This window comes from Pseudomonas sp. 28 E 9, assembly GCF_900004785.1.
Lineage (GTDB): Bacteria > Pseudomonadota > Gammaproteobacteria > Pseudomonadales > Pseudomonadaceae > Aquipseudomonas > Aquipseudomonas orientalis_A.
The window spans coordinates 239135-426046 of record NZ_CVTK01000047.1; the positions used below are offsets into that span (position 1 = coordinate 239135).

Genomic DNA, 186912 nt, shown 5'->3' on the forward strand with positions numbered 1-186912 from the left:
GAGCGTTTTGCTTACTTTTGCGCTTTTCAAAAGTGAGCCGCTGTAAAAGCGGAACCCTAAGTAGCCGTTACCGCAGAAACGGATATGTACTCGGACTGATCCTGCATCCTGGTCGGCCCTGAGACCGCCAATCGGGGGCAAGCCCCCTCCCACATTTTAACTGCCCACATTTGGACTGCATGTATCCAGATAAGAATCAGCCAGCCAGCCCGACAAACATATCCTGCACATCATCATGGTTATCCAGGCCTTCCAGGAACGCCTCGACCTCGGCCATCTGCTCATCGGTCAACCCACTGACCGGGTTCTTCGAAAGATAGCCCAGCTTGGCCGACAGCACGGTAAAGCCCTGCTCCGGCAAAGCTTTCTGCACGGCGTCCAAGTCGGTGGTTTCGGTGATGAACAAAGTGGTGCCTGCTTCCTCGCCGTCTTCAAAGTCCTGGGCACCGGCTTCGATGGCGGCCATTTCCGGATCAGCGTCCGGGGTGTCCGGCGACGCTTCGATCAGCCCGACGTGGTTGAAGTCCCAGGCCACCGAGCCGGAAGCCCCCAGTTGGCCCTTGCGAAACGCCACGCGGATTTCCGCTACGGTGCGGTTGATGTTGTCGGTGACGCACTCGACGATCAATGGCACCTGGTGCGGGGCGAAACCTTCGTAGGTGACGCGGTGGTACTGCACGGTTTCACCGAGCAGACCGGCACCCTTCTTGATCGCGCGGTCCAGGGTTTCCTTGGGCATCGAGGCCTTCTTGGCCTGCTCCACCACCAGACGCAGGTGAGCGTTGGTCGAGGTGTCCGCACCGTTGCGGGCGGCGATGGTGATTTCTTTCACCAGCTTGCCGAAAATCTTGCCCTTGGCATTGGCTGCCGCTTCTTTATGTTTGACTTTCCACTGTGCGCCCATGACTCACTCTCTACTTTCCATGGCGCCGAAACGTCTACTGGCCGGCGCTTTGGGGGCAGAGTTTATAGCGCAGCAACGCATCGTTCCACCAAAAAACCCTCAGGGCACCAACTCGAAAAAGGCCTGGATCAAGCGCAACGACCGGCGCCGCTCCAGGCAGCCAAGCAGATGCCGGTTCAGCAGGCCGTCGCCGCGAATCGGCACGGCACATACGCGTGGGTCGCGGCTGACCTCCATCGACGACACCACCCCCAGGCCCAACTCGGCCGCAACGGCCTCGGTCACCGCTTCCCGGCTGTCCAGTTCCAGCAGCACCCTGGGCCGCACACCGGCAGCCAGGCACGCCTCATCAAAGGTACGCCGGGTGATGGAACCGGGCTCGCGCAGCACCATGATCTCTTCGTTCAACGCCGACAGTGCAATGCCCTCGGCCTGCCCCGCCCACGGATGCACGGCCGGCACCAGCGCGCAAATACGCGACTCGCCCAAGGGATGCAGGTGCAGGCCATTGCGCGGCTCCACTTCGGTCAGCACCGCCACATCGGCATGCTCGGACAACAACGCCGCCAGGGTTTCCTGGGCATTGCCCAGGCGCAGATTCACCGTGACGCCCGGATAAAGCACGCGCAGCCGGGCGATCATCGGCATCACCAGATGCGGGCCGTCCGCCGCCACTTCCAGGCGCCCGGTGAGCAATTGGCGGTTGGCTTCGAGCATCGCCTGCGCCTCATCCACCAGGCCGAAGATCGCCCGGGTGATCGCCGCCAGGCGTGCGCCCTCCTCGGTCAACTCGACCCGCCGCGCAGTGCGGCGCAGCAACGGGATCTGGTAATGCTCCTCCAGCGCCTTGATGTGCCCGGTCACCGCCGGCTGGCTGATGAACAGCCGGGCGGCCGCACGGGTAAAACTGCCCTCGCGGGCCACCGCATCGAATGCGCGCAGTTGGAACAGGTTCATGGTTATCGGCCTCACTGATAGCTCGCATAACAACAAACAATTTGATTGATAACAAGCCAAACTGCAATTTAGGCGCCTTAAAGTCGACCCGTTGTTTTACGAGGACCCGAGATGACCCCTGCCGCGCCACTTTTGCTGACTCCAGGCCCGCTGACCACTTCCAACCGCACGCGCCAGGCGATGATGGTGGACTGGGGTTCATGGGATGAGCGTTTCAACCAACTCACCGCCAGCGTGTGCGAGCATTTGCTGGCGATCATCCATGGCGCCGACAGCCACCATTGCGTGCCGTTGCAGGGCAGCGGCACCTTCGCCGTCGAAGCCGCCATCGGCACCCTCGTGCCGCGTAACGGCAAGGTACTGGTGCTGATCAACGGCGCCTACGGCAAACGCCTGGCGAAGATCTGTGACGTGCTCGGCCGCGCGTACAGCACCTTCGAAACGCCCGAAGACCAACCCACCACCGCCACCGAGGTGGACCGCCTGCTGCACGCCGACGCCGCGATCAGCCATGTCGCGCTGATCCACTGCGAAACCAGCACCGGCATCCTCAACCCGCTGGCGCAGATCGCCGAAGTGGTCAAGCGTCACGGCAAGCGCCTGATCATCGACGCCATGAGTTCCTTCGGCGCGCTGCCTATCGATGCGCGTGAAGTGCCCTTCGACGCGCTGATCGCCGCGTCCGGCAAATGCCTGGAAGGCGTGCCGGGCATGGGCTTTGTCTTCGCCGAAAAGAGCACGCTGGCTGCGGCCGCAGGCAACTCTCATTCCCTGGCGATGGACCTGTTCGACCAGCACAGCTACATGGCCCGCACCGGCCAGTGGCGCTTCACCCCGCCCACCCATGTGGTCGCCGCGCTGCACGAAGCGCTTGTGCAATACCAAGAAGAAGGCGGCCTGCCCGCCCGTCATCAACGCTACGCCGATAACTGCCGCGCGCTCCTGGACGGCATGGCCGCACTGCGTCTGCGCAGTTTCCTGCCGGCGGCGATCCAGGCGCCGATCATCGTCACCTTCCACGCCCCGCAACACCCGCGCTACCAGTTCACGGACTTCTACGAACGGGTCAAGGCCAAGGGTTTCATCCTCTATCCGGGCAAATTGACCCAGGTGGAGACCTTCCGCGTGGGCTGCATCGGCCATGTCGACGCGGCCGGCATTCGCGCGGCGGTCCAGGCCATCGCCGAGGTGCTGCAAGAAATGCACGTGCTGGACCTCTGATCGTCCCCATTACCCCACAGGATCTGAACCATGAACTATCAAAACCCCACCAGGCTACAGGCCGTCATTCTCGACTGGGCCGGCACCGTAGTGGACTTCGGCTCGTTTGCGCCGACGCAGATTTTTGTCGAGGCCTTTGCCGAGTTCGGCGTACAGGTGTCCATTGAAGAGGCTCGTGGCCCGATGGGCATGGGCAAGTGGGACCATATCCGCACCCTCTGCGATCAGCCGCACGTCGCCGAGCGTTATCGCAAGGCCTTCGGCCGCACGCCCACCGATGCAGACGTGAGCGCCATCTACCAACGCTTCATGCCGCTGCAGATCGAGAAAATCGCCGAACACTCGGCCCTGATCCCCGGCGCCCTCGACACCCTTGCCGGCGTGCGCGCCCAGGGCATCAGGATCGGCTCCTGTTCCGGCTATCCCAAACAAGTGATGGACAAGGTCGTCGCCCTGGCCGCCAGCAACGGCTACGTGGCCGACCATGTGGTTGCCACCGACGAAGTGCCCAATGGCCGCCCATGGCCGGCCCAGGCGCTGGCCAACGTGATCGCGCTGGGCATTGACGATGTGGCGGCGTGCGTGAAAGTCGACGACACCGTACCGGGTATCCTCGAAGGCCGCCGCGCAGGCATGTGGACGGTGGCGCTGACCTGCTCCGGCAACGCCCTGGGCCTGACCTATGAGCAGTTCCGGGCGCTGGACAGCGCCACACTGGCCGGCGAGCGCCGGCGTATCGAAGCGATGTTCGAAGGCTCACGCCCGCACTACCTGATCGACACTATTACCGATCTGCCGCAGGTCATCGCCGATATCAATGCACGTCTGGCTCGCGGGGAAATGCCGCAAAGCCACTGACGAAGGTCAATGCACCGGCATTCACTACGGGCCAAGCGCTTCAAACAGGCATACAGTTGAACCACTCCGTCAAAGAACGGAAGGTTGCCCTGATAAGTGAGGAACCCAACGATGCCGTGGAAAAATTCCGATACGCGCTACAGCACCATGTCGATTGCATTGCACTGGTTGATGGTGGTGCTCCTGGCGGTGGTCTACGCCTGCATTGAGTTACGCGGCCAGTTCCCCAAAGGCAGCGGTGCGCGCACGCTGATCGTCGAAATGCACTTTATGTTCGGCCTGACCGTGTTTGTGCTGGTGTGGCTGCGCCTGTTCGCCCGCAGCCTGGGCGTGGCGCCGAAGATCGTGCCGGCGCCGCCGAAATGGCAGCGCCTGTTGGCGACGCTGACCCACGTTGCGCTGTATGGGTTGATGATCGGCATGCCGATTGCCGGCTGGCTGATCGTCAGCGCCGAGGGGCATTCGGTGATGTTCTACGGGATGGAGTTGCCGCCGCTGATCGCTGAGAACAAGGCATTGGCCAAGGAGATTGAAGGCTGGCATGTGCTGTTTGGCCAGATCGGTTACTGGGTGATCGGGCTGCATGCGTTGGCGGGGATCTTTCATCACTATGTGCTGCGCGATAACACAGCGCTGAGGATGATGCCGGGTGGGAGGGGGCTTGCTTCCGATCGCGTTGAGTCAGCCGGCACATCCATCGAGTGATACACCTTATCGGGCGCAAGCCCTGATGCCAGTCAGTTAAGGCTTTTTGTAGGAGCGAGCTTGCTCGCGAAAAACTCACAGGCGCCGCGTTCAATCAGGAAGCACGCGTTATCGTTGACGTTTTTCGCGAGCAAGCTCGCTCCTACAGAGGGCGACGTTCGCTTGACTGACTGGCATCAGGGCAAGGCCCCTCCCGCAAAGGCATTGAAACCTCGGCGGCCTTGCAGGCCGCCGGTGTGGATGAAGATCAGGCGGGTACCGGGGGCGAAGCGTCCGGCCTCGATCTGTTGCTTCAACGCCAGCAGCGCCTTGCCGCTGTAGAGCGGCTCCAGCGGCACACCGCTGGCCTGTTCGGTGCGTTCGATAAAATCGAGCAGCAGCGGATCGACCTTGGCAAAGCCACCTCGGCTGGCGTCGATCAGCTCGTAACCGTTGTGCACCATGGCACTTACGTTCAGCGCTACACCGTGATCGTCCGGCACTGCCAATGCGCCGTAGACCGTACGCCTGCCCGCCTCGGCCAATACCAACCCGGCCAGTGTCGTCCCGGTTCCGGCTGCCAGCCACCAGGCGTCGTAATCCGCCCAGCCGAGCTGACTCAACTGCGCCTGCGCCTGCTCGACCAGCACCGCGCAGCCCAGCGCACCCGCCAGCCCTCCGCCGCCCTCCGGTACCGGATGAAGATGGGGATACTGTTCGCGCCAGGGCAACCAGAAGTCCGGCTCATGGCGTGCGCGATAGCCGCCGTAACCGAGCCAATGCAATTGCATGCCGAACGCCTTGAGGTCGAGCACGGTGGATGTGTCTTGAGGATGGCCGCGCAACAGGCCGACCGTGGGAAAGCCAAAGCGCTTGCCCGCCGCCGCCAGTGCGTGCAGATGGTTGGAGTAGGCCCCGCCTAGGCTGATGATCCCGGAAGCCCCCGCGTCGCGGGCCTGGTTCAGGTGTTCGGTGAGCTTGAACCACTTGTTGCCGCTGATCAGCGGGTCGATACGGTCCAGGCGCAGCATGGCCAACTCGACCCCGTTCAGCCAGTCGAGCTGCACAGGTTCAAGGGGCGCGTGAGGCAGCCAGTCAAAAGGGCCCATCGGGAAGTATCTGAATGAAAAGGAGCGGTAGTCTAACACCGCCCCTTTCGTCGACTTACAGCTCGGCCGCCAGGCGCGAACCCTGGTTGATGGCGCGCTTGGCGTCCAGCTCGGCCGCCACATCGGCACCGCCAATCAGGTGCACGTTCTGCCCGGCGGCGACCAGGCCGTCGTGCAGTTCGCGCAGCGGGTCCTGGCCGGCGCAGATGACGATGTTGTCCACCGCCAGCACCTGCGGCTCGCCCTCGGCGCCGATGCGGATATGCAGGCCTTCATCATCGATCTTCAGGTATTCGACGCTGTTAAGCATCTGCACCTGTTTGTTTTTCAGCCCGGTACGGTGGATCCAGCCGGTGGTCTTGCCCAGGCCGTCGCCGACCTTGGAAGTCTTGCGTTGCAGCAGGAACACGTCACGCGCCGGTGCATGGCGCTCGGGCTTGATCCCGGTCACGCCACCACGGGCCTCAAGTTGAGTGTCGATGCCCCACTCTTTCCAGAACGCTTCGCGATCCAGGCTGGTGGACACGCCCTGGTGCACCAGGAATTCCGACACGTCGAAACCGATACCGCCCGCGCCAATCACCGCCACGCGCTTGCCGACCGGCTTGCGCTCCAGGATCACGTCCAGGTAATTGAGCACCTTGGCGTTCTCCACACCCGCAATCGCCGGCGTACGCGGTGCGATACCGGTGGCCAGGATCACCTCGTCATAACCGCCCGCCACCAGTTGCGCCACATCGACACGGGTGTTGAGGCACAGCTCGACGTGAGTGGTCTGCAATTTGCGCTTGAAGTAGCGCAGGGTCTCGAAAAATTCTTCCTTGCCCGGTATGCGCTTGGCGATGTTGAACTGGCCGCCGATTTCGCTGGCCGAATCGAACAAGGTCACCTGGTGCCCGCGCTCGGCAGCCACGGTAGCAGCAGCCAGCCCGGCAGGGCCGGCACCGACGACCGCAATTTTCTTGATCTGCTGCACGGGCAGGTAATTGAGCTCTGTTTCATAGCACGCACGCGGGTTGACCAGGCATGTGGTCAGCTTGCCGCCGAAGGTGTGGTCCAGGCACGCCTGATTGCAGCCGATGCAGGTGTTGATCTCGTCGGCGCGCCCCGCCGCGGCCTTGTTGACGAACTCCGGGTCGGCGAGAAACGGCCGCGCCATCGAGACCATGTCGGCATCGCCCTCGGCGAGAATCTGCTCGGCGACTTCCGGCGTGTTGATACGGTTGGTAGTGATCAGCGGGATCGTCACCGCGCCACGCAACTTGGCGGTGACCTTGCTGAACGCGGCGCGCGGCACTTTGGTGGCAATGGTCGGGATACGCGCTTCGTGCCAGCCGATACCGGTGTTGATAATGGTGGCGCCGGCCTGCTCGATGGCCTTGGCCAATTGCACGACTTCCTCCCAGACGCTGCCGCCCTCGACCAGATCGAGCATCGACAGGCGGAAAATAATAATGAAATTCGGCCCGACTGCTTCACGCACCCGTCGCACGATTTCCACGGCCAGGCGCATACGGTTTTCAAAGCTGCCGCCCCAACGGTCGGTGCGATGGTTGGTGTGGGCAGCCAGGAACTGGTTGATGAAGTAACCTTCGGAACCCATGATTTCCACGCCGTCGTACTCGGCGACCTGGGCCAGCCGCGAGCAGGTGACAAAATCCTGGATCTGCTTCTCGATGCCCTCCTCGTCCAGCTCCCGGGGCTTGAACGGGTTGATCGGTGCCTGGATCGCACTCGGCGCCACCTGCTTGGGGCTGTAGGCATAACGCCCGGCGTGCAGGATCTGCATGCAGATCTTGCCACCGGCGTCGTGCACGGCGCGGGTGACGATCCGGTGCTTTTGCGCCTCTTCGTCGGTGGTCAGCTTGGCCGCGCCGGCATACACGCCGCCTTCATCGTTCGGGCCGATGCCACCGGTGACCATCAGGCCGACGCCGCCCCGGGCGCGCTCGGCGAAATACGCCGCCATGCGCTCGAAACCACCGGGCTTTTCTTCCAGGCCCGTGTGCATCGAGCCCATCAGGGTACGGTTGCGCAGGGTGGTAAAACCCAGGTCCAACGGGGCCAGCAGGTGCGGGTAGGCAGCAGCGGTCATGGTACAGCTCCACAACGGATCATCACGGGACGTGGAGGGCTCAGCTGGCACTCCATCGGTTTATGTCCCACAGACTAAGAGGCGATCACCTACCGCTCAATGACTGAAACTGACAACTTATTGATCCAAATGCACAGCCACCCTTGGCAAGCCGGGCCAGGAGCCCTACCCTAGTCGCGAACCCTGCCCCCGGTCTGTTGTCTGTTGCCCCATGCGCAAATTACTCATATTCACCGTCACCATGGCCCTGGTTGCCGCCCTCGCCGCGTATCTGGTCTGGACCCAGGAGCGCCCTGTGGCGCATTACCTGTCGGACCTGCGCATCACCCTCGCGGTCAATGAAGGCCAGCCGGCCGAGCGTGGCAACCTGCTGGGCATCCAGCCGGAGCTGTTCCCCGCCGATTACCAGAGCCTGGAGCGCCTGCACCTGAAGCTCTCGGCCTACCTGCAAAAGGCCCGCGAACAGGGCTTGATCAACGACAAGACCGTCGTCGTGCTGCCGGAACATGTCGGCACCTGGCTGATGCTCGCCGGCGAGAAAAACGAGCTGTACCAGGCCACCCACCTCAAGGACGCAATGAACTGGCTGTCGATCAGCAATCCGTTGCAGTTCCTGCGCGCCTGGATCAGCGCCACCGGCGACAACCGCATGGATGATGCGTACCTGCGCATGAAAGCCCCCGGCATGGCACGCGATTACCAAGTGCTGTTTGGCGGCCTGGCCAAGGAATTCGGCGTGACCCTGGTGGCCGGTTCCATCGCCCTGCCCAACCCCAGTGTGAACCTGGGGCAACTGCAGGTCGGCCATGGTGCGCTGTACAACGTCAGTGTGGTCTTTGCCGCCGATGGTTTGCCCCTGGGCCAGCCGCAGCGCCAGCTGTATCCGATCTACGACGAGCGCGGCTTTATCGAACCCGGCGATGAAAACATCGTCAGCGTGGTCGACACCCCTGCCGGGCGCCTGGGCGTGCTGATCGGCAGCGACAGCTGGTACCCGGACAACTACCGCAAGCTCAACGAACAAGGCGCCCAGTTGATTGCCGTGCCGGCCTATGTGACCGGGCGTGACACCTGGGACCGCCCGTGGCGCGGCTTCAAGAGCGTGTCGACCCCTTCGGAAGTCAGCCTCAAGCCCGAGGAAACCAGCGAGGGCGAGGCCTGGCGCCGCCTGACCCTGATCAGCCAACCGCCGATCAGCCAGGCCACAGCGGGCATGAGCGTGTTTTTGCGTGGCCAGTTCTGGGACCTGGGCAGCGCCGGGCAGAGCTTCCTGAGCCGCAACGGGCAACTGTTCGCCGACGGCGAAGCCCGTGGTGCGCGCCTGCTCAATATCTGGCTGTAACCGCGTGAAGCCGGTGCGCCTGGGGGATCTGTCGGTGGGCTTCGTGCACACCCTGGCCGATGCCGTGCACAGCCACGGCCTGGACCCGCACCCCCTGTTGCTGCAATACGGCCTGGACCCGGCACGCCTGGCCGAAGCGGGCGCGCGCCTGTCGATCCCGCGCTATATGCGCCTGGGGTATGCGGCCATCCAACTGACCGGCGATCCGGGCCTGGGCCTGCGCATGGGTCAGCTCAGTCGCCTGAGCCAGGCCGGGCTCGCCGGTGTCACCGCCGCCCAGGCACCGACGGTACGCGAAGCCGCGCGCACGCTGACGCGCTTCGAACCACTGTATGGCTCCAACTACCGTGGGCAATCGAGCTTTCATGAAGACGCCGAAGGCGCCTGGCTGCGGTTCTATTCCATCAGTCCCTACAATGCCTATAACCGCTTCGTGGTGGACTCGATCATCGCCGGCTGGCTGCATCAACTGTCGAGCCTGGCGCAACAGCCGGTGCAGGCTCAACGCATCGAAATCGAATTCCAGGCCCCCGAATACAGCCATCTGTATGCCGTGCTGGGGGACACGCCGGTGCAGTTCGGCGCCGACCGCAATCAACTGCGCCTGACCCAGGCCACTCTGGCCCTGCGCAACCCGCAGCACTGCCCGAGCACGTGGCACCTGTTGTTACAGCTGTGTGAAAGGGAACTGGAGCAACTGACCCGCACCCGCAGCCTGCGCGAGCGCATTACTCGTCTGCTGGGGCCGATGCTCAATGGTGGCCGGGAACCCGACCTCGAAGAAGTGGCGGCACGCTTGAAGCTGCCTACCTGGACCCTGCGCCGCAAACTGGCCGACGAAGGCACGCAATTTCGCGCGATTCTCAACGATACTCGCCGCGATCTGGCCATGACCTACATTCGCGACACGGAACTGGCCTTTGGCGAGATCGCCTACTTGCTCGGGTTTGCCTCGGCCCAAGCCTTCCAACGCGCCTTCAGGCGCTGGAACAACCAGACCCCAGGGGAATTTCGCCGCAGTCAGCGGCACTCCGCCTGAAGTCGGCCCTACAGCTCGGTGGCGTCGTCGACCGGGTCCAGCGGGTCGAGTTCGAATGCCTGGTACTCCAGCAGTTCTTCCTGGTAATCGTCCATGGTGGACTCCTTGTTGAGTTAAAAATGCCAGCGCAATTAATGACCTTCACGACCAGACTAAAGTGCCGTCATGACGAAAAAATGTCTGCGCCATGATGTTCCCGCACGTGAAGATTAAACGCAGCGGCGGCGGACTGATTTAGTCGGAAGATCGAGGCACTATTGCAATCATTGCAATTGCAATCATAAGACCAATTCCATTAGGGTAGGCACCTCTGTCGCCAGGAGCCACACCCATGCCCGCCCCTACCGCACTCGCTGCGCAGCTGTGCATCGACGCACTGGACACCTGCGCCTGCTCGCGCAGCTCACCGCTGTACACGGTCTTGAGCATGGCCGGCGCGCTGGAATCCAGCCGCCAGGCCTGGGTGATTCGCGGCCAGTCGCGCAGTCGGCGCGCGGGTAACTGGCCCACCTGGTTTGCGCGCAATACCGGGGAAAAACCGCTGCTCTACCTGCACAGCGCCACCTCGTCTGCGCAGCTGTGCGCACTGTCACACCGGACCGACCAGCGCGGCATTTTGTGCAATGACAGCGAAACCCAGCCATCCCCATGGCCGAAGGGCGCGCAACCGTCGCTGCCGTTGTGGCTGGCCAGCCATCCACGCTGTACGCCCTATGACCCGGCCTCGGGCGAAGAGGCCCAGGCCATCGTGCTGAACGGGTTGCATACGCTGTACGTGGATGGCCAACCGGGCTTTTATTACCTGGCGCTGCATGATCAGCCCAGCACCCTCGCGCCGCAGACACTGGACCGCGAAGGTGCGGTCAAGGGCATGTATCCCGTGCGGCAAACTGCCGACGTGGCGAACGTGCGCTTGCTGGGTGCCGGTCGAGCCCTGGAAGAGGTCATGCACGCCGCGCAATTGCTTGAGCAGCAATGGGGCATCACGGCGCATGTATGGAGTTGCCCCAGTTACACCCGACTGGCCCGCGAGGCGGCGGCCGCCGAGCGCTGGAACCGCCTGCATCCCTGCGCGCCCAGGCGCAGCAGCCATCTGCGCGACTGCCTGGCGGGGAGCCGGACACCGGTGCTTGCCGTCACCGGCTACCCACAAGTGGTGGTCGACCAGTTGGCCGCGCATATCGACACGCGCTTCGTGGCGCTGGGCGCAGGCTCGGTACAGGCAGCCGCGCCGAACCGCTACTGGATTGCAGTGCTGGCATTAAAAGCGTTGGCCGATGAAGGGCACATCGAGACACACAAGGTGGAACACGCCCTGCAACGGTATGACCTGAAATGACCTGGCCGCGGTTCACCGCATTTAGGTTTTGCGCCGGCTACGGGTCTGCACGCCCGCCTCCATCGCCAACCCCGCCGTACGCTGCAGTGCATCGGCAAAGGCCTGACGGTGCTCAGGCTCGATTTGCGACAAAAACAGCTCATCCACGGTGCTTTCGTAGATTTTCCACATTTTCTTGCGCAGCGTACGGCCGGCCTCGGTGATCGAGGCAAACGCTGCGCGGCCATCGCCGTCGGAACGTGAACGCACCACCAGGCCGTCCTTTTCCAGGCGGTCGACCAGGCGCGTGAGGTTGTAACGCTCAATGGCCAGTACATCGGCCAATTCATGCATACGTCGCGTGCCTTCAGGACCGCTTTCCAAGCCCCACAGCGCGTCGTACCAGGCATACGGCGGCAGCTGCGCCTCGGTCAGCCGGCGCTCGATTTCACGGATGACCGTCCTGTGGGCCCTGACAAAACGGAACCATACATCCGGCTCTTTCGACGACATGCGACACCATCCGGGGAATTTCAAGAAGGTTGCAATAGTAGCTCATCCCGGGCTAAATTCCGCCATGTCGTTGCAATTGCAACTATATCGCAGCGCGCCCACAAGGCGTTCGCCGCCCGGAATCCGCCTACCCTGGAGCCTCATATGAATCCGAATAACGCCGCATCCCTGGACCACGATCCGCAGGAAACCCGTGAGTGGCTCGACTCCATCGAATCGGTGCTGTCGGCCGAAGGCCGCCCTCGCGCCCATTACCTGATCGACCAGTTGCTGGATTTCGACGTGGCGCGCCATGGCGACTTTTACGGGCGGGTGACCACCCCTTACGTCAACACCATCGCTGCCGACCGCCAACTGCCGTACCCCGGCGACCTGGACATTGAACGGCGGACCAATGCGTTTATCCGCTGGAATGCCATGGCGATGGTCTTGCGTGCCGGCAAACACTCGGGCGTGGGTGGGCATATCGCGACCTATGCGTCAGCCGCAGTGCTGTACGACGTAGGCTTCGACCATTTCTTTCGTGGCCGCACCGACACCTTCGACGGCGACCTCGTGTACATCCAGGGCCACTCCTCCCCCGGCATCTACGGCCGCGCGTATCTGGAAGGCCGCCTCAACGAAGCCCAACTGGATAACTTTCGCCGCGAGGCCGGTGGCCAAGGCCTGTCTTCCTACCCTCACCCACGGCTGATGCCCGACTTCTGGCAATTCCCTACGGTGTCCATGGGCCTGGGGCCGATCACGGCCGCTTATCAGGCGCGCTTCATGCGTTACCTGGAGTTTCGCGACCTCAAGCAACACCAGGGTCGCAAGGTATGGGCGTTCCTCGGTGACGGCGAGATGGACCAGCCGGAATCCCTGGCCGCCATTTCCCTGGCCGGTCGCGAAAAACTCGACAACCTGATCTTCGTCGTCAACTGCAACCTGCAGCGCCTGGACGGCCCGGTGCGCGGTAACGCCAAGGTGATCCAGGAATTCGAGAGTGTGTACCGCGCCGCCGGCTGGAATGTGATCAAGGTGATCTGGGGCGGTGGCTGGGATGCGCTGCTGGACAAAGACCACAGCGGCCTGCTGCGCCAGCGCATGATGGAATGCGTGGACGGCGATTACCAGAATTACAAATCCCAGAATGGCGCCTATGTGCGCGAGCATTTCTTCGGCAAATACCCGGAATTGCTCGCACTGGTTGCGGACATGTCCGACGACGATATCTGGAAACTCTCACGGGGCGGCCATGACCCGCTCAAGGTCTACAACGCCTACGCCGCCGCAGTGCGCCACAAGGGCCAGCCCACGGTGATCCTGGCCAAGACCGTCAAGGGCTTCGGCATGGGCGAAGCCGGCGAAGGCCAGAACATCAACCATCAATTGAAGAAAATGGGTGCCGACGCGGTAAAAGCCTTCCGCGACCGCTTCGGGCTGGAAGTGGCCGATGACCTGCTCGACGAAATTCCTTACCTCAAGCCGGCGGCCGACAGCACGGAAGCGCGCTATTTCAATGCCCGGCGCCAGGCGCTGGGCGGGTATGTGCCGGCCCGGCACACTGACGTCGCCCCGTTGACTGTCCCGCCCCTGTCCGCATTCGCCACTCAACTCAAGGACACCGGCGAGCGCGCCATTTCCACCACCATGGCGTTTGTACGCATCCTTGGCACGCTGCTCAAGGACCCGCATCTGGGCAAGCTGATCGTCCCTATCGTGCCGGACGAGTCGCGCACCTTCGGCATGGAAAGCCTGTTCCGGCAGATCGGCATCCATTCCGCCGTGGGCCAGCTTTACACCCCGCAGGACGCCGGGCAACTGAGCTACTACAAAGAGAGCAAGGACGGACAGATCATGCAGGAAGGCCTGAATGAATCGGGTGCCATTTCCTCATGGATCGCGGCGAGTACGTCCTACAGCAACCATGGCCTGATGACCGTCCCGTTCTATATTTTCTATTCGATGTTCGGCTTCCAGCGCGTCGGCGACCTGGCCTGGGCGGCGGGCGACGCGCGCGCCCGCGGCTTTCTGCTGGGTGCCACGGCCGGGCGCACCACCTTGATGGGTGAAGGGTTGCAGCATGACGACGGGCACAGCCATATCCTGGCCTCGGTAGTGCCGTGCTGCGTGGCCTACGACCCGACCTTTGCCTACGAGCTGGCGGTGATTATTCGCGAGGGCATGCGGCGCATGTATGTCGAACAGCAAGACATTTACTACTACATCACCCTGCTCAACGAAAACTACCCGCACCCGGCAATGCCCGAAGGCGTAGAGGATAGGATTCTCAAAGGGATGTATCCGCTGAGCACACACGCGGAGGCTCGGGTGCAACTTATGGGAAGTGGTTCGATCCTGCGCGAAGTCATCGCCGCAGCGTCGCTGCTCCGGGAAGATTTCGCTGTAGAGAGCGATGTGTGGAGCGTCACCAGCCTGACCGAGTTGCGCCGTAACGGGCACGCCGTAGAGCGCTGGAACCTGCTGCATCCGCAAAGTGAGCCGCGTCTGAGTTACGTGGAGGAGTGCCTTGTCGGAAAAGCCGGCCCGGTGGTGGTGGCGACGGACTACATGAAATTATTCGCCGATCAGATTCGCCCCTTCGTACACGGCCGCCGCTTTGTGGCGCTGGGAACCGATGGGTTCGGGCAGTCGGACACCCGGGAAGCGTTGCGCGAGTTCTTTGAAGTGGACCGCCACTTCATCGTGCTGGCGGCGCTGAAGGCACTGGCGGATGACGGTGTGATCGGTCGTGACAACATCACAGAGGCGATCAACCGCTACGGGATCAATGTCGACAAGACAGACCCCGTAACCGTCTGAGTCACTGCGTTGGCGTTGGCAGGGCGGGAATCGCCTCTGTCGGCGCCGGCAGGCTGGGGTTGGTCGGCGCGGGCGCGGACTCGATTGCCGGGGTCTCTGGTGTCGTCTGCGGTGCCGGCTCTACGCTCGGCGCAATGGGTGCGGCCTCCGGTGGCGGTGCCAGTGGCTGCGCGGCGGCAGGGATTGCGGGCATCTGCTGAGGTGTTTCAATCTTCTCGGCGGCCGGCGCGGCTTTCGGTTCAGGCATGCCAAGCTCATCCTTGGGCTTCTCGGGTATATGCGCAGCCTGCTTCACTTCCTGGGGCAGGAACACATCCACCAAGGCAAAGTAACGCTCATAGAACTTGGGCGCCGAGACGGTCTCGCTCGCCACCTTGACCATCGAGTCATCGGTGGAGCCGATCGGCATCGACACCGAACCCAGCACCCCAACCCCGAGACTTGCGGAGTTGTTGACCTTCTTCAGCGCATAGCGGTCCTGCAGGGCGTTGGCAAACATCGTCGAATGGTTGCTGCCTTTGCCATCGGCGGCACACACCACGTTGAAGCTGATCTGCAGGTGGGTCTCGCCGGTCTGCTGGAAACTCTTGTTACCGGCCACCAGCTTCGGATCGCTGCTGGTGATGATATAGCCCTGGCTCAGCAGGGCACGGCGCGCCGCCTCACAGGCCGCCACATCGCTCACCGGGTAATCGCGGGAAAACGTACCGGAGTCGTCGAAATTCTCATGTTCGTAAATAGCGGTCTTGGGTGACGAGCAACCCGCCGCGCCCGCCAGCACCAGCGCCAACCCGAGGTTTCGCAAGTGAAATGATGTCAACATCGAAAATCCTGAGAAAAACAGTCCGGGCGGTATTGTGCAACAGAACGAGGGGTGGGCGCGCGCATTCCTGTCGGTAAAACGTCACAGGCTTTAATGCGCGCAAAAAAAGACCCCGGCCTTTTCAGGACGGGGTCTTTTATTCAAGCCGACATCAGAACTTCTTGATGTCTGCCTGGGTTTCCAGCTGCTTGCGATATGCCGCGAAGTCCTGCTGGCCGATACGGGACGCGAGGAAGCGGCGGTATTGCGCTTTTTCTTCGTCCGTAGGGGCTGCCGCTTCGTTGACGCCGTTCAAGCGCACGATCATCAGGCTGCCGTCGCGCAGAGTGACGGTGGTGAAGGTCGGCTTGTCCTTGGCCGCTGGCTTGGGCATGCGGAACAGCGCTTGCAGCACAGCAGGGTCGACGCCTTCCTGGCCACGGGTCGCCGCTTCAGTCACCTTCCAGGCCTGGCCGTCAATCGGTTGGTCCAGTGCGGTCTTGCCATCACGCAGGCTGGCGATCAACTCGTCGGCATGGGTTTTGGCGGCAGCGCTTGCACGCTCCTTGGTCATCTGCGTGCGGATCGCCGCCTCAACCTTTTCCAGCGGCAGCTGGGCAGGCTTGAGGTGTTCCTTGGCGCGCAGCACGATGATGGTTTCCGGATCCAGCTCAATGGCGCTGCTGTTGGCCCCCTCATCCAGCACTTCCGGACTGAACGCAGCGGTGACCACGGCACGGTTGGCCGCAACGCCTTCGCCACCTTCACGGCCGAACGGCGCCGAGGTGTGTACGGTCAATTTCAGGTCGGACGCAGGCTGGGCCAGGTCGGAAGCCTCGAATGCCGCATCTTCCAATTGCTTGGTCGCTTCGACAAAGCGCTGTTCAACCTGCTGGGTCTTGAGCTCGCGGGTCAGCTTGTCTTTCAGGCTGGCGAACGTCGGCACTTCTGGCGCTTCAACGCCCAACAGCTTGATCAAGTGCCAACCGAAGGCGCTGCGCACCGGCGCGGACACCTGGTCTTGCTTGAGGCCGTACAGCGCCGTTTCGAAGTCCGGATCGTACACGCCGGGACCGGCGAAGCCGAGATCACCGCCATTGTTGGCCGAACCCGGATCCTGGGAGAACTCCTTGGCCAGGGCGTCAAACTGTTCGCCCTTGGCCAGGCGCGCCTGGATCTCTTCGATCTTGGCCTTGGCTTGCGCCTCGGAGACCTTGTCGTTGACCTCGATCAGGATGTGCGCGGCACGACGCTGTTCAGCGAGGTTGGCGGTTTCTTTCTCGTAGGCGGCCTGCAGTTCATCGTCCTTGACGGTGACCTGGTCGAAGAAGGACGACTTCTTCAGCTCCAAGTAGTCGATGACGACCTGATCCGGAGTCATGAACTCCTTGGCATGCTGGTCGTAGTACGCCTTGACTTCGGCGTCGGTGAGTTTCACCGCTGCCGGGTCAGCCTTGATGTTGACGGTGGCGAAATCGCGGGTCTGTTTTTCCAGACGGGCGAATGCCAGCACCTCGGCATCGGTCACGAAACCACTGCCGGCGATGCCTGCACGAACCTGGCCGATCAGCATTTCCTGGGTCATCATCTGACGGAATTGCAGGCGGCTGTAGCCCAGTTGACGAATTACCTGGTCAAAGCGTTCGGCGTTGAACTGGCCATCCACCTGGAACTCCGGCGTCTGCAGGATCACCTGGTCCAAGGCCGCTTCCGAGAAGCCGAACTTGGAATCCGCCGCGCCTTGCAGCAGCAGCTTGCGATCGATCAGGCCCTTGAGGGCCGCATCGCGCAACAGTTTTTCGTCCAACAGGGAAGCATCGAAATCCTTGCCCAGTTGTTGCATCAGCTGGCGCCGTTGCATATCAACGGCCTGGCTCAATTCGGTCTGGGTGATTTCCTCACCGTTGACCTTGGCCACGTCCTGCTTGTTATTACCCGAAGCCTGGAAAATAGCCTCGATACCGGTGAACGCCATCAATGCGACGATGATCCCGATAATGGTCTTGGCAATCCAGCCTTGTGAATTGTCCCTGATATTTTGCAGCATGCGTCCCCCAGAAACGGTTGAACATCAAAAATAGGCAACCGTGGAGCGTGGGTAGAATCCGGATAGAAGAAAGGCGCATCCGAGGATGCGCCTTCTCGTAACTGGCGGAGCGGACGGGGGTTTTAACTCTGACCCCCGGCGTGGCGACCCGATGGATACTCGGGCCGGCTACCGCTCCGCTGCCAGGCCAGACCAGCGTCCGACCCGGGTAAGCAAAGGCTTGATCGAAGCTTAGTTAACGGCTTCTTTCAGGGCTTTACCGGCTTTGAAACCTGGTTTCTTGGCAGCAGCGATTTGCAGTGCTTTGCCGGTCTGTGGGTTACGGCCAGTGCGAGCTGGACGGTCAGTCACAGAGAAAGTACCGAAGCCTACCAGTACCACGGAGTCGCCGGCCTTCAGAGCGCCAGTGACGGATTCGATTACTGCGTCCAGCGCACGGCCGGCAGCAGCTTTCGGGATATCAGCGGATGCAGCGATAGCATCAATCAGTTCCGACTTGTTCACTCTAAGTCCCCTTATATATCTATGAGTATGATTCTAAGTTTTTTGGTAAAAAGCAAAAACCAGTGCTGGATGGCCAACAGACACTTAAGAGCCGCTTTATAACAAGGGCTCTAAAAAGCTGTCAAGGAAGCCCCCCAGGCTCCAACACTTTAATGCGTGCTAATTCTTTCCTTGGAATCCGACTCGCGTTTTTCGTCCTTCGCGACAATCTCCGGAGCCACATCCGGCAAGGGCTCCGGCGCGTATTGCAGCGCAATTTGCAGGACTTCGTCAATCCATTTAACCGGTTTGATCTGAAGATCCTGTTTAATATTGTCTGGAATTTCCTTCAGGTCGCGGACATTCTCTTCGGGAATGATCACGGTCTTGATTCCACCCCGGTGCGCGGCGAGCAATTTCTCTTTCAGTCCACCGATGGCCAATACCTGGCCACGCAGGGTGATCTCACCGGTCATCGCCACATCGGCACGCACCGGAATGCCGGTCAATGCCGACACCAGGGCCGTGCACATGCCTACACCCGCGCTGGGACCGTCCTTCGGGGTTGCCCCTTCCGGCATATGGATATGGGTGTCGTGCTTCTCGTGGAAGTCCAGGGGGATACCCAGGCTCCTGGCGCGACTGCGCACCACGGTCTGCGCGGCGGTGATCGATTCGACCATCACATCGCCCAGGGAGCCGGTCTTGATCAACTGCCCCTTGCCCGGGATGACGGCCGCTTCAATGGTCAGCAACTCGCCGCCCACCTGGGTCCACGCCAGGCCAGTCACCTGCCCTACCTGATCCTGCTGCTCGGCCAGGCCGTAGCGGAATTTACGCACACCGAGAAAATGTTCCAGCGCGTCGGCCGTCACTTTCACCGAGAAACGTTTTTCCAGCGCATGTTCCTTGACCGCCTTGCGGCAGATTTTCGCAATCTGGCGCTCGAGGCCCCGTACACCGGCCTCGCGGGTGTAATAGCGCACGATGTCACGGATGGCTTCGACGTCAAACTCGATCTCGCCTTTCTTCAGGCCGTTGGCCGAGGTCTGCTTGGGAGCGAGGTATTTGACGGCGATGTTGATCTTTTCGTCTTCGGTGTAACCCGGCAGGCGAATCACTTCCATCCGGTCCAGCAACGCCGGCGGAATGTTCATGGAGTTGGAGGTGCACAGGAACATTACGTCGGACAGGTCGTAATCGACTTCCAGGTAATGGTCGTTGAAGTTGTGGTTCTGCTCGGGATCGAGCACCTCAAGCAGCGCCGACGCAGGATCGCCGCGCATATCGCTGCCCATTTTGTCGATTTCATCGAGCAGGAACAGCGGGTTACGCACGCCCACTTTGGTCATCTTTTGAATCAATCTTCCTGGCATCGAACCGATATATGTCCGGCGATGGCCGCGGATTTCCGCTTCGTCACGCACGCCACCGAGGGCCATGCGTACAAATTTGCGGTTGGTCGCGCTGGCGATGGACTCCGCCAGAGAGGTTTTACCCACCCCGGGAGGCCCGACCAGGCATAACACCGGACCCCGAATTTTCTTCACACGCTTTTGCACGGCGAGGTATTCGAGGATCCGCTCCTTGACCTCCTCAAGACCATAATGGTCGGCATCGAGGATTTCTTCGGCGCGGGTCAGGTCCAGGCGTACCTTGGTCTGGGCCTTCCACGGCACTTGCACGAGCCAATCGATGTAGGAGCGCACCACGGTGGCTTCAGCCGACATCGGCGACATTTGCTTGAGCTTGTTCAGCTCGGCCGTCGCCTTGGTCAGCGCGTCCTTCGGCAGGCCGGCGGCATCGATACGCTTTTTCAGCTCTTCGATCTCGTTGTGGCCTTCCTCGCCGTCGCCGAGCTCTTTTTGAATGGCCTTCATCTGCTCATTCAAGTAGTACTCGCGCTGGCTGCGCTCCATTTGTTTCTTCACGCGGCCACGAATGCGCTTCTCGACCTGCAGCAGGTCGATTTCACCATCGAGCAGTGCCAGCACGTGCTCAACACGGGCCGACAGGTCGATGATCTCGAGGATGTCCTGCTTCTGCTCGATTTTCAGCGCCATGTGCGCCGCCATGGTGTCGACCAGGCGACTCGGCTCATCGATGCTGTTCAGGGACGACAGGACTTCCGCCGGGACCTTCTTGCCCAGCTGCACATACTGTTCGAACTGCGAAAGCAGGCTGCGCACGAATACTTCGGATTCACGCTCAGGGGCCTCGACTTCGTCGATCAGCGCCACTTCGGCGCGCAGGTGGCCGTCGACCTCCATGAAACGCTCGACCGCACCGCGCTGCTCGCCTTCCACCAGCACCTTGACGGTACCGTCGGGCAGCTTGAGCAATTGCAGGACAGTTGCAACGGTACCGACGCGATACAGGGCGTCTTCGCCCGGATCATCATCGGCAGGATTCTTCTGGGCCAGCAGCAGGATCTGCTTGTCGCCCGTCATCGCGGCCTCGAGGGCTTCGATAGACTTCTCGCGCCCCACGAACAGCGGGATAACCATGTGCGGATAGACGACGACATCACGCAACGGCAGGAGAGGCAATTCGATGGTTGTCTTCATGATTTCGCCTCTATGACAGTTGAAAAATAAGCTTGAAACCAAGATGGGGGTTGCATGCAAAAAAAACAAGCTCAATGCCAGCACTTAAACGCATGAATAAACGCGATTTAATCAGCCGTCACGCAAAAACACCGCAAAAAAACAAGGGGCCCCAAAAGGCCCCTTGCTTGTACCGCCACTGCAAAGACGCTTATGCGTCAGGTGCAGCCTTGGCAGCCGGCTCGCTGTTTTCATAGATATACAGTGGCTTGGACTTGCCTTCGATAACGCTTTCGTCGATCACCACTTTACTCACCTCGGACTGCGAGGGGATTTCGTACATGGTGTCGAGCAACACGCCTTCGAGGATCGAGCGCAGACCACGTGCACCGGTCTTGCGCTCCAGTGCGCGCTTGGCCACTGATTTGAGCGCGTCGGTACGGAACTCGAGGTCCACACCTTCCATCTCGAACAGCTTGGCGTACTGCTTGGTCAGGGCGTTTTTCGGCTCGGTAAGGATCTGAATCAACGCCGCCTCATCCAGCTCGTCCAGCGTCGCCAGGACCGGCAGACGGCCGACGAATTCCGGGATCAGACCGAACTTGACCAGATCGTCAGGTTCGACTTCACGCAGGGACTCGCCCACCTTCTTGCCTTCTTCCTTGCTGCGCACTTCCGCGCCGAAACCGATGCCACCACGGGTGGAACGCTGCTGGATGACCTTTTCCAACCCGGAAAACGCACCGCCACAGATAAACAGGATGTTACGCGTATCGACCTGCAGGAATTCCTGCTGCGGATGCTTGCGGCCACCCTGGGGCGGTACCGAAGCGACCGTGCCTTCGATCAGCTTCAACAGAGCCTGCTGTACGCCTTCACCGGAAACATCCCGAGTGATTGACGGATTGTCCGACTTGCGCGAAATCTTGTCGATTTCATCGATGTAGACGATACCCATCTGGGCCTTCTCTACGTCGTAGTCGCACTTCTGCAGCAGTTTCTGAATGATGTTCTCGACATCTTCGCCCACGTAGCCCGCCTCGGTGAGGGTGGTGGCGTCGGCGATGGTGAACGGAACGTTCAGCAGGCGAGCGAGGGTTTCCGCAAGCAGGGTCTTACCCGAGCCTGTGGGGCCGATCAGCAGGATATTACTCTTGCCGAGTTCGACTTCGTCGCCTTTCTTGTCACGCTGGTTCAGGCGCTTGTAGTGGTTGTACACCGCTACGGCCAGAACCTTTTTTGCACGCTCCTGACCAATCACATACTGGTCAAGGATGCCGCTGATTTCTTTAGGCGATGGGAGTTTGTGCGCACTGCTCTCGGCCTGGGCTTCCTGCACCTCCTCGCGGATGATGTCATTGCACAGGTCGACGCATTCGTCGCAGATAAACACCGAGGGGCCGGCAATCAATTTGCGTACTTCATGCTGGCTTTTGCCACAGAAGGAGCAATAAAGCAGCTTGCCGTTGTCCTCGCCGTTGCGGGTGTCAGTCATTCGTTCGATCCAAATCCGATAGGCTTGCAACACAAGATGAAGGCTTATGCGGGCTTTTTCAAGCCCGCCAGTGGTCGGGCATGCCGACCAGCCCTATTTTGAGCGGCTTATTATTAAGCGGGGCGCTTTTCGATCACTGCGTCGATCAACCCGTATTCACGGGCGGCTTCAGCGCTCATGAAATTATCACGGTTGGTATCACGCTCGATTTCTTCAAGTGTGTGCCCGCTGTGCTTGGCCATCAGCGTGTTGAGGCGCTCACGAATGAAGAGGATTTCCTTGGCATGGATTTCGATGTCCGATGCCTGGCCCTGGAAACCGCCCAGTGGCTGGTGAATCATCACGCGTGAGTTCGGCAGGCAGTAACGCTTGCCCTCGGCACCGGCGGTCAGCAGGAATGCACCCATGCTGCAGGCCTGGCCAATGCAGGTAGTCGATACGTTTGGCTTGATGAACTGCATGGTGTCGTAGATCGACATGCCCGCCGTCACCGAACCGCCCGGCGAGTTGATGTAGAGATGGATGTCCTTGTCCGGGTTTTCCGCTTCAAGGAACAGCAGCTGCGCACAGATCAGGTTGGCCATGTAGTCCTCTACCGGGCCAACCAGAAAGATCACTCGCTCCTTGAGCAGGCGCGAGTAGATGTCGTAGGCGCGTTCGCCACGAGCGGACTGCTCGACAACCATCGGGACCAGGCCGCCTGCGGCCTGGATATCAGAGTTCTGCTGAATATAGGAATTACGGAACATGCTCTGCAGTTACTCCCAAATAGTCATGTCTTGAAAACGCATAAGCCAGCGCGAGGCTGGCTTATGGTTGAATTTCCAACGAGTTGGACAATCAGTCGGCTTGTGCTGCTTCTGCCGGTTTGACTGCTTCTTCGTAAGAGACCGCTTTATCGGTCACCTTAGCCTTCTGCAGAACAGTATCCACAACTTGTTCTTCCAGCACAACCGAACGTACTTCGTTCAGTTGCTGGTCGTTCTTGTAGTACCAAGCCACAACCTGCTCAGGCTCCTGGTAGGCCGAGGCCATTTCCTGGATCATTTCGCGAACACGGTCTTCGTCCGGCTTGAGGTCGAACTGCTTGACCACTTCAGCCACGATCAGGCCCAGCACGACGCGGCGCTTGGCTTGTTCTTCGAACAGCTCGGCCGGCAGCTGGTCAGGCTTGATGTTGCCACCAAACTGCTGGACAGCTTGTACGCGCAGGCGATCCACTTCGTTGGACAGCAGGGCCTTTGGCACTTCGATCGGGTTGGCGGACAGCAGACCGTCCATGACCTGGTTCTTGACCTTGGACTTGATCGCCTGACGCAGCTCGCGCTCCATGTTCTTGCGAACTTCGGTGCGGAAGCCTTCGATGCCGGTTTCCTTGATGCCGAATTGAGCGAAGAACTCTTCGTTCAGTTCCGGCAGCTTAGGCTCGGAAACGCTGTTGACGGTCACGGTGAACTCGGCGGCTTTGCCGGCCAGGTCCAGGTTCTGGTAGTCAGCAGGGAATTCCAGGTTCAGAACGCGCTCTTCACCGGCCTTGGCGCCGACCAGGCCGTCTTCGAAGCCCGGGATCATGCGGTTGGAGCCCAGCACCAGCTGGGTACCGGTGGCGGAACCGCCAGCGAACACTTCGCCGTCAACCTTGCCAACGAAATCGATGTTCAGTTGGTCTTCGTTCTGGGCGGCACGATCGGCCACTTCGAAACGGGTGTTCTGCTTGCGCAGGATTTCCAGCATGTTGTCCAGGTCCGAATCAGCGACATCGGCGCTCAGGCGCTCGATTTCGATGCCTTCAAAACCGGCCACTTCAAACTCAGGGAACACTTCGAACGTCGCTACGTATTCCAGGTCCTTGCCAGCTTCCAGGGACTTGGGTTCGATCGACGGCGAGCCAGCCGGGTTCAGCTTCTGCTCGACAACGGCTTCGTAGAAGGAAGCCTGGATCACGTCACCTACCGCTTCCTGGCGCGCATCGGCACCAAAACGACGCTTGATTTCGCTCATCGGCACTTTGCCTGGACGGAAACCAGCGATCTTGGCCTTCTGGGCAGTCTGCTGCAGACGCTTGTTGACCGCAGTCTCGATACGCTCTGCCGGCACGGTGATGCTCATGCGGCGCTCGAGAGCAGTAGTATTTTCAACAGAAACTTGCATGGATATTCCTCGTTGCACAGACATTAGCCGGCCATTTCCGACCCCAATCAAGGGCATGCATTCTAGTGGGTCAAACTCAAGAAGTCACCCTACTGAAAATACACCTGGAAACAGCCAGCAATTTATCGGTACGAAGGCACTGAAGTACCTCGCCCCGGTGACAAATACAGCCAATTGCGCCAGGGCTCTGCGCCGCCCTTCTATCTATATAGAGAGAAAGCAGCCATTCATCTCCCTGACGGTCCGCCCCGCGAACGGCGCGAACGGGCAACGCGGCATCATCGAGACACACAAATACGACGAAACGCGCTGCCGATGGAGCCCACTACTTGCGACCGCTGACCTATCAAGCGGCCAAAACCAAAAAAGGCGCCAGACTGTTAAATCTGGCGCCTTTCGAATATGGGGTGGACGAAGGGGATCGAACCCTCGACAACGGGAGTCACAATCCCGTGCTCTACCAACTGAGCTACGCCCACCATATTGCTTTAACAAAGAAACCAAACTACTTCTTTGTTCAACCCTGCCCGGCCTGACAGCCGAGCAACGTTTTATTTGGTGCGGATGAAGAGACTCGAACTCTTACGCCTCGCGGCGCTGGAACCTAAATCCAGTGTGTCTACCAATTCCACCACATCCGCGCTTGAAGCTCTTAAAGCAAAGGCGCCAGACGGTTAATCTGGCGCCTTTCAAAATATGGGGTGGACGAAGGGGATCGAACCCTCGACAACGGGAGTCACAATCCCGTGCTCTACCAACTGAGCTACGCCCACCATATAGCGCTACTTGTGCCAAAGCTGCCTAATGGCGCACCCGGCAGGACTCGAACCTGCGACCATCCGCTTAGAAGGCGGATGCTCTATCCAGCTGAGCTACGGGCGCCTGATTAATCTGTACTCTTGGAGGATTACAAACTAAGTGTTTCCAGCCTTGCAGTACAACAATTCTGCTCGACTTTCTAACCAGTGCTAGGCTGTGCCCGACAAGTGCGACGAATAGTATAGAGCGGCCTGAAACCCGTCAAATCTTTTTTGAAAAAAACTGATTTTATTTAAGGGGTTAGGCCAATTTGCAGACCAAGCGCCTTTGCCCTCGCGCCTTGGCGTGCGAGAATGCGCGCACTTTTCTTCCCCCTCTCGATGGTTAATCACGCGTAATGACTGCACAACTTATCGACGGCAAATCAATCGCCGCCAGCCTGCGCCAGCAGATCGCCAAACGCGTCACCGAGCGTCGCCAGCAAGGCCTGCGCACGCCTGGCCTCGCGGTGATCCTGGTCGGCAGCGATCCCGCCTCTCAGGTTTATGTCTCGCACAAGCGTAAAGACTGCGAAGAGGTGGGCTTTATCTCCAAAGCCTACGACTTGCCTTCGGACACCACTCAACAGGCCCTGGCCGACCTGATTGACAGCCTCAACGATGACCCGAACATGGACGGCATCCTGCTCCAGTTGCCGCTGCCCGAGCACCTGGACGCCTCCCAACTGCTGGAACGCATCCGCCCGGACAAAGACGTCGATGGTTTCCACCCCTATAACGTCGGTCGCCTGGCCCAGCGCATCCCGCTGCTGCGCCCCTGCACGCCCAAGGGGATCATGACGTTGCTGGAAAGCACCGGGGTCGATCTCTATGGCCTCGACGCCGTCGTGGTGGGCGCCTCGAATATCGTCGGTCGCCCGATGGCCATGGAACTGTTGCTGGCCGGCTGCACCGTGACCGTCACCCACCGCTTCACCAAGGACCTGGCCGGCCACGTTGGCCGCGCCGACCTGGTGGTGGTCGCCGCCGGCAAGCCGGGCCTGGTCAAAGGTGAATGGATCAAGGAAGGCGCCATCGTCATTGACGTGGGCATCAACCGCCAGGACGACGGCAAGCTGGTCGGCGACGTGGTCTACGATACCGCCCTGCCTCGCGCCGGCTGGATCACCCCGGTTCCAGGCGGCGTAGGCCCGATGACCCGGGCGTGCCTGCTGGAGAACACGCTGTATGCGGCGGAAACGCTCCACGGCTAATAACCACGCGTACTGAAAAAGCCCTGCCTTAGCGCGGGGCTTTTTATTGCCTGAAGAAAAACTGTTTTTTCTTAGTTTTTAAGCACTTTCGTCTGGTTCTGGAAGAACATTCGACAGTTTCTGATCCATACTCCTAGAATGTAACGCCATTTTTCATAAAACCCGTTTCCCAAACGGTATTTCCTTACTTTTTAGCGAGTTCATCCGCGTGAAAATTCGTCTTTCTCTTGTCAGCCTGTTTTTTGCTTTGACAGGCACCTTCGCCCACGCCGCCGAATCCACCCTGGCCCCGCGTGACGCCTCCAAACTGCAAATTGCGTCCGGCAGCGCCATGCTGGTGGATTTGCAGACCAACAAAGTGATCTATGCCAGCAACCCCGATGTGGTGGTGCCCATCGCGTCCGTGAGCAAGCTGATGACCGGCCTGATCGTGCTGGAAGCCAAGCAGAACATGGATGAATACATCGATATCAACATCACCGACACGCCGGAGATGAAAGGGGTGTTCTCGCGCGTGAAGATCGGCAGCCAGATGCCGCGCAAGGAGATGCTGCTGATCGCGCTGATGTCCTCGGAAAACCGCGCCGCCGCGAGCCTGGCCCACCATTATCCGGGCGGCTACGCGGCGTTTATTGCGGCGATGAACGCCAAGGCCAAGGCGCTGGGCATGACCAGCACCCATTACGTGGAGCCTACAGGCCTGTCGATCCATAATGTGTCGACCGCCCGCGACCTGAGCAAGTTGCTGGCCTATGCGCGCAAATTCCCGATGTTGAGCCAGTTGAGCACCACCAAGGAAAAGACCGTGGCGTTCCGCAAGCCCAACTACACCCTGGGTTTCTCCAACACCGATCACCTGATCAATCGTGCCAACTGGGACATCAAGCTGACCAAGACCGGCTTTACCAACCAGGCCGGGCACTGCCTGGTGCTGGTCACGAGCATGGGTAACCGTCCGGTGTCGCTGGTGATCCTGGATGCTTTTGGCAAGTTCACCCACTTTGCCGATGCCAGCCGTATTCGCAGCTGGGTCGAGACCGGCAAGGGCGGCGCGGTGCCGGATGTGGCGCTGCGCTACAAGGCTGACAAGAATCTGAAGAACCGTGCGGGCGTGACGGAAGTACGCCGCTGACTCATTCACGACGCAAATCAAATGTGGGAGGGGGCTTGCCCCCGATGGCGGTGTGTCACTCACAACATCAGTGATTGATCCACCGCTATCGGGGGCAAGCCCCCTCCCACATGGGTTACTTGCGTTCCGCCAGGACCTTGAGCGCCTGGGCCGCCGCCCCTTCCTGCCCGGCCTGGGCCGTAGCGTTCGCCGCCTCCCGCCAACGCTGCGCGTCCACATTCGCCGGCAACTGGCTCGGACGCTGGGTCAGGATCGCCCAATGGCCCGCGCTCTTCCACGCCGATTCGAAGTCACCAAAGCCCATCATCAATCGCCGCTCCATGCCGGAACGCAACAGCACCGTGCTTTTCTGCTGATTGAACCCCACCACCACGACGTAACGCGGGCCGGACCAGAAGCTGGAGTTGATGCGCGCCATTACCGGGTAACCGGCCGCCACCTGTGCCAGCACTGCGGTCAGCCCGGCATCCAGCGGATACACCATCAGCCCGTACTCACGCGCCAGCTTTGGCATGTTGCGCTCAAGGTCCGCCTCGGCGCCCGGCAGGTGCAGTGGCTTATCGAGCAGCCCCGGTGTCATGACAATGCCTTGTTGCGACAGCATGCTGGCCAGTGCCGCAGGACCGCTCTGATAAGCCTCGCTGCGAAAGGTGGGGACGCCATTGAGCTCAACCCGCTCCGGCAGGCCGGGAAGTTTCGACGGCTGGCTGGAACAGGCCATCAGCCCCAGGGCACAGGCCAGCAGGATGGATGTTTTGAGGTTCGACCGTAAGCGCAATGTTTGACTCTCTTGATCAACTGCCGGTGAGGGCCCCGATCATAGGACGCTCTTGGGCAAGGGTATAGCCTCACGTGTCGATAAACCGCCCGCCATAGAGCAAACAAGTTGGACGGACACGACCATTGGTCAATAGCAGGCAACCGCCGGGTAGCTAGACTGTCCATTGAGAAGACTGTGTGTACCCCGGACGGGGTGAAGGGAGGCCTGAATGAGCCTTGCAACGACGATTTTCCTGTTGATCTGCGGTTGGCTGGCGGTGGCCGCCGCCATGTTGTGGGGGGTCATGCGCGTGACCCGCCGGCACCATCCCCCCCACGTCAAACCCGCCGCGCCCGCCAAGCCGAGCAAGGCGACGGTGCATCACGCCTAGCCGGGCATGCAATTGAAGTCCTGGGTGGCGGCGACCTCCTTGCCATGGCCATCCTTGAGCGCTGCGCGCACGGTGGTCCCCAGGCTCGATTCCTCCAGGGTGTAATGCTCACCCGCCTTGAAATGCTTGTACTCGACCCGGCCCTGGCAGTCCTGCTGGTTATCGTCGCCGGGCTCCTCCTCAAACAGCGTCACGTCCAGGCGATGGTCTCCGGGGCTCACTTCGAAGTAGCGCCCGTCATCGACGCGCTTGCCATCGAGACGCTCGGCCAACAAGTCATTCGGTGCCTCTTCTTTCAAGCCGATCCAGGCTTGGCTCGGGTCAGCCTTGGGTATCGGGCCGGCACACGCCGACAACAGTACGACAGCCGCAAGGGTGGGAATCAATAACAGTGTTTTCGGTGACATGGCAGGGCTCCAAAGCGCATCAGTAAAAAGCGTATCCGATGACTGGCAAGCTTGAAGAGCTGTCGTTTGTAGAACAAATGAATACAAATGAAACGATCTTCAGCCATTACCTAAATGTTCCTTCACCTGGCTGAAAGGTGCGTGTTAGGTGGGTCGGGCAAGACTGCCGGGGTTTGCAATCCTGCTTTTCTCGGAGACTCACGCATGCTCGGGCTGGTAAAGACCGCACTGCACAAGCCGTACACGTTTATCGTGCTGGCCATATTCATCTGCATCATCGGGCCCATGGCGGCCCTGCGTACGCCCACCGATGTGTTCCCCGATATCGGTATCCCCGTGGTCGCCGTGGTCTGGCAATACAACGGCCTGTCGCCGGACGCCATGGCCGGGCGGGTGATCTACACCTACGAACGCTCCCTGAGCACCACCGTCAACGACATCGAACATATCGAATCGCAATCTTTGCCGGGCATGGGCATCGTCAAGATCTTCTTCCAGCCCGGCGTGGATATCCGCACCGCCAACGCCCAGGTCACGGCGGTATCACAGACGGTGCTCAAGCAAATGCCCCCGGGTATCACGCCGCCGTTGATCCTCAACTACAGCGCCTCCACGGTGCCGATCCTGCAAATGGCGTTCTCCAGTCCGAGCCTGTCGGAGGCGAAAATCCGCGACCTGGTGCAGAACAATATCCGCCTGCCGCTGAGCGCCCTGCCCGGCCTGGCGATGCCCACGCCAATGGGCGGCAAGCAACGCCAGATCACCCTGGACCTCGACCCCCAAGCCCTGGCGGCCAAGGGTTTGTCGGCCCAGGACGTGGGCAATGCCCTGGCATTGCAGAACCAGATCATCCCGGTGGGCACCGCCAAGCTTGGCCCCAATGAATACACGATCCTGCTGAACAACAGCCCCAAGGCCATCGATGAGCTCAACGACTTGCCGATCAAGAACGTCGACGGCGCGATCATCACCATCGGCCAAGTGGCCCATGTACGGGACGGCTCGCCCCCGCAGACCAATATCGTGCGCGTCGACGGCCACCGTGCGGTGCTGATGCCGGCCTTGAAGAACGGCAGTATCTCGACGCTCTCGATCATCGACGGCATTCGCCAGATGCTGCCGCGCATCAACGAAACCCTGCCGCCGTCGCTGAAGACCTCACTGCTGGGCGACGCCTCGGTGTTCGTCAAGCAGTCGGTGGGCAGCGTGGCCCAGGAAGGCATCATCGCCGCCCTGCTGACCAGCGCGATGATCCTGCTGTTTCTCGGCAGTTGGCGCTCGACCCTGATCATTGCCGCATCGATCCCCCTGGCGGTGCTGTCGGCCATCGCGCTGCTGGCGGTCAGCGGGCAAACCCTGAATGTGATGACCCTGGGCGGCCTGGCCCTGGCGGTGGGCATTCTGGTGGACGACGCCACGGTGACCATCGAAAACATCAACTGGCACCTTGAACAAGGCAAGGCGGTGAAGACCGCGATCCTCGACGGCGCCGCACAAATCGTCGGCCCGGCGTTCGTCTCGCTGCTGTGCATCTGCATCGTGTTCGTGCCGATGTTCTTGCTGCAGGGCATCGCCGGGTATCTGTTCCGGCCGATGGCGCTGGCGGTGATCTTTGCCATGGCCAGTTCGTTCATTCTCTCGCGCACCCTGGTGCCGACGCTGGCGATGTTTCTGCTCAAGCCCCACGCACCGGAGCAAGGCCCGGGACATCATCCGGAAGATGCATTCATCAACCACCACGAGGGCGAACAGCACCGCAAGCCGCGCCATGCCGCGCTGCAAGCCGTGCTGAATTTCCAGCAAGGGTTCGAGCGGCATTTCTCGAATATCCGCGACACCTACCACGGCCTGCTGATGCTCGCACTCGGCGCGCGCAAGCGCTTTATCGTCGGGTTCCTCGCCTGTGTGCTGGCCTCGTTCGTGTTGCTGCCGAGCCTGGGCCAGGATTTTTTTCCGGCCACCGATGCCGGCGCACTCGCGCTGCATGTGCGCCTGCCGCTGGGTACGCGCATCGAGGAAAGCGCCGCCGCGTTCGACCGCATCGAAGCGCGGATTCGCGAGGTGATCCCGGCGCAAGCGCTGGACACGATCGTCGACAACATCGGCATCCCGCTCAGCGGCATCGACATGGCCTACAGCAACAGCGGCACCATCGGCCCGCAGGACGGCGATATCCAGGTCACGCTGAAAAAGAACCACGCGCCCACCGCCGATTACGTGAAAAAACTGCGTGAGGCCCTGCCGCAAAGCTTTCCCGGCAGCCACTTTGCGTTCCTGCCGGCGGACATCAGCAGCCAGATCCTCAACTTCGGCGCGCCGGCACCACTGGACGTGAAGATTTCCGGGCGCAACGATGCCGAAAACCGCGCCTATGCCGTGGAACTCGAACGGCGCCTGCAACACGTACCGGGCATCGCCGACCTGCGTATCCAACAGTCCACCGGTTACCCGTCGCTGCAGGTGAATGTCGACCGCCTGCGCGCCAATGGCCTGGGCATCACCGAAAAAGACGTGACCAACAGCATGGTCGCCTCCCTCGCCGGCAGCTCCCAGGTGGCGCCCACGTTCTGGCTGAATCCGGCCAATGGCGTGTCCTATTCGATCGTGGCCGCGACGCCGCAATACCGCCTCGACAGCCTGCCTTCGCTGGAGGCACTGCCGGTGACCGGTGCCGATGGCCAGTCCCAGATCCTCGGCGGCGTGGCGACTATTTCGCGGGTACAAAGCCCCGCGGTGGTGACGCACTACAACATCGAACCCACCCTGGACCTGTATGCCAACGTGCAGGGCCGCGACCTCGGTGGCGTCGCCCGGGATGTGCAAAAAGTCCTCGATGACACCGCGTCCATGCGCCCCAAAGGCGCGACGATCAGCCTGCACGGGCAGATCGATGCGCTGCACGAGGCGTTCAGCGGCTTGAGCTTCGGCCTGCTCGGCGCCGTGGTGTTGATCTACCTGCTGATCGTGGTCAACTTCCAATCCTGGGCCGACCCCTTCGTGATCATCACCGCGTTGCCCGCAGCATTGGCGGGGATCGTGTGGATGCTGTTCCTCAGCGGCACCTCGCTATCGGTGCCCGCCCTGACCGGCGCGATTCTGTGCATGGGCGTGGCCACCGCCAACTCGATCCTGGTGGTGAGTTTCTGCCGTGAACGCCTGGCCGAACATGGCGATGCCTTGAAAGCTGCGATGGAAGCCGGTTACACGCGCTTTCGCCCGGTGTGCATGACCGCCCTGGCGATGATCATCGGCATGCTGCCCCTGGCGCTGTCCGAGGAACAAAACGCGCCGCTGGGCCGCGCCGTGATCGGTGGGTTGATCTTCGCCACCGTCGCCACCTTGTTGTTTGTTCCCGTGGTCTTCAGCCTGGTCCACGGTCGTCACCCTACTCGCGCAATTGCTGGAGAAACGTCCCATGTCGTCTGATCAAAAACCCTCGCGCAAGCGTCTGATGCTCATGGGTATCGGCGGCCTGACCCTGGCCGCCCTGTTGGTCGCCAACGGCTTGCACGCCCGCACGCTGCATGAACAAGCGGTGACCGCCTGGACTGAAACTGCGGCCATCCCCCAGGTGAGGGTGTTCCAGCCCAAACAGAATGCCAGCGGCGACACCCTGCGCCTGCCGGCGCACCTGGAGGCCTGGAGCAAGGCGCCGATTCATGCCCGGGTCAGCGGCTATTTGAAGGACTGGAAGGTCGATATCGGCAGCCAGGTCAAGGCCGGGCAAATCCTCGCGCAAATCGACAGCCCGGACCTTGACCAGCAACTGGCGCAAACCCACGCCCATCTGGTCCAGGAACAGGCCAATGCACGCCTGGCCGCCACCACCGCAACGCGCTGGCAAAACCTGCTGGCCAGCCACTCCGTGTCGCGCCAGGAGGCCGACGAGAAAACCTCGGATGCCGCCGCCGCCAAAGCCAATGCCCAGGCGGCCGCCGCCGACTATGCGCGGCTGTGCGCACTGGAAAGCTACAAGACCCTGCGTGCGCCTTTCGCCGGCACCATCACCGCGCGCAATACCGACATCGGCCAGTTGATCAAGGCCGACACCGACAGCGATCCGGAACTGTTCAGCCTTGCCGACACCCACCAACTGCGCCTGTACGTGCCGGTGCCACAGAACTACGCGGCGGTGATCCACCCAGGCCTGCAAGCCGAGCTGACGGTGCCCGAACATCCGGGCGAGCACTTCAAGGCGCGCCTGATCGGCGACTCCACGGCCATCGACCGACGCTCCGGCACCCTGCTCGCGCAGTTCGTCGTCGACAACCCGAACGGTGAACTGCTGCCCGGCGACTATGCCGAAGCGACCTTGCCGATTCCGGCGGACACCCATGGCGTGAGCATCCCCGCCAGCGCGCTGATCTTCCGTGCCCAGGGCACCCAGGTCGCCGTGCTCGACCGGCAAGACCACGTGCACCTGCAAGCCATTCATATCGGCCTGGACCTGGGCGAACGCCTGGTGATCGACCAGGGCCTGAAACCCGCCGACCGCATCATCGACAACCCACCCGACGCCCTGCGCGAAGGCGACGCGGTACAACTGGCCGACGCCACCGGGGGTGCCCATGCGCCCAAGGCTTAACCCGTTTGCGGCACTGATGCTACTGGCCTTGCAAGGCTGCTCCATGGCACCCGTCTACCACGTGCCGTCGGTTGACCTGCCGGCCGGTTACCGCGAACAGACCAGCGACGGCCCGTGGCACAGCGCGCAGCCGTCCGACACCTTGGCGCCGCAATGGTGGAAGCTGTACAAGGACCCAACGCTCGATGCGCTGCAACAGCAACTGCTCGCGGCCAACCCGGACCTGGCCGCGGCGCTGGCGCATTTCGATGCGTCCCAGGCGTATGCCAGTCAACTGCATGCAGGGCTGTTTCCACAGCTCACCGCCAGCGCCCAGCCGTTGCGACAGCGCCAATCGGATTCGAGGCCGTTGCGCGGCACGACGCAACCGTCGGTGTACAACAGCAACACCGCCGGATTCTCGTTGAGTTACGAACTGGACCTGTGGGGCAAAATCCGCAACCAGGTTGCGGCCGGCGACGCCCAGGCGCAAGCATCCGGCGATGACTTGGCCGTGGCGCGCCTGAGCCTGCAACGCCAGTTGACAACGCTGTATGTGCAACTCAACGGGCTGGATGCGCAGAGCCGGATTCTCACCCACTCGCTGGAGGATTTCAGCCAGGCGCTGCAACTCACCCGTAGCCGTTATGAGGGGCAGATCGCCTCGGAACTGGACCTCACCCGTGCGCAAAATCAACTGGCCGAGGCCAGGGCGCAGCTGGATGAAGTGCGTGGGCAGCGCAACCTCACCGAGCATGCCATCGGCGAATTGGTCGGCGTCGCGGCCAGTAACTTTTCACTGCCAGCCAGCCCGCAGTTGATGGCCTTGCCAGGGATTCCAGCGCAACTGCCCAGCCACTTGCTGCAACGTCGCCCGGATATTGCGGCGGCGGAACGGCGAGTGTTTGCAGCCAATGCCTCTATTGGCGTGGCCAAGGCGGCGTGGTATCCGGACTTCAGTCTGACCGGGTTGATTGGCGGCCAGACGCAGGGCGTGGGCAACCTGCTTTCAGCGGGCAATCGCTATTGGGCGCTGGGGCCGTTGATGCACCTGCCCATCCTTGATGGCGGACGCTTGAGCGCCAACGAACGCCAGGCCAGGGCCGAATTTGAAGAAGCATCGGCACAGTACCGCAGCCAGGTGTTGAAAGCCGTGCGCGAGGTGGAAGACAACCTCGCACAACTGCGCGACTTGCAGCAACAGGCCCAGGACGAACAGGCGGCGGCGGATGCGGCCCAGCACACCCAGGCGCTGGCGATGAACAGCTATGAGGCGGGAGCCGTGAGTTATCTGGATGTGGTCACCGCACAAACAGCGGCCTTGCAGGCGCAGCGAACCTTGCAGGCGGTGCAGACACGGCAGTTGCAGGCGAGTGTGGGGTTGGTGACGGCGTTGGGGGGTGGGTGGCAAGCTGGAAGCGAGGGGCAGACGCACTGACGGCGGCGCCTGTTACGGCCTCATCGGGAGCAAGCCCCCTCCCACACTGGTTCCGCGACTGACACACAATGTATGAACACAGCAGGTCCCCTGTGGGAGGGGGCTTGCTCCCGATAGCGCCCTTCCAGACACATCCTGCCAAAAGCCTGCACATCACATTCAGCCCACCCCTCCTAGCCTCTCAGAGTCCACTTAGCAGAGAGGCCAGGGAATGCCTGATCTACCCGCTTCACATCGCCTGCGCATCGGCCGAATCAGCGAACCGAATCGCATCTACTTGATTACCACCAATACCCATGAACGCATTCGCCTGTTCAGCGACTTTCACCTCGGGCGCCTGGTGGTCCGGCAATTTCGGGTCGCTCAGCACCAAGGGCTGGCGAACTCCCTGGCATGGGTCATCATGCCCGACCATTTCCACTGGATCATCGAGTTGAAAAAAGGCTCGCTGGCAGACCTGATGTGCCAGGTAAAATCCAGGAGTACACGAACCGTCAACGGCGCCACAGGACGCAAGGGCCGGCTATGGCAGGAAAGCTTCCACGACCGGGCACTGCGCAAAGAAGATGACCTGGTGAAAATGGCCCGCTATGTAGTGGCCAATCCATTGCGCGCAGGGTTGGTCGAGCGGATTGGCGACTATCCGCTGTGGGATGCCATCTGGGTCTGACGTCAAACACAGTTCAAATGTGGGAGGGGGCTTGCCCCCGATGAGGGAGTGTCAGTAAGCACATCTGTGACTGACCCACCGCCATCGGGGGCAAGCCCCCTCCCACATTTTTTTCCCCATTTTCAGGCCGCGAGCTTACCGCTGGCGATGGCTGCCGAAGCCGCCACCATGGCACGCAACAACACCGCACACCCCGCCGCCAAATCATCCGGCGCGGCATTCTCGATTTCGTTATGGCTGATACCCCCCTCACACGGCACAAAGATCATTCCCGCCGGGCCCAGCTCGGCGACGAAAATCGCGTCGTGCCCTGCCCCGCTGACAATGTCCATGTGCGACAACCCCAGGCCATTGGCCGCGTCGCGCACGGCGTCCACGCAGCCTTGGTCGAAGTACAGCGGCGGGAAGTCGGCGGTAGGTTCCAGCTCAAAGCTCAAGCCATGTTTGTCGCAGGTTGCATCGATCACCTGGCGCACCTGGGCAATCATCGAATCCAGGCGTGCCGGCTCCAGGTGACGAAAATCCAGGGTCATACGCACTTCGCCGGGAATCACATTGCGCGAACCGGGATACGCCTGCAGGCAACCCACGGTGCCGCAGGCATGCGGCTGGTGTTCCAGTGCTGCGGCGTTGACGGCGGCCACCACCGCTGCCGCGCCTACCAGAGCATCCTTGCGCAGGTGCATCGGCGTCGGCCCCGCGTGCGCTTCAACGCCCCGCAACTTCAGGTCGAACCACTTCTGCCCGAGGGCTCCGAGTACCACGCCGATGGTTTTTTTCTCATCTTCGAGAATCGGCCCTTGTTCGATATGCGCTTCGAAATAAGCACCGACTTTGTGCCCGCTCTCGGCACGCGTGCCCGCATAGCCGATGGCGTTCAGCGCCTCGCCAACCGAAATGCCGTCCACATCCACCTTGGCCAGGGTGTCGGCCAGGCTGAACTTCTCGGCGAACACCCCGGAGCCCATCATGCACGGTGGAAAGCGCGAGCCTTCTTCGTTGGTCCACACCACCACCTCCAGCGGCGCCTCGGTTTCGAGCTTGAGGTCGTTGAGGGTGCGCAGCACTTCCACACCGGCCAACACGCCGAAGCAGCCGTCGAACTTGCCGCCGGTGGGCTGGGTGTCGATATGGCTGCCGGTCATCACCGGCGGCAGGTCGGGGTTGCGCCCCGGACGCCGGGCGAAAATATTGCCGATGCCGTCGACGGTCACGGTACAGCCGGCCTCCTCGCACCATTGCACGAACAGGTCGCGGGCCTTGCGGTCGAGATCGGTGAGGGCCAGGCGGCACACCCCGCCCTTGGGGGTGGCGCCGAGCTTGGCCAGGTCCATCAGCGACTGCCACAAACGGTCGCGGTTGATGTGCTGATGGGTCGATTGCAGAACGTCGAGGGCAGCGTTCATGGGGGGATCTCCTCAGGCTTGAATTGACACGATTCCAACAGTGAAAACTGGTCAAAATGTGGGAGGGGGCTTGCCCCCGATAGCGGTGGTTCAGTTACAGGTGAGTTGATTGACACACTGCAATCGGGGGCAAGCCCCCTCCCACATTTTGGACTGTGTTCACAAGGATGATTTGGCTACGACTGGCGTGATCGCGCGCCTGGCGTTCAGCGCGTAATACAGCACGCCGCCCAACGCCGAGCCGGTGAACCAACCGTAGCTGTAGAACCAGCTGAACGCATCGCTGCCCAGGGACAGCAAGGTCAGCACCACCGGCACGCCGAACGCGATAAACCCGCTCCAGTTCCAGGCCGGGTACACGTCGTCACGGTAGAGTCCCGCCAGGTCCAGCTGCTGTCTGCGGGTGATGAAGTAGTCCACCACCATGATCCCGGCGATCGGTCCCAGCAGGCTGGAGTAACCGAGCAACCAGTTGGAATACACCGTCTCCAGGCTGACATCGGACACGATCAGTCCGAGTTTTTTCAGCAGCTCATGGGCCATCAGCGCCAACCCCACCAGACCGGTCAGAATCACCGCCGTGGTGCGGTTGATCAGCTTGGGCGCGATGTTCTGAAAGTCGTTGGTCGGCGAAACGATGTTCGCCGCCGTGTTGGTCGACAAGGTGGCGATGATGATCAACGCCATGGCGACGGCGACCCACACCGGGCTCTGGATATGCCCGATCAGGGTGACCGGGTCGGACACGCTGACGCCCACCAGTTTTACCGAAGCGGCGGTCATGATCACGCCCAGGGCAGCGAACAGGAACATGGTCAGCGGCAGGCCGAAAATCTGCCCGAGGATCTGGTCCTTCTGGCTTTTGGCATAGCGGCTGAAGTCAGGGATATTCAGCGACAACGTGGCCCAGAATCCCACCATTGCGGTGAGGCCGGCCATGAAATAACCGGTGAGACTCGCCCCTTCGGGACGCTTGGGCGGGATCGCCATCAGTTCGCTGATCGACACATTCGGCATCGCCCACACCAGCAAGCCAATGCCCACGGCAACCAGCAACGGCGCCGACAGGGTTTCCAGGCGCTTGATCGACTCGGCGCCACGCAACACCACCCACAGATTCAGGCACCAGAAAAGCATGAACCCGATCACCTCGCCGGTACCGCCGAGGGACTTCCAGCCCTCGAAAATCGAGCCGAGAAACAGATGAATCGCCAGCCCGCCGAACATCGTCTGGATGCCAAACCAGCCGCACGCCACCAGCGCGCGGATCAGGCACGGCACATTGGAGCCCAGGATGCCGAACGATGAGCGCAACAGCACCGGAAAGGGAATGCCGTACTTCGTACCCGCAAATGCGTTAAGCGTCAGTGGGATGAGAACCACAATGTTGGCCAGCAAAATCGCCATCAGCGCTTCGCCCACCGACAACCCGAAGTACGCGGTGAGCACACCGCCCAGGGTGTAGGTGGGCACACAGATCGACATGCCGACCCACAGCGCCGTGATATGCCACTTGTTCCAAGTGCGTTCATGCACTTTGGTCGGTGCCATGTCGTGGTTGTAGCGAGGGCTGTCGAGGACGTCGGGGCCGGCGTCGAGTTCGTACAGGCCGTTGCGTTCGGTGACTTGCGATCTGTTCTGTTGCATGGCCGCTCCACGGTTTTTTTTAAAATTATTGTTGCTCACCTGCGCGGTTAAGGCAGGTGGCCGGAGTACCTCGTAGACAACATGACATCTCAGGCCCGGCCAGCCGCCACTGCACTCAATTACCGTGCCGACTACTGCTTCGCGACCCACACTGCATATATAACTGGCTGATGTTTATCAGCTTTATCCGATTACCCGAGGGCCTCTTCGGAACTTGCCGTGCGGCTCAGGCGCGACAGCAGGAAAGTTATCCGAACCTTCAGGACTCAATCTGGTGCAACACAATTATTTTTATTTACCGGCCTCGTCAAGCGCCGTCTCTCAAGCGGCTGATTTGCAATAAGAAATGTTGCTCAAATCAGCAACCTGTCAAGTGCGTCAAAATGGTAACTGGTTGCTTCATTTTGGTGATTTTCGATTTTTTTCGATAAAAATCAAATAGTTAAATAACAAAAAAGATGAATAAAAATATTCTTGCCCAATCGAAAAACTCGGGCTAGTTTCTATTCCTGTCACCGATGACAGGAATTAACCCGCCGTCGGCGAACGCTATTACAACACTTAGAACTGGCACAAGCCGGTCAAGCCTGTGAGGAACTCGACATGTCGCTGTTGATCCGTGGCGCCACCGTTATTACCCATGATGAAAGTTTCCGCGCCGATGTGTTTTGCGCAGACGGTCTGATACGTGCGATCGGCACGGACCTGGATATTCCCGCCGGCACTGCAACACTCGATGGCAACGGCCAATACTTGATGCCCGGCGGCATCGATCCCCATACCCATATGCAACTGCCGTTCATGGGCACCGTGGCCAGTGAAGACTTTTTCAGTGGCACGGCGGCGGGCCTGGCGGGCGGGACCACCTCGATCATCGACTTCGTGATTCCCAACCCGCAGCAGTCCTTGATGGAGGCGTTCCACCAATGGCGCGGCTGGGCCGAAAAGTCGGCCTCCGACTACGGCTTTCATGTGGCGATCACCTGGTGGAGCGACCAGGTACGCGAGGAGATGGCCGAACTGGTCAGCCACCACGGCATCAACAGCTTCAAGCATTTCATGGCCTACAAGAACGCGATCATGGCGGCGGACGACACCCTGGTGGCCAGTTTCGAGCGCTGCCTCGAACTGGGCGCGGTGCCCACGGTCCATGCGGAAAACGGCGAGCTGGTCTACCACCTGCAACGCAAATTGATGGCCCAGGGCATTACCGGGCCGGAAGCGCATCCGCTGTCGCGCCCTTCCCAGGTGGAAGGCGAAGCGGCCAGCCGGGCGATCCGCATCGCCGAGACCCTCGGCACGCCGTTGTACCTGGTGCACATCTCCACCCAGGAAGCACTGGACGAAATCACCTATGCGCGGGGCAAGGGCCAGGCGGTCTACGGCGAAGTGCTCGCCGGCCATCTGTTGCTGGACGACAGCGTCTATCAGCATCCCGACTGGCAGACCGCCGCCGGCTACGTGATGAGCCCGCCGTTCCGTCCGCGCGGGCATCAGGAGGCACTCTGGCGCGGTCTGCAATCGGGCAACCTGCACACCACCGCCACCGACCACTGCTGCTTCTGCGCCGAGCAAAAGGCCGTCGGGCGTGACGACTTCAGCAAGATCCCCAACGGCACCGCCGGCATCGAAGACCGCATGGCGCTGCTGTGGCACGAGGGCGTCAACACCGGGCGCCTGTCGATGCAGGAATTCGTCGCACTGACGTCCACCAACACCGCGAAGATCTTCAACCTCTACCCGCGCAAAGGCGCGATCCGCGAGGGCGCCGATGCCGACCTGGTGCTGTGGGACCCGCAGGGCACGCGCACTATTTCCGCCAAGACCCATCATCAGCAAGTCGACTTCAACATCTTCGAAGGCAAGACCGTACGCGGCGTGCCGAGCCACACCATCAGCCAGGGCAAGGTGGTCTGGGCCGATGGCGACCTGCGCGCCGAGCGGGGCGCCGGGCGGTATGTGCAGCGGCCGGCGTATCCGTCGGTGTTTGAACAGCTGAGCAAGCGTGCAGCGCTGTCCAAGCCTGTGGCTGTGAAACGCTGAGACCGCCATCGGGGGCAAGCCCCCTCCCACATTGGATCTATGTGAACCCGATCAAGTGTGGGAGGGGCGGTGCGACGATTCGACTTGCCCCCGATGAGGCCAGTGAAGGCAACAAAAATGCCCACTTAGAGGCAATCCAAAAAAAACCGTGAGGCCACTACCGTGATCCAGACCCTGACCCACCTCCCCCACCCCCGCGAAGACGGGGCCACCCTCGCCAGTCAGTTCACCGATCTGGCGCCGCCCCTCAATGCCCGCCAGGCCCGACTGGAAGCCTCGCGCTGTCTGTACTGCTACGACGCGCCGTGCGTGAACGCGTGCCCCAGCGACATTGATATCCCCTCGTTCATCCGCCATATCCACACCGAAAACGTGCAAGGCGCCGCGCAGAAAATCCTCTCGGCGAACATCCTGGGCGGCAGTTGCGCGCGCGTCTGCCCCACGGAGATCCTCTGCCAGCAAGCCTGCGTGCGCAATAACGCCGAAGAGTGCGCCCCGGTGCTCATCGGCCTGCTGCAACGCTACGCCGTGGACAACGCCCATTTCAGCGAACACCCTTTCCAACGCGCCGCGCCCACCGGTAAACGTATCGCCGTAGTCGGCGCAGGGCCTGCCGGTCTGGCCTGCGCCCACCGGGCCGCCTTGCAGGGTCATGACGTGGTGATCTTCGAGGCCCGGGAAAAAGCCGGCGGCCTGAATGAATACGGCATCGCCAAGTACAAGCTGGTGGACGACTTCGCCCAGAAGGAATTGGATTTCCTCCTGCAAATCGGCGGCATCGAGCTGCGTCACGGCCAGCGCCTGGGCGACAACCTCACCTTGAGTGAGCTGCACACGCAATTCGATGCGGTATTCCTCGGCCTCGGCCTGGCGGCCAGCAAACACCTGGGCCTGCCCCACGAGGACGCCCCCGGCCTGCTCGCCGCCACCGACTACATCCGCGAACTGCGCCAAGCCGACGACCTCACCCAACTGCCGTTGGCCGACCGCTGCATCGTGCTGGGCGCCGGCAACACCGCCATCGACATGGCCGTGCAAATGGCGCGCCTCGGCGCCCGCGACGTCAACCTCGTGTACCGCCGTGGTGTGGCCGACATGGGCGCGACCCAGCATGAACAAGACATCGCCAAGGCCAATCAGGTACGCCTGTTGACCTGGGCCCAGCCCGAAGAGGTCTTGCTTGACGACGAGGGCCGAGTCCGCGGCATGCGCTTTGCCCGCACACACATGGAGAACGGTCGCCTGCAGCCCACCGGCGAAACGTTCGAACTGGCCGCCGACGCGATCTTCAAGGCCATTGGCCAAGGCTTTGACAACGCAGCGCTGCACGACCCACTGGCCCGGCAGCTGCATCGCGTAGGCGAACGCATCTTTGTCGACGAACACCTGCGCACCAGCATTCCCGGGGTCTATGCCGGCGGTGATTGCGTCAGCCTCGGCCAGGACCTCACCGTGCAGGCGGTGCAACACGGCAAGCTGGCCGCCGAGGCCATGCATGCCCAACTCATGCTCAATGTGGAGGCCGCGTAATGGCCGATCTGTCGATTGTATTCGCCGGTATCAAAGCCCCCAACCCGTTCTGGCTGGCCTCCGCTCCCCCCACCGACAAAGCCTACAACGTGGTGCGCGCGTTCGAGGCCGGCTGGGGCGGCGTGGTGTGGAAAACCCTGGGTGAAGACCCGGCGGCGGTCAATGTGTCGTCGCGCTATTCGGCCCACTACGGGGCCAATCGCGAAGTGCTGGGTATCAATAATATCGAGCTGATCACCGACCGTTCACTGGAGATCAACCTGCGCGAAATCACCCAGGTGAAAAAGGATTGGCCGGACCGCGCCTTGATCGTGTCGCTGATGGTGCCTTGTGTCGAGGAGTCCTGGAAAAACATCCTGCCGCTGGTAGAAGCCACCGGTTGCGACGGCATCGAGCTGAATTTCGGCTGCCCCCATGGCATGCCCGAACGCGGCATGGGCGCGGCGGTCGGCCAGGTTCCGGAGTATGTGGAACAAGTGACGCGCTGGTGCAAGACCTATTGCTCACTGCCGGTGATCGTCAAGCTCACGCCCAATATCACCGACATTCGCGTGGCCGCGCGCGCGGCGTATCGCGGCGGCGCGGATGCGGTGTCGCTGATCAACACCATCAACTCCATCACCAGCGTCGACCTCGAACGCATGGTCGCCCTGCCGGTGGTCGGCACGCAAAGCACTCACGGCGGCTATTGCGGCTCGGCGGTCAAACCGATTGCCTTGAACATGGTCGCCGAAATCGCCCGCGACCCGCAGACCCAGGGCCTGCCGATCTGCGGCATCGGCGGCATCGGCAACTGGCGTGACGCGGCGGAATTCGTCGCCCTGGGCTGCGGCGCGGTGCAGGTATGCACGGCGGCGATGCTGCATGGGTTTCGCATCGTGGAAGAAATGAAGGATGGCTTGTCGCGGTGGATGGACAGCCAGGGTTACACCAGCTTGCAGGCGTTTTCCGGGCGCGCGGTGGGCAATACCACCGATTGGAAATACCTGGATATCAACTACCAGGTGATTGCGAAGATTGACCAGCAAGCGTGCATTGGCTGCGGGCGTTGCCATATCGCCTGCGAGGACACCTCGCACCAGGCCATCGCCAGTTTGAAGCAGGCCGATGGTACGCATCAATATGAGGTGATCGATGACGAGTGCGTGGGCTGCAATCTGTGCCAGATCACCTGCCCGGTGGCCGACTGCATCGAGATGGTGCCGATCGACACGGGCAAGCCGTTTTTGAACTGGACCCAGGACCCGCGCAATCCTTATCGGGAGGCGGTGTAGGCCTGTAGACCGCTATCGGGGGCAAGCCCCCTCCCACATTGGAATGCATTCCAAATGTGGGAGGGGGCTTGCCCCCGATGAGGCCCTCAGCCCCACTACAAAACTCAAGGCTGCAACCCAATCCCGCGCAATATCACCCCGGTCACCGTCTGAATCGCCCGCTCAAACTGCATATCCGACAACGGCTGGTGATCATTCAGGATATTCACCTGGTGATCGAAGTCGGCATAGTGCTGGGTCGACGCCCAGATCATATACAGCAGGCTCGACGGCTCCAGCGGCAGGATGCGTTTGTCCTGCACCCACTGGCGGATTTTCGCTTCCTTCATCTTGGCCCAGTCGTACAGGCTTTCATCCAGCGCCTCACCGAGGGTCGGCGCGCCGTGGATGATTTCATTGGCCCAGACTTTCGAGCCATAAGGCCGCGTGCGCGAGCGCTGCATTTTTGCGCGAATGTAGCTGCTGAGCACCACGCGCGGGTCATCGAAGGTTTCGAAACTCAGGGCGTCCTGTTTCCACACCTCCAGCAGGTCGAACAGCACCGCGCTGTACAGCTCGCTCTTGGTGGTGAAGTAGTAATGCAGATTCGAGCGCGGCAGTTGCGCCTCTTTGGCGATGTCGGCCATGGCGGTGCTGCCATAGCCTTTTTCAGCGAAGACCTTCTCCGCTGCCAGCAGGATTTTCTCGACGTTGACCCGTCGAATGCCGATCTTGTGATTGCCCATAAGGGCTCCCTGACAACAACACGACCTAGAGACTACCATCGGCTCTAGATCGGGGCGACACGCCGAACCGAAACTTCGTACACTGGTGCCTTCTATCCTCTGATTGGTATTGAACAATGTTGATCAAGAAGTCCCTGACAACCGTCGCCCTGCTCGCTTCCCTGCTGGGCGCGTCCGCGGCGTTTGCCCATGCGCACCTTGAAAGCGCCACGCCAGCCAAGGACAGCAGCGTGACCGCGCCGAAAGAGCTGCGCCTGACATTCAGCGAAGGCGTCGAAGCGACCTTCACCAAGGTGTCCCTGAGCAAGGACGGCACGGAAATCGCGATCAAGGGCCTGGAAACCCCCGACACCGACAAGAAAACCCTGGTGGTCACCCCTGCCGCTCCGCTGGCGGCCGGCACTTACAAAGTGGAATGGCACGCGGTGTCCGTCGACACCCACAAGAGCGAAGGCACTTACAGCTTCAAGGTCGGCCAATAATTCATGGCAACCCTGCTGGTGCTGTGCCGCTTCCTGCATTTCATCGTCGTGCTGCTGATGTTCGGGGCCTGTGTGTTCAGGCCTCTGCTGCTCGGGACGGCTGCGCTACCGGCACTCGACCGGCAATTGTTGCGCATCACCCGTGGCCTGGCCTGGGTGGGGCTAGGTTCCGGGATCGCGTGGCTGTTGTTGATCACCGCCAGCATGGCCGGCGGCTGGGACGCGGCGCTGCAACCGGCGACCGTCCAGCTGGTGTTGGGCAAGACCTTCTTCGGTCAGGTGTGGACCTGGCACCTGCTGCTGAACATGCTGCTGGTGATCGTGCTGATCAAGCCCTGGCCGGCGCTGCGCCTGCCGCTGATAGCGCTGATGCTGGTGACCCTGGCACCAGTAGGCCACGGCGCCATGCTCGATGGGCTCAGCGGGCAACTGCTGATCCTCAATCAGGTGGTGCACTTGGCAAGCGTCGGCGCCTGGCTGGGTGGGCTGCTGTTGCTGGTATTGATCCTGCGCCAGACACCGCCGCTTGCGCTGCAGCCAATCCTGCGGCGCTTCAGCGGCGTGGGCTACGCCTTGGTGGCTGGCCTGCTGGTGACCGGTCTGATCAACGTGCGCGTGCTCACCGGCCAATGGTGGCCTACCCCGCTGTTCGAAGGCTTTGCCTTGATCCTGCTGATCAAAGTGCTGTTGGTAGGGGGCATGTTGGCGCTGGCCTTGCTCAATCGGTTGCGCCTGGAACAGTGCGAACAGCGCTTAAGCAGCTTGAAGGCCAGTGTGATGACGGAATGGTTACTAGGTGTTGCAGCGGTAGCCGTTGTATCGCTGTTGGGCACGCTGCCGCCAATGGTCATTGCCGGCTGAACCAGGAATTCTCAAGTCGTACCCCATTCAAATGCGGAGGGCGTACACCGCCCTCTGTAGGAGCGAGGGGGGCGCCTAGCTCTTGCTCGCGAAAAATATCAACGATAACGCGTGCTTCCTGAATGAACGCGGTGCCTGTGAGCTTTTCGCGAGCAAGCTCGCTGCTACAAAAGCCAGCGGTGGCCAGTGAAAGATGGATTTGCAGGCGGTCCCTGCCACATTTGATCTCACTGGCTGGATGGGCGTTGACAACACAGGGAATCCCTCACACTATTTCCGCATAGTCATACGACAACCTACAACAAAAATCGGAATGCCCATGACCACCACCACACCTACTCCTTTCAACCGCATCCTGCTTACCGGCGCCGCCGGTGGCCTGGGTAAAGTCCTGCGCGAACGCATGCGCCCCTACGCCACTGTGCTGCGCTTGTCAGACATCGCCGACATGGCCCCCGCCGCCGCCCATGAAGAAGTGCAACCCTGCGATCTTTCCGATAAACAAGCCGTGCACCATCTGGTGGAAGGCGTCGATGCGATCCTGCACTTTGGCGGCGTGTCGGTGGAGCGTCCCTTTGAAGAAGTGCTCGGTGCCAATATCAGTGGTGTCTTCCACATCTACGAAGCCGCGCGCCGTCATGGAGTCAAGCGTGTGATCTTCGCCAGCTCCAACCACGTGATCGGCTTCTACAAGCAGGGCGAACAGCTCGATGCCCATTCACCGCGCCGTCCGGACAGCTACTACGGCCTGTCCAAGTCCTATGGCGAAGACATGGCGAGTTTCTACTTTGATCGCTACGGCATCCAGACCGTGAGCATCCGTATCGGCTCGTCGTTCCCGCAACCACAGAACCGCCGGATGATGCACACCTGGTTGAGCTACGACGACCTGACCCAACTGCTCGAACGCGCGCTGTACACGCCGGACGTGGGGCACACCGTGGTCTACGGCATGTCGGACAACCTCGACACCTGGTGGGACAACCGCTATGCCGCGCACCTGGGCTTTGCCCCCAGGGACAGCTCCGAAGTGTTCCGCGCCCAGGTCGAGGCCCAGCCGCCGGTGGCGGACGATGACCCGGCCAGAATCTATCAGGGCGGCGCGTTCTGCGCGGCAGGCCCGTTCGGTGACTGAGTTCACGTAACCCAAGGGAATGAGTGGCGATGAGTGCAGAATTGATTGTCGACGCCCGCAACGCCGTCGGCGAATGCCCGGTGTGGGTGCCCGAGGAAAACGCCCTGTACTGGGTGGATATCCCCAACGGTCGGCTGCAGCGCTGGAACGCCGCCACGGGCCAGGTCGCAACGTGGCAAGCCGCGCAGATGCTCGCCTGTATTGCCCGCACTGACGAAGGCAATTGGGTCGCCGGCATGGAGTCCGGTTTTTTCCAGCTGACCCCGCACAGCGATGGCAGTCTCGACACTAAGCCCCTGGCAAGTGTCACGCATCCACGCCCGGACATGCGCCTCAACGACGGGCGTTGCGACCGCCAGGGCCGTTTCTGGGCCGGCAGCATGGTGCTGAACATGGGCCTGAACGCCGCCGAAGGCATCTTGTATCGCTACGCAGCCGGCTCGGCGCCCCATGCCCAACTGGACGGTTTCATCACCTTGAACGGCCTGGCCTTCAGCCCCGACGGCCGTACGATGTACGCCTCGGATTCACACCCGTTGGTGCAACAAATCTGGGCCTTCGACTACGACATTGATACCGGCACGCCGTCCAACCGCCGCGTGTTTGTCGACATGCATCGACACCTCGGTCGGCCCGACGGTGCGGCGGTAGACGCGGACGGCTGCTACTGGATCTGCGCCAACGACGCCGGTTTGGTGCACCGCTTCACCCCGGACGGTCGCCTCGACCAGTCCCATCACGTACCGGTGAAAAAACCCACCATGTGCGCCTTTGGCGGCAGTCGCCTGGACACCCTGTACGTCACCTCGATCCGTGATGACCCGAGTGAGCAGTCACTGTCCGGCGGCGTGTTCGCCCTCAACCCAGGCGTCCAGGGGCTGCCCGAACCGCGCTTCACCCTCTAGCTGCAGCAGCGCCGCCCACGCGCTGGAAATCAAAGTTGACCAGGCGCACATGCGCAAGGTCATCGACGTCGAGATTGGCGACGAGCGCGGGTTGGGGGCTTGCAGTGTGTCAGTATGATCATCTTTGGCTGAAACACCGCAATCGGGGGCAAGCCCCCTCCCACATTTGGCTCCCTGTTGTGTCAGGGTCAGGGGGGGGAGTTTTTAAGGCGCCCTGCCGTGTCAATACTCACCACCACCGACAACCCCGGCCGCAACCGTTCACTCTCGGCCTGGTCCGGGTCCACGGTGATCCGCACCGGCACGCGCTGGGCGATCTTCACAAAGTTGCCGGTGGCGTTGTCCGCCTGCAACAGGCTGAACTCCGAGCCGGTCGCCGGGGAAATATGCTGCACCGTGCCGTGAAACCTGCGGTGGTTCAACGCATCCACGGTAAACGTCACCGGCTGGCCGACCTGCACATTGTCCATCTGGGTTTCTTTCATATTGGCGATCACCCACAACTGCTTGGGCACCAGCGCCATCAACTGCGCACCGGAATTGACGTAGGCCCCGAGGCGCACGCCAATCTGCCCCAACTGGCCATCCCGGGGCGCGGTAATGCGGGTGTTGGACAGGTCGATCCGTGCCAATTCCACCGCCGCCTCTGCGCTGGCCACCGCGGCCTCCAGGGAGCCGCGATTGACGATCACCGTTTGCAGGTCCTGCCGCGCGATTTCCAGGCTGGCCTGGGCCTGGGCCACGGCAGCGACCGTCTGCGCATTGGCGGCGCGGGTCACGTCCAGCTCACGCTTGGACACCGAGCCGTCGCTGATCAATTCTTCATTGCGGCGCAGGTCGGCGGTGCTTTTGCGCGCCTGCGCCTGGCTGTCGACCAGCGCAGCCTGACGCAGCTTGATGGTCGCTTCGGCGCTGTTGCGTTGCTGCACCACATTGGCCAGCGAAGCCTTCTGCACCGCCAGTTGCGCCAGGGCCTGGTCCAGGCGCTGCCTGTAGATGCGGTCATCGAGGCGCACCAGCAGGTCACCGGCTTTCACATACTGGAAATCCTGCACCGGCACTTCGAATACGTAGCCGCTGAGCTGCGGGCCGATGATCGTCACCTGCCCACGCACCAGGGCGTTTTCGGTGGTTTCCACGGCGCTGCTGAACGGCGGCAGTTGCCACGCGTACAGCACGATCAGCACGCCGACAATGGCAACGGCGGCAAAGCCCAGGGACGAAAGGAGGCGTACCCGCAATGAACGCGGTTCGGTCACGGCGGCGCCCGGTGGCGTGGTGCCCTCGGGCGTGGAAGCGATGGCGTTGGTGGTCGTGGTCGTGGGTTCGGTCATGAAGAGGCGCCGACAGGTTGAACAGGAGGGGTTGCTGCTTTGGTGGTGCTCATCAGCCACAGGCTGCGGATAAAGATCCAGATCATGGTCAGGATCGCGATAATCGCAATCAACATGAAGACATCGTTGTACGCCATGACGTTCGCCTCACGGGTGGCCGCCGTGGCCAGGCTGCGAATGCCCATGAGGTTGCGCAGCTCCGGGTCGGCGATGATGCCGCCATAGGCCGAGCCACCACTCTGCACCCGCGCCGCCACGCGGGGGTCGAGCAAGGTCAGGTGCTCGACGATCATGCTCGAATGGTACTTCTCGCGCACGATCTGGAAGGTGCCGAGCAACGCCGCGCCGATCAGGCCGCCGAGGTTCTGGCAAATCCCGAACATCACCGAAAAACTCACCAGGTTGCGCGGGTTGGTCAATACATTCTTGGTGCCCAGCACCATGGTCGGCCCGAGAAAGAAGGTCCCGCCGAAGCCCAGCAGGAACTGGCTGATATACAGGTTCTGCGGCCGCGTCAGGTTGCTGGAAAAACTGTCCATCACCGACCCCGTCGCCATCAGCGCCAGGGAAATGATCAGCGGCATCAACAGATGCGCCGGGTTGATCGTCAAGGCGCTGACCACCAGCCCGGCAATCGCCCCGGCCAGCATCACCACGTACAAGGTGTGCATCTGCTGGTAACTCATGTTCAGCATCTGCATGAAACCCACCGCGCCGGTGGATTGTTCCGACAGCACCATCCGAATCAGGATCACCGCCAAGGCCAGGCGAATCATGGTGCCGCTGCCCAGCCAGCGGGTCATCAGCAGTGGGTTGGCGCGGTTATGCTCGATGGCCAACCCGGCCATGATCAGCACCAGCGAACAGGCCGAGGCGATGCCGATCCAGGGCGCTTCCAGCCACCAGTCGATGCGCCCCAGGGACAACACCGCGCAGAGTAAGGCGACACCGGTGGCCAGGATCGCAAAGGTGAGGAAGTCGAGTTTTTCGAAGGTCTTGAACCGGTCGCCGGGCGGCAACTTGAGCAAAAACACACAACCCAGGCAGATCAGCGCCAGGCCCAGCTCGAACAGGTACAAGCCACGCCATTCGGCGATTTGCAGCAAATCTTCGGAGAACAGCCGCGCCAGCGGCAAGGCCAGCTGCGCGGTGCCCAAACCCAGCACCAGGGCTTTGAGGCGCCACTTGGCCGGGAACGCCTGGATCATGTAGTACAAGCCCAACGAACTCAGCGCCGCCCCCACCATGCCGTGGGCCGCCCGCACGGCGATGGCCGAGTTGAGGTCGTTGACGAACAAGTGGCCGAAGGTCACCAGCGCATACAACACCAGGAACACTTCGGTAAACGCCCGCAGGCCGAACTGCTGGCGAAACTTCACCAGCAGCAGGTTCATGCACACGTTGGTCATCACATAGGCGGCGGGCAGCCAGGCCATCTCCGCCGTGGTCGCGCCCAGGGCGCCTTGCAGGTATTGCAGGTTGGCGATAACCAGCGCGTTGCCCAGGCCACCGGTGATTGCCACCAGCACACCCACCAGAGCAAACAGCCAGCGTTTGTGGGTGGGGTGCAGCGGCGTTGACGGCGAACCGGGCAGGCTCGGCCGCTCGTGGGGCTGCCAGGTGTGGGGGGTGTATTTATCCATTCGGTGACCTTGATAAACCGACGTGCAAGGCCGGTGAAGCCATTACTGGGAGAACAGTAACCTGAGGTACGTTCATCTCGCCATCTATCAAGCGTGCACGGTCAACACTGTTCAGTCGATCATCAGGTCCGGAGCAAAGCATTCATCAGCATTCCAGCCGCCACCAGCACGCACAAACCGGCAAACCCCACCTGCAACGCCCGCGCTGGAATCACCGAACACAAGCGACGTCCCGCCAGCATGCCGACGATACTTGCACCAATAAATCCCCAGCCCACCGGCTCGATGTTCACCCCGGCATGAAAGGCCCCCACCACGCCGATCAAGGACAGCAGGCTGACCACCATCAACGAGGTCGCGACGATGCCGCGCATCTGCACATCGGTGAGTTGCTTGAACGCCGGGACGATCAGAAAACCGCCGCCCACGCCGAGCAAACCCGAGACCGCGCCGGTCACCGCGCCCAGTGCCGCCAGGGTGGCAGTGCATTTGGCGGTCCAGGCCAGGCGTCCGGTCTGCTGGTTGAGCATGCAGTTCTTCTGGCCCCAGGACGCCGCGCCATGGTCACTCGGGCCGGCCTCGACCTTTTCGCGCCGCACCATGCGCCAGGCCACCAGCACCATGAGCGCGCTGAACAAGCCCATCAGCACCGGCTCCGACAGTTGATGAGCGACGAACACACCGAGCGGTGAAAACAGCGCGCCCAGCAAGGCGATCAATAACGCGGCGCGATAACGCACCAGGCCATGGCGCAGGCCGTCAATCGCCCCCACCGCCGCCGCCGCGCCTACCGCAAGCAAGGACACCGGCGCGGCCTGGGTCATCGTCAACCCCAGTCCCAACACCAGCGCCGGCACCCCGAGGATACCGCCGCCCGCGCCGGTCAGGCCCATGACCAGGCCCATCAATACACCCAACACACTGGCCAGCAGCATTCAGTCCACCTTGCTCAGGCGGGTCAGCCACTCGCGGCCCTTGAGCATGCCGTTCCAGTAGAACCACGGCAGCAACGTGGCCTTGAGGAACCACATCGAGCGGCGCGCCCGGGTGGGGTCGAGGGGAAAGGTCGGCAACAGCTTGCCGCCGTAGCCGAACTCGGCCAGCACCACCTTGCCCTTCTCCACCGTCAACGGGCAGGAGCCGTAGCCGTCGTACTTGAGCGGCAGCGGCGCTTGTTTGCGCAGGGCCAGCAGGTTCTCGGCCACCACCACGATCTGCTTGCGCACCGCCGCCGCCGTCTTGGCGTTGGAGGTGCCGCACACGTCGCCCAGGCCGAAGATGTGCGGATAGCGCAGGTGTTGCAGGCTGTAGGGGTTCACTTCGCACCAGCCTGCGGCGTCGGCCAGCGGGCTTTGACGGATAAAGTCAGGCGCCACTTGCGGTGGCACGACGTGCAACATGTCGAAGGCTTTCGCTTCGACGTGCAAGTTGCCTTCGGCGTCTTTGACCTCGAACCAGGCTGTGCGCCCGGGGCCGTCGACTTTTATCAGGTTGGCATTGAACGCCAGCCGTGCGTTGTATTTCTCGACGTACTTCATCAACGGCGGCACAAAGGTCGCCACGCCGAACAGCGCGGCACCGGCCAGGTTGAATTCGACGTCGATGTTTTTCAGGCTGCCCTGCCTGAGCCAGTGATCGCAGGACAGGTACATGGCCTTCTGCGGCGCACCGGCGCATTTGATCGGCATGGCCGGCTGGGTGAAGAGCGCCTTGCCACCCTTGAGCTGCTGCACCAGTTGCCAGGTGTAGGCCGCGTGTTCGTAGCTGTAGTTGGAGGTGACGCCGTGGCGACCGAGGGTATCCTGGAGGCCCTCGATCTTTTCCCAGGCCAGGCGCAGGCCGGGGCAGACAATCAGGTTGTTCCAGGTGACGCGCTGGCCGCTGTCGAGCACCAGGGTCTGCTCGTCAGGCAATAACTCGCTGGCGGCGGCCTGGATCCAGGTGACCCCGTTGGGCAGTACGTCGGCCAGCGGGCGCCGAGTCTTTTGCAGGTCGTAGGCGCCGCCGCCCACCAGGGTCCAGGCGGGCTGATAGCAATGGAAATCGTTGGGTTCGATCAGGATGATGTTCAGTTGCGGGTCGCGCTTGAGCAGGCTGGCCAGCAGGCCGATGCCTGCCGAGCCGCCGCCGATGACGACGATATCGCCACTGATGGTGGGTCCCCAGTGTTGTTCGGTCATTGTCTACTGCCTTTTTGAGTCAATGCACACAAGGGTCGCTGCCGGATGGCGTCACGCCCAGCTTTTTATCACCGCGCCGCAGTACAGGCCGGACAGGGTCTTCATCACTTGAATCACTTCGTGGCTGGCCAGCCCGTAGAAGATGTATTTACCTTCCCGACGGGTGGCGACCAACCCTTCGTCCCGCAAAATGCCCAACTGTTGGGACAGCGTGGGTTGGCGCACGCCCGTCTGGGCTTCCAGCTCGCCGACGTTGCGTTCGCCCAGGGTCAACTGGCAGAGGATCAACAAGCGGTCCTCATTGGCCAACGCCTTGAGCAAGGAACAGGCCTTGGACGCCGATGCACGCAATTGGGCGACTTCGCCCTCACTCAACGTAGATTCCATTTGCCTCGGCTCCTTTGTCTCACTTAAGCTCAAAACATTATGTTTAAACGTAAACTGATTGTAACCACTTTTTTCTTCATCGGGGATAGCCGCCATGCCAGCGTTGATTCAAGCCTTTCTGGACGAGGCATCGTCGACCTACACCTACGTCGTCTATGAAGCCGACGGCGGCCCCTGCGCCATCGTCGATTCAGTGCTCAACTACGACCCCGCGTCCGGGCGCACCGATACCGCACAGGCCGACAAGGTGATTGCCTTCGTGCGCGCGCATGGCCTGCAGGTGCAGTGGCTGCTGGAAACCCACGCCCACGCCGATCACTTGTCCGCCGCGCCGTACCTGCGCCGCACCCTGGGCGGCAAGATTGCGATCGGCCAGTCCATCAGCAAGGTGCAGGGTGTGTTCAAGCACCTGTTCAACCTGGAGCCGGAGTTCCGTGTCGATGGCTCGCAGTTCGATCACCTGTTTGCGCCGGATGAAATCTTTCATATCGGCGGCTTGCAGGCCCAGGCGCTGCATGTACCCGGGCATACCCCGGCGGACATGGCCTACCTGATCGATGGCCGCTTGATCCTGGTAGGCGACACCCTGTTCATGCCCGACGTCGGCACCGCCCGCTGCGACTTCCCCGGCGGCGACGCGCGGCAGTTGTACGCGTCGATGTGCAAATTGCTGGCGTTCCCGCCCGAGACCCAGCTGTACGTGTGCCATGACTATCCACCCGAAGGCCGCGATGCCAGGTGCCAGACCACGGTGGCCGAACAGCGCGCGCAGAATATCCATGTGCATGACGGCGTAGATGAGGCGGAGTTTGTCGCGATGCGCACCACCCGGGATGCCGGGCTGGGCATGCCGACGTTGTTGCTGCCGGCGATCCAGGTGAATGTGCGGGCGGGGCATATGCCGCCAGCGGAAGACAATGGCGTCACCTACCTCAAGATCCCGCTCAACCAACTTTGAAATGCAGCCAAATGTGTGGAAGAGGGAAAGCCTTAATACTTGTAGGAGCGAGCTTGCTCGCGAAAAACGTCAACGATAACGCGTGCTTCCTGAATGAACGCGGTGCCTGTGAGTTTTTCGCGAGCAAGCTCGCTCCTACAACCATTTGGGCTTGCCCCCTCCCACATTTGGTTCCGTGTTGAATCAGGAGCCCAGGTTTATGCCGTTGGCCGGCAACGGCAGCGCGGTTTTATAGCGAACTTGCTTCAAGGCAAAACTGGAGCGGATATTCGCCACCCCCGGCACCTTGGTCAGAAAATCCATCATGAAACGCTCCAGCGACTGGATCGTCGGCACCAGCACCCGGATCAGGTAATCCGGGTCGCCGGCCATCAGGTAACACTCCATCACTTCCGGCCGGTCCGAGATTGCGCCTTCAAATTGCTGCAACGCCAGTTCATTCTGCTTTTCCAGGCTCACATGGATGAACACGTTGACATGCAGCCCCAGCAGGTCGGCGTCCAGCAACGTGACCTGCTCGCGAATCAGCCCCAACTCCTCCATCGCCTTCACCCGATTGAAGCACGGCGTGGGCGACAGGTTGACCGAACGGGCGAGGTCGGCGTTGGTGATGCGGGCATTCTCCTGCAGGGCGTTGAGAATGCCGATATCGGTACGGTCCAGTTTGCGCATGAGACAAAGTCACCTGTTTATTATGTTTATGCAGATTTTTTATCCGTAAATGATCTGGAGCGCAACGAAACACAGATAAATATTCTTCTACGCCACGCCTATGATTGTTGTAGGACAAGATTTCTTCTACCCGAAGACTGACTGTCAGCTAGCGCGCCCACTACAAGAAATTCACAAGATCGAGCGTAGAAAGCCATGACCCAGCCGTATGCACCGCTGCGCCTGCACGTTCCCGAACCCTCGGGCCGCCCGGGCTGCAAGACCGACTTCACCTACCTGCGCCTGACCGACGCCGGCCTGGTACGCAAACCCGCCATCGACGTAGAACCGTCCGACACCGCCGACCTGGCCAAGGGCTTGATCCGCGTGCTCGACGACCAGGGCCAGGCCCTGGGCCCGTGGGCCGAGGGCGTCAGCGCCGACGTCATGCGCAAAGGCATGCGCGCGATGCTCAAGACGCGCATCTTCGACAACCGCATGGTGGTCGCCCAGCGTCAGAAAAAAATGTCGTTCTACATGCAAAGCCTTGGCGAAGAAGCCATCGGCAGCGCCCAGGCCCTGGCCTTGAACATCGACGACATGTGCTTCCCCACCTATCGCCAGCAAAGCATCCTGATGGCCCGGGACGTGCCGTTGGTGGACCTGATCTGCCAACTGCTGTCCAACGAGCGCGACCCGCTCAAGGGCCGCCAGTTGCCGATCATGTACTCGGTCAAGGACGCTGGTTTCTTCACCATTTCCGGCAACCTCGCCACCCAATTCGTACAAGGTGTGGGCTGGGGCATGGCGTCGGCGATCAAGGGTGATACCAAGATCGCCTCGGCCTGGATCGGCGACGGCGCTACCGCAGAATCCGACTTCCACACCGCCCTCACCTTTGCCCACGTGTACCGTGCGCCAGTGATCCTCAACGTGGTCAACAACCAGTGGGCCATCTCCACCTTCCAGGCCATTGCCGGCGGTGAAGCCACCACGTTCGCCGGACGCGGCGTCGGTTGCGGTATCGCCTCCCTGCGCGTCGACGGCAATGACTTTATCGCCGTGTACGCCGCCTCCGCCTGGGCCGCCGAGCGCGCGCGCCGCAACCTGGGGCCGACCTTGATCGAGTGGGTCACCTACCGCGCCGGTCCGCACTCCACCTCCGATGATCCGTCCAAGTACCGCCCCGCCGATGACTGGAGCCACTTCCCGTTGGGCGACCCGATTGCCCGTCTCAAGCAACACTTGATCAGAATCGGCCAGTGGTCCGATGAGGAACACGCGGCGGTCAGTGCCGAACTTGAAGCCGAAGTCATCGCTGCGCAAAAACAGGCCGAACAGTACGGCACCCTCGCCGGCGGCCAGATTCCAAGCGCCGCGACCATGTTCGAAGACGTTTATAAAGAGATGCCGGAGCACTTGAAGCGCCAGCGTCAAGAGCTGGGGGTCTGACATGAACGATCACAACAACAGCATCGAACTGGAAACCGCCATGACCACCACCACCATGACCATGATCCAGGCCCTGCGCTCGGCCATGGATGTGATGCTTGAACGGGACGACAACGTGGTGGTGTTCGGCCAGGACGTCGGTTACTTCGGCGGCGTGTTCCGCTGTACCGAAGGTTTGCAGACCAAGTACGGCAGCTCGCGGGTATTCGACGCGCCGATCTCCGAAAGCGGCATCATCGGCGTGGCGGTGGGCATGGGCGCCTACGGTCTGCGCCCGGTCGCGGAAATCCAGTTTGCCGACTACGTCTACCCCGCCACCGATCAGATCATCTCCGAGGCCGCGCGCCTGCGTTATCGCTCGGCCGGCCAGTTCACCGCGCCCCTGACCATGCGCATGCCCTGCGGCGGCGGCATCTACGGCGGCCAGACCCACAGCCAGAGTATCGAAGCGGTGTTCACCCAGGTCTGCGGCCTGCGCACGGTGATGCCGTCCAACCCCTATGACGCCAAGGGCCTGCTGATCGCCTCCATCGAAAACGATGACCCGGTGATCTTCCTTGAACCCAAGCGCCTGTATAACGGCCCGTTCGATGGCCATCACGACCGCCCGGTCACCCCGTGGTCGAAACACCCGCAGGCGCAGGTCCCAGACGGTTACTACACCGTGCCGCTGGACGTGGCCGCCATCGTGCGTCCGGGTTCGGCCGTGACCGTGCTGACCTACGGCACCACCGTGTATGTGTCGCAGGTCGCCGCCGAAGAAACCGGCATCGACGCCGAAGTCATCGACCTGCGCAGCCTGTGGCCGCTGGACCTGGACACCATCGTCAAGTCGGTGAAAAAGACCGGCCGCTGCGTGGTGGTGCACGAAGCCACGCGCACCTGCGGTTTTGGCGCCGAGCTGGTCGCCCTGGTGCAGGAGCACTGCTTCCATCACCTGGAAGCGCCGATCGAGCGCGTCACCGGCTGGGACACGCCCTACCCGCACGCGCAGGAGTGGGCGTATTTCCCAGGCCCGTCCCGAGTGGGCGCGGCGTTGAAACGGGTCATGGAGGTCTGAATGGGCACGCACGTTATCAAGATGCCGGACATTGGCGAAGGCATCGCGGAAGTTGAACTGTCGCAGTGGCATGTGAAGGTCGGCGACCTGGTCGTCGAAGACCAGGTGCTGGCGGATGTGATGACCGACAAGGCGATGGTGGACATTCCCTCGCCGGTCCACGGCAAGGTGATTTCCCTGGGCGGCGAGCCGGGTGAAGTCATGGCGGTGGGCAGTATTCTGATCAGCATTGAAGTGGAAGGCGCCGGTAACGCCAGGGAAGCGCCGGCCGTGGCCGCACCGGTGGAAAAAGCTGCGCCGGTGGTGGAGAGCACGCCGGAACCGGTTCAAAGCAAGCCCGCGCCTGTCGCGGCCAAAGTCCAGGCGCCCGTGGCCCGGGAGGCCAATGAGCGCCCGCTGGCCTCCCCCGCCGTGCGCAAGCATGCCCTGGATGCGGGTATCCCGTTGCGCCTGGTACAGGGCTCCGGCCCGGCCGGGCGAATCCTGCATGAAGACCTCGAGGCTTACCTTCAGCAAGGCGCCAGCCCAGCCTCGGCCGCCGCCAACCCTTACACCGAACGCAACGACGAGCACCAGATCCCGGTGATCGGCATGCGCCGCAAGATCGCCCAGCGCATGCAGGACGCCACCCGCCGCGCCGCGCATTTCAGCTACGTGGAAGAAATCGACGTCACGGCGCTGGACGAACTGCGCGTGCACCTCAATGAAAAACACGGCGCGACACGCGGCAAGCTGACCCTGCTGCCCTTCATCGTGCGCGCCATGGTGGTGGCGCTGCGCGATTTCCCACAGATCAACGCGCGCTATGACGACGAAGCCCAGGTCATCACCCGCCTCGGCGCGGTGCATGTGGGCGTCGCCACCCAGAGCGACGTCGGCCTGATGGTGCCGGTGGTGCGCCACGCCGAAGCCCGCAGCCTGTGGGGCACTGCCGAAGAAATCACACGTTTGGCCAACGCCGCGCGCAATGGCAAGGCCAGCCGCGAAGAGCTGTCGGGCTCGACCATCACCCTGACCAGCCTCGGCGCGCTGGGCGGCATTGTCAGCACGCCGGTGCTGAACCTGCCGGAAGTGGCGATTGTCGGCGTCAACCGCATCGTCGAGCGGCCGATGGTGATAAAGGGCCAGATCGTGGTACGCAAGATGATGAACCTCTCCAGCTCGTTCGATCACCGTGTGGTCGATGGCATGGACGCGGCGCAATTCATCCAGGCCGTGCGCGGCCTGCTCGAACAACCCGCCAGCCTGTTCCTGGAGTAAGGGCATGACTCAGACACTACACACCACGCTGCTGATTATCGGCGGCGGCCCTGGCGGTTACGTGGCCGCGATTCGCGCCGGCCAACTGGGCATCCCGACGATTCTGGTGGAAGGCCAGGCGTTGGGCGGCACCTGCCTGAACATCGGCTGCATTCCATCCAAGGCCTTGATCCATGTGGCCGAGCAATTCCAGCAGACGGTACACCACAGCCAGGGCTCGCCACTGGGCATCGAAGTGGACGTGCCCACCCTGGACATTCGCAAAAGCGTGGAATGGAAAGACGGCATCGTCGACCGCCTGACCACCGGCGTCGCCGCGTTGTTGAAAAAGCACAAGGTGCAGGTGATCCATGGCTGGGCCAAGGTGGTGGACGGCAAGACCGTCGACGTGGGCGAGCAGCGCATCCAGTGCGAACACCTGCTGCTGGCCACCGGTTCGAAAAGCGTCGAGTTGCCGATGCTGCCCCTTGGCGGGCCAGTCATTTCATCCACCGAAGCCCTGGCCCCGAACCACGTACCGAAGCGGCTGATCGTGGTGGGTGGCGGTTACATCGGCCTCGAACTGGGCATCGCCTATCGCAAGCTGGGGGCCGACGTCAGCGTGGTCGAGGCCCAGGAGCGCATCCTGCCGGCCTATGACGCCGAACTGACCCAGCCGGTTAACGAGTCGATCAAGCAACTCGGGATAAAGCTGTACCTCAAGCACAGCGTCAGCGGCTTTGCCGATAACTGCCTGCAGGTGCGCGACCCGAATGGCGACACCCTGTCGCTGGAGACGGATCAGGTGTTGGTGGCCGTGGGTCGCAAACCCAACACCCAGGGCTTCAACCTCGAAGCGCTGAACCTGGACATGAACGGCGCCGTGATCAAGATCGACAGCCGCTGCCAGACCAGCATGCGCAATGTGTATGCCATTGGCGACCTGAGCGGCGAGCCCATGCTGGCACACCGGGCCATGGCCCAGGGCGAGATGGTCGCCGAGCTGATCAGCGGCAAAGCCCGCGAATTCAACCCGGCGGCGATTCCGGCGGTGTGCTTTACCGACCCGGAACTGGTGGTGGTGGGCAAGAGCCCGGACGAGGCCAAGGCTGCCGGCCTGGACTGCATCGTGTCGAGCTTCCCGTTCGCCGCCAACGGGCGGGCCATGACCCTGGAGTCGAAAACCGGCTTCGTGCGGGTGGTGGCGCGGCGTGACAATCACCTGATTGTCGGCTGGCAGGCGGTGGGAGCCGGGGTGTCCGAGTTGTCCACTGCGTTTGGCCTGAGCCTGGAAATGGGCTCGCGCCTGGAGGATGTGGCCGGCACTGTCCATGCCCATCCGACCTTGGGTGAGGCCGTGCAGGAAGCGGCGTTGCGGGCGTTGGGGCATGCGTTGCATCTGTAAAACCGTGGCGAGGCCATCAGGGGCAAGCCCCCTCCCACATTTGGAATCCATTTCAAATGTGGGGGGGCTTGCCCCCGATAGCAGTGGATCAGCCGATAGAGATGTGGAATGGTCCAACCGCCCGCTCCCACACCGACGAAGAATGAAGTATTGTTGAGCCCATCCAGAAAAAAATCCGACTTGACCAGAGATTAGAGGGTGTCATGGGTAACGAAAGCATCAATTGGGACAAGCTGGGTTTTGACTACATCAAGACCGACAAGCGGTTTCTCCAGGTCTGGAAAAACGGCGAATGGCAAGCAGGCACCCTGACCGACGACAACGTGCTGCACATCAGCGAGGGCTCCACCGCCCTGCACTATGGCCAGCAGTGCTTTGAAGGCCTCAAGGCCTACCGCTGCAAGGACGGCTCGATCAACCTGTTCCGTCCGGACCAGAACGCCGCGCGCATGCAACGCAGCTGTGCCCGCCTGCTGATGCCGCATGTGTCGACCGAAGACTTCATCGAAGCCTGCAAACAGGTGGTCAAGGCCAACGAGCGCTTCATCCCGCCTTACGGCAGCGGCGGCGCGCTGTACCTGCGCCCGTTCGTGATCGGCACCGGTGAAAACATCGGCGTGCGCACCGCGCCGGAGTTCATCTTCTCGGTGTTCGCTATCCCGGTCGGTGCCTATTTCAAAGGCGGCCTGGTGCCCCACAACTTCCAGATCTCCACCTTCGACCGCGCCGCGCCACAGGGCACCGGTGCCGCCAAAGTGGGCGGTAACTACGCCGCCAGCCTGATGCCGGGCTCGGAAGCGAGGAAGTCCGGCTTCGCCGACGCGATCTACCTGGACCCGATGACTCATTCGAAAATCGAAGAAGTCGGCTCGGCCAACTTCTTCGGCATCACCCACGACAACCAGTTCATCACGCCGAAGTCGCCTTCGGTGCTGCCGGGCATCACCCGCCTGTCGCTGATCGAACTGGCCCAGAGCCGCCTGGGCCTGACCGTGGTCGAGGGCGAGGTGTTCATCGACAAGCTCGACCAATTCAAGGAAGCCGGCGCCTGCGGCACCGCTGCGGTGATCTCGCCGATCGGCGGCATCCAGTACAACGACAAGCTGCACGTGTTCTACAGCGAAACCGAAGTGGGCCCGATTACCCAGAGGCTCTACCAAGAGCTGACGGGCGTGCAGACCGGTGACGTTGAAGCGCCGGCGGGTTGGATCGTCAAGGTCTAAGCCACTGCCTCAGCAACACTGCAAAACCTGTGGGAGGGGGCTTGCCCCCGATAGCGGTGGATCAGTCAATATTTTCAGTGACTGACACACTGCCATCGGGGGCAAGTCGAATCGTCGCACCGCCCCTCCCACATTTGATCTCCAGTGTTTTCAGGATTGAGGGATATTCCCGGCAATCTTCTTGCCCATGCTGATCCTCGGTTCCACCCCATATCCCAACGCCTCGTAGAACCCCACCACTGCGTCATTGCCGCCATTGATCTGCAGGTTGATCTTCATGCAACCCAGCGCCGTCAACGCCTGTTCCGCGTGACGCACCAGCGATGATCCCAGGCCGTGGCGACGATAGTCGGCATGCACCGCCACCGAATACAGCCAACCACGATGGCCGTCGTAGCCGGCGAGAATCGTACCGATCACGGCTTTTTTATCGGTCGCGACAAAGAACAACCCGTCATTGACCGCCAGCTTTTTATCGATCGCCAGGCTCGGCAGGTTATGCGCGGTGTCATAGCCGAACGCCGCCTGCCACAACTCAACCACTTGCGCACGGTGCTGACGGTCGCGATACGGGCCGATGGGGTGCCGGGACAGCAGGGCCTTTTCCATGACCAGTGTGCGTTCATTGCCATGATAGACATCGCGCACGGTGTGAAACCCCAGCTTGCTGTAGAACGGCTCGGCGGTCAGCGAGGACGGCACGCTCAACACCGTCACCCCGGCTTCGCGGGCGCGCAGTTCGATCTCGATCATCAACAGTCGCCCAATGCCCTGCCCTTGCAGCGCCGGGTTGACGAACACCGAGCGCACCACATTGGCATCAAGCGCGGCGGTGGCGACGATCACCTGATCCCGGGTGGCCACCAGCACGACACGGCGCTTGAGCAGCGCCAGCACGGCCTCGGGCGTGAAATGACTGGCCACACGGGCAATCACATCCGCCGGGTAATCCTGTGCATTGCTGCTGTGCAAGGCCGCCAGGATGACCTGGCTGATCCCTTGGGCATCGGCGGTTTGGGCAAGACGAACAGCGGTAGACATGATTGCTCCTGGCTGAGGGCGCTCTGACAGACACCACCATACCAAGCCCTACCCACATGTTCTAACTGTGCCCGCTTGAAATACGTTTGCCGGGCTTGGTGCCCACCAGCCTGGCCTGTCCATCCTTCTGCTTGCCCGTGCGCGCCTCGCTGATCAGCCCGGGAATCAACTTGCCTTCCGGCAGGTTCTTCCAGAACCGGCTCGGCAGATGCCCTTCCATCACCTTGGGGTTCAAGCGCGCCGGGTTGAAGATGTGACTGTAATAGGTCAACCACATGGCGCTGTGCGGGTCGTCGACATTTTGCGCCAGTTGCTGCCACGCCTCGGGGCACCGGCGTTGGTGAATCAGTTGCTCGCCATCGTAATACACCCCATCCAGGGGCGTTGCGATCATCCAGCGATGCCGGCCCATGCGCCCGATAAAATGCTGGCTGGCACTGTGCAAAATATCATGGGCCGGCTCATGCCAGGCCACGTACTCCGGCAGCTCGGGCCCCGCCTCGGCCGGCAGTGCAATGAACCGCACAAACGCATGCAAGTGGTGGGCTTCACGGCTGACCTGCTTGATGCGGCGCTGCAACTCGCTGCCCAATTTGTCACCTGCCAACATGGCCGTGCGGTCGCCATGGCTGACCCGCCACAACACCTCATACAACACACTCCAGCGCTGATCGCCCTGGTAGCAGGCAGCCGACTCCAGCAGTTGCAACAAGGCCTTGGGGATGCGCGCCTGGAACGGGCCCAACCCGGAGGGAATGGGCTCGTCGGTGGCAAACAGATCCGCCACCTCGGTTGCGCCCCAGCTCACCTGGCTGGGGTCGACCTGATGGCTGAGCAGCCAGCGCGCCTGTTCGCGCCAGGTGCTGAACAGGTTGTCGCATTCCAGGCTGATCATCCCCACAACCCCATCTGTTGCGGTTGCGGGCGATCGCGCAGCTGTTCGCGCAGCAACACACTGGTGCTGTCGGCCTGCTGTGGGTGGTAATCGCTGGTGATGAAAAACGGCTTGGCCTTGGCCAGCACACAGCGCATGCGCGCCAGGTCTTCGAAGCGGATCTTGCGTTCGCGGCGCAGGTCCACCAGGCGCTGGGTGGTGCGCAGGCCAATGCCGGGGATGCGCGCGATCAAGGTCGGTTCGGCGCGGTTAAGATCGAGGGGGAACACCTCGCGATGCTCCAGGGCCCACGCCAGCTTGGGGTCGATATCCAGGGCCAGGTCGCCGGGGCCTTCGAACAGTTCATTGGCGCTGAAGCCGTAGCTGCGCAACAGAAAGTCGGCCTGGTACAAGCGATGCTCGCGCATCAACGGCGGCGCAGCCAGGGGCACGCTCTTGGGGCTGTTGGGAATCGGGCTGAACGCCGAGTAATACACACGGCGCAGCTTGTAGTTGCCATACAAGGCTTCGGCACCGTGCAGGATGGTGCTGTCATCGGTGTCGTCGGCGCCGACGATCATCTGGGTGCTCTGCCCGGCCGGCGCGAAACGCGGTGCGCGGGGTTCGTTGAGCACCGTCTGTTCACCGGTGTAGATGGTCTGCATGGCCTGCTTGATCGAGACGATCTGTTTTTCCGGCGCCAGGGTTTGCAGGCTCGCATCGGTAGGCAGCTCGATATTCACGCTCAGGCGGTCGGCATAGCGCCCGGCCTCGGCGATCAACGCGGGGTCGGCTTCGGGAATGGTCTTGAGATGGATATAGCCGCGAAAATCGTGCTCTTCACGCAGCAACTTGGCGACCCGCACCAACTGCTCCATGGTGTAGTCGGCTGAACGGATGATGCCGGAACTGAGAAACAGGCCGCTGACGCAATTGCGCTTGTAGAAGTCCAGGGTCAGGGTGACCACCTCTTCCGGGCTGAAGCGCGCGCGGGGCACATCGCTGGAACGGCGGTTGACGCAATACTGGCAGTCGTAGAGACAGAAGTTGGTGAGCAAAACCTTGAGCAGCGACACGCAACGGCCGTCGGGCGTATAGCTGTGACAAATGCCCATGCCGTCGGTGGAACCCAGCCCGGCCTTGCCTTCGGAGCTGCGCTTGGGTGCGCCACTGCTGGCGCACGAAGCGTCGTATTTGGCGGCGTCGGCGAGAATGCTGAGTTTTTCGATCAACTGCATGGAGAGCTACCGATACTGGTTTTTTGTACAGTATCAGCAGCAACTCCTTGTCACAAGTACCGCCTGTAGGAGCGAGGCGGGCGGCTAGCCCTTGCTCGCGAAAAACGTCAACGATAACGCGCCCCTTCTGAATCAACCCGGCGCCCTCGCGTTTTTCGCGAGCAAGCTCGCTCCTACAGACTCAGATCAGCTTGCGGTGGCGAGCAGCAGGTCCTGCACCGAACGCGCGGTGCCACGGTTGCGATCGTTCTCGTACAACGACGCGGCAATTTCATCGGCGCGAATCGGCAGCACCGACAGCAACGTATCGCTCAGACCATGGCTGGCCTGGCTGAACCCCTGGATGTAAATGCCGGCCTTGCAGCGCTCGTCGGTGACGATGCGGTAGTCGCGGGCCACTTCGAAATCGCCTATGTAGGCTTGGAGCGGCGCGAGCAGTTCGCGGTGCATCTGGCGTTCGTAACCGGTGGCAAGGATTACCGCGTCGTAGTGATTCACGCAGGTTTCGCCGGTGGCGTTGTTGCGCAGCGTCAGTTCGATGCCCAGCGGGCCGGGGGTGGCCTTTTCGACCACGGTCATGGTGCGAAATGCCTGGCGCGCGATGCCGGACACCTTCTGGCGATAGAAGATGCCGTAGATGCGCTCGATCAGGTCCAGGTCCACCACCGAGTAGTTGGTGTTCTGGTACTCGGCGACCAGGCGCTCACGTTCGGCGCCGACTTGCTGGAACACCAGGTCGGTAAAGGCCGGCGAGAACACTTCATTGACGAACGGGCTGTCATCCGCCGGCTTGAGCGCCGAACCGCGCAGAATCAGGTCGACCTGCACCGACGGGAAGCTGTCGTTGAGGTCGATAAAGGCTTCGGCGGCGCTCTGACCACCGCCGATCACCGCGATGCGCATCGGCTTGCCGTCGACACACGGCTGGCCGGCCATGCGCTCCAGGTACTGGGAATGGTGGAACACCCGGCTGTCGCCCTTGAGCGCCTTGAACGCCTCGGGAATACGCGGCGTGCCGCCGGCGCTGACCACCACCGAGCGCGTGGTGCGCACATGCTGCTCGCCCAGCGCATCGCGGGAAATCACGCGCAGCGCTTCAACCTGTTGCTGGTGCAGGATCGGCTCGATGGCCAGTACCTCTTCGCCGTAGCGGGCCTGGGCCTGGAATTGCCCGGCAACCCAGCGCAGGTAGTCGTTGTACTCCATGCGGCACGGGTAGAAGGTGCCCAGGTTGATGAAGTCCACCAGGCGGTCGTGGGCCTTGAGGTAATTGACGAAGGAATACGGGCTGGTGGGGTTGCGCAGGGTCACCAGGTCCTTGAGGAAGGAAATCTGCAATTCGCTCTGGGTCACCAGGGTATTGCCGTGCCAGCGGTAGTCGGCCTGTTTGTCGAGGAACAGTACGTCCAGTTTGCCCTGGGCTTTCTCACGCTCCTGCAAGGCGATGGCCAGCGCCAGGTTCGAAGGGCCGAAGCCAATGCCGATCAGGTCGTGAACCGCGGGCGAAGCAATTGCCTGTGTCATTCCAGTGTCCTCTGGATAAGCCCCTTGGCGGTTGGGGCGGAATACCTTCATGGCCTGAACAACAGGCCGTGTGTTGATAGGAAACGAGGACAGTGAAATAAAATTTAACTAACAGCGCTTCAGTGCGCTTCCCACTCACGCATGCGCAACCGGCAGTGCTTCATGGCATTGACGATGTGCTTTTCCACCAGCGCGCGGGAAATGCACAGGCGCTCGGCGATTTGCAGGTGGGACAGGCCGTCGAGTTTGCGCAGCAGGAAACTGTCGCGGCAGGCCGCCGGCAGCTCGGCCAGGGCGCGCTCGAGCATCTCCAGGCGCTGGCTCTGGTCGTGGCTGGCGTGGGGTGAACAGGGCGCGAAGCGTTCTTCAGCGTCCAGCACCTCCAGCGGCTCGACCTGGCGCAGGGCGTTGCGCCGATGGCCGTCGATCACCAGGTTCAGCGCAGTGCGGTACAGGAACGCGCGCGGCTGTTCGATCGGCGTGTCACTGGAGCGCTCCAGCACCCGCACATAGGCGTCATGCACCACATCCTCGGCCACCTGACGGTTGCCCAGCTTGGCGTTGAGGAAACACACCAGCTCGCGATAGTAGTTTTCCAACATGACTCCTGGCCCCATGGCCGTGGTGCGGACGATGCCAACCTGCGTAGAAACACAGCCATCGATGATGGCAGTTTGAGTATGTGCAATTTATAGTAATTCTCATCTACTTTTAAAGAAGTCTCGCATCAACGGTCGATTTTTTTCTTCGCTCGACCTGTAACCGCGCGTGTAACAGCCTAAATCCCCGGCGATTTTCTTCGTTTACCTGTCAGCTCTGCGCGACTGCGCCCCGATCTTTCCTGGCTGGAACCTACGCATGAAACGCCCTCGACCCGCCCGACGCGCCCTGCTTGTGGTGGCGTGCCTGATCCCCATCGTTGCGTTTGTCGCCTGGCAAGCCCTTGCGCCGGGCCGCGACGCCCTGGCCACCGTGACGGTCACCCGGGGCGATATCGAAAACAGCGTCACGGCCCTGGGCACCCTGCAACCGCGGCGCTATGTGGATGTCGGCGCCCAGGCGTCCGGGCAGATCCAGAAGATCCACGTCGAGGCCGGCGATCAGGTCAAGGAAGGCCAGTTGCTGGTGGAGATCGACCCGTCGACGCAAAAAGCCAAGCTCGACGCCAGCCGCTACGCCATCGAAAACCTGCAGGCGCAATTGCAGGAGCAGAACGCCCAGCACGCCTTGGCGCGCCAGAAATACCAGCGTCAGCAACGCCTGAGCGCCAGTAACGCCACCCGCGAAGAAGATGTGCAGACCGCCAGGGCCGAACTGGACGCCACCCAGGCGCGGGTCGACATGTTCCAGGCCCAGATTCGCCAAGCCCGGGCCAGCCTGCGCAGCGACGAAGCGGAACTCGGTTACACGCGCATCTACGCGCCGATGGCCGGTACCGTCGTGGCGGTGGATGCGCGGGTCGGGCAGACCCTTAACGCGCAACAACAAACGCCGCTGATCCTGCGCATCGCCAAATTGTCGCCGATGACGGTGTGGGCCGAAGTCTCCGAGGCGGATATCGGCCATGTCAAACCCGGCATGAGTGCGTATTTCACCACCTTGAGCGGCGGCAGCCGGCGCTGGACCAGTACCGTGCGCCAGATCCTGCCGATCCCGCCCAAGCCGTTGAACGAAACCCAGGGCAGCGGCAGCCCGAGCAACAGCAAGAGCGGCACCGGCCGCGTGGTGCTGTACACGGTGTTGCTGGACGTCGACAACGCCGATAACGCCCTGATGGCGGAAATGACCACCCAGGTGTTTTTCGTCGCCAGCCAAGTCAAGGACGCCCTGACCGTGCCGGTCGCCGCGCTGCAAGGCGCGCCCACGGCGGACACGCAACTCGCCCGCGTCGTGGCGAAAAACGGCAGCATCGAGCAGCGTTCGGTGCGCCTGGGCATCAGCGACCGCCTGCGCGTGCAGGTGCTGGAGGGCCTCGACGAAGGCGATCACCTGTTGATCGGCCCGGCCGACGGCAGCGGGGGTTGAGTTGACCACGCCACTGATCGAACTCAAGCACATCCGCAAATCCTACGGCGGCGGCGACAGCCCGCAGGTCGACGTACTGCGCGGCATCGACCTGTCGATCCACGCCGGGGAATTCGTCGCCATCGTCGGCGCGTCGGGCTCCGGCAAGTCGACGCTGATGAACATCCTCGGTTGCCTCGACCGCCCGAGCGAAGGCGACTACCTGTTCGCCGGGGAAAACGTCGCCCAACTGGGCAGCGACGAACTGGCCTGGCTGCGCCGCGAAGCGTTCGGCTTCGTGTTCCAGGGCTACCACCTGATCCCGTCGGCATCAGCCCAGGAAAACGTCGAGATGCCGGCGATCTATGCCGGTATCAGTGCCGGCGAACGGCACGCCCGCGCCAATGCCCTGCTCACCCGCCTGGGCCTGGCCGAGCGCACAGGCAACCGTCCGCACCAGCTCTCCGGTGGCCAGCAGCAACGGGTGTCCATCGCGCGTGCGCTGATGAACGGCGGGCATATCATCCTCGCCGACGAACCCACCGGCGCCCTCGACAGCCACAGCGGCGCCGAGGTGATGACCCTGCTCGACGAACTGGCGAGCCAGGGCCATGTGGTCATTCTGATTACCCATGACCGCGAAGTGGCGGCGCGGGCCAACCGCATCATCGAGATTCGTGACGGCCTGATCATCAGCGACTCGCCCGCCCCTCAGACCGAGGCACCCGCGAACAGCGCGGCGCTGCAAGCCGTTGACCTGCGCCAGCGCCTGGCCGATGGCGCCGAACACAACGGTGCCTGGAAAGCCGAACTGCTCGACGCGCTGCAAGCGGCCTGGCGCGTGATGTGGATCAACCGCTTTCGCACCGCGCTGACCCTGCTCGGCATCATTATCGGGGTGGCCTCGGTGGTGGTCATGCTGGCCGTGGGTGAAGGCAGCAAGCGCCAGGTCATGGCGCAGATGGGCGCGTTCGGCTCGAACATTCTGTATGTCAGTGGTTCGTCGCCCAACCCGCGTACGCCCCTGGGCATCATCACGCCCGCCGACGTGGCCGCCCTGGCCACCCTGCCGCAGGTGAAACGGATCATGCCGGTCAACGGCGCCGAAGCCGGCGTGCGGTTCGGCAACATCGACTACATGGCTTATGTGGGCGGCAATGACACCAATTTCCCGACCATCTTCAACTGGCCGGTGGTCGAGGGCAGCTACTTCACCGAGGCCGACGAACGCAACGCCGCCACCGTCGCGGTGATCGGTGCACGGGTGCGCGACAAGCTGTTCAAAGGCCTGGTCAACCCCATCGGCCAATACATCCTGATCGAAAACGTGCCCTTCCAGGTGGTGGGCGTGCTCCAGGAAAAAGGTTCCAGCTCGGGCAACAAGGACAGCGACGATCGCATTGCCATCCCCTACTCCGCCGCCAGCATTCGTCTGTTCGGCAGCTACAACCCGGAGTACGTGGTGATCGCCGCCGCCGACGCGACCCGGGTGAACGCCGCCGAGCAGGCCATCGATCAGTTGCTCAAACGACTGCACCACGGCAAGGACGACTACCACCTGACCAACAACGCCGCGATGATCCAGGCCGAGGCGCGCACGGCCAATACCCTGTCGCTGATGCTCGGCTCGATTGCGGCGATTTCCCTGCTGGTGGGCGGCATCGGCGTGATGAATATCATGTTGATGACCGTGCGTGAACGGACCCGCGAAATCGGCATCCGCATGGCCACCGGCGCACGCCAGCGCGACATCCTGCGCCAGTTTCTCACCGAGGCGGTGATGCTCTCGGTGGTCGGCGGGTTGTTCGGTATCGCCCTGGCGCTGCTGGTGGGCGGCGTGCTGGTGCTGGCCGAAGTGGCCGTGCAGTTTTCCCTGGTGGCGATGCTCGGTGCCTTTGGCTGCGCGCTGGTCACCGGCGTCGTATTCGGCTTTATGCCGGCCCGTAAAGCTGCCCGGCTCGATCCGGTTAAGGCATTGACCAGTGAATAAACCCTCCCTTGCCACACCGCTTTCCCTGCTCGGACTGTGTCTGCTGCTCAGCGCCTGCGCCGGTAACCCCGGCGCCGTCGACAGCGGCATCACGCCGCCCGCCGCCTGGCACTCTGCCGAACGCGCGGCCAGCCAAGCCGCCAACCAGCGCTGGTGGACGCACTTTGGCAGCCCGTCGCTCAACCGCCTGATCGACCAGGCGCGGCGTGACAGTTTCGATGTGGCCGCCGCCATGGCCCGCGTGCGCCAGGCCCAGGCAACGGCGGTGATTGCCGGCGCACCGCTGCTGCCCGAGGTCAAGTTCAACCTCACCGCCACCCGCGAAAAGCTGCTGCGCGGCAGCGGCAACTCGGACCTCAACGCCACCGAAAACAATAAAACCGTCACCAGCTATGACGCCAACCTCACGGCCAGCTACGAACTCGACTTCTGGGGCGGTCGCGCCGCTGCGCGCGACGGCGCCCTGCATAGCCTGCAGGCCAGCCGGTTCGACCAGGCCAACGTGGAACTGACCCTGCTCAGCAACGTCGCCGATCGCTACGCGCAAACCCTGGCGGCGCGCCAACGCGTGCAGATCGCCGAGCTGAACCTGGCGAATGCGCGCGCGGTGCTCGACCTGGTGCAAACCCGCTACGACGCCGGTTCCGCCACGGCCCTGGAACTGGCGCAACAGAAAAGCCTGGTGGCCGGCCAGCAACGGCAACTGCCGCTGGTCGAGCAACTGGCCGAAGAGGCGCGCATCACCCTGGCCGCATTGCTCGGCCAGCCCGTGCAGGCGCTGGAACTGGGCAGCGAGGTGTTCCCGGCACTGACCTGGCCAACCATCGGGCCCGGGGTGCCCAGCCAGTTATTGAGCCGGCGCCCCGACCTCGCCCGGGCCGAAGCACAGCTGGCGGCGGCGAGTGCCGACGTCAGCGTCGCCCGTGCAGCGATGCTGCCCGCGGTGACCCTCGGCGCGACCCTGGGCTCGGGCGCCTACAAGGCCGATGAGATCCTGCGCAGCCCGTTCTACACCCTGACCTCGGGCCTGGTGGCGCCGATCTTCAACAACGGTCGTTTAAGCGCCGAACGCGACAAGGCCCGCGCGCGCCAGGATGAGCTTCTGCAAAGCTACCGTGGGGCGATCATCAACGGCTTTGCCGATGTGGAAAAAGCCCTCAGCAGCATCAGCCGCCTCGACCAGCAACGCCAATGGCAAGCCGAAGAACTGCAACAGGCCCAAACCGCGTTCCGCATTGCCGAAAGCCGCTACCAGGCCGGTGCCGAGGATCTGCTCACAGTGCTGGAAACCCAACGCACGTTGTACGCGGCCCAGGACTTGGACGTGCAACTGCGGCTGTCGCGCCTGCAAGCCAGCATTGCGTTGTACAAAGCATTGGGCGGTGGCTGGAATAGCGGCACCTGATAAACGAAACTCCAGTTTCGTACACGATCCGTTTAATCGCCTTACATTATTAGACCCAAGGTCCTTGGTAAAAAAGCCGACTTCACACGGCTTCCCGGGACCTTCTAATGAAATCCAGCGTTGTTGGAAAATGCCTGGTCTGCCTCGGCGGCTGGCTGATCGCACACCTGGCCCTGGCCGAGCCATTGATCGCGCCCACCGCCATTGATTGGTTACTCGATTGCCCGTTCCCGGTGTTCGAGCAGCTCGACCCCGACGTACTCGCCCGCACCCAATGTGGCCTGGTGACGGTGCCCCGCGACCACGCCGCCCCTGGCCGCGGCCGCCTGCGCTTGAGCGTGACCCGCGTCGGCGCGCGCGACCCGCTCAACCGCGAGGGCGTGGTGTTTATCCAGTCCGGCGATCCGCGTACGGCCAGGAATGCCACCTTTGCCCTGCACCTGGCCGGCCGCTGGGAGTCTTACGCCACCCCGGCGTATCGCATGCTCGTCGACCGCTACGACATGATCGAACTGAGCAGCCGCGACCTCAAAGGCAGCGACGCCCTCGAACAGGCGGCAGAGGATATGGAGTATGTGCGCGGGCAACTGGGCGAGTCCCGGCTCAATTACGTCGGCAATGCCGACGCGGCGCGCCTGGGCAACCGCTACGCCACGCGGTTTCCCGAACGCATCGCACGCATGGTGCTGGTCAACGCCGGGCGCGGCGAACCGGGCGCGTCCGGCGTCGACTCGCTGCTGCTCAAGGAACCCGCCCAGGCCACAGCCGACGGCTGCGTCAGCCGCTGGCTCGGGGAGTTTCTGGCCTACGGCAAACAGCCACCGGCGAACACCCGGTGTCTCGACCCTGGCGGCTGGGAGTGAGCCTTACCGGATCTACCGAAGTTCGATCACTCTTGATTCACCCCACAACCCAATGTGGGAGGGGCGGTGCGACGATTCGACTTGCCCCCGATGACCATAAGTATCTACACAACTCAGCAGCGCCCAACCGCAACCACGATGCGCAGCGAGTCGCTCTTGCTCTTGATCTGCTTTTGATCTTGATCTTAGGCGCCCCGTTAAACCACGCTGGCCGAACGCAGGCTTGAATCCGTGGGTAACCCGGCAGGACGCCGGGTTAGCCGCCCCGCGCCATGGATGGCGCGTGGCGGCGGCCCACGGATTCAAGCCTGCGTTCGGGCACACCGAGCCCAAGCGAGGTGCCGAGTGGTGGGGCAAGAGCGTTTTGCTTACTTTTGCGCTTTTCAAAAGTGAGCCGCTGTAAAAGCGGAACCCATAGCAGCCGTTACCGCAGAAACGGATATGTACCCGGTCCAATCCAACATCCTGGTCGGCCCAGAGGCCGCCATCGGGGGCAAGCCCCCTCCCACATTTGCACTGCATTCCAATCAAAAGATGCCTGCCCTAATAATAGCTATCTACCGCTTCCCGCCGCTCCAGCAGGTATCAACTGTCCAGCGTACTCAACCCTCCGGCGGACTGATAACCGCCAGGGGTTTCCCGACTGAACAGAGCGATCCCGATGGTCCCCCTTAAATACAAAGACTTGCTGATCAACTTCACTAACAACTTTACTCACCTCTGGAACAACCGGCGTCGCGAGGATGGGCATTTTGGCGACGCGCCCGCCGGTCTCTGGCGCCCTCGCATACCTGCGAAGCTGGCTGGCTACTACCCGATCGGCGACAGGCTTGAAGATAATTTCAACACCATCGACGGCGTCCAGGCGATGCCGGTGGTCGCCGATGCCAATGGCCCCACGGGTACCGCCTTGAAGCCACCCACGGATTTCGAACGGGTATGGGCCTTTGAGCAACCGGGGTACAACGTGTCGATCTGGCGCCCGGTGCCGCCTGAAGGCTATGTGGCAATGGGATTGGTCGTTGGCAACGGCCTGCTTGAGCCTTCCGTGAATGCGGTTCGGTGCCTGCGTGATGATCTGCCGGTCACGTCGCACATCGACGAACTGCTGTGGAGCGATCAAGGCACCGGCGCACCCGGGGATTTTTCCGCCTGGAGTGTCAAGCCGCCCACTGCGCCACCGGCTGAAGTGTATTTCAGCGCCGCCACTTTCATGGGCCAGCCGGGCTATGCTCGACCGTTGGCCAGTCCCCCCGTGCATGCCCTGCGCGCACATATGCTGATTGAATCGACGGCGCCCAGCGTCACCCCCATTCTGCACAGCTACGCCAAGCCTTCAGCGTTCGAAAAAACCACCACGGCCTATGTCACCCAACTGCCCTGGTTCACTATCGAAGACCCCGACCTGACCCCTATGGAACAGTTGACCCAGACGCCCTACTACCAGTTGGAGCGCAAGGATTACTACGTGTTGCTCAACCACGCGCATAACAACACTTCGACCGTACAACGCTATAACTGGGCGAGTACCCGCATCGAAAATGGGTCGACCACCGAGAGCACCTCGCAGACCGTCGGCACAGAAAGCAGCGTCGAACTGCAATTCGCCAGTTTCTTCAAGGCCTCTGCAAAAATCAGCCTGAGCGTCACCCATGTCAGCACGCAAACCCGAGGCTGGGCCAAATCCGAAACCTACACCGTCTGGTGCACCCTGGGGCCTCACAAGGCCGTGGCGGTCTACCTGATCAACAGCGACTATCGCCTGCTCAGGGCGGATGGGCGCCAGGTGGGCCAGATGTATACCCGAAGCAATGAAAACAGCCTGTACTGGAGCGAATACCCCGCGACCCAGGGCAATACCGTCAGGGTCAGCCGCTCCATAGCAGGAGAAACGTCCGCCGAAATTATCCTGCCCTGAGTGAACGCGCCATTGCGCTCACCCTTTGCCGCCAGTCGTCCTACAATGGCGCCGACTTTCCTTTGATTTCGGAACCGACATGGACATCGAGCTGGCACGCACCTTCCTCGAAATCACCCGCTGCGGCAGCCTCGCCGCAGCGGCGGAGAAACTGCACGTCACCCAGACCGCCATCACCGCACGGGTGAAAAACCTGGAAAACCAGTTGGGCAGTACGCTGTTCGTGCGCAATCGCGCCGGTGCCCGCCTGACAGCCGACGGCGAGGCCTTCGTGGTGTACGCCAACCAGTTGCTGCAGACCTGGGAAGCGGCGCGCCGCGACCTGCCGTTGCCCGATGGCTATCGTAATGTGCTGCATATCGGCGGTGAGGTCAGCCTGTGCAATCCGCTGATGCTCGGCTGGGCCAAGGCGCTGCGCGAGCATATCCCCGGGCACGCCCTGCGCACCGAAATTCGCGAGGGCGAATACCTGTTGCGCCAGTTGGAGTTGGGCGTGCTCGACGCCGCGCTGGTGTTCCAGCCGCAATACTGGCCGGGTTTGCAGGTGGAGCAGGTGCTGGAAGAAAAACTGATCCTGGTGCAACTGACGAGCCAGCCCGAGCCCTATGTGTATATCGACTGGGGCCAGGGTTTTCGCCAGCAGCACGACGCCGCCCTGCCCGACCACGCGCGCGCCGCCGTGAGTTTCAACCTGGGGCCGCTGGCGTTGCAGTACATCCTGGAGAACGGCGGCGCCGGGTATTTCCGCACGCGCGTGGTGCAGAGCTACCTGGACAGCGGCGTGATGCAGCGGGTGGCCAAGGCGCCGGAATTCAGTTTCCCGACGTACCTGGTGTATTCGCGGGCACGGGATTCGGCGGTGCTGCAGCAGGCGTTGACCTTGTTGCGCGAAGTGGTCAAGGCCGAAGGTGACTGGTCGCAGCGCTGGGACCCGCTGATTTGAATCACCCTGCACCGGCGCGCATGCTAGCCTGCGGGTGTGTCCTCTTGCAGCCTTACCGATGAACAAGAAAAAGTCCGTCACCATCAGCGACATCGCCAAACGGGTGGGCATGACCACCATCACCGTGTCCCGGGCGTTGAGCAAACCTGACCTGGTCAAACCCGCCACCCTGGCGCGCATTCTGGAAGTGGCGCGCGAGCTCGACTACGTGCCCAATGCCTTCGCGCGTGGGCTCAAGCGCAGTGAAAGCCTGATCATCGGCGTGATCACCGCATCGGTGGACAACCCGTTCTACAGCGAGATGATCAAGGCGATCTCCCGCGAAGCGAAAAAGCACGGCTACACCATCATGCTGGTGGACACCGATGAGCTCGAAGAACTGGAAAGCAAGGCCGTCGATACCCTGCTGGGTTATCGCGTGGCGGGGATCATCCTGTCGCCGGTCTCCGATGAGCCAAGCTACCAGCCCGACTATCTCGAGCGCCTGGGCAACGGCAAGACCCCGGTGGTGCTGCTTGACCGCACACTCCACGACAGCCCGTTCAGCCGCGTGGTGCTCGACAACTACCACAGCGGCATCCAGGCCGCGCACTACCTGTTGCGCCAGACCCCGGACCTCAAGCGCCTGCTGGTGCTGACCGGCCCCGAACACTCGCGCATCACCGTCGAACGCCTCAAGGGCCTGCGCGAAGTGCTGGCCGACCATCCCCAGGTGCAGGTCGAGGTGCAGGCCGGGGACTACACGCTGATGCCGTCCTACCTGCACACCCTCGACTACCTCGCCGCGCACTCGGCGCCGGACGCGATCATGGGCTTCAACCAATTGATCACCCTCGGCGCCCTGCGCGCGTTGCGCATGCACAACATCGCCCACGACAGCCTGACCATCTGCGGCATCGACCGCCTGCCCTTCGCCGATATTTTCGGCGTGCCCATCGCCTGCGTGGCCCACGATGCGTCGCTGGCCGGCAGCAGCGCGGTGCGCCTGTTGCTCGATCGTCTGCAAGACCCGCACAAGCCACGGGACAAGGTGGTCATCGCCGGGCAGTTGGAGAACGGCTAACGGCTGGTATAGCCGCCATCAATCGGCAAGCTCACGCCGCTGATCATGCTGGCCGCATCGCTGAGCAGGAACAGCACCGGCAACGCGACGTCCAGGGTGTGCGCAAAACGGCCCAGGGGAATGGCGGCCAGTGCCGGGTCGCGCTTGACCGGGTCGGACCAGGCCATGGTCGCCATCGGCGTGAGGGTGACAGTGGGGTTGACGCTGTTGACGCGAATGCCGAAGCGGCCCCATTCGGCGCATTGCACGCGGGTAATCGCATCGAGGGCGGCCTTGGAGGCGCAGTAGCTCAGGTGATCATCCAGCGCCACCAGCGAGGCCTGGCTTGAGACGTTGACGATGCTGCCGGCGATGTTCTCTTCGATCATTTTTGCCGCCACGCGGCTGGCCACGTGCGCCGCGGCGCGGGCGTTGACCTGCATCACCTGGTCGAAGGCTTCGGCGCTGATGGCGGCGGCAGGCTCCAGGCGTGAAATGCCGGCGCAGTTGACCAGGCCGTGCAGCGCCGGCAGCTCACTCAAGACGTGGTCGAGCGCGGCGCTGTCGGCGATATCCACGCTCAGGCTGTGGCAACCCAGTTCGGCCAGGGCCTGGGCGTCGCGACCCAGGGCGAAGACCTCGGCGCCACTGGCGATCAGCTGCCGGGCGATTTCGCGGCCGATGCCGCTGCTGGCGCCGGTGACGAGGATGCGGTGGTGAGTGAAGTCAAAAATCGCGTTCATAGATCAAAATCTCAAGAACAATGAAGATCCACTGTGGGAGGGGGCTTGCCCCCGATAGCGGTGTGTCATTCAACACAGGGGGCGACTGTTACACCGCCATCGGGGGCAAGCCCCCTCCCACCTTTTTGAACTGGGTTGGGTCAGTTGGCCTGCAGGTTATGCATGATCGGTTTCAGCGCGGGATACAGCTTCAGGTACTCGGCAAACGCCTGGTCGTACACCGCGACATTCTCCCGCTTGGGCTGCGCCCGCAATGCCAACTGCACCCAGCCCTTGTCCATCGCCTCATCACTGACCAACCCCACCGTGTGCGCTGCCAGCAACGCCGCCCCCAGCGCCGCTTCGACTTCCTGGACGATGGTGTACACCGGGTAGCGCGTCACATCCGCGATGATCTGCATCCACACATCCGAATGGCTCGCACCGCCCACCACGATCAAGCGCGGGTCAAGGGAATGCGCGCCCTGGGTGCCGGCTTCGATGTTGTGGCGCAGGGCAAAACTCACCCCTTCGAGCACGGCGCGGTACAGGTGGATGCGCGTGTGATACAGGTTCAGCCCGACAAAACTGCCGCTGGCGCGGTCGTCCCACACCGGGCTGCGCTCGCCCATCAGGTACGGCAGGAACAACAGGCCCTCGCTGCCCGCCGGGATGTTCATCGCGCTGCGCTCGAGCAACACCAGGCTGTCCTCGCCGCTCGCCCGGGCCTGTTGCTCCTCGGCCTGGCAGAACTGCTCGCGGAACCAACTGACCGAGGCCCCTGCGGTGATCGCACCACCAAAGATGTACAGGTCGCGATGACCGTTATAGACGTGAGGCATGCTCACCAACCCGTGCTGCGCGTCCACCTGCTGGTTGAGGTAGCCCCAACACATGCTGGTGCCGATCATCGCCACATGGTTACCCGGTTGGGTGACGCCCGCCGCCAGGGTCGCCATGGCCGCATCCACGCCACCGGCGAGCACCGGCGTGCCCGCCTGCAGGCCCAGGCGCGCGGCCCAGTCCTGGAGCAAACCGCCCACCACCTCGCCGGAATACAGCAACCGCTCCGGCATCATCGCCGGCGGGATGCCCAGTGCATCGAGCATCTCGCCCGACCAGCCGCGCGCAACCACATCGTAGACACCGCCGATATTGCCGGCGCTGCTGTGGTCCACCGCCAACTCGCCGGTCAGGCACCAGTTGATATAGCTGTTGGGCGGCAGCAGGTAGCGCGTGTTGGCCCATACGTCAGGCTGGTGCTGCTTGAGCCAGAGCATCTTGGTGAAGCCGTAGTAACTGTCCAGCGAGTTGCCGGTGACCGCATACATTCGGTCCAGGTCGACATTCCCACGCACCCACGCCACTTGCTCACCGGCACGACGGTCCATCCAGATCAGGCACGGGTGCAACGGTATGATCTGCGCATCCACCGCGATGCCCGAGCCGCCGTACAGGCTGCTGATGCACAACGCCTTGACCTGTTGCGCCGCAACACCGGCCTTGAGCATGCACTGCGCCACGCAGGCCTCGACCGCATCCAGCCAGACCTGCGGCCATTGCTCGGCCCAGCGCACTTTCGGCGTATCCACGCGATAGCCCTGGCTGTGCTGGGCGATGATCGTGCCGTGGGCATCCACCAGCAGCGCCTTGGTGCTCTGGGTCCCTATGTCTACCCCCATCACGTAGTTCATCGTCAGAGCACCGGCTTCAACAGCACCTTGATCGACTTGGTCGAGTTGGCCAGCTCGAAGGCCTCGGCGAAGTCATCCAGCGGGAAGTCATGGGTGACGATGCCTTTTGACGTGACCAGGCCGCGTTCGAACAGGTCGATGGCAATCGGGTAGCAATACGGGCCCAGGTGGGCACCGCGTACGTCCAGCTCCTTGCGGTCGCCGATGATCGACCAGTCCACGCTGGTCTCGGCGCCGAACACGCTGAATTCGACAAAGCGCCCGAGCTTGCGGATCAGGTCCAGGCCCTGGGTGACGCCGGCCGGTACGCCGGTGGTCTCGATGTACACGTCGCAGCCGTAATTATCGGTAAGGCCGTTGATGATGGCGCGAGCGTTGTCCCGCGACGGGTTGATCACCACGTCGGCGCCGAACTTCTTCGCCAGCTCCAGACGCTCGTCGACCATGTCGATCACCACCAGTTTCTTCGGCGTCTTCAGCGCCGCCACCTGCACCATGCACAGGCCCAGGGTGCCGGCGCCGGCAATCACCACCACGTCGTCAAGCTGGATATCGCCACGGTTGACCGTATGGATCGAGCAGGCCATGGGCTCCACCAGCGCCGAGTCTTCCAGGGACACCGACTCGGGAATCTTGTGCACGATGGCGGTCTTGGGAATGCGCATGTATTGAGCCATACCGCCCTCGGCAACCTCACGCTGAAAGCCGAAGATGTTGTGCACTTCGCACATCCAGTATTTGCCCGACTTGCAGAACCGGCACTTGCTGCAGGGCACGATCTGCTCGGCGATCACCTTGTCGCCCACCACCACTTCGAAGTGCTCCTCGGCGCCCTCGCCCGCCTCCACCACATAGCCGAAAAACTCGTGGCCCGGCACCACAGGCGCCTTGACCCAGGGATTGTCGCCGCCCCAGAACATCGCCGCGCCGGAATGGCACTTGCAATCGCTGGCGCAGATGCCGCAGGCGGCAATGCGGATCACCAATTCATTGGGCCGCGCCCGGGGTTTGCCGATGCGCTCCAGGCGGTAGTCCTTGGGGCCGTGGCAGACGACGGCTTGCATATCAGTGTGCTTGTCCATGGTGTTCGTTCCTGTGTGGATAGAGGGTTAGCGATGGCGCTGACGGCTGATAAAGATCGCCAGCAAAATGATTGCGCCCTTGATCACGCTCTGCACGTAAGGCGATACGCCGAGCATGTTCAAGCCGTTGTTCAAGACGCCGAGCAACATGGCGCCGAGCAGGGTGCCGATGATCACGCCGCGCCCGCCGGCAATCGACGCACCGCCCAGTACCACGGCGGCAATTGCATCCAGTTCGAACGACACACCGGCATTCGGCTGGCCGCTCATCAGGCGTGAGGTCAGCACCAGCCCGGCAATCGCTGCGGTGAGGCCGCTGATGCCGTACACCAGCAACTTGAAGCGCGCCGCCCGTACCCCGGACAAGCGCACCGCCTCCTCATTGCCGCCGATGGCGTAGATGTAGCGACCGATGCGCGTGTGCTGCAGCAGCACATAGGCCGCCAGGTAAGTGAGCAGCATGATCAGAATCGGCACCTGGATGCCCAATACGCTGGCGCGGCCGAACACCGCGAACCACTCCGGCAGCCCGGAAATCGGATAGCCGTCGGTGTACATCAGCCCCAGGCCCCGGGCGATGCCCATGGTCGCCAGGGTCACGATGATCGGCGGCATATGCAGGTAGGCCACGAACAGGCCGTTGCCGATGCCGAACGCCACACCCACCAGCATCCCGGCGCCGATTGCCAGACCCGGCGGCAGCCCCGCGACCATCAAGCCGGCCGTGAGCGTGCCGGACAGCGCCATCACCGGCCCCACCGACAGATCGATGCCGCCGGTAAGAATCACGCAGGTCATGCCCACCGCGATGATCGCGTTGATCGACACCTGGCGCGCAATGTTCGACAGGTTGCCGGCGGTGAGGAAGGTGTCGCTGGCGAGAATCATCACCAGGGTCACCACCACCAGCCCGACAAAGGGATAAAACGCCGGCGAGCGCAGCAACCGCGCCAGGTTCAGGCGCAACCGGCCGGTGCCTGCCGCATTAATGGACGTATTCACTTGAGCCCCCTGTTGCATGGCGCATGACCTCTTGAGGATTGACGGCGGACGCTTCCAGCACCTTGACGATCGCGCCCTTGTGGAACACCGCGACGCGGTCGCACATGCCGATGACTTCCGGCAGTTCGGAGGAAATCATGATGATTGCGTAGCCCTGTTCGGTAAGGCTGCGCATCAGCGCGTAGATCTGCGCCTTGGCGCCGACATCGATGCCCCGGGTGGGTTCGTCGAACACCAGCACGTCGCAGTGGTGGTTGATCCAGCGGGCAATCACCACCTTTTGCTGGTTGCCGCCGCTGAGGTTGAACACGCGGCTTTCCGCGCTGGGCGCCTTGATCGATAGCTGGCGCATCAGCGCTTCGACGCTGGCGCATTCCCTGGCCGTGTCGATCAGGCCCGCGGCGTTCTGGTATTTGGGCAGGTTGTTCAACGAGATATTTTCGCGAATGCTGAAGTCGGTGATCAGCCCTTCGCTCTTGCGGCTCTCCGGCAGCAGGCCGATGCCGTGCGCCAGGGCCTGGGCCGGGTCGTCGAGGCTGACCTTTTCGCCGCGCAGCCACACGTCTTTGCTCACCGAGGGCAGCGCGCCCATCATGCCCAGGGCCAGTTCGGTACGACCGGAACCGACCAGGCCGGCAAAGCCGAGGATTTCACCGCTGTGCAAATCAAAGCGGTTATGCGGGCCGTTGCGCACCAGCTGGATGTCCTTGACCTCCAGCAGCAAAGGCCCGCGTGCGGTGCTGGGCTTGGGCGGGAAACTGCATTCCAGGCGGCGGCCGACCATCATCTCGACCAGACGGTCGATATCGCTGTCGGCCACGGCGGTGACGCCTGCATTGCCGCCATCGCGTAACACACTGATGCGGTCGCACACCTGGAAAATCTCCTCCAGATGGTGCGAGATGAAAATCACTGCCACGCCCTGGCGCTTGAGTTCGCGCATGATCTCGAACAGCAATTCGGCCTCGCTGGGCGTCAGCGTTGCGGTGGGTTCATCGAGCACCAGCAAGCGCGCATCCAGGGCCAGGGCCTTGGCGATTTCGACGAACTGCTGCTCGGCCACGCTCAGGTGCCGGACGGCGCATTCCAGGTTGATCGACACGCCCAGGCGCTTGAACAACGCCTCGCAGGCCTCAAGCATTTCGCGTTTACGCAACAGGCCGAAGCGGTTGTTCAGCTCATGGCCGAGGAAGATATTTTCCACCGCCGTGAGGTAGGGAATCAGGCTGAACTCCTGGAACACAATGCCGATGCCGGCGGCAATCGCATCACGGTAGGTCGCAAATTGCCGGGGCTGGCCGTCGATCAGGATCTGCCCTTCATCCTGATGCTCGACGCCGCCGAGGATCTTCATCAGGGTGGATTTGCCCGCACCGTTCTCCCCGAGCAACGCGTGGATTTCGCCGCGCTCCACTTGCAGGTTGATGGACTGGAGGGCCTGCACCCCTGGGTAACGCTTACAGATATTTTCCAGCTTCAGAAGACTGCTCATACCGAAGGCCTCGCACTCAGAAGGAAGACCGGCGCCCCACGGCGGACGTGGGGCGCAGGGGTTTACCAGCTGAAGTTTCCGGCCTTGGCCTGGTCGATCAGGGTGATGTCCACCGGGATCGTGGCGGGCACTTGCGAGCCCCATTTCCTGGCCAGGGCAATACCCAGCGCCAGGCGGATCTGGTCACGGGGGTATTGGGCCGAAGTGGCGATGAACTTGCTGCCGGGTTTCTGGATCGCCTTGATCGCTTCCGGCGCACCGTCGACGCTCACCAGCTTCACATCCATGCCGCTGGCTTCGATAGCCGACAGCGCGCCGAGGGAGCCGTTGTCGTTCACGCTGAAAATGCCCTTGAGGGTGGGCTGGGCCTGCAACATGTTTTCGGTGACGGTCAGCGCCTGGTCACGTTCCTGCTTGCCGTTCTGGATGCTGACAATCTTGATGTCCGGGTGCTTGGCCACCGCCTCCTTGCAACCGCGCACACGTTCGAGGATCGGCACCACGGCGATGCCGTCGAGGATGGCGATATTGCCTTTGTCGCCGATGTGCCTGGCCAGGTACTCACAGGCCTGGAAACCGGCATCGAAGTTTTTCGAGCCGACGAAAGAATCCAGCGGGCCCTCCGCCTGGGCGTCCACCGCCACTACGACCACACCGGCAGCATGGGCGGACTTGACCGCCGATTGCACACCGACCGAATCGGTCGGGTTGATCAGCAGGATATCGATGCCTTTTTGCAGCATGTCTTCAACGTCACTGACCTGCTTGGACACGTCATGCCGGGCGTCGGTAATGATCAGTGTCGCCCCGATGCTCGCGCCGGCTTCTTCCAGGGCGTTTTTCATGGTGACGAAATAGGGGTTGTTGATCTCCTGGAAGGAGGCGCCGATGCGGATCGGCTTGGCGGCTTCGGCAAACACAGGGGAAACGCTGCCCAGAGTGATGCTGGCAGCCAATAAACACAGGGTTTTCGGGAGCATTTTCATGGCGTGGGTCTCTGTTTTGTTTTTATTTTTAGAGCAAATGTTATCGTTAACATTTTGCCAGAAGCTAACAAGGAAATTAGGTCCGCGCAAGGGGCCATTGGTCAGACTCGATTCAAATGTGGGAGGGGCGGTGCGACGATTCGACTTGCCTACGATGGCGGCCTCTGGGCCGACCAGGATGTTGGATCAGACCGAGTACATATCCGTTTCTGCGGTAACGGCTACTTAGGGTTCCGCTTTTACAGCGGCTCACTTTTGAAAAGCGCAAAAGTAAGCAAAACGCTCTTGCCCCACCACTCGGCACCTCGCTTAGGCTCGGTGTGCCCGAACGCAGGCTTGAATCCGTGGGCCGCCGCCACGCGCCATCCATGGCGCGGGGCGGCTAACCCGGCGTCCTGCCGGGTTACCCACGGATTCAAGCCTGCGTTCGGCCAGCGTGGTTTAACGGGGCGCCTGAGATCAAGATCAAAAGCAGATCAAGATCAAGAGCGGCTCGCTTCGCATCGTGGTTAAGGTTGGGCGCTGCTGGAATTGTGTAGGCACCTATGGCCATCGGGGCAAGTCGAATCGTCGCACCGCCCCTCCCACATTCGAATTGTTACAGCCTGCAAAAATGTGCGGCACACGGCGCAAAAAAGGGGCAGCCCCTGGAGGCTGCCCCTTGCGTTTCACATCACTGAATCAATGGATGATGTCCTGGGTGCAGATATGCCCCAGACTGACGTATTGCACGTTGTTACCGCCGACGCCCACGCCGGGGAATTCGGCCAGCTCGATGCGCCAGCCACCCTGGTTGTAGGTGGTTCTCCAGGTGTACGGTACGCCGGTGCTGCTGTCGTTGATCACCGTGGTGTAATCACCGAAGCAGGTACCGATATTGGCCGTGGCCTGGGACACACCCGCGCTGTTGGTGGTCGCCTTGTAGTCGACCCAGCGGTAGTTAAAGTCGACGAAGTGGTTATCCACGCGCAACACCGGGGTGACGCCCAGCAGCGGCGCGCCGGTGGAGTCCGACCACTGGGTCGACCAATTCAGCAGCCGTGCGGTCTGGGTGGCCAGCGGCATCTCGCTCACCGGCACCCGTACGATGTTGTCACCCTTGACACTGCTGGTGTTCAGGCGCGGCGTGGAGCCCAGGCTCAACTGGTAATACTTGCTCGGGTCCTGCGCCACCGCCGGATTGGCCCGCACACGCACCTTCACGGTGGTGCCCGGCGTTACGCTCGGATAGGTCGAGGTGGAGCCGGCCGGCACGGTAATCCAATTGGCGCCATCGAAGCGGTCGAAGATCCACTGGTTACGGCTGCCGTCCTCGTCGCCCGCCAGGTACATGCTCACGCTTTGCCCACGTACCGCCTTGAAGTCGAAGTAATCGACATCGCCGGCATTGTCGAGGTTGCCGCTGACCTTGTTCATCGAGTCGGGCAATACGAACGCGGTTTGCGCGCTGTCGTTGGGCTCGAACGCGTCGATGTTGCTGTCCACCGCCACGCCGAAACTGAACTGCGCGTTATCGGCGACCTTGGCCACCATGTACCAGTAGTAGTCACCGGCCGACAGTACACCGTTGAGGTATTCATCGGCATTGCCTGCGGCATCCGAAGCACCCACCACACTCAGATTGCCCTGGCCGTCATCCTGGAACAGGGTCAGCGACATGTCCGCCCCTGCACTCTGGTTGACCAGTTGCACCAGCACCCGCGCGTTCTGCGCCAGATTGAAGTGGTAGGCAAACTCGTTACCGGCCTGCACCCCATCGACGGTGTAGAGCGTGTTGATATCCAGGGTGGGGAACAGCGGTTCAAACGCCGCGACGGCCGCGCTTTTCAGTTGGCTTTGCGCCGGTTTCTTCAGCTCACCGACCACGCTGTCGAACGGCGCGGACTTGAGGGCTTTGGTCACCGTTCTGGACTGGCCGGACTTGGCCACTGAGAGTTTTTGCTTGAGCTCAGGCGACACCTTCGACGCGTCCAGCTTGCCGCCGGACTTGAGCGCCGTGTTCACGGCCTGCTTGACCGCTTCGGCACTGAGTTTCGAAGGCGCTTGATCAGCCAGGGCGCAGGCCGAGACGAAGCAGGAGGCCATCATGGCCGCGCCCAGCATAAGGGCTTTTTTCGATTTCATTTTTTATCCATCCATAGTTAAAAAATAGAAGCTCAGGTGATCGGCGACATCCGGTCACCTGGGATGGACTCTAGGACAATACTGGTTTTATGTACAGTAGTTTTTTTCTAAGAGTTGGTTGACCGTTCCGAGAGGGCCAATCAATCAGCTAGTAGCCCGTCATCTCCAGATACCCCACCCCACCGTCGAACTTCACCGGCCCCTCCCAATAGGGAATGCCCAGGTTCATCCACGCCTTCGAATTGACGGCCTCGGGGGTGATGTCCAGGTGCTTGCCGGGGATTTTCAGCGACCAACGCGTGGGAATGCTGCGCCCGTCAATCTCGGTGGTGGTCAGCGGCGCCAGTTGGATATCCGCGTTGTGCAGCGTCTCGGTGCGTCCCTGGGCGTCGATCCAGGTGCCGGTGAGGTAGCCGCCGCCGTCCTTTTGCCGCACGCGAAACAGCATCAGTTGTTCACCTCGATCCAGGTGCAGGGAGAACCAGTCCCAGCCGGTCTGGTTGGCGGCCAGGGGCTGGCTGCTCCATTCGCGGTCGAGCCAGGCGTTGCCGCTGACCTGGTAGGTCTGGCCGTCGAGCGTGACGCTGCCGTTGGCGCTGAAGAACGGCTGGCTGTAGTAGTAGGACGCCTGGCCCTGGTCGGATTTGCGGCTGTAGCCGTTGTCGCCCTGCAGCACCAGCGGGCGACTGGAGGTCAGTTGCAGGTCGTAGGCGAACTGCGCGCCACTGGCCTTGAGTTGCATATCGGCCAGGGCGTTGGCGGCGCCAGGGCGGGTGGCGAAGTTCCAGTCATCGATCCAGGCGTTGAACGGCAGCGCCTGCGCCCCGGCCTGGCCGACGCCGCCCCGGGCGAAGCGCTCGGCGGCGTAGTGGCGGATGGCGGAGGTGACGGCGGCATGGCCGAGCCAGATCGTGGAGTCGCGCCAGCCCGATTGCGCTGGCCCGGCTTTCACGGCATTGCGAAACAACGTCCACTGCACGCCGAAGGCATTGCCCTGAGCGTCCTTGAGGTTGGCGGTGACGTACCACCATTCGATGCGAAAGCCTGGATGTGGGCCGTGGTCCTCGGGGAACGCGAACACTTTGCCGGGCACCACCTGGACGAAGTCGGCGGCATCGCTGCCAAGGCCGGCAAAGCTTTCCTGGGGTGCGGGGGCTTTATCGCATGCGCTCAGCAGCAGCAACAGCGCCAGCCCCAACGCTTTAATCTTCATGGGCAAACGTCCTCAACAAATCCGCCGGGCGGCTGCGGTACAGCTGCCACAATGGCCAGGCCGACGCCAGCAGCGTGGCAAGCATCGCCAGGCCCATCAACTGCGCCAGTTGCCAGGGGAACACCTGCAATGGCAGGCGCCAGCCAAAGGCTTGCACGTTGATCACTGCATCCAGGCACCACGCCAGCAGCAGCCCCAGGGGCAACGCCAGCACCAGGGTAAGCACCGCCAGCAGCCAGGTCTGGCCCAGGTTGAGCAGCATCAGTTGGCGACGCGTGACCCCCAGCGCCCACAACGGCGCCAGTTGGCCGAGGCGACTCTGGCTCTGGGTCAACAGGCTGATGAACAGCGCCACACCCGCCACGCCAAGGGTCAGGCTGTTCAACGCGGCGGTGGCGGCGAAGGTGCGCTCGAAGACCTGGCTGGACCACCCCTTCAGTTGCTGTTGATCGATGACGCGGCTGTCTTCCAGGTCGAATTCACGCTGCACGTCCCGCACCAGCGGCGGCACATCCTGGGGTGCCACGCGCAGGTTGAAACGCACCGGTGACAGCGTCGGCCAATGCGCCAGCAAGTGCTTGGCGTTGACCAGCAGATGACCCTTGGGGTTGCCGTAGTCGGCGTAGATGCCGACGATTGTCGGTGCCCACGGGCCCTGGGGCGTGGGGACTTGAACGCTGTCGCCCAGGCGCACGTTCAAGCGTCGCGCCAATTGCTCGCTGAGCATCACGCTGTCGTCCTGCAGCAAGCGGTCCCAGGGCGCGCTTGCCGCCTCCAGCAGCGGCCAGTGCTGGCGATAGGTGGGGTCGTCGACCACGCCGAACACCTCCGCCGGCCAGCCTTGCAACTGCACCGCGACTTGCCAGCCGGGCAGCACCGCGCGCACCCGTGGTTGTTGCGCCAGCCAGGTTTGCAAGTGCTGCGCCTGGGCCGGATTTTGCGGGTTGAGGTACAGCTCGGCGGTGAGACGCTGCTCCAGCCAGTTATTGAACGTGCTGCGAAACCCCGACGTCATGGAGCCCGCACCGATATTCGCCGCCAGGGCCAGCAACAATGCCATCAAGGCCAGGCTCAGGGCCGGCAATTGCTGACGGCAGTCGGCGAGAAACCATTGGCCCAGCACCGAACGGCTGCGTCCCAGCACGCCCTTCAACACCCCATTGAGCAGCACCGGCAGGCCGAGTGCGGCGCCCAGCAGCAAGGCCGCCATCAGCACGAACCCGGCGGTCAGGCTGTTGCCCCAGACCAGCGCCAGCAGCGCAACGACCAGCGCCACGCCCGCCACCCAGCCCTGGCGTCGCAGCCAACGCCCGTGGGCTTCGTGCCAGGCCTGGGCGTTGGCCAGCGCCAGCAGCGGCAGGCGTGCCGCGCGCCACAGGCTGCTGGCCCCGGCGAGCAACGCCCCCAGCAGGCTCAAGCCCAGGCCTGCCAGCCACCACCAGGGGCTCAAGCTCAGTTGGCCGGCGACTTCGGCGCCATAGAGGCCGCGCAAGCTGGCCGCCACATCGGGCAGCAACAGGCTGGCGAGCAGGTAACCGCTGGCAACGCCGAGCACGCCGCCCAGCAGCGCCAGGAATCCCAGCTCCACGCCCAGGCTCAGGATCAGCAGGCGTGCGCTGACCCCGCAGGCACGCAAGGTGCGCAGCAGGCCCCGGCGCTGCTCCAGGGCCAGGCCAATGGCCGCATGCACGATAAACAGCCCCACCACAAAGGACAAAAAGCCCAGGGCGTCGAGGTTCAGGTGAAAGCTTTCGGTGAGGCGCGAAAGGTTGTTGTCGTCGCCCTGCTTGAGTTGCAGCCCGGCAGGTGGCGTGGGATGACGGGCGGCGAAGGTGTTGTCCAGCAGCAGGCGCGACAGCCGGCCCTGCATGTCGAGCAACGGTTGGGCGAAACCGATATCGGTGAGCAGCATGCCGGGGGCCATGTCCGGCTGCACTTGCAGCGGCGGCAGGCGTTGCCCGTTGGCCGTCAGCGGTTGCTCGCCTTCCTGCAGGCCGAGCGCCTGCAAGGTTTGCGCGGCAATCCAGGTGCGCCCCGGCGCGTCGAAAAACGCCAGTATCTGCGCCTGGCTCAAGCGTTGCCCCGCCACGCTGCCGCTGCCGGGCAACGACACCGGCTCGATGCCCATCAATTGCAGACGCTGCTCTTCATGCCCCTTGAGCACCACCCGCCCCTGCACCACCGGTGACACCGGCCACCCGGCACGGCGCAGTTCGGCGAACACGGCTTGCGCGAAGCCGGCACCGTCCGGCGCACCCAGGCTGGCTTGCGGTTCGCCGCCGATCAATTGGCTGGCCCGCGCGTAGCCGTCCCGCGCCTGACTGTTGAGGGCCTGCACCCCGGTCAATAACGCGGTGGCCAGCCACAGGCCGGTCAGCACGCTGAAAAACTGCACCGGGTGGCGCCGCCAATGGCTCAACAGCGCACGCAGCGCCCAGTAGAACATCGTCATCTCAGCGCGGCTCCATCGGCACGACGCGGCCGTGATGCAACACCACTTGCCGATCCAGGCGTGCGGCCAGGCGCGGGCTGTGCGTGACCATCAACAGGCTGGTGGGGCTGTCGCGCAACAGGTCGAGCAACAGTTGCAGCACCTCATCGCTGGTGGTTTCGTCAAGATTGCCGGTGGGTTCATCGGCCAACAACAAGCCTGGGCGCGACGCCAGTGCACGCCCCACCGCCACCCGCTGTTGCTGGCCGCCGGAGAGCTGTTCCGGGTAACGCTTGAGCAAATCGCCCAGGCCCAGGCGCTCCACCAACTGCGCCTGCCACTGCGCATCGAACCGCCCGGCCAGGCGCGCCTGGAACGCCAGGTTGTCCTCCACACGCAAACTGCCGATCAGGTTGAACTGCTGGAACACCAGGCCGATTTCGGTGCGCCGCCACTGGGCCAGTTGCCCTTCGTTGAGGCGATCCAGGCGCTGGTCGCCGATCAGGATGCTGCCGCCATCCACCCGATCCAGCCCGGCCACCAGATGCAGCAACGTGCTTTTGCCGCTGCCCGACTCGCCCATCAGCGCCAGGCTGCTGCGTGCCCCCAGGTGCAGGTCGACACCCGCCAGGACAGTCAGCGGGCCTTGGGGGGTGGCGTAATTTTTAACAACACCTTCTACCTGCAACATACGAACGCTCGGGTTAAGGACTGCAAACGAGAATAACGGCTGATGGACGTTCCCACGCAATTTTTTCACATTGATTTCACCGCCTGCCCACTCCGAACACTTTAAATTCCCCACCCTCGCAGTACTAACAGACAACTTTAAAGTTGCCCCACGCGTTGCTTCTTAATACCCGTATGTTCAGCTGAAAGACAGCAGCCTTGTGACAGGCTTTTGCTCCACCAGGAACATCTGCCGTATGAGTTGCGCCGGTCTTTTAACAACAAAACAATTACGTGTACCTATGGTGAACAGCGTGGCAGACATTACCCTGAGCAAACCCCGAAGGGCGAGGTTACAGCGCCTGAGAAAATTCCGCGTGCCGGTGGCGGGCGTCATCGTATTCGCCCTGCTGCTGAGCGCTTTTTTATTCTGGCCAAGGTCACCGCAGGATCTGGGCACAGGCAACCGCCTGGTCACTTCCGGGGTGCTGGCCGGTTGGCGCAACGGCGACCTGATCGTGCTGGTGCGGCATGAAGAGCGTTGTGATCGCTCGGACAATCCCTGCTACGGACCCGCCGACGGCTTGACGGTCAATGGCACGCAACGCGCGGCCGCCCTGGGCAGCGCCTTTCAAACACTGGGCATGGAGCGCACCGACGTGCTCAGCAGCCCCACCACGCGCACTGCGCAAACGTCGTTGTTCATGTTCGGCAAGACCGAGCTGTCCCCCGGCCCCCTCGCCATCTGCGGTGACGCCATGGGCGAAGAAGCCCTCAGCCATAAACAGGCGGGGCGCAACCTGATGCTGATCACCCACAGCGCCTGCATGAGTGACTTGCAGGAGGCCCTCGGCTATCCCCATGCACGGGCTGCCGAGTACGGCAGCGCCGTGTTCGTGCAGGTATTGCCCGACGGCAAACTCAAAGCCATCGGCACTATGAAAAGTCAGGAATGGGCGGCCGCACTGAAACAACTTTAAATACACTTTTTTACATATTGTCGAGTAGTGCGTTCAGCAAAACGACAGCCCGCGTCTGGCATGTTAAGCGCGCCTGTTAGTTCAGGACGCCCCAACTTTTCTGATGAATCAGTGATTATCTTAATGTTCGACGCCGTTGATTATTCAAACTTCGCGCCTGCCCCTGAACATCAAGCAGCGAGGTGTTCATGACCCGATTGAAGCCCTTGCCGGTGCTGGTGCTTGGCCTGGTGATTTTCCTGGTGCTGCCGTTGGGTTCGCACGGTTTGTGGACCCCGGATGAAACCCGCTACGCCCAGGTCAGCCAGGAGATGCTGATAAGCGGCAACTGGGTGGCGCCGCACTTCATGGGGGTGCGTTATTTCGAGAAACCGGCTGCGGGCTATTGGCTGATCGCCCTGGGCCAGGCCGTGTTTGGCGAGAACCTGTTCGGCGTACGTATCGCCTCTGTCCTGACCTCAGCGTTGAGCGTGCTGCTGGCCTACCTGATGGCCCGCCGCCTGTGGAACGACCCGCGCAAAAGCTTTGCCTGCGCGTTGCTCTACATGAGTTTTGGCCTGGTGGCCGGGCAAGCCGGGTATTCCAACCTCGATCCGCAATTCACGTTCTGGGTCAACCTGAGCCTGGTCGCGCTCTGGTTTGCGCTCGACGGCACCACGCCGCGCGCGCGCCTGGGGGCCTGGGCCGTACTGGGACTGGCCTGCGGCGTGGGCTTCATGACCAAGGGCTTTCTGGCGTGGCTGTTGCCGGTGCTGATCGCCCTGCCTTATATGATCCGGCAGCGCCGCGTCGGCGAGTTGTTGCGCTACGGCCCGTTGGCGATCCTGGTCGCGGTGCTGGTCTGCCTGCCGTGGGCGCTGGCGATCCATGGGCGCGAACCGGATTACTGGCGTTTCTTCTTCTGGCATGAACACATCCGCCGCTTCGCCTCGGACACTGCACAGCATGTGCGGCCAGGGTGGTTTTTCCTGCCGATCATGGTGGTGGCGTGTCTGCCCTGGTCCGGTCTGCTGCCCGCCACCCTGCTCAACGCCTGGAAACACAGGCGCGAGCCGGCCATAGCCTTTCTGGCCCTGTGGCTGTTGCTGCCCCTGGGCTTCTTCAGCCTGAGCAGCGGCAAGCTGCCCACCTACATCATGCCGTGCCTGTTACCCCTGGCGTTGCTGATGGGCCATGCCCTGATCGACCTGCTCAACCAGCGCAAAACCCGTGCGATCTTCATCAACGGCACGCTCAATTTCATCCTCGGCATGACGGCCATGGTGGCGCTGATTTACCTGCAGATCGCCAACCCGATCTACAGCAACAGCCACGCCGAAATGTTCAACCTGTCCCTGGCCTTTATCGTGCTGCTCGGCTGGATCCTGGCCAACCTGCTGCAAGCGATGCGCCCGTTGACGTTATGGGCGATGCCGGCCCTGGGTATCGGCTTGCTGGTGGCGCTGCTGCCGGCGAGCATGCCGCAGATCATTGCGGATAATGAAATGCCCGACCCGTTCGTGCTTGAGCATCTGGATGAACTGCAACACACCCGTGCTCTGCTGAGCAATGAACTGGGTTCGGCGGCGGCCCTGGCCTGGCGCCTGCGCCGGCCGCAGGTGGCGTTCTACAACACTGCGGGGGAACTGCGCTACGGCCTGGATTACCCGGATACGCAACAGCGCAAGGTCACCCTGGACAGCGTTCAGTCCTGGTTGAAGGATGCTCGAACGCAGGGTTCGGTCGGCGTGCTGATGCGCGTCAGGAACACCAGCGAACACCTTGAAGAAGGCCAACTGCCGAGCGGTGGCAAGCGCTACCGCAAGGGCAACCTGGTACTGACGATTTACCCCCAACAACCTTGATCCCCCTCACAGGAAAAGCCCATGCGCTTGTGCAAAACCGAACGCGGCGCCCTCATTTTATTGCTCGGCGTCTCGGCCTTGCTCCTGCTGCTGGGCCTGGGCAGTCGCGACCTGTGGGGGCCGGAAACGCGCTGGGCGAACATCGCCCTGCAGATGCTGCAAAGCGGTGACTACTTCGATCCGTACCTGAAGGGCGCGCCCTATTACGACAAACCCCTGCCCTCCTACTGGCTGATCACCGGTCTGGCCAACATCATGGGCGGTCTGGGTCCCTGGTCACTGCGCCTGTCATCGGTGATCGCGGCCTGGCTGAGCATCTGGCTGGTGTACCTGATCGGCGAACAGCTGTTTCGCAAAGGCACCGGACTGATCGCCGGCTGGATGCTCGCCACCACCTTCTACTTCCTGTTCTGGGCCCGGGTGGCCACCGCCGATGTGCTGACCGTGTGCGGCGTGCTGGCGGCAGTCTGGTGGTATTGGCGCGGGCCGGACGACACCCGGCTGGGGCGCTATACCGTGTTCTTCCTGTTGCTGGCGGCAACGTCGCTGTTCAAGGGCTTGATCGGGTTCGTGCTGCCGGGGCTGGTGCTGCTGCCGCATCTGCTCAGCCAGCAGCGCTACAAACGCCATCTCAACCCGAGGCTGGTACTGGCGCTGCTGATCGCCGGCGCGTTCTACGCGATTCCTTTCGTACTGTCCCATCTCTACGGCGCCCCCACCTACGGCGAGAGCGGCCTGCAACTGGTGTTTCGCGAAAACGTGGTGCGTTTCTTCGACCCCTTTGACCATATGGGCCCGATCTACACCTACCTGGTCTACCTGCCGGCCTACACCCTGCCGTGGGCACCGTGCTGGGTGCTCGGCGCATGGCTCGCCATTCGTCACTGGCGCCGTACACCGCCCAACGTGCGCTGGCTGGTGTGGGGCCTGGGCCTGTTGTTCGTCTTCTTCACCGCCAGCGGCAGCCGACGCAGCTACTACGTACTGCCCCTGGTGCCATTTGCCCAACTGCTCGGCGCCTGGTGGCTGAGCGAACGCCTGCACCAGCAACCGGCCCGGTGGCCACGCTGGCAAAAAGGCTTCGGTATCGCCGCAGGCCTGCTGCTGTTGGTGCTGGGCGTGATCTACCCCTGGAGCACCGGCAACGGCGGCGTCACCCGCTTTGCCGAGGATGTAAAAGCCCAGGCCGTGAAAAGCGCACCCTGGAACCAATGGCAACTGGTGCTGGTGGAAGTGGACAACAAACTGCCGATGTACCTGCAAAACGGCGGCAAGCCGTTCTACTACGTCAGCGAGAACCAAGACTTCCCGCGCCAGGGCGACAGCGCCGCGTTCATGGCCTGGCTGGAAAAAACCAGCGGCCAGGGGTTCGATCCGCAACACACGATTATCGTTGCGCAGTACTCCAGGCAAGACCCCCAGCCGTTGGCATTTTTGGCGGTTGATCATCAAGTGGTCACGACGCAGCCGGACAATGGCGAGCGGTTATTCAAGAGTCGGTCGGGGGGGAGCGTGGCGTTTATTCCCGATGGGCATTGAGTGGAAGGGGGCTTGCCCCAATGCCAGTCACTCAAGGCTTTTTGTAGGAGCGAGCTTGCTCGCGAAAAACGTCAACGATAACGCGTGCTTTCTGAATGAACGCAGTGCCTGTGAGTTTTTCGCGAGCAAGCTCGCTCCTACAGACGGCGGTGTACGCTTAACTGTTTCAATGCCTGGATTCGGCGGCGGGTGAGACGCACGGCTAACGGCGTTCGACGGTTGGGAAGGCAACACCGTTAAATGTGGGAGGGGGCTTGCCCCCGATGGCGGTGGGTCAGTTGATGCATCCGGTGCTGACACTCCGTCATCGGGGGCAAGCCCCCTCCCACAATGTCCGCGTTTCAGTGCCTGGATTCGGCGGCGGTGGTTGAGATGCAAGGCTGACGGCGTTCGACGGTTGGGGAAGGCAACACCGTTAAATGTGGGAGGGGGCTTGCTCCCGATGGCGATGGGTCAGTTGATACATCCACTGCTGACACTCCGTCATCGGGGGCAAGCCCCCTCCCACAGTGTCCGCGTTTCAATGCCTGGATTCGGCGGCGGTAGCTGAGATGCATGGCTGACGGCGTTCGATGGTGGGGCAGGCAACACCGTTAAATGTGGGAGGGGGCTTGCCCCCGATGGCGGTGGGTCAGCTGATACATCCACTGCTGACACTCCGTCATCGGGGGCAAGCCCCCTCCCACAGTGTCCGCGTTTCAATGCTCAGATTCGGCGGCGGCGGTTGAGTTGGGGGATGGCGGTTTGCGCCACTTCCACCGGCGGCGCTTGCGGCACCGTGCGCGCCGCCAGTTGCGCCAATGTCGGCTGGCTGAACAGCGTCCGCGCATCCACCTCCAGCCCGGCCTTGCGCAAGCGGGCCACCAGGTTGACTGCCAGCAACGAATGCCCGCCCAGTTCAAAGAAGTGGTCGTGCCGCCCTACCCGTTCCAGCTTCAGCACCTGCGCCCAGATCGTGGCCATCAGGTTTTCCACCTCGCCCTGAGGCGCTTCATAGGCGCGGCTGACCACCGCTTCCAGCCCCGGCTCCGGCAAGGCCTTGCGGTCGAGTTTGCCGGCGGGGTTGAGCGGCAGGCTCTCGAGTTGCACGAAGGCGGCCGGCACCATGTATTCAGGCAGCTGTTCCAGCACATGGGCGCGCAACGCGTCCAGCCCGGGGGCCTGCTCGCGCAGGGTGAAGTAGGCCACCAGGCGCTCGTCGCGAATCAGCACCGCCACTTCGCGCAAGGCGGGATGAGCGGCCAGACGCGCTTCGATCTCGCCCAGCTCCAGGCGCACGCCGCGCAGTTTGACCTGGAAGTCATTGCGCCCGAGGAATTCCAGGTTACCGTCCGGCAGGTAGCGCACCAGGTCGCCAGTGCGATACAGCCGGTCGCCGGCAACGAAGGGGCTGTCGATGAAGCGTTCGGCAGTCATCTCGGCCAGGCCCAGGTACCCACGGGCAACCCCGACGCCGCCGATGTGCAGTTGGCCGCTGATGCCCATCGGCACCGGTCTGTCGTGGTCATCCAGTACATACAGGCGGGTGTTGTCGATCGCCCGGCCAATCGGCAGTTGCAGCGCGGGCACCGGCGCGCCCGGTTCCAGGGTCCACGCGCTGCTGTCCACCGTGGCTTCGGTGGGCCCATACACGTTATGCAAGCGCACGCCAGGCAAGCGCGCCTGCACCCCGCGCGCCAGGGCCTCGGTCAGCTCGCCACCGCCGCACAGTACGTCGGTCAGGCTGGTGCACAGGGCTGACGCTTCCAATTCGAGAAACTGCTGCAACATCGCCGGCACGAACTTGATCACGCTGATGCGCTGCTCGCGGATTACCTGCGCCAGGTACGCCGGCTCGCGATGCCCGTCGGGTCGCGCCAGCACCAGGCGCATGCCCTGGGTCAGCGGCCAGAACAACTCCCACACCGAGCCGTCAAAGCTGAACGGCGCGCGTTGCAGCAACGCACCACCCGCGGTCGGCGGGCACAGCCGGGAGCCCCAGTGCATGAGGTTACCCAGGCCGCGATGCTCGATCATCACGCCCTTGGGGGTGCCGGTGGAGCCGGAGGTGTACATCACGTAGGCCAGGTGGTCGACCGTCAAACCCGGGACCGCGGGGTTGTCGGTCGGCGCCTGGTGCCAGGTGCAGTGGTCGAAATCGATCATCGGCACCGCCACATCCTGCACACAATCACGGGTGGCGGCCTGGAGCAGCAGCGCCACCGGTTGGCTGTCTTGCAGCATGTAGGCCAGGCGTTCGCGGGGATAGCCTGGGTCCAACGGCACATACGCACCACCGGCCTTGAGGATCCCCAGCAAACCCACCACCAGGTCCAGCCCGCGCTCGACGCACAGCGCCACCCGCGAATCGGGCTTTACACCCTGCTCGCGCAGGTGAAAGGCCAACTGATTGGCGCGTTGGTTGAGTTCGCGATAGGTCAGTTGCTGCGTGCCTGCCTGCACCGCGACGGCATCCGGCAGTTGCCGCGCCTGGGCCTCGAACAGCGCTTGCACGGTGAGGGTTTCGGGATAGGCGGTGACGGTGGCGTTGAAGTCCACCAGCAGCTGTTGCAACTCGCTGGGGGGCAGTACCTGCACATCGCGCACCGGGGTGGTCGGCGCCTGTTCCAACGCCTCGACCAGAGCGCCAAGCGCGGTGGCGAGGTAACCCAGCACGCGCTCGGCCCCCACTGTACGCGGCGCCTTGGCCTTGAGCCGAAAGCCGCTCGCGATGTCGTCCACCGTGAGCATCAGCGGATAACTGAGGATGTCCTCGCTGCTGAGCAAGGCGATACCCGGCACCAGGTTCAACGCCGGCTCGGCGCTGGTGTGACGGTAATTGAGCAGGCTGTTGAACAGCGGCGCGGCGCTGCTGCAACGCTGGGCCAGGGCCAACGAGGCTTGCTCATGCACGAGCAAGGCGCTCAGTTGCTGATGGGTGTCGCTCAATGCGTCTGCCACGCTCTGCCCGGCCAGGCGCACGCGCAGCGGCAAGGTGTTGATAAACATGCCCAGGGCACGATCCGCGCCCTCGCCCGCTTGCAGGCGACCGAGCAACACCGTGCCGAACACCACGTCTTCGCGGCCGGCCACGCGGCTGAGCACCTGCGCCCACGCGAGGTGAAACAGGCTGGCGGCACTGACCCCAACCGCGCGAGCCTGGGCACGCAGGCGTTGGTTGAGTGATGCATCGAGCGCCTGCACGCACTCTTCGATTTCAGCGCGATCGGCCTGGCGCTCCAGCAAGCCGAAGGCCAGCGTCGGTTCATCCACGTCCGCCAGGCGCTCACGAAAGAACGCCTCGTGGGCCGCTTGCCGCTGTGCTGAACGGGTCTGCGCGACCACGTTGCGGTACGGCACCGGCATCGGCAACTGCGCCTGTTGACCGAGCAGATGGGCGCGAATTTCGTCCACCAGCACGGTGGTCGAGGTGGCGTCGTTGACCAAGTGGTGGAAGCGCAGCCTGGCCACCCAGCGCTGCTGGTGCGGTTCTTCGGCGTAGTCCAGGGCCATCAGCGGCGCGTGGCGCAGGTCCAGCGGCCGGGCGGGGTCACGCAGCGGTTCGAACGGCAACTGCGCGTGCCGCCACACCACCTGCATCGGCTGTTCAAGGGCATCCCACACCAGGCTGGTGCGCAGGATGTCGTGACGGTCGATCACCTGTTGCAGCGCCTGGGCAAACGCGTCCAACTGCTCGCGGCGCGCAAAACTGAACATCGCATGCTGCTGGTAGGGATCGCGCTCATCGGTGATGTGGTGATAGAGCAAGCCTTCCTGCAACGGCGCCAGCGGGTAGATCTCCTGCACATTGCCGGCGCCACCGGGGATGCCGGCGACGATGCGGTCCAGGCTGGGCTGGTCGAGGTCGGCCAGGGCAAGCATGTCCGCCGTAATCTGCGTGCAACCGGCCGGGATGCGATTGGCCGGCACCGCCACTTCGCCGCCGTCACTGGCCTCCGCCAACGCGGCCAGGGTGGGCTGGCCGAACAACACCTGCACATCGGCCTGCAGGCCCGCCTCGCGCATGCGCTGCACCAGCTGCACCGCCAGCAGCGAGTGCCCGCCCAGTTCGAAGAAATGGTCATGCCTGCCGACCTGTTGCACCTGCAGCAACTCGGCCCAGATCTGCGCCAGGGTGGTTTCGACGCCCTCGCGGGGCGCCTCATAGCGGCGGGTGACAAAGGCCGCCTGGGTGGGCGCCGGCAACGCCTTGCGGTCGAGCTTGCCATTGGCGGTCAGGGGCAACGCGTCAAGATGAACGTAGGCCGCCGGCAGCATGTAATCGGGCAGCGAGACGTGCAGATGGGCGCGAAGGGTTTCGATGTCCACCGGGTGATGCGCGATGAACCAGGCCAGCAATTGCCCTTCGCGATATTCCACCACGGCGGTCTTGATCGACGGATGCGTCGCCAGGGCCGCTTCGATTTCCCCCAGCTCGATACGCACACCCCGGATCTTCACCTGGTCGTCATTGCGCCCCAGGTATTCAAGGCTGCCGTCCGGCAGCCAGCGCGCCAGGTCACCGCTGCGGTATATACGGCCGCCGTTGAAGGGGTCGTCGAGAAAGCGTTCGGCCGTCAATTCAGGACGGTTCAGGTAGCCGCGCGCCACGCCCTGGCCACCGACATACAGCTCCCCCACGACGCCAACCGGCACCGGCCGTTGTTGCGCATCCAGCAGATAGATAAGGGCATTGGCGATGGGCGCGCCGATGTGCAGCGGCTGGCCGGCGTCAACGCGCCCGGAGGTGGCGACCACGGTGGCTTCGGTCGGGCCGTAGTTGTTGATGACGTCGAAGCGTTGCGCACGGTTGAACCCGCGCAGGCGGTCGCCGCCAATCAGTAAGGTGCGCAAGGTGGGGTGCGCCAGGTTCTGGCTGAACGCGTATTCGGCCACAGGCGTGGGCAGGAAACACACGTCCAATGGCTGGGCGCGCCACCACTGGAGCAGCGCATCGATATCTTCCGCGCCGTCATGGGCGGGCGGCAGGTGCAAGGTCGCGCCGACGCACAACGCCGGCCAGACTTCCCAGGCCATCGCATCAAAACCAAACCCGGCGACACTGGCGGTATGGCTGCCCGCGTGCAGGTCGAAGGCCTGGCAATGCCAGTCCACCAGGTTGGACACGCTGTGGTGCTCGACCATCACGCCCTTGGGCAAGCCCGTGGAGCCGGACGTGTAAATCACATAGGCAAGGTGGGACGGCGTCACTGCGACCTGGGGGTTGCCGTCGGCGCCGGGGTCGCTGGAGGCGTCCAGCGCAAGCACCGGCACACCCAGGGCCGGCAGGCGATGCAGCAGGTCGCGCTGGGTCAGCACCGCCACGGGCGCGCTGTCGTGCAGCAGATAATTCAAGCGCTCGGCGGGATGGGCCGGGTCTATCGGCACATAGCAGGCGCCGGCCTTGAGCACCGCCAGCAACCCGGCCAGGGTCTCCAGGCCGCGTCGCGCCAGCACCGCGACGCGGTCATCCGGCTGCACGCCGTGGGCCAACAGTTGGTGGGCCAGCGCATTGGCCTGCCGGTTGAGTTGCGCGTACGTCAGTTGCCGTGCCTGGTACACCGCCGCAACCGCGTGCGGCGTGCGCTCGGCTTGCGCCTCGACACGCCCATGCAGGGTCTGCGGCGCGGTGTTGGGTTGCGCGGTGGCATTCCATTGCTGCAACCGGGCCTGGTCCTGTGGCGTGAGCAACGCAAACTCGCCCACCGTCAGCGTCGTGTCTGCCAGGCCCTGCTCCAGCAAGCCGGTGAGGCGCTGTGCCAAGGCCTGCATGTCGCCCTGCTCGAAGTACGCCTCGTTATAGACGCAATGCAGGCACGCCGTGTCCTGGTAGCGGTTGCTGCGCAAGTGAATCGCCAGCGGCAGCGGCTCATGGTGGTTGGACACCTTGACCGCACGGGCCTGCACCTGGCCGTAGCGCAGGTCGTGGTCGTCCTGCTCGAACGACACCGACAGGTCGAACAACTGTCCGCGATCCGTACGCCGCAGGCCCAGCTCGCGGTTCATCTCGCTGAGGGGGAAGCGCTGGTGGCGCATGTCCTGCTTGAGCTGATCGCGCACCCCGCGCACCAGGTCTGCGAAACTCAAGTCTTCGCTGAACTGCAACCGCACCGCGCTGACCTGGGCGAACAAGCCGACCGTGGCGCGAAAGCGCGCGTTGGAGCGGTTGAGCATCGGCAGGCCCACCACCCATTCATTGCGCTGGCCGGTACGGGTGAAATACACGTACAGCGCCGCCAGCAACACATGGAACGCCGAAGCCTGGTAGCGGCTGGCCACGTGTTCCATGCGCTTGAGCAGCGCCACCGGAAAGGGTTGCACGCAGGTGTTGCTCGCGGCCTTGGCGGTGTGCCTTGGCGTGAGCAGCGGCTCGGGCAGCACCTGGTATTTGTCCAGCCAATAGTCGCGATCGCGCGCGTAGCGGGCCGATTGCCGGTAGCGCTGGTCAGTGTCGATGTAGTCGATATAGGACGGTGCCAACCCCTCCGGTTGCCGGCCGTGCTGCACGGCGGTGTACAGCTGGGCAAGGGATTGCAGCATTTGGCCGAACCCCCAGCCGTCAAGAATCAGGTGGTGGGCCTGGGTACCAAGGCGGTAATGGTCGTCATCGAGCTTGACCAGGAAAAAACCAAACAACGGTTCGCCGCTCATGGCGTAGGGCCGGGCCATTTGCGCCTGGATCAAGGACTGGGCGGCGGCCTCGGGGTCGGGCAAGCCGCAGAAGTCGTACTGCGGTACTTCCACCGTCCATTCGGCGGCGAAGGTTTGCCGGGGCAAGCCATCGGCGCCACTGTGCAGTTGGGTGCGCAATGCGTCGTGCCGCGCCACCAGCAACTCGATCGCACGCTGGATCAATGCAGGTTCGACGGCGCCGGCCAGATCGACGTAGCCGCCGATGTTGTACAACGGCGAATGACCCACGCGCAGCTGGTCGAGCCAGATGTCGTGTTGCGCGGCGGTAAGGGGGAAGCTGGCCGGCGGGCTGGAAAGTTGCGTCATAAGATCCTTCTCATGGGGGGTCAGGCACTGGCCGCGCAGGGTCGCCCATTACCACGAATTGAGCGGATTTGAGCATGGTCAAGCACAGGCGCCTGACACCCGAAACCCGGACATCCAAACGGATCGACAAGGGCTTGTCTGAGGGTTCATTGCTGAAACGATGAAAGCCATGTAGGAGATTGGCTATATCTGTCCGACGCTTAATTTGAAAAGTATTTTTAAATTTATGTATTTTCTTTATTTATCAGCATCTTAAGTATCTTTAAAGATTCGCCCCTCCTTTTCGTCTGCTGAATTATCTGCAGGAAACGTCGAATTAATGACGCGGATTTTATGGCAGCTTGTGTCCCTCGTTTCTGCTACATACGTAGGACAAATCGCTATGGCTAAATGAAATCTCGAACGCCGAGTTACGTTCAAGCAGTACGGAGCGCCCCGAACAGACCCAGGGCCTCCGTTGACGGTTTTCGATCAAGGATGAGATGGCTATGAGTCTGACCCCTAGTATTACCGACACCCAGAACCCACAGTTCTACGCCGAAATGGGCAAGCTCATTTCCAGCAGTGGCCAGGCCAATTTCGCCGCGAACATGCTGCACCTGGTGGACAAATGGATACCGGTTCATCTGGTGGACCTCAGCGAATGGAGCCTCGATGAGCTGCGCGACAGGGTGCTGAATATCAAGCTGCTGGGCAGTGCCGGGCTGAACGAAGACCTGCCCGCGCCCCAGACACTGCACGCGCTTGACGACCACCCGCTGCTGCGCCAGATGCTGCGCATGCAGGACCCGCTGCTGATCCAGATGAAAGCCAAGGCCGACAGCGCGCACCCGCGCGGCAGTTCGCACCAGTGCAACCTGGTCTCGCGCCAGGGCCATCGGCGCTGTGTGATTTCGTTCTACCGCCCGCCTGCCGAGCGCGGGTTTTCCCTGGCGCAGCTGTCGTTTCTCAAGTGCCTGTCCGAAACCTTGCTGCCGTTGATGGAGCGCCACGTGCAGATCCTGCGCCAGGCGCCGCACACCGAGGCAGAGCCTGGGCCCATCGGGCTGGAGCAGTCGCAATTGCAGCGTGAGTTCTACAAGCGCCTGGCGCTGAGCGACATCACCCTCTCGGCCCGCGAGCAGGAAGTTTGCCTGGGCCTGTTGACCGGCGGCACCGTGCCACAGATCGCGGAAAAACTCAGTGTGAAAAACAGCTCGATTGAAACCTACCTCAAGCGCGCCGCCGCCAAGCTCGGCGTAAGTGGCCGACACGGCCTGGCTAAATGGATGGTGGGCGCCTGATGCACAAATTGACCCTTGCCGCCGTTGGCGCAGCCTGGATGCTCGGCGGGTGTTCGCTGATCCCCGAGTATCAGCGCCCCGACGCGCCCGTGCCGACGCACTACCCCCAGGACGGGGTGTACCGCCAGGCGCAGGCCGGCACACTGCCCGCCACCGTGGACTGGCGCCAACTGTTCCACGACCCGGCGCTGGCGCCGTTGATCGACGCTGCATTGGCCAACAACCGCGACCTGCGGGTAGCCGCACTGAATGTGCAGGCCTTCCAGGCGCAGTACCGCATTCAGCGCGCCGACCTGTTCCCTGCGGTGTCCGCCACGGCCGCCGGCAAGCGTCAGAAATTGCCGGCGGGCGTGACCGGCACCGGCCAGTCGGCGATCACCGCCAACTACTCCGCCACCCTGGGCCTGAGTGCCTATGAACTCGACCTGTTCGGCCGCGTTCGCAGCCTCAGCGAACAGGCCATGCTGACTTACCTGGGTACCGAACAAGCGCGGCGCAGCGCACAGTTGAGCCTGGTGGCCAACGTCGCCAACGCCTACCTGACCTGGCGTGCCGACCAGGAGCTGCTGGCCCTGGCCGAGCAGACCCTGGCGGCCAACGATCGCAGCTGGCAACTGACCCGCCGCAGCAAAACCGCCGGCAAGGCCTCGGCGCTGGACGTGGTGCAGGCGCGCACGGCGGTGGAAAGTACCCGCGCCAGCGTGGCCCGCTACGGACGCCAGGTGGCCCAGGACCTCAACAACCTCACGCTGCTGGTCGGCGGCCCGGTGGACGCCAACCTGCCCGCACGCGCCCTGGCCGACGACCTGGTAGCCCAGGTGCCTGCGGGGCTGCCTTCAGACCTGCTGCAACGGCGCCCGGACATCCTCCAGGCCGAATACCAGTTGCAGGCGGCCAACGCCAATATCGGCGCGGCCAGGGCGGCGTTCTTTCCGTCGATCACCCTGACGGCCAACGCCGGCAGCACCAGCACGCAGCTCTCCGGTTTGTTCAAGGGCGGCGCGGGCACCTGGACGTTCCAGCCGCAAATCAATCTACCGATCTTCAACGCCGGCAGCCTGCGTGCCAGCCTTGATTACGCCAGGCTGCAGAAGGACATCACGGTGGCACAGTACGAAAAGTCCATCCAGACCGCCTTCCAGGAAGTCGCCGACGGCCTCGCCGCGCGCCAGACCTTCGACGACCAGCTGAACGCGCAGAGGGATTTCGTCGCCGCCAACCAGCACTACTATGACCTGGCCCAGCACCGCTACCGCAGCGGCGTCGACAGCAACCTGACCTTTCTCGATGCGCAGCGCGCGTTGTTCAATTCACAGCAGGCGCTGATTGTCGATCGCCTGGCGCAACTGGTGGCGCAGGTGAACCTGTACACCGCGCTCGGCGGCGCGTGGGATCAGCCCCCAAGCCTTGCAACTGCACGCTAGGGCCGCTTCAGACCGGCAGTTTGGGTATCACGGCCACGGGCGGCGTGTGCGGTGCGTTGTCGTTGTTCATCCAGGTTCTAAGCGTTGTCACTAGCGTGCCCAGCAATTTCAACAGCTCGGCCATTTCCAGGTCGCTGCGGTTGGATTTTAAAACCTGGCCAATCACATGATGGGCCGGCACCTGGCCAAAGCGCTCGAATTGATCAAGGGTTTTACCCGCCAGTGGAGAAGTTGCACCGTCAGCTGTGTTGAGCGTGACCATTGTGTATAGCCTCATTTAACGAAAGGATCGAAATCGCAGTGCGATCAAGGATGCATGACTTGCCCACCGTCACCGTCGGGCATTGAGTTCAACAAGCACTCATGCGTGGCCAGCCGGTAGGAAAGGTTCCTGATGCCAACGTGGGCGTGCGGTAACAACATCCTTCTACTTCAGCCGATTTCTATCGGAAAACTCCGCAAGCACGTACTGTCGTTCAGTTAAGGCTTTTGTAGGAGCGAGGGGGGCGCCTAGCTCTTGCTCGCGAAAAACCACAGGCGCCGCGTTCAATCAGGAAACACGCGTTATCGTTGACGTTTTTCGCGAGCAAGCTCGCTCCTACAGAGGGCGATGTACGCTTAACTGAACAGCGTGCTCCGCCGCCAAGGGTATTCAGCAAGCGGGAGACGCATCACGCTTGTCGGACCGCTCTTACGCAACTTTCGGGTTGCGTCCGATGAACCCCGCCGCTAACCTTCGCGGGTCGCTGCAAAATCAGCGAACGGGTGTGGTAGCCCAGTTCTTTCATAGACCCCAAAACGCTCGCGGGCGTTTTTTTGTGCGGGCTGCTTTGTGGCGGCTGTGCATGGGAGGCTTCGGCCTGCCGGGTTTCTATGACCGGTCTACCACCCCGTGTACAGTCGCCTCCTTACTTCGTGTGGTAGCGAAATGGAGGTGCTCATTCATAGGAGCCTCACCATGAAAAAAGTCACGCCCAACCCCCCGCCATCCCCCTCGGATGACAACCTGCAATTCCCCCCCGATGTCATCTTCTCCATCCGCCCCGGCCTCAGCACTGAAGCCGCCTTGAGCAATGCCAGCGAAATGCTGGAGTCAGCGACTGTCTGCGCATATAACTGCGCCGAACACGTGGACGGCGCCAGTCGCAAGCATGTATTGGCCGTGGTGCAGATGATCGAAATAGCGAAACTGCTGGTGGACGATGCGCTGAACCGGGAATGCTCGGTCGCCTGATCCGGAACGTGGGAGCTGCCGAGCTTCAGCGAGGCTGTGACAGCTCCCACATCGGATCTGCGACCGCGCCTGGCTACCCGATTCCCATCGCCAGGCTATAGGGTGAAAACCCCGCGAACTGCCAACGCAATGCCAAGGCCGCCGGACGCCGGATCACCTGTTCCACGGTCACCGTCCACAACCGCTGCGCCCCCTCGAACTTGGCCACCTGCGGCCCGCTGAGGATCAGCGAGGTACGCCCCGCCACGTGCAGCACATCCCCCGACTCGAAATCGATGAACAACAACCCCGCCACCGGATTGGCTTGCAGGTTGCCCAGTGTGTTGAAGAACAGGTTGCCGGCAAAATCGGGGATGGTCAGCACGTTGCCCTGCACCCGCACAAACCCAGTGTTCCCGCCCCGATGAGAAACGTCCACCGAACGCTCGCCGTGCAGGTCGACATAGCTGGCGACGAAGAAGGTGTCGGCATTGCGGATCATGTGCTGATCGGCGCCATCCAGGCTGTCGCTGCGCTCGGCCACGTTGGCGGGTTTGCGCGCAATCGTGTCGACCGGGCGCAGCTGGATATATTTGGGGCAGTTGCCGAAGCTGTGCACCACGTCGACCGCGAAGCCTTCGTGATCCACTGCGCCAATACGGCCGTTCATGCGATTGCGCCGGCGGGTGTTCAGGTCGATGCCAAGCACGCCGACGGCTGCGCCCGCCGTGATTCCCGCGCGTGCCGGATCGCTGTTGGAGGGCAGGCTGTCGATCTGCAACCGGTAAGGGTCAGGTGAATGCGCGAACCCGGGCGCGCCTTCGAGCATCGTCGCCCACGGGGTGCCCTGTTCATCCACCGCGCCCAGCACCAGGTACGGCAGCAAGGGATAGAAATCACGATGTTGCTCGGGCAGATGATCGCGTATCACCTTCGGGCCGATCACGGCCATGCGCTCGGCCGCGCCGGCACTGGCTTGCAGTTGCCGTTCGCCGGCATGCCAGGGGGATTGCTCGATTGAGTTCATGACGGCCACCTCTCGTTGGATAGCTGGATGCTGCGCCTAGGCTTACGCCGAGAGAATGACCACCCCAGGCAATCCACTATTACGCCAGCTGAAATGCCGGGTGGCCGCGCAATGCCGTTACACACTCATCGACAAAACTGCGCACGCGCATCGATGCATGGCGACCTTCGCGGTACACCACCTGCACCGGCACTGCAGGCAGCTCAAAGCCTGGCAATACCCGACGCAGCCGGCCACTTGCCAGGTGCTCGTGCACCGGATAGTTCAAGCACCGCACCAGCCCCGCACCCTGCACGGCCGCATTGATCGCACCTTGCACCGTGGCGCAGCGCAGGCGTGCACGGGCCTTGAGCTGAGAGTGCGCGAAGTCCCACTGCACCGGGTCGGCATCGGCGATCAGATGGTGCTGCCTGAGTGCGTCGGGGTGCAGCGGTTCGCCGTGGGCGGCCAGGTAGCCGGGACTGGCGCAGAGCACATGCCGCACATGCCCCACCGGTCGCGCGATCAAGGATGAATTGGGCAACTCGCCCACCAGCACCGCCACGTCCAGCCCTTCCTCGTGCAGGTTCGGGTAGTAGTCGTGGTAGTGGGCGACCAGGCGCACCAGCGGGTAACGCTGCATGTACGCGGCCAGTACCGGCGCCATCACATAGCGGCTGAACAGCAACGGCATGAATACGCGCAGATTGCCCTGGGCCTGGCTATGCAACCCCTTGGCCGACGCTTCGGCCACCTCCACCGCCGCGAGCAAGCGCACGCAGTCCGCCATGTAGGCAGTGCCGGCGTCGGTGAGGCTGACCCCACGGGTACTGCGCTGCAACAACCTCACCCGCAAACGCGCTTCCAGACGCGCAAGCGCGCGCACCAGGGTCGGGCCCGAGACCTGCGCCAAGCGCGCCGCCGCCGCCAGGCTCGGTTGCCCGGCCAGCGCCGCGAACAACTGCATATCGCGATAGCGCTCCATCAGCCGCGCGGCTTTTTCATCGGTTTCAGGGCCATGTCATGCCCCAGGCGCTCGGCCAGGAAATCGACGAATGTGCTGACCTTGGCCGGCACTCGCCCGTTGTTCTGGAACACCACTCGGATCGGCAGCGCGGCCGGCTCGAAATCCTGCAGGACAATCTCCAGCTCACCCGCCGCCACCGCTGCCGCGACCTGATAGGACAGCACCCGGGTCATGCCCCACCCCAACCGCGCCAGGGCGACTGCGGCATTGTTTGCAGTGACCGCCAGGCGCGGTTCGATCGGCACCGTCAGCGGCAGGCCGTCGTCGACGAAGGCCCATTCATGCACGCGCTGGCTGGCGGATGAGGCGACGATCTTCGCTTCGCGCAACTGTTCGGGCCGTTGGGGTCGCCCATGCCGCGCCAGGTAAGCGGGCGACGCGCACACGACCCGGCGCACTTCGCCCACTTCGATCGCCTGCTGCCCCGGCTCGGGCAGATGACCGATGCGCACGGCCACGTCGACACCTTCATCATTCATATTGACGACGCGGTCGACCAGCAGGGCATTGATGTTCACCTGGGGAAAACGGTCGAGATACTCCCCCAGCGCCGGCGCCACGAACAGCTCGCCGAACAGCACCGGGGCGGTCACGTTCAGTTGCCCGCAGGGGATCGAATAACTGCCCGCCGCCGCTTCCTCGGCCTCGCTCAGCTCGGCCAGGATACGCCGGCAGTCTTCCAGGTAACGCTGGCCGGCTTCGGTCAGGTGCAGGCTGCGGGTGGTGCGCGCCAGCAACTGGGTGCCGATGCGCTGTTCCATGGCGGCAATCGCCCGGGTCACGCTGGGCGGCGAGGTGTTCAGACGCCGCGCCGCAGCGGCAAAGCCTGCCTCTTCGGCCACCGCGACGAACACCTGCATTTCATGAAAACGGTCCATCGACACCCCTTGAGTATTACGCTGATTGCAGCCCCACCACCGTGCGCGGCATAGCGACGAAACCCGGCAATGCTTCAAGGCTGGCGAGCCAGGCGCGCACCTGAGCATAGTCGGCCAGCGACACGTTGCCTTCCGGCGCATGGGCCACGTAGGTGTAGAAGGCGATATCGGCAACGCTCGGCAGGTCACCGGCCAGAAAGCGGCTCTCGCCCAATTGCTGCTCCACCACGTTCAACAGGGCGTGCGCGTGGTTGATTGCAACGGCCGTGTCCACCTGGGCGCCAAACACCGTAGCCAGGCGCGCCGTGGCAGGCCCGGCATACAATTGACCGGCCGCTGCCGAGAGCCAACGCTGCACACGTGCCTGCCCGACCGGATCAGCGGGCAGCCACTGGCCGTTGCCATAGGTGTTGGCGAGGTACATCAGGATCGCGTTGGAGTCGGCCAGCACCGTGCCGCCGTCGTCAATCACCGGCACCTGGCCGAAGCGGTTGAGGGAGGCGAGGAATTCGGGTGTTTTGTGGGCGCCCTGCTTGAGGTCCACCAGGATAAATTCCATGGGCAGGCCCAGCAGGGACAGCATCAGTTCGACCCGGTGGGAGTGGCCGGACAGGGGGAAACCGTACAGTTTGATCGCAGGCATGACGAACTCCAGGGCGTGGTCGACCGAGTATTCGTGTCGATGGCTGCAATGTTCTTATGTGCCAACCGTCAATGGAATGGCCAGATTTCACAATCCAGCATTTCATAAAATGAAACAGTAACGCACTCCCCACTCTATGCCGCTACCTGGCAGCCAGATAAGCGCCCTGCAACTCAAGTGTGCGAATGCTGCGGTAATCCGCCTCGATCACTGCCGGGTCGGGGTGTACCAGATACACCGTGCCGGGTTGGCTGAACACATCCTGAGTCACGCCTATGCGCTGGCCGTTCTCAACGTAAAACACGGCCTCGAAGAACGACTCAAGTTTGAGCAGTTCCCTCAAAAATACGTCCTTTTCGAAATAGCCTTCCGAGCGGTTGATCAAGCAGACATTGTAGGTATGTTGCAGACGCTGGTAACCCGCCTCACCCGCTGAACGCTGCTCAAATGCCGCAGGTTGCATAAGGGATAGAACCACAGCATCAATCTGACCCAGGCCAGTGGTCAGCTTTGAAACCCCGGGTCGAAGAATACCGTCAGTGCGAGCAGCGATTTCCACCAGTTTCGGACCGTCCTCGGTGAGCATGACCTCTGCATGGCTGGGACCGTTTCGAATGCCCAGGCACCGCACCACGGCTCGCGTGTAGTCGACAAGAATTGAATAAACGGGCGTGTCAGGCCCAATCAGTTCGTCAATATCGTAGAGAATGCCGCCGCTCGCCGTTCGCTGTTTTCGGTAACGTACGACCTCGGTGACAAGCTGTCGGCCGTTGAGTGAGACCATATTGACCACATACTCCCTCCCCGCCAGGTACTCCTGAATCAGCACCTGCGTGTTCGGAATATTCAACTTGTTGGTCGTCCCCAGCAAACGCTCGACAGCAGCTTTGCAGGCGTACATATCTTCACAGATGAACACACCATCGGCGCCTGCGCTTTCAAGCGGCTTGATGACCACAGGGAAGCGTCCATGCTCATCGATCCAGTGTTGAACAGGCTCCCAGCCGTCAGCAACGAACTGCCGCGCCGCAGGCAGTTGCGCCTGGGTTATGCACTGAATCATTTCGTACTTGTTTCGACGTGCATTGGTTTTATCGAAGCGATTGCGATAAGGCAGTTGCAATTGTTCGTTCAACCGGTCAGCCAGCAACACACCCGTTTCTGCACCTGCAAGAATGAACTGCGGTTTGAAACGCTGGAGTTGCGCCAAGGTCATTTCAACGTCACGATTGACGATCATCCGCTCATAGAGCGCACAGTCAAAACCCTTGTAATAGTAGCTGTCCAACGTATCGGATGAGGCCACATGCACCAGTACACAACCTTCATCTTTTAATTGCTTGGCCAGGAATTTCCCGGATGAAAACCCATCGACCATCACCACTCTCATAACGCCTCCCTTTTCAAGGCATGCAGCGATCTACCCAGCAGCAGCAAAACAATCACAATCACCGCGGCGACGCTGGCGACGGAGAATTCAACCCTCGCATCCAAGTACTGGAGCAACAGGACGAATACAGGAAGCGTCAGCAATACCAGCGAAACGTGAATAGGCGTGAGGTAATAGATAGTTTTCTGGATCAGGTAAATGGGCAGCAAATGCCCTAACACCACCAGCACCACCAAAGGCGGAACCCACTCCCGATCGAGTATGAAACTGCCTCCCGTGGCAGGAATTGCAACGGCACAAACACCAACCATCGCGATGTTTCTGATACCCAGAATTTCGTATACGGTCCATTGACGAGCGAACATCTCCTTGGAAAAAACCGTGTACATGACCGTGCCCAATGCGCACGCCAACACGCTGGCGATACCCAGCGCCCGCTGGCCATCGGTGGTAGTCACGACGCCGCTGTCCCCCACAAAGGAATTGAACAACATGACCGCCACCGAGACGAGCACGAGCCATGAAACCAGCGCGTCCGCAAGAGCGACCTTGACGCCACGTTTGTTGAACAACGAAATAATCAACGTCAGCGCCGGGCCACAGGCTACCGACGCTACGCCGACTACCGCAGGTTCCAGATAGCGCAGTGCGTAGAACAATCCGCCCCAATTGAGCAGTACCGCCAGATTGACGATAACGATTAATCGCCATTGAGCGCTTAGTTTCGAAAACAGCGAGCGCCTATTTCGATAGAGCGCCCAGGCACCAAAAAAACAGGCCGACGTCATGAAACAATAGAAGACAACGTTCAGCGTACTGATCGACTGTGTGATCAACGCAACGTAAACGTCGAACGCTGCGCTAATCAAGCAAAATACCAAGCCGATGATTATTCCTGTCCGCTGCATTAACATTTAGCCACCCACGTGCTGTCGATTGTCCTCATTCAATATCTTTCATACTCAAGCCTCTGCACCGTTCGCGGTAGTCCTAGACGCTAGCAAATCATTTGCAAAAATAATAGCTAGCAAAACGGATAGGTAGCAACAGCCGAAACGCCAACTTATCAATCCAGGAAATATACGTAGGAACTTTCCTTCAACACTCACTGGAACTACGTAGCAGTTAAATAACTAACACATAAAAACAAGAACTTTCCTACAAGCCTTTAACTTACAGGAGCAATTTCAGCCAATTCAGGTGAGTTCGTCCAAAACGCGCGATTTTCTGCCCGTGCGCTGGCGGATGAGGTGCCTCTGTGACGGCAATGGCGCGGCAGGCACAGGAAGGCTGGATAAAAAAATTCAAACTATCGCCCCTCCCATCGTTCACACCTTCACGTGCAACGCAATGTAGGAGGCAACATGCAATACCGACAACTGGGCCATTCCGGCCTGCTGGTCTCGGAAATCATCCTGGGCACCGTGCCGTTTGGCGGTCGTGCCGAGTTCGAGAAATGCGGCGCGGTGGACGTGCCCCAGGCCAGGCGCATGTTCGATATCGCGTTCGACGCCGGGGTGAATATGATCGACACCGCCGACCTGTACTCCCATGGCCTGGCCGAGGAAGTGGTCGGCAAAGCCCTGGGCGACAAGCGCAACGACATCTTGCTGGCGACCAAGGGCCGCAGCCCGGTGGACGAGAACCCGAACAATTCCGGCTCGTCGCGCTACCACCTGATTCGCGCCTGTGAAGCCAGTTTGAAGCGCCTGGGCACCGACCATATCGACTTGTACCAACTGCACAACTGGGACGGTCTGACGCCCATCGAAGAAACCCTTGAGGCGCTGCGCCTGTTGGTGGGCTCGGGCAAGATCCGCTACTTCGGCACCAGCAATTTCACCGCCTGGCAAATGATGAAGGCCTTGGGCAAGGCCGAGTTGCACGGCATGCTCAAGCCGATCACCCAGCAGATCTACTACACCCCCGAATCCCGCGAGGCCGAGTACGAGCTGCTGCCTATGGCGCTGGACCAGAATATCGGCACGCTGGTGTGGGGACCGATGGGTGAAGGCCTGCTGACCGGCTCGACCCGACGCGGGCATAAGCCACCGGCCAATACCCGCCAGGGCAGCGGCTGGCCGGAACCCTACGTGCATGACCAGGAACGGGCGCTGGATATCATCGAAACCCTGGCCGCCGTAGGCGACGAGCACGGTGTGTCGGTGGCGCGTACCTGCCTGGCGTGGCTCAAGGATCGCCCGGGGATCACCTCGCTGATTGTCGGCGCCCGCACCGAAGAGCATCTGCGCGACAACCTTGCGGCGACCGAGTTGAAACTGACCGAGGAACAATCCTCACGCATCGAGGCCGTGACGCGTCGTCAGCCGCTGTACCCGTACTGGCATCGCTTTACCGCCGGGATCGATCGCTTCGATCCGGCGGAACAGCCGTTCCTTGCCGAGCATCAAAAAACCATGGATGCGCGCAAGGACAAATAGCCCCTGCACGCAACAGATCAACAGGTGGGAGAGGCGTGCGCCCTCTCACCTTTGGTAAGGAAAATCGCTTTGATCGCGCAACTCATGATCGCCGCCCTCGGCGTCGTCGCTATCTGGTTCAGCCAAAGCAAACGCCTCAAGGTGCGCCGCTACGCCTGCCTGTTCGGCATGGCCGGGCAGCCGTTCTGGTTCTGGTCGTCGATCAATGCCGAGCAATGGGGCATTGTGCTGCTGAGCTGTTTCTACACGGTGGCCTGGGCCAAGGGCATCAAGACTCACTGGATTGATCGCAGGCCCGAAGAACCGGTCTGAGTTTGCAATCGGCCGCCACACTGCCTATATTTCCCGCCTGGCGCTCTCTACGCCACCTTCCGCGGAAAGGGCTGCGCCCAAGACATCACAGCTCGACCTCGTTTCTACGACTCCCAACCTTAAAGCGGAAAAGGTTTGTACAAGGAGCTCGTATGCCACAACGCCCTGTTGCTTCCACTACCAACGGCCGCCTCAACCTTGAGCAGCAGCGCAAGCGCGCCAAGGAACTGTTGCCGCACCTCAAGCGCGAGGACCCCAACGCTACCTTGTCCCAGGCCCAATGGCAGATAGCCAGAGGATTGGGCTTCAGCAGTTGGCCCAAGCTCAAGGCCCATGTCGACGCCCTGGACTTCGCCGCACGCCACCCCGACTTTATCGCCAGCGACGAAGCCCGCACCACCCATTGGCGCTGTGGCAACGACATCGCTCACAGCCTGCAGGTGGCGGGGTTCAGAGGGCAATTCCAGATGCTCACCGACCCGTTATGCATGGGGCCGGTGCGCGACCTGCCCGGCGATGACTACCAACCCCTGCGTGGCGCGTTCATCAGCCACGCGTTCGGTTTGAATGAAACCGAGGTGGCGCGGCGACTGGCCGACGAATATGCCCGGCTTGAACACTTGGCAACGGCGCAGCACAGCGTGTTGTGGTGCGAAGCGGATGCCTATGACCAGCTGTTTCTAATACGTGCGCTGGCCGGGCTGGAGCGGCTACCGCCCAAACTTGAACTGATCGAAGTCGACCGTATTCCCGGTGTGGAGCGGTTTATCGGCATCGGCCAATTGGCGCCCGATGTACTCGCCTGGCTGTGGCCCCAGCGGCGCCTGGTGGATGAGGCAGCGATCCAACTGGCCAAACAGGCGTGGGGGGCGTATTGCGACCCCTCACCCGTGCGCTGGGCCGAACTGGCTCACGGCAAGCACTGTGCCCTGCCCTTGCTCGCGCCGGCGCTGCTGCGCCAACTGCAGGAATTACCCGGCACCCGGGATGGCTTGTCCCTGACCGAACGCCTGGCCCTGGGCTATATCGCCGAAGCCGGCCCGGTGCAATTTGGCCAGGTATTCGCCGAACTGATGGCCAGGCGCGAACCGCTGCCGTTCCTGGGCGACATGATGTTTCATGCGCTGTTGCGACCGTTGATCGATGGCGACCAGCCGCTGCTGGTGGAAACCGAGACGCATCTGGAGTGGCCGCGACGGGAATTGGCGCTGACGGCGCTCGGTCTTGAAGTGCTCGACGCAAACGCCTATTGGCCTGACCACAGTTCACATGCGCGCTGGGTAGGCGGGGTCCGTATTGAACCGGGTCGGGCTCATTGGACGGTAGACGGGGATGCTCAGCCTGTTTGGCGAAGCGCCAGGGAATAGGCTTGCTCGTCAGGGAAGCCTTCCATAATGAGCTCGATGATGGCTTCTCTGTATTCACTTACATTTAACGGCAAGCCGGCTTTATTCGCCTGATAGTAAGCCGCCATGCGTTCGCGAGCCTGCGGCTTCTTGACCTTTTTTCGAGGTTTCACGGCACTCTCGGTCACTTCGACGAAACCTGCAAAATCTGTGGTTGCAGTATTCCAATCGTATGAGAAGACCTGCTCGCGCACAGCCACGGGATCGAAGTGACGAGTAAAAAAGCTTCCACATTCTCCAGTGCCTTTACTGATCACCAGCGACGTCAGGTCCGGCAACTCACGCTCATCGGTGAACAGCCTGACCACATCCAGTCGTCGCCCCGTGGATACCGGAATAGCATTTTGAACCACTTCGCTGTCGGGGTGCTCATGCTTGGCTCGATCGACCAACTCCGTATAAGTCAGACAATGCTTATGCTTGGCCAAGTCAACGAGAATCGGGTAATAGACGGATGCCAATTGCACGTCGATGAGCGTGACGTTTTCGTAAAGACCTTGTTGTGTGTCCATGATGATCCTGAGAAGCGCATGGTTTCCTTAAGTGGGGTAACATCTCACGCTTTGCGAATTATGGCTAATAGCCACTTACCCTAATCAAGGATGATCCTGTGCCGTTAAAAACCGCCGCCGAGCTGTGGAATAGCTTGAACTCAGGGGGCCGGCTGGCACCCAAGAGCCATGACCGACAATTCGTCGCGGATTTGCGTGCGCAATTGCACATACCTGCGTCACAGGATGTGGGCGCATACCTGAAGCAGCATGACGTCGACATATCCACGTTCCTGATTGCCGTGCTCAATGCCCTGCAGCCGTTCAGCATGATGCTCACTGACATCTACGAGATGTTCACTGAAGGAGGCGTATCGCGCAGTAATGAGCAACTCCTGATTGAGTTCGATTTTAATGAGGGCGATAAACTCTCATTCGATGCAGATGCGTTTCGCCGCGCGCGTAATGCAATTGAAAACCTGCACAGTGTTGTTGCGCAACGTGCTTATAAGCCCGAGGACTTGATTGCAATCAGCAGAGGGCTTCAGACGGCTTTTGCAGAAACACTCGGAATCGAACGAGCCAGGGCGGCCATCGCAGCTCCCATCGCGAGTAATCAAGCCACAGCCTGGATAAACAACGTCGACTGGCCTTACCAGACACCCGCTCCGCTACCCACGGGGGCGATCACTGATCCCCTCAGCCAGGCACTCCTGCCTGTCGCAACGATGGTCGACGAGTTATGCCGCCGCACCGGTCGCTACACCAGCCAGGGCGATCTACGCAGCGCCCGCAGGGATGACGAGCCACAGATGTCAAAGCGTGCTCCGATCAGACAATGGAGTGAGTCCACACTGGCACACGCGCAAGACGATCACATCGCGCGTTTCCAACTCTTGCGCATGCTTTGGTATTACCAGCGTGTGCCCCAGTCGCACCGTGGCGTCCTGGCAGACAGAGTCGAAGCGCTGGTTAATGCTCACTCAGAGTTGGTCGCGGCTAAAGCGTCGTACCATGATCTTGAGGATTTACTCGACCTGCCCATCTGGAAGCATCGTTCACAGCTTTACTCCATATGGCTGGTTACCTTGATCAAACGCGAGGTGGAACAAGGCGGTGAACGCTTTCAGTTGGTGGGGGTTAACAACTGCCTGACATTCGCTTTCAGCCCTACCCATGTCGCCAACTTGCATGTCGGCAACGACGTTCTCGAGCTGATGGCGGAGTTGCGCGTCGCGGCGCAAGGTATTGCCCTGATGGGAACCGGCCGAAAAGAAAATATTCAACCGGACTATTCACTGCTGCAGCGCCGAGCCGATGGAAGCCATCGCATCATTTATGTGCTTGAAGCCAAACAATACGCCAGGGCCAATACACGAAACTTCAATCAAGCACTGCGTGATTACGCAAAACTCAATACAGAGGCGCTGGTAGCGCTCGCAAACTACGGGCCTGTGCCGACCAGCCAACCTCAAAAGCTCCTTGAGCTGTGCCGGCAGGCAGGCGACGTAAACGTCAGCGAACGATGCGAGGCATTCGCCTGCGTCACACCCACCAATGCGGATTCGGCCCGTCAGTTACGCAAGCATTTGCGGCGGGCAATTACCGACTATGCCTTGCCGTTACCAAAGCTGATCGTCGATGTGTCAAGTTCGATGGCAGATGTCCTGACGCCTCAGGCGTACCGTGATTGGCCAAGTACTGCGCAGAGCATCAGTAACTCAGGCATGGAATTGATACTTGCCGACTCTTATCAGACAACGGTACGTTCAGGAGAGCCTGTCCGCCAGGCAATGCTCAATTTGTTCGAAACCGCCGTGCACGGCCCGTTGCAGGGCATTTACGACATCACCCGAGCCGAGCGCGGAGCCCTGATGCTGTTCACAGACCAAAGCGGCTTCCATGAAGTGATCAATTATCGCGACGACCTCGCCGGCATTATCGTCCTGCAACCGAATGCTTCATTAGTCATACACATGAATAAAAACCAAGAAAGCCTGTTAAGGCGGGCAATACAAAAGCTGATTGCACACTGCTCTATCGGTGAGTCTTATTGATTCAGTTCCCGCCCACTTCCCATTGCGAAACGACGCCATGCGTAAGCTGATCTTCGCCACTGCCTGTCTCTTGGCTAATACCCTGACAGGCTGCCAGCACACCCCACCGGCCAACGACCAACTGGACGCCGTGCTCTGGACCCAGACCTCCATCGAGCACGAGCTGATCTACCGTCAGCTCTTCGCCAGCGCCACCCGTCAACTGGATGTCGCCCTGGCCGATCCCGGCTGGGACGCGCTGCCCTTTCCTGCGCGAGATCTGACCGGCCTGCCGCCGGCCGTGGTAGTGGATATCGACGAAACCCTGTTGGACAACGTGCCGCTCAATGCCCGCGACATTCTGAACAACCAGGTCTATTCCTATGACCGCTGGAACACCTGGGTCGACCAGGCCAAGGCCCAGGCGCTGCCCGGTTCGGTGGCGTTCCTGCAGGCGGCCCGGCAAAAAGGCATCAAGGTCTATTACCTCACCAACCGCGAACACAGCCAGGTTGCGGCCACGGCCAGAAACCTGCGCCTGCGCGGTTTTCCGATTGAGAGCGATGACCAGATCCTGGCGGCCAGCACGCCTACCGGCCACTGCGAAAGCGCCGGCTATGGCAAGAACTGTCGTCGCCAATGGGTGGCCAGCCATGCGCGGGTGCTGTTGATGGCCGGTGATTCCCTGGGCGATTTCGTGCAGGCCGAACACAACACGCTGGCGGCCCAGCGCAAGGCGGTCCAACCCTATGTGAACTGGCTGGGGCAGCGCTGGTTCCTGCTGCCCAACCCTTCCTATGGCAACTGGTACAGCGCGCCCTATGGGGATAACGAGAAGTTGCCGTTCGAGCAAAAGCGCAGGCTCAAGCAGCAGGCGTTGCAGCTGCAGGAGTAACGGCCACCGGGTACTGCTTGCCGTAGCCCACCACGGTGATGCGTTTGCTCACACGGGTGATCCTCATGTTTTGACTCCTAAGCCTATTCAAGCCCCTCCCACATATGGATCGGGCTCGACACAAGACATCGATCAGCTCCAAGGCTGCTGCCGAACGCAGGCTTGAGGCCGTGGCCAACCGCTTTTCTGTGGGAGGGGGCTTGCCCCCGATGAAGGCCGGTCAGTGGGTGCATCAGTGACTGACATACCGCCATCGCGGGCAAGCCCCCTCCCACATTTGGATCGGGTACGACACAAGACATCGATCAGCTCCAAGGGCCTTTCTGTGGGAGGGGGCTTGCCCCCGATGAGGGCCGGTCAGTGGGTGCATCAGTGACTGATACACCCTCCCACATTTTGTCGGGATAGACACAAGATCCCGGTCGGCGCCGGGTGCGGGTAAATTTACTGCGCAGGCCGCAACAGCTGCATCTGCTGGCGATAATCATCCGTCACCTGCCGTGCCTGGCTGCTGCTGGTAATCACCCTGGGCGTGATCAACACAATCAATTCGGTGCGGTCCTTGGATTTGCTGGTGTTGCCGAACAACCAGCGCAAGCCGGGGATCTTGCCCAGGTACGGCACGGCACTGACGGAGTCCGCATTGTCCTGTTTGATCAACCCGCCCAACAACACCGTCTGCCCACTCTGCACGGCGACCTGAGTCGACACCGACCGTGTGGAAATACGCGGATTATTCGGCGTGTCATTATTCGACGACGGCTGATCCTGCGCATCACTGACCTGTTGCTGAATATCCATATACACCAGGCCACCCGGATTAATCCGTGGCACCACATCCAGAATCACACCCGTCTGCACATACTCCACACTGCTCAAGGTAGTGTCGGAAGCCCCCGTGTTTACCGTGGTCTGGCTGATAGGAATGTTATCGCCCACCTGAATCTGCGCCGGCTGGTTGTTCATCACCACCAGCGACGGCGCCGACAGCACCTGGGTGCGGCCGTTGGTTTCCAGGGCGTGCAGGGCCACTTGCAGGTTGGAGCTGACGAAGGAATAGAACAACGAATCCGCCGCCCCCAGCCCGGCACCGCCGCCGCCCAACGCGCCCTGGCTGCCGGCGGCGTTCGCCACCGTGGTGCTGGTGGAATTGCCGGCCAGGCGGCCGAGGTACCACTGCACGCCCAGGTCCAGTTCACCGGTGAGTTTGACCTCAAGGATGCGCGTCTCGATCTGCACTTGCAGCGGCGGATTGTCGAGGCGTTTGATCGCCGATTCGATCTCTTTCCACTGCACCGGGCGCGTGCGCACCAGCAGCTGGTTACTGCTTTTTTGCGCGGTGATGCGCGTACCGGCGTCGAGGCTTTTGGCCGGCGCGCCTTCGGTGCTGTCTTGCTCGACAGTGTCCTCGGCTTGTGGCTCCTGCTCCTCATCCTCGGCGGCAGGCTGGTTGTTATTCAGGTTATTGCTCAAGCCGCCAGGCGTGCTGCCGGACGTGCTGTTGGTGCCGGGCGATGACAGGGTCGCGGTGCGCAAACCCGGCGCGACCTTGGCCGGGGCGTCGTCCTTGATCGCGCCGCTGCCGTAGATCTGCCGCAGGTACTTGGCCAGGTCGGTGGCCTTCATGTTGCGCACGTCGTACACATACATCTGCGGCTCGTTGCCGCCGCCTTCGTCGATGGTGTGAATCCAGTCACCGACTTCGCTGAGGTACTGCGGCTGCGACGAGATCGCGACCACCGAGTTGGTGCGCTCGATCGGCAAGAACCGCACCATGCCCGCCAACGGCATGCCACTGTCGGGCCCGAACATTTTTTGCAGCTCGGGCATCAATTCGGCGACGGAGGCGCGTTGCAGGCCGAACACACCCACCGACATGCCCTTGAGCCAGTCCACGTCAAAGGTGTCGATGGTGTCCTGATAGTTGGCCAGCTCCTCCGGGGTACCGGCCAGGCTCAGCACATTGCGCGCCGGGTCAACCAGCAGAAAGGCATTCTCGCGGGCAAACGGTTTGAGCAATTTCTGCATCTCGGTGGCCGAGATATAACGCAGTGGAAACAGTCGCGCCGACAGGCCGTTGGACGGTTGCGCCACGCGCATCTGCGGCACCAGCTTGCCCGCCACCGCCTGGTTGGCCGGCAAAATCACATAGCGGTTACCCTGCTTGATCATGGCGTTGTCGGTCCACGACAACAGGGTTTCGAGAATCGACAGCGCCTGCTCCTTGTTCACCGGCTTGGAGGTGGAAAAGCTGACGTTACCCTTCACCCCCTGGGCAATGCTGTAGTTCTCATGCAGCAGGTCGCCCATCACGCTGTTGATCACCGCCTCGATCGGCTGGTCGGCGAAGTTGAACACGATGTCGCCGCCCGCCTGCGCCTTGCCGGCCGTGGCCGCTGTGGGTTGGCGCACGAACTGCTGATTACCGCGAATCAATTGGCGCTGGGGCGGCGTCTTGGCCTGGGGCTGGCTGCCGGCGACCGGGGCCTGTTCGCTGGCCGGGTCCACGGGCGGGCGTTGCGCGCCGGTGCCCTGCATCGCCTCATGCAACAAGGCCTCGTCCGGGTCCGGATGCTCGGGAAATGTGCCGCAGCCACCGAGGGAAACGGCGGTGGCCAGACAAAACACGGTGGTGCGCAAAGCGCCGGGGAATGTATCGATCAAGGGGCGGACTCGTGAGGAAGGGTAATCGGGGGTGTGGTCGACGGTGGCGGCAGGCGCAGGCCTCGCAGGCTCAGGGTCTGCGTGCGGCCGTCGAGGACAAAGCGGGCTTCGCGGGGTGTCAGGTGTTCCAGGCGCCAGCCGTTGGGCAGGGTCTGGTCCTGGTGGACTTTCAAGGGCGGGCCGTCCGCGCGTTTGAGCAGTGCGACGCGCAGGTCGCCGTCCAGTACGATGCCGGTCAGCGTCAGGCTCGACAGGCTGGAGACGGCGGCTTGGCCAACCGCGCGGTCAGGGCTGCGGTCAGGGCTGAACAGCGGCGCCTGCCAGGTGCCGGCGAGGCTTTCCAGGGTTGCGCTCGGGGCCACCAGTACCTTGGCCGTGGCGTTGGCGCGCGCATCCGGTTCGGGCGCCGGCAACCACTCAGGCGCATCGCCGATGCTGCTGAGGATGCCGACCATCAACAGGCCCAACAGCCCGGCCACGCCGAGCAACAGCCACTCCAGGGGACGCAATGCGTTGATCATCGGCGCACCTGCGCGGCGGAAGCCGGTTGCAGGTAGCCACGCACCAGCAGGTGCACCACCAGTTGACCGGCGCCACCGCCGGCGGGCGCGTTCGGCCCACGGCGGATGCTCATCTCATCGACAAACAGAAACGGGCGCTGGTACTCCAGCTCATGCAGGATCGCGGTCAAGGGTTCGATGGCGCAGTTCAGGGTCAGGCTGACTTTGACTTGGCGGTAGGGTTCGCTGTCGTCCTGCTCGGGGGTGATGGGCATGCGCTGCGTGAGGCTGCAGCCGCCACCGAGGCCGGCGTGGCTGTTGATCAGGTCGGCGATGCGTTGCATCAGGTCCGCCGCCACGGCGCTGGGGTCATCGCCGGGCAGCAGGCTGGTGCTGCTGGCCGGGTCCTGGCGGGCCTCCTCGAGTTGCTGACGCAGGAAATCACCCTGGCGCAATATGCCGGCGTAGCGTTGCTGCTGTTCGCGCAGCTGCTCGGCCTGCTCGCCCATCTCGCGCAAGGGGCCGGCGAACCAGCTGTCGACCAATAGCCAATACGCGGCACCGAGCACCAGGGCCAGGCCGATCAGGGCTGCGCCACGGCGCTCACGGGGTGTCAGTGGTCGGCGCATCGGCGGCCTCCTGGTGCAGGTGGGCGCGCAAGGAAAATTGATCCTTGCCGGTTTGCGCGTCGGGTTGGATCACCCCTTCGAACTGGGCATTTTCCAGGCTGTGGCAGCCCTTGATGCGGGTGATCAGGGCACTGGCCTTGGCGCTTTGTCCGGAGAATGAAACGTCGGCGCCGTCGTTGACTTCCAACTGGTCGATCCAGGTGTCGGACGGCAGGCAGGCGGTCAGTTCGTTGAGCAGCCCGGCCAGCGGCGGCTGGGCAGTCTTGCGGCGAATCAGGTACTGCGCGGCGCCACGGGTATTGAGCAGTTGCTGGCGCAGGGCCTGGATCTGGGCGACCTGGGCTTTTTGCGCGCGCACGCTTTGCTGCATGCTGTCGAGCACGCGCTGGCGGTCGTTGAGCCACAGCAGCATGGCGGCAATCAGCAAGGCGCCGCACAGCCACGGCAGGCTGCGTTGCAGGCCCTTGCCCGCCGGGCGCTGGCGTGGGCGCAGCGGTACCGGCAGCAGGTCGATGCCCATCGGGACGCCCGCCGCGTCCGCCACATCCACTGCGTGTGGCTGCAAGCCGAGGGCGGCGCACTCCGTGAGGATCTGGTCGAGGCGCTCGCGCAGGATCGCCACCAGCGTCACGTGCACGTGGGTCGGAGTGCGCCGCTCCTGGCGCGCGACGAAGTACAACTGCGCCGCATCAAACGGGGTAAAACGGTCCAGTTCATACCCCACCACCGTCGCCAGGTTGCGCGCCGCCGCCGGGGGCAACTGCAAGGCTTGCACCAGCACCGCCGAGGGCGCCAGCAACAGCACCTGGCGCGCCTCGCCGGCCACGGGCGACACGGGCGCGGTCAGCGGCCATGGGTACACATGTTCGGGAATGTCCTGCAGCGACAGCCAGGCCGGCAGGCAGCCACGCAGCTCCTTGAGCCACAGCCGCCAGCCCATTTGCAACAGGCTGCCGCGCCAGCGCTGGGTGATGGGCTCCGTCAGCAGGTGCAGCCGTGCGGATAAGGGTTCGTTCATTCTTGCCAACGTAAGACTCGATAAGGTTGTGCGCTGCCTTGCGCGGGGCTCAATAACACGGTGGCTTGCAACTGGGCGTGGTAGCCGCCGGGGCGTTGCGCGCGGCTGTCGATCACCAGCACCTCACCGGGGTCGGCGCCCACCGCACTCAGGTGCGGCAGGTTCAAGGCGCGGCGCATCAGCGTGCTGGCGAAGGCCGGATCGGGCCGGTCCAGGCCACTCCACAGGCTGATCTCGGGAACCAGCGCGCTGTACAGCGCCTGGGTCATGCCCGGCAATTGCCGCACTTCTTCTATGACCCTGAACGGCGCCAGGCCCTGGTTGCGTCGTACCTCCAGGTCCTTGGCGAGCTGGCCGGCCTGGGCCTGGGTCGCGCCGCAGGCCAGGGCCAGCCGCGCGAAATCGCCGACTTCGGCGCTGTTCAAGTACAACTTGCCGCGCTCACTGCGCAGGCTGACGTGCAACTGTGCATCATCGAACACCAACGGGATTTCACGCCCATCGGCGATCCACTGTTTGCGCTGCAACGGGTCGGCCAGGCCCTGTATCGCCAGCGCCACGCCCGCCTCGGCGGCCAGCACTGCCTGGGTGTGCTGGCGGTGCCACGCCGCCTGGCGGATTTCCAGTTGCACCCAGCCGGCCAGGCCGCCGAGCAGCAGGCTGAGCAACGCCAGCACCCACAGCACCAGCAGCAGCGCGACACCGCGCTGATGCCGGATCATTCGGGGCCCCCACTCGACAGGTTCAAGCGCAGCGCGATCACCTGGGTGACCCAGGGCACCGGCCCGTTGACGCGCGCCGCAATCCGCACCGCCGAGGGCAAACGCTTGGTCCACGGCCACTCGCTGATCCAGCCGGTGGCCTGGCCCTTGGGCGACACGCCGCGATAGCTGAACTGCAGATCTTCAACACCTTTCAATAACACCTGTGGCTCACTGCGCGACGCCGGTACGCTGACCTGCGCTTGAGACTCAAACCGCGCGAACGCCACCTGCAAATCGCGCTGCGCCTCGGCGCCGGTCAACTGCAGGGTGAAGCGCTGGATCCCGCCACCGAGCACGCCCGGCAGGGTCGCGACAAACTGCATGCGCTGTGGGCTGCCGGCGAAAAACCCGTCGGTCTGGCTGTCGTCCTCGGTCACGTCCAGGGGCAGCGCCTCGCTGATCGCCGTGCGCAAAAACTGCTGCGCCGCCCGCATTTCATCCAGGCTGACCGTGTAGCGCTGCGCCTTGAGCACCGCGCGATTGGCCCCCAGCAGCGCGCCACCGACCAGGGTCAGTAATACGCCGAGCAGGCTCAGCACGATCATGATTTCGAGCAGGGTGAAGCCCTGCTGACGGCGCTTCACAAACCGACCCCTGCCGCACGCAGTTTCAAGGTGCTGAAACTGGCGTGGCGCGGCCCCTCGCTGACCGTCAGGTCGAGGCGAAACAACTGCGGCAGGCCGATCCGGGTGGGCTGTTGGGCGATGCGCAGTTGCCAGGCGATGCCGTCCAGATCGCCCTGGCGCACGCCATTGGCCAGGGGACCTGCTGCTTCCTGGTCCATCACGCTGACGGCAGCATGGCTCAGGCGGTCGCTGTGAGCGACGTGCAACAACGAGCGCGCGCTCTGGCCGAAGGCGACCAGCAGCACCGTGCTGCAGATCGCCATGAGCGTCAGCGCGGCGAGCATTTCCAGCAGGGTGAACCCGGCTTGCCGCTTCATGGCAGCGCCCTGGACTGCACGCTGCCGGTCAGCCAGCCAATATCGATGCGCCAGCGCCGGCTGCCATTGGCCAACAACAGGTTGCCGCCGGTGGAACTGCCATCGGGGTAGAACTCCACCGCCGAGCCTGCGTGTTCGGCCGTGTGCAAGCTGACTTGCAGGTCGGCCGGCCAGTGTTTTTTCGGGCGGCCCGGGGCCTGGAAGCTGAGGCTGCGCAAGTCGAACGACGTGCTTTGCGGGGTGCCGCTGACAATCGCCCGCGCCCGCGTACTGCGCAACGCCTCGACCATCTGCCCGACCGCCTGGCGCTCCTTGGCGGCGCGCAGGCCTTGTTGCAGGCCAAAACCCACCAGGCCGGCCGCGATGCTGATCAAGACGATCACCACCAGCATCTCCAGCAAGGTAAAACCACGTTGGGCATTGACCATGGTCAGCCGTTATTCCCAGTTGCCCAGGTCGGCGCTGTAGCCTTCGCCACCGGGCTGGCCGTCCTGACCGTAGAAAATCAGGTCGAACGCGCCGTGCTCACCGGGGAAGCGGTAGCCGAAGGCATGGCCGAACGGGTCCTTGAGGTCCGACGGCTTGGCATACGGACCGGCCCAGCCGGCGCTGTTGCCCGGCTTGTCGACCAGTTGCTGCAGGGACTTGGGCGGCGAGCCGACGTCCAGGCCGTAGCTTTCGATTTTCATGCTCAGGCTGGCCAGTTGCGCCTTGCCCGCGCCGTACTTGCCCTTGTCGACGTTACCGCCGACCTGGCGCACCACGATGGTCGCGACGATGCCCAGCAGCACGATCACGGCGAGCATTTCCAGCAGGGTAAAACCGCCCTGGCGGCGGGCGGGCTTGAATCGGGTATGGCGCATAGGTGTGGATCCTTGAGGGTTCATATATTGCTGGTCAGGCTCATCAGCGGCAGCATGATCGCGAGCATGATCACCGCCACCAGCACCGCCATGACCACGGTCAGCGACGGCACCAGCGCGGCGAGCAGGCGGTCGATGCCGCGCTTGGCTTCAACGTCGAACACATCGGCGACCTTGAGCAGCATGCTGTCGAGTTCGCCGGCCTGTTCGCCGACTTCAATCATTTGCAGCGCCAGGTCGGGCAGCAGCGGCTGCGCGCCGAAGGCACTGGCCAGGGTGCCGCCGCCCTTGACGGATTCGGCGGCCTGGGCGACTTGCGCTTGCAGCGCGCGGTTGGTGCAGACCTGCCGGGCGATCACCAGCGCCTGCAGCAGCGCCACACCGTTGCTCAGCAAGGTGCCGAGGGTGCGCGTCAACCGCGCCGCTTCGACCCGTTGCAGCAGCGGGCCGATCACGCGGAGGCCAAGCACGCGCCGGTCATAGCGTTCACGGCGCTGCGGGTCGCGCAGGCGTGCGGCCAGCGCCCAGATCGTGACGATCAACCCGGCGAAAACCGCCAGGCCATAGGCCCCGAGAAACTGGCCGAGCCCGAGGATCACTTCGGTGATCAACGGAATGGGCACGCCCAGATCCTTGAAGATCGGCACGAACTGCGGCACCACGTAGGCCAGCAGCAGCGCCAGCGAGCCGAGTACGCCGACCACCAGAAAGGCCGGGTAGATCAGCGCGTTGATCACCTCGCCGCGCAGTAATTGGCTGCGCTCCAGGTAGTCACTGAGCTGGCGCAGGGTGTTTTCCAGGGCGCCGCCCGCCTCGCCCGCGCGCACCATGCTCAGGTACAGCGGCGAGAACTGGCGGCCCTCTTCCTCCAGCGCTTTGGATAACGGCTGGCCGGCCTTGACCTGTTCGCGGATACGCTCGATGAGTGCACGGGTCTGCGGCTGGCCAGGTTGCTTGAGCAGGATGCCCAGCGAGCGCTCCAGCGGCTGGCCGGCGCCCAGCAGGGTGGCCAGTTGCTGGGTGAAACTGACCAGCGCCGCGCCGCTCAACTGACCACGGCCAAGGGCATTGCGCAGCCCCTGGGCACCGGCGACGTCAACCTGCAACACCAGCAGGCCGCGCTTGTGCAACAGGGCGACGGCGGCGTCGTGGTCCTTGGCCTCAAGCGTGCCGTGTTGCGCGGCGCCCTGGCTGTCGAGGGCGCGGTATTTGAACAGGCTCACGTGCCCTCCCCTCGGGTCACACGCAATACTTCTTCCAACGACGTCACGCCGGCGACGGCCTGGCGCAGGCCCTCTTCATGCAAGGTGCGCAGGCCGCCACGGCGCGCTGCGGCTTCCAGGGTGGCGGCATCGGCCTGGCGCATCAGCAGGCTGCGCAGTTCTTCATTCATCACCAGCAGCTCGGTGATTGCACTGCGGCCGTGGTAACCACCGCCCGGCGTGTCGGCGCGGGGCCGATAAAGCATGATCGGGCGCTCATCGGTAAAGCGGTCCAGGCCATGCTCGGCGATCAGCTCGGGCGGTGCTTCGAAGGCTTCACGGGTGGCCGGGTCGAGGCGGCGCACCAGGCGCTGGGCCAGGATGCCGTTGACGGTCGAGGCAATCAGGTAGCTTTCGACGCCCATGTCGAGCAGCCGCGTGATACTCGCCGCCGCACTGTTGGTGTGCAACGTGGACAGCACCAAATGCCCGGTCAGCGACGATTGAATAGCGATGCGGCAGGTTTCCAGGTCGCGGATTTCGCCGATCATGATCACGTCCGGGTCCTGACGCACGATGGAGCGCAGCGCGCCCGCAAAGTCCAGGCCAATGGCCGGCTTGACCTGAATCTGGTTGATGCCTTCCAGTTGATATTCGACCGGGTCTTCAACCGTGATGATCTTGCGCTCGGCGGTGTTGAGCCGTGACAGCGCGGTGTACAGGGTGGTGGTCTTGCCCGAGCCGGTCGGGCCGGTGACCAGCAGAATCCCGTGGGGCCGTTCCAGCACTTCGAGGAAGGTTTCCAGGCGCTGGCCATCAAAACCCAGGCTCTGGAAATCGAACTGCACGGTCTGCCGATCAAGCAAACGCATCACCACCGACTCGCCAAAGCTGGTGGGCACCGTGGACACCCGCAGGTCGAGTTCCTTGCCCTGGATGCGCAGCATGATCCGGCCGTCCTGGGGCAGGCGCCGCTCGGCGATGTCCAGGCGCGCCATGATTTTCACCCGCGAAATCACCGCGGCGGATGAGCTCGACGGTGGCGCCTCGGCCTCGTGCAGCACGCCGTCGATGCGGTAGCGCACCTTGAGCTGGTTTTCGAAGGGTTCGATATGGATGTCCGAGGCGCGATGTTCCACCGCGCGCTGCAGGATCAGGTTGACGAGGCGAATCACCGGCGCCTCGGAGGCCATGTCCTTGAGGTGTTCGATGTCTTCCAGCGCGCCGCTGTGCTCGTCGAGATTTTCGATCAGCGTGCCCATGGCCGAGCGGCCCTGGCCGTAGTAGCGCTCGATCAGGGTTTCGACCTCGTTGCGCGGGCCGACCGCCAGCCACACCGGCACGCCGCAGGCATAGGTCAGGGCCTGGAACGGGTAGACCAGCGACGGGTTGGCCGCCAGCACGCGCAGGCCACCCTGGCTCCAGCCCACGGGCACCACCTGGTAGTGGCGCATAAAGCGCTCGGTCAGGCTCGGTAGCGGGTCAAGCAAAGGTGGCGCGGCGTCGGCCAGCAGCAGCGGCGCGCCGAGCAAGTCGGCCCAGGCGCGGGCCAGTTCGACTTCGGAGACCAGCCCCAGGCGGGTCAGCAGGCCAAGTAATTCAGAGTCGCCGCCTTCCTGGGACAGGCGACGGGCGCGCTCCAGGTCCACGGTTTTCAACCCGGCCTGTTGCATCAGCCACGCGCAGACCTGTTCGGTATCCGGGACGTGCATCTGGCAGGCATCGATGGGCGTTGAGGGACTGAGCATGGGTAAAAATCTGAGGGGCTGTAAAAACCTCCTGTAGGAGCGAGCTTGCTCGCGAAGAACGTCAACGATGACGCGGACATTCTGGATGAGCGCGGTGTCCTTGAGTGCTTCGCGAGCAAGCTCGCTCCTACAGGGTCAGGCTTACTTGGTTGGGGTGGCCGTTGTATTCAACGGTCGGCCACCCTTGGTGGTTTCGGCTTTCTGCTTTTTCGCCGCCTTGGCGTCGTGGGTCTGGGTCAGCACGGTGGAATCGGTAGCACCCGACGTCGCATCGGCGTCGGTTGATTCAGCGGCCATGGCCGCGCCACTCAGTGCAACGCCCAGCACGAGGCCGGCACCCAACAGGGACATTTTCATAAAGATTCTCCAGTTCAAAAACAGCGGACAGCTCAAGTGGCGCCTTGAATTCGATCAAGACCCTACACCAAAGCGTTGTGTATGACAGCTTGTATAAAACATGGCCTTTTAGAACTACCGGGCAACGCCACTAGTTTGCCATGCCGCCATATATTTTCTTAAACCAATCGACTGGTAGGTTTATGCTTAGTTCCGAAAGGTAAGGAAATATTTCTTATTTAACGCAAAAATTAGCTTTTGTTTGACTTATAACCGCAAGAATTGCCTTAATTATGCCGTTTTAGCGGTTCAAAACGCCATCGCGTGATGCCACTTAGACACTACCCACAATAACAACTCATACAATTATTAAACTTTTAATACTGCGGAACCTGCCAAGTAGTCGCAATTAGCCATCGGTTAAACATTGCGCTCAAGGCGGACTATTGCCCGTAAAAAAGTGACGAGCGCGCTGTGTAAAACGCGCGTTTTGGCGCCCTATTTCAATAAACAGTTGTCGGAGAATTCCATGAACAAACGCAAGATGATCGGTGCGCAGTCGGCATTTGCCCTGCTGGCACTGGCCGTGTCCCAGGTGCATGCGGCCACCAGCCCGGCCCTGGATGAGGGCCGGGTGAGCCGCGCAGAAAAGGCCGCGGATAAAACCCTGGCGAAGATGACCATGGAAGAGAAACTCGCCTACATCGGCGGCACTGGCGGTTGGGACGTCAAGCCGTTGACCCAATACGGCATCCCGCAGATCCACGGTGCCGACGGCGGTGTCGGCGTGCGCTACACCAGTGAAGGCAACGCCCAGGGCGTGGTGTACCCGTCCGGGCCGAACCTGGCAGCCAGCTGGAACCCGCGTCGCGCCATCGACCTGGGCCGTGCCCTGGGCTACGACACCGCCAGCGGCGGTTATCAGTTCGTCACCGGCCCCGGCGTCAACCTGTACCGCATGCCGTACAGCGGCCGTGCGTTCGAGTATCTGTCGGGTGAAGACCCCTTCCTCGGCGCCAGCCTGGGGCCGGCCGTGATCAACGGGATCCAGTCGCGCGGCGTGTGGGCCAACGCCAAGCATTTCGCCGCCAATGACCAGGAAAGCAACCGCTTCCATCTCAACGAAACCATCAGCGAGCGCGTGCTGCGCGAGATGACCCTGCCGCCTTTCGAGTCCGCCTCGAAGAACAGCAAAGTCGCGATGATGATGTGTGCATTCCAGAAGGTGAACGGCGAGTTCGCGTGCCAGAACAAGCACCTGATGCGCGACATCCTGAAAACCGAATGGGGCTATCCGGGCTTCGTCCAGAGCGACTACAACGCCGTGGTCGACGGTTTGCCGGCGGCACAGGCCGGTACTGACCTGGACATGATGGGCTACCAGATGAACAGCACCGTCCTCAAGCCTTACCTGGACAGTGGTGAGCTGAGCAGCGCGACCATCGATGACAAGGTTCGCCGCATCCTCAAGCAGATCTACCTGTACAAGTTCGACAGCAAAGCCCCGCTGACCAGCCACAACATGAACAGCGCCACCAGCAACCGCACGGCGCTCAATGCCGCGCGCGAAGGCATCGTGCTGCTGAAAAACCAGAACAGCCTGCTGCCGCTGGACGCGAAGAAGGTCAAGCGCATCGCCGTGGTCGGCACCCTGGCCAAGTACGCGCCGCCTACCGGTTTCGGCAGCGCCAACGTGATGGCCGCCAACTACATCAGCGAGCTGAGCGGCTTGCAGCAACTGGCGCCAGGCGCCAAGGTCGAGTTCATCGACGGGCTGTCGCTGGACCCGGCCACCTCCAGCTGGACCCATGCCGACAGCAACGGCAATAGCGTCAAAGGCCTGAAGACCGAGTTCTTCAGCAACACCAACTGGTCCGGTGACCCGGCTGCCACCCGCACTGACACCCACGTCAACCTCGACTGGTCCACCGACAGCCTGCCAGTCAATGGCGACACTGCCGCCACGTCGATTCGCTACAGCGGCCAGATCACCCCGACCGTCAGCGGCGAACAGGTGTTCAAGGTCCGCGCCGACGGTGCGGTACGCCTGTACGTCAACGGCAAGAAAGTGCTCGACAATGGCGACGGCAAGCCGCTGCCGAACAACAGCATTCCGCCGACCATCCCGGTGTTCGCCAAGGTCAACCTTGAAGCCGGCAAACCGGTCGACATCAAGCTCGAATACTCGCGCCGCAACGGCTACCTCTCCACCATGGGCGGCCTGGTTGGCGTGCAGATGAGCTGGGCATCGCTGGTTGCGCCACAGGACCTGGCCCAGTACGACGCCGTACTGGTGGCAGCCGGCAACAGCAATGAATACGAGGGCGAAGGCTTCGACCACAGCTTCGACCTGCCGGAATACCAGAACCTGCTGATCCAGAGCATCGCCAAGGTCAACCCGAACACCGTGGTCACCCTGCACGGCGGCACCGGCTTGAAGATGAGCGACTGGATCGACCAGGTGCCGGCCGCACTGCACGCCTTCTACCCTGGGCAGAACGGCGGCCAGGCCCTGGCGGAGATCCTGCTGGGCAAGGTCAACCCGTCGGCCAAGCTGCCGATCAGTATCGAACGCAACATCGAAGACAACCCGATCTACGCGACTTTCCCCAAGTTCGACAATCAGGAAACCCTGAGCGAGATGAGCTACAAGGACGACCTGTTCCTGGGCTATCGCGGCTACGAGAAGAAGGGCATCAAGCCGCTGTATCCGTTCGGTTATGGCTTGTCGTACACCACCTTCGGCTACAGCAACATCAGCGTCAGCCCTGGCGTCGCCGTGGCCGGTGCGCCGATCAAGGTGTCGTTCGATCTGGCCAACACCGGCAAGGTCGCCGGCGCCGAAGTGGCCGAGCTGTACGTGGGCCAGAACAACCCGAAAGTCGAACGCGCGATCAAGGAACTCAAGGGCTACAAGAAAGTGTTCCTCAAGCCTGGCCAGAGCAAGCGCGTGACCATCGAGCTCAACGACCGCTCGCTGGCCTACTACGATGTGGCCAGCAAGCAGTGGGTGGTGGATGCCGACAGCTTCAACCTGTCGGTGGGCGCTTCGTCCCAGGACATCCGCCTGAACGCCAAGCTGGTCAACCCGTTCCGCCAGGAACTGTCGACCACCACCAGCAACCCGCTGCCGCGTTCGGCGCTGAACTCGACGTTGCGTGAATCGACGGTGAAGACCGGCGGCGTACTGCATCAAAATGAAGGGGACAGCGGCACCAGCGACGGTGATGGCTATGACATGAGCGATGACAGCAGCCAGGGCAGTGCCACCGGCAACTGATCACTGTGGGAGGGGGCTTGCTCCCGATGGCGGTGGTTCAGTCGACACTTGTATCGACTGAATCACTGCTATCGGGCATATCTACACAACACTGTAGCGCGCCCCCCCTAACCACGATGCGCAGCGAGCCGCTCTTGATCTGGCTTTTGATCTTGATCTAGGGCGCCCCGTTAAACCACGCTGGCCGAACGCAGGCTTGAATCCGTGGGCAACCCGGCAGGACGCCGGGTTAGCCGCCCCGCGCCATGGATGGCGCGTGGCGGCGGCCCACGGATTCAAGCCTGCGTTCGGGCACACCGAGCCTAAGCGAGGTGCCGAGTGGTGGGGCAAGAGCGTTTTGCTTACTTTTGCGCTTTTCAAAAGTGAGCCGCCGTAAGGGCGGAACCCACAGCAGCCGTGACCGCAGCAACGGATATGTACTCGGTCTAATCCAGCATCCTGGTCGGCCCAGAGGCCGCCATCGGGGGCAAGTCGAATCGTCGCACCGCCCCTCCCACATTTGGACCGGGATCGACACAAAATCCCGGTCGGCCCCGCGGCCGCCATCGGAGGCAAGTCGAATCGTCGCACCGCCCCTCCCACATTTGGACCGGGATCGACACCAAAATCCCGGCCAGCCAGAGGCCGCCATCGGGAGCAAGTCGAATCGTCGCACCGCCCCTCCCACATGTTGACTGCGTCGACTCAGGCCCTAATGGCCGCTTCGACCCGCGCAATGTAGGCATCGAACCGCGCCACCAGGTCCACCTGCTCCGGAAAGCGCAGCCACTGGATCTGCAGGCCATCCATCATGGCCAAAATTTCTTCCACCAGCCCGGCAATGTCCACATCACTGCGCACCTCCCCCGCTGCCACCAGGTCGGCAAACTGCCCCTGCAGTCGTCGCTGGATCCCCGCATAGCGCGCCTGGAACCAGCCCCACGCCGGTTGCGTATCAAGCAGACTTTCCGCATTCAAAATGGTAAATGCGCGCACCACACCAGGCGCGGTGGCATTCGAGCGGTTGATCGCGCGCAGGCTGCCAAGCAACCCGCTCAACGACTTCTCGGCGCGTACTTCATCGGCTATCCGTTGGTTGACTTCGTCGCGGCGTTGCAGCACGCCCATCAACAACGAGATCTTGCTGGGAAAGTGATGCAGCAGGCCAGCCACGGAAATACCGACAATCGCCGCCACCTGGGCCACGGAGGCGCCGCTGTAGCCCTCTAGGGAGAACACCTGCAAGGCCGCGTCCAGCAGCTCTTCGCGGCGTTTTTCACCCTTGGGTGCGCGGCGGGTTTTAGGGGCAGGTTCAGTCATGGGAACGTCCTTGTGGGCAGGCTTGCACCCTATCCAAATTGCCCCTGGGCCGCAAATAAAGCTCAGGCGCTTTCGCGTTCGATCAGGCGGCAGTCCAACAGGTTCAAGCGCTGTACCTCATCCACCACCGGCAGTACGCCAAGGCTTTCCAGTATCCGCGTGGCCGCCAGCACACCGATGTCCAACGCCGGCGGCTTGATGGTGCTCAGGCTCGGCAACAGCATTTCAGCAAACGGGTAATCGCCGAAACCGAGTACCGCGCAGTCCTGGGGGATGTTCAACCCGGCACGCTGCCCTGCCAGCAAGCCGCCGGCGGCCAGGTTGTCATTGGCGAAGAAGATCGCGTCGGGCGGTGTGGCATGGCTCATCAGGCTCTCCATCGCCTGCTTGCCCGCCTCAAAGGGCGCGCGATCGGCGTCGGGAGCGAAGACCCAGGGCTGCACGCCCAGTTCGGTCAGGGTCGCGGCGAACCCCTCGCCCCGCTCGCGGGCGCTCAGGTCCCCCGCGGCGCTGTTGTGCACGAAAGCAATGCGTCGGTAGCCCTTGGCGTGCAGGTACCGCGCGGCCGTCACGCCGACTTCATAGTGGGAAAAACCGATCTGCAACGGCTTGCGCTCGGGCACGTAGTCCCAGGTTTCCACCACGGGGATGTCGGCATCGGCGATCATCTTTTCGGTGCTCGCACTGTGAAAACGGCTGGTCAGCACCAACGCCGCCGGCGACCAGCCGAGAAAGGCACGCACCGCACTTTCTTCCTGCTCGGCGCTGAAATAACTGGACGCCAGCAACAGCTGGTAGCCATGCCGGCTGAGGGTATCGCTGAAACCCTGGAGGGTATTGGCGAAGATCGGCCCCGAGATGTTCGGGATCACCATGGCCACGATCCGGCCTCGCGCGGAAGCCAGACCGCCAGCCACCAGGTTCGGCACATAACCCAGCTCGGCCACCACCTCGGCAATCCGCTCGCGGCGTTCGGGTGAGACCTGCTCCGGCTGGTTGAAGTAACGCGACACGGTGATCGCCGACACCCCGGCCTGACGGGCCACAGTGTTCAAGGTAACGCGCCCGGCGCCACGGCGTTTGCGCGGTTTGTCTTCGCTCACGGGAGGATCCTGCTTAAACCTGAAAGGAATATAGGACTAATTTTTTAGTATTTGACGCTCTAAACCAGACCTACCAATAATGCCGATGTTAGCGCTAACAACGCGCATTGTCTGCTACTCGCTCGAGCGAATGCCCAAGACATCCACACAGGCGCTGGCGGTCGCAGAACCGCAGCGGACCAGGGCACTTTTCGAGCGGGCATCGCATGCACATTTTTCCACGGCACACCCATTTATTGCTTCTGGCTGGCCTGAGCGCCCTTCCCGTCCCCGGCGCTTTTGCCGGCGACGAACCGGAACTCACGCTCAAAGCCGTTACCGTCACCGCGACCCGGCGTGAAGCGTCGCTGCAGAAAGTCCCGGTGGCGGTCTCGGTGCTCGACGGCGAACAACTGGAACGCGACAACCGCAATGGCGTGGCGAGCATTGCGCAGCAAGTGCCGTCGCTGAATTTCCGCACCGGCGCTTCGAACAAGGACACCTCGTTGTTCGTGCGCGGCGTGGGCACCATTTCCACCTCCCCCGGCGTCGAACCGACGGTGGCCACGGTCATCGACGGCGTGGTGTACGCCCGCCCCGGCCAGGCCACCCTCGACCTGCTGGACCTGGAGCGCATCGAAGTGTTGCGCGGCCCGCAAGGCACATTGTTCGGCAAAAATGCCTCGGCCGGGGTGCTGAATATCACCAGCAAGGCGCCGACTGAGCAGACCCATGGTTTTATCGACCAGTCGTTCTACAGCGGCAACGAAAGCCGCACCCGCTTCGGTATCGGCGGCAGCCTGGTGCCGGAGGTGCTCAAGGGTTCGATCAGTACCTTGTTCGGCAGCTACGACGGCAACGTCGATAACCGCCACAATGGCCAGGAGGTCAACGGTTACAACCACAAGGGCATTCGCGGCAAGCTGGAATTCACGCCCGATGACGACGTGAAGCTGACCCTGATCGCCGACTACATGCAGTCCCACGATGACGCACCCAATGGCGTGGTCAGCCAGTCCCTGAGCCCGGCGTTCGGCAACGCGTTGAGCCCGGTGCGCGCCTCCAGTGACAACCGCGACATCAACACCGATACCCGCAGCCATGTGCAAGACACCAACAAGGGCCTGTCGGCCCAACTGGACTGGAACCTGGGCGACTACACCCTGACGTCGATCACCGCCTGGCGCGGCTGGGACAACACCCAGTATCAGGACGGCGACCGCCTCGGCACGGTCAGCGCCGCCTTCCCCGGCACCGCCGACAAGGGCGACCTGGCGTTCGACCAATACTCCCAGGAACTGCGCCTGGCCTCCCCCAAGGGCGAGTTCCTCGAGTACGTCGGTGGCCTGTTCTACATGCATGGCAAGGACGAGGAAACCTACCGGCGCACCCTCACCACGACTACGCGCGTCGACCGTGGCATCGCCGACTACAGCACCACCAGCGACAGCTACGCGGCGTTCGGCGAGACCACCCTCAACTTCACCTCGCGCTTTCGCGGTATCGCCGGGTTGCGCTATACCCATGACGATTTGAAGTACGACCACCGTCGTGTGTCCACATCGGCCAGCACCGTCAGCGGCATTCAACCGGCCACCGCAAGTTCGGGCTCGGTGGACGAGGACGGGTGGTCCGGCCGCCTCGGTGTGCAGTACGACCTGAGCGACAGCGTCACCAGCTACCTGACTTACTCGCGTGGCTACAAAGGCCCGGCGTACAACGTGTTCTTCAACATGCAGCCGCGTGACACCGAGGCGTTAAAACCGGAAACCTCCAACACCTGGGAAGCCGGGATCAAGGCCAGCGCGTGGAACAACCGCCTGACCACCAACCTGGCGGTGTTCCACAGCGACTACGACAATTACCAGGCCAACTTTTTCGACACCGTCGCAGGCCAAGTGGTGACGCGCCTGATCAACGCCGGCAGCGTCAGCACCGAAGGGGTCGAGCTCGATTACGCGCTGCAGGCCACCCAGCAACTCAAGCTCTCCGGCGCCCTGGCCTATACCCGTGCGCGCATCGACCAATTCGCCTGCCCGCCGGGCGCGGCGGCCACCTGCAACGTGAATGGCAAACCCCTGCCGTACAGCCCGGACTGGAAAAGCTACGTGCGCGCCGACTACAGCATCCCCCTGGATAACGGCCTGGATATCGAACTGGGCACCGACTACAGCTGGCAGAGCGAAGTGCAGTACGACATCAGCCAGAACCTGGACACCCAGCAAGGCGCGTATGGCATCTGGAACGCCAGCGTGGCCCTGGCCGACTACACCCATGGCTGGCGCGTGGCGCTGCTGGCGAAGAACCTGGCCGACAAGTCTTACTCACCGCTGCTGGCCAGCGGCGGCAACTACATCTACCGCGCCGTGCCCCGTGACGATGAACGTTACGTCGGCGTGCAACTGCGCAAGGATTTCTAGCATGAGCCGTCAACTCAAACTCGGCGCGTTCCTGATGGCCACCGGGCACCATGTGGCCGCGTGGCGCCACCCGGATGTGCCGGCCAATGCCGGGCTGGATTTCGCCCACTACAAGCACCTGGCACAGGTAGCGGAAGCGGCGAAGTTCGACGCCCTGTTCGTGGCCGACAGCATTGCCGCCGCCACCGGTGAGGTCGCCAGCCGGATGGCGCGGTCGGATCATTTCGAACCGCTCACCCTGCTCTCGGCGCTCAGCGCCGTGACCGAGCATATCGGCCTGATCGCCACCGCCACCACCAGCTACAACGAGCCCTATCACGTGGCGCGCAAATTCGCCTCGCTGGATCACCTGTCCGGCGGCCGCGCAGGCTGGAACCTGGTGACCTCGGACAACGCCGCCGAAGCGCTGAACTTCGGCCGCGATGAGCATCTGGTCCATGCCGAACGCTACCGCCGCGCGCGCGAGTTTCATCAGGTGGTGACGGGGCTGTGGGACAGCTGGGACGACGACGCCTTCGTGCGCGACAAGGCCGGCGGGCGCTATTACGACCCGCTCAAATGCCATGTACTGGACCATGTGGGCGAGCATTTCCGGGTCAAAGGCCCGCTGAACGTGGCGCGCTCCCCCCAGGGCCAGCCGGTGATCGTGCAGGCCGGCTCTTCGGAAACCGGCCGTGAACTGGCGGCGCAAACCGCCGAGGTGGTGTTTACCGCGCAGACCTCATTGGCCAATGCCCAGGCGTTTTACCGCGACCTCAAGGGGCGTATGGGCCGCTATGGGCGCGAGGCGGACTCGCTGAAAATCATGCCGGGCGTGTTGGTAGTGGTCGGGCAGACCGAGGCCGAGGCCCGGGCGAAATTCGACACGTTTCAGGAACTGGTCGAGCCCCAGGTGGGTGTGGCGTTGCTGGGACGCATGCTGGGTAATTTCGACCTGTCCGGCTACCCGCTGGATGGACCGCTGCCGGCGCTGCCCTTGACCGACAGCGGGCAACGCAGCCGCCAGCACCTGTTGAGCGAGCTGGCCCATCGTGAACAGCTGACACTGGCGCAACTGGGGCGGCGGATTGCCGGCGGACGCGGTCACTACAGCCTGATCGGCACGCCGGAGCAGATTGCCGATGAGCTGCAGCACTGGTTCGAAAACGGCGCGGCGGATGGTTTCAATATCCTGGTGCCGCACCTGCCAGGCGGGCTGGAGGACGTGGCCCGTTGGGTGGTGCCGGAACTGCAACGGCGCGGTGTGTTTCGTCGCGAATACAGCGGCACCACACTGCGGGAAAACCTCGGTTTGGCGCGGCCGCAAAACCGTTTTCTTTAAGACCGATGCCCAGGCTGGCCAAGATCCAAATGTGGGAGGGGGCTTGCCCCCGATGGCTTTCTGTCAGATATATATTTTCTGGCTGACACACCGCCATCGGGGGCAAGCCCCCTCCCACAGGTTGATGTGTGTTTACATGCCTCAGAAATCGACAGTGGCCGACAACAGGTAGGTACGCGGTGTCGACAGGGTCAATCCCGGCTCGCTGTCATCCGAGGCGCCGGCCGAACTCCAGTAGCGCTTGTCGGCGACGTTCTCCACATTGGCGCGCAGGGTGATGTGCTTGTCATCGACCTTGAACGCGTAACGCGCGCCCACGTCGATGCGGTTCCAGGCGTCGATCTGCTTGACGTTGGACTGGTCCAGGTACTGAGAGCTGGAGTAAATGCCGCGACTGGTCAGGGTCAGGCCTTCCAGCGTCGGCACGTCCCATTCGGCGCCCAGGTTCACGTTGTACTTGGGCGTGGCGGGCGCGCGATTGCCGTCGAACGTACCGTTGGTGGTGTGGGTCAATTCGCTGTCGATGACCATCACCCCGCCGAGCAGGCGGAACCCCTTCAGCGGTTCGCCGAACACGCTCAATTCCATCCCAGTGTTCTGGCGCTTGCCGTTGGGGCCGAACACCCGCGAGGTGGCGTTGGTCTCATACGCCGGTTGCCTGATACGGAACACCGCGGCGGTCACGGCAAAGGCACCGGCGTCGTACTTGGCGCCCGCTTCGATCTGGCGGCTGACGAAGGGCGGGAAGATTTCGTCCTCGTTGATCGAGGTGGACGGTGCGACCTTGCCCTGGCTCAGACCTTCCATATAGTTGGCGTACAACGACAGCTTGTCGGTGGCCTTGAACAGCACGCCGCCCGAGGGCGAGATTTTTTCTTCATCGTAGGCGGTGGCGCCTTTGACGTTGTCGGTCCAGTCATCCACCTGCACCCGCTGCCAGCGCGCGCCAAGGGTCAACAGCAAGCGGTCGTCGAAAAAGCCCAGGGTGTCGGACAAGGCCACGCCGCTGAAGGTGTTTTCGGTATAGACCTTGGAATCAAAGCGCGTCGGCCGCGAGGGCACCCGGGTCTGGACCGGGTTGTAGAGATTGCTCGGCGCCGCCGCATACCGCGCGCCGCCGTTTTCAAAGTCCATGTAGAAGTAGCTGGCCGCCAGGTTGATTTCATGACTGACCGGCCCGGTGTGGAACCAGCTGCGCACGCCGGCAGTGGCGGTGCGCACGTTCTCATCGCGGGTAAAATCACGTGGCAGCACGCTGAAATCCCCGGCGTTATTGGTGACCGACACTGCGTGGCGCAGGAAGTCATGGTTGCTCTTGCGTGCGCCTACCCCGCCGTACAGCATCACACTGTCACTGAGGTCGAACTCGCCGTTGACCGTGCCAAAGGTGTCGTTGGTGCTGGCCTTGCTCCAGGACTGCGCGTAGTTGCGTCGCACGTCATTGGCGCTCGGCACCCTGGCATTGGCGCCGACCTGCACACGCTCCTGGGGCGCGTCGGTGTCACGTTCGGTACGGCCGATATCGGTGGAAAGGCGCAGGCGCTCGCCGCGAAAGTCCAGGCCGAGCACCGCCATTTCACGATCGACCGACTGATGGTCCCACTCTGTGTCCCCGGCCTGCTTCACCCCGTTGAAACGGATGCCGAATTTGTTGTCCTCGCCAAACCGACGCCCGATATCCACTGCGCCACCGGCCTGGCTGTCGGAAGCCCAACTGCCGGTGAACGAATTGATGTCCTTGTCGGTAGCCCGCTTGGGCACCACGTTGATCCCGCCGCCGACACTGCCGCGTGGGGAGATGCCATTGATCAACTGCGTCGGGCCCTTGACGATATCGACGCGGTCGGCCATTTCCATGTCGATGGTGTAAGTCGGCAACACACCGTACAGGCCGTTGTAGGCCACATCGCTGTTGAACAGGCTGAACCCACGGATGGTGAACTGCTCATAACGCCCACCGGCCGGGTTGGTGGCGCGCACCGAAGGGTCGCTGGCGATCAGATCGCCGAGGGTGCGCGCCTGCTGGTTCTTCACCGCATCGGCGGTGTAGGTGGTCATACTGAACGGCGTTTCCATGAAGTCCCGCGCACCCAGCAGCCCTTGCGAACCACGACGCGCCACCTGACCACCGGCATAGGTGTCGCCGTCGGCCAGCCCCGTGGTGCCCACGATCGACGTCGGCGCCAATTGCAGGCTCGCGCCCTCCGGCACCGCCACCAGCACATACGCCTGCTCCCCCATCGGTTGCAATTGCAGGCCGGAGCCTTGCAGTAACCGCGCGAAGCCTTCCTCCACGGCATAATCGCCGGACAGGCCACTGCTGCTGCGGCCGTTGACCAACGCCGGATCGACCGACAGGTTGACCCCCGCCAGCCCGGCGAAACGCGTCAGCGCCGCGCTCAAACTGCCGGCGGGTACCTGGTAGCTGCGACGGGCGCCGGCGTCTTCGGCGTAACTGACCGGGATGAACAGCGGGCTGGTGCTGAGGCTGAGCATCAGGCTCAGTTTCAGTAAGGGACGCAAGGACAGGTTGGGGACTGCGGGCATGGGAAGGCTCTCGATTTTGTTCACTGCCTGGAATGACAGGCGAGGTGAAAAAAAGGGACAGCCTGCAGTTGAATAATTATTCCTGGGCGCGATGAGATAACCACCCGGGTATCGCCGTCGCCTCCATCGGCCTTGCGATCAAATATCCCTGAACCTCATGACAGCCCCACCCGCTGACAAGCTCATACGTTTGAAGGGTCTCAACGCCCTCAGCCACCACGCGGTACCCCAACGAATGGGCAAGTTTGATAATTGTGCGTACCAGACGCTGACTCCTGGACTGCTGAACCAGGTTTTCAATCAGTGAACGATCCAACTTAACGACACTGGCGGGCAGCCGTTGCAGGTGGGACCAGTTACTGTAGCCCGTTCCGAAGTCGTCAATGGCAATCTCGATACCCAACGCACGCAGCTCTTTGAGATGGTGCAGCACGCTGTCGAAATCACCTATGCGGGCGCTTTCAGTCAACTCCACTTCCAGTAACCGAGGATCGAAATCAGCCTGTCGAACCCTATGGACCAGCGCGCTTATGAATACTGAAGACTCAATATCCTGCACCGTGACATTGATCGACACCTTGAAATTCAAGCCCTCACGCTGCCACTGAGCCGCCTGGTCGATCGTGTTGCGCAAGACCCACAGACTGATCTGCCCCATCAACGCTGTTTTTTCAGCCAGCGGGATGAACTCGGAAGGTCCGATTGCCCCCAGAAGCGGGTGCTCCCAGCGCAGTAGCGCCTCGACCGACGTGCATGTTCCGCTGCCTATATCAATGCGAGGCTGGTAGACCATTCGAAATTGTTCATCACTGGCTATAGCCGTTGCCAGCGAGCTCAGGATAATAAAAGTGCGCTGCTGCGCGGCGTCCAGTTTATCTTCGTAGTAACCCCAGCCAACCATTCGATCCCGGGCATCATCGGCGGCGCTGATCGCCAGGCGCAGACACTCATGCGGCGACTTGCCTGCCCCCTCAAGTTTCAACAAGCCAACGCCGACGGTCATCTGCAAAGGAATGTCGTGGCACAGTACCGGCGTGATGTAGTCATTGATAATGGCTTTGCTGACAGCTTCTGCAATGGGGTACGGCAAAATAAGGCCGAACCGTGTAGGGCTGATTTTGTAAAGCCGCGATTCGGATGGGACAATCCCTAACAGGCGCTCCTTGATAGCCAGCATCAATTCCAGGGAAAACTCATAGCCCAACGTCTTGACTATCTCGTTCAAAAAGTCGGGAGAGATCACATCAATCACGACGATACTGCAGACTTCTGCGCGACTCTGAGCATTGCCGATGTCGCTCTCAAGCCGAGCGCGGTTGTACAGGCCTGTGGCAGGGTCAACATAGTTTTCCGATCTGAGCGCAATAATTCGACTCATCACCAGTCCAGCCAGATGCCTGAGCATTGAGGCATCTTGCTCGCTCATCATTGGCCGGGTGACGGTGTCGATCACGCACAGAGCGCCAAGCCCCAAACCGTCGTCAGTGGTCAGGGGCGCGCCCGCGTAATAGCGGATGCCTGGAAGCCCGGTGACCAGGGGATTGTCCTGGAAACGCAGATCGAGCGTCGCGTCCAGCACCTCGAGAAGCTCGTGCGAGTACAAGGTATAAGCACAGAAGGATTCGCTGCGGGGCGTTTCATTGATGCTCACGCCGACCTTGGCGCGGAACCACTGTTTGTGTTCATCCACAATTGAAATGAGCACGATGGGTGCCCGGAAGTATTCGGCACAGAGCGCAACGATTTGATCAAACGTACCATCGCGCTGATCGTCGAGCAGACATAGCTCTCGAATTCGCAGAAGACGACGTTGCTCAAGGGTTGACAGATCTTCAGCGTGTTCCATCAGACTCTCAACGAAGGTAATGAGATAGAGGACGATTGTTCGACGTCGAATGCATCCGCAGTGCGTCCGACGATTCCTGCGCGACCTAAGCCACTTGAGTCGCGAACCTGCCCACCGCCTCGACGACTCTCTTGGCGCCATCCTGAATTTCAACAATGACCTGGCCTGCCTGCGTGGCAAGTTCAAGGCCTTGCTCCGCCTGGGACTTACTGTTTGCCATCTCGGCCACGGTTTGTTCCACCAGCTTCTGGTTCTGCAACACAACCGATGCGATTTCTTCAGTCGCGGTACTGGTGCGGCCGGCCAGTTGTCGAACTTCATCGGCTACCACAGCGAAGCCTCGCCCCTGCTCACCTGCGCGAGCAGCTTCAATCGCCGCATTCAATGCCAGCAAGTTGGTTTGCTGCGCAATGCTGCTGATCGTCTGAATGATCGAGCTGATCAACAACGACTGCTTGCCGAGCGCCTCTACCCCGCCGGAGGCCGCCTGCATATCACCCGCGACTTTACGCATGGTGTGCATCGTATCGTTGACTACGACGGCTCCGCGCTGAGCAGTTACATCGGTCTGTTGGGAGATCTCAAATGCCGTTTGGGCTGCTTCACTGACGTCCTGTTCACGGGCAACCTGGTCGGTGATAACCGTCGCAAACTTGACGACCTTGCAGAGCGTTCCTTCGGTGTCATAGACCGGGTTATAGGTCGCTTCCAGCCATACCGTCCTACCGCTGCTGTCAACACGCTCAAATCGCCCGGCGACAAACTCACCCTTATTCAAGGTAGACCAGAACTCTTTGTATTTCTGCGACGACGCTTCATCCGGCCTGCAGAAAATACGGTGGTGACTGCCCTTTGCCTGGCTCAGGTTGTAGCCCATCGCTTTCAAGAACTGCTCATTGGCCATGAGTACATGCCCGGAAAGATCGAATTCGATCACGGCCGTCGAACGAAGTAATGCATCGATAAAGGATGTGTTTTCCGACGCTTGTTCCACGCGCGAAGTGATGTTCGTGGCATGGCAGGTCACATGGCTCAACTTGCCATTTTCATCCTTTACAGGTTGCCAATGTGCGTGAAGCCACACCAGGGAACCATCGGCGTGCAGGTATCGGTATTCATCAGAGATGGACTTGCCCGCCGCTACCGCTGCTCGAAAGTTATGAAAGCATGGGAGCTTGGAGACGTACTGCGGAACAACATCAGCCATGGCGCGACCCAGGAGTCGATCCTGGTCGTAGCCCAAGGCGCCTGCGAAATGTTCGTTGCAGGCGATAATTTTGAATGCCGGGTCGATACTCATCGTCAGCATTTCGCGGTTCAGGCCATCGCGCAGTTGGCGCAGCTCCAGCAGCTCTGCCGTCTGAGCGTGAAGCTGGTTCTTGAGTTTGGTATTGAACATGGAAAACCGCCTATAGGGTCATAACAAGTCTATCGGCACCGCCTGCATGATATTGAGGCGGTTCGACGCAGATAAATGATGGGACGTTAAAGTACCGACCTGCGCCCCCGACGTGTCAAAGACGCCGTCCTGCGCCAACCTGGCGCCCTAAGCGGCCGTGAAGAAAGCCACTTTCGCCGTAAGGCGATCCGCCAGCTGCGAGAGTTCCATGCTAGCGGTTGCAACCTGATGCGAACCGGTGGCTGATTGCACGGTGGAGCCATGAATACGGTTGATGTTTTGAGCGACATCATCAGCCACGCCACTCTGCTGTACGGAAGCGCTGGCAATCTGGGCATTCATATGACTGATGGCGCCAACCTGCTCGCTGATCCTGGCCAGCGCACTCTGCGCGCTGCGGGTTTGTGTGACGGTTTGGCTTGCCAGCTCGCAACTGTTGCGCATGGTTTGCGAGGCGGCTTCCGTCCCCAATTGCAGCGTGCTGATCATCTCCCGAATTTCCTCGGTGGACTGCTGGGTACGGTTGGCCAGCGAGCGCACTTCATCAGCGACCACCGCAAATCCGCGCCCATGTTCTCCTGCCCTCGCCGCTTCAATAGCAGCGTTCAGCGCCAGCAGGTTGGTTTGAGAGGCGATGGAGTTGATGACATCGATCACTGACCCGATATTTTCACTGTATTTGGATACCTGATTTACGGTACCCGTGGTTTGATCCAGCATTATTGCCAGTTGCTCAATGGCAACGGCAGTGCTGGCAACCAACCGATTACCGTTTTCCACTTCGATGTCGGCCAGGCGGGAAGCATCAGCCGCCTGCGCGGCATAGCCGGATACTTCGCTGACCGTCGCGGCCATTTGCGTGATGGCTGTAGCCACCTGCTCGGCTTCATGGGTTTGCAGGTTGATCTGGTCATTGTTGGTTGACGAGGTGGCCGACAATTGGATGGAGGAATGATTGACCTCCTGGGCTGCCCCGCGCACTTGTTGAATAGTCTGCGCCAAGTGCACAAGCGCGTCCTTGAGCACCCCCATCACGCTCTTGGGGTAATCAGTGGAAATCGTCTGGTTCAGATCACCCGCCGCCAGACGCTCAATGGCCAATGCCACCTCAGTGGGCTCCGCGCCCAATGTCGATTTAACGAAGCGAATAATCACCGCCGATAACGTGACGCTCAGCAGCAGGGCAATACCGGTCGCGATCAGCATCAGGGTACTGAACTGGCTGGCCGTTTCCTGCACCGCGCCGAGCTTGGCCTTGATGGATGCCTCTTCATAGTCAATCAGCGCATTCACGCGCTTTAACCACTCGCTGTAATCCAAAGACGTTTGACGCATCAGCAACGCCTGGGCTGCGGGAATGTCCCCCGCTCGGCGCAGTGAAATGACCGCCTGGGTGGATGCGAGGGTTTGTTGTTCAATCTCCTTGATTGCGGTCAACAGTCGAAGCTCTTCGCCCGTCACGCTTGCGCGTGTGAACAACTGATCCATCGGCGCCGCCGAGTCGGCGTAGGCTTGCTCCAGGGCTTTGATCTGCGACAAGTATGTGTCCAGATCAGGGTCGCTGGTCACCAGCACCGCATCCCGGATAGCAATGGCGCGGTTATGCACGCTGCCACGAAAGTTGATGGCGTAGCGCTGCACCTTTGCCGCATTTTCACCGACGTCGCCCAACGTGGCATCGATAAAGGCAACGCGCTGAATGCCGATGGCTGTGATCATCGTCAGAAGCGCCAGGATGGCTGCGAAACTCAGCCCTATGCGTGTGGCCAACGAAAGCGTTTTCTTCATGGCTTACTCTGAAATATGCCCGTCACGGGACTGGATTGATGCGGATGACGCGAGGGGCGCGGTGAGCCAATCACGCTGGGTGGGTTGAAGATACGTCGATGCCGGATAACCAATCCATTGAGTATTACGCACTGCATTGATAGCTCAGTGCTATCACGCGAGCGTGGATAAAACAAATCCGTAAGTCAGCCAAGACCGACGCCCGCCATCTTCACCGACATCAATGCCCGGACCAGCGGGTCAGCTGGCCATCGCTCGGAACCTGAGAAAAACGGCGACTGAGGCTCCCGCCAAGGGCTCACGCAATAGCCCTGTATGTCACCGGCCTTGGCCTGATTGGGTAGTTTCAGCCAATCAATGACTTCCTTGCCGAGGCCCCTTATGGCACCGACTCACATCGCTTGCGCCTTTCTGTATGTCCTATTGCTGAGCACTGTCTGGCCTGGCCACGCCAGAGACCTCGCCGAGGGCCTTACCGAACAGTCACCCTCGGTGGCACTTGAAAATAAAAACCAACGGTACCCGCAATGGACCGGCATCGGCTCACTGAAAAACGCCTTGGGCCAGACCTGCAATGCCGTTCTGCTGGACACGCGCAATCGCCGGGGTAAGGCCGTCGGCCCGGCGTATGTGCTGACCAGCGGGCATTGTGTGTTCTACAGCTACGGTACAGCGCGCATCCGCCAGGCGTTCAACGCCGATGTGACCTTCAATTACTTTCATGACACCCCCGAACGGCATGCCACTTACGCCGTCAAGACAGCACATTGGAGCAGCATGGCGGGCACTGACCTGGCCGTACTCGAACTGGATACGTCACTGGCCGTGCTGGTGGCCAGCGCGATCATGCCACTCAAGCTGGCCTCTCATCGTCAGGCATCGGATCGAGAAGTGATCAACGTGGGCGCGCCAACCGGTTTTCTGAAAAAGGGCCTGCGCATGAGTGTCTGCGTGGAGTCGCCCCTCAACAGTTTTGCCGAACACCCCGGCGTGTTTCCCGGCGCCTTGCACAACCGCTGCAACGGTCTGCGCCCGGGCAGCTCCGGCAGCCCGATGCTGGACCGCAACACCAATGAAATCACCAGCATCATCAGCAAGGTCGCGTCTGCCATTCAAAAGGACATTCTCAACAGTTGCCAGAACAACTCGGCGTGCGAAGCGGCCAAATTCAATTACAGCTATCCCGCCAACGATGTGTACTACTGCTTTGTAGACGGTGTTTTCCGTAACGACACCCCAACCTGCCAACTCAAGGCCGTTGACATCACGCTGGACGAGCCGTGGAATCTGAAACCGTATGTGCACTTGCAACGTGACGCCGCCGACCAAATTACCCGTCCCACCTGGAACCTGAGGTTCTCGATCCAGGAGCCGTTCTACCGATTCAAGACCGTGAATGACATCACCGATTGCTCACGCACGCACGGCTACCAAGTTGCTGCCGGCTCTGACGAGGCCTATATCGACCAGCCCATCGGCCCATCGCTGGGGCCGCATGTGCTATGCATACTCGGGGTGCCAAAGGCCGAGCAGCCGCTGACCGAAGCACTGCTGCGCAATGTGTTCACCCATTCGGTATTCCTGACCAACCCGGCACCGGCCCCGCAGCTCAAGCACCGCTATCACATCGCCTGGGAAAACCAGCACAACGGTTTCAACCGGCATTACTACTACAGCGTGAACCCGGCGATCAGCACCCTCTGTGGCGATATTGACGACGATCGCTACACCCTGGCCATCGATGGCATTTTTCTTGATATAGCCGAGCTGCCCATCACGCTATGCAGCTATGCGCGTAACAGCGCCGGGCAACCGTCGGCCATTCGTACGGACGTGATCAAAGGTGCAACGGATGGTTGAAGCCTTTGACCCGTCTTGCCCCCGTAAAAGCTTGCGCGACGACACTGAGTGACCGCCCGGGCGTAGCGAATCAGATTTGTGCCAGACCGCCGTCGACGGCAACCTCACTGGCGGTCATAAAGCTGCTGTCCTGCGACGCGAGAAACGCGGCTGCCGCGCCGCCCTTCACCGCCGCGTAGAGTCGATCGAGGTCGGCCACGGCGGCGTCAAGCGCGTCCTGGCGGCGGCCGAAGATGAATACGAAGGCTCCCTCCTCGATAAAGCGTTTTGCTGCGGCAAGGCCGATACCGGTAGCGCCGCCGGTAGATAGTTTTGCGCAGGTTTTACGCGGGCACAAAAAAGCCGATCTAGCTGATCGGCTTAGTGTCTGATTTTAATCAGGAATAATGGTCGGGACGGAGTGATTCGAACACTCGACCCCTAGCACCCCATGCTAGTGCGCTACCGGACTGCGCTACGCCCCGACTAGGCGTGTTACTGGGTTTGCTTCTTAGCGAAGCGAATCGGAATATACCGCAAGCTTTTGAAATGTGGAAGTATTTTAAAAGCCTGAATCACTTTTTCAACACCACCAGCACATCTTCGAGTTCGGAGATCATCTGGCGGATCAGTTGCTTGTATTGGGTGGTGTCGTCTTTGGCTTCATCACCGGACATGCGCTGGCGCGCGCCGCTGATGGTGAACCCCTGGTCGTACAGCAACGCGCGGATCTGTCGGATCATCAGCACATCCTGGCGCTGATAATACCGACGGTTCCCGGTGCGTTTGACGGGGTTGAGTTGAGGAAACTCCTGCTCCCAATAGCGCAGCACGTGCGGTTTTACCGCACACAGCTCGCTGACTTCACCGATGGTGAAGTAGCGTTTGCCCGGGATGACGGGTAGTTCGTCGTTATGACTTGGTTCCAGCATAAGCCTCAACTCGGGCCTTCAACTTCTGCCCTGGACGAAAGGTGACCACACGGCGAGCCGTGATCGGGATTTCTTCTCCCGTTTTTGGATTGCGGCCAGGCCGCTGGCGTTTGTCCCGCAGGTCAAAATTGCCGAAACCGGACAATTTGACCTGCTCGTTGTCTTCCAGAGCGTGCCTGATCTCTTCAAAAAACAGCTCGACCAATTCCTTGGCCTCACGCTTGTTCAGACCCAACTCTTCGTACAGACGTTCCGCCATCTCAGCTTTCGTCAAAGCCCCCATACGTCACTTCCTTAACGTGGCGTTCAACCTTTGTTCGAGCGAGGTGAGGATATTTTGTGTCGTGGTATTCACCTCATCGTCATTAAGAGTGCGCGATGGATGCTGCCAGGTCAAGCCAACTGCAAGGCTTTTTCTATGCGGATCAATGCCTTTACCCTGATAGACGTCAAATAGCCTGAGGTCCGTCAGCCATTCCCCTGCATTTTCTCGAATTACTTCCAGAACGGCAGTGGCGGCGACTTCACGATCGGCGATCAGGGCCAGGTCACGACGCACTTCAGGGAAGCGCGACAACTCGCTGAATTTCGGCATCTTGCCCGACGCAACTTCAGCCAGGACCAGTTCAAAAACGAAGACTGGACGGTCCAGACCCAGGGTTTTCGACAGTTCCGGGTGAATGGCGCCGACAAAGCCGACCAAGCGACCCTCGCGCTCGATGCGCGCGGTCTGGCCTGGGTGCAGCGCCGGGTGTTTGCCAGGCAGGAACGTGAACGCGTCCAGCGCACCGGCAAAGCCCAGCACGGCTTCCACGTCGGCCTTGACGTCAAAGAAGTCCACGGCGTCGCGGCCCTGTGCCCAGCCTTCCGGCAGGCGGCTGCCGCAGACCACACCGGCCAGCATCGGCTCTTGCTTCAGGCCATCGAGTTGACCGACGAAACGCAGGCCGCTTTCGAACATGCGCACGCGATCCTGCTGACGGTTCAGGTTGTGAGACAGCGCCTTGACCAGGCCTGGCCACAGTGACGAGCGCATGGCCGCCATGTCATTGGAGATCGGATTGGCCAGCAACAGCGGCTCGACGCCCGGGTTGAACAGCTCGAATTGCTTTGGATCGATGAAGCTGTAGGTCACCGCTTCCTGATAACCACGAGCCACCAGCAGGCGACGCAACTCAGGCAGGTGCGCACGCGCCTCGGCCTTCGGTTGTGGCGCAAGGCGCGCTTGCGGGTAGCGCACCGGCAGACGGTTGTAGCCGTACAGGCGAGCCAGTTCTTCGATCAGGTCGACTTCCAGACTGATATCGAAGCGATGGCTTGGCACTTCAACGTGCCACTGCCCTTCCCCACCCGCAGAGATGGAGAGGCCGAGGGCCGACAGCAGTTGCTCGATCTCGGCAGGCTCAATCACCAGGCCGAGCATTTGCTCGACGCTTTTGGCACGCAGGGTGATGGGCGCAATGGACGGCAGGTACTGCTCGTTGACCCTCTCGGTGATCGGACCGGCTTCGCCACCGGTGATGTCCAGCAGCAGGCCAGTGGCGCGCTCCATGGCTTCACGGGCCAGCTGCCAGTCCACGCCACGCTCATAGCGGTGCGATGCATCGGTGTGCAGGCCGTACGAACGGGCCTTGCCGGCGATGGCGATCTGGTCGAAGAACGCGCTTTCAAGGAATACGTCACGCGTGGTCGCGGAGACGCCGCTGTGCTCGCCACCCATCACGCCGGCAATCGCCAAGGCGCGGGAGTGGTCGGCAATGACCAGGGTGTCGGCGCGCAGGCTGACTTCCTGGCCGTCGAGCAGTACCAGCTTCTCGCCTTCCTCTGCCATACGCACGCGGATGCCGCCTTGGATTTCGGCAAGGTCAAACGCGTGCAGCGGCTGGCCCAGCTCCAACATCACATAGTTGGTGATGTCGACGGCCGCGTCGATGCTGCGCACATCAGCGCGGCGCAGGCGTTCAACCATCCACAGCGGGGTTGGCCTGGACAGGTCGACGTTACGGATCACGCGACCCAGGTAACGTGGGCAGGCGTTTGGCGCCGACACTTCAATCGAGCGCACTTCGTCGTGCACGGCTGGCACACTGGCAACCACTGGACGGGTGACGGGCACGTTGTACAGCGCACCCACTTCACGGGCCAGGCCGGCCAGGGACAGGCAGTCGCCACGGTTCGGGGTCAGGTCGACCTCGATGCTGGCGTCTTCCAATTCCAGGTAAACACGAATGTCCTGGCCCACCGGCGCATCGGCCGGCAGTTCCATCAAGCCGTCGTTGCCCTCGCCCACCTGCAGCTCAGCCTGGGAGCACAGCATGCCGTTGGACTCGACGCCGCGCAGCTTGGCCTTCTTGATCTTGAAGTCGCCCGGCAGTTCGGCACCGATCATGGCGAACGGGATCTTCAGGCCCGGGCGCACGTTGGGCGCTCCGCACACGACCTGGAAGGTCTCTGCGCCGTTACTGACCTGGCACACACGCAATTTGTCGGCATCCGGGTGCTGCTCGGTGCTCAGCACCTCGCCTACCACCACGCCACTGAATACACCGGCGGCCGGGGTGACGCTATCGACCTCAAGACCGGCCATCGACAGACGCGCAACCAGCGCGTCGCGATCCACCTGCGGGCTTACCCAGCCGCGCAGCCATTGTTCACTGAATTTCATCCTGCTCTCCTAAAGATTCGTTACGACTAGCGAAATTGCGCGAGGAACCGCAAGTCGTTGTCGAAGAACAGACGCAAGTCGTTCACGCCGTAACGCAGCATGGCCAGACGCTCAACGCCCATGCCGAAGGCAAAGCCCGAAAACTCTTCCGGGTCGATCCCGGACATGCGCAGCACGTTAGGGTGGACCATGCCGCAACCCATCACTTCCAGCCAGCCGGTCTGCTTGCAGACGCGGCAGCCTTTGCCGCTGCACATCACGCATTCCATATCGACTTCAGCCGATGGTTCGGTGAACGGGAAGAAGGATGGACGGAAACGCACCGCCAGCTCTTTCTCGAAGAACACCCGCAGGAATTCTTCGATGGTGCCTTTGAGGTCGGCGAAATTGATATCGCGATCCACCAGCAGGCCTTCGACCTGGTGGAACATCGGCGAATGGGTGATATCGGAGTCGCTACGGTACACACGGCCCGGGCAGACGATGCGGATCGGCGGCTTGTTCGCTTCCATGGTGCGGACCTGTACCGGCGAGGTATGGGTGCGCAACAACATGTTTGCGTTGAAATAGAAGGTGTCGTGCATCGACCGGGCCGGGTGATGGCCTGGGATGTTGAGCGCCTCGAAGTTGTGATAGTCGTCTTCAACCTCGGGGCCTTCGGCAATGCCGTAGCCGATATGGGTAAAGAACTGCTCGATACGTTCCAGAGTCCGGGTGATCGGATGCAGACCGCCCGACGCCTGGCCACGGCCAGGCAAGGTTACGTCAATGGACTCGGCGGCGAGCTTGGCCGCAAGATCGGCCTCCTCGAGCGACGCCTTGCGCGCATTGAGAACCTCGGTGACGCGCTCCTTGGCAACGTTGATCAGCGCGCCGACCTGCGGACGCTCCTCAGCCGGCAAATTCCCCAGGGTCTTCATCACCTGAGTCAATTCACCCTTTTTACCAAGGTAGTGAACCCGGATTTGCTCCAGGGCATTTACATCTTCAGCGCTTTGCACAGCCTCAAGGGCTTGGGCGACGAGCGCGTCCAGGTTTTCCATGTACAGACTCCAGATACAAAATAGGGGAAGAGCTTGAAGGCTCTTCCCCTATTTATGACGTTTACCACCCTGGGCTACAGGAGTAACCCAGGGTGACTGTCGGGGGTACTTAAGCCAAGGAGGCTTTAGCTTTCTCGACAATCGCAGCAAACACCGCTTTTTCGTTCACGGCCAGTTCAGCCAGAACCTTACGGTCGATTTCGATGGACGCTTTCTTCAGGCCAGCGATGAAACGGCTGTAGGACAGACCGTTAACACGTGCACCAGCGTTGATACGAGCGATCCACAGAGCGCGGAACTGACGTTTTTTCTGACGACGGTCACGGTAGGCGTATTGGCCTGCCTTGATTACCGCTTGCTTGGCAACACGGAATACGCGTGAACGCGCGCCGTAGTAGCCTTTAGCAAGTTTCAGAATTTTTTTGTGACGCTTACGGGCCATGACGCCACGCTTAACACGAGCCATGAGTTACTTCCTCTATTCTTGAACCAAAATTAACGAAGGCGCAGCATGCGCTCGACTTTTGCCACGTCAGACGGATGCAGCAAGCTGCTACCGCGCAGTTGACGCTTACGCTTGGTCGACATTTTGGTCAGGATGTGGCTCTTGAAAGCGTGCTTGTGCTTGATGCCGTTAGCAGTTTTCAGAAACCGCTTAGCAGCACCACTTTTAGTTTTCATCTTTGGCATGTTCGGTACTCCGCATTCAGTTGATAAACATAATCAGAAGGCCTGCCGTGCCCTGTTGATTACTTCTTCTTTTTCGGGGCGATGACCATGATCAGCTGGCGTCCTTCCATCTTAGGATGCTGTTCGACCGAACCGTACTCGAGCAGGTCAGCTTCAACCCGCTTGAGGAGTTCCATCCCCAGCTCCTGGTGGGCCATCTCACGGCCGCGGAATCGCAAGGATACCTTGGCCCTGTCCCCATCACTCAGGAAACGTACCAGGTTGCGCAGTTTTACCTGGTAATCCCCTTCCTCCGTCCCTGGACGAAACTTGATTTCTTTAACCTGGATCTGCTTCTGGTTTTTCTTGGCTGCGGCAACCTGCTTCTTCTTCTCGAAGATCGATTTGCCGTAGTCCATCAGCTTGCAGACAGGTGGTACAGCATCGGCGGAAATTTCCACCAAATCGAGCTTGGCTTCTTCAGCCTTAAGAAGCGCGTCTTCAATTGACACAATCCCAAGCTGCTCACCTTCAGCCCCAATTAACCGAACCTCGCGTGCCGAGATATTCTCGTTGATCGGGGCTTTCGGTGCAGCTCGTTTATCTTGTCTCATTTCACGCTTAATAGTAATTACTCCGAATCTGGGCGACCACGCCGGGAAACCGCTTGCGCGAGGAACTCAGCGAACTGGGCGACGGGCATCGAGCCCAGGTCAGCACCTTCACGAGTACGCACAGCGACAGTCTGCATCTCGACTTCCCGATCTCCGATAACCAAAAGATAGGGAACCTTGAGCAAAGTATGCTCACGGATTTTAAAGCCGATCTTTTCATTTCTCAAGTCGGACTTGGCACGAAATCCGCTTTCGTTGAGTGTTTTTTCAACTTCAGCGGCAAAATCTGCCTGTTTATCAGTGATATTCATGATCACTGCCTGGGTCGGAGCCAGCCACGCCGGGAACGCGCCCTCGTAGTGCTCGATCAGGATGCCGACGAACCGTTCGAACGAGCCGAGGATCGCCCGGTGCAGCATAACCGGGTGTTTACGGCTGTTGTCTTCGGAGACGTATTCGGCTCCCAGACGGATCGGCAGGTTAAAATCGAGCTGCAGGGTACCACACTGCCAGACACGGCCAAGGCAATCTTTCAGCGAGAACTCGATCTTGGGACCGTAGAACGCGCCCTCGCCCGGCTGCAGGTCGTACGCAAGGCCCGCGCTGTCGAGTGCGGCGGCCAGTGCAGCTTCGGCGCGATCCCAGAGTTCGTCGGAGCCGACGCGTTTTTCCGGACGAGTGGACAGCTTCATCTCGACTTCGGTGAAGCCGAAATCGCGGTAAACGTCCATGGTCAGCTTGATGAACGCGGCCGATTCAGCCTGCATCTGCTCTTCGGTGCAGAAAATATGGGCGTCGTCCTGGGTAAAGCCGCGCACACGCATGATGCCGTGCAGCGCACCCGATGGCTCGTTGCGGTGGCAGGCACCGAACTCGGCCAGGCGCATCGGCAACTCGCGGTAGCTCTTCAGGCCTTGATTGAACACCTGCACGTGGCAAGGGCAGTTCATCGGCTTGATGGCGTAGTCGCGGTTTTCCGACTGGGTGGTGAACATGTTGTCGGCGTAGTTGGCCCAGTGCCCGGATTTCTCCCACAGGCTGCGATCGACGACCTGCGGGGTCTTGATCTCGAGATAACCGTTTTCGCGCTGAACCTTGCGCATGTACTGTTCGAGCACCTGGTACAGGGTCCAGCCGTTCGGATGCCAGAACACCATGCCCGGCGCTTCTTCCTGGAGATGGAACAGGTTCAGGCGCTTGCCGATCTTGCGGTGGTCGCGTTTCTCGGCTTCCTCGATGCGCTGGATGTAGGCGGCCAGCTGCTTTTTGTCGGCCCAGGCGGTGCCGTAGATGCGTTGCAGTTGCTCGTTCTTCGCGTCGCCGCGCCAGTAGGCGCCGGACAACTTGGTCAGCTTGAACGACTTGAGAAAGCGCGTGTTCGGCACGTGCGGGCCACGGCACATGTCCACATATTCTTCGTGGTAGTACAGACCCATGGCCTGCTCGTCCGGCATGTCTTCCACCAGGCGCAGCTTGTAGTCTTCGCCACGGGCGGTAAACACGTCGATCACTTCGGCGCGCGGGGTGACCTTCTTGATGACGTCGTAATCTTTTTCGATCAGCGCGTGCATGCGCTGCTCGATGGCCGCCAGGTCGTCCGGAGTGAAAGGACGCTCGTAGGCGATGTCGTAATAGAAGCCTTCTTCGATTACCGGGCCGATCACCATCCTGGCGGTTGGGTACAGCTGCTTGACCGCATGGCCGATCAGGTGCGCGCAAGAGTGGCGAATAATCTCGAGCCCCTCTTGATCCTTGGGCGTGATGATCTGCAGGCTGGCGTCGGAGGTGATCAGGTCACTGGCATCGACCAGCTTGCCGTCGACCTTGCCGGCCACGGTGGCCTTGGCGAGGCCGGCACCAATGGATGCGGCGACCTCGGCTACGGAAACCGGATGATCGAATGAACGTTGACTGCCGTCGGGTAGAGTAATAGTTGGCATGGCGCCTCCTCTCCTAGTGGTGACCCCTACCAAAGGTCACGTGGGTTGGGATGAGCCAGTACAAGATCCAACACCAGGCCGTTCAATGCTGAACGCCTGCCTTACAGCGGCAGGAGCCTTTCGGCCAACCGATAATCGAACCAGAGTGACTGGAGTGAACAAAAAAGAGCCCCGGCAAGGCGGCAAATGGCACGCCTGGAAAAAGCCAAGCTCACGATGCTAGCACAGATGAACGGTCATCGCGCCGCCACGACCGGGGTAAAGGCAAATTCCATGCTTTAGGGCCGCAAAAGTGAACTTGAGCTGTACGTCACGCCTCAAACACCCCGAGAATCGCCGTTCGTCCTCGACCCAAAGGAGCATCCCATGATGCGTTTTACCTCGACCCTCGCCCTCGCCGCTTCCCTGGCATTCCTTTCGCTCGGCGCGCAAGCCGCGGCGCCATCGAACTGGCCAGACGGCGCCCGTGACGCGTTCGTCAAAGACTGCAGCGCTGCGGCCAGCCAGAACGTGGACGCCAAAACCGCCAAAGCTCATTGCGAATGTGGCGCCAACAAGATCAACGCCGAATTGAGCACTGCGGAAATCAAAGAGCTGATGACCAACCAGAACGCCAGCCCGGAGCTGAAGAACAAGGCAGTCGCGGCTATTTCGTCCTGCAAAGTCGTCAAGAAAAAGTAAGAACGTCTGCTGATCAGACGTCCGTTTTGCCAAAAAAACAGCCTGAAAACTGCTATTTCTCACAAATTACGTAGCTTTTACGGCTTTTTTTAACAGCTGATATTTCGCCGCAAAGCCCCGTAGAACGGGGCTCTCCGCCGGATACTCGACTAAACGCAACGCGATTGATTAGCAAACAATGCCTTGGGGGGGCTCCCAAGCCGAACATTTCGACTATGATAGCCCTGTGTGCCCAGTTGGCCTGAGCAGCACAGCACTACTGAAAATATATGTTTCTTGGAGATACACCATGTCTAATCGCCAAACCGGCACCGTTAAATGGTTCAACGATGAAAAAGGCTTCGGCTTCATCACTCCTCAAGGTGGCGGTGACGACCTGTTCGTACACTTCAAAGCTATCGAAAGCGACGGTTTCAAAAGCCTGAAAGAAGGCCAAACCGTTTCCTTCGTGGCTGAGAAAGGCCAAAAGGGTATGCAAGCTGCACAGGTTCGCGGCGAGTAATCTCCGCTGAGCTAAAAAAAACCCCGTCCATGTGACGGGGTTTTTTATGGGCGCTGCAAAAGCCGCAGGCTATCAGCCGCAATTGACCCGCGTGATCACCAGATTATCGTCGGTGTTCAGGTTCAAGCGGTCGGAGCGATATTCCAATGTAATCATGTCGTTGGGCTTGAGGATGCGTGCATTCTGGGCACCGGCACGGGTACGCGCCTGCTCCAACAGTTGAGGCGAGGCTTTCTGGCCGATCGTGTACTCGGCGGACTTCGACTCACAGCGGCTATGACCGGCGTCGGTCACGCCGGCATCCTTGCCTGGCTCAGAGGCACCCGGGGTGCTGCAACCCGCCAACGCGAGCGCCGCCAACAAAGTACCGAATGATGCGAGCTTCCAAGGCATGAAGCCTCCTATGATAAAAAAGTGAACAGAGATCGTGCGACAGCGATGCAACCGATTGGTTTCAAGACGTTAACGCCTCACCCGCAAGTCTGCCTGAGTCATGCCAGGCAAGCGTCCAGTCAATCGTGACCAGATATGAACATGCTCAGTAGATATCGATGTAGTCGGACGACGGCGCTGGCCAGTTCTGCTTCAGCGCGTTGAAAATCTGCGTCACCCAGACCTCGTCACTGGCAGCCACATTGCCTACATACCCCGACCCCTTCGCCCAGGTCTCCAAGCGAAACAGCAGCCCATCGATATCTACGCCGCCTACAACCTTTCCTGAAGAGATGTAGGCGATACCGGCCCTGGTGACCCGAAGCTGGGCATGTTCATCGTCACTGGCACTGGCAATCAGTTGCCGCACAGCGGCCAGTGTAAGACTCTCAGGCTTGTTCAAATCGATTTGCACGCGGTGTTTCCCGGCCAATAAACAGGCCGACAGTGTCGCACACCCCTCCCCTCATGCCTAAGTAGCAGTGCCAAACCCCGCGTAAAATGCTTAACTGCACCCGCTCAAGCCGCACGCCAGCGCATCGCCCAGTACCTAAAGCCCGCGAGATTTCCCATGACCACCGTAACGCTCCAAGCCGATATCAAAGCCAAATGGCCCCAGGGGCAAAGCTCCTACAGTCCCGGCAGTGCGGAGGAGTTGGCGATCATTGGGATCGACCTGCTGGTCAAGGAACTCGGCACCCAGGGCGCACACGCCTTCATCGGCCAGGTATTCGAGAAATACCCGACCGATTACGAGGGTGCACAGGAACGCGAGTAGGAACCGGTCAGCGAACGCCGACCGGCAAGCGGTTTACTTCAAACGTGCCAGGCGCTCGGTCAGCAGATCGAAAAAGCCCTGGGCATCGCCATTCTCGACCCAGAACGCGTTCTTCTCCTGCTTCAAGCCGTCGTACCAATCCACGATGGTCTGGCCGAAGGTCGGGCCTTCCCGGCTGTCGACGACCACGTTGACCTGGCGACCAGTGAACAGCGATGGCTTGAGCAGGTAGGCGACCACTGTGGCGTCATGCACCGGGCCACCTGGAATGCCATAGTGCTCCATGTCGCCCTTGACGTACTCGTTGAGGATATTGCTGACGACCTTGCTCGCGTTGTTGTTCAGGTCCGCGATCTTCTTCAGGCGCGCTTCGCTGGTCAGCACTTTATGGGTGACGTCCAGCGGCAGGTAGGTCAACTTCACGCCACTTTTAAGCACAATTTCCGCGGCCACCGGGTCGGCAAAGAGGTTGAACTCGGCCACTGGCGTGATATTGCCGCCATTGAAGTGCGCCCCCCCCATCACCACCACTTCCTTGATGCCCTGGGTGATTTCCGGCGCCTGGGTCAATGCCAGGGCCAGGTTGGTCTGCGGACCGAGCATGGCGATGGTGATGCTGTGGGGTTTGGCGGTCGTCAGGGTCTTGATCAGGTAATCCACCGCGTTGCCATCAGCCAGGCCTTGTTTCGGCTCATGCACGGTGACGCCGGAGATACCTTCCTTGCCATGGATATTCTCGGCATAGATCGGCTTGCGCAGCAGCGGCGCTGGAGCACCCGCGTAAACCGGGATGTCTTCGCGTGCTGCCCACTCGCGCGCGAGGCGGGCGTTGCGGGAGGTTTTGTCCAGGCGCACGTTGCCGGCCACTGTCGTCAGTGCGCGAATGTTCAGTTCCTCCGGAGAAGCCATGGCGAACAGCAAGGCAACCACATCGTCGGCACCGGGGTCGGTATCGATGATCAGGTCGATTTTTTCCGCCGCCTGGGCGCTTGCAGCTGTGAGCGCGGACAAAAGCAAAACACTCCGGAACAGGTTTTTCAGGGAGGGAAGACCACGTTGCATAAAACACTCCTTGTCGTAGGGGGACTCTAGAAGGTTACGCCGGATACCAGCGCGATATTGCAGTAAGGCTGACATTCGCCGGTGCGCACGACCGCGCGCGCCCTGCCACTCAATTGCTTGAATGCTTCATGACTGAGCAGGCGTCGCTCGCCCAGCGCCGCCTGATCGGCCAGCGCATTGAGCTCGACCAGCGCCGCAGGCCGCTTGAGCAGGATTTCTTCAGCCAGCACGTGGCTTTCCACCTGCATTTCGCTGAGCACCACGCGCAGGGTGCTGATGAAATCCGGAATGCCCTGGGTCAGCGCCAGGTCAATCAATTCGACGCCGGGCGGCACCGGCAGGCCGGCATCCCCGATGACCAGAATGTCGCCGTGCCCCAATGACGCGATCACACGGGACAGGGCGATATTGAGCAGAGGTGTCTTTTTCATGAGGGCACAAAACCTTGTACGTCGTGCAGCGTAGGAATGGAAGGCTGGGCGCCGGCACGGGTCACCGACAACGCGGCCGCGACCTGGCCAAAACGGATGGCCTCGGCTTCGCTCTTGCCCGCAGCCAGCGCCGCGGCAAAGCCACCCACGAAGGTATCGCCGGCAGCCGTGGTGTCCACCGCCCGGACCTTGGGCGCGACCAAGTGCTCGAAGCTGTTGCCATCTGTAAACAGTGCGCCCTGAGCACCGAGGGTGATGATGACTTTACCGGCGCCCGCCTTGATCAACGCTGTCGCGGCGAGCTTGGCGCTGTCGAGCGAATCGACCGCAACACCGCTCAAGGCGCTGGCTTCACTTTCGTTGGGAATCAGGTAGTCGATCGAGGCATACCACTCGGCCGGCAAGGGCCCACTGGCCGGCGCCGGGTTGAGGATCACCGTCTTGCCCAGCTCGCGGCCGCGCTTGAGCGTATGCCCGACGGTGTCCATCGGCACTTCAAGCTGGCAAATGATCACGTCGGCAGCCTGCAACACCGCATCGCAGGCCGTCAACGACTGGGGCGTCAACTGACCGTTACTGCCCGCCACAATCACAATCGCGTTCTGGCTGCTGTCATCCACCACGATCAGCGCGACCCCACTGGAGCCGTCCACGGTGCTGACGGCCTGACAGTCGATGCCTTCGACCAACAGCGCATCGCGCAATTGGCCGCCATAGGCATCGCTGCCGACGCAGCCGATCATGGCCACATCCGCTCCCAGGCGCGCCAGGGCGACGGCCTGATTGGCGCCCTTGCCACCGGGGACGGTGGAAAAGGTCTGGCCGATCAGCGTTTCACCGGCACGCGGCAAGCGACTGGCGCGGGTGACCAGATCCATGTTCAAGCTGCCTACTACCACTACGTTCGCTGGCATACATCAGTACTCATCAATTCGGTTCAGCGGTATTGGGCAAACACACCCGTCAACGGCGCCGTCGACTCACGCAAGACAATGCTTGGCGTCACGATGCGTTGATCGACCGGCAGTTGGGGTGTCGCTATACGTCGCAGTAATAATTCGGCCGCTGTCTCACCCAGCTGTACGATCGACTGCCCGACCGTGGTCAGCGCAGGATAGACATAGCGGCCCATTTGAATGTCATCGAAACCTATCACCGACAGCTCGCCCGGCACGCGAATATTGCGCTCTGCCGCAGCGCGAAGCACGCCAAAACCGATCATGTCGTTGCAGGCAAAAATCGCACTGGGCGGTTGCTGCGCAAGCAATTGCACGGCGGCGGCATAACCGCCGTTGCTGGTGAAATCACTTTCGCGGATGCGCTCGGCGGCTGTTTCAACACCCGCCTCGCGCAGCGCACGGCGATAGCCTGCCAGGCGCATTTGCGCCACGCGCGTATGGGCAGGGCCGGCGATGCAGGCAATGTCACGATGGCCCAATTCAAGCAAGTGCCGGGTCGCCAGGTAGGCACCCTCTTCATGATCGATGCGCACCAGGTCGACGTCGATACCGTCCAGCGCCCGGTCGACGATCACCATGGGCGTGCGCACCGCGCTCAAGCCAGCGGCAAGGCCGCTGTCATCGCCGCCCACCGAGGTCACGATCAAGCCGTCGACGCGCTTCTCCAACAACACGCGCAAATAGCTGCGCTGCTTTTCGGCGTTGTCATCGGAGTTGCAGAGGATCACGCAATAGCCATTGCGCTCGCAGTAATCCTCGATGCCCCGGGCCAACTCCGCGAAGTACGGGTTGAGGCTGTTGGGCACCAGCAGCCCGATCGTCGCCGTGGTCTTGGCCTTGAGCGAGCGCGCTACGGCACTGGGCACATAGTCCAACTGCTTGATCGCCGCCTCGACCTTGACGCGCACCGGTTCGCTGACCGGGCGCGTCTTGTTCACCACATGGGACACCGTGGTGTAGGAAATGCCCGCCAGCGCCGCCACATCCTTGATCGTTGCCATGGTTCAGCCCCGCCGACTGGCGCGCTGGCTGCGGTACGTATCGAGGACCACAGCGATCACGATCACGGCACCGGTAATAATGCGTTTGGTGGGCTCTGTCGCGCCGATCTGCGCCAGGCCCGCCGCCAGTACCGAAATAATCAGCACACCAAAGAACGTGCTGATGACCGAGCCGCGCCCGCCCATCAGGCTGGTACCGCCGATCACCACGGCGGCGATCACTTGCAACTCCAGGCCCGAGCCGGCATTCGGGTCCGCCGCTTCCAGGCGCGAGATCTGGAACAGCGCGGCCACACCGGCGAGCAGGCCCATCAGGCTGAACACCAGGATTTTGTAGGGCTTGGGGTTGATGCCGGCCAGGCGCACCGCTTCTTCGTTGGTACCGATACCGATCAGGTAACGACCGAACACAGTGCGGGTCAGCACGAGCTGGGCGGCGATGATCACCAGCAACGCAATGATGAACGACGGCGAAATCCCGAACGCGATCGGATTGGACAGCCAGGCAAACGAGTCACCGATATAAGCGGTGCGCGAGCCGGTCATCTGGTAAGCCACGCCCCGGGCCATCTCCAGCACGCCAAGGGACACGATAAAGGACGGAATACGCCACGCCACCGTGATGGAACCGGTAAGCGTGCCGGCCAATGCGGCGCAGCCCATGCCCAGCACGGCGGCCGGCAATACACTCCAGCCCCAGCTGAGAATCGCCACGCTGACCGCCGACGCCGCCAATGCCAGTACCGAGCCAACCGAGAGGTCGATACCACCAATGATCAGGATGAAGGTCATGCCCACCGCCAGCACCATCAGGTCCGGAATCTGGTTGGCCAGGGTGCTGAATGTGTCATAGGACAGGAAGTGATCGCTGAGTACCGAGAACAGCGCAATCATCGCCAGCAACGCGCCCGCCAGGCCCAGGTAGGTGCCCAGGCCGTAGAAGTTGCCGCCCGCTTTACCAGGGGAAGTGGTTGTTTTCATGGGGTATTCCTAGGCGCTGCATCGTTGAGCAGCGCGTCACGTTTGTGATAGCCGGCAAAGGCGGCGGCGAGCAATTCATCCTGGGTCCAGCGATCGCGCTCGAAGGTCTCGATCAGGCGTCCGGCGGACAACACGCCGATGCGGTCGCAGATCAGCATCAGCTCGCGCAGATCACTGGAGACCACCACCAGCGCTTTGCCCTGGCGCGTCAACTCGCCGAGCAAGGCATAAATGTCGAACTTGGCACCGACGTCGATGCCACGCGTAGGCTCATCGAAGAGCATCACCGAACAATCGCGCTCCAGCCAGCGGCCAATCACTACCTTCTGCTGGTTACCGCCCGAAAGCTCGGAGACCAATTGCGCCGGGCTGGAACTGCGGATGCGCATGGCGTCGATCTGGCGCTTGGCCAGGGCGGTTTCATCGCGGCGGTTGACCAGCCCGCCAGCAGAGATTTCCGGCATGTTGCCCAAGGCGATGTTGGCGCTGATGGACTGGGTCAGCAGCAGGCCTTCACCCTTGCGGTCTTCGGTGATCAGGGCAATGCCATGAGCGACCGCGTCGACCGGGGAGCGAATGCTGACCACGTTGGCCTGCGGCCCCAACGCCACCGTGCCGCTGTCGGCTGGGTCGGCACCAAAAATCAGGCGCAGCAACTCGGTACGACCGGCGCCGATCAGGCCGGAAATACCGTAGATTTCACCGGCGCGCACCTGGAAGGACACGTCGCGGACCTTGTCCGAGCGCGTCAGGCCTTTGACCGTCAAGGCCGGTTCGCCGATAGTGCGCGGGCCCAGGTCGATGTGCTCGCCCAACTCGCGCCCTACCATCAGGGTCACCAGTTGTTCACTGTTGTAATTGGCCATCGGCTCGACACAGACCAGCTTGCCGTCGCGCAATACGGCAATGCGCTGGGCCACCCGGGCCAACTCTTCGAGCCGATGGGAAATATAGATAATCGCCACGCCCCGGGCCTGCAGGCGGGTGATTTGTTCGAACAGCATCTCGACTTCACGGGCCGTGAGCATCGCCGTCGGTTCGTCGAGAATCAGTACATGGCAGTCACCAATCAGATTGCGGGCAATCTCGACCATTTGCTGATGACCAATGCCCAGGCTGCCTACCAGGGTGTCCGGGTCGATTGCATCCAGGCCCACCTGGGCCATGGCTTCGGTCGCGGCCGCGCGCAACTGTTTGCGGCTGATCCAGCCACCACGGCTGGGCAGGTTATGCAGGAACAGGTTTTCAGCCACCGTCAGCGTCGGCAGCAGGTTGAGTTCCTGCATGACCATGCGCACACCCAGCGCTTCGGCCTGGGTGCGGCTGGCGGGTTGATAATCCTGACCATTGAACTGCATGTTGCCGGTGGTCGGCGTAACCAACCCGCCGATGATCTTCGACAAGGTACTTTTGCCTGCGCCGTTTTCACCGGTCAGCGCCAACACTTCACCACGATTGAGCGTGAGCGTGACGTCGGACAGAACCGGTTGGGCATAGGTCTTGCCGATACCGCTGACCGAGAGGACAGCGTTCGGGGCGGAAGATGACATAGGAAAAATCTCCAGGCGCCCGCTCAGGACGAGCGGGCGCTGTTGGCTACTGCCGGAATTACTTCTTGAGGACGAGTTCGACCGGGGTTTCGATCACGCCATCGGTGGCCTCGACCTTCTCGCCCTTGACCAGCTTCAGCGCATTCTGGATGCCGAACACGGCTTGCTGGGCGGCGGCCTGGTCGGCGGTTGCCAGCACGCGACCGTCCTGCAGCATCGGCTTGATGGCTTCGATGTTGTCGTAGCCCACCACCAGCACTTTGCCGGCCTTGCCCGCCGCGCGTACGGCGGAGACGGCGCCCAGGGCCATGTTGTCGTTACCGGCCAGAAGTGCCTTGAGGTCCGGGTATTCGCTCAGCATCGCCGAGGCGACTTTCTGGCCCTGGTCGATTTCCCAGTTACCGGATTGAGTGGAGACGATCTTCATGCCTGCCGCATCCATTGCATCCTTGAAGCCTGCGGTACGCTGCTGGGCGTTGGTGGTGGTCGGCACGCCTTCGATGATCCCGACCTTGTCGCCCGCGGCCAGTTGCTTGGCCAGGTAGTCACCGACCAGCTTGGAGCCTTTGCGGTTGTCCGGGCCTACGAAGGGAATATCGAGTTTTTTGCTTTTCAGCACGTCCGGGTCCAGGCGGTTGTCGATGTTGACCACCTTGATGCCGGCATCCGAGGCTTTCTTCAGCACGGTGACCAGCGCCTTGGAATCGGCGGGTGCGATGACGATGGCGTTGACCTTGGCCAGGATCATCTGATTGACGATATCGATCTGCGCGCTGGTGTCGGTTTCGTTCTTGATGCCGTTGGTGATCATGTCGAAGTCGGCGGCGTGGGATTTCTGGTAGTCCTTGGCGCCCTCTTGCATGGTCACGAAAAATTCGTTGGCGAGGGACTTCATCACCAAGCCGACCTTGGGTTTGGCGGCAGCGTCGTCAGCGAATGCAGAAGAGAGAGGCAGGGCAGCGGATGCGGCGGCAAGCACAGCGACAGCGAGAAGACGTCCTGCAAATGGCAGCTTCATGGGTGTACTCCGATCTTATGATTATTGTGAGCAACGCTCGCGCCGAAGAAACATCTCGCAAACGTTTGCGTTGTCAGAACTATGAGAACCTTGTCGAGATTTGTCAACGGTCAGCACTCACCTTTCATCCTGAAGATACCGTTCACTCCGGCGCTGATTGAAACGACAGGGCTGGCGACGATTTCACACAGAACCCGAGGTAAATACCATCAAGGCTTTCGGACAACCGAACATCAATGCACCCTGCGTTCGGAAAGCCGGACAGCCGCGTGTCAGATGAGCCCGAACAAGCAATTTAAATTGTTTTAAATCAATAAGTTATTTTATCCATTCCTTCATGATTGGCCTGGTACAAATCCTGCTATTTCTCAGCGCCTCGGACGTTCAGAGTCGCCCGGGTGTTCTGGATACATCTGCTACCGCACTCGTCAAAACCAGAGAGAAAAATAATGAAATCTGCATTGAAATCCTTTGTTCCCGGGGCGATGGCCCTCCTGCTGCTGTTCCCTGTCGCCGCCCAGGCAAAAGAAGTCGAGAGCAAGACCAAGCTCGCCAACGTGGTGATCCTCGCCACTGGCGGCACCATCGCCGGCGCAGGTGCCAGTGCTGCCAACAGCGCCACCTACCAGGCCGCCAAAGTCGGCATCGAACAATTGATCGCCGGTGTTCCTGAGCTTAGCCAGATCGCCAATGTACGCGGCGAACAAGTGATGCAAATTGCGTCGGAAAGCATCAATAACGAAAACCTGCTGCAACTGGGTCGCCGCGTCGCCGAATTGGCCGACAGCAAGGACGTGGATGGCATCGTGATCACCCACGGTACCGATACCCTCGAAGAAACCGCCTACTTCCTTAACCTGGTTGAAAAAACCGACAAGCCTATCGTGGTGGTCGGCTCCATGCGCCCGGGTACCGCGATGTCGGCGGACGGCATGCTCAACCTGTATAACGCCGTTGCCGTCGCCGGTAGCAAGGACGCACGCGGCAAAGGCGTGCTGGTGACCATGAACGACGAGATCCAATCGGGTCGCGACGTGAGCAAGATGATCAATATCAAGACCGAGGCGTTCAAGAGCCCCTGGGGCCCATTGGGCATGGTCGTTGAAGGCAAATCCTACTGGTTCCGCCTGCCGGCCAAGCGTCACACCCTGGATTCGGAATTCGACATCAAGACCATCAAGAGCCTGCCTGACGTAGAAATTGCCTACGGCTACGGCAACGTGAGCGACACGGCCTACAAAGCCCTGGCCCAAGCCGGCGCCAAAGCCATCATTCATGCCGGCACCGGCAATGGCTCGGTGTCGTCCAAGGTCGTTCCGGCGCTGGTGGAATTGCGTAAACAAGGCGTGCAGATCATCCGCTCTTCGCACGTCAATGCCGGTGGCATGGTGCTGCGCAACGCTGAACAGCCGGACGATAAATACGACTGGGTGGCAGCCCTTGACCTGAACCCGCAGAAGGCCCGCATCCTGGCAATGGTCGCCCTGACCAAGACTCAGGACAGCAAAGAGTTGCAACGGATATTCTGGGAATACTGATTCCAGACCTGACTGAAAGGGTGGCGAGGTAGCGTGCTTCCTCGCCACATCAGGTTCACACCTAAAACTTATTGCAACAAATCACAGCAAATTTCCAAATTCGCTGTCAGACGGACGTCTTTGAATTTAAGCAGTTGCGAAAATACCTACAGTTAAATACTGTATGTGCGTACAGCTTACTAAGGAATACTCCGTGGCAAAGCCCTCCTCCGCAGCACCCGCAGCGCCTGACGCCTACCAGCGCCTGGCCATTCGCGTACAAAAAATCATCAATTCGACCAACGCCCAGAAAGCCAAGGCGGCGTTGATCTTCCGCCTGCCGGATGAGCCCGAGGACGAGTGGGCGCGCCTGCTTGAAGAAATTGCGGAAAACGACAACGTCACCCTCGCCTACAGGGATGACGGCGGCGTGCAGATTTTCTGGGTTGTGCCGAAGGAAGATTGATTGAATGAGTGTCCGTTTTTTCGCTGTGTGCTGCCTGTTTTTTGCTGTCACCGCCAACGCCCAAGCCCCACGAACCTTCAGTGAAGCCAAGAAAATCGCCTGGAAGCTCTACGCCCCCCAATCCACCGAGTTCTATTGCGGCTGTAAATACGCCGGCAAACGCATAGACCTGAAAGCCTGCGGCTACATCCCGCGCAAGAACGCCAATCGCGCCGCGCGCATCGAGTGGGAACACATTGTGCCCGCCTGGCAGATCGGCCATCAGCGCCAGTGCTGGCAAAATGGCGGGCGTAAAAACTGCACGCGCCATGACGACGTGTTCAAGCGCGCCGAAGCCGACCTGCACAACCTGGTGCCGAGCATCGGCGAGGTAAATGGCGACCGTAACAACTTCAGTTTCGGCTGGCTGCCGGTGCAAACCGGGCAATACGGTTCATGCCTGACCCAGGTGGACTTCAAGGCCAAGAAGGTCATGCCGCGCCCATCGATTCGCGGGATGATCGCACGCACCTATTTTTATATGAGCAAGCAATACGGCCTGCGCCTGTCGAAACAGGATCGCCAACTGTATGAAGCCTGGAACAAGACCTACCCGGTGCAACCCTGGGAGCGCCAGCGCAACCAGACGGTGGGCTGTGTGATGGGCCGAGGCAATGAATTTGTCGGCCCGGTGAACCTGAAGGCCTGCGGCTGAAGGTGGGCGCAATCGGCGCCCACCCGACCCGTTACTGCGCGACCTTGTGTTCGATGACTTCCGACACGGTGTCGGTTTTCTTGGCCCGGGCCATCTTTTCGTTGAGCAGCGTCTGCTTGGCCTCAGCCTCGGCCTTGGTGGCAAACGGGCCAAGCAGTACCTGGTCCTTGCCGTCTGCCTTCACGATGTAAAAATTGAAACCATGCTCCAGCAACCAGGCGGTCAAGTCAGTGAGCGCCTGCAGCTTGTGATCCGGCGGCCCCACCCATACATCCCATTCCTGCGCGGCAATCGCACCGGTTTGCGGCTGGCTTTCGGTCACGACAGGCTTGGCCTTGGGGGCATTGACAGGCTCACCTTCGCCGCATCCGGCCAATGCCAACACTGCAATTGCCATTGCTACTTTACGCACTGCCCTGCTCCTTCGAAGATAAAGAGGCGACTTTACCATTCACTGTCTATTCTGGCCGTCATAAACGTTGGCTTAAACAATGCGAATCATGTATCGCGACCTGTATGATGCCGCCATGGGAATTAATGTCGCCTCTATGCGTCCTAAAAGAGGCAGTCACAGGGAAGCGCTTCGCAGTAAGCTACGCACATCCGACACCTGCCCTGTCTGAACATGTGTCCTTAAAAGTAATCAAGGAGAAGTCCATGCTTATACTCACCCGAAAAGTTGGTGAAAGCATAAACATCGGTGATGACATTACGATCACCATCCTGGGCGTTAGCGGCCAGCAAGTACGAATCGGCATCAACGCCCCCAAGGATGTTGCCGTGCATCGCGAGGAAATTTATCAGCGCATCCAGGCTGGCCTCACTGCGCCGGACAAAAACCAGACGCCTTGAAGCACCTCCAGTAGCCAGCCTTTTGCTTTACCGTAACGGCTGGCGAAAACCTGATCGGCCCATTCGCTTTTTTTATCCACGCTGTACGCCTCGTACATGTCCCCGCGCTGCAAGATGAAACTGCCATGATGCCAGGAACTTGTTGCATCATTTGCAGCCAAATTCCACGTCATCCTGCGGTCCGAGTGCATTCAGGAGCACGTCGATGAGGCCAACCGTTACACAGCCCATGGTTTCCCTGTCCTGGACAATCACCTTGCTGATAGGCCTGGTATTCCTGGCGCTCGGGTATGGACTGCGATTGGAAGTCCAGGGGGCTGTCGACGCGGCGGACCACTCGTGGCTGGACCTGGCATTACTGCTGTGCGCCTACCTGTTTGCGTTCTGCCTCAAGCCGATGCAGAAGACAGTCTTGCGCAAGCTATGCCAGCGTGAGGCGCATCGCGCGCATCAAAAAGCAACACGCTGACGGTCTTCCCCTTCCCGCACCGCCAGCCGGCCATCGGCTTCTCGCAGCACGTGCAGTCCTTCATACCCGTCGATACAGGCATGCTCGGTCGCCATGGCAACTGGGTGCGTCGAGGTCACCACCATCACATCCGCTCCCGCCGCTTCTGCGGCTCGAATGCCGACCGTCGCATCCTCGAACACCAGGCAATCCTGCACCGGCACGCCCAGGCGCTGGGCACCGAGCACGTAACACGCCGGATCGGGCTTGCCGCTGGCGACATCCTCGGCCGTCACCATTACCGAGGGCACGGGAATACCCGCAGCTGCCATTCGACGCAGAGCCAAGGCCTTGGGCGCAGATGTGACCAGCGCCCACTGCCCGGCAGGCAAGCGTTTGAGGAACTCAACCGCGCCGCCAATCGCCACGATGCCCTCGACATCGTTCACTTCAGCATCGGTAATCCACGCCGCTTCAGCTTGAGCGTCCACGCCCGGCAACGCCTGACGCGTGATCGTATCGATTGCGCGGGCGCCATGGATGGTGGTCAGGAACGCCTCCACATCCAGGCCATGGCGTTCGGCCCAACGGCTCCATACCCGCTCGGCGGCGGCAATGGAGTTGAGCAGGGTTCCGTCCATATCGAACAGAAAGGCCCGGTAACGCCGGCTAAATACGGCAGGATTTTGGCTGGACACGACGCGGCTTCCCCAGGTGTTCAAGCAAATGATCGATGCCATGCAATCTACGGTTCACCTCGCCACTTGTAAACGTTGCGAGGCGCCCCGCCCCAAACCTTGAATGACGAACTTGTCATCATCCTGTTGGTTGGCTGTTCAGGTCGCCTGGTTACTGTGAACTCACTGCCGGCCCCGGCAGCCAACATTCACAGAGAGATTTGGCCATGAAACGGTTTGCCCTCGCCTTGATTACCTTGCTCGCCACCACCTCGGTATTTGCCGCCGACGCCGCCCCAGCCGCTTCCGTGATCCATGATCGAACCGGCTTTTTCGTCCACTTGGATGTGGCCAAGGTGCTCTCCAGTACCGACACCTATGGCCAATGCGGTATCGTCCCGGCGCAACTGCGCTACCTGGATCATCAGGACCGGGAACACGTGCTGGATTACCGGGTGCAAGGCATCGGTTGCGCCAGTGACAATTGATCAGGATAAACTGGCGCAACCCATTGAATCAGGGCATTTACCATGAACATCCTCGTAGTCGAAGACGAACCCAAGGCCGGCAACTATCTGCTCAATGGCTTGCAGGAACTGGGCTACAGCGTCAGCCTGGCCCGCGATGGCGTGGACGGTTTGCACCAGGCTCTGGAAACACCGTTCGACGTGATCGTGCTCGATGTGATGATGCCGAAAATGGATGGCTGGGAAGTACTGCGCCGCTTGCGCAGGGAGGCCGATACGCCGGTGCTGTTCCTGACCGCCCGCGATGATATCGCTGACCGCATCAAGGGCCTGGAGCTGGGCGCCGACGACTATCTGATCAAGCCCTTTTCCTTCGCCGAACTGGTCGCGCGCCTGCGCACCCTGACCCGGCGCGGCCCGATTCGGGAAGAAGAACACCTGCAGATCGCCGACCTGCAAATCGACGTGCTCAAGCGCCGCGTCACCCGCGCCGGCACGCGCATTACCCTGACCAATAAAGAGTTCGCCCTGCTGCACCTGTTCGCCACCCACCAGGACCAGGTGCTGTCACGCTCGCTGATTGCCTCGCGGGTGTGGGACATGAATTTCGACAGTGACACCAACGTGGTCGACGTGGCCGTGCGGCGCCTGCGCTTGAAAATCGACGATCCGTTCCAACTCAAGTTGATCCACAGCGTGCGTGGCATCGGCTACCGCTTCGATACCCAGCCATGAGCCGCAGCCGCCATTACTCGCTGACCCTGCGCCTGGCGTTGATCTTCGCCCTGCTCGCCTTTGCCTTGCTGGCCACCCTCGGCGTGGCCCTGTACCGCGAGCTGGAGCGCGAGCTGATCCGCCGCGACGACACCGCGCTGATCTCCCGCGTCGATCAACTGCGCAACCTGCTCAGCGACAGCAACACCCTGGACCTGATCAAGACCAAACCCGAGTTGTTCCAGAACATGCTCGGCAACCGTGAATCCGTATTGAGCATCGCAGCCCCCGGTCAACCACCCTTGCTGCTGGTGAACCCGGCCAATATCGAACTGCCTGCGATAGAGCCGGTGCCCGGGAATCACGTACTGGCACTGAGCGATGTACAGCACTTGCCAGGGCTCAACGGCATTCCCTTCTCGACGGTCGCCGCGACCATCAACGCCGGTGACCTGGGCAGCCTGCAAGTCACCAGCGGCCGCCTGATGACCGAGCGCACTGCGGTACTCGCCAGCTATCGACTGAGCGTTTATATCCTGGCGAGCATCGCTGCGATTATCCTGGCATTGGCCGGGTACCTGCTGGTGCATCGCGGCTTGCTGCCCTTGCGCCGCCTGGCCCGGCACGCGCAAGGGATCGGCGTCGGCAACCTGGCCGAGCGCCTCGACAGCGAGGGCGCCCCGAAAGAACTGCTACCGATGATCGAGTCGTTCAACACCATGCTTGAGCGTTTGTCCAAGGGCTTTGTGCAACTGGGCCAGGTCTCGACCGACATGGCCCACGAACTGCGCACGCCGATCAATAACCTGCTCGGCGAAACCCAGGTTGCCTTGCAGCAGCAGCGCAGTGTCGACAGCTACCAGCAACTGCTGGCGTCCAATGTCGAGGAGCTTGAACGCCTGGCGCGGATGCTCGACAACATGCTGTTCCTGGCGCGCACCGACCCGGCCAGCGCGTTGCGCCAACGCCAGGCGCTGGACGCAGCGGATGAGGTGGAGCGCATCGCCGATTATTTCGAAGGGTTGGCCGCCGACGCGGGCATGCACATCGTTGTCCAGGGCAAAGGCGTGATCTGGGCTGAGCCCATGCTCCTGCGCCGCGCCCTGGCCAACCTGTGCGCCAACGCCATCAAGTATGGAGCGCCGGGCTCGGCGCTGAGCGTCCAGGCGATTGCAACCGACGAGGGCGTCAACGTGAGGGTCAGCAACCAGGGTGAGACCATCCCCGCCGAGCATCTGCCGCGGCTGTTCGAACGGTTCTACCGGGTGGATGAGTCCCGCGAGCGCTCCTCCCAATCCAATGGACTGGGGCTGTCGATCGTGGCAACCATCATGCAACTGCATAACGGGCGGTATCGGGTCAGCAGTGAGGACGGCATCACCACTTTCGAGTTGTTTTTTCCCGCACGGGACTGAATCAGCTCACCCGACCACCTGTTTCCACGATATCCGCCTGGGTTTGCCAAGCCGCCGCGGCCGCCAGACGCAAGCCCTCCACCAACACAGGCAATTCCATCGACGGCTGACCGAACTGCGGCAAGCCCGGCACATGGATAAACCCACTGCGCACCGCAGAACCTGCCAGCGCATGCTGCAATCGATAAAACACCTGATTGCACACAAAAGTCCCCGCCGTCTGCGAAACGGAGACCGCAATACCCGCCTCACGCACCGCCCTGACCATGCTCTTGATCGGCAATGTCGAGAAGTAAGCGGCCGGGCCACCCTCCACCACTGCCGTGTCAATCGGCTGGGCGCCCAGGTTGTCCGGGATGCGCGCATCATTGACGTTGATCGCGACGCGCTCGATGGAAATATCACTGCGCCCGGGCCCCAGGCCGGTCGCGATGACCATGGCCGGTTGCAGTTCCTCAATCAGCTGAAGCAAGGTCTCTGCAGCAGTGGCGAAAGCGCAGGGCAATCGGCGCGCGACGATCCGCACGTCATCACTCAGTTCCAACCCTTCCAGCAGGCGCACCGCCTCCCAGGAGGGGTTCACCACGTCATGGTCGAAAGGCTCGAAGCCGGTCAGCAATAGGGTTTTCATCCTGGCCTCACATCAACAGATAAAGCAGCACGATATTGACCACCAGCATCATCAACGCGGTGGGCAATTGGGCCTTGATCACCGCGTTCTTGTCCGGCAGCTCCAGCAATGCTGCCGGCACGATATTGAAGTTGGCCGCCATCGGTGTCATCAGCGTACCGCAGTAGCCGGAGAACATGCCGATCGCCGCCATGACCGCCGGGTTGCCGCCGTAGATGCCCACCAGCACCGGCACCCCGACGCCGCCGGTCATCACCGGGAACGCCGCGAAGCCGTTGCCCATGATCACCGTAAACAACGCCATGCCCAGCACATAGACCATTACCGCCACCAATTTGAAATCCAGATTGATGTACGTGGTGGTGACGTGGGCGACCGCCGTACCAACCCCGGCTTCATTGAACAACAGCCCGAGCATGGCCAGCATCTGCGGCAGCACCATGGCCCAGCCCAGGGCTTCCGTCAGGCGACGCGATTCGCGCAAGGCCTGCACAGGGGTATCGCGGGTCAGCCAGCAGGCGAGGCCAAGGGCGATCAGGCAGCCGATGCCGAGAGAGACAAAGGTGGTGTTCTTCGGATCGAGCAGCGGCACACCGCCGATTTCGGTGTGCTTGAGCAATACCGAGCCAATCACCGTGGTCAGCGGAATGGCCAGCGCGGGTATGAATAGCTTGTGACCCAGGCGAGCGGCACTGGCGCGGGACGCCTTGTCATGCAATTGCGCATGCTGGCCACGGCCGACGCCACCCAGGCCGGCAATCAACGCCATCACCACGATGCCGCCACCGATGACCACCGAAGGCAGGCGTTCTCCCACCAGGAACGGAATGGCAAACAGCAGCCAGAACAGCGACGTCGACCAACGCTTGGGATGGGTGCGATCCAGCAGGATCATACCGGCGGTGATCAGCAACAGCACACCGGCCAGCCAATACAGGTATTGAATGGAAATAATCATTGCGCAGCCTCCACCGAGGGAGCGGCGCTCATCTCACGGGTCAACCGTCGATCAAACCGATGCAGTCGAATGGCATGAATGATAAAGGCACAGATCGCCGTCGGGATGCCCCACACCGCAATATGCAGCGGCTCCACATCGATCCCCGAGCCCAGCAGAAAGGTATGCATCAAGGCGATCGCACCAAAGGCGACGAAGATGTCCTCACCGAAAAACAGCCCCACGTTGTCCGTGGCGGCGCACATCGCCAATACCTTGTGACGCAGCTTGTCCGGCAGCTTGCCGTAGCGTTTTTCCGCCGCACCTTCGGCCATCGGCGCGAGCAATGGCCGCACCATCTGCGGATGCCCACCCAGGCTGGTCAGCCCCATGGCCGCAGTGGATTCACGTACAAACAGATAGATGATCAGCAGACGCCCCACTGTCGCGCGCTCGAAACGGGCGATCCAGTTCTGTGCATGCAGGCGCAAGCCGTGGCGCTCCAACAGGCCAATCACCGCCAGCGGTAATAACAGGATCAATTGCAGCGCACGGGTCTGGAGGAAACCATCCCCCATGGTGGCGAGAATTTTCTCCAGCGGGAACTGGGCGGCGAGCCCGGTGGCGATAGCGGCGGCGGTGACCACCAGCAACGGATTGAAGCGCAATACAAAGCCGACCACGATGACAAGTACGCCGATCAACGGCCATAAATTCACAACAGTTTGCATGGCGAAGAGGTCCTTTAGTGCGCGCTGCGGCGCCATTACAGCAGGATGTGAGCAAAGGGCTCACAGCATGAAAGTGGCGTGCAGTCGGCTCGGTTTTTTTATTGTTGACCCGGAAGGTCGAGCAGTGGCGGCAACTTTGCTGCCTTGAGGCGGGAGGTGTCCAACAAGAAAAACTGTTGCTGCAGACCAATAAATTTTGTGGATATTGGTACTGCGCGATTGGGTAACTGGAGGGATTCGGGATTAGCCCTATACTCAACGATGATGCGCCTGCGCAGCATCCAGGGCGCTATTGCCGACAATGAGGGCTCCAGCTATGTATGCCGGTCAGATGAGCAGTATGGCGACAGCAATTGGCGAGATACGCTGCCAGATGGTGGTCCAGATCATTTGTCTGTTGTCGGTGGCGACGCTCTTCTGTTGACCGAAACACCAGCGCCCCAAAAGCGCCGCAAGACGCTGTTGACCTGATCGTTCCCTCGCGGAACGAGGGAACGATCAAATTCCAGACAACAAAAAAGGGCCCACCTTTCGGTGAGCCCTTCAAGACCGCCCAGCAGAGCGGATTTTGTTTGGTAGGCGCGATTGGACTCGAACCAACGACCCCCACCATGTCAAGGTGGTGCTCTAACCAACTGAGCTACGTGCCTGCTGTGAGGCGGCATTCTACGGAATTCCGTAGGGGTGTCAACATCTTTTTTGCAGCTAACCCTATGAATATGCGAATTTTTTATTCGCGGGCCAGGCGCCCGCGAATTACGGGTGGCTGGCAGGCTATTTTCAACTCAGGTAGCATCGTCGCACTCGTAAAAAATATAAAACAGAGGTTCCAGGATGGCGAACACCCCCTACCCCCAGTCGTATTACGCCGCCTCCGCGAACGCGGTTCCGCCGCGTCCGGCGCTGCAAGGTGAGGTCGAAACCGATGTTTGTGTGATTGGCGCCGGTTATACCGGTCTTTCCAGCGCGCTGTTTTTGCTCGAGAACGGCTTTCGCGTGACGGTCCTGGAAGCCGCCAAGGTAGGTTTTGGTGCGTCCGGTCGTAATGGTGGGCAGATCGTCAATAGCTACAGCCGCGACATTGATGTCATCGAGCGCAGCGTCGGGCCTACACAGGCGCAGTTGCTGGGCGAGATGGCCTTCGAGGGCGGCAGGATCATTCGTGAGCGCGTGGCCAAATATCAGATCCAGTGCGACTTGAAGGATGGCGGCGTGTTCGCCGCGCTCAACAGCAAGCACATGGGCCACCTGGAATCACAGAAGCGCCTGTGGGAGCGTTACGGCCATACGCAACTGGAACTGCTGGACGAGCGTCGCATCCGCGAAGTCGTGGCGTGTGACAACTATGTAGGCGGCCTGCTGGACATGAGCGGTGGGCATATCCACCCACTTAACCTGGCATTGGGCGAAGCGGCGGCCGTCGAATCCCTCGGCGGCACAATCCATGAGCAGTCGGCCGCCGTGCGTATCGAGCGCGGCGCCAACCCGGTGGTGCATACCGCCGAAGGCAAGGTCAGGGCCAAGTTCATCATCGTTGCGGGCAATGCCTACCTGGGCAACCTGGTGCCGGAGCTGGCGGCCAAATCAATGCCGTGCGGCACCCAGGTGATTACCACTGCGCCACTGGGCGACGAATTGGCCAGGACCTTGTTGCCGCAGGACTACTGTGTCGAAGACTGCAACTACCTGCTCGACTACTACCGCCTCACGAGCGACAAGCGCCTGATCTTCGGCGGCGGCGTGGTGTATGGCGCGCGGGACCCGGCGAATATCGAGGCGATCATCCGGCCAAAGATGCTCAAGGCGTTCCCGCAGCTCAAGGACGTGAAGATCGACTACGCCTGGACCGGCAATTTCCTGCTGACCCTGTCGCGTCTGCCGCAGGTGGGCCGCCTCGGCGACAACATCTATTACTCGCAAGGCTGCAGCGGCCATGGCGTGACGTATACGCACCTGGCCGGCAAGGTTTTGGCCGAGGCATTGAGAGGCCAGGCCGAGCGCTTTGACGCCTTTGCCGACCTGCCCCATTACCCGTTCCCGGGTGGACAGCTGTTGCGCACACCGTTTGCCGCAATGGGCGCGTGGTATTACGGGCTGCGGGACAAGCTGGGTTTTTGATGAACGACGGGAGCCGGTTCGCCGGCTTCTTACCCGGAACGACAAATCGCGGACACAAAAAACCCCGGTCTTTCGACCAGGGTCTTTGCTATCGAATCAAGGTCAGCCAATGGCTTCGCTTGTGCTTCAAGGCGTTCAGTGGGCCTTGAAGCTGATATGGCGCAGCGGACGGGACTCGAACCCGCGACCCCCGGCGTGACAGGCCGGTATTCTAACCGACTGAACTACCGCTGCGTATCGCTTGGCTGACTGAGCGTAAAGCCTCAATCACCTTTAAACATCTGATCGATCAACCTGGGTTGTTCAATCTCAAGCCCGACACATCGAACCTGGAAAATATGGCGCAGCGGACGGGACTCGAACCCGCGACCCCCGGCGTGACAGGCCGGTATTCTAACCGACTGAACTACCGCTGCGCGTCGGTGCAACCTTTAACGTTGCGTCTTGCCCTAAGGCAAAACTCTCAAGAAGTGGTGGGTGATGACGGGATCGAACCGCCGACCCTCTGCTTGTAAGGCAGATGCTCTCCCAGCTGAGCTAATCACCCTTTGCTTCGTTGAGGCCGCGAAATTTACGCAGATAGCGGACCTAAGTCAATAGCCCGCTTGAAGTTTTTCTGAAAAAGACAAAAATGCTTCAAGACCGCCCTACTCGCTGTAGATCATCTTCTTGCTCATACCGCCGTCCACCACAAACTCCTGTCCGGTGACAAACCCGGCCTGGCGCGACAGCAGCCACGCTACCATGGCCGCCACGTCCTCCACCGTCCCTACCCGACCCGCCGGATGCTGCGCATGGTCGGCATCGGTAAGCGGCTCGGCCCGCCGCGCAGCAGGATCACGCGCATCGATCCAGCCGGGGCTGACCGCATTGACCCGCACTTCCGGCCCCAGGCTCATCGCCAGGGCGTGAGTCAGCGCCAGCAGGCCACCCTTGCTCGCCGCGTAGGCTTCGGTGTCCGGCTCCGACTGGCGGGCCCGTGTCGAGGCCAAATTGACGATAGCGCCACCATGGGCGCGCAGGTACGGTGCGCAATGCTTGGCCAGCAGCATCGGCCCACTGAGATTGACTGCCAGCACGCGGTTCCAGTACGCCAGGTCGAGGCTTTCCAGGGTGATATTGCGTGGATCGGCCACCGCCGCATTGCACACCAGCGCATCCAGGCGCCCAAACTGCCCCAATACCTCGGCGACACCCTGGGCCACTTGCTTCTCGTCGGCCACGTCCATGGTGATAAACCAGGCATTCTCGCCCAGCACCTTGGACACCTTGGAACCGCGCTCGCGGTCCAGGTCGGTCAACACCACCTGCCAGCCTTCGCTGATCAGCCACGCCGCAATCCCGAGGCCAATGCCGCGCGCCGCACCGGTCACCAGCGCAACGCGCCCATTACTGGCCGCAGCGGCCTCCATGGACCACTCGATCACAAAGCCGCCAGCCCGCGGGCCAGGTCAGCCTGCAAGTCGGCGACATCTTCCAGCCCGACCGCGACGCGAATCAGGCTGTCACGGATGCCCGCGGCTTCGCGCTCCTGCGGCGCCAGGCGCCCGTGAGAGGTGGTGCCCGGGTGCGTGATGGTGGTTTTGCTGTCGCCCAGGTTGGCGGTGATCGAGATCAGTCGCGTGGCATCGATAAAGCGCCAGGCGCCGTGTTTGCCGCCCTTCACCTCGAAACTCACCACCGCGCCGAACCCGCGCTGCTGGCGCTGGGCCAATGCGTGCTGCGGATGACTCTTGAGGCCGGCGTAATGCACCTTCTCAATACCTTCCTGCTGTTCCAGCCACTCGGCCAGGGCCTGGGCGTTGGCGCAATGGGCCTTCATGCGCAGACCGAGGGTTTCCAGGCCTTTGAGGAAGATCCACGCGTTGAACGGACTCAGGGTCGGGCCGGCGGTGCGCAGGAAGCCCACCACTTCCTTCATCTGCTCGCTGCGACCGGCCACCACGCCGCCCATGCAACGGCCCTGGCCGTCGATGAACTTGGTGGCCGAGTGCACCACGATGTCCGCGCCCAACTTCAACGGCTGTTGCAGGGCCGGGGTGCAGAAGCAGTTATCCACGATCAGCATCGCGCCCTTGGCGTGCGCCACTTCGGACAGCGCGGCGATATCCACCAGTTCAGCCAGCGGATTGGACGGCGACTCGACGAACAGCAGCTTTGTATTGGGCTTGATCGCCGCATCCCACCCGGACACATCCGCCAGGGGCACGTAGTCCACTTCGATACCGAAGCGCTTGAAATACTTCTCGAACAGGCTGATGGTCGAACCGAATACGCTGCGCGACACCAGCACGTGGTCGCCGGCGCTGCATAGGCTCATCACCACCGCCAGGATGGCAGCCATGCCGGTCGCCGTGGCCACCGCCTGCTCTGCGCCTTCCAGGGCGGCGATGCGCTCTTCGAACGCACGTACGGTCGGGTTGGTATAGCGCGAGTAAACGTTGCCCGGCACTTCACCGGCAAAGCGCGCGGCGGCGTCGGCCGCCGTGCGGAACACATAACTGGAGGTGAAGAACATCGGGTCACCGTGCTCCCCTTCCGGGGTACGGTGCTGGCCGGCGCGCACAGCCAGGGTATCGAAAGCTACGCCATCGAGGTCGCTGTCCAACCGACCGGCATCCCATTCCTGACTCATGCTGCCACTCCTCACATATTCTTTATTTAAGATACAAAACCGGCCCCTCAGGGCCGGTGTCTACTCAGTTGTTGTACAGATCGATGATCGCACTGACCGCCTGGGTCTTGATCTTCGACGAGTCGTTGCGCGCCTGCTCGATCTTGTTCAGGTAGGCGTCATCGATATCACCGGTCACGTACTTGCCATCGAACACGGCGCAGTCGAACTCGGCGATCTTGATCTTGCCGCCGCCCACCGCTTCGATCAGGTCAGGCAGGTCCTGGTAGATCAACCAGTCGGCACCGATCAGGTCAGCCACGTCTTGCGTGGAACGATTGTGGGCGATCAGTTCGTGGGCGCTCGGCATGTCGATACCGTATACGTTCGGGTAGCGCACGGCAGGCGCCGCAGAACAGAAGTACACGTTCTTCGCACCAGCTTCACGGGCCATCTGGATGATCTGCTTGCAGGTGGTGCCGCGTACGATCGAGTCATCGACCAGCATAACGTTCTTGCCGCGGAATTCCAGCTCGATGGCGTTCAGCTTCTGGCGCACCGATTTCTTGCGTGCGGCCTGGCCGGGCATGATGAAGGTACGGCCGATGTAGCGGTTCTTGACGAAGCCTTCGCGGAACTTGACACCCAAGTGGTTGGCCAGCTCCAGCGCGGCGGTACGGCTGGTGTCCGGGATGGGGATGACTACGTCGATGTCGTGTTCGGGACGCTCGCGCAGGATCTTGTCGGCCAGCTTCTCACCCATGCGCAGGCGAGCTTTATAGACCGATACGCCGTCGATGATCGAGTCCGGACGCGCCAGGTAGACGTGTTCGAAGATGCATGGCGTGAGTGTCGGCGCAACCGCGCACTGACGGGTGTGCAGCTTGCCGTCTTCAGTAATGTAGACCGCTTCACCCGGTGCCAGGTCGCGGATCAACGTGAAGCCCAGCACATCCAGGGATACGCTTTCGGAGGCGATCATGTACTCGACGCCTTCGTCGGTGTGACGCTGGCCGAACACGATCGGGCGGATGCCGTGGGGGTCACGGAAACCAACGATGCCGTAACCGGTGATCATCGCCACCACGGCATAGCCCCCGACGCAACGGTTGTGCACGTCGATCACCGCGGCAAACACGTCTTCTTCGGTGGGCTGCAGCTTGCCGCGCTGGGCCAGCTCGTGGGCGAATACGTTGAGCAGCACTTCCGAGTCGGAGCTGGTGTTGACGTGGCGCAGGTCGGATTCGTAAATCTCCTTGGCCAGCTGTTCAACGTTGGTCAGGTTGCCGTTATGCGCCAAGGTAATGCCGTAAGGCGAGTTGACGTAGAACGGTTGAGCTTCGGCCGAGGTCGAGCTACCGGCGGTCGGGTAACGCACATGGCCAATGCCCATGTGCCCGACCAGGCGCTGCATATGACGCTGGTGGAACACGTCACGTACCAGGCCATTATCCTTGCGCAGGAATAACCGGCCGTCGTGGCTGGTCACAATACCGGCAGCGTCCTGGCCGCGGTGCTGGAGGACGGTTAGCGCGTCATACAGCGCCTGATTGACGTTCGACTTACCGACGATACCGACGATGCCACACATGCGACGCAACCCCTACTTAATGAATCTTGACTGAACACTCTTACTGAGGCGTTTTGGCCGGCAAGAGGTGTTCCTTGAACGGAAGATCAGCGGGTACGCTGATTCCGCTGGCCAGCCACTGACTGCTCCACCCCAGAATGAGGTTCTTGGACCAATCTGCAACCAATAGAAATTTTGGCACGAGTACCGACTCCTGCCACCACGCATCCTGCTGTACCGGCCCCAGGCTCAACAGCCCGACCGCCACGACCACCAGCAACGCGCCACGCGCGGCGCCGAAGGCCATGCCGAGAAATCGATCGGTCCCGGAGAGGCCGGTGACACGTATCAACTCGCCAATCAGATAATTGACCATTGCCCCCACCAGCAGCGTGGCGATGAACATGATGGCGCAGCCCGCGATGACGCGGGCCGAAGGCGTCTCTATGTACCCGGCCAGGTAGACCGACAGTGAACCACCGAACATCCAGGCGACGACTCCTGCGATGATCCAGGTCAGCAACGACAGTGCTTCTTTGACGAAGCCGCGGCTCAGACTGATCAACGCGGAGATGGCGACGATTGCAACGATCGCCCAATCAACCCAGGTAAATGGCACAGTGCAGCCTACGTACGGATAAGGCGGCGCATTTTAGCAGAGCGCCGGGCTATCGGTAAGCGGTGATTACGGGTGCTTTGCAAATCAATCAATTGCGCAATGGGAACACTGTTTCAAGACCGCCGAAAACCAATGTGGGAGGGGGCTTGCCCCCGATGGCGGTGGTTCAGTATCAGATGTACTGACTGATCCACCGCCATCGGGGGCAAGCCCCCTCCCACATGTTGACCTTATCGTCCCGCCTAGCCGCGCTCGGGCTGGAAACGGGTCACAAACCCCTTGAGGTTCTGCTGGCGATCGAGCAAATCGCGCAGGCGATCCGCTTCGGCGCGCTCGATCAGCGGCCCGATAAACACACGGTTCTTGCCATCGGCGCTGCGGATATACGCGTTGTAGCCCTGGGCCCGCAGTTTTTTCTGCAAGGCGTCGGCGCCTTCGCGGTTGCCCAGGCTGGCCACTTGAATCGACCAACTGATCGGCAACCCATTCGGGTCGATACGACTCTGACCTACGTCCGGCTTGCCCGGCGCGGCAGGCTGTGGCGCGACCGGCTTGGGTGCAGGTGTCGGCGCGGCAGGCTTGGCGGCTGCGACAGGCGCTGACGGAGCCGGTTTGACCACCGGAACACTCGGCTGCACCGGCATGGAAGGCGCCTGCTGGGCAGCGACCTCGGCATCGGTCGGCACGGGCTCTTCCTCAGGCAGCGCCTGCGGTTCAGGCACCACCACCGGTTCCACCTGAACCTGGGGCACCGCCGGCGCCTGGGGCGCAGCGGGCGCTTCAACCACTACCTGGCGCTGTTCGTCCTGACGGGAAAACAGCATCGGCAGGAAAATCACCGCCAATGCCACCAACACCAGGGCTCCGACCATTCGCTGCTTGTATGCGCTATCGAGTAATGCCATGTGCAGCTTCCTCCGTGGAGCGCCGGGCCAGCCATTCGAGCGCCTCGGCAACACAATAAAATGATCCGAACAACAGAATCTCGTCGTCGGCCGTCGCCACCGCACATTGCGCCTCAAGGGCGGCAGTGACGCTTGCATACGACGCCACCGGCGCACCAAGGTTCTGCAAGGCGATTTGCAGTTCAGCCGCCGCACGGCTACGCGGCGTATCCAGCGGCGCAACGGCCCAGGACTCTACGCTGCCGAGCAACGGCGCAACCACGCCATCAAGATCCTTGTCAGCCAGCAAGCCGAACACCGCCAGGCGACGGCCGGACAATGGCGTGCGCATCAGCCGTTGCGCCAAGTATTCTGCAGCGTGGGGGTTATGACCGACATCCAGCAGCAGGTGAAGACGCTTGCCTTGCCACTCGACGGTGCGCCGATCCAGGCGCCCCACGACCCGCGTCGCCAGCAGGGTTGCGGCAATGTGCCCGGCATCCCACGGCAGATCCAGCAACAGATAGGCTTGCAGCGCGAGTGCGGCATTCTCCATCGGCAGGTTCAGCAGCGGCAAATCGCGCAGCACTACCTGTTGACCCCGGGCATCGCGCCCGGACCACTGCCAATGCTGATCGCCGATCTCGAGATTGAATTCGCGCCCGCGCAGGTAGAACGGGCAATCGAGCTCCCGCACCTTGTCCAGCAAGGGTTGCGGTGGGTCAAGATCACCGCACAGCGCAGGTTTGCCGGGGCGAAAGATCCCGGCCTTTTCGTAAGCCACGGATTCGCGGGTATCGCCCAGGTAATCGACATGGTCGACACCGATACTGGTCACCAGCGCCACGTCGGCGTCCACCACGTTGACCGTGTCCAGACGCCCGCCCAGGCCCACTTCCAGCACGACGATATCGAGTTGCGCACGCTCGAACAGCCACAGCGCCGCCAGGGTGCCCACCTCGAAATAGGTCAGGGAAATGTCGCCACGCCCTGCATCGAGGGCGGCGAAGGCTTCGCAGAGTTGCGCGTCGCTCGCGTCGACGCCATTGAGCTGCACCCGCTCGTTATAGCGCAGCAGGTGCGGCGAACTGTAGACGCCGACTTTCAGCCCCTGGGCCTGCAGCAGCGCGGCGACAAAGGCGCAGGTCGAGCCTTTGCCGTTGGTGCCGGTTACGGTGATAACACGCGGTGCCGGGCGACCCAACCCCAGGCGGGCCGCTACCTGTTGCGAGCGCTCCAGGCCCATGTCGATGGCGGACGGATGCAACTGCTCGAGGTAGGCGAGCCATTCGCCCAGGGTACGTTGGGTCATAGGTTTGCCGGCACCGGCGGCACGACAATCGGCTCGACTTTAGGCGCGACGTAGACAGGCGTTGGCAGGCCCATCATTTGCGCCAGCAGGTTACCCAGGCGTGGCCGCAGCTCACCGCGCGGGATAATCAGGTCGATGGCGCCGTGCTCGAGCAGGAACTCGCTGCGCTGGAAACCTTCCGGTAATTTTTCACGCACGGTCTGCTCGATGACGCGCGGGCCGGCAAAGCCGATCAGGGCCTTGGGCTCGCCGACGATCACGTCGCCCAGCATCGCCAGGCTGGCGGAAACGCCGCCGTATACCGGGTCGGTCAATACCGAGATGAACGGAATGCCTTCTTCGCGCAGACGCGCCAATACCGCCGAGGTCTTGGCCATTTGCATCAGGGAAATCAGCGCTTCCTGCATACGCGCGCCACCGGAGGCGGCGAAGCAGATCATCGGGCAGCGGTTTTCCAGGGCATAGTTGGCGGCGCGCACGAAACGCTCGCCGACGATGGCACCCATGGAGCCGCCCATGAAAGAGAATTCGAACGCCGACACCACCACCGGCATGCCCAGCAGCTTGCCGCTGACGGAGATCAGCGCGTCTTTCTCGCCGGTCTGCTTTTGCGCGCCGACCAGACGGTCCTTGTACTTCTTGCTGTCGCGGAACTTGAGACGGTCGACCGGCTCCAGGTCAGCGCCCAGCTCGTTGCGGCCGTCGGCGTCGAGGAAGATGTCGATACGCGCGCGCGCGCCAATACGCATGTGGTGGTTGCACTTGGGGCAAACGTCCAGGGTCTTTTCCAGCTCCGGGCGGTACAGCACCGCGTCGCAGGATGGGCACTTGTGCCACAGACCTTCAGGAACCGAGCTTTTCTTCACCTCGGAACGCATGATCGAAGGGATCAGTTTGTCTACTAACCAGTTGCTCATGCTTTCTTTCTCCAGTACCGGTGGCTTGAACACAGCCCCGCGTATGCCCTTGAGCTAAATTCATATGTGGCGATGATGTCGGCGGGACGGGGTCAGAGGTTCGACCAGCCATTTCCCGCCTGTATCCTCAGCCTTCCAGACAACCTGCCAGCGCAGGGTTGCCACTTCGTTTCCGGGCCTCCCGCGGGCGGCGCCGGTGCTGTTTTACACAGTGGTAGTTATGGACGGCGGCAGACTGCCAGCCGTCACATCGCACCGCTGCTGTTGCGCACGGCCTGCATGAACGCGCGAATCCTGGCGTGATCCTTGATGCCCTTGCCCTGCTCCACCCCGCCGCTGACATCCACCGCATACGGCCGAACCTGCTCGATGGCCGCGCCGACATTCGACGGGGTGAGCCCACCGGCCAGGATCAGCGGCTTGCTCAAGCCCGCCGGGATCAGCGACCAGTCGAACGCTTCGCCCGTACCGCCGGGAACGCCTTCGACATAGGTGTCCAGCAGAATCCCGCGCGCGCCCGTATAAGCGGCACAGGCGGCGGCTATATCGTCGCCGGCCTTGACGCGCAGCGCCTTGATATAGGGGCGCTGATAGCTCTCGCATTCGTCCGGGGTTTCGTCGCCATGAAACTGCAGCATGTCCAGCAACACGGCATCCAGGGTTTCATTGAGTTCACACCGGCTGGCATTGACGAACAAGCCCACGGTGGTCACGAACGGTGGCAGCGCGGCGATGATGGCCCGCGCCTGCAACACATCCACCGCGCGTGGGCTCTTGGCGTAAAACACCAGACCTATGGCATCCGCCCCTGCCTCGACCGCCGCCAACGCGTCTGCGATGCGGGTAATCCCGCAAATCTTGCTGCGAACGGCTGACATATCGTAGAAACCTCAGGGATTGAACCGAGAAAGTCCCGGATGGTAACAAAAGCGCTTGCGGGCGTCAGCCGCCAAGTTCGCTGAAACCGGTGAGGAAGTGTGGCCCGATAAAACGCTCCGGCAGTTCGAACTCATCGCGGTACTCCACCTCCACCAGATACAGGCCGAACGGATGCGCCGTCACTCCACCGGTACGGCGCACGCGGCTTTCCAGCACTTCCCTGGCCCACTCCACCGGACGTTCGCCGGTACCGATGGTCATCAACACACCCGCAATGTTACGCACCATGTGGTGCAGGAATGCCCCGGCACGGATATCCAGCACAATCATCTTGCCATGACGGGTCACGCGCAGATGGTGGACTTCCTTGATCGGCGATTTGGCCTGGCATTGGCCGGCACGGAATGCGCTGAAATCATGCACCCCGACAAGATGCTGCGCGGCCTCGGCCATGCGCTCGGCATCCAGCGGGCGGTGGTTCCAGGTAATTTCCTGGTTCAAGTGCGCCGGGCGGATCTGATCGTTGTAGATCACGTAGCGGTAGCGCCGGGCGATGGCCTTGAAACGCGCATGAAAATGCGCCGGCATGACCTTGGCCCATGTGACGCTGACGTCATGGGGCAGGTTGATATTGGCGCCCATTACCCAGGCTTTCATCGAGCGTTCGGCCTGGGTGTCGAAATGCACCACTTGGCCGCAGGCATGCACCCCCGCGTCGGTCCGCCCGGCACACATCAGCGACACCGGCGAGTCAGCGACTTTCGACAAAGCGTTTTCCAGGGTTTCCTGCACCGTCAGCACGCCGGATGCCTGGCGCTGCCAGCCGCGATAGCGCGAGCCTTTGTATTCCACGCCGAGGGCGATGCGGTAAAAGCCTGCGGCCGCCATTTCGGCGGCCGCGTTATCTATATTTGCCAAGAACTGAGAGCCTGATGAGTTGCGCGAAGGCGGCCATTATAAAGGCGACGGCTGCACGACGGGCGCTTTTGTTGGGGAGGGGCGCCAAGCCAACTGTGGGGAGAAGCACGCCCTGCCCCACAGTGGAGGTTTATCAGCCTTCAGATTCGGCCGAGCATTTCCTTGGCCTCGCCGCGCTGGCTCTCGTTGCCCTCGGTCAGCACTTCGGACAGGATGTCCTTGGCGCCATCGGCATCGCCCATGTCGATATAGGCCTGGGCGAGGTCCAGCTTGGTGGCGACCTCATCGGTGCCCGAAAGGAAATCGAACTCGGGCTCATCGTCACCGAGCGCCGCATCCTCAGCCGTGAACGATGGCTCGATGGAGGGATGCTCCAGGCTCTGGGACAGACGGTCCAGCTCGGCGTTGACGTCATCCAGCTCCGACGCGAAGGCGTCCGGCTTGGCCGCCGATTCGGGTTCGTCCGCCAGGGAGAGGTCGAAATCTTCCGGCAAATCGAAGTCATCCAGGGCCGCAGGGGCCAGGGTCGGCGGCTCGACGGCAGGCGCATCCTTCATCTGCTCTTCGAGCCCGGAGAGGAAGTCATCGTCCGATTGTGCGGACGCCGGTGCATCCAGTTGCAGATCCAGGTCGAAGTCCGACAGGTCGTCGGCACTGGCATTGGCTGCCGTCTGCTGCTGAAGAAGCGCCTCGAATGTCTGCTGATCGTCGTTGACCTCAGCCGGCGATGCCGCCTCCAGCTCGTCCAGGCTCAGATCGAAATCGGTATCCACGGGCTCTGGCGCAGGCGCAGCCGGCTTGTCTTCCAGCAAGTCCTTGACGTACTGGGCGTCCAGGGCCGCAGCGGCGACCGCTGCACTTACCCCTGCCGCCAACACCGCCATGGCCGGGAAACGGCTTTTGAGCTGCTCGACCTGGGCATGGTTTTCACCGTTGGCCACCAGTTGACGCTCCTGGTTGACGAAACCGTCCTTGTTATTTTGCAGCCCGTACACTTCCATCAATTTCAAACGCAGGTCGCTGCGCTTGGGCTCGCGCTTGATCGCTTGCTCAAGTACATCGGCCGCCTGGTTCAGGTGGCCACGATCGATATGGGACTGGGCCTGGGCCAGCGCATCACTGGCGTTCTGCGGGGCAACCGCAACCGCCAGCGGCGCAAGCACCGAGGCCACGCTCGGCACGACCGGCTCAACCACCGGAGCGCGCGCAGGCGTGGGTGCAGGCACAGGCGTGGGCGCAGCATTCAGCGGCGCCACTTCCAGGCCTTCGAAACTGTCGGAGGGCAGGTCGCGCTCCAGGCTCGATGTGAACTCCGGCTCTTCAGCCAGCGCTCGCGCCATGCGCAGGTGCTTCTCTTCTTCAAGACGGGCGTTGCGATGGCGTACCCACAACAGCAGGAGCAGCAACGCCAGGATGACGGCTGCGCCACCCAGCACCCCGAGCACGATAGGGTTGGTCAAC

The 186912-nt window shown here is 61.7% G+C and carries 159 protein-coding genes, 9 tRNA genes and 2 pseudogenes; 62 read left to right on the forward strand and 108 right to left on the reverse strand.

The annotated features are described in order from the left end of the window. Positions 1-196 precede the first annotated feature (196 nt). The gene (locus BFQ00_RS15090; RefSeq protein WP_065884874.1) at positions 197-904 is read right to left on the reverse strand and encodes a YebC/PmpR family DNA-binding transcriptional regulator; all 708 of its coding nucleotides are present in this window, start codon (positions 902-904) and stop codon (positions 197-199) included. A gap of 99 nt (positions 905-1003) precedes the next feature. Continuing rightward, a complete protein-coding gene (locus BFQ00_RS15095) occupies positions 1004-1861 on the reverse strand; it encodes a LysR substrate-binding domain-containing protein (protein ID WP_065933967.1) in 858 nt (285 codons plus the stop codon). A gap of 111 nt (positions 1862-1972) precedes the next feature. Between BFQ00_RS15095 and BFQ00_RS15100 the strand changes: the two genes are divergently transcribed. From BFQ00_RS15100 to BFQ00_RS15110, 3 genes are all read left to right on the forward strand, one after another. After that, positions 1973-3082: a 2-aminoethylphosphonate--pyruvate transaminase gene (locus tag BFQ00_RS15100; RefSeq protein WP_065933968.1), complete on the forward strand. Its 1110-nt coding sequence runs from the start codon at positions 1973-1975 to the stop codon at positions 3080-3082. Positions 3083-3112: 30 nt separating this feature from the next. Continuing rightward, complete coding sequence (phnX, locus tag BFQ00_RS15105) at positions 3113-3940, forward strand: phosphonoacetaldehyde hydrolase (protein WP_065933969.1); 828 nt, start codon at positions 3113-3115, stop codon at positions 3938-3940. Positions 3941-4051: 111 nt separating this feature from the next. Then, positions 4052-4645, forward strand: coding sequence for a cytochrome b (locus BFQ00_RS15110; RefSeq protein WP_065933970.1), 594 nt, complete (start codon positions 4052-4054; stop codon positions 4643-4645). A gap of 176 nt (positions 4646-4821) precedes the next feature. Here the strand turns inward: BFQ00_RS15110 and BFQ00_RS15115 are convergent, their stop codons facing one another. Beyond that, positions 4822-5733, reverse strand: coding sequence for a 1-aminocyclopropane-1-carboxylate deaminase/D-cysteine desulfhydrase (locus BFQ00_RS15115; RefSeq protein WP_065933971.1), 912 nt, complete (start codon positions 5731-5733; stop codon positions 4822-4824). A 55-nt stretch (positions 5734-5788) separates the two neighbouring features. Continuing rightward, positions 5789-7828: an NADPH-dependent 2,4-dienoyl-CoA reductase gene (locus tag BFQ00_RS15120; protein ID WP_065933972.1), complete on the reverse strand. Its 2040-nt coding sequence runs from the start codon at positions 7826-7828 to the stop codon at positions 5789-5791. 211 nt (positions 7829-8039) lie between these two features. Between BFQ00_RS15120 and BFQ00_RS15125 the strand changes: the two genes are divergently transcribed. The 3 genes from BFQ00_RS15125 (at position 8040) to BFQ00_RS15135 (ending at position 11548) form a co-directional block, all read left to right on the forward strand. Beyond that, a complete protein-coding gene (locus tag BFQ00_RS15125) occupies positions 8040-9170 on the forward strand; it encodes a carbon-nitrogen hydrolase family protein (RefSeq protein WP_065933973.1) in 1131 nt (376 codons plus the stop codon). A gap of 4 nt (positions 9171-9174) precedes the next feature. Next, positions 9175-10209, forward strand: a complete 1035-nt coding sequence (locus BFQ00_RS15130; protein ID WP_065933974.1) for an AraC family transcriptional regulator — start codon at positions 9175-9177, stop codon at positions 10207-10209. Positions 10210-10540: 331 nt separating this feature from the next. Further along, on the forward strand, positions 10541-11548 hold the full coding sequence (locus BFQ00_RS15135; RefSeq protein ID WP_065933975.1) for a transketolase-like TK C-terminal-containing protein: 1008 nt from the start codon (positions 10541-10543) through the stop codon (positions 11546-11548). 21 nt (positions 11549-11569) lie between these two features. Here BFQ00_RS15135 and BFQ00_RS15140 read toward each other — a convergent pair whose 3' ends face one another. Further along, positions 11570-12040: a MarR family winged helix-turn-helix transcriptional regulator gene (locus BFQ00_RS15140; protein ID WP_065884864.1), complete on the reverse strand. Its 471-nt coding sequence runs from the start codon at positions 12038-12040 to the stop codon at positions 11570-11572. 144 nt (positions 12041-12184) lie between these two features. Between BFQ00_RS15140 and aceE the strand changes: the two genes are divergently transcribed. Further along, positions 12185-14845, forward strand: a complete 2661-nt coding sequence (gene aceE / locus BFQ00_RS15145; RefSeq protein WP_065933976.1) for a pyruvate dehydrogenase (acetyl-transferring), homodimeric type — start codon at positions 12185-12187, stop codon at positions 14843-14845. 1 nt (position 14846) lies between these two features. Here the strand turns inward: aceE and BFQ00_RS15150 are convergent, their stop codons facing one another. The 11 genes from BFQ00_RS15150 to BFQ00_RS15200 all read right to left on the reverse strand — a co-directional run bounded on the left by BFQ00_RS15150 (position 14847) and on the right by BFQ00_RS15200 (position 25251). Then, positions 14847-15668, reverse strand: coding sequence for a DUF2242 domain-containing protein (locus BFQ00_RS15150; protein WP_065933977.1), 822 nt, complete (start codon positions 15666-15668; stop codon positions 14847-14849). A gap of 151 nt (positions 15669-15819) precedes the next feature. Then, positions 15820-17694: a SurA N-terminal domain-containing protein gene (locus BFQ00_RS15155; RefSeq protein WP_065933978.1), complete on the reverse strand. Its 1875-nt coding sequence runs from the start codon at positions 17692-17694 to the stop codon at positions 15820-15822. A 231-nt stretch (positions 17695-17925) separates the two neighbouring features. Further along, positions 17926-18198, reverse strand: coding sequence for an HU family DNA-binding protein (locus BFQ00_RS15160; RefSeq protein ID WP_003174819.1), 273 nt, complete (start codon positions 18196-18198; stop codon positions 17926-17928). A 149-nt stretch (positions 18199-18347) separates the two neighbouring features. Then, the gene (gene lon, locus BFQ00_RS15165; protein WP_065884860.1) at positions 18348-20744 is read right to left on the reverse strand and encodes an endopeptidase La; all 2397 of its coding nucleotides are present in this window, start codon (positions 20742-20744) and stop codon (positions 18348-18350) included. Between the two features lie 190 nt (positions 20745-20934). Next, positions 20935-22218: an ATP-dependent Clp protease ATP-binding subunit ClpX gene (gene clpX, locus BFQ00_RS15170; RefSeq protein WP_017136464.1), complete on the reverse strand. Its 1284-nt coding sequence runs from the start codon at positions 22216-22218 to the stop codon at positions 20935-20937. 113 nt (positions 22219-22331) lie between these two features. Beyond that, positions 22332-22967 carry an ATP-dependent Clp endopeptidase proteolytic subunit ClpP gene (gene clpP, locus BFQ00_RS15175; RefSeq protein WP_003174822.1) on the reverse strand — a complete coding sequence of 212 codons (636 nt, stop codon included), beginning with the start codon at positions 22965-22967 and terminating at the stop codon, positions 22332-22334. 91 nt (positions 22968-23058) lie between these two features. After that, positions 23059-24369 (reverse strand): trigger factor, encoded by a 1311-nt coding sequence (tig, locus tag BFQ00_RS15180; RefSeq protein WP_065892545.1) that lies wholly within the window; start codon positions 24367-24369, stop codon positions 23059-23061. Between the two features lie 403 nt (positions 24370-24772). Continuing rightward, positions 24773-24848, reverse strand: a tRNA-His gene (locus tag BFQ00_RS15185). Between the two features lie 77 nt (positions 24849-24925). Next, positions 24926-25010, reverse strand: a tRNA-Leu gene (locus tag BFQ00_RS15190). A gap of 56 nt (positions 25011-25066) precedes the next feature. Further along, positions 25067-25142, reverse strand: a tRNA-His gene (locus BFQ00_RS15195). A 32-nt stretch (positions 25143-25174) separates the two neighbouring features. After that, positions 25175-25251: transfer RNA gene (locus tag BFQ00_RS15200), tRNA-Arg, on the reverse strand. 274 nt (positions 25252-25525) lie between these two features. Between BFQ00_RS15200 and folD the strand changes: the two genes are divergently transcribed. Further along, entirely contained in the window at positions 25526-26380 is an 855-nt protein-coding gene (folD, locus tag BFQ00_RS15205) for a bifunctional methylenetetrahydrofolate dehydrogenase/methenyltetrahydrofolate cyclohydrolase FolD (RefSeq protein ID WP_065884858.1), read from the forward strand. A 208-nt stretch (positions 26381-26588) separates the two neighbouring features. Continuing rightward, a complete protein-coding gene (pbpG, locus tag BFQ00_RS15210; RefSeq protein ID WP_065884857.1) occupies positions 26589-27512 on the forward strand; it encodes a D-alanyl-D-alanine endopeptidase in 924 nt (307 codons plus the stop codon). 115 nt (positions 27513-27627) lie between these two features. On the opposite strand, the gene BFQ00_RS15215 is transcribed toward pbpG, so the two are convergent. Beyond that, positions 27628-28290, reverse strand: coding sequence for a peptidase C39 family protein (locus BFQ00_RS15215; RefSeq protein WP_065933979.1), 663 nt, complete (start codon positions 28288-28290; stop codon positions 27628-27630). A 211-nt stretch (positions 28291-28501) separates the two neighbouring features. On the opposite strand from BFQ00_RS15215, the gene BFQ00_RS29670 reads away from it, so the two are divergent. Next, positions 28502-28663, forward strand: a complete 162-nt coding sequence (locus tag BFQ00_RS29670; RefSeq protein ID WP_163002819.1) for a hypothetical protein — start codon at positions 28502-28504, stop codon at positions 28661-28663. Here BFQ00_RS29670 and BFQ00_RS15220 read toward each other — a convergent pair. Then, positions 28660-29070, reverse strand: a complete 411-nt coding sequence (locus BFQ00_RS15220; protein ID WP_065884855.1) for a PA0061/PA0062 family lipoprotein — start codon at positions 29068-29070, stop codon at positions 28660-28662. The two genes, BFQ00_RS29670 and BFQ00_RS15220, sit on opposite strands and share 4 nt — an antisense overlap. 204 nt (positions 29071-29274) lie before the next feature. Here BFQ00_RS15220 and BFQ00_RS15225 point away from each other — a divergent pair, with 204 nt between their 5' ends. The 4 genes from BFQ00_RS15225 to BFQ00_RS15240 all read left to right on the forward strand — a co-directional run bounded on the left by BFQ00_RS15225 (position 29275) and on the right by BFQ00_RS15240 (position 35742). After that, the gene (locus BFQ00_RS15225; protein ID WP_065933980.1) at positions 29275-32496 is read left to right on the forward strand and encodes an efflux RND transporter permease subunit; all 3222 of its coding nucleotides are present in this window, start codon (positions 29275-29277) and stop codon (positions 32494-32496) included. Then, positions 32486-33655, forward strand: coding sequence for an efflux RND transporter periplasmic adaptor subunit (locus BFQ00_RS15230; RefSeq protein ID WP_065933981.1), 1170 nt, complete (start codon positions 32486-32488; stop codon positions 33653-33655). Before BFQ00_RS15225 ends, BFQ00_RS15230 begins: the two co-directional genes overlap by 11 nt. Continuing rightward, on the forward strand, positions 33639-35072 hold the full coding sequence (locus BFQ00_RS15235; RefSeq protein WP_065933982.1) for an efflux transporter outer membrane subunit: 1434 nt from the start codon (positions 33639-33641) through the stop codon (positions 35070-35072). Before BFQ00_RS15230 ends, BFQ00_RS15235 begins: the two co-directional genes overlap by 17 nt. Positions 35073-35283: 211 nt before the next feature. Next, on the forward strand, positions 35284-35742 hold the full coding sequence (locus BFQ00_RS15240; RefSeq protein WP_065933983.1) for an REP-associated tyrosine transposase: 459 nt from the start codon (positions 35284-35286) through the stop codon (positions 35740-35742). 122 nt (positions 35743-35864) lie between these two features. Here the strand turns inward: BFQ00_RS15240 and BFQ00_RS15245 are convergent, their stop codons facing one another. Both BFQ00_RS15245 and BFQ00_RS15250 read right to left on the reverse strand, forming a co-directional pair. After that, a complete protein-coding gene (locus BFQ00_RS15245) occupies positions 35865-37148 on the reverse strand; it encodes a Zn-dependent hydrolase (protein WP_065933984.1) in 1284 nt (427 codons plus the stop codon). A 159-nt stretch (positions 37149-37307) separates the two neighbouring features. Further along, the gene (locus BFQ00_RS15250; RefSeq protein ID WP_065933985.1) at positions 37308-38795 is read right to left on the reverse strand and encodes an NCS1 family nucleobase:cation symporter-1; all 1488 of its coding nucleotides are present in this window, start codon (positions 38793-38795) and stop codon (positions 37308-37310) included. 603 nt (positions 38796-39398) lie between these two features. On the opposite strand from BFQ00_RS15250, the gene hydA reads away from it, so the two are divergent. The 3 genes from hydA (at position 39399) to preA (ending at position 43642) form a co-directional block, all read left to right on the forward strand. Then, positions 39399-40838, forward strand: coding sequence for a dihydropyrimidinase (gene hydA, locus BFQ00_RS15255; RefSeq protein ID WP_065933986.1), 1440 nt, complete (start codon positions 39399-39401; stop codon positions 40836-40838). A 162-nt stretch (positions 40839-41000) separates the two neighbouring features. Next, a complete protein-coding gene (locus BFQ00_RS15260; RefSeq protein ID WP_065933987.1) occupies positions 41001-42368 on the forward strand; it encodes an NAD(P)-dependent oxidoreductase in 1368 nt (455 codons plus the stop codon). Beyond that, positions 42368-43642: an NAD-dependent dihydropyrimidine dehydrogenase subunit PreA gene (preA, locus tag BFQ00_RS15265; RefSeq protein WP_065884846.1), complete on the forward strand. Its 1275-nt coding sequence runs from the start codon at positions 42368-42370 to the stop codon at positions 43640-43642. Before BFQ00_RS15260 ends, preA begins: the two co-directional genes overlap by 1 nt. Before the next feature lie 104 nt (positions 43643-43746). Here preA and BFQ00_RS15270 read toward each other — a convergent pair whose 3' ends face one another. Further along, positions 43747-44367: a TetR/AcrR family transcriptional regulator gene (locus tag BFQ00_RS15270; RefSeq protein WP_065884845.1), complete on the reverse strand. Its 621-nt coding sequence runs from the start codon at positions 44365-44367 to the stop codon at positions 43747-43749. A gap of 116 nt (positions 44368-44483) precedes the next feature. On the opposite strand from BFQ00_RS15270, the gene copC reads away from it, so the two are divergent. From copC to BFQ00_RS15290, 4 genes are all read left to right on the forward strand, one after another. Continuing rightward, entirely contained in the window at positions 44484-44849 is a 366-nt protein-coding gene (gene copC, locus BFQ00_RS15275) for a copper homeostasis periplasmic binding protein CopC (RefSeq protein ID WP_065891771.1), read from the forward strand. Positions 44850-44852: 3 nt separating this feature from the next. After that, a complete protein-coding gene (copD, locus tag BFQ00_RS15280) occupies positions 44853-45710 on the forward strand; it encodes a copper homeostasis membrane protein CopD (RefSeq protein WP_065933988.1) in 858 nt (285 codons plus the stop codon). 319 nt (positions 45711-46029) lie between these two features. Beyond that, a complete protein-coding gene (locus tag BFQ00_RS15285) occupies positions 46030-46845 on the forward strand; it encodes an NAD-dependent epimerase/dehydratase family protein (protein WP_065933989.1) in 816 nt (271 codons plus the stop codon). A gap of 29 nt (positions 46846-46874) precedes the next feature. After that, entirely contained in the window at positions 46875-47750 is an 876-nt protein-coding gene (locus BFQ00_RS15290; protein WP_065933990.1) for an SMP-30/gluconolactonase/LRE family protein, read from the forward strand. 188 nt (positions 47751-47938) lie between these two features. Here the strand turns inward: BFQ00_RS15290 and BFQ00_RS15295 are convergent, their stop codons facing one another. The 5 genes from BFQ00_RS15295 to BFQ00_RS15315 form a co-directional block, all read right to left on the reverse strand. Further along, entirely contained in the window at positions 47939-49084 is a 1146-nt protein-coding gene (locus BFQ00_RS15295; protein ID WP_065933991.1) for an HlyD family secretion protein, read from the reverse strand. After that, positions 49081-50727: an MFS transporter gene (locus BFQ00_RS15300; RefSeq protein ID WP_065896796.1), complete on the reverse strand. Its 1647-nt coding sequence runs from the start codon at positions 50725-50727 to the stop codon at positions 49081-49083. Before BFQ00_RS15300 ends, BFQ00_RS15295 begins: the two co-directional genes overlap by 4 nt. 122 nt (positions 50728-50849) lie before the next feature. After that, positions 50850-51662 (reverse strand): sulfite exporter TauE/SafE family protein, encoded by an 813-nt coding sequence (locus BFQ00_RS15305; RefSeq protein ID WP_065933992.1) that lies wholly within the window; start codon positions 51660-51662, stop codon positions 50850-50852. Then, positions 51663-52907, reverse strand: a complete 1245-nt coding sequence (locus BFQ00_RS15310; protein ID WP_065933993.1) for an FAD/NAD(P)-binding oxidoreductase — start codon at positions 52905-52907, stop codon at positions 51663-51665. It abuts the gene before it with no gap. A gap of 51 nt (positions 52908-52958) precedes the next feature. Further along, positions 52959-53294 (reverse strand): ArsR/SmtB family transcription factor, encoded by a 336-nt coding sequence (locus BFQ00_RS15315; RefSeq protein ID WP_057007617.1) that lies wholly within the window; start codon positions 53292-53294, stop codon positions 52959-52961. A gap of 94 nt (positions 53295-53388) precedes the next feature. On the opposite strand from BFQ00_RS15315, the gene BFQ00_RS15320 reads away from it, so the two are divergent. Continuing rightward, on the forward strand, positions 53389-54252 hold the full coding sequence (locus BFQ00_RS15320; protein ID WP_065933994.1) for an MBL fold metallo-hydrolase: 864 nt from the start codon (positions 53389-53391) through the stop codon (positions 54250-54252). 183 nt (positions 54253-54435) lie between these two features. Here the strand turns inward: BFQ00_RS15320 and bkdR are convergent, their stop codons facing one another. After that, a complete protein-coding gene (bkdR, locus tag BFQ00_RS15325; RefSeq protein ID WP_065891861.1) occupies positions 54436-54924 on the reverse strand; it encodes a Bkd operon transcriptional regulator BkdR in 489 nt (162 codons plus the stop codon). Positions 54925-55119: 195 nt separating this feature from the next. Here bkdR and BFQ00_RS15330 point away from each other — a divergent pair, with 195 nt between their 5' ends. The 5 genes from BFQ00_RS15330 (at position 55120) to BFQ00_RS15350 (ending at position 61282) form a co-directional block, all read left to right on the forward strand. After that, entirely contained in the window at positions 55120-56355 is a 1236-nt protein-coding gene (locus tag BFQ00_RS15330) for a 3-methyl-2-oxobutanoate dehydrogenase (2-methylpropanoyl-transferring) subunit alpha (RefSeq protein WP_065884834.1), read from the forward strand. A gap of 1 nt (position 56356) precedes the next feature. Continuing rightward, positions 56357-57415 carry an alpha-ketoacid dehydrogenase subunit beta gene (locus tag BFQ00_RS15335; RefSeq protein WP_065884833.1) on the forward strand — a complete coding sequence of 353 codons (1059 nt, stop codon included), beginning with the start codon at positions 56357-56359 and terminating at the stop codon, positions 57413-57415. After that, positions 57416-58675 carry a dihydrolipoamide acetyltransferase family protein gene (locus tag BFQ00_RS15340; RefSeq protein ID WP_065933995.1) on the forward strand — a complete coding sequence of 420 codons (1260 nt, stop codon included), beginning with the start codon at positions 57416-57418 and terminating at the stop codon, positions 58673-58675. Positions 58676-58679: 4 nt separating this feature from the next. Next, positions 58680-60059: a dihydrolipoyl dehydrogenase gene (lpdA, locus tag BFQ00_RS15345; RefSeq protein WP_065933996.1), complete on the forward strand. Its 1380-nt coding sequence runs from the start codon at positions 58680-58682 to the stop codon at positions 60057-60059. Positions 60060-60262: 203 nt separating this feature from the next. After that, on the forward strand, positions 60263-61282 hold the full coding sequence (locus BFQ00_RS15350; RefSeq protein WP_065884830.1) for a branched-chain amino acid aminotransferase: 1020 nt from the start codon (positions 60263-60265) through the stop codon (positions 61280-61282). A gap of 150 nt (positions 61283-61432) precedes the next feature. Here BFQ00_RS15350 and BFQ00_RS28190 read toward each other — a convergent pair whose 3' ends face one another. The 5 genes from BFQ00_RS28190 to BFQ00_RS15375 all read right to left on the reverse strand — a co-directional run bounded on the left by BFQ00_RS28190 (position 61433) and on the right by BFQ00_RS15375 (position 66561). Then, the gene (locus BFQ00_RS28190; protein ID WP_083227374.1) at positions 61433-62323 is read right to left on the reverse strand and encodes a GNAT family acetyltransferase; all 891 of its coding nucleotides are present in this window, start codon (positions 62321-62323) and stop codon (positions 61433-61435) included. A 61-nt stretch (positions 62324-62384) separates the two neighbouring features. Continuing rightward, entirely contained in the window at positions 62385-63218 is an 834-nt protein-coding gene (locus tag BFQ00_RS15360; protein ID WP_065933997.1) for a TIGR03915 family putative DNA repair protein, read from the reverse strand. After that, positions 63215-64435 carry a putative DNA modification/repair radical SAM protein gene (locus BFQ00_RS15365; RefSeq protein WP_065891856.1) on the reverse strand — a complete coding sequence of 407 codons (1221 nt, stop codon included), beginning with the start codon at positions 64433-64435 and terminating at the stop codon, positions 63215-63217. The genes BFQ00_RS15360 and BFQ00_RS15365 overlap by 4 nt, the downstream gene beginning before the upstream one ends. A 186-nt stretch (positions 64436-64621) precedes the next feature. Further along, positions 64622-65959 (reverse strand): lysine N(6)-hydroxylase/L-ornithine N(5)-oxygenase family protein, encoded by a 1338-nt coding sequence (locus BFQ00_RS15370; RefSeq protein ID WP_065891855.1) that lies wholly within the window; start codon positions 65957-65959, stop codon positions 64622-64624. Positions 65960-66078: 119 nt separating this feature from the next. Continuing rightward, positions 66079-66561: a sigma-70 family RNA polymerase sigma factor gene (locus tag BFQ00_RS15375; protein WP_065884826.1), complete on the reverse strand. Its 483-nt coding sequence runs from the start codon at positions 66559-66561 to the stop codon at positions 66079-66081. A gap of 256 nt (positions 66562-66817) precedes the next feature. Between BFQ00_RS15375 and BFQ00_RS15380 the strand changes: the two genes are divergently transcribed. The 7 genes from BFQ00_RS15380 (at position 66818) to BFQ00_RS15410 (ending at position 76145) form a co-directional block, all read left to right on the forward strand. Further along, on the forward strand, positions 66818-67984 hold the full coding sequence (locus BFQ00_RS15380) for an efflux RND transporter periplasmic adaptor subunit (RefSeq protein WP_065933998.1): 1167 nt from the start codon (positions 66818-66820) through the stop codon (positions 67982-67984). Position 67985: 1 nt separating this feature from the next. Then, a complete protein-coding gene (locus BFQ00_RS15385; protein WP_065884824.1) occupies positions 67986-69953 on the forward strand; it encodes a MacB family efflux pump subunit in 1968 nt (655 codons plus the stop codon). After that, positions 69946-71358 (forward strand): efflux transporter outer membrane subunit, encoded by a 1413-nt coding sequence (locus BFQ00_RS15390; protein WP_065933999.1) that lies wholly within the window; start codon positions 69946-69948, stop codon positions 71356-71358. The genes BFQ00_RS15385 and BFQ00_RS15390 overlap by 8 nt, the downstream gene beginning before the upstream one ends. A gap of 107 nt (positions 71359-71465) precedes the next feature. Then, positions 71466-72221, forward strand: a complete 756-nt coding sequence (locus BFQ00_RS15395) for an alpha/beta fold hydrolase (protein WP_065934000.1) — start codon at positions 71466-71468, stop codon at positions 72219-72221. A 661-nt stretch (positions 72222-72882) separates the two neighbouring features. After that, positions 72883-74139, forward strand: a complete 1257-nt coding sequence (locus BFQ00_RS15400) for a Vps62-related protein (protein ID WP_065934001.1) — start codon at positions 72883-72885, stop codon at positions 74137-74139. Positions 74140-74218: 79 nt separating this feature from the next. Further along, positions 74219-75082 carry a LysR family transcriptional regulator gene (locus tag BFQ00_RS15405; RefSeq protein WP_065892578.1) on the forward strand — a complete coding sequence of 288 codons (864 nt, stop codon included), beginning with the start codon at positions 74219-74221 and terminating at the stop codon, positions 75080-75082. A 58-nt stretch (positions 75083-75140) separates the two neighbouring features. After that, positions 75141-76145: a LacI family DNA-binding transcriptional regulator gene (locus tag BFQ00_RS15410; protein WP_065884819.1), complete on the forward strand. Its 1005-nt coding sequence runs from the start codon at positions 75141-75143 to the stop codon at positions 76143-76145. On the opposite strand, the gene BFQ00_RS15415 is transcribed toward BFQ00_RS15410, so the two are convergent. From BFQ00_RS15415 to BFQ00_RS15460, 10 genes are all read right to left on the reverse strand, one after another. Further along, on the reverse strand, positions 76142-76867 hold the full coding sequence (locus BFQ00_RS15415; protein ID WP_065934002.1) for an SDR family oxidoreductase: 726 nt from the start codon (positions 76865-76867) through the stop codon (positions 76142-76144). The genes BFQ00_RS15410 and BFQ00_RS15415 overlap by 4 nt on opposite strands. A gap of 140 nt (positions 76868-77007) precedes the next feature. Then, positions 77008-78540: an FGGY-family carbohydrate kinase gene (locus BFQ00_RS15420; RefSeq protein WP_065934003.1), complete on the reverse strand. Its 1533-nt coding sequence runs from the start codon at positions 78538-78540 to the stop codon at positions 77008-77010. Positions 78541-78542: 2 nt separating this feature from the next. Continuing rightward, positions 78543-79622 carry an alcohol dehydrogenase catalytic domain-containing protein gene (locus BFQ00_RS15425; protein WP_065934004.1) on the reverse strand — a complete coding sequence of 360 codons (1080 nt, stop codon included), beginning with the start codon at positions 79620-79622 and terminating at the stop codon, positions 78543-78545. Between the two features lie 27 nt (positions 79623-79649). Beyond that, positions 79650-80642, reverse strand: coding sequence for an ABC transporter permease (locus BFQ00_RS15430; protein WP_065895856.1), 993 nt, complete (start codon positions 80640-80642; stop codon positions 79650-79652). Next, complete coding sequence (locus tag BFQ00_RS15435; protein WP_065934005.1) at positions 80608-82116, reverse strand: sugar ABC transporter ATP-binding protein; 1509 nt, start codon at positions 82114-82116, stop codon at positions 80608-80610. The genes BFQ00_RS15430 and BFQ00_RS15435 overlap by 35 nt, the downstream gene beginning before the upstream one ends. Before the next feature lie 62 nt (positions 82117-82178). Beyond that, a complete protein-coding gene (locus BFQ00_RS15440) occupies positions 82179-83102 on the reverse strand; it encodes a substrate-binding domain-containing protein (protein ID WP_065884814.1) in 924 nt (307 codons plus the stop codon). Positions 83103-83783: 681 nt separating this feature from the next. Beyond that, a complete protein-coding gene (locus tag BFQ00_RS15445) occupies positions 83784-85226 on the reverse strand; it encodes a hypothetical protein (protein WP_065934006.1) in 1443 nt (480 codons plus the stop codon). A 148-nt stretch (positions 85227-85374) separates the two neighbouring features. Next, on the reverse strand, positions 85375-86439 hold the full coding sequence (locus BFQ00_RS15450; protein WP_065934007.1) for a lipocalin-like domain-containing protein: 1065 nt from the start codon (positions 86437-86439) through the stop codon (positions 85375-85377). Further along, positions 86429-88891 (reverse strand): ABC transporter permease, encoded by a 2463-nt coding sequence (locus BFQ00_RS15455; protein ID WP_065934008.1) that lies wholly within the window; start codon positions 88889-88891, stop codon positions 86429-86431. Before BFQ00_RS15455 ends, BFQ00_RS15450 begins: the two co-directional genes overlap by 11 nt. A gap of 1 nt (position 88892) precedes the next feature. Then, positions 88893-89561: an ABC transporter ATP-binding protein gene (locus tag BFQ00_RS15460; RefSeq protein ID WP_065934009.1), complete on the reverse strand. Its 669-nt coding sequence runs from the start codon at positions 89559-89561 to the stop codon at positions 88893-88895. A gap of 280 nt (positions 89562-89841) precedes the next feature. Between BFQ00_RS15460 and BFQ00_RS15465 the strand changes: the two genes are divergently transcribed. The 3 genes from BFQ00_RS15465 to BFQ00_RS15475 all read left to right on the forward strand — a co-directional run bounded on the left by BFQ00_RS15465 (position 89842) and on the right by BFQ00_RS15475 (position 93902). Further along, on the forward strand, positions 89842-90519 hold the full coding sequence (locus BFQ00_RS15465; protein WP_065934010.1) for a lipopolysaccharide core heptose(II)-phosphate phosphatase PmrG: 678 nt from the start codon (positions 89842-89844) through the stop codon (positions 90517-90519). 188 nt (positions 90520-90707) lie between these two features. Further along, positions 90708-92363 (forward strand): lipid IV(A) 4-amino-4-deoxy-L-arabinosyltransferase, encoded by a 1656-nt coding sequence (arnT, locus tag BFQ00_RS15470; protein ID WP_065934011.1) that lies wholly within the window; start codon positions 90708-90710, stop codon positions 92361-92363. 21 nt (positions 92364-92384) lie between these two features. After that, a complete protein-coding gene (locus tag BFQ00_RS15475; RefSeq protein WP_065934012.1) occupies positions 92385-93902 on the forward strand; it encodes an ArnT family glycosyltransferase in 1518 nt (505 codons plus the stop codon). A gap of 705 nt (positions 93903-94607) precedes the next feature. On the opposite strand, the gene BFQ00_RS15480 is transcribed toward BFQ00_RS15475, so the two are convergent. After that, a complete protein-coding gene (locus tag BFQ00_RS15480) occupies positions 94608-100880 on the reverse strand; it encodes a non-ribosomal peptide synthetase (protein WP_065934013.1) in 6273 nt (2090 codons plus the stop codon). A gap of 488 nt (positions 100881-101368) precedes the next feature. Between BFQ00_RS15480 and BFQ00_RS15485 the strand changes: the two genes are divergently transcribed. Together BFQ00_RS15485 and BFQ00_RS15490 are read left to right on the forward strand one after the other, a co-directional pair. Next, positions 101369-102163: a helix-turn-helix transcriptional regulator gene (locus BFQ00_RS15485; RefSeq protein WP_065934014.1), complete on the forward strand. Its 795-nt coding sequence runs from the start codon at positions 101369-101371 to the stop codon at positions 102161-102163. Beyond that, positions 102163-103587, forward strand: coding sequence for an efflux transporter outer membrane subunit (locus BFQ00_RS15490; protein ID WP_065934015.1), 1425 nt, complete (start codon positions 102163-102165; stop codon positions 103585-103587). The genes BFQ00_RS15485 and BFQ00_RS15490 overlap by 1 nt, the downstream gene beginning before the upstream one ends. Before the next feature lie 7 nt (positions 103588-103594). Here the strand turns inward: BFQ00_RS15490 and BFQ00_RS15495 are convergent, their stop codons facing one another. Further along, positions 103595-103849, reverse strand: a complete 255-nt coding sequence (locus tag BFQ00_RS15495; protein WP_065934016.1) for a hypothetical protein — start codon at positions 103847-103849, stop codon at positions 103595-103597. Positions 103850-104545: 696 nt separating this feature from the next. Between BFQ00_RS15495 and BFQ00_RS15500 the strand changes: the two genes are divergently transcribed. Continuing rightward, positions 104546-104821 carry a DUF6124 family protein gene (locus BFQ00_RS15500; protein ID WP_065934017.1) on the forward strand — a complete coding sequence of 92 codons (276 nt, stop codon included), beginning with the start codon at positions 104546-104548 and terminating at the stop codon, positions 104819-104821. Between the two features lie 73 nt (positions 104822-104894). Here BFQ00_RS15500 and BFQ00_RS15505 read toward each other — a convergent pair whose 3' ends face one another. From BFQ00_RS15505 to BFQ00_RS15530, 6 genes are all read right to left on the reverse strand, one after another. Continuing rightward, on the reverse strand, positions 104895-105827 hold the full coding sequence (locus BFQ00_RS15505) for a pyridoxamine 5'-phosphate oxidase family protein (protein ID WP_065934018.1): 933 nt from the start codon (positions 105825-105827) through the stop codon (positions 104895-104897). A 79-nt stretch (positions 105828-105906) separates the two neighbouring features. Then, positions 105907-106791, reverse strand: a complete 885-nt coding sequence (locus BFQ00_RS15510; protein WP_065934019.1) for a LysR family transcriptional regulator — start codon at positions 106789-106791, stop codon at positions 105907-105909. After that, entirely contained in the window at positions 106791-107711 is a 921-nt protein-coding gene (locus BFQ00_RS15515; protein ID WP_065934020.1) for a LysR family transcriptional regulator, read from the reverse strand. Before BFQ00_RS15515 ends, BFQ00_RS15510 begins: the two co-directional genes overlap by 1 nt. Before the next feature lie 16 nt (positions 107712-107727). Continuing rightward, positions 107728-108354: a glutathione S-transferase family protein gene (locus tag BFQ00_RS15520; protein WP_065934021.1), complete on the reverse strand. Its 627-nt coding sequence runs from the start codon at positions 108352-108354 to the stop codon at positions 107728-107730. A 142-nt stretch (positions 108355-108496) separates the two neighbouring features. Continuing rightward, positions 108497-109744: an ATP-grasp domain-containing protein gene (locus tag BFQ00_RS15525; protein WP_065934022.1), complete on the reverse strand. Its 1248-nt coding sequence runs from the start codon at positions 109742-109744 to the stop codon at positions 108497-108499. Continuing rightward, positions 109741-110658, reverse strand: a complete 918-nt coding sequence (locus tag BFQ00_RS15530; RefSeq protein WP_256536531.1) for a DMT family transporter — start codon at positions 110656-110658, stop codon at positions 109741-109743. The genes BFQ00_RS15525 and BFQ00_RS15530 overlap by 4 nt, the downstream gene beginning before the upstream one ends. Before the next feature lie 450 nt (positions 110659-111108). Here BFQ00_RS15530 and BFQ00_RS15535 point away from each other — a divergent pair, with 450 nt between their 5' ends. From BFQ00_RS15535 to BFQ00_RS15545, 3 genes are all read left to right on the forward strand, one after another. Continuing rightward, a complete protein-coding gene (locus BFQ00_RS15535; protein WP_065892518.1) occupies positions 111109-112185 on the forward strand; it encodes an aldo/keto reductase in 1077 nt (358 codons plus the stop codon). Positions 112186-112254: 69 nt separating this feature from the next. Then, positions 112255-112497, forward strand: a complete 243-nt coding sequence (locus tag BFQ00_RS15540; protein ID WP_083203148.1) for a hypothetical protein — start codon at positions 112255-112257, stop codon at positions 112495-112497. Positions 112498-112649: 152 nt separating this feature from the next. Beyond that, positions 112650-113864, forward strand: coding sequence for a DUF1835 domain-containing protein (locus tag BFQ00_RS15545; protein ID WP_065934023.1), 1215 nt, complete (start codon positions 112650-112652; stop codon positions 113862-113864). Here BFQ00_RS15545 and BFQ00_RS15550 read toward each other — a convergent pair. Continuing rightward, entirely contained in the window at positions 113834-114415 is a 582-nt protein-coding gene (locus tag BFQ00_RS15550; protein ID WP_065934024.1) for a hypothetical protein, read from the reverse strand. The two genes, BFQ00_RS15545 and BFQ00_RS15550, sit on opposite strands and share 31 nt — an antisense overlap. A 98-nt stretch (positions 114416-114513) precedes the next feature. Between BFQ00_RS15550 and BFQ00_RS15555 the strand changes: the two genes are divergently transcribed. Both BFQ00_RS15555 and BFQ00_RS15560 read left to right on the forward strand, forming a co-directional pair. Continuing rightward, positions 114514-116451 (forward strand): hypothetical protein, encoded by a 1938-nt coding sequence (locus BFQ00_RS15555; RefSeq protein WP_065934025.1) that lies wholly within the window; start codon positions 114514-114516, stop codon positions 116449-116451. A gap of 37 nt (positions 116452-116488) precedes the next feature. Next, on the forward strand, positions 116489-117325 hold the full coding sequence (locus tag BFQ00_RS15560; RefSeq protein ID WP_065934026.1) for a 5'-nucleotidase, lipoprotein e(P4) family: 837 nt from the start codon (positions 116489-116491) through the stop codon (positions 117323-117325). Between the two features lie 444 nt (positions 117326-117769). On the opposite strand, the gene gspD is transcribed toward BFQ00_RS15560, so the two are convergent. The 12 genes from gspD to BFQ00_RS15620 all read right to left on the reverse strand — a co-directional run bounded on the left by gspD (position 117770) and on the right by BFQ00_RS15620 (position 128013). Then, positions 117770-119989, reverse strand: a complete 2220-nt coding sequence (gspD, locus tag BFQ00_RS15565) for a type II secretion system secretin GspD (RefSeq protein ID WP_065934027.1) — start codon at positions 119987-119989, stop codon at positions 117770-117772. After that, complete coding sequence (locus tag BFQ00_RS15570; RefSeq protein WP_065887213.1) at positions 119986-120510, reverse strand: general secretion pathway protein GspN; 525 nt, start codon at positions 120508-120510, stop codon at positions 119986-119988. The genes gspD and BFQ00_RS15570 overlap by 4 nt, the downstream gene beginning before the upstream one ends. After that, positions 120507-121118 (reverse strand): type II secretion system protein GspM, encoded by a 612-nt coding sequence (gene gspM / locus BFQ00_RS15575; RefSeq protein ID WP_065934028.1) that lies wholly within the window; start codon positions 121116-121118, stop codon positions 120507-120509. The genes BFQ00_RS15570 and gspM overlap by 4 nt, the downstream gene beginning before the upstream one ends. Next, positions 121093-122136: a PilN domain-containing protein gene (locus tag BFQ00_RS15580; protein WP_065934029.1), complete on the reverse strand. Its 1044-nt coding sequence runs from the start codon at positions 122134-122136 to the stop codon at positions 121093-121095. Before BFQ00_RS15580 ends, gspM begins: the two co-directional genes overlap by 26 nt. Next, entirely contained in the window at positions 122133-122858 is a 726-nt protein-coding gene (locus tag BFQ00_RS15585; RefSeq protein ID WP_065934030.1) for a general secretion pathway protein GspK, read from the reverse strand. Before BFQ00_RS15585 ends, BFQ00_RS15580 begins: the two co-directional genes overlap by 4 nt. Then, positions 122855-123484, reverse strand: a complete 630-nt coding sequence (locus BFQ00_RS15590; RefSeq protein WP_065934031.1) for a prepilin-type N-terminal cleavage/methylation domain-containing protein — start codon at positions 123482-123484, stop codon at positions 122855-122857. The genes BFQ00_RS15585 and BFQ00_RS15590 overlap by 4 nt, the downstream gene beginning before the upstream one ends. Continuing rightward, positions 123481-123843, reverse strand: a complete 363-nt coding sequence (locus BFQ00_RS15595; RefSeq protein ID WP_065934032.1) for a type II secretion system protein — start codon at positions 123841-123843, stop codon at positions 123481-123483. Before BFQ00_RS15595 ends, BFQ00_RS15590 begins: the two co-directional genes overlap by 4 nt. Then, positions 123840-124271, reverse strand: a complete 432-nt coding sequence (locus BFQ00_RS15600) for a type II secretion system protein (RefSeq protein WP_065934033.1) — start codon at positions 124269-124271, stop codon at positions 123840-123842. Before BFQ00_RS15600 ends, BFQ00_RS15595 begins: the two co-directional genes overlap by 4 nt. Before the next feature lie 9 nt (positions 124272-124280). Then, positions 124281-124706 carry a type II secretion system major pseudopilin GspG gene (gene gspG, locus BFQ00_RS15605; RefSeq protein ID WP_027607415.1) on the reverse strand — a complete coding sequence of 142 codons (426 nt, stop codon included), beginning with the start codon at positions 124704-124706 and terminating at the stop codon, positions 124281-124283. A gap of 20 nt (positions 124707-124726) precedes the next feature. Further along, a complete protein-coding gene (gspF, locus tag BFQ00_RS15610) occupies positions 124727-125929 on the reverse strand; it encodes a type II secretion system inner membrane protein GspF (protein ID WP_065934035.1) in 1203 nt (400 codons plus the stop codon). Further along, positions 125926-127620, reverse strand: coding sequence for a type II secretion system ATPase GspE (gene gspE, locus BFQ00_RS15615; protein WP_065934068.1), 1695 nt, complete (start codon positions 127618-127620; stop codon positions 125926-125928). The genes gspF and gspE overlap by 4 nt, the downstream gene beginning before the upstream one ends. Before the next feature lie 177 nt (positions 127621-127797). Continuing rightward, entirely contained in the window at positions 127798-128013 is a 216-nt protein-coding gene (locus tag BFQ00_RS15620; protein WP_065892505.1) for a hypothetical protein, read from the reverse strand. A gap of 508 nt (positions 128014-128521) precedes the next feature. Here BFQ00_RS15620 and BFQ00_RS15625 point away from each other — a divergent pair. Continuing rightward, positions 128522-131272: a beta-glucosidase gene (locus BFQ00_RS15625; protein WP_065934036.1), complete on the forward strand. Its 2751-nt coding sequence runs from the start codon at positions 128522-128524 to the stop codon at positions 131270-131272. Positions 131273-131956: 684 nt separating this feature from the next. On the opposite strand, the gene BFQ00_RS15630 is transcribed toward BFQ00_RS15625, so the two are convergent. Beyond that, positions 131957-132571 (reverse strand): TetR/AcrR family transcriptional regulator, encoded by a 615-nt coding sequence (locus BFQ00_RS15630; RefSeq protein WP_065934037.1) that lies wholly within the window; start codon positions 132569-132571, stop codon positions 131957-131959. Between the two features lie 62 nt (positions 132572-132633). Then, positions 132634-133674 carry a LacI family DNA-binding transcriptional regulator gene (locus BFQ00_RS15635; protein ID WP_065934038.1) on the reverse strand — a complete coding sequence of 347 codons (1041 nt, stop codon included), beginning with the start codon at positions 133672-133674 and terminating at the stop codon, positions 132634-132636. Positions 133675-133880: 206 nt separating this feature from the next. Between BFQ00_RS15635 and BFQ00_RS15640 the strand changes: the two genes are divergently transcribed. Both BFQ00_RS15640 and BFQ00_RS15645 read left to right on the forward strand, forming a co-directional pair. Then, positions 133881-136073, forward strand: a complete 2193-nt coding sequence (locus BFQ00_RS15640) for a TonB-dependent receptor (protein WP_065934039.1) — start codon at positions 133881-133883, stop codon at positions 136071-136073. A gap of 1 nt (position 136074) precedes the next feature. Next, positions 136075-137394, forward strand: coding sequence for an LLM class flavin-dependent oxidoreductase (locus tag BFQ00_RS15645; protein WP_065934040.1), 1320 nt, complete (start codon positions 136075-136077; stop codon positions 137392-137394). Between the two features lie 141 nt (positions 137395-137535). Here the strand turns inward: BFQ00_RS15645 and BFQ00_RS15650 are convergent, their stop codons facing one another. From BFQ00_RS15650 to BFQ00_RS15665, 5 genes and pseudogenes are all read right to left on the reverse strand, one after another. Continuing rightward, entirely contained in the window at positions 137536-139941 is a 2406-nt protein-coding gene (locus tag BFQ00_RS15650) for a TonB-dependent receptor (RefSeq protein WP_065934041.1), read from the reverse strand. Between the two features lie 76 nt (positions 139942-140017). Further along, complete coding sequence (locus BFQ00_RS15655; RefSeq protein WP_065934042.1) at positions 140018-141787, reverse strand: putative bifunctional diguanylate cyclase/phosphodiesterase; 1770 nt, start codon at positions 141785-141787, stop codon at positions 140018-140020. Positions 141788-141872: 85 nt separating this feature from the next. Further along, the gene (locus BFQ00_RS30480; protein ID WP_244653295.1) at positions 141873-142310 is read right to left on the reverse strand and encodes a methyl-accepting chemotaxis protein; all 438 of its coding nucleotides are present in this window, start codon (positions 142308-142310) and stop codon (positions 141873-141875) included. 102 nt (positions 142311-142412) lie between these two features. Then, positions 142413-143186, reverse strand: a pseudogene (locus BFQ00_RS30485) (PAS domain-containing protein); the annotation flags it as partial. 147 nt (positions 143187-143333) lie between these two features. After that, positions 143334-144974 carry a methyl-accepting chemotaxis protein gene (locus BFQ00_RS15665; protein WP_065887185.1) on the reverse strand — a complete coding sequence of 547 codons (1641 nt, stop codon included), beginning with the start codon at positions 144972-144974 and terminating at the stop codon, positions 143334-143336. A gap of 381 nt (positions 144975-145355) precedes the next feature. On the opposite strand from BFQ00_RS15665, the gene BFQ00_RS15670 reads away from it, so the two are divergent. Further along, a complete protein-coding gene (locus BFQ00_RS15670) occupies positions 145356-146834 on the forward strand; it encodes a trypsin-like serine peptidase (protein WP_065934043.1) in 1479 nt (492 codons plus the stop codon). A 163-nt stretch (positions 146835-146997) separates the two neighbouring features. On the opposite strand, the pseudogene BFQ00_RS29830 reads toward BFQ00_RS15670, so the two are convergent. From BFQ00_RS29830 to thrS, 10 genes and pseudogenes are all read right to left on the reverse strand, one after another. Continuing rightward, positions 146998-147171, reverse strand: a pseudogene (locus BFQ00_RS29830) (SDR family NAD(P)-dependent oxidoreductase); the annotation flags it as partial. Between the two features lie 50 nt (positions 147172-147221). Further along, a tRNA-Pro gene (locus tag BFQ00_RS15680) sits at positions 147222-147298 on the reverse strand. 90 nt (positions 147299-147388) lie between these two features. Continuing rightward, positions 147389-147745, reverse strand: a complete 357-nt coding sequence (locus BFQ00_RS15685) for a MerR family transcriptional regulator (protein WP_003174972.1) — start codon at positions 147743-147745, stop codon at positions 147389-147391. Further along, the gene (ihfA, locus tag BFQ00_RS15690) at positions 147726-148028 is read right to left on the reverse strand and encodes an integration host factor subunit alpha (RefSeq protein ID WP_002553164.1); all 303 of its coding nucleotides are present in this window, start codon (positions 148026-148028) and stop codon (positions 147726-147728) included. The genes BFQ00_RS15685 and ihfA overlap by 20 nt, the downstream gene beginning before the upstream one ends. A gap of 3 nt (positions 148029-148031) precedes the next feature. After that, the gene (pheT, locus tag BFQ00_RS15695; protein ID WP_065934045.1) at positions 148032-150410 is read right to left on the reverse strand and encodes a phenylalanine--tRNA ligase subunit beta; all 2379 of its coding nucleotides are present in this window, start codon (positions 150408-150410) and stop codon (positions 148032-148034) included. Positions 150411-150436: 26 nt separating this feature from the next. Then, complete coding sequence (pheS, locus tag BFQ00_RS15700) at positions 150437-151453, reverse strand: phenylalanine--tRNA ligase subunit alpha (RefSeq protein ID WP_003192486.1); 1017 nt, start codon at positions 151451-151453, stop codon at positions 150437-150439. A 109-nt stretch (positions 151454-151562) separates the two neighbouring features. Further along, positions 151563-151919 carry a 50S ribosomal protein L20 gene (gene rplT / locus BFQ00_RS15705; protein WP_003192488.1) on the reverse strand — a complete coding sequence of 119 codons (357 nt, stop codon included), beginning with the start codon at positions 151917-151919 and terminating at the stop codon, positions 151563-151565. 29 nt (positions 151920-151948) lie between these two features. Further along, positions 151949-152143 carry a 50S ribosomal protein L35 gene (rpmI, locus tag BFQ00_RS15710; RefSeq protein WP_002553160.1) on the reverse strand — a complete coding sequence of 65 codons (195 nt, stop codon included), beginning with the start codon at positions 152141-152143 and terminating at the stop codon, positions 151949-151951. Positions 152144-152202: 59 nt separating this feature from the next. Next, positions 152203-152754, reverse strand: coding sequence for a translation initiation factor IF-3 (infC, locus tag BFQ00_RS15715; RefSeq protein WP_170827566.1), 552 nt, complete (start codon positions 152752-152754; stop codon positions 152203-152205). Beyond that, positions 152754-154676 (reverse strand): threonine--tRNA ligase, encoded by a 1923-nt coding sequence (gene thrS / locus BFQ00_RS15720; protein WP_065887180.1) that lies wholly within the window; start codon positions 154674-154676, stop codon positions 152754-152756. Before thrS ends, infC begins: the two co-directional genes overlap by 1 nt. 366 nt (positions 154677-155042) lie before the next feature. On the opposite strand from thrS, the gene BFQ00_RS15725 reads away from it, so the two are divergent. Further along, a complete protein-coding gene (locus tag BFQ00_RS15725; protein WP_083227377.1) occupies positions 155043-155357 on the forward strand; it encodes a hypothetical protein in 315 nt (104 codons plus the stop codon). A gap of 289 nt (positions 155358-155646) precedes the next feature. Beyond that, positions 155647-155859 carry a cold-shock protein gene (locus BFQ00_RS15730; protein ID WP_003234260.1) on the forward strand — a complete coding sequence of 71 codons (213 nt, stop codon included), beginning with the start codon at positions 155647-155649 and terminating at the stop codon, positions 155857-155859. Positions 155860-155931: 72 nt separating this feature from the next. Here BFQ00_RS15730 and BFQ00_RS15735 read toward each other — a convergent pair whose 3' ends face one another. Together BFQ00_RS15735 and BFQ00_RS15740 are read right to left on the reverse strand one after the other, a co-directional pair. Beyond that, a complete protein-coding gene (locus tag BFQ00_RS15735; RefSeq protein ID WP_065934046.1) occupies positions 155932-156252 on the reverse strand; it encodes an I78 family peptidase inhibitor in 321 nt (106 codons plus the stop codon). 145 nt (positions 156253-156397) lie between these two features. Further along, positions 156398-156706 (reverse strand): hypothetical protein, encoded by a 309-nt coding sequence (locus BFQ00_RS15740; RefSeq protein ID WP_065892484.1) that lies wholly within the window; start codon positions 156704-156706, stop codon positions 156398-156400. Positions 156707-156862: 156 nt separating this feature from the next. On the opposite strand from BFQ00_RS15740, the gene BFQ00_RS15745 reads away from it, so the two are divergent. Continuing rightward, positions 156863-157069 carry a hypothetical protein gene (locus BFQ00_RS15745; RefSeq protein WP_065934047.1) on the forward strand — a complete coding sequence of 69 codons (207 nt, stop codon included), beginning with the start codon at positions 156863-156865 and terminating at the stop codon, positions 157067-157069. 33 nt (positions 157070-157102) lie between these two features. Here the strand turns inward: BFQ00_RS15745 and BFQ00_RS15750 are convergent, their stop codons facing one another. The 7 genes from BFQ00_RS15750 to BFQ00_RS15780 are packed head-to-tail and all read right to left on the reverse strand — an operon-like array spanning position 157103 to position 164071. Beyond that, positions 157103-158131 carry a nucleoside hydrolase gene (locus tag BFQ00_RS15750; RefSeq protein WP_065887172.1) on the reverse strand — a complete coding sequence of 343 codons (1029 nt, stop codon included), beginning with the start codon at positions 158129-158131 and terminating at the stop codon, positions 157103-157105. A gap of 26 nt (positions 158132-158157) precedes the next feature. Further along, positions 158158-158562 (reverse strand): D-ribose pyranase, encoded by a 405-nt coding sequence (gene rbsD, locus BFQ00_RS15755; RefSeq protein WP_065934048.1) that lies wholly within the window; start codon positions 158560-158562, stop codon positions 158158-158160. Continuing rightward, positions 158559-159476: a ribokinase gene (rbsK, locus tag BFQ00_RS15760; RefSeq protein WP_065887168.1), complete on the reverse strand. Its 918-nt coding sequence runs from the start codon at positions 159474-159476 to the stop codon at positions 158559-158561. Before rbsK ends, rbsD begins: the two co-directional genes overlap by 4 nt. A 23-nt stretch (positions 159477-159499) precedes the next feature. Beyond that, the gene (locus BFQ00_RS15765; protein ID WP_065934049.1) at positions 159500-160522 is read right to left on the reverse strand and encodes a LacI family DNA-binding transcriptional regulator; all 1023 of its coding nucleotides are present in this window, start codon (positions 160520-160522) and stop codon (positions 159500-159502) included. Between the two features lie 3 nt (positions 160523-160525). Continuing rightward, complete coding sequence (locus tag BFQ00_RS15770; RefSeq protein WP_065887162.1) at positions 160526-161503, reverse strand: ABC transporter permease; 978 nt, start codon at positions 161501-161503, stop codon at positions 160526-160528. After that, positions 161500-163053: a sugar ABC transporter ATP-binding protein gene (locus BFQ00_RS15775; RefSeq protein ID WP_065934050.1), complete on the reverse strand. Its 1554-nt coding sequence runs from the start codon at positions 163051-163053 to the stop codon at positions 161500-161502. Before BFQ00_RS15775 ends, BFQ00_RS15770 begins: the two co-directional genes overlap by 4 nt. 58 nt (positions 163054-163111) lie before the next feature. Next, positions 163112-164071, reverse strand: coding sequence for a sugar ABC transporter substrate-binding protein (locus BFQ00_RS15780; protein WP_065892480.1), 960 nt, complete (start codon positions 164069-164071; stop codon positions 163112-163114). A 449-nt stretch (positions 164072-164520) separates the two neighbouring features. Here BFQ00_RS15780 and BFQ00_RS15785 point away from each other — a divergent pair, with 449 nt between their 5' ends. The 3 genes from BFQ00_RS15785 (at position 164521) to BFQ00_RS15795 (ending at position 166748) form a co-directional block, all read left to right on the forward strand. Next, positions 164521-165609 carry an asparaginase gene (locus tag BFQ00_RS15785; protein ID WP_065887159.1) on the forward strand — a complete coding sequence of 363 codons (1089 nt, stop codon included), beginning with the start codon at positions 164521-164523 and terminating at the stop codon, positions 165607-165609. Between the two features lie 193 nt (positions 165610-165802). After that, positions 165803-166054 (forward strand): DUF1654 domain-containing protein, encoded by a 252-nt coding sequence (locus BFQ00_RS15790; RefSeq protein WP_170827563.1) that lies wholly within the window; start codon positions 165803-165805, stop codon positions 166052-166054. Between the two features lie 4 nt (positions 166055-166058). Beyond that, complete coding sequence (locus BFQ00_RS15795) at positions 166059-166748, forward strand: endonuclease (RefSeq protein WP_065934051.1); 690 nt, start codon at positions 166059-166061, stop codon at positions 166746-166748. Positions 166749-166779: 31 nt separating this feature from the next. Here BFQ00_RS15795 and BFQ00_RS15800 read toward each other — a convergent pair whose 3' ends face one another. Then, positions 166780-167145 (reverse strand): SPOR domain-containing protein, encoded by a 366-nt coding sequence (locus BFQ00_RS15800; protein ID WP_065887156.1) that lies wholly within the window; start codon positions 167143-167145, stop codon positions 166780-166782. A 260-nt stretch (positions 167146-167405) separates the two neighbouring features. Between BFQ00_RS15800 and csrA the strand changes: the two genes are divergently transcribed. Then, the gene (csrA, locus tag BFQ00_RS15805; protein ID WP_003192511.1) at positions 167406-167600 is read left to right on the forward strand and encodes a carbon storage regulator CsrA; all 195 of its coding nucleotides are present in this window, start codon (positions 167406-167408) and stop codon (positions 167598-167600) included. 205 nt (positions 167601-167805) lie between these two features. Then, complete coding sequence (locus tag BFQ00_RS15810) at positions 167806-168069, forward strand: hypothetical protein (protein ID WP_065887155.1); 264 nt, start codon at positions 167806-167808, stop codon at positions 168067-168069. On the opposite strand, the gene BFQ00_RS15815 is transcribed toward BFQ00_RS15810, so the two are convergent. After that, positions 168051-168746 (reverse strand): HAD-IA family hydrolase, encoded by a 696-nt coding sequence (locus tag BFQ00_RS15815; protein WP_065934070.1) that lies wholly within the window; start codon positions 168744-168746, stop codon positions 168051-168053. The two genes, BFQ00_RS15810 and BFQ00_RS15815, sit on opposite strands and share 19 nt — an antisense overlap. 206 nt (positions 168747-168952) lie before the next feature. Here BFQ00_RS15815 and BFQ00_RS15820 point away from each other — a divergent pair, with 206 nt between their 5' ends. Genes BFQ00_RS15820 through BFQ00_RS15830 form a run of 3 tightly spaced genes read left to right on the forward strand, consistent with a single transcriptional unit; the run spans position 168953 to position 171321 of the window. Further along, positions 168953-169213: a DUF2790 domain-containing protein gene (locus tag BFQ00_RS15820; protein WP_065934052.1), complete on the forward strand. Its 261-nt coding sequence runs from the start codon at positions 168953-168955 to the stop codon at positions 169211-169213. A gap of 42 nt (positions 169214-169255) precedes the next feature. Further along, positions 169256-169927, forward strand: coding sequence for a heavy metal response regulator transcription factor (locus tag BFQ00_RS15825; protein ID WP_065887152.1), 672 nt, complete (start codon positions 169256-169258; stop codon positions 169925-169927). Then, positions 169924-171321, forward strand: coding sequence for a heavy metal sensor histidine kinase (locus BFQ00_RS15830; RefSeq protein WP_065934053.1), 1398 nt, complete (start codon positions 169924-169926; stop codon positions 171319-171321). Before BFQ00_RS15825 ends, BFQ00_RS15830 begins: the two co-directional genes overlap by 4 nt. 1 nt (position 171322) lies before the next feature. Here the strand turns inward: BFQ00_RS15830 and pcp are convergent, their stop codons facing one another. From pcp to BFQ00_RS15845, 3 genes are read right to left on the reverse strand one after another with little or no spacing between them, the layout of a single operon-like run. After that, the gene (gene pcp, locus BFQ00_RS15835) at positions 171323-171952 is read right to left on the reverse strand and encodes a pyroglutamyl-peptidase I (RefSeq protein WP_065934054.1); all 630 of its coding nucleotides are present in this window, start codon (positions 171950-171952) and stop codon (positions 171323-171325) included. A gap of 7 nt (positions 171953-171959) precedes the next feature. Beyond that, positions 171960-172910 (reverse strand): DUF979 domain-containing protein, encoded by a 951-nt coding sequence (locus BFQ00_RS15840; RefSeq protein ID WP_065934055.1) that lies wholly within the window; start codon positions 172908-172910, stop codon positions 171960-171962. Beyond that, positions 172907-173620: a DUF969 domain-containing protein gene (locus BFQ00_RS15845; protein WP_065887148.1), complete on the reverse strand. Its 714-nt coding sequence runs from the start codon at positions 173618-173620 to the stop codon at positions 172907-172909. Before BFQ00_RS15845 ends, BFQ00_RS15840 begins: the two co-directional genes overlap by 4 nt. A gap of 156 nt (positions 173621-173776) precedes the next feature. Here BFQ00_RS15845 and BFQ00_RS29675 point away from each other — a divergent pair, with 156 nt between their 5' ends. Continuing rightward, a complete protein-coding gene (locus BFQ00_RS29675; protein WP_170827564.1) occupies positions 173777-174091 on the forward strand; it encodes a hypothetical protein in 315 nt (104 codons plus the stop codon). A gap of 102 nt (positions 174092-174193) precedes the next feature. Here the strand turns inward: BFQ00_RS29675 and BFQ00_RS15855 are convergent. Beyond that, positions 174194-174270: transfer RNA gene (locus BFQ00_RS15855), tRNA-Val, on the reverse strand. Between the two features lie 184 nt (positions 174271-174454). Between BFQ00_RS15855 and BFQ00_RS15860 the strand changes: the two genes are divergently transcribed. Beyond that, positions 174455-175738, forward strand: coding sequence for an NAD(P)/FAD-dependent oxidoreductase (locus BFQ00_RS15860; RefSeq protein WP_065934056.1), 1284 nt, complete (start codon positions 174455-174457; stop codon positions 175736-175738). Positions 175739-175895: 157 nt separating this feature from the next. On the opposite strand, the gene BFQ00_RS15865 is transcribed toward BFQ00_RS15860, so the two are convergent. The 13 genes from BFQ00_RS15865 to BFQ00_RS15925 form a co-directional block, all read right to left on the reverse strand. After that, a tRNA-Asp gene (locus BFQ00_RS15865) sits at positions 175896-175972 on the reverse strand. A gap of 105 nt (positions 175973-176077) precedes the next feature. Beyond that, positions 176078-176154 (reverse strand) — tRNA-Asp (locus tag BFQ00_RS15870). Between the two features lie 55 nt (positions 176155-176209). Then, positions 176210-176285 (reverse strand) — tRNA-Val (locus tag BFQ00_RS15875). A 100-nt stretch (positions 176286-176385) separates the two neighbouring features. Further along, positions 176386-177150 carry an SDR family oxidoreductase gene (locus tag BFQ00_RS15880; RefSeq protein ID WP_065892472.1) on the reverse strand — a complete coding sequence of 255 codons (765 nt, stop codon included), beginning with the start codon at positions 177148-177150 and terminating at the stop codon, positions 176386-176388. Positions 177151-177161: 11 nt separating this feature from the next. Further along, a complete protein-coding gene (locus BFQ00_RS15885; RefSeq protein WP_065934057.1) occupies positions 177162-178373 on the reverse strand; it encodes an O-succinylhomoserine sulfhydrylase in 1212 nt (403 codons plus the stop codon). Positions 178374-178437: 64 nt separating this feature from the next. Continuing rightward, complete coding sequence (purF, locus tag BFQ00_RS15890) at positions 178438-179943, reverse strand: amidophosphoribosyltransferase (RefSeq protein WP_065887086.1); 1506 nt, start codon at positions 179941-179943, stop codon at positions 178438-178440. Positions 179944-179983: 40 nt separating this feature from the next. Continuing rightward, positions 179984-180541 (reverse strand): CvpA family protein, encoded by a 558-nt coding sequence (locus BFQ00_RS15895; protein ID WP_003234314.1) that lies wholly within the window; start codon positions 180539-180541, stop codon positions 179984-179986. Between the two features lie 242 nt (positions 180542-180783). Next, positions 180784-181446: an SPOR domain-containing protein gene (locus BFQ00_RS15900; protein ID WP_065934058.1), complete on the reverse strand. Its 663-nt coding sequence runs from the start codon at positions 181444-181446 to the stop codon at positions 180784-180786. Next, on the reverse strand, positions 181430-182737 hold the full coding sequence (gene folC, locus BFQ00_RS15905) for a bifunctional tetrahydrofolate synthase/dihydrofolate synthase (RefSeq protein ID WP_065934059.1): 1308 nt from the start codon (positions 182735-182737) through the stop codon (positions 181430-181432). The genes BFQ00_RS15900 and folC overlap by 17 nt, the downstream gene beginning before the upstream one ends. After that, a complete protein-coding gene (accD, locus tag BFQ00_RS15910) occupies positions 182734-183654 on the reverse strand; it encodes an acetyl-CoA carboxylase, carboxyltransferase subunit beta (RefSeq protein ID WP_005789754.1) in 921 nt (306 codons plus the stop codon). The genes folC and accD overlap by 4 nt, the downstream gene beginning before the upstream one ends. A gap of 245 nt (positions 183655-183899) precedes the next feature. Further along, the gene (locus BFQ00_RS15915; RefSeq protein WP_065934060.1) at positions 183900-184532 is read right to left on the reverse strand and encodes a phosphoribosylanthranilate isomerase; all 633 of its coding nucleotides are present in this window, start codon (positions 184530-184532) and stop codon (positions 183900-183902) included. Between the two features lie 64 nt (positions 184533-184596). After that, positions 184597-185421, reverse strand: a complete 825-nt coding sequence (gene truA / locus BFQ00_RS15920; protein WP_065887082.1) for a tRNA pseudouridine(38-40) synthase TruA — start codon at positions 185419-185421, stop codon at positions 184597-184599. A gap of 170 nt (positions 185422-185591) precedes the next feature. Beyond that, on the reverse strand, positions 185592-186912 hold a 1321-nt coding region (locus BFQ00_RS15925; RefSeq protein ID WP_305884859.1), incomplete at its 5' end, for a FimV/HubP family polar landmark protein.

Excerpts from the sequence above, each read along its gene's own strand:
- BFQ00_RS15670 (WP_065934043.1), top strand. The coding sequence starts at position 145,356 with ATGGCACCGACTCACATCGCTTGCGCCTTTCTGTATGTCCTATTGCTG.
- BFQ00_RS15785 (WP_065887159.1), top strand. The coding sequence starts at position 164,521 with ATGAAATCTGCATTGAAATCCTTTGTTCCCGGGGCGATGGCCCTCCTG.
- BFQ00_RS15330 (WP_065884834.1), top strand. The coding sequence starts at position 55,120 with ATGACCCAGCCGTATGCACCGCTGCGCCTGCACGTTCCCGAACCCTCG.
- BFQ00_RS15845 (WP_065887148.1), bottom strand. The coding sequence starts at position 173,620 with ATGCAAACTGTTGTGAATTTATGGCCGTTGATCGGCGTACTTGTCATC.
- BFQ00_RS15655 (WP_065934042.1), bottom strand. The coding sequence starts at position 141,787 with ATGGAACACGCTGAAGATCTGTCAACCCTTGAGCAACGTCGTCTTCTG.
- BFQ00_RS15795 (WP_065934051.1), top strand. The coding sequence starts at position 166,059 with ATGAGTGTCCGTTTTTTCGCTGTGTGCTGCCTGTTTTTTGCTGTCACC.
- BFQ00_RS15350 (WP_065884830.1), top strand. The coding sequence starts at position 60,263 with ATGGGTAACGAAAGCATCAATTGGGACAAGCTGGGTTTTGACTACATC.
- clpP (WP_003174822.1), bottom strand. The coding sequence starts at position 22,967 with ATGTTCCGTAATTCCTATATTCAGCAGAACTCTGATATCCAGGCCGCA.
- BFQ00_RS15245 (WP_065933984.1), bottom strand. The coding sequence starts at position 37,148 with ATGAACGCTGCCCTCGACGTTCTGCAATCGACCCATCAGCACATCAAC.
- BFQ00_RS15820 (WP_065934052.1), top strand. The coding sequence starts at position 168,953 with ATGAAACGGTTTGCCCTCGCCTTGATTACCTTGCTCGCCACCACCTCG.
- phnX (WP_065933969.1), top strand. The coding sequence starts at position 3,113 with ATGAACTATCAAAACCCCACCAGGCTACAGGCCGTCATTCTCGACTGG.
- BFQ00_RS15475 (WP_065934012.1), top strand. The coding sequence starts at position 92,385 with ATGCGCTTGTGCAAAACCGAACGCGGCGCCCTCATTTTATTGCTCGGC.
- pheT (WP_065934045.1), bottom strand. The coding sequence starts at position 150,410 with ATGAAATTCAGTGAACAATGGCTGCGCGGCTGGGTAAGCCCGCAGGTG.
- BFQ00_RS15525 (WP_065934022.1), bottom strand. The coding sequence starts at position 109,744 with ATGAGAGTGGTGATGGTCGATGGGTTTTCATCCGGGAAATTCCTGGCC.
- BFQ00_RS15395 (WP_065934000.1), top strand. The coding sequence starts at position 71,466 with ATGAAATCCAGCGTTGTTGGAAAATGCCTGGTCTGCCTCGGCGGCTGG.
- BFQ00_RS15530 (WP_256536531.1), bottom strand. The coding sequence starts at position 110,658 with ATGTTAATGCAGCGGACAGGAATAATCATCGGCTTGGTATTTTGCTTG.
- BFQ00_RS15240 (WP_065933983.1), top strand. The coding sequence starts at position 35,284 with ATGCCTGATCTACCCGCTTCACATCGCCTGCGCATCGGCCGAATCAGC.
- BFQ00_RS15360 (WP_065933997.1), bottom strand. The coding sequence starts at position 63,218 with ATGATCAGCCTGGAATGCGACAACCTGTTCAGCACCTGGCGCGAACAG.
- BFQ00_RS15480 (WP_065934013.1), bottom strand. The coding sequence starts at position 100,880 with ATGACGCAACTTTCCAGCCCGCCGGCCAGCTTCCCCCTTACCGCCGCG.
- BFQ00_RS15825 (WP_065887152.1), top strand. The coding sequence starts at position 169,256 with ATGAACATCCTCGTAGTCGAAGACGAACCCAAGGCCGGCAACTATCTG.
- rplT (WP_003192488.1), bottom strand. The coding sequence starts at position 151,919 with ATGGCTCGTGTTAAGCGTGGCGTCATGGCCCGTAAGCGTCACAAAAAA.
- purF (WP_065887086.1), bottom strand. The coding sequence starts at position 179,943 with ATGTGTGGCATCGTCGGTATCGTCGGTAAGTCGAACGTCAATCAGGCG.
- gspM (WP_065934028.1), bottom strand. The coding sequence starts at position 121,118 with ATGCGCCGACCACTGACACCCCGTGAGCGCCGTGGCGCAGCCCTGATC.
- BFQ00_RS15095 (WP_065933967.1), bottom strand. The coding sequence starts at position 1,861 with ATGAACCTGTTCCAACTGCGCGCATTCGATGCGGTGGCCCGCGAGGGC.
- BFQ00_RS29670 (WP_163002819.1), top strand. The coding sequence starts at position 28,502 with ATGAGCCTTGCAACGACGATTTTCCTGTTGATCTGCGGTTGGCTGGCG.
- BFQ00_RS15135 (WP_065933975.1), top strand. The coding sequence starts at position 10,541 with ATGCCCGCCCCTACCGCACTCGCTGCGCAGCTGTGCATCGACGCACTG.
- aceE (WP_065933976.1), top strand. The coding sequence starts at position 12,185 with ATGAATCCGAATAACGCCGCATCCCTGGACCACGATCCGCAGGAAACC.
- accD (WP_005789754.1), bottom strand. The coding sequence starts at position 183,654 with ATGAGCAACTGGTTAGTAGACAAACTGATCCCTTCGATCATGCGTTCC.
- BFQ00_RS15600 (WP_065934033.1), bottom strand. The coding sequence starts at position 124,271 with ATGGTCAATGCCCAACGTGGTTTTACCTTGCTGGAGATGCTGGTGGTG.
- BFQ00_RS15640 (WP_065934039.1), top strand. The coding sequence starts at position 133,881 with ATGCACATTTTTCCACGGCACACCCATTTATTGCTTCTGGCTGGCCTG.
- BFQ00_RS15830 (WP_065934053.1), top strand. The coding sequence starts at position 169,924 with ATGAGCCGCAGCCGCCATTACTCGCTGACCCTGCGCCTGGCGTTGATC.
- BFQ00_RS15090 (WP_065884874.1), bottom strand. The coding sequence starts at position 904 with ATGGGCGCACAGTGGAAAGTCAAACATAAAGAAGCGGCAGCCAATGCC.
- BFQ00_RS15380 (WP_065933998.1), top strand. The coding sequence starts at position 66,818 with ATGAAACGCCCTCGACCCGCCCGACGCGCCCTGCTTGTGGTGGCGTGC.
- BFQ00_RS15630 (WP_065934037.1), bottom strand. The coding sequence starts at position 132,571 with ATGACTGAACCTGCCCCTAAAACCCGCCGCGCACCCAAGGGTGAAAAA.
- BFQ00_RS15490 (WP_065934015.1), top strand. The coding sequence starts at position 102,163 with ATGCACAAATTGACCCTTGCCGCCGTTGGCGCAGCCTGGATGCTCGGC.
- BFQ00_RS15885 (WP_065934057.1), bottom strand. The coding sequence starts at position 178,373 with ATGAGTCAGGAATGGGATGCCGGTCGGTTGGACAGCGACCTCGATGGC.
- BFQ00_RS15520 (WP_065934021.1), bottom strand. The coding sequence starts at position 108,354 with ATGCCTGCGATCAAACTGTACGGTTTCCCCCTGTCCGGCCACTCCCAC.
- bkdR (WP_065891861.1), bottom strand. The coding sequence starts at position 54,924 with ATGCGCAAACTGGACCGTACCGATATCGGCATTCTCAACGCCCTGCAG.
- BFQ00_RS15505 (WP_065934018.1), bottom strand. The coding sequence starts at position 105,827 with ATGAACTCAATCGAGCAATCCCCCTGGCATGCCGGCGAACGGCAACTG.
- BFQ00_RS15765 (WP_065934049.1), bottom strand. The coding sequence starts at position 160,522 with ATGGCAACGATCAAGGATGTGGCGGCGCTGGCGGGCATTTCCTACACC.
- BFQ00_RS15295 (WP_065933991.1), bottom strand. The coding sequence starts at position 49,084 with ATGACCGAACCCACGACCACGACCACCAACGCCATCGCTTCCACGCCC.
- BFQ00_RS15320 (WP_065933994.1), top strand. The coding sequence starts at position 53,389 with ATGCCAGCGTTGATTCAAGCCTTTCTGGACGAGGCATCGTCGACCTAC.
- BFQ00_RS15335 (WP_065884833.1), top strand. The coding sequence starts at position 56,357 with ATGAACGATCACAACAACAGCATCGAACTGGAAACCGCCATGACCACC.
- ihfA (WP_002553164.1), bottom strand. The coding sequence starts at position 148,028 with ATGGGGGCTTTGACGAAAGCTGAGATGGCGGAACGTCTGTACGAAGAG.
- BFQ00_RS15750 (WP_065887172.1), bottom strand. The coding sequence starts at position 158,131 with ATGCAACGTGGTCTTCCCTCCCTGAAAAACCTGTTCCGGAGTGTTTTG.
- BFQ00_RS15775 (WP_065934050.1), bottom strand. The coding sequence starts at position 163,053 with ATGTCATCTTCCGCCCCGAACGCTGTCCTCTCGGTCAGCGGTATCGGC.
- BFQ00_RS15430 (WP_065895856.1), bottom strand. The coding sequence starts at position 80,642 with ATGCAACAGGGGGCTCAAGTGAATACGTCCATTAATGCGGCAGGCACC.
- BFQ00_RS15155 (WP_065933978.1), bottom strand. The coding sequence starts at position 17,694 with ATGCTGCAAAATATCAGGGACAATTCACAAGGCTGGATTGCCAAGACC.
- BFQ00_RS15235 (WP_065933982.1), top strand. The coding sequence starts at position 33,639 with ATGCGCCCAAGGCTTAACCCGTTTGCGGCACTGATGCTACTGGCCTTG.
- BFQ00_RS15745 (WP_065934047.1), top strand. The coding sequence starts at position 156,863 with ATGACCACCGTAACGCTCCAAGCCGATATCAAAGCCAAATGGCCCCAG.
- hydA (WP_065933986.1), top strand. The coding sequence starts at position 39,399 with ATGTCGCTGTTGATCCGTGGCGCCACCGTTATTACCCATGATGAAAGT.
- BFQ00_RS15645 (WP_065934040.1), top strand. The coding sequence starts at position 136,075 with ATGAGCCGTCAACTCAAACTCGGCGCGTTCCTGATGGCCACCGGGCAC.
- rpmI (WP_002553160.1), bottom strand. The coding sequence starts at position 152,143 with ATGCCAAAGATGAAAACTAAAAGTGGTGCTGCTAAGCGGTTTCTGAAA.
- csrA (WP_003192511.1), top strand. The coding sequence starts at position 167,406 with ATGCTTATACTCACCCGAAAAGTTGGTGAAAGCATAAACATCGGTGAT.
- BFQ00_RS15535 (WP_065892518.1), top strand. The coding sequence starts at position 111,109 with ATGCAATACCGACAACTGGGCCATTCCGGCCTGCTGGTCTCGGAAATC.
- BFQ00_RS15370 (WP_065891855.1), bottom strand. The coding sequence starts at position 65,959 with ATGACACAGGCAATTGCTTCGCCCGCGGTTCACGACCTGATCGGCATT.
- folD (WP_065884858.1), top strand. The coding sequence starts at position 25,526 with ATGACTGCACAACTTATCGACGGCAAATCAATCGCCGCCAGCCTGCGC.
- BFQ00_RS15400 (WP_065934001.1), top strand. The coding sequence starts at position 72,883 with ATGGTCCCCCTTAAATACAAAGACTTGCTGATCAACTTCACTAACAAC.
- arnT (WP_065934011.1), top strand. The coding sequence starts at position 90,708 with ATGACCCGATTGAAGCCCTTGCCGGTGCTGGTGCTTGGCCTGGTGATT.
- pcp (WP_065934054.1), bottom strand. The coding sequence starts at position 171,952 with ATGAAAACCCTATTGCTGACCGGCTTCGAGCCTTTCGACCATGACGTG.
- truA (WP_065887082.1), bottom strand. The coding sequence starts at position 185,421 with ATGGCGGCCGCAGGCTTTTACCGCATCGCCCTCGGCGTGGAATACAAA.
- BFQ00_RS15495 (WP_065934016.1), bottom strand. The coding sequence starts at position 103,849 with ATGGTCACGCTCAACACAGCTGACGGTGCAACTTCTCCACTGGCGGGT.
- BFQ00_RS15120 (WP_065933972.1), bottom strand. The coding sequence starts at position 7,828 with ATGACCGCTGCTGCCTACCCGCACCTGCTGGCCCCGTTGGACCTGGGT.
- BFQ00_RS15550 (WP_065934024.1), bottom strand. The coding sequence starts at position 114,415 with ATGGACACACAACAAGGTCTTTACGAAAACGTCACGCTCATCGACGTG.
- BFQ00_RS15340 (WP_065933995.1), top strand. The coding sequence starts at position 57,416 with ATGGGCACGCACGTTATCAAGATGCCGGACATTGGCGAAGGCATCGCG.
- copC (WP_065891771.1), top strand. The coding sequence starts at position 44,484 with ATGTTGATCAAGAAGTCCCTGACAACCGTCGCCCTGCTCGCTTCCCTG.
- gspE (WP_065934068.1), bottom strand. The coding sequence starts at position 127,620 with ATGCACGTCCCGGATACCGAACAGGTCTGCGCGTGGCTGATGCAACAG.
- BFQ00_RS15250 (WP_065933985.1), bottom strand. The coding sequence starts at position 38,795 with ATGCAACAGAACAGATCGCAAGTCACCGAACGCAACGGCCTGTACGAA.
- BFQ00_RS15445 (WP_065934006.1), bottom strand. The coding sequence starts at position 85,226 with ATGAAATCGAAAAAAGCCCTTATGCTGGGCGCGGCCATGATGGCCTCC.
- BFQ00_RS15580 (WP_065934029.1), bottom strand. The coding sequence starts at position 122,136 with ATGAACGAACCCTTATCCGCACGGCTGCACCTGCTGACGGAGCCCATC.
- BFQ00_RS15560 (WP_065934026.1), top strand. The coding sequence starts at position 116,489 with ATGCGTAAGCTGATCTTCGCCACTGCCTGTCTCTTGGCTAATACCCTG.
- BFQ00_RS15570 (WP_065887213.1), bottom strand. The coding sequence starts at position 120,510 with ATGATCAACGCATTGCGTCCCCTGGAGTGGCTGTTGCTCGGCGTGGCC.
- BFQ00_RS15230 (WP_065933981.1), top strand. The coding sequence starts at position 32,486 with ATGTCGTCTGATCAAAAACCCTCGCGCAAGCGTCTGATGCTCATGGGT.
- BFQ00_RS15730 (WP_003234260.1), top strand. The coding sequence starts at position 155,647 with ATGTCTAATCGCCAAACCGGCACCGTTAAATGGTTCAACGATGAAAAA.
- BFQ00_RS15415 (WP_065934002.1), bottom strand. The coding sequence starts at position 76,867 with ATGAACGCGATTTTTGACTTCACTCACCACCGCATCCTCGTCACCGGC.
- BFQ00_RS15410 (WP_065884819.1), top strand. The coding sequence starts at position 75,141 with ATGAACAAGAAAAAGTCCGTCACCATCAGCGACATCGCCAAACGGGTG.
- BFQ00_RS15300 (WP_065896796.1), bottom strand. The coding sequence starts at position 50,727 with ATGGATAAATACACCCCCCACACCTGGCAGCCCCACGAGCGGCCGAGC.
- BFQ00_RS15500 (WP_065934017.1), top strand. The coding sequence starts at position 104,546 with ATGAAAAAAGTCACGCCCAACCCCCCGCCATCCCCCTCGGATGACAAC.
- BFQ00_RS15110 (WP_065933970.1), top strand. The coding sequence starts at position 4,052 with ATGCCGTGGAAAAATTCCGATACGCGCTACAGCACCATGTCGATTGCA.
- lon (WP_065884860.1), bottom strand. The coding sequence starts at position 20,744 with ATGAAGACAACCATCGAATTGCCTCTCCTGCCGTTGCGTGATGTCGTC.
- BFQ00_RS15115 (WP_065933971.1), bottom strand. The coding sequence starts at position 5,733 with ATGGGCCCTTTTGACTGGCTGCCTCACGCGCCCCTTGAACCTGTGCAG.
- BFQ00_RS15485 (WP_065934014.1), top strand. The coding sequence starts at position 101,369 with ATGAGTCTGACCCCTAGTATTACCGACACCCAGAACCCACAGTTCTAC.
- BFQ00_RS15270 (WP_065884845.1), bottom strand. The coding sequence starts at position 44,367 with ATGGGCAATCACAAGATCGGCATTCGACGGGTCAACGTCGAGAAAATC.
- BFQ00_RS15405 (WP_065892578.1), top strand. The coding sequence starts at position 74,219 with ATGGACATCGAGCTGGCACGCACCTTCCTCGAAATCACCCGCTGCGGC.
- BFQ00_RS15840 (WP_065934055.1), bottom strand. The coding sequence starts at position 172,910 with ATGATTATTTCCATTCAATACCTGTATTGGCTGGCCGGTGTGCTGTTG.
- BFQ00_RS15290 (WP_065933990.1), top strand. The coding sequence starts at position 46,875 with ATGAGTGCAGAATTGATTGTCGACGCCCGCAACGCCGTCGGCGAATGC.
- BFQ00_RS15435 (WP_065934005.1), bottom strand. The coding sequence starts at position 82,116 with ATGAGCAGTCTTCTGAAGCTGGAAAATATCTGTAAGCGTTACCCAGGG.
- clpX (WP_017136464.1), bottom strand. The coding sequence starts at position 22,218 with ATGACTGACACCCGCAACGGCGAGGACAACGGCAAGCTGCTTTATTGC.
- BFQ00_RS15285 (WP_065933989.1), top strand. The coding sequence starts at position 46,030 with ATGACCACCACCACACCTACTCCTTTCAACCGCATCCTGCTTACCGGC.
- tig (WP_065892545.1), bottom strand. The coding sequence starts at position 24,369 with ATGCAAGTTTCTGTTGAAAATACTACTGCTCTCGAGCGCCGCATGAGC.
- BFQ00_RS15780 (WP_065892480.1), bottom strand. The coding sequence starts at position 164,071 with ATGAAGCTGCCATTTGCAGGACGTCTTCTCGCTGTCGCTGTGCTTGCC.
- BFQ00_RS15770 (WP_065887162.1), bottom strand. The coding sequence starts at position 161,503 with ATGAAAACAACCACTTCCCCTGGTAAAGCGGGCGGCAACTTCTACGGC.
- BFQ00_RS15915 (WP_065934060.1), bottom strand. The coding sequence starts at position 184,532 with ATGTCAGCCGTTCGCAGCAAGATTTGCGGGATTACCCGCATCGCAGAC.
- rbsD (WP_065934048.1), bottom strand. The coding sequence starts at position 158,562 with ATGAAAAAGACACCTCTGCTCAATATCGCCCTGTCCCGTGTGATCGCG.
- BFQ00_RS15810 (WP_065887155.1), top strand. The coding sequence starts at position 167,806 with ATGAGGCCAACCGTTACACAGCCCATGGTTTCCCTGTCCTGGACAATC.
- BFQ00_RS15315 (WP_057007617.1), bottom strand. The coding sequence starts at position 53,294 with ATGGAATCTACGTTGAGTGAGGGCGAAGTCGCCCAATTGCGTGCATCG.
- BFQ00_RS15900 (WP_065934058.1), bottom strand. The coding sequence starts at position 181,446 with ATGGCATTACTCGATAGCGCATACAAGCAGCGAATGGTCGGAGCCCTG.
- BFQ00_RS15125 (WP_065933973.1), top strand. The coding sequence starts at position 8,040 with ATGCGCAAATTACTCATATTCACCGTCACCATGGCCCTGGTTGCCGCC.
- BFQ00_RS15455 (WP_065934008.1), bottom strand. The coding sequence starts at position 88,891 with ATGACGATGTTCTACTGGGCGCTGCGTGCGCTGTTGAGCCATTGGCGG.
- BFQ00_RS15150 (WP_065933977.1), bottom strand. The coding sequence starts at position 15,668 with ATGTTGACATCATTTCACTTGCGAAACCTCGGGTTGGCGCTGGTGCTG.
- BFQ00_RS15735 (WP_065934046.1), bottom strand. The coding sequence starts at position 156,252 with ATGCCTTGGAAGCTCGCATCATTCGGTACTTTGTTGGCGGCGCTCGCG.
- lpdA (WP_065933996.1), top strand. The coding sequence starts at position 58,680 with ATGACTCAGACACTACACACCACGCTGCTGATTATCGGCGGCGGCCCT.
- rbsK (WP_065887168.1), bottom strand. The coding sequence starts at position 159,476 with ATGCCAGCGAACGTAGTGGTAGTAGGCAGCTTGAACATGGATCTGGTC.
- BFQ00_RS15425 (WP_065934004.1), bottom strand. The coding sequence starts at position 79,622 with ATGGACAAGCACACTGATATGCAAGCCGTCGTCTGCCACGGCCCCAAG.
- BFQ00_RS15465 (WP_065934010.1), top strand. The coding sequence starts at position 89,842 with ATGGTGAACAGCGTGGCAGACATTACCCTGAGCAAACCCCGAAGGGCG.
- BFQ00_RS15545 (WP_065934023.1), top strand. The coding sequence starts at position 112,650 with ATGCCACAACGCCCTGTTGCTTCCACTACCAACGGCCGCCTCAACCTT.
- BFQ00_RS15665 (WP_065887185.1), bottom strand. The coding sequence starts at position 144,974 with ATGAAGAAAACGCTTTCGTTGGCCACACGCATAGGGCTGAGTTTCGCA.
- BFQ00_RS15800 (WP_065887156.1), bottom strand. The coding sequence starts at position 167,145 with ATGGCAATTGCAGTGTTGGCATTGGCCGGATGCGGCGAAGGTGAGCCT.
- BFQ00_RS15375 (WP_065884826.1), bottom strand. The coding sequence starts at position 66,561 with ATGTTGGAAAACTACTATCGCGAGCTGGTGTGTTTCCTCAACGCCAAG.
- BFQ00_RS15620 (WP_065892505.1), bottom strand. The coding sequence starts at position 128,013 with ATGAAAATGTCCCTGTTGGGTGCCGGCCTCGTGCTGGGCGTTGCACTG.
- pheS (WP_003192486.1), bottom strand. The coding sequence starts at position 151,453 with ATGGAAAACCTGGACGCGCTCGTCGCCCAAGCCCTTGAGGCTGTGCAA.
- thrS (WP_065887180.1), bottom strand. The coding sequence starts at position 154,676 with ATGCCAACTATTACTCTACCCGACGGCAGTCAACGTTCATTCGATCAT.
- BFQ00_RS30480 (WP_244653295.1), bottom strand. The coding sequence starts at position 142,310 with ATGCACACCATGCGTAAAGTCGCGGGTGATATGCAGGCGGCCTCCGGC.
- BFQ00_RS15650 (WP_065934041.1), bottom strand. The coding sequence starts at position 139,941 with ATGCCCGCAGTCCCCAACCTGTCCTTGCGTCCCTTACTGAAACTGAGC.
- copD (WP_065933988.1), top strand. The coding sequence starts at position 44,853 with ATGGCAACCCTGCTGGTGCTGTGCCGCTTCCTGCATTTCATCGTCGTG.
- BFQ00_RS15450 (WP_065934007.1), bottom strand. The coding sequence starts at position 86,439 with ATGAAGATTAAAGCGTTGGGGCTGGCGCTGTTGCTGCTGCTGAGCGCA.
- BFQ00_RS15510 (WP_065934019.1), bottom strand. The coding sequence starts at position 106,791 with ATGGAGCGCTATCGCGATATGCAGTTGTTCGCGGCGCTGGCCGGGCAA.
- BFQ00_RS15220 (WP_065884855.1), bottom strand. The coding sequence starts at position 29,070 with ATGTCACCGAAAACACTGTTATTGATTCCCACCCTTGCGGCTGTCGTA.
- BFQ00_RS15595 (WP_065934032.1), bottom strand. The coding sequence starts at position 123,843 with ATGAAGCGGCAAGCCGGGTTCACCCTGCTGGAAATGCTCGCCGCGCTG.
- folC (WP_065934059.1), bottom strand. The coding sequence starts at position 182,737 with ATGACCCAACGTACCCTGGGCGAATGGCTCGCCTACCTCGAGCAGTTG.
- BFQ00_RS15420 (WP_065934003.1), bottom strand. The coding sequence starts at position 78,540 with ATGAACTACGTGATGGGGGTAGACATAGGGACCCAGAGCACCAAGGCG.
- BFQ00_RS15685 (WP_003174972.1), bottom strand. The coding sequence starts at position 147,745 with ATGCTGGAACCAAGTCATAACGACGAACTACCCGTCATCCCGGGCAAA.
- BFQ00_RS15140 (WP_065884864.1), bottom strand. The coding sequence starts at position 12,040 with ATGTCGTCGAAAGAGCCGGATGTATGGTTCCGTTTTGTCAGGGCCCAC.
- BFQ00_RS15860 (WP_065934056.1), top strand. The coding sequence starts at position 174,455 with ATGGCGAACACCCCCTACCCCCAGTCGTATTACGCCGCCTCCGCGAAC.
- gspG (WP_027607415.1), bottom strand. The coding sequence starts at position 124,706 with ATGCGCCATACCCGATTCAAGCCCGCCCGCCGCCAGGGCGGTTTTACC.
- BFQ00_RS15625 (WP_065934036.1), top strand. The coding sequence starts at position 128,522 with ATGAACAAACGCAAGATGATCGGTGCGCAGTCGGCATTTGCCCTGCTG.
- BFQ00_RS15225 (WP_065933980.1), top strand. The coding sequence starts at position 29,275 with ATGCTCGGGCTGGTAAAGACCGCACTGCACAAGCCGTACACGTTTATC.
- BFQ00_RS15365 (WP_065891856.1), bottom strand. The coding sequence starts at position 64,435 with ATGCAGTTGATCGAAAAACTCAGCATTCTCGCCGACGCCGCCAAATAC.
- BFQ00_RS15100 (WP_065933968.1), top strand. The coding sequence starts at position 1,973 with ATGACCCCTGCCGCGCCACTTTTGCTGACTCCAGGCCCGCTGACCACT.
- BFQ00_RS15460 (WP_065934009.1), bottom strand. The coding sequence starts at position 89,561 with ATGTTGCAGGTAGAAGGTGTTGTTAAAAATTACGCCACCCCCCAAGGC.
- preA (WP_065884846.1), top strand. The coding sequence starts at position 42,368 with ATGGCCGATCTGTCGATTGTATTCGCCGGTATCAAAGCCCCCAACCCG.
- BFQ00_RS15880 (WP_065892472.1), bottom strand. The coding sequence starts at position 177,150 with ATGGAGGCCGCTGCGGCCAGTAATGGGCGCGTTGCGCTGGTGACCGGT.
- BFQ00_RS15725 (WP_083227377.1), top strand. The coding sequence starts at position 155,043 with ATGATGCGTTTTACCTCGACCCTCGCCCTCGCCGCTTCCCTGGCATTC.
- BFQ00_RS15305 (WP_065933992.1), bottom strand. The coding sequence starts at position 51,662 with ATGCTGCTGGCCAGTGTGTTGGGTGTATTGATGGGCCTGGTCATGGGC.
- BFQ00_RS15310 (WP_065933993.1), bottom strand. The coding sequence starts at position 52,907 with ATGACCGAACAACACTGGGGACCCACCATCAGTGGCGATATCGTCGTC.
- BFQ00_RS15585 (WP_065934030.1), bottom strand. The coding sequence starts at position 122,858 with ATGATCCGGCATCAGCGCGGTGTCGCGCTGCTGCTGGTGCTGTGGGTG.
- BFQ00_RS28190 (WP_083227374.1), bottom strand. The coding sequence starts at position 62,323 with ATGTCTACCGCTGTTCGTCTTGCCCAAACCGCCGATGCCCAAGGGATC.
- BFQ00_RS15440 (WP_065884814.1), bottom strand. The coding sequence starts at position 83,102 with ATGAAAATGCTCCCGAAAACCCTGTGTTTATTGGCTGCCAGCATCACT.
- BFQ00_RS15515 (WP_065934020.1), bottom strand. The coding sequence starts at position 107,711 with ATGGACCGTTTTCATGAAATGCAGGTGTTCGTCGCGGTGGCCGAAGAG.